Origin of the sequence: Legionella rowbothamii (genome assembly GCF_900639985.1) — a bacterium.
GTDB lineage: Bacteria > Pseudomonadota > Gammaproteobacteria > Legionellales > Legionellaceae > Legionella > Legionella rowbothamii.
In genome coordinates this window covers 1-230686 of the sequence record NZ_CAAAIM010000005.1, presented here as the reverse complement: position 1 = coordinate 230686, position 230686 = coordinate 1, and the positions used below count along the sequence as shown (strand labels likewise).

Below are 230686 nucleotides of genomic sequence, written 5' to 3'. Positions count from 1 at the left end.
CATCTAAACACTCAGCTAATTCTGCTAAAGTTAGCACCTTATTCGCGCCAAATTAGTTAATTGCTTTAACAACTTTATCAGTTACGTCAAGAGTATCAGCACTGAAAGGTGCAGCATCTTTTTGTACGATTAGGTCATATTTGCCGTCTTTAGCAACTTTAGAAATTGCTGCACGAACTTTAGCATATAAGCCTTCCATTGCTTCGTTGTTTGCAGTGCTTAATTCTTGCTGGTATTGTTGACCATCACGCTCGAATTGTTGTTGTGCTGTAATAATTTTCTTTTCCAGATCTTTCTTCTGAGTCGCGCTCATTATTGCGCTATCGCGCTTAAACTTTTCCATATCTGCTTTCAAGCTAGCTTCCATAGCAACTAACTTGTCACGACGTGGCTTGAATTCTTTTTCCAACTTTTGTTGGACATCTTTCATTTGACTGGAAGTCTGCATGATTTTTTGTAAATCAACAACACCAATCTTTGCTGCGTCAGCGAATGCACTAGCACAGAATACGCTCAAAACAAAGGCTAAAACGCCACCAAACCGCTTCATAAGCTCTCTCCTAAATTAAAGACCAAGATGCTAGCACAATTCGAAATGGGTTGCGATATGTACAAAGATGAGATTGAAAATATTTTTAGTGGCGGTATTGCGGTGTAGGTTGGGCCATGGGCCCAACCTACACTTGATAAATATTAGAATCCAGAAGACAACGCAAACTGGAACAACTGTTGCTGGTCGAAACGTTGTGGATTTAATGCTTTCGCCACGCTAAATGCTAATGGACCAAACGGAGAACGCCATTCGACAGATACACCCGCTGAATAACGTATCGGGCCGGCATCATAGCCAGTAAATATAGGTGCTGTATTGTATGCGAATACGTTACCCGCATCGGCAAAGACGGTGGTTCTGACGTTATCACGGCTCAAAGGATAAGGTAAAATAAGACCAGCGCTTGCGCTCGCCAAGAAGTTACCCCCCATAGAGTTATGAATATTATCCAATGGACCTAAAGAGAAGCTGTCATAACCACGAACCTGTCCGGGTTGTGCAGTACCCCCCGCATAATAGTTTTCGAAGAATGGTAAGCCTCTGTTATTAAACATATTTCCATATCCTGCGAATCCTTGCAAGGAGAAAATCCATCCACGAATAATTGGTTGATAAAGGCGTGCTTGATAAGAACCTTTATAATAAGACAAAGAATTTGAACTCGCCGGTAGTGCCACTACAGCTGTAAGCTGTTGGTTCATACCGCGTGTTGGGTATGGGAACTGATCATAGCTGTTTCTAGCCCAACCAGAAGATAAACGAATCTCTTGGAAATGGCGGCCATATGCTGTTACGAAATTCTGGATAGGAATAACATAACCTACGCTTTTAATGTCCACATCCTGATACCCATAACCTAGTTGGAAACTACTTGCTTCACCAAGTGGAAAGTTATAGTTCACATCACCACCAAAGCGATTAGAACTGTAGGTACTGACGTTTAAGTTCCTCGGGTCGACTCGCGCAAAATAAAGATTTACGCCTCGTCCAATCCCTGTATCAGTGAAAAATGGATTGTAGTAACTAACATTGTAATCTTGTCCCCATTTACTGGAAGTGAATGCCGCCCCCATCGAACGTCCCGTACCCATAAAGTTATGCTGATTAATTGACGCATTAACTTGGTAACCGTTCGTACCATAACCAATCGAAGCACTTGCTTCGGCAGATGGAGCTTCTTCTACCTGCACGTCCATGTCGACTTGGTTATTCGCGCCGGGAACTGGCGTGGTTTTCACGTCCACATTTTTCAAATAGCCTAATAAGCGCAATTGCCGTTCAGATTCTTTGATATTATGTAAAGAGAGCAATCCGCCTTCATCTTGGCGAATTACGCTACGTAAGACGTAATCACTGGTCTTCGTATTGCCATGAAACTTAATGCGACGAACATAAACGTGGCGTCCTGGCTCAACTACAAAGGTGATAAATACCGTTTTATCTTTTTCATCGAGTTGCGGTTCTGCATTAATCGCCGGGAAACCATAGCCCACATCTCCCAATGCTAAACCAATTGCTGAAATCGATTCTGTTACTTTCTTACGTGAGAAAACCGTCCCCTTACGAACTTGAATCAAAGAATCGATTTTTTCTTTAGGCACTACAGTCTTTCCAACAACCTTATAGCCAGAGAAACGATATTGGGGCCCTTCATCAACATGAATATTGATGAATACATCTTTTCTATCTGGAGATAATAACACTTGAGAAGAAACAATATTGAATTTCAAATACCCGCGATCTAAATAATAAGAGCGTAATGCCTCTAATGAAGCATCCATATTTGCTTTTGAGTATTGGTCTTTTTTTGTAAAATAAGTAAATAAATTCGATGAAGATAATGACAGCTCAGGTAATAATTCACTATCTTTAAAATCATGATTTCCTATAATTTTGATTTTCTTAATTCGCGATACGCGCCCTTCGGAAACCGTAATATTAATCCCAACACGATTATCGGTCAGCGGCGTTACACGGGTTTCAATACGAGAATTATATTTTCCTCTGGAAGTATAGGCTTTCTTTAATTCTTTTTCTAAACGCTCCAAAGTCGAGGATTGAAACACACGACCCTTCACTAACCCCATTTCCTTAAGGAACTCTTTCATTTTTTCAGGTGGGATTTCTTTATTTCCAGTAATATTAATAGCCCCGATTGTGGCGCGTTCAACCACATTAACAACGAGAGTATTACCTTGACGTTCTAGAGAAACAGATTGAAAAAAACCAGTGTCGTAAAGAGCCCGAATAATTTCCCCGGTGGAACTGGAGTTAACTTCTTCGCCTACTTGTACAGGAATATAGTTTAATACGGTTCCAGTAGAAACCCGTTGTAAACCGGTTACCTTAATACTGCGAACAACAAAACCTTCATCTGCCATTGTTTGTGTAGACCAAGCCAAAAGCGTTGAACAACAAACCCCTACTAAAAACTTACTACTGATCTTTTTCATTATTATTTTACGTCCGGTTTTACCTCGCTCGCCTCTAAATGCTCTTTTAGCAAATACCAAGCAATTTATGCCGATACGAAGTACACATGTGATTCTGGATATAAAAAATATCCAGATACATTAAATTTTGAAGCACTTTTTATAGGAAGTAGAAACCACTGTCAAGCTTCTATTTACCGCTACCCCGTCAATCTTGATAAATCATTCGTTAAGGCGATAAACATCAACGCCGCCAACAATAATAAGCCTACATAGGCCCCAGCTGACTTTAAACTATCGGATACAGGCTTACCTCGGATAACCTCGAGGACATAATACAGCAAATGTCCGCCATCAAGCATTGGAATTGGTAATAAATTTAAAGCACCTAAACTAATACTTACTAAAGCTAGAAAAAATAGATACGCAGCTAAACCACCACGTCCTGAATCTCCAGCCCCTTGAGCGATACCAACGGGGCCGCTGATGCTATTTAATCCTAATTTACCGGTAACTAAACGTCCCATTAAAATAAACGTTGTTCCAGTTAGCTGAACTGTTTGTTTTAATGCAGTATTTAACGCAGGCAGCGGTTGTTCTCGCTCCATACGTAACCAGCGCTCAGGCCATTTAACCTTTTGAGAACGCACACCCAAAAAGCCTTCATGTTTTCCTTTATTATCATGAGTGCCTACATGTACACTAAGATTTTGTATTACACCTTTTCGATTAATTTTTAAGGTTATTTGCTCATCAGGGCGTGCCTGTACGTATTCAACCAAAAATAACCAATCACTAAATGATTTACCATCCACACTCAAAACCCTATCCGCTGTTTTCAATCCAGCTTTATCTGCAGGAGAGTCCGGAATTACTTCACCAACAATCGGAGGAATCGATGGGATAAAAGGTTCTATTCCTAAGCTTTTTAGCGGATCTGGCTTTTTATCATCCAATACCCAATTGGCTAAAGGCAAGGAGATTTGGCTCTGTTGTCCGTTATCTAAAGATTTGACGACGAGATAAACTGTTTCATTAGAACCCACCATAGGCATCAGAGCGTATTGAAAATCGCGCCAACTATTTATTTTACTATTATTTAATGAAATGATTTCCTCTTTTGCCTTAAGCCCCGCCTCTGCGGCAATACTACCAGGACGAACTCCATCAATCATGGGTGCAAGAGATGGCATGCCAATAACCAAAACCAGCCACAAGGCAAAAAAAGCAAATATGAAGTTAAACATCGGCCCGGCAAGCACAATCGCAATACGCTTCCAAACAGATTGATTATTAAAGGCTAAGTGGCGCTCATTTTCTGGTACCTCCCCTTCAGATTCATCAAGCATTTTGACATAACCGCCAAAGGGAAAAAGAGACCAGGCGTACTCGGTCCCTTTTTTGTCTTTCCAGCTTGCTAAGACCTTGCCAAAACCAAAAGAAAAGCGCAGTACCTTTACTCCGCACCAGCGCGCGACTTGAAAATGGCCATATTCATGGATAGTCACCAATAACACTAGGGCCAATAAAAAATACAGCAATGTTAAAAGCATAGCGCTACCCCACAGTTAATCCAAAGTAAAAGAGAGGCAGAGCAGCAATCAAACTATCCAGGCGATCCAAAATACCGCCGTGACCAGGAATCAGCGTTCCTGTATCCTTTAAATGACAGCGCCGCTTTAAAATACTGATAAACAAATCGCCGAAAATTGAAATAATTACCGTACAAAAAGCTAAAAATAACCAGTATCCCATAGCAACGGGATGAAAATACATACTGCCAACCCCTGCTATAATCATAGACAAAATTAAACCACCTAGCACGCCTTCCCAAGATTTTCCTGGACTGACTTGAGGAATCAGCTTATTTTTACCCATTAACTTACCACTCAAGTAAGCACCAATATCAGAAGCCCAAATCAAAAACAGCAAATAAATCAGCAGAGCCTTTCCGTTCGGTAAGTAGTATAAGTGAACCAAACTTTGAATAAATAAGGGTAAAAGCACGAAACAAGCACCGGCAACTACTGAAGGGTATCCCCAATATTCTTGTGACTTAGGAAAAGTAACAATAGCAACTATATTAAAAGCCCAGAGAATCAATCCAAGCCCAAGCCAATAAGAGAATAAATAGCTACAAGCCCATAATGCCAATAACATTAAAGCAATAAAGGCGATTTGCGTGCCTAACTTCTGCAAGGGAATTAACTGAAAAGCTTCTCTGCCCGCAGCTAAAAATATCAAGATAACAATACTTGCCAATAACCAAGGCGGACCATAAAAAATAATAAATAAAACCAAGGGCACTAAAATTAAGGAGGTTATTAATCGCTGTAAAAACATAAGACTGCCCTCTATAAATGATTTGATGCGCCCTTTAAGCTCACCGTGATTAAACTACAGATACGGTCATTCCCGCGCATGCGGAGAGGACGTTCTAAACTTAACACTAGTGGCTTCCAGGCTAACATGCATTAGTTCAATTAGAAATTTGCCCAAAACGTCTTTTTCTTTTACTAAATGAAACCAAGGCTTTTTCTAACTCTTCTTCACCAAAATCTGGCCAATGTACTTCTGTAAAATAAAGCTCTGTATAAGCAAGCTGCCAAAGAAAGAAATTACTGATGCGTAATTCGCCACTAGTACGAATAAATAAATCCGGCTCTGGTAAACTCGCCGTATCCAAATAGCTAGCAAAACGTGCTTCATCAAGCTCATCAAGAGTCAATTGCCCTTGAGCAATTGCTTGTGCCGCTTTTTTTGCAGCCGTAACCAAATCCCATTTGCCGCCATAATTAACGACAATATTCAGAGTTAATTGCGCATTATCCGCAGTAACGGATTCCGCCTCGCGCATTTGTTGTTGTAGTGTTGGAGATAATAAACTGCGATCTCCGGTAAAACACATCCGAACCCCATTCTGATTCAATTCGCTAAGTTCTCGGCGCAAAGATTCTATGAATAATTCCATTAAAAAAGAAACTTCATCCATTGGACGCGCCCAGTTTTCAGAGCTAAATGCAAATAAACTTAAACAAGCAACTTTTTTTTCCATGCATACGCGGATCATTTTTCGTACAGATTCAACTCCCGCTTTATGACCTTCAATGCGTGGCAAACCTTGACTTTCAGCCCAACGCCCATTGCCATCCATCACGATAGCAATGTGTTGAGGAATTTTTTGTTCCAAAACCACTCTTCCAACCTTAAAAAATGTGCATAGTCTAACCTTTTTAGCATCAAATTTTAAGAGTTATTCAATAATGTATTGCGATAAATCCAGCAAATTTAATCAAAGCAAGCCATCTGCTTCAGATTGTGACCTCATAAAAGATAATAGTATACTTGCCATCTATTTAACGGATGGAGCGTTGCATGCACAAGAAAACTCCCCTGCTGCTGATGATATTAGATGGCTGGGGCTATAATAAAAATAATAAACACAATGCTATTGCTCAAGCAAATACTCCACAATGGGACGAATGGTGGCAAACACGCCCTCATATACTTTTAAACGCTTCGGGCTTGCCTGTAGGTCTGCCTGACGAGCAAATGGGCAACTCAGAAGTAGGGCATATGCACATTGGTGCAGGGCGTGTGATTCAGCAAGATTTTACCCGTATTAATCAAAGCATCGCTCAGGGCGAGTTTGCTAAAAATACAGTATTTCTAAATATGCTCCACAAATTAAAGCAAACTGGAAAATCGCTCCATATTATGGGATTATTCTCACCGGGCGGCGTTCACAGCCATGAGCAGCATTTATTTGCGTTATTGGCACTCTGTGCTGCGCAAAATTTTCATTCCGTTTGCTTGCATCTGTTCCTGGATGGACGGGATACCCCCCCTCAAAGTGCACTACAAAGTATTGAACGTTTAAATGCCGAACTGCAAAAATATCCTGTTGCACGCATTTGCTCCATTAGTGGCCGCTATTACGCAATGGATCGCGATAATCGTTGGGAGCGTATTGCTCCTGTCTATGACCTATTAACCCAAGGCCACAGTCCACATCAGTACCCAGACGCTGAAACCGCCATTAAATCCTATTATCAACAAAACCTTTCGGATGAATTTATTCCCCCGACCCAAATTGGTACAGGGGAAATTATTAATGATGGTGATGCGATTTTATTTTTTAACTTCCGTGCTGACCGCGCAAGACAATTAACCACAACATTTGTCGATGCATCATTTACACAATTTAACCGTCATGTATGTCCTCCCTTGTCGCACTTTGTCAGCATGACTCAGTATGATAAAAATTTAGCGACTACTTCAGCATTCCCCCCGATACATTTAAATAATACCTTGGGGGAAGTGATTGCTGCCCATGGCCTCCGACAATTACGTATAGCGGAAACCGAAAAATATGCCCATGTAACCTTTTTCTTTAATGGAGGCCAAGAACAAGTCTTTAATAATGAGGAACGCATCTTAATTCCATCACCTAAAGTGGCTACCTACAACCTGCAACCGGAAATGAGTGCGCCACAATTAACCGATCGTTTGGTTGAGGCAATTAACAACCGAGCCTATGACGTCATTATTTGTAACTATGCGAATGCAGACATGGTAGGACATTCTGGTGATTTCGCTGCAACTATTCGTGCGATTGAATGTTTGGATCACTGTATGCACCGAGTATGGAAAGCCCTGGAACAACAAGGCGGGCAACTTCTCATTACTGCCGATCACGGTAATGCAGAAGAAATGTTTGATGAGTCAACACACCAAGCTCATACTGCTCATACCAGTGAGCCGGTCCCCTTAGTTTATGTGGGTGACCATTGGCACTTTACGCGTACTGAGGGAAATTTAACGGATATAGCCCCCACAATTCTGGCACTATTGGGAATTACCCCTCCTGCAGAGATGTCCGGCCATCAATTATTAGAAAAAGACTCATGATTAAATCCACAAAGAAATTAAGACGTAATGGGGCAAGCATGTCTTTAGGCATGCTACTTTGTTTGGGCTTGTACGCGGCGCCGTCAAGCCTTCAGCAAACTCAAAGCCAACTCAAACAAATCGATGTGCAAATTAATAATTTGCAGCAAACATTAACTACCGCCCATGACAAACGCGGCGCGTTGAACCATGAATTATCAGTCACTGCAAAGCAAATCAGTAAAAGCGTACACGAATTAATAACTATACAAAAAACTTTAGATAATAAAAGAACAAAAATCACCCTCTTACAAAAACAGGTTAATCAACTGAGTGAACAACTTACGGCACAGCAACAATTATTAGCGAACCATGTCCGTGCTCGCTACCAGATGGGAGAATATCAACCTTTAAAATGGCTACTTAACCAGGATGATCCCTACAAGGTGAGCCGCATTTTAACCTATTATCAATACATCATTAAGTCACGACAACAGCTGATTGCTCAAGTAGATGCTACGCGCAATGAGTTAACTCAAAGCAAAAAGGTACTAAATAACGAGTTGGCAGCCGCGCAAAAACTTAAACAGGAACTGACAACAAACCAGCAGCAGCTGGAAAAAAATAAAAATTATCATACCGCCTTAATCAAATCATTGAATAATGAAATTCAAAGCAAGCAAAATAAATTACAAGAGGCTCAAAAGAATAAAAATAATTTGGCACGTCTATTAAAAACACTTGCTGAACAAAGTGTTCCGCAACCCAGCATACCATTCAATCAAATGCGCAAAAAATTGCCGTTTCCAGTGCAGTCGAAGAAGCAAGCCTTACGCAAGATGAACCAAGGAGTGACATTTTTTGCCGATGAAGGGGCGGTGGTTACTGCCGTTTATCCTGGCAAAGTCGTTTTTAGTAATTGGTTAAAGGGCTATGGTTTACTCATTATTATTGATCATGGCCAAGGGTTTATGACCTTATATGCCCATAATGAATCACTGTTTAAGAGAAAGGGAGAGCCGGTCAAACAAAACGAACAAATTGCTACTGTAGGTCATAGCGGCGGAATTAAAGAAAACGGTCTATACTTCGAAATAAGACTAAGGGGAAAAGCAATCCCTCCTCTAGCTTGGTTGTCGTAGGTTATAAGGCAGACTGTTGATTACTTTAACAAATAAGAATAAAGAGGTTTAAAGTAATTGCCTACACCTCTGGCACTTAAATTGCATTTAAAATATTAAGAATAAAAAAAGAAGACGGCTTATTTTGTTGGCCTGCATCCGAGGAGATCGCTATGTTGATAAGAAAACTATATCCTTGCACGCTTGCGGTAGTGTATGCGTTCACATTGATGTTACCTCTGACGGCCTTTACAGCTGATGAACCCCAAGATATTACGAGTGCCAGTTCTGAATCTAAGGGTGTGCCATTGGAAGATGTACAACGCTTTTCCAATGCCATAGGTGAAATTAAAAAATATTATGTGAAACCAACAGAGGACAAGGAATTATTTGATAATGCCATCCGCGGGATGCTCAGTGGTTTAGACCCACATTCAAGTTATTTGGATGAGGAAGAATTTAAAGAACTACAAACATCGACTAGTGGTGAATTTGGTGGATTAGGTCTAGAAGTTACTATGGAAGATGGTGTGGTTAAAGTCGTAACTCCTTTAGTGGATACCCCCGCCTTTAAAGCAGGAATCAAGTCTGGGGACTACATCATTAAATTAGGTAAAGAGTCTGTTCAAGGCATATCGCTAAAAGATGCAGTTAACTTGATGCGTGGAAAAGCAGGCAGCACTATTCAGCTTACAGTGCTACGTAAAGGGGTAAATAAAGCCTTAACCTTTGATTTGGTACGTGAAGTAATTCAAATCAAAAGCGTGCAAAGCAAATTATTAACACCAGGCTATGGCTACATCCGCTTGACCCAATTCCAAGCATTAACTGGAAGAGATATGTTACAAGCCATTGAACGCTTAAAACAACAATCAGGCGGTAACTTAAAAGGCCTTATCTTAGATTTAAGAAACAACCCAGGGGGCTTGCTTGATGCTGCAATTCAAGTTTCTGATGCCTTCCTTGGTAAAGACAAATCTGGTAAACCCGAAACGATTGTGTCTACTAAAGGCCGTTTACCTGGCACAGACTTTACTGCACTGTCTAAGGGAATTGATGTTTTAAATCATGCACCAATGGTTGTGTTAATTAACAACGGCTCGGCTTCTGCAGCAGAAATTGTTGCCGGTGCGCTAAAAGACAACAAACGTGCTGTGGTGCTTGGTACTACCAGCTTTGGTAAAGGGTCAGTACAAACTGTATTACCTCTTGATAGTAAAACAGGAATTAAGTTAACTACTGCTCTTTACTACACGCCTTCAGGAGCCTCAATTCAAGCTAAAGGAATTGTACCTGATATCGTGGTTAATGAGTTGGAAATACCTAAAACTGCCGGAGCCAAAAATAAAGATGCGACTGGATTTAGCGAAGCGGATCTTAATGGCCACCTACTCAATAAAACGAATGCAGAAAAAGCTGTAAAAAATCCTCAAACTCAACTTGATGATCTATTACATAATGACTACCAACTTTATGCTGCATTCACTGTGTTAGAAGGCATGGCCTTAGCTAATAAATAGTCACCAGTAGGCTGGGCTGAAAAGCCCAGCCGCCACTAAGGCACTCCCCGGAGTACCAAACTTTAAGCCCCTCGGCCTACATAGTTCCCAAAACCCCCACTTAGCCCCACAAAAATCATGTTGACTATTAGGTTAGTTACTAAGCTCTTAGCCAAAAGTGGCGGGTTACCTGTATTGATAAAAAAAGAACAAAATGTTACATTAATGAAATAACGGTTAAATTAAAGGCACACATGCGTTATTTAAAATCAGTCATTATATTCTTAGCAAGTATTGCCACCAGCATAGCGACAGCAGCCGCCCCCATTACTTTGCATGATAAAATTGGTCAAATGCTGCTTATTGGATTTGATGGGAAGTACATTGATGCGAAATCAGAAATAGTAAAAATAATTGCCAAAGATAATATTGGTGGAGTAATTTTATTTGATTACAATGCGCAAACACAACTCTTTGATAAAAATATAGAATCTCCTGAGCAAGTAAAAAAATTAACTCGAAACTTACAATATTTTACCCAACAAGCCAATTTAAAATTCCACCGCCCCGCACTACCGCTGTTAATTTCTGTAGATTATGAAGGTGGGAAGGTTACTCGTCTCAGTGAGCAATATGGCTTTCCTGCGACACTAACTCCAGGAGAAGTAGGTAAGCTAGGACCAAATGCTGCAGAGTCTAACGCCGAACTTATGACTAAAACACTAATCAATTCCGGTTTTAATTTAAATTTTTCGCCATTACTTGATGTAAATATCAATCCAGATAATCCCGTAATCGCCAGAAAAGATCGCAGCTTTTCCAGCGATCCCAATACGGTTATTCAAGATGCTGAAATTTATTCACAAAGTTTTTTAAATAAAAAGATCGAATGCGTTTATAAGCATTTCCCTGGACATGGCAGCTCCACAGCAGATTCACATTTAGGTTTTGTTGATGTCACCGATACCTGGAGAATGTCCGAATTAGAACCCTATCGACACTTATTAGGACAAAAGTTTTCCTGCGGAATGATCATGAGTGCCCATATTGTAAACCGTCAACTTGATAGTTCAGGGCTTCCAGCCACCTTATCCCATAAAATGTTAACAGACCTTTTGCGCCACCGCCTTCATTTTAACGGAGTCATTATTACTGATGACATGCAGATGAAAGCGATTAGCAATCATTATGGGTTAGAACAGGCCTTAGTATTAGCAATCAATGCAGGTGCAGATATGCTTATTTTTGGTAATACTTTGGCTGCGAAACAAGATCCAGAACAGTTGATTCAGATTATTGAAGCGAAGGTGCGCTCGGGTGAAATTAAACAGAAACGTATTGATGAGGCATATCAGCGTATTGTTACTTTGAAGAAGTCATTGGTGCACTAGCACTTCCAATTAGCCATGCTCTCCTCTATCAGCACAGACTCATCTATGGGATGAGAGGTTAGCCTGTAATGCAAAGACTTTAGATCGGAGAGTAATTAATTTAATTGTTCGCAAGGATTAGCCATCATCATGATTATTTCCCTAATTTCTCTTTCCTTAGTTAATCAGCTTATCTGAAATAAGAATGGGTAAATTATGGGTTTGTGTGGTACGTCAATACACGCTCAAATGATTAATCCCTGCGTTTATGTAGGAGGAGCATACTCCAGGCTCCTTTAGTCAAAATAACAACCTAAGCAATCAACGTTTTCTTGCTATAAGCAAGCCCATTTTTATTTAAGCTAAAGCTACCCATAACACCAGTTCCAGACTCAAGCGCTAATAGCTGTTTTGCAATGGCCTGGCTAGAAAACTCTGTATCCGTTTTCATTGCGATCACAGCACTGCTATTTAATAAATGGAAAATATCGTAAGCATACCCCGCTTCAGTAACGGGTTGGCTAAAATATTCTTGTTTAAATTGGGCTACAAATTCAGGTTTCATTGTATTTTCTAATGCCGCTCCACGCTGATGGTTCGGACTTTGTGCCTGAAAATTATTCTTGCCATCAGCAACTACTGTATCGCAGCCTAAACAAAAATGAATCAGTTTATTTTTTGCTGCCAAGGGAGCGACTACCGCGCCAGAAGTGACACCTTCAGTCAAAAGTACATTAATATGACGCGCATCAATGAATTTTTGTACGGTATCTGCTGCATGCTCATTGAGTTGCGCGTCTAAAGTATAAAATTCATAATTAATTTCAGTGGATTTTATCTGAGCGCGAGCAATTTCCATAGCAGCCAACATATTTCTACCGATATAAGCTGATTTAGTAGAAAATGGCGCATAAATACCAATATTAATGGTTTGTCTCACCTTTTTTGCCGAGCTCCCCCCCGCACTGACTACACCTAAGGAAAACATAACTCCAATAAAAACACTCAAAATAGCGCTAAATCTTGATAATAATTTGGTCATATTTGTTTGATTTGGTTAGATATTGGTAAAATCATTTTGCAATGAATAAAGTCGAAATACAATGGTTGTGATGAAACCCCTTAATAAATCTGAAAATACCTACCCTTATCAACGTTCACGTTTTAATCCTCACTTTTTTTATGAGATAATCCAGCTTTAATTGTGACCCTAAAGGACATTATGAACATAGTTAAATCACTCCCCTCGTTGCTTGGTTTTTTTATCATTTCCCAAGCGCAGGCCAACGTTCAATCCTATTTTGAGCAGGTGAAAAATGATCCCAATGCCCTATACGCATTTTTCAAAAAGATGCCTAAAGGAGGAGAGTTACATTATCATTTAGCAGGAGGCGCATACCCCGAAGCAATGCTTGAAATAGCGGCCAAAGGCGACTATTGCCTGGATACGAAAACATTTACAGTCACTAATAATGCTGAGCTCTGTCAAGAAAAAATGAGCATGCGTGAGCTTACTAATACACCAGCACTCTATACTAAAACGATTAGAGCTTGGTCATTACAAAACTTTGTTCCTGGCGCCGAATCAGGTCATGATCACTTTTTCAATTCCTTTTTCAAATTTTTACCTATCGTGATGAATCACAGTCCTGAGCTCATCACCGATGTGGTTAGGAGGGCCGCTAATCAACACGAGCAATACTTAGAGCTAATGGTTTTGCCAGATAATGCAAGCTCGCTTAGCTTTGGTGTCCTACTCAAGGGAGCTACTTCTTTTGATGAAATGCGCCAAATTTTATTAGCTAATCAGGATTTTCAAAAAAACATTGATAATACCGTGGCAGAAACAGAAAACGCACTCAAGCAAGCGCGGCAGAAATTAGGCTGTGATAAAAATCCTGAATCCGAAAACTGCACGCTTACACTTAAATTCTTATATTACTCCTTGAGAGAACAACCTCTAGAAGCCGTTTTTGCACAAACACTTAATGCGTTTGAAGCAGTGGCCCGCTCGCAAAGTAAGGGAGGAAATTTAGTTGGTGTAAACCTCGTCCAAGCAGAAGATGGCATTATTTCATTGCGGGATTATCGACAACAAATGCAAATCTTTCAGTATCTGCACCAATTATATCCCCAAGTTAATATTTCCCTGCATGCAGGAGAAATTACGTCGGAAATAGTCACTCCAAATGACTTAAATTACCATATTCACGATGCGCTTTTAACGGGACAGGCACAACGAATTGGACATGGGGTGGATATTGCTCATGAAGATGATGCAGAGGGAATATTAGGCTATATGGCAAAACAGCATAAAGCTGTAGAAATTAATTTGATTAGTAATAAACGAATCTTAAATGTTTCCGGAAAAGAACACCCTTTAAACTATTATTTGAAACACCATGTTCCTGTCGTTTTATCTACGGATGATGAAGGTATTTTGCGTACGGACTTAACCGCTCAATATGTAGAAGCTGTAATTGGACATGGTTTAGATTATCAAACCATTAAACAGATAAATCGGAATGCCTTAACTTACTCCTTTGCCCCTGGAAAAAGTATTTGGGTAGATGCTGAAAAAACGCAATTAATGCCAGAATGTCAGGATTTAAACAGTGTTAGCTGCAAAGAATTTATTAAGAGTAATGAAAAAGGGCAATTGCAGTGGAGTCTTGAACAGAAGCTAAAAACGTTTGAGAGTCAATATTAAAAGGTTCAAATTGATGTTGTGTAGGTTGGGCCATGGGCCCAACCTACACCATATATTCTATATTAGACAAAATCATTATATGGGATACATCTCCACCCTTAAGCAGTAAACGGATCCTGAAGAATAATTGTAGAATCGCGCTCTGGGCCAGTTGATAGCATATGAATAGGAACATTTAACAAAGATTCAATACGCTTCAAATAAGCAATTGCATTCGCTGGCAAATCAGCCATATTAGTCACATCTGCCGTTGACTCCTTCCAGCCAGGCATCTCTTCATAAATAGGCTCTAAACCTTCAAAATCAGCTGCGGCTTGAGGTGGACGGGAAATTAAATTCCCATCGCTGTCCTTATACGCTACAGCTATACGCAATACATCCAGATTGTCCAAAACGTCTAATTTAGTTATGCACAAGCCAGTAATACTGTTCAACTCAATAGAACGCTTTAATAAAACAGCATCAAACCAACCACAACGTCGAGGTCTGCCAGTCACTGCCCCAAATTCTTGACCACGTTCAGCAATTCGCTTGCCCACATCGTCAAAAAGCTCTGTTGGGAAGGGACCACCACCAACACGAGTTGTGTATGCCTTGGTAATACCTAAAACGTAATCAATAAACTTAGGACCAAAACCCGCACCATTGACTACCGAACCCACACAGGTATTTGAAGACGTAACAAAAGGATAGGTTCCATGATCAATATCCAAATAAACCCCTTGAGCACCTTCAAATAGGATATTATCACCCTTTTCGCGGTGTTCATGTAACGCAGCAGGAACATCACAAACCATAGAACGTAGTTCATCTGCCCACATTACCGCAGCATCCAAAATAGGTTGCATCTCAACTGCAGGTTGTTTGAAATATTGAGTCAGGACAAAATTGTAATAATCTAATACGTCATTTAATTTTTGCGTAAAACGCTCAGGGTGGAACAAATCGCCCACTTTTAATGCGCGTCGAGCCACTTTATCTTCATAAGCAGGACCAATTCCACGGCCTGTAGTACCAATAGCGGATTTCCCCATATGAGACTCACGTGCTTTATCCAAAGCAACATGGAATGGGAGAATTAATGGGCAAGCCAAACTAATTCGCAAACGAGAACGAACATCGAGTCCAGTCGCCTCAAGCTCTTTAATTTCACCTAGTAAAGCTTCTGGCGACAAAACAACGCCATTCGCGATGTAACAAGTAACGTGCGGTCTAAGCATACCTGATGGGATTAAACGTAAAACCGTTTTCACCCCTTTAATTTTTAAAGTATGCCCTGCATTATGTCCACCTTGATAGCGAACAACAACCTGCGCATCTTGCGTTAATAAATCGACGATTTTGCCTTTGCCTTCATCGCCCCACTGTGTACCTAAAACAACAACGTTCTTACCCATGATCCACTCTTAATCTGAAAACACTGCCAGGAATTGAACCTGATTTCAGCAAAATCGGACATTATAGTTACTTTTTAGCAGCGATACCATCATTTTTTGGTATTGGCTGCCTAAAATAATTAAAAAATGCGCTGCTTTGATCCAAAACCAGGATATCTCTTTTACTGTTAAAACTACCTTCATATGCTAATAGGCTACGATATAAAGTAAAAAAGTCCTTGTTCTTACTGTATGCTTCCGCATAAATTGATGCTGCCTTTGCCTGTCCTATAGCTCGTACTTTTTGCGCTTGGCTTTCTGTTTGTGCTATTAATACCATCACATTCGCATCAGCTTTAGCTTGAATTTCTTCTGCAGCGGCCTGTCCATCTGCACGGTGTCTGTTTGCAATTTTTTGCATATCGGCACGCATGCGCTGATAAATGGCATTACTCGTATTTGCCGGCAATTCAATACCTTTAATACGCACATCAACCACATTAATACCCAACTCACCGGCTTGCTTTTCCGCAGCAATGCGTAATAAATCCATCACATCATCCCGGCCACCCGAAACTGCTTCAGAAATAGTACGTTTACCAAATTGGGCGCGTAGCAAGGTGTTTAACTGCTGCTCCAATAAGGTTTCCGCTTTAAATTCATTACCACCGGTGGATTTAAAATAGCGGGCCAAATCAGTAATTTGCCATTTCACATAGTAATCCACCATCACATCTTTCTTTTCTTTGGTCACGATACGTGTTGATTTAATATCCATCGTTTGAATACGTGTATCAAAAATACGCACGCTCTCAATGAAAGGCACTTTAAAATGCAAACCCGGGACAAATACTTTAACCTTATTCGTATCGCCCTCATTCACTAAACGACCCAAACGTAAAATAATACCTTGCTGGCCTTCAGTTATAGTAAATACGCAGGCAAAAAACAGTAAAAGCGCAATGAACAATAAAACACCAAGGGTTCTAGTAGAATTCTTCATTATGGCTGTCCCCCTTGATTATAAACTGGTCTGGTAAGCATACGTCCATCAATTAAATTGCCTGACTCAGCCGAAGTTCCACGCTCAGCTTTGCTTCTGTGCTTGCCAACACTCGGAGAATGCTCTGGTTGACTTTTTGCCAATTTATCTAAGGGTAAATACAACAAATTACCGGCTTTACTATCAACAATAATTTTGCTGCTCTTAGTTAAGACCATTTGCATTGTCTCCAGATACATACGTTGCGCCGTAATATCCGGTGCAAGCGTGTATTGGGGAAGTAATGCTAGAAACTCAGCAACCTCGCCTTGTGCCTGCAAAACAACCTGTTTAGAAAAGGCTTCTGCCTCTTGTCTGATACGGCTGGCATTACCTTCTGCAATGGGCACCACCTTAGCGGCATAGGCAAGAGCCTGCTCTTTAAAGCGTTTTTCATCTTCTTGTGCTTTAATGGCATCATCAAAAGCATCTTGTACACTCTCAGGGGCACGCGCAGGTTGAGGCGAAACGTTGACAATTACAATACCGGTTTTATACATCTCCAGGGTTTTAATTAAGGTTTCTTGTACTTGATTACCCCATACCTCTCGCCCTTCGGTGATAATTTGATCTAAAGTAGTTGTGCCAACAACCTGTCTTAATGCACTGGAGGTAGCTTGCTGTAAGCTTTCTTCAGGATTTGCTACATTAAACAAATACTGTTGTAAATCACCAATACGATATTGTACAGCCAAAGATACAGAAACTAAGTTTTCATCACTAGTCAGCATTTGGGCTGAATAGGAATAGTCCAAAAGTCTATCGACATTCATTACTACTTTTGACGAAATAAGCCTAGGTATCCAGTGTGGTCCTGGCCCTACAGTTTCTACGTATTTACCAAAACGAAGAATAACTGCCTGTTCAGCCGGGTCAACAATAAAAATCCCAGCCAATACCCACAAAATAAAGGCTGACACCGCAACCATCATTGCTACTAAGCTAGTATTTGAATTAGATGTTCTAGGTGGCTCAGCTGCTGCTTTACCACTGCCCCCAAACAACATCTTTTTCAACTTGTCGTGAAGACGTTTTAGAGCTTCATCCAAATCTGGAGGTTGATTTTTACCTTTCCAGGGATCTTTGCCTTTATCTGGCTCGTTCCACCCCATGCACTACTCCTGACCGATTCTAAGAAAGCTAGGATTTTAGGAGGTATATGAAGTTTAAGCAAGTCCTGAACATAGTGAGAGTTCTCCTTAATCAGGGCTAGTGCTTGTATTGGAGGGCTCTCACTACGTTCGAGATGATGTTTTGCTTTATTTAAAGCGTAACGACAACTGGGGCACTGACATTGGATGGTATCTCTTCATGCAGGCTTTTTATTTCTGATTTAATCATATCTTTAATAACAAGACGTGTTCTACTGGTAGGATGTTCCTTTGAATATTTAAGTACCGCGGCCCAATCACCTAAACCCTCTGCAATCATCCAATTCATTGTACTCCAAGGATTAGTAATTCGCTGACTGTTATAGGCTAATTTATAACGCTCTACGAATACAGCGTATAATTTAAGTGGATCTTCCGTCCCTGTATAAGTTGAACCCGCTTTAGAAGGCAGCTCAACATTACCCAAATCATTTTCTGCATTATCCCCATATTTTCTTGTAACCCAGCTTTCCACCATGGAACCCGCGGCACTGGGGCGGCCAAAAAGTTGACGCAATGCATAGCCCCAAGAATGATCTACATATATGATTGAATGCAAAGGAGTACCAACCAAGTGGCATCGTCTTACAAAGGGATCAACTAACTCATTGTGTTTTTCAAGATAAGAATCAATCGCTTTGAGCAGCTCCATCCGTTTGCTTGCCAATAATTGACACATTTCTTCACGACGAGGAGGTTCCGCACCATGACAAAGTAACATGGCAATCCCATCAATTAGTGAGACTTTTTGGGGTTCCTGAGCTAAAAGCTGGCACAATGCTTCAACCGAATTATGTCCATGCTCATAAGATTCTGCACGATCACTATTTTCAGCCTCAAGCTCAAGCATCCCCTCCGAGGAGGCCAATAAGGCAGCAAGCGCTTTAATTTTTCCTAACCGTGCCGCGAGCAAAAGTGGTGTATCCATAAAGGGGCCTACGGGATTATTTAATTGTGCCCCAGCCTGCACCAATGCCCTTACCCCCATACCAAAATTAGACAGAATTGCCTGATGTAGGGGCTGATATTCGATAGGTTCTTCTAATAAGTGATTGCCTTCATGAACATTAGGATTCAGTGCCAAAACTGCATGCAATAATTGCTCACTTTTAGTATCTAATGCCAATGATAATAAAGTACGCCCTTCTTTATTTCGCCGATTTACATCAAAAAATCGTTGTTCTAAAAGATAACTCGCTAAGCGAAGTTTGCCTAAAGAAATAGCGTAATGTACTGGTTCTCCGACATTTTTATCCGGTGCTCTTCCTAAAACAAAATAAATGTGAGGAGTCAAATTAGATGCTGCCCTATCCCTCTCGGCATCATTATCAAGCTCTTGATGTTGCTGAATTAAATAATTTACTGCCGTCAATTGTGTGGAATCAGGCATCCAAAAGGACTGTTCCAAGTAATGTTCATCCGCTTCTAGTTTATCAGTAATAAACTCTTGAAATCGCTCAGCCCCTGACTCAATGGCTTTATTTAGCTCGGTGGAAAATCCCATGACATGACATCCTTTTCTGGTTGCTATCGGACTAATATTACACAGTGCCTAACCGAATATCAATGCAATCTGATACTCCATCCTCAAGGCCTCGCTACCATTAAGCTAAATAAGTTTTGCGATAAAATACAGGAGGTTGGGCCCATGAGCTAACATCAACTCCAGGTGCGACTCGATGCATTTGTTGGGCCCTAGGCCCAACCTACACTTTAAAGATTAATCATTAGCCTATAGCAATGAACCAAGGGCAATTCTAAGATTTCAAAAAAATAAGATCCCAAACTCCATGTCCTAAACGCTCGCCACGCAGCTCAAACTTAGTCAACGGCCGTGACTCTGGCTTAGGAGAATAGCCTCCTTCAACTTGTGAGTTATGTAATCCTGGAGACGCAGACAAAACTTCCAGCATGTGTTCTGCATATTCCTGCCAATCGGTAGCGCAATGAATAAATCCACCGACTTTAATTTTGTGAGTGAGTAATTGAATAAACCCCGGTTGAATCAAACGGCGCTTATGATGACGCTTCTTATGCCAAGGATCTGGGAAAAAGATTTGTATTCCCGCCAGAGAATTATCAGCTATCTTAGTCTGAAACACCTCCACCGCATCATGAGCTACAATACGAACATTAGTTACCTGATGATCATGCAAGTCAGCAGCCAGGCTCCCTACTCCCGCTTGATGAACTTCAATACCAACATAATTAGCCGCTGGATTATTTTGTGCCATATGAAGTAAAGATGTCCCCATCCCAAAACCAATTTCCACAATAGTATCTGCTTCTCGTCCAAATTCCTCTGCTAAATTCCAGGGAGAATCCGCCATCGATAAGGCATAATCCTTAATCCAAAGATCTAATCCTTGCTGCTGACGATTGCTTACACGTCCTGCTCGCAATACATAACTTTTTATTCTACGATGCATGCTAATAACTCAATTTATAAAAATTGCGATTATATGTTTCTATAAAAATCTTGCAACTGTTGCGTTTTTTTGATATAAAACCGCTCTTGTATTTCACATCCGGCTATTTGCCCAGAATATTACAAAGACAACCATAAAATTTCTAATTTGGAGTAACACAATGTCTAGAGTATGTCAGGTAACTGGCAAGCGACCCATGACTGGTAACAAAGTGTCGCACGCTAACAACAAAACCAAAAGACGCTTTCTACCCAACATTCAAAATCACAGTTTCTGGGTTGAAGAAGAGAGCCGATTTGTCACCTTACGCGTTAGTACCAAAGGTATGCGTATAATTGATAAGTTAGGCATCAAGAAGGTTCTGGATCAAATCAGAGCTAATGGCGAAAAAGTATAATTAAGGGGATAAACCATGGCAGCTGTCACCATCAAAGTGAAAATGGAATCCACAGCAGGAACTGGATACTATAAAACTACGACTAAAAACCCACGTAACCATCCTGAAAAGATGGAATTGATGATGTACGATCCAAAAGTTCGTAAGCACGTTCTTTTTAAAGAAAAGAAAGTAAAATAATTATTGAGCCCCGAATTGGGGCTTTTTATTTTATAACACCTACATTACAACTACCCTTTCATAGTTGGGCCCCTCTGCGCTCAGCGTCAGTCTACCCGTTCATCGAATAGCTCTAGATTTTACTCAATTTCATAGAGTTAGCTTAATTTAACCATTGCAAAGACTGGATAATCCCCACGAATCGTTTACACTGATAGTTAATGGCAGTAGAAAGAAACAAAGAGGATTTGCATGAAACCGTCACTGCAGCTTAGTATAGGCCAACACTTGGCGCTTACCCCACAGCTACAGCAAGCAATTAGGCTCTTGCAATTGTCTACTATTGATCTACAACAAGAGATTCAACTTATTGTTGAATCCAATCCAATGTTAGAAGCGACGCCCAATGAGGATAAAGAAGATTTGCCTCATGAGGATCAATCCAGAAGCAACGATGAGCCCACGGATTTTCAATGGTCAGAACTTTATCAAATCACCAATAAGCGTCATCAATTTGACGATAATGATTATAATTTTGATAATTTGCATTGCACTACTACCAATTTACAAGACCATTTACGCTGGCAATTAACACTGGCTCCAATGAGTGATGTAGACAGAGCCATAGCGACAGCCCTGATTGATGCGATTAATAACGATGGATTTCTGAGTACCTCTATTAGCGATTTGCATGCTAGTCTAAACAGCGAAGAACATCCGATTGACCAAGAAGAAATAGAAGTTGTACGCCATCGCCTACAATTATTTGATCCGGTAGGCTGTGCTTCTTTGAATTTAGCAGAAACATTACTGGTACAACTGGAACAACTATCTCCAGAAACAAGACACCTAGAACTTACTAAAAAAATTATTCTCCAAGACTTGGATTTGCTTGGCCACCATAATTACAAACAATTAATAAAAAACCATCAAGTTAGTGAAAAGGCTATTGATGACGTGTTACGCATCATTCAAGGCTTAAATCCCAAACCAGGGCATTTAATTCACCATGACATTACTGAATATATTATTCCCGATTTAACAGTTAAAAAGATAAATAATGAGTGGAAAGTCGTTTTAAACCAAAATGTTTTACCGAACTTAAGCATCAATAATCAATATGCATCATTGATTCAACGTGCGGACAATAGTGCCGACAATCTATTCTTAAAAAATAACCTGCAAGAAGCTCGATGGTTTTTAAAAAGTATTCAAAGCCGCCAAGAAACTTTACTTAAGGTAGCGCGATGCATAATGGAGTATCAACAAGGTTTTCTCGACTTTGGTGAGGAAGCGATGAAACCATTGATTCTTAATGATATTGCTTCTGCCCTTGAAATGCATGAGTCAACTATTTCACGCGTTACTACGCAAAAATTTATTCATACTCCTCGAGGAGTTTTTGAGCTAAAATACTTTTTTTCCAGCCATGTGAATACCGATGCTGGTGCTGAATGCTCCTCTACCGCAATTCGCGCGATGATAAAAAAACTAATCGCAGCAGAGAGCGGGGGGAAACCATTAAGCGATAGCAAAATCGTGCTCTTATTAGCACACCAAGGTATTCAGGTAGCAAGAAGAACCGTAGCAAAATATCGTGAAGCGATGGGGATAGCCCCATCGAATGAAAGAAAAAAATTCGTATCTAAAAAGTAACCGAAGGAGGTTCGTTATGCAAATTCACATTACTGGGCATAGCATGGAGGTAACTCCTGCTATCAGAACCTATACTGAAGGAAAATTTACTAAACTTGAGCACCATTATGATCAAATCAATAAAATTAATGTAATTTTTGATATTGAAAAATTAAGTCAAATTGCAGAAGCAACTATTTTTGTTACCGGCGCTGAATTATATGCTAAGTCAGAATCAGAAAACTTGTATGCTGCAATAGATGCTTTGATTGATAAACTCGATCGTCAGTTGCTGAAGCATAAAGAAAAAATGCGTAGTCATTAATCATTAAAGTTCGTCGCCTCCTCACCATTGAAGAGGCGACATTTTCTTAGCTTAAACATAAATACGAGAAAGCCCTATAACAAAAATATCTATGACAAACCTCATTTAACTTTTTTTGTACAAGAATTCCCTGTACCCTAAGCATTCTTCGTGATACATTAACTAAAACGCATTCGCTCTACCCTAGAGTCTGTTCACGTTGCGTTTTTAGGACTTAGATACGCTTATGATAAAAACAACGATTACAATCATCAATAAACTTGGCTTGCATGCTCGCGCATCAGCAAAATTTGTATCAACAGCCGCGCGCTATCAAAGCCAAATCAATGTCACAAAAGATTCCCAAACGGTTAATGGAAAAAGTATCATGGGCGTGATGATGCTTGCGGCAAATAAAGGAAGCACGATTACCTTGGAAATTGAAGGCCCAGATGAAGAGCAGCTGAATGAAGCTCTAGTTCAATTGATTAATAATTTCTTTGGTGAAGGTGAGTAATTGCTTCTAGTTTTTAATCAATTAACATAGAACATTATCCCACCTAAAACCTCTCATCTTTGCGAACAAAAGGAAGCAACCCAGAATTCCCTACTTCGAATTCTTGACTTGCTCCGCCAATTGTTTTTACTTAATCAGGCAACATCTGCATATCTTAAGATTTTTCAATATACTTTCTTTGCTTTCTCACCTTATGTACCGCCAATAAAGTAATAATTAAGCCCGAAAAAGCATAAAGACCAAAACCAATGAAGATAACCCAGGATGGATTTGCAGCAATCGCAACAAATAAAATAATCATTACCAAGACATACAAAAAGGGGACCTTCCCTTTAAAATCGACCTCTTTAAAGCTGTAATAGCGGAAATTAGAAACCATCAATGCCGATGCAACTAAAGACATAATTGCGGTTACAATAGCTACAAACATATTATGCCAGTCATTTTGATAGCATAACCAAGCAAACGATGCCATTACTGCGGCCGAAGGGGGGCAAGGCAATCCCTGAAAATAACGCTTATCTGCAATTTCCAGCTGCGTATTAAAACGCGCCAGTCGTAAGGCAACCGCTGCGGTATAAACAAAGGCAACCAACCACCCTACTTTTCCTAGATGGCTCAGTGACAAATTATACATTAATAAAGACGGAGCAACCCCAAAGGTTACCATATCCGATAAGCTGTCATATTGAGCACCAAATTCAGACTGAGTATTGGTTAAACGGGCAATACGTCCATCCAAACCATCGGCAATCATACCAATAAATATAGCAATAACAGCAGCCTCATACTGCCCTTTCATCGAAGCAACTAATGAATAAAATGCTGCAAATAAACTAGCGGTAGTAAATAAATTCGGTAATAAATAAATACCTGAACGATTATCTTTTTCCATTCTTTGGATCAATCCTCATAAACGTCTCGTTAACAATCACACATGATAGGGATAAAATTCGCTTTTGAAAACACAAATATATTGCAGTAAAGCGAATAAATTTCCATACAGAAATTATCATTTGATGTTATACTTAGCACAGTGTACTTTAATTGAATAGAATTATGGCAGATTCACAAAAGAAAACAATCATTATTGAAGGAATAACCGCTCAAGGGAAGACTTTTCGTCCTAGCGACTGGGCGGAACGCATGAGTGGATCACTCGCAAGCTTTAAAAACAAACGCATCCACTACTCCCCATTATTGCGGCCGAGTGTTAATAGCGATGGATATCAGTGTGTACTTCTTGATCCAAAACTTAAAGAATCCAGCCCGTTACTTTATCAATCCATTATGGACTTCGCCAAAGCAAATAATCTGCGAATTTGTGGTGAGGAAAATTAATTTACACTGAGGCTAATAACTGCCTCCAAATAAAGCTAATACCCCTGGCTTTGCTTAAGAGCAATAGTCCAGCTCGCAATAGAACCCATCATATTATTCATGATCGACACAGTATTATCAAAATTCATTGATAATATTCCCGCGATAATAAATATCAAACCTTTCGGCCCATCTTGAGCCCCTGGTTCACTAGATTGCGCCACAAGAACACAGCCACGAACGAACCATAGCACCCCAGCTGTACGAATTAATAACCCCATGGAACTGTAAATATTTGTAGGATCATAATTGGTATACGTCAAAATATTACCCACACCAAAGGCGGTATTAGCGGCAAGATTAAGTGCCGAAGGTAAGTACAATAAAAGTGCCCCAAAAAGCAAGTACATCATCGGCACAAACATTCTCTCCTGGGATTGAGATTGAGCTCGATGATCCCCTATTTTCATCAGCTTCATAATAGCTGTAATGAAAAACAATACACCCAATAAATACGCCCCCGCTGTAATTAACCGCTGCAGAGGGTATAACGATTTGCTTAGGTTGCCTAAAATGGCTATTAAGTCGATAGTAGTCATGATTTAATTATATGCCTCTAACCCTTGCAATGCATAATTTTTTCCTTATATTAAGCACTTTATATTAAAAGTTGATACATTTATGCAAATAAATACCTTTCCAGTCACCTTAGTACAGTCCGTTATGATTACACCTAAGGTAAAGCATTTTATTTTTAAATGCGAACTCAGCCCTTGCTTTAATTATATACCAGGTCAGTTTATTACCATTCATTTTGAACATGAAGGAAAAATAATAAAGCGTAGTTATAGTATTGCAAATGAACCAAAAAAAGACAACATGATTGAATTTGCTGCCGGTTATTTTGAAAATGGACCAGGAACGCAATTTCTGTACAACTTAAAGCCAGGAGATGTTATCAACATAAATGGGCCATTTGGACGTTTAGTTATGAAAGATGAAGCGCCAGGTCGCTACATTCTGGTGGCAACCAGCACCGGTATTACCCCTTATAGAGCGATGCTTGCAGAGCTTGGTAAGCGTATGGAACAAAATCCTGAATTGCAGGTAGTTATTCTCCAAGGAGTACAACGACGTAAGGAAATCCTCTATGCTGAGGAATTCCGTAATTTTGCCCAAAAATACCCAAAGGCAACATTTATGCCCTACTTAAGCCGTCAGCCTGTTGAAGAACTACAAGAGAATGAACATAACGGCTACGTACAACATGCTTTTCCTACACTGAACTTAAATCCTCAACAGGATGTAGTTTATTTATGTGGAAATCCAGGTATGATCGACGAGTCATTTAATTACTTAAAAGAGCAAGGCTTTGCCATGCAACAAATTATTCGTGAAAAATATATTTCTAGATAACGACCAGGAGCAAATTGATTATGAGCTATGAAGAATTATCAGCCACTATGGAAGACATGTTACAACTAGGCAAAGGTATTTTAGCCGCTGACGAAAGCAATGGAACCATTGGCAAACGTTTTGCCTCTATTAATATTGAAAACAGTGAGCAAAATCGTAGAGATTACCGCTTAATGCTCGCAACGACTCCTGATTTAGGAAAGTACATTAATGGGGTAATCTTATTTGAGGAAACCTTTGAACAAGCTGATGATCATGGCACCCCTATTGCAAAATTATTTGCTGACCAAGGCATTGTTCCCGGAATCAAAGTAGATAAAGGACTTGTTGATTTAGCCAATACCGAAAATGAAAAAGTTACTCAAGGTTTAGATGGCTTAGCTGAACGTTTACTGTACTTCAAAAAATTAGGGGCGCGCTTTGCCAAATGGCGTAACGTTTATTCTATTTCCGATACCACTCCAAGCTTATCGGCAATAAAAACTGGCGCAGAGAACCTGGCACGCTACGCGGCTACCTGCCAATCAGTAGGCATTGTGCCAATTGTAGAACCTGAAATCCTAATGGATGGTGAGCACAGCATTGAGCATTGTGCTGAAGTTTCGGAAATTGTGTTACACGAAGTATTCCATGCGTTATTCATTCACCAAGTTGAATTAGAACACATTATTTTAAAACCCAGCATGGTTACTTGTGGTAAAGCAAACGCTAAATTCAGCGAACCTGATGAAGTTGCAGACTATACCATTGGCGTATTCCGTAATAATGTTCCTGCGGCCGTACCAACCATCAACTTCTTATCCGGTGGACAAACGCCACAACAAGCTACAGCGAACTTAAACGCAATTAATAACATTATTCATCAACCATGGTTACTCAGCTTCTCTTACGGAAGAGCCCTGCAAGAAGATTGCTTAGCAGCATGGGGTGGAAAAAAGGAAAATATCAATAGTGCTCAAGACGCATTATTAAAGCGCGCTCGTTTAAACAGCTTAGCGTGTCTTGGGGATTATCAAAACGATATGGAATAACACTAAAGCGTAAACTGTGTTAGACCATAAAGGTAAACTGGGCTGTGAAGCCCAGCTTACTCGTTACTAACGTTTTTATTGCGACTTCCCTCTTAAATCAATTTCCCATACATCAACCACCTCATTATTCCGAACCATCACAAATTGCTCATAAAGATTAATCGTTGGATCACAATGAGGGACTACCATTTCAATCAAAGTCCCATTGCTTGGCAGCATTCCATTGCCAATGATTTTTCCATGCTCATCGCCAAATCCACCCCAATCATAGGATAAATGAGGATGACTAATAATTCGGGGTTGATACTTAGGATCAAAATAAATAGCTTTCGTACCAGCATCTACCGTAACATGTTCCACTCTATTGCTGCTAATAACCGTACTCAAAAGCGTCATGGCATTTTGAAATTGCCTAAAATGCTTAGGCTCGTCTTTAGAACCTATACACTCATACTGCACATCCATGACCGTATAAGAACCTGGTTGAATTTCCGTCACTTCAGACGCCTTAGGATCAATATCAAAAGTCCCTGTACCCGAACCGGTTAAAATATGCATTTCAGGATAAAACGATTTTAACACACGAAAAATCTCTGAGGCCATTTCCATGGTTTTTAGCGAAAGTTCTTTACGTTCTTGATAGTTCGCAATATGCTGTAAATTTCCAGCATAACATTGAAGCCCGTTCACTCTCAGCCAAGGTTGTTCTTGTAAGAAACGAGCAAAATTCAACGCATTATCAGGATGGACTCCTGTTCGACCAATACCTGGATCAATATCCATTAACACTTGAATAGGTTGATTCAGAGACTGGCCCAGTTGGTTTAAAGCCTCCGCGTTTTGCGGATTATCAAGTACTAAAAGCAACTCTGGTGCTCTTTTTAAACAGAGGGCAAGCTTATTCAGTTTGAATTCAGAGACAATAGGTGAAGTAATTAAAAGATTGGAAATCCCCTGTTCAATTAGGACTTCTGCTTCAGAAAGCTTTGCTGCAGAAATACCAATAGCTCCTTCTGCAATTTGCAGTTTAGCTATTCGCGAACATTTATGTGTCTTACAATGTGGACGCACGGCAACGCCCATCTGTATTGCCAACTTCTGCATCAGACTAATGTTTGCCTCTAGTTTATCCAAATCGATTACTAAGCAAGGAGTATCAATTTTTTCCATGTTCTTAAATCCGCCTTATAATATGGGGCAACCTTGCATCAAAGCTATGATTCATTCTTGTACGGCTTCTATCAACTCAAAACGCGCATAAAGCGGTAAATGATCAGAGAGCATTCGCCAAGGTTTTCCCTGTAAACAAGCGACCTCCTGTACTCGCATACCGCGGAAATAGACTCGATCGACACAAAGCGCCGGGCGAATCGCCGGAAAAGAGCGGGCATGTTGACCTTCTAAGGAAATAAAGGCCTCTTCCACATTTAAATCCTCAGCCAAAGGCTGAGACAACACATTTCGCCAATCATTAAAATCTCCAGCCATAAGCAACGGTTCGTGAGCCGGAACTACTTCTTTAATCCTCTGCATTAAGGCAGTTGATTGTTCCATTCGTTCTCGTTTAAAAAGCCCTAAATGCACGCATAATAAATGAACTACCACTCCATTTACTTCTAGTTGAGCATGCAAAATGCCTCGAGAAGCACGTCGCATGTTTGCTAAATTAATATTCTCTACGTCCTTAAATGCATATTTACTTAAAATTGCATTCCCATGATGCCCTGATTGGTATACTGCATTTTTAGCATAGGCATAATGAGGCCAAATATTTTCGGCGATGTATTCGCATTGCGTAGAATCAGGCCAGGCATCTATTCGTTTTTTACGTTTCCGATGTTCACCCTGAACTTCTTGTAAAAAAACAAAATCAGGATTCAAACTGGTAATTGCTTCACGCATTTTGGGAAGCAAAAAACGAATGGCTCCAACTCCAAAGCCTTTATGGATGTTATATGTTATCAAGGACACGCTGTGCGCTTGTTGCATCAATTCACCATTCCTAACGCGAAACTTTTTCTGTTATTAAATATTAGTTAAAGTTCTTATTAAGCATATCATTAAATTGGATGAAAAAAATACTAACATCATCATTACTTAGACAAAAACTCCTTATTTTTTCACTTTAAAACATCATATTAACCCATCATTCGCTTTTGGTTTATACTTGAATCATGACTTGTCACTTACCTAATAAATATAAAATGCATGAAATTACGCTCACTATTCCAGGATTCTCAATTGCAGCAAAATCATGGGGGAACCCCAAAAATCCCGCAATTCTAGCCTTACATGGCTGGTTGGATAATGCCAACAGTTTTGCCCCGCTTGCTCAATACTTGCAAAATGATTTTTACTTGATTGCCGTGGATTTACCGGGACATGGGCTTTCCTCCCATCTCCCGCCGGGATGTAATTATCATTTTTTTGATGGCATCTTTATTATTATCGAAATAATTAATGCCCTAAAGCTAGAAAAAGTACATTTATTAGGTCATTCAATGGGGGCTTGCATGAGCAGTTTAGTGGCTGGCGTAGCTCCAGAACGATTACATTCCCTTTATCTGATCGAGGCCTTAGGGCCATTTTCATCTCCAGCAAAAACAGCCTGCAGCCAATTAACAAACTACGCCCAGTTTATTAGCCATACTCACCGAGTTCCCAAAGGATATGAGCAATTTGAAAGCGCGGTGTTAACTCGCTCGCAGAAAGGTTATGTCTCTATGGAGATTGCGCGAATTCTTTGTGAGCGTGGTTTAATGAAAAAAGAAGGACGCTTTTATTGGCGTCATGATCGGCGCTTAATCGCCCCTACCCCACTACGCATGACAGAAGAACAAGTACTATCCTGTTTGCAAAATATCAGCACCAAAACTCATTTATTGCTTAGCGATAAAGGGTTTACCTTTGATGAGAAAATTATGGAAAACCGAATTAAGGCCGTGAAAAATCTGAAGGTGCACCAATTAGAAGGCGGACATCATATCCACATGGAGAAACCGGAGCTAATGGGGCAGTTGTTAACTGAATTTTATAAGTGAGTGTTTGGTGCTATCCTGATTTGGTTAGGGTTTAGGGGAAATCTGGTTGCGAACAGCCTAACTAAGCTATTTTAAAGATATTAATTAATAAAAAGGCCTAAGAAGCAAAACACTTCTTAGGCCTTTTTTTGCAAATTAATTAATTGCTCTTATCAGAACAACGAGAGTAATTAATTGCAACTGTTTTTAGTGCGACTTTCACATCATCAATAGAATAACCTAAATCAGATGCAGCATTAATCACCCCACAAGCACCCTCATCAAAAGACGAATAAGGTGTCCAGTAATCCATATTGGCTTTAACCATTACGTCGAAGGCTAAACGAGCATTCCAATTAGGTGTAGTAGACATTAGATAAAATAAACGGTTATATACTCCGCTAGAATAATGAACATCTAAACCACCATAATATTCATCAGCAGAATCAATAGAAGCACCGTCACGACTTGGGAGATCCATATAGCGTAGTGCATCGTAACCACTGTCTTCTTTCATGATCTCACTTCCAATACTCCAAGTATTTTTCCCTACAGAATAATACTCAGCTGCTTGAGCTGCCATGTCAGAGAATGCTTCGTTCATACCACCAGACTGGCCATAGTATTCAAGGTTAGAATGCTGTTCGGTAAAACCATGACTGATTTCATGACCGCCAACCCCAAGAGATACTAATGGATACATCATGGTATCGCCATCACCAAAAGTCATTTGACGACCATCCCAGTAAGCATTTTCATAGCCTTGACCATAATGTACGCGCATTACTAATTGCATTGGGGAACCATCAGACTTAGTCAATGCTTCTACACCATACCAATCGTGGTACATGTGCTTAATTACATAGCCTGCATAAAGAGCATCATTTGTTGGGGATGCAGCGCCATTATCACGATCATAACCATCCGCTTTATAACCAGTCATGTAGGTGCCTGAATCATTGGCTGGACAATCAAACTTCATTGCTTTTGTTTTTGAACTGTACTTATGGAGCATATCAATAACTTTAACATCGGTATTTTCCATGAAGCAGGCCGCAGCACTGTCATCACGAGTTAATTCTAAGTAAGGGAACTCGCCACCATCATACTTGTACTCGCCAACTTTGCGGTTTCCACCAAAACCAAAGCCTTTAGCAGCTGATTTTGCAGTTTTCACATCATTCCATTGTACAAAGGGCTTGTGCGTTTTAGCATCAATAATTGCTGTTGGACGGGCGGGAATTTTATCTTTATAAGTTACAAAAACACTGACTTTATATGCCCAATGTGCTTGATTTTTGTCATCAATATAAACCATTGGAGCGACTTGCTCTTCGCTTAACTCATTCGCTGCGTATTGAGCTTTAAATTGTTCTAAGGCAACAGGAGCATTTTTAACAAAAGAAGCTTCTGGTTGTCCTAATTCAGATTGTAAACCTCGGTAAACAACGCCATTCATTGCTACATTTGCTTGGGCTTGTCCCAGTGATTTTGCTGGATAAACACTATGAAGAATCGCATAGCCACCATGCACAGGAAATCCTGCATAATGTTGCTGCATCCGCACGTGGGTCATTTTGTTGCGATCGGTATGTTCTTTTATAAAACTTAAACTGTCAGTGGCAACAGAAGCGCCTTGAGTAGCCAGCGTAAACTTTTGTTTTAATTGAGCAATTGATACCTGATTTAAAGGCATTGGCTCTGCAGCGCGCACAGGTGAAGCGATTCCTAAAGCCAAAGCAACGGCTAAAGGGGACAAATAGTAATTATGATGCATAAATTAACTCCTTGAATTGCAACTCTACTACATATAAACGTAACTCTCCTTCCAAACCAATAATCGTCCTGAAAATTCAAGCCATGGAATAACTTGTTAGCTTCGAGGGCGAGTCACACCGAAAAAGTTATAAATCCTAAAAAACGTCACCACATTCATGGCGAACAAATATACTTTTTTAGGTATACATACCGCTACAGCTCAACAAACTCATCCAAGCTAGCACAGTTTTATTATTTTTGAAATTACTAAAATGCATTTGTGTTTAATTAAGAAAGACTTACAACCCGCCTCATTTAGGCCTTATGCTGGAAAAATTAAACTAACGTGCGGAGAACATGCCGAGATCCTCTTAGATATAGACAATTACGTAAAGATAGGGCAAAATTTGCCAAAAATTATTCTATAATTACGGAATGATGAAAAAAATCCTGGTCTTACATGGGCCCAATCTAAATCTTCTGGGAACAAGAGAACCCCATATCTATGGCGCTCTCTCGTTAGATCAGATCAATTCTCGTTTAACTCAAGAAGCAACTCGCGCAGGGGTAGCGCTATCTTGCTATCAAAGCAATTCTGAAGGAGAGTTAATCAATGTGATTCAACAAGCCGTTGGTGACAAAATTGATTACATTATATTCAATCCCGCAGGTTATACCCATACCAGTGTCGCCTTGCGAGATGCACTAAGTGCAGTTGCCATACCGTTTATTGAAGTCCACCTTAGTAATATTTATTCCCGCGAAGCTTTTCGTCATCACTCATACTTCTCTGATATTGCCCAAGGCACCATCAGTGGGTTGGGTGCCCAAGGGTATTCGCTTGCATTAACCTCAATTATCGAAGAATTAGAGAGAACCAAATAATGGATATTCGTAAAATAAAAAAACTAATCGAATTATTAGAAGAAACCGGTATTTCTGAAATTGAAATCAAAGAAGGTGAGGAGTCTTTAAGACTAAGTCGTTACAGTAATGCTCCTGTTGAAGCACCTGCTGTTCATTATATTTCTGCTCCAGCCCCTCGTGTTGAAGCAAGCGCTCCTGTTGCAAGCGCTCCCGCAGCAGCTATACCAGAAAACAAACCTGCTGCCTCGATCAGTTCAGGACATAAAGTACGCTCGCCTATGGTAGGGACTCTATACTCTTCTCCATCACCTGAAAGCCCTCCTTTTGTGACTGTTGGCCAGTCAGTAAAAGTTGGAGATGTATTATGTATTGTTGAAGCAATGAAAATGTTCAACGAAATTGAAGCCGACCGCGCAGGTAAGGTTGTTGAAATATTGGTAGCAAATGGCGAACCGGTTGAATATGACCAAGTCTTGTTTGTTATTGAATAAGAGGTGCACTAATGCTCAGTAAAATTGTTATCGCCAACCGTGGCGAAATTGCGCTTCGTATTTTGCGTGCCTGTAAAGAGCTTGGCATTCAAACAGTCGCCGTGCATTCTGATGTAGACAAAGATCTACTGCATGTTCGACTTGCGGATGAAACCGTATGTATCGGCCCTGCTCCAGCACAAAAAAGCTACCTTAATATTCCTGCGATTATTTCTGCTGCTGAAATCACCGATGCCGTAGCCATACATCCTGGCTATGGATTTTTATCGGAAAATGCCGATTTTGCAGATATTGTCGAACAAAGTGGATTTAAATTTATTGGTCCTCGCGGGGATACAATTCGAATGATGGGCGATAAAGTATCCGCCATTCATGCAATGAAAGCGGCTGGTGTACCCTGTGTTCCCGGCTCTGATGGTCCTTTAACCGATGATGAGCAACATAACCTCGAAATTGGCCGTAAAATTGGTTACCCAGTGATTATTAAAGCTGCTGGCGGCGGTGGTGGACGGGGAATGCGTGTTGTCCATAGCGAGTCTAATTTGTTAACCGCCATTGCCTTAACACGAAGTGAGGCTAAAGCAGCGTTCAATAATGCCACCGTTTATATGGAAAAATTTCTGGAAAACCCTCGCCACGTTGAGTTTCAAGTACTTGGTGATGGTAAAGGAAAAGCGATTCACTTAGGTGAGCGCGACTGTTCCATGCAACGGCGTCACCAAAAAGTAGTCGAAGAAGCTCCTGCTCCGGGCATCAGTCCTGAATTGCGCAAAGAAATTGGCACTGCAGTAATTAAAGCCTGTGAAAAATTGCAATATCGTGGCGCTGGAACTTTTGAATTCTTATATCAAGATGGTTGTTTTTATTTCATTGAAATGAATACACGTATCCAAGTAGAACATCCAGTCACCGAAATGATTACTGGTATTGATTTAATTAAAGAACAAATCAAAATTGCTAGCGACATTCCAATGACTCTAACGCAGGATGACATTACGCTTCGCGGACATGCAATCGAATGTCGAATCAATGCCGAAGATGCTAAGACCTTTATGCCATCTCCAGGAATGATCAAATTACTACATCAGCCAGGTGGGCCAGGAATTCGTTTTGATTCGCATATTTACAGTAGCTATACCGTGCCACCTAATTATGATTCCATGATAGGGAAACTCATAAGTTATGGAGCTACACGAGCAGAAGCTATTGCTCGAATGCGCAATGCCTTGGATGAAATTATTATCGATGGCATAAAAACGAATATTGAATTGCATCAACGTATTCTCCACGACCAATCATTTGTTGCTGGTGGTACAAATATTCATTATCTGGAAAAAATGTTGAAAGGTTAATATTGTGTGGTTTCAATTAAAGATAGAACATTGCCCTGTTGAGCAAATAGAGCAATTAAGTGAAGAATTGGAAGAGTTTGGTGCGCTGTCCGTCATGCTCACCGATAAAAACGATAACCCAGTTCTTGAGCCTGAACCAGGAACGACTCCTTTATGGCCTGAGGTAATCATTCAGGCCTTATTTCCTGAGGCTATTCAGGCGCAGTATACCCGTGATCAATTAATGCAAATGCATCCTAAATTAGCCTTAAAGCTAGAAATCCTGGAGGATAGGGATTGGGAGCGAGCCTGGATGGATGACTTTAAACCGCAGCGTTTCGGCCAACGTTTATGGATTTGTCCTACGTGGTCAACTCCACCAGAACCTGAAGCAGTTAATCTGATGCTCGACCCCGGTCTTGCCTTTGGAACTGGTACTCATCCGACAACCTCCTTATGTTTAACTTGGCTAGAACAAGCCGCCTTGCAGCAAAAATCGATTATTGATTATGGTTGCGGCTCAGGCATTTTGTCTTTAGCTTCGTTAAAATTAGGAGCAAGGGAAGTCTATGCAGTAGATATTGATCAACAAGCCTTACAAGCAACGCAAAATAATGCACAGACTAATGGCCTTGATACGAATAAACTCCTCATCAGCTTTCCTGAGGAACTGGGTAATCCGGTGGATTTAATTATTGCAAACATCCTATTAGCCCCCTTAATGATGCTCAAAGATCGTTTCCAACAATTACTGCAACCTGAAGGACTGCTGGTTGTGTCTGGAATACTGCAAGAACAAGCACCTCTGCTTATCGAGGCCTATACGCATCTATTTATGCTGGTACGTCAAGAAAACCTTGATGGCTGGTCATTATTAGTTTTTGCGCGTAAGTGAAAAACAGAAACGAAGCCCCTTCTCCGAGGGTAGGTTGGGCCTATGGCCCAACATAAGTTTCTGAGGTGGCTTAAGGCCCTTGTTGGGCCTTGGGCCCAACCTACAATTTATTTATAAATAGTCTCCCAGCTCAGGCAGCGAAGCCTTATTCAGACTCAGCTCCCCCGATTGAGGGCTCGAGGTTAATGAGCTGGACCATTACCACCACCTTTATCAGTACCAATCCCTTGCGTATTTCCTCCATTTCCCAAACCATCATTGTCGCCAGGAGCACTACTTGGAGTAGGGTTAGGGTTAGGGTTAGGGTTAGGGTTAGGGTTAGGGTTAGGGTTAGGGTTAGGGTTAGGGTTAGAAGGTGGATTAGTGCTCATTCCAGTGCCATTATTGTTTTTATAGGTTCCACTGCCACTGACATCGCCACAAGTTGCATAAGTTGAGTAAAAAAGGCCTGCTCCTAAACAGAGTAACAAGATTTTCTTCATTATTGTCTCCTTACATTGCATTTACAATCCAGTATGTACTTATTGTAGACAAATAATACGGGAAAGTTTATCTCTGTATCATTATTTTACTCTTAACTCGCGCACACCTAGATCTACGCCATTGATGCAAAAAATTATCTAGTAGCTTGATAATCCTAAATAAACACTCCAAAATAAAGAATTAATGTTATTTGTCCCAGGAGTAAAGGAATGACCCACGACAGAGAGTTTAGTGATTTAATGCATGCTGTAGCCAAAAAAAGCTTACAGATTATTAATGACATCCAGCAAAAACCGCTTGATGTGTCATCCTTGATTGATCAATACATTGACCTAACAGAGCACTTTCAAAATGTGATGTCGGTTATGTTAAAAAACCCCGAAAAAATATGGGAGATGCAGTTAACCTATTGGGAAGATGCGATGAATCTGGCACAGACCCAATTTGCTCATTGGCTTGAAGGAAAATCGATGCCAATCACTGATTCTCGTTTCAGTGGGGAAGATTGGCTACATAACCCATTTTTTAACTTGTTAAGCCAGCACTATCTTTTAGCAACTCAGCATATGAATAATTTATTTGAAAAAATGGAGTATTCAGATAAAAATACCGCCAAACGCATTAAATTTTTTACGAAACAATATTTAGATGCGCTCTCTCCAGCAAACTTTGTGCATACGAATCCACAATTAATGGATGAAACGCTAAAAAGCCACGGCAAAAACCTACTGCATGGATTACATAATCTACTTTCTGACGTAGAAGTTGGCTCCTCACGCCTAATGATTAAAATGACAGATGTCGATGCATTCAAGATTGGCAAGAATCTGGCAGTTACTCCTGGAAAAGTAGTATTCAGAAATGAAATGATAGAACTCATCCAGTATACGCCTACAACCGATAAGGTTAAATCCATACCGCTGTTAGTTATCCCTCCCTGGATTAACAAATACTATATCCTAGACTTAAGCCCCCATAACTCATTTATTCGCTGGGCTGTAGAGCAAGGCATCACCGTATTTATTATTTCCTGGATTAATCCTGACTCAAGTTTTGCACATAAAAGTTTATATGATTATTTAAGCGAAGGACCACAGGAAGCAATTAAAGTCATCAAGGAACAAATGCAGGTACCTCAAGTCAATACCTTAGGATTCTGTATTGGTGGAACCCTCTTATCGCTGCTTCTCGCTTATAATAAAGCCCATAAAGACGATTCGATTCATAGCGCGACTTTCTTAGCAGCTATGATTGATTTCAGCGACCCGGGTGATATTTCTGTATTTATTGATGAGCAGCAAATTGCCAAACTGGAAAATGAAATGAAGGCTAAAGGCTATTTGGCCGGAAAATTTATGGCCTCCAGCTTTAACTCCTTAAGAGCCAATGACTTGGTGTGGTCGTTTTTTATTAAGAATTACTTACGTGGGCAAAATCCAGTCCCCTTTGATATTTTATACTGGAACTCCGACTCCACCAACATGCCAGCAACCATGCATTCTCAATATTTAAGGTGGATGTATTTGCATAATAATCTATCGCAGCCGAACAAAATACATCTGAATCATACACCAATCGATGTGCGTACTATTGATGTGCCGACATTTTTCCTCTCAACTGAAAAAGATCATATTGCTCCTTGGAAAACAACCTATATTGGCTATCAATTGATGAGCGGACCCAAACGTTTTGTTTTAGGTGGTTCAGGACACATAGCCGGGATCATTAATCCACCAACAGCCACCAAATATGGCTATAAGGTTAATCATCATGCACCATCGACCCCAGAAGAGTGGCTAGCGCACGCAACCGAGCATGGAGGTTCCTGGTGGCCAGAATGGATGGACTGGTTAAAAGCACATTCAGGAAAACTAATTCCAGCCCCTGTCTTTGAGAAATTGAAACATCTACCCATTATGGACGCTCCAGGAAGTTATGTGTTAAAGAAATAGTTATTGTCGTAGACTACTCTCACAAGCCCTGAATGGCTCAATGTTACCTGGCTAGGATCTGGACTATGTGGGTAGCTAAGAGATCGAATTACCGCCACTTGAGCGGTAATTCGTGAAGTGTCATTAGTGGAATACAACCCAGCCACAATGATTATAACGAGGGAGTTTCTTCTAGCTGTTTTTCTAAAGTAATGTAATCAATTTTTCCTGACGCCAATACAGGTATCTTCGCTGCAGGATAAATTTGGTATGGGATCAGCAGTTCAGAATAACTCAACTCTTGAACCTTCTTAATGAAGCTTGTCTTGTCTGCATCAGTTGCCTCACTAAATAATAAAATCTGCTCCCCTTTTTTAGCGCATTTTCTAGAAACCGCAGCATGTAATAGCTCGGGCCAAATAGATGCGGCAATTCCCTCAACCGCAGTCAAAGAAACCATTTCACCCGCTAGTTTTGCAAAGCGTTTAGCCCGTCCAGAAATCGTAATAAAATCCTCTTCATCCATGGTGACAATATCCCCAGTATCATGCCAACCATCTTGGGGCCCATTAATCATCCCGGGCTTTTCCGAAGACAAATAACCTTGCATGACATTCGGACCACGTAAGAACAAACGCCCTCCTTCGGCAATCCCATCCACAGGCTCAATACGGCGCTCCATAAACGGTAACATCATACCAACACTACCTGGAACATGAGCCAAAGGACAATTCATCGAAATCACTGGGGATGCTTCTGTAGCACCATAACCTTCATAAACTTTCACCCCAAAATTATCACTCCAGTAGCGCATAGTTTCGGGTTTTACCTTTTCAGCACCGGCAAAAATATAACGTATACTACTAAAATCATGTCGTTCGGCAGCCCGAGCATAACCCGTTAAAAAGGTATCTGTACCAAACATAATAGTTGCTCCAGATTGATACACTAGGCCTGGAATAATTTTGTAATGCAAAGGAGAAGGATAAAAGAAGCAACTTACCCCAGTCACTAAAGGAAGGACCGCCCCCGCAGTTAACCCAAAACAATGGAAAATGGGCAATGCATTAAAAAATAAGTCACGCGATGAAAAATCAACACGAGAGGTTAATTGCCAACAATTCGCGAGTATATTGGAATGGCTTAAAACCACTCCCTTAGGAACTCCTTCGGACCCGGAAGTAAACAAAATTACTCCCGTCTGCTCTGGAGTCACGGGCTCACCTATCAACTGATAAGCCCATATGGGAAACATTCCCTTAACTAAACCTGAGAGCTTATGACCCAAATTAATTTTTGATTTAAAATCTTCTAAGAAATGTATTTTTAACCCCGCATTTTGTAACTCATCAACTAAAGCCTCTAATTTAGCAGTAGCCACAAATTGTCTTGAAGTATATATTTTTTTTATCCCAGCAGAATGGCATGCAGAAAATAAATTATAAAAACCCATGCTGAAATTTAACATAGCAGGAAGACGGCGATATGCATGCAATGCAAAAAAGGTCACCATCCCCGCAATGGTAGTAGGCATTAGAACCCCTACATGCTCTCCCGTGGTTGTTTGCTTTTTAATTTGCCGCCCTAAAATAAAACAGCGCGCCAGAAATTGGCGATAACTCAACGGCGTGCGATTCGAATCCTCAATGGTTGCCTTGCGTTTAATTCCTAAATTAGCTCCATCAATTAAGGCACGGAATAAAGACTGTGGATGAAAACTGTTCGCAAAAGTTAATTCACTAATCAAGCGAAATAAACGCAAGCTGACAGTTGCCCTGTCCACCGACTTGTCTTTAAGGCGCAGATAAGCAGGTGCCGGTAATACATGCAGGGTTATTTTAGGACGTGCTTGAATTCGATGCTTGTCCGTACTAATAGAAAATATACTGTGCTGCGCCCCATCAATACGGATAGGAATCACAGTAGCTTTTGCCTTTTTTAAGATCAAGCCTGGGCCATCAAAAACCCGGAGACTTTCTTCTTGCAGTCCAATTCCTTGAGGAAAAATAACACACCGCTTTCCAGCACGAATTGCTTTAACTAAAGCTCTGGCTGCCTGTGCTCGGGTTGAGTCTACGGCGATGACATCCGTAAAAAGAGTCATCATTTTCATCCAGAACCAACCTGTAGCATGTGGATGTAACGCAACGGTGAGGCGTTCCGGTAATAACATAGCGAGTAATAATAAATCAATTTTTGATGTTCGATTAGCAATAATCACTGAATTGGGTTCAGGGTGGTATTCTCCTTGCAAACTTACTCGAAACCAGTGAGTTAATATTGCTTTAATCCACTGCTGGGCACGTTGCTTTAGTCTTTCTTTCCAGGCGACTTGTTCCATATCTATTGTCTCTAAATAAAAAAATTCGCCCCGGTTATACCCAATCAATCTTAATTTTGCAAGATTGTCACCCCATAAGGTATGTAATAGATTGTGTTCTTATAGCGAAATTCAGTAATATGGCAGATTTCCTCGATAAACTGAAAATCTATTGAAAGGAGTCTTAATTAATTGACCGAAATTCGTCCTGCAAAATTTGTTTATATTGCCTTAGCATTAACATTATTTAGTTCTACTGCATTCTTTTTTCATAAATACGCTCCCCAAATTATCTCGTTCGTTGAGCAGTTAGGATGGCTTGCTCCTGTGCTTTTTATCATCATCTATTGTCTTGCCACCATTCTGTTTGTCCCTACCATGGTCATTACATTAGCTGGAGGTGCTCTTTTTGGCCCCATTTTAGGCACCTTACTCAATTTACTCGGCGCAACTTGGGGAGCAGCCTGTTCATTTCTAATTACCCGATACTTTAGTGAAAATTGGCTGTCTAAAAATAAAAACGGCAATGTGATGAAATTCGTTCGGGGTGTAGAACAAAAAGGATGGATATCCGTTGCTGTATTGCGACTATTCCCTATTGTTCCCTTTAACCTTGTCAATTACGGTTTAGGAATGACAGGAATAAGATTTCGCACCTATTTATTCACTACGTTTATTTTTTTGATTCCGCCGGAAATTATTTACACTTATTTTGGCTATGCCGGCATGGATGTTTTATTACAGCAAGGATCTATTTATCGCAACAGCGGCATTATTATTTCGGGCATTGCGGTACTAGTTCTGTGTTTATGTAAACTAGGAGTGCTAAAAATTAATAGCATTTCGTTCAACCAATCAAAAACGCCGTTAACTGCTCAATCAGCGGATGATTCAGTACAAAATCAGTCCCAGCCAGAGAACGAATCACTTGAAGCCCCTGCAAAGAATTTGTAATAAAAACTGCATCAGCCGCGCCGATCCGGGCTTGGGTTAACGATTGTTCATGACAAGGGATATTTTGTTGCCTACAGAAGGCAAGAATTCGGGAACGAGTAATACCGGGTAAAACACCATCCGTCAATGGAGGGGTAAATAACGTGTGCTGTTTAATAATGAATAAATTGGCACAAGTGGTTTCCATTGCATGATGTTCTGAATTAAAAAACAAGGCATCATCTGCACCTGCTGCAAGCGCTTGACGTCGCGCCAAAATCGCTTCTAAATAATTGACTGATTTTACCTTATAGATTGGATTTGCAGGATCCCTCAACCAAGGGGCCGAAACTAAACGTAAAGGATGGGTTTGTGCGGTAAATTGAAAGCTTTGCAACACCAGTTGGCTGTGCTGCCCATGTTGAGTCAAACCACGGGGCGCGCTCCCGCCACTTAAAATGGCTTTAATTCCCCCATTAACTAGCTGATCTTGTTGAATTTTTTGCACTAGACACTGCAACCAATGTTCATAGGGAAGAGTAAAAGAAACGCCTAACTGCTGCGCGGAACTATTCAGCCGTTGCCAGTGTAAATCAGCCCAGCACGGTTTGCCATGTACTACTTTAAGGGTCTCAAACAATCCTTCCCCTAAGAGAATGCGATCATCTGCAGCAAACACCTTACTCTTCTCCTCCTCCATGAACACGTGGGTATGCATAATCTGGGTTCTGTCTAATAGTCTCCAAAATCATCTAATTCATCTCGCAAACGCTTTTCATCCAACATTTGCTCTAAACGTCGGCGCGCATCAAGATCTTTTGGATTCGCATTTTCAATTTCTGGATCAATATCCAAATCCTCTTCGATGTCAAACTCTTCAGCTACTTCGCTCGTAGCATCATCATCATTTTCTTCAAACAAATCACTCATAACGTTCTCTCAATGATTTATTAATATGCCTAATCGGGTAAAACCGAAACGGGTATATACCTTATTTTTTTTTCTTTGCCTAGGGTTTTAGACAGTTTAATTTGTAGGTGCATTGCGATAAAAACAATATTTGTGCTACAAGCATTCAATCTTACTAAAAGAGCAACAGCTTTTATTTCGCATCTGAGTAGCAATAATAAAACGCATTAATTTCATAGCCGTATTCCATTAGCTTAATCACTTGAACTTTGACAATAAAAAAATGATAATTTAATAAGAACATATAGACATCTATATAAATATGGCGGACCAAGTAAAAAAAGCATTAAGAGATACCATGAAACAAATACGCTCTAAAATATCTGTTTCGTATCGCTCCACATCCTCCAATCAAGTGTGTACTCGTATACGTTCTTTGGATCAATACCGACATGCAAAACGTATTGCTTTGTATTTTGCTGTGAATGGTGAAATTGATTTAGGCGGAATTTGGAGTACAGCTCCCTTACAGGGAAAATTTTGCTATTTCCCCGCAATCAATGAAAAAGATTTAACTCTTTCATTTCTACCAGCAACTCCGGTAACGCCTTTTAAAAAGAATCGCTATGGCATTCCTGAACCTGATGTGAGTCATGATTTAGCAATACCAGCAGAAGAGTTGGATTTAATTTTGATGCCTTTAGTTGCCTTCGACGTTCGTTGTACTCGCTTGGGAATGGGTGCAGGATATTACGACAGAACATTCAAAGACAAAACAAATTGCACTTTGTTTGGAGTGGCCTATCAATTTCAGCGGGTGAATTTTATTCAGCCACACCCCTGGGATATTCCTCTTGATGCAGTGATTACTCAACGGGCGATTTATTGGCGTAATCCGGCATAGCCAATAATCCTGTCATCGCGAGGAACCTAGAGACGAGCACCCTAGAAGTACGAAGCACGGAACGCCTAGGCTCGCAATAACGACCGTTTATTAAAGCATTTTTATAACTAACTTAACGCATCTGCCCCAATCTCCCCCGTTCGCACCCGTACAACTTGCTGCAAGTCATAAACAAAAATCTTACCATCACCAATTTTCCCCGTATAAGCAGATTTACAAATTGCCTCGATCGCCGCCTCAACCATATCATCAGGCAAAGCCAGTTCAATTTTGATCTTAGGGAGAAAGTCCACGACGTATTCGGCTCCGCGATATAATTCCGTATGCCCCTTTTGCCGTCCAAACCCACGTGTTTCAGAAATAGTAATGCCAGGTACATTGATATCCATTAATGCTTCATGCACATCATCCAGTTTAAATGGTTTAATAATCGCTGTAATCATTTTCATAATATATTCCGTATACTTTTTTTAGGTTGATACTTTTGTTAGACTCGTTACAAATATAATAAAGGAGTGAACATGTTCGACCCCAAACAATTTGACGATTTAGCGAAAAAACTTTTCGCAGCACTTCCTCCAAGTCTACAAAACATTGAAAAAGACATCCAACAAAAATTTAAAGAAGTATTACATGCCGCGTTTACGCATATGGATCTAGTCACTCGAGAAGAATTTGACGTACAAACTAAAGTATTAACTCGTACACGCGAAAAATTAGATCATCTCCAAGAACAGGTGAATGAATTGATGGGGCATCGAGAGAAAAAGAAAAAAGAAAAATAAAAACCTAGAGCCTAATTCATTTTGACCAAGGTAGTAGAAATGAACTAAGCCCGATAAAAGTCCAACCCGATTAACAAGGAAATTAATCCACATGAATCTTGCATTTGCAAAAACACGCAGTACCGTGGGTATACTGGCGCACCCGGTATCCGTAGAAGTCCATTTATCAAATGGTATGCCTAGCTTCGCCATTGTAGGTCTTGCCGAAACCGCAATCAAAGAAAGTAAAGACCGAGTACGCTCAGCCATTATCAACAGCCAATTCGAATTTCCCTGTCGAAAAATCACCGTCAATTTAGGACCCGCGGATCTCCCCAAAACAGGCAGTGGTTTTGATTTGCCCATCGCCTTAGGTATCCTTGCTGCCTCGAATCAAATCCCCCAACAAAATTTATTGCACCATGAATTTATTGGAGAGTTAGCGTTAAGCGGAGAGCTTCGTGGTATTTCAGCGATTATTCCTGCCGTCTTAGCCGCACATAAAAGTAATAACCATTTAATTATTGCCAATGCTAATGCAATCGAGGCATCATTAACAGGGCATCAAAATATCAGCACTGCGAGCAACTTACGTGAAGTGTGTGGCTATCTATGTCAAGGAACCCCTTTGCATTCCTTACCTCCGCGTCCAGAACAAAATACTCCCCAATCAGAACTAGACTGGTCCGAAATAAAAGGGCAGTTTCATGCCAAAAAGGCTATGGAAATTGCTGCTGCCGGTGGGCATAGTATTTTATTAAGCGGAGCCCCCGGGAGTGGGAAAACCATGTTGGCCAAACGCTTTAATACGTTATTACCTCAGCTTTCAGAAACCGAAGCTTTAGAATGTGCAGCAATTAACTCTATTCGTGGCAAGCTGCCCAATTTTACTGAATGGCAATCGCCCCCCTTTCGCGCTCCTCACCATACAGCCTCCCCTGTCGCTTTAGTAGGTGGCGGCAATCCACCAAAACCCGGAGAAATATCCCTAGCTCATAATGGGGTATTATTTTTAGATGAGTTGCCTGAATTTAACCGCCATGTCTTAGAAACCCTAAGACAACCTTTAGAATCGGGAACAATTTGCATTTCAAGAGCTGCGGCCCAAGTAGAGTTTCCTGCAAATTTTCAATTGCTCGCAGCCATGAATCCTTGCCCTTGTGGGCAATGGGGGAATACCCAAGCGGACTGTTTATGTAGCCCAGATCGCATAAATCGCTACTTAGGCAAACTATCAGCCCCACTTTTAGACCGTATCGACATGCAAATCAACATTCAAGCTTTAACTCAGGAAGAGCTGATTAAACCCAATACCAATCCGGAAAAGCAAAGCGTACGAATTCGGGAGCAAGTGATCCAAATACGCGCAGTACAGATGGAACGACAAAATTGCCTTAATGCCAATTTAAGTGCTAAAGCCTGTGAACAAGTATCCAACATTGGTGTTAAGGAACAAGAATTCCTCAGCCGAGTAATGAGCCAGCTCAAATTATCTGCTCGTGGCTATCATCGTTTACTGAAAGTGGCCCGAACGATTGCGGATGTGGATAGGAGTAGCTCTGTAAATTTAGCGCATTTGCAACAAGCTTTGTCCTTTAAGCATAGCGTGCAAAAGCCTAAATAACAGACGTTTCTTTAATTGACAGTGTTATCTCATTATATTTAAATCAGTGCGATTTATAGGAGTTTTAAAATATGGAAATTCGCCCCCAATTGCTGGAGTGATTAGTCCTTCTAGGTTGGGCTTAACAGCCCAACCTAGAAGGAGCCTTACTTTCCAGCAAGGGCATCAAAAATGGCCATGCGCGCAAACACCCCATTTTGAACCTGACGCAGAATAAAGGAATAAGCGCCATCAGCTACATCGCTATCAATTTCAATACCCCGATTCATGGGTCCTGGATGCATCACCATCACATCGGACTTAGCCAGAACCAAGCTTTGCTGAGTTAATGCAAAGTCGTGACGATACTGAGCCAAGTCCATCTGATCATCGGCTAGTAAGCGCTCACGTTGCACACGCAGGCACATCACCACATCAGCATCTGCCAATCCTTCACGAATATTTGTAGTAACTCGGCCATAATGCAAGGTTTGTGGTTGCCAAAGCTCTGGGGCGATTAAAACCAGCTCTCCGACCCCTAAAGCCTTAGACATACATTGAAAAGAGTTAGCAACACGCGAATGACGGACGTTTCCCAAAATCGCAATTTTTAGTTGCTCTAATTTTGGTTTTTGCTCTAAAATCGTCATCATATCAAGTAGTGCCTGGCTTGGATGAGCATGAGTGCCGTCCCCAGCATTAATTATACGCACATCATTACCTACCTTCTGGGCCAAACTTTGTTGTAAACCATCTTGCTGATGGCGAATCACAAAATGACAAATTCCCATTGCCGCAAGTGTTTTAATCGTATCCTCAATCACCTCACCTTTAGTTTCTGAGGAACTTTGTAGATCCAAATTAATTACTCGCATTGATAAATGATTTGCAGCTAATTCAAAGCTGACGCGAGTCCTCGTGCTATTTTCATAAAATAAATTAGCCACAGTATGTTGCTGATACGAAGGATAATTTTTTTGTTGTTTAAAGAAAAAAGCGCGTTGTAATAAAGATTCGATTTGTTGACGAGATAATTGACTAATTTCTAGAAAATGCTTCATAAAACCTCATTCAGGATGTTGCAGCCACTGCTCGAGTATAACACAGGCAGCAATGCTATCCACCTCGGTTTGCTTGATTTTACGATACCCACCCTGTTCAAATAGTTGTCCTCGAGCTTCTACTGTAGAAAGTCGCTCATCGACTAAGTGCACCGGCAGAGCAAAACGTTTACGTAATTGTTTCGCAAAGCGTCGTGCAGCAGAGGTGGTATAGAGTGAACTACCATCAATACAAGTAGGAATCCCTACAATCAATGCTTGAGGATTCCACTGGGAAATCACTTTTTCCACAGCCCCCCAGTCAGGAACGCCCATCTGTGCACGCAGTGTGGCTAAAGGAGATGCACTGCAGGTCAATCGCTGCCCCACAGCCATACCAATGCGTTTGTAACCAAAATCAAAAGCTAAATATACACCATCAGGCATGACCAGAATTTGCACTCAGTTGATTCATTTTGATGCCCAAAGTTAATCCGGCATACTCCCAACGATCCTCAAAAGGAACCTCGTAGAGAAGTTCTGAACGATATGGACAAACTAACCATAGATTATTCAAAATTTCTTTTTCCAATTGATTATCCACCCAACCACTGTATCCTAAAGTAACCAAAACATCTTTGGGTCCCTTATCGTCAGCAATCGCGCGAATAATATCATTGGACGTCGTTACCGTCACGTCCTCTTGTAAAAACAAACTAGAACGCCATTCGCCCAACTCCTTATGCACCACAAAACCACGCTCGGGCTGTACTGGTCCCCCAAACATTAAAGGCAAGTGGCTTTGCTCAACGCGTATAGGCTCAATATCCAACTGCTCAAAAACTAAAGATAAAGAAAATTGCATCGGACGATTAATAATTAAACCTACAGACCCTTCCTCCCGATGTTCACAAAGGTAAATTACTGTTTTTTCAAAATTTGGATCGTGTAGTGAAGGCATCGCGATCAACAAATGGTTTGCCAAAGAGTTTATTGTTGTCATACTGCCTCCTCAAAAAGAGCAGCTGTCTATTTTAATTATATACTATAAACAACGTGCCTATTTACTAATCACCAGGTATCTACTGCATTTGATTTTTTATTTGGTGCAGCAGGATTTTGACCCATAATAGTAACCTTAATATACAACGTTGATTGCTGTGCAAAAGTATTACCAGCGGAAAAAGACCTCGACGAATTATCGGTTTGTTGTGCACCCTCAGGACTGCCTAAAGAAACCCATTTATTGAGAGGGATCATCAATTTAGTATCGATTTTTTGATTATCAAATTGTTGCCCACCTGCAGGATTCATTTGCTCGCGTAAGCGGCGCACGGATAATTCAACTTGCGAGCCACGCAAAACAGGCTGAACCAAAATTCCATTTTTAATCTGATGCTGCTCATAAGAAACTCCTGTGCCATAAAAGCCCGCACCTACAGAAGTAACAATTGGCACCTCCTGATTCATAGTCACCAAAGCGGACTCACCATTCATTACGCGAACCGATTGGCTTTGTAACATTTGCGATTGGGTCTGAGTACTGTAAGTGACTGAATTATCATTCTGAGAGCTAAGCCATTGAGGGTCGCCTTGATAAACTGAAACATTAAAAGTGACTGGTGGCACGTCAATCTGGTGCAATATCGTTCTGAGTTGTGTTAACGTTTTTGCATCCACCTTTACCACGAGTGTTTGTCCAGTGCCACTAAGCGCCTCCCCTTCAGGCATCAAGGGTTCCATTAATTTAATTACTTTTTCTGCCGGGATGTACTGCAACTGAATAACTTTTGTAATTAATCCTTGAGCAAATACATTATTTACGAAAAAAAATACGCCAATTAGCCATACCCGTTTCATGGTCAAACTCCCTGTAAACATGATTTATTTTTTTGAGCGGCAATGCATATCCAAATATGCATAAAAACACTTAATATTTTCAATTGTAGCATCAATATCTAGAATGAATGGTTTTGTTCCTATAAAAGTTTGGGTATACTTCAACAAAATCTTCTTACCGAGATCACTATGGGTAGCATTTTTAACATGTTTGGTCCTTCTCCAATAAGGCCAATAGAACAACACATGCGTAAAGTACATCAATGTGCAAAACAGCTATACCCATTTTTTGAAGCTGTATTAAAAAAAGATTGGCCTACCGCAACCAGCATTAAAGAAAAAATAGTGTCGCTGGAAAAAGAAGCCGACCTCATTAAACGAGATCTACGTCTACATTTACCAACCGGCTTATTCTTACCGGTCTCACGTACTGATTTACTTGAGTTACTTAGTGCTCAAGACAGCATAGCTAACAAAGCAGAGGATATTGCTAATATTATCATCAGCAGAAGGATGATAATTCCTGAAGCGTTGAAATCACTATTCATGCCCTTTTTACATCGATGTTTGGATGCATCCAAACAAGCATGTAACGCCATTAATGAACTCGATGAGTTGCTGGAAACGGGGTTTAGAGGTTCTGAAGTTAAAATCGTTGAAGAGATGATTATGACCCTCTACGAAATAGAACATGACAGCGATGAACGACTTGCAGAAGTCAGACATCGTATTTTTGAAATCGAAAAAGATTTATCGGCAATCGATACAATCTTCCTCTATAAAGTGGTCCAGTGGATCGATGACTTGGCTGATAACGCTCAAACAGTGGGTAGTCGGCTACAAATTCTAATTGCTCGGTAGTAAATTCCTATGGATTATTCAATTGTTTATCTTTGTATTGCTATTATTCTTTGTTTTTTAATGACTTGGGGTGTAGGGGCCAATGACTTGGCCAATGTTATGAGTACCACGATGGGTTCAAAAGCAATAACCGCAAGGCAGGCTATGCTCATTGCGATTATTTTTGAATTTGCCGGGGCCTTTATCGGGGGAACTGGAGTCACAGAAACCATGCGGGATGGGATCATAAACACCAGCCAATTATCTGAACAACCATTAGTGCTAATTGAGGGAATGCTCGGAGTTTTATTAGCCTGCACTATTTGGATGAACCTAGCCAGTTATATTGGGGTTCCCGTATCCATTACCAATGCGTTAGTTGGTTCGATGGTAGGTTTTGGTGCGGTAGTTCTTGGCACAGATGCCGTTCATTGGGACCAGGTAAGCCGTATCGCAATCAGCTGGATTACGTCACCGCTGATTTCAGGAATCACTGCATATATATTATTTATAAGTATCCAGCAGACAATTTTTGTTAAAAGTAACCCCTTAGCCAAAGCAAAAATATATATACCCATTTATTTATTTTTAATTGGTTCTATTTTGTCATTTATTACAGTATTTAAGGGATTACATCATTTTGGTATTCATTTCAATTTTAAACAAAATTTAGCCGTAACTCTGGCCACCAGTATTGTTATTACCTTGATTGGAATGGTCTTTATTCGGCGCATTCCGGAACATCCAAGAATCAGACGCAGAGAACGCTTTATCCAAGTAGAAAAATACTTTGCGGTGCTCATGGCCCTTACTGCTTGTGCTATGGTTTTTGCTCATGGCTCAAATGACGTTGCATTGGCTGTTGGACCACTAACAATTATTCATAGCTTAGTGATGCATTCTCACCAAACTTTTGATGCCAATAATTACCCAGCTTGGATTATTTTATTGGGCTGTTTTGGGGTAGTAACTGGCTTACTGATGTATGGAAGAAAAGTAATCGAAACGGTAGGTAGCTCGATTACTGCCCTCACCCCCAGCCGTGCCTTTGCTGCAACCTTAGCGGCAGCAACAACCGTTGTGGTGTCAACAAGCATCGGAATTCCAGTTTCAGCGACTCAAACCTTAGTAGGTGCAGTATTGGGCGTGGGCTTAGCGCGAGGTATTGGTGCATTAAACCTGATTGTGATTCGCAATATTTTCATGTCTTGGATACTGACATTACCGGCAGCATCGCTGTTAACCATCGTGTCATATAAAATATTACATTGGTTTTTAGGATAATCTAAAACAATTATCTCTGTGGGCTGCGCTAAGCTCACAGAGATCAACTTCTAACTCAAATAGAATCTTTTGTTTGAATAGGTTGCGTTCCAGAAATCTGAAAAATCCCCTGAGAACCATAGCGCGTGACTAAAGAATTGGCTAAATTTACCCTTTCCTCTTCGTTATCTTTATCAATGATATTTTCATAAATGGCTTGGTTATTAAAAACATAATTGAGAATTCTTTCATGAAATTCTTGGTTTATATACTTTAAAATCAAACCGAAAGAATCGATATCAACTAAAATATTTGCCAATAGAGTGTCACAGGAAGAAATCACTCTCATCGCTTGACCGCGCTGGTCTGCAGAGAAAAAAGATAAAAATAGTTTTAAATCATCTGTATCCTTAATTACATTGATTAAGACTCCTGGTCGCAGCCATATCTGGACTAAGTCATCCGTAGGGGGCTTGCCATTACACGCTAATTCGATACTTGAAAGCGTCCATTCCTGTGCATTAAAAAATTTCATATTTTCCACTATAAACATTTAAAATGTTCCATATTGTAATAAATTGGTCAAAATTTAACAATACCTTATCATTTAAAGTCCTGGCCCACCTTGCTGGTTTTGGTTGCTCCCCTCTATAGTGGGCTGCCCCAGTAAAGCATTTAGAATAGCCGGATACTGCAACATGAAAGTCCCTATGCTAGCTAATCCAATCAGCGTAAGAAGAGTTACATTCGAATAAAGCGTTGTTTTTGGCGGCGATGGTTTGAAAAAGCCTTGACTCACTAAATGAGAAGGCCGATGACTTTCTTGTTGAAGTGGTTCCACGTTAGGCTGTACCGATTGAGATTGGTAAGACTCCTCTGCTGATGCTTCTGAAATGAGCGCTATTAACTGCTGTTGATTTGCTTCCGACAAGCGAGAGATTAACTCTGGTGCAGCATGTTGGTGCCGTTCTATTGCCTCCAAATCAATTTCGGAGCAGTAAGTTAAATAAAAGTCGAGTAAATTATAATCACTCTCATTTAATTCTACATGCTCATGACTAATTAAATAGTCGACCAATTTGATACATTGCTCCTCATTTTCTAACTTAATTAGTCCCTGACGTATATTTTTTAGTAAATCAGGAACATAACGCTCATTATGATGTATTAAATGTTCAAATAAAAATAACCGATCCTCTGAAGTTAACCCATCCTGTGAGACATTAGCCTCCAGAAGTTGCTCATAGATATCAGCTAGAGCAGCACATGTGTCAGGATAATCTAACTCCTCCGTATCAAGATAACTAAACTCTTTAGCTAAATAAACAAATGCATTAAATCCTTGTGGATGAGCTTCATCAAATTGAGTAGAACATTTATCGATATTAACTCGTTTTTGTTGGAGTAATAAACGAACTACTTTGGGATTATGTCGATCAATTGCCAAATGCAAAGGGGTCATTCCACATTCTTTTTCCGCAGTATTTAATAAGACATCTTCATTATTAATTAAGTGTTCGCTGACCTCATCAAGGCCTTTAAGAATAGCAAAATGAAGTGGAGTGAAGCCTTTGAATGCCTGCTCTTTGGATACGGTATTCAATTGAATATCTTCTGTTGATAATAATTTATTTGCAACTTTAATGCACTTATTCAAAAGCGCCAAATGTAAATAGGTCATGCCGTCCAAAACTTTGTTTACTCCCGTCATTGCCTTGTGGTTTAAAATTTCCAAAGCAATATCTTCACGTCCATGGAGAATGGCATACCGCAATGCATCCTTATGTTTTATATCAATCAGTCGAGGATCCGCACCATATTTATGAAGAAGTAATCTTACTTCAGCTAAATTTCCACGAATAGTAGCCTCCATCAACGCCGTTCTGCCATTAGATGCTTGCCTATTTACCACAGCTCGAACAGCATTTTCTGAATCCATAGTTTTAAACCTAGCCTCAGGATCATGTTCTATCGTGATATTTATCAGCGTATTGAGAAGTGTTTCTAAATCCATTTCGCTATTATTGGAGCTAAAACACTCTAAAGAAAGTGGCATCCTATCTACATAGGTATTACTATGACCGGTACTAAGCCCACCACAAAATAAATCATAAAAAGTATCATCGGCTTTTAATCTCATTGAGCCAAATTGCTGATTAGGATTAAAATAAAGAATTTCATTTTCAGAAAGGGGCTGAACCATTGAGACATGCTGGTCAGCAGCTAAATAAAGTAGTTGTGGCTGAGTTTTGTATACTTCTTTAAAAATAAAGCCAAGCGTGTGCTGATTGTGCACCCAGGATAAAGATAGATTACTATGAGGACTGTCGCCATTCAGCATGTCATTAAGGACAGGGAAGGGATTTAATTGCTGTTCCTGTAGTGCGCCAACTTTTTTTATAAAAAAGTCCAAATCACTTCGTAAGGATTCATCAATAGCTGATTCACCATCCCAATATGCAATGCGTGACAGAAACTGTTCAAAAAATTGCAATTGATAAGGAGTGTGTGAGCCTCCTTTATTGGTTTCGCTAGCAATATAAGCTAAAACAATACCGGCACATTGTCCCCTGGAATCTATGAGATCTTCTTCGTCCGTACCAATTGATTGCTGATATTTTCTTATATTACTAATGATTCTTCCTTGAGAAATACCAATAAAATCTATTAACTTAAATAAATCAAGAAAGGCCATTTCTGCTATTGACTCATAATTTTCCTGGCCAAGCTCTTCCATGCACTCCGCTATATTAATATTTTTCTTTATGAGAGGTTCAGAAGAATTTAATTGAGCTGCCTCACTTTGAACTATGAGTTTTTTGATTTCCTCAGCAAAATCAATATGACTAAAAATACCGTGCTCTTTAAAATGATGACTGATTCCAGAATGCACTAAATATTTCTCAACATTACCAATAACTTCTCGAATACGTTTTTCTTGCATAATAGAATCCCAACCGTTCAAAAGTAATTTGGTAGCATCTTGGTTATTATTTTTTCTATACGCTATTTTTTAAATCTACCACAACAAAATTAAGTTAATCTTAACTGCTCTTGCAATTTATAAATAAGTACGTAATTCAAAAAAGGGGTTGGTGCATTTTTTCTGGAAATGACTCAACCTATCCTAATAAGGAGGGTGAGGTTTAGCTATAATTGGGAACTAACGCTGATAATTAACCTCTAAGAAAGGTATCAATTCAGGAGATCTGTTTTGAACTTTGAGGGGCTATTGCAAAATAAAACAATAGCTCAGATAAAGTATATTCTCCTGAGCTATTACGAAATAAGTCAAATAAGGTAGAAAGGATAGAAAAACGCTTAGAAACCCTCCCAAATCTCTCCTTTTTGCTCTTGATGATCTTTGTTATCACGAATATTATCTAAACGTTTGTGCTTAGTAATTTCTTTGATTTGTGATTCTGACTTACTATGAGTTGCATCAAATTCAAATAAAAATTTATCATAAGGGCTTACATAAGCTTTATCTATATCATTGCTATTCATAATCAATCCCAAAATTCGCACATTCTTAAAACAGCTATTTTATAACTTTTTCATCTAAGTTACCATTGGCAACATTTAAAAGAAAATACCAAGGCAATCATGAGTTTAAAGAAAGCAGAATTGCATGTCCACTTAGAAGGCACAATTACTCCGGAGCTGGCCGCCACATTAGCCAGTCGAAATAAATTAACCTTACCCTCTGGACTTGTGGCCCACGATGGAAAAAGCTATTTGTCTAAAGACTTTCTAGATTTTCTTAAAGTTTACGACACACTTGCAGCGGTAATCAAAGATCCACGCGATTATTATGATATTACTTTTGACTACTTAAGGTCTCGAGCACAAGAAAATGCCATTTATGTCGAGATGTCCTATTCTCCTGATCATGCCGAACTTTCTAGTGGTATCCCTTCAGCAGAACACCTAGTTGCAATTCAACAAGCAGTTGATGATGCTAAAGAACAATTTAACATTGTAGGACGTATTATCCTCATTGCAGTTCGTCATTTTGGTGTTGAAGCCGCTGAGCGTTTGGCACGACAAGCACATAAAGACATTTTCCCATGTGTTACCGGCTTTGGCTTAGGTGGTGATGAAGCAAACTTCCCTCCAAAACAATTTACCAAAGCTTATCAAATTGCTGCAGATGCCGGTTTAGGATGCACCGTTCATGCGGGTGAGTTTGCCCCTGCAAGTGGTATGGTTGAAGCGATGGAGAATCTACCTATCACACGTATTGGACATGGGGTTAATTCAATTTACTCTCCAGAAACAATGGCAATGGTTAAAGAGCGGGGCATTACCTTAGAAGTTTGCCCAACCAGCAATATCTTTTTAGGTTTGTTTAACGACATGAGAAGTCACCCCTTCCCTAAATTTTATGAAGCAGGCATGAAGGTCTCTATCAGTTCAGATGATCCTCCATTTATGAGTACAACTCTTGGGCTGGAATATCAACGAGTCCAGGAATCTTACAATTACACTGATGAGACAATGAATGCGATTACACGTATGGCGATTGAAGCAGCATTTGTTGATCAGCAAACTAAAGAAGAATTATTAGCTCGGATTTAGAAAAGCCGGTCATTCTAAGTACGTCATCCTCAGAGGGATGACGTACTGCATTAATCATTGTTATGCATCTGATCCATCAATTGTTCAATATAACGCCTACACGTTAAGGGATTATTTAAATAGTTAATGACACGGCGTGTTCCTCCCGTACCAGTAATAGATACCATACCATAACGTAAAATACTGCCCATGATTGATTGGCGTATGTCGATTGCTTCAATCTTGTTTAAGGGGATATCAATCGTTCGTCTGACTACAATTCCAGTACGTAAAATTACTTGGTTAGTCTTTATAGTCAAAGAGGAAAAATAGTATGTAACCCACGTCATAAACATCCATGCTAAAGAAAAGAATGCCAAGCCATAACCAACTTCACGAAAGTGAGGGACATAAGATGCAAGACCTAAAGCACCGCCCAAAGCGAGACTAGGCCAAAAAAATATAATCCAATGCATTCGGGTAAAATAGACAACGTTACTGTCTGTTGTTTTATCAATCATTATTCACCTATGTTTTAAATATCCCTGTTGCTTCTCACATCTAAAATGTAGGCTGGGCTGTAAAGCCCAGCATTGGGACTAGCAACCAATATCTGCTCAGCTTTACAGCCCTGCTTACGCGCTACGTTTAATGTTCTCTTAAATACTAAAGAATACTAAAGCTGTATTTTTAACGACCATCCATATAAAAATATAATATGGTATTTCGCATTAATTTGCTATTCTATAGTTGACTCAGTTTAAATAAAGATAAAACCATGCGCTCTATTAATCGTTGCCTGAATAAACAACTCGTTGACCTTTGCCAACGTTCATTGCAGCTAGAAGAACTATCCAGTAAGTTACGCCAATTTCTTCCAGATGAATTAGCCAAAGAATGTCAGGTGGGGAGTTTTAACAAAGGTTGTTTATTAATTACCACAGCCAATGCCGCCTGGTCATCGCAATTACGCTATTTAATTCCAGAGCTACGTGATAATTTGCGTAAAGCCGGCCTCTATCAATTGCTCTCAATTAAAGTCTCTGTGGTTGTCCCTGCCGTGCAGCATGAAAAACCCGCTGAACAGCAAAAACAACAATTATCAGCAAAAGCCAAAGAAGTGATTATCAGCGAAAGTCAGCTCTGCAGTTATGAACCCTTACAAAAAGCATTACTGCATTTAGCAGAGGATGTTTAAAACGCATCAGCAAAGCGTCGAGCAACCCATTCTTCACCTAAATAGCCAAAGCAGTCTTGCAAATAATCACGCAACTCCTCTTCTTCCATGAAATGTTCAAAACCAATCGGTTCAACATCATGATGTATATAGGTGCCAAAATAGTGCTGAGAAAAATGCATATAGTCCTTAGTATGCAAAATGAAGGCATGCCATAATTGGTCGAGAATGAGCAAGGGGCCAAAGAGATACGTTTTTTTACCCTGTTTTGCTCGTTGTTGATTTAACCATAACCATCCCAAAAGATCAGCAAACAAAAGCTCTCCCTCTTGCTTACTAAACTCCGGATGGTGATGGCAAAAATAACTGACTACCGCAGGATTACGGTAGCTCAGTACGTGCATAAGTTCCATACTCATTAAGCGCAGCAAGTCTTTTGTGCACTTGGCTTTTGAGTTACGTAACGAAGGATACGACAGATCATTTCTTCTTTAGTCATTAGATTCTCCAAGTCAGCGAATTGACTGAACAGTTTACCTAATGTATAGAAATCTTTCAATTGCTTTTCTACAATTATCCCGCCATACCTTTGTATTGAATGCCTACAGAAAGCACCATATTTTTATTATTGAGTCCCGCACTGGCTGGAATATAAGTTTCTTCAGAAGTTACATTATCCCTTATGTTCGTGTCTGCAATCTTATTAGGTACGTAACTAAAACTGCCTTCGGTAAAGAGTTTAATTTGTGGTCTTATATAATAACCTGCATTAACCGTAACATTATAAAACTCAAAATTATGCCCGCCATCATGGAATGTAAGATCACGCATATAATGCTGATCTACGTCTTTTGCAGTGACCCAGCTACTGTATTTAAACAGAGCATTAAGCTCATAGGCGTTAATACGATAATTACCTAATATTCCAATATATGGGGTACTAAAGGTTTGCTTATAACCAATCCCCTTTTCTCCCTCGGGGAAGCAACCCACATCCATACCGTCGTTATAAATATAACATCCGCCTTTGGCTAAGAAACTGAATAAAGTTCGCTGATACCCCACCATGGCTGCCAATTGCACTGATGATAGTTTAAAAAAGCGTGCTCTGAGGTTGAAATCAAATTCATTAGCTTGGCGTAAATCAGTGTCTTTGCTGTGTGACCAGTCGCTCCAATGTCTTTGGAATGGGTTTAACCAATCATAATCATCCATTACTGCATCGCCATCGGCTAAAGTTATCCATCCTTGGGCATTAAAATCAAGCCAGGGCAGTAATTTATAATTTCCTTCGCCCTTAATCACAGCAGCGCCATTAATTTTCCAATTTAATTGGCTTACTTTTTCAGCTCCGCCATCATTGTACACAAACTCTTGTGATTTTCCGGCTAAATAGCCAATTGACGCATTCAGTGTGAAGCGATCAGTTAGTGAAGTGCTTGCAGCGTAAGTAGTTGACGTTGCTATTGCTAGAGTAGATAAGGTTAACTGTAACCATTTTTTTTTCATTATTATAGGTTCCTTACTTCTTATTTTTCCGGAGCCCCTTTTACCCTATTTGGTAATTCTTTTGAAGAAAAAAATGTTTTATTTCTTCTTAATTACTACATTAGAGACATATTTATGCGAATACAGCCATTAAATTAAGGAATATTTCGCAATAAATTAGGTTGGACTCATGGACCAACCTGCACGCGGCCTAAACTCTCAAGATAATGTTTTTAAGCCATTAAGCCACCATCAACCCCAATGAATTGACCTGTAATATAAGGTGCTTTATCTGAGGCTAAAAAGACAATTGTCTTAGCGACCTCATCAGGTTGCCCTAAACGTTTTAAAGGAACCTGATTAATAAATACGTGTTTTACTTCGTCTGTCGCAGTAAAGCGGTCAAACATTGCAGTATCGATTGGCCCAGGGGAAACGGCATTCACTCGTACGTTAGCGCTAGCTGCTTCAAGGGCAGCCACTTTAGTAAGGCCTTCAACAGCATGTTTACTCGCACAGTAAATAGAGGAACCTGGAAAGCCTTTTTTACCGGCCACAGAAGAAATATTAATTATAGAACCTGCGCGTTGAAGGAGCATCGCTTGCAACTCATATTTGAGACAGAAAAGAACACCAACAACATTCGTATCAAACACCGAGTGATAACTCTCAACGGTGCTTTCAACTATTGACGATTGTTCTCCTTCTGTCCCCGCATTATTCACCGCAACATCCAAACGACCAAAACGTTTAATGGTTTGCTCTACTAAAGCCTTAACGTCCCCCTCATTGCGAACATCAGCACGTACAAACTCAGCTTCAGCACCTAATGCCCTCAATTCTTTTGCCAAAGAGTCACCCTCTTCTTGTCGACGCCCAGAAATAATAAGATTTGCTCCCTCATGAGCAAAAGCAAAGGCCGTTGCCCTGCCGATACCTGCAAGAGCCCCAGTAATAAGAACGACTTGTTTGTCCATTTTCAACTCCTTGATAATCACGCGGCTGCGTGTTCTGCTCCTTTCGTATAGTAAATTGTAGGCTAGACCTTTAGCTCAAACAACTCTGGAACTATAATTAAGTATTAAGAGTTTTTTTATAGGCTGATTTGTTTTGATTCCCAATATTACCATGACATCGTATCTTCAATTGCCTGATAATTTTTATGAAAAAATTGCTCCCACCCCTATTACAAACCCTTCTCTGGTGCAATTCAATCACGAATTAGCGGCCGTTCTTTCTGGGCACCAAGTCGCGCCCTATAATGAAGAAGAAACCTTAGCAATTTGTGCAGGCAATTGGACTCCTCCACAATTGCAAAGCATTGCCCTGGCGTACTCTGGTCACCAATTTGGTCATTTCGTGCCAGTTCTTGGAGATGGACGAGCTCTAATGCTGGGAGAGATTGTTACAAAGGATGGAACACGCTGGGATATGCAATTAAAAGGCTCCGGAAGAACCCGGTTTTCTCGCAATGGTGATGGTCGAGCACCACTCTCAGCGGTATTAAGAGAATATATCATTAGCGAAGCAATGCATGGTTTAAATATTCCCACTACCCGTTGCCTTGCCGCAATTGCCTCTGATGAGAAGATCTATCGACAAACAGGATTAGTCCCGGCAGGAGTGCTTACTCGTATTGCGGCCAGCAGTTTACGCGTGGGGTCTTTTGAATACGCAGCCACCCAAGAAAATAGGCATCTTTTAAAATGTCTGGCAAACTATGCACTAAAACGGACTTTTCCAGAGTTATTGATGCAAGATGTTCCTTATCTGGGGTTATTTAAAGCCATTGTGGAACGTCAAGCAAGCCTCATAGCCGAATGGATGGGCGTTGGTTTTATCCATGGAGTTATGAATACGGATAATATGGCTATTTCTGGAGAAACATTGGATTATGGGCCTTGTGCGTTTATGGATGAATTTGATTTTGGGCGGGTTTATAGCTCTATTGATGCAATGGGCCGCTATGCATTTGGCCAGCAACCAACTATAGCTCACTGGAATTTAACCACTCTTCGTTTAACGATACAGCCTTTGTTTAATGAACAAGAGCAGCACCTCTTAGATGATGTTCTCAACTCATTTCCTGCTCGTTTCCATCATTATTGGAGTGCTAAAGTACAATCTAAGCTGGGTTTACAAGAGCTTAATGAGCAAACAGTGAAGCTCATTGAGCTATTTTTTGCTTTGTTACAAAAACACAAGCCTGATTTTACTAATACCTTCCGCATGCTCAGCCAGGCGATTGATTCTCCAGAACAGCAAAAAAGCTTGAGCCAAGCCTTAGGAGGGCAAGCTCAAAGTGAACAATGGGTTAATGATTGGTCCAATTATGTGAGACAGCAAGCGATAGACATTAAGATTATAAAAAATCAAATGAATCAAGTTAATCCTGCGTACATCCCTAGGAATCATTTAGTGGAAAATGCCATTAATCATTTTATTAAAAACAATGACCGTAGCTTAATGGATACGCTGTTGTTGGTCTTAAAGAATCCTTATCAATTACAAGCCCATATGGAACAATTGCAATCATTACCACAGCCTGGAGAGCAAGTGGTACAAACGTTTTGTGGGACGTAGTGGCGAAACAACCTCGGGTTCAAAGCCCAGAACCCTGGGTTGCTTCGCTGAGTTTGCAATGACGGTGTTGGAATTTAGATTAAAAACCGATATTCATCTCATACGAATTAGCGTCATTGTGAGCAGCATAGGGCTTATTAAAGAGTTTTTACATAAAGCACTTCTTTTAATAAAGCGCCGCCCTCATAAAACTCCTCAAATTTAGTTGACTCTGAGAGCTTAAAACCTAGTGCTTCGTAAAAATTTCGTGCTTGGCCATTTTCTTCTAAAACCCACAATCCAACTTTTTTATAACCCAATTCAACTAATTCCGACATTGCAGCCAAACATAATTGGGTGCCTAAGCCCATACGCCAATAATCGGGATGCAAATAAATAGCACTTATTTCTCCGAACGCACTCTGTGCGCTGTTTCCACGAAAAGCACAAATACTTGCAAAACCAATAACTTGCTGTTCCTGTTCACAAATTAATACCCGGACATTCTGATCGATTAGCTCAGACCATTGTTGAGTACGCTCACTTAAAGACAAGTTTTTTAAAACTTCTTCAGGAATGAACTCTTTATACATCTTTTGCCATGAGCAAATATGTACTTGAGAAATTGCTTCCGCATCCTCGACTTTCGCTATACGGATGGCAGTTATATTTTTATTCATAATTAATGTCTTTAGAAATTCTTATTCTAATTATCTCTAATTTTTATAAGGTAGGAAATGGGTGTTTTTTATTTCCCCGTATTTCTTCGCTCGAATACGGGGAAAACTTGTATTATTCTTCGATCACACTGAGACACTGCTCACCTTTAGTAACCAAGGTAACAGTCGTATCTTTAGTTAAGACTCGGGAACCACAAGTAATATTCGCACCAACAATAGAGTTTTTTCTATACCCAAAAACATAGGTTCGATTTTTGGAACCTTTGCCTGTGTATGATTTACCAATCGCGCCTGAACGCTGCCCATCCACAGAATAACCAATACCTGCAGCAGTATATTCTTTAGTCTTTACGGTTATACGGATACTTTCTTCAGCAAAAACTTGCAAAGAAAACAAAGTAAACATGATTCCACTAAATATTTGTATTGGCTTCCTTATCATAATACCTCCTTCTGTTTTTTGTTCCGAAAAAACACACTTATCCTATTATATAGAACAAGTTATTCGATTTTGCCCAAAAAGATATTTTTTAAATATACTAGCGTTTCTGTCTTCCAGATCCATCATACATGAAACAAATATCGAGGGTAAGGCTTATTTAAATAAATTAGGTGCAGGCAAAATCGATTTAATCACTCCTATAAATTGCATCACGTAAAGAACAATAATTGCAATCATCGCGCAATTAAACAACAAATTGATAATAGGAGCTAAAGGAACATATTCGTTCACCAAGAAAAATAACACTAACATTATAATAGCCATTAATAACTGGTTAAAGTTCATAACTACCAATCCTTAGTAAATTAGTTGTTATTGTTAGTATAGATGCCCTGGCAATGAACGTAACGAATTGTGATTAACATGATTTTTTTCATTTCAGTCCTTTTAATCGGTAAGCTGGGGCAAATATATAGCACTAACTTAAAAATCAGTACTATGTGGCGTGTAGAGCGAATTACCGCGGCCAAACCGCGGTAATTCCTAGTATTTCACAAGAAAAACGTAAGTACCATTAGTTGCTTACAACCAGATTATATAATTACCAAATAACACAGCGGGTTGCATTCACCATAGGACTATTATTAGGAATATTAAACGCTTCTTGGAATTGTGGGATATTCGCTAAACTTCCATTAACCCGGTATTTTGCTGGAGGATGAGGATCAGTTGTCACCTGATTTTGCAGTTGTTGAGGTCGCATATTCATTGCCCACACATGAGCGGTTCCCAAAAAGAATTGTTGATCAGGAGTCATGCCCTCTATTGTTTTTGCCTTTTTGTAGGCATCAGAATGATGAAATGCTCTGTATGCTAAAGTGATCCCACCTAAATCAGCAGCCGCCTCACCCACAACTAATTTTCCTTGTACATGCAAATCGCCATTCACTACATATTGTGAATATTGATCAATAATACATTGGGTGGCCGCTTTGAACTTAGCTAAATCATTAGGAGTCCACCAATTTTTTAGATTCCCCTGGCCATCAAATTGAGCTCCCTGATCATCAAAGCCATGGGTCATTTCATGCCCCATAACAAAGCCAATGGCCCCATAATTCACTGCTGCCGGTGCATTAGAATCAAAAAATGGCGGTTGCAAAATTCCTGCAGGAATATTTAAGTTATTCATTGATGGATCGTAATAGGCATTAATTGTTTGCGGTGTCATTCCCCATTCACTGCGATCAATGGGCTTGCCAATTTTATTAAGATCACGTTTTACTAAAAATTGATTGGCACGAAGCACATTCAGTACATAAGGGCCACGATCCACCTTCAATGATGAATAATCCCACCATTTTAAAGGATAACCTATCCGCTCTTCCATTAAATCTAATTTTTTTAATGCTGCTTGGCGAGTAGCCGGTGTCATCCAAGCAAGATTCTTAATATCCTCGCGCAAAACATAGCGAATATTTTTCAGAATATCTAAGGCTTGTTTTTTCGCCTCTGGAGAGAAATAACGTTCCACATACATCTTACCAATAGCAAATCCTAAGGCGGCATTTTCAGTACCTACTACGCGTTTCCAGCGAGGCAGTATTTTTTCGGTTCCAGTTAAGGCCGTTGCCATCTTAAAGTTTTCATCAACAAAGGGCTTAGATAAATAAGGCGCATAATTATCAATTAAGTGCCAACGTAAATAGGTTTGCCAATCCTGAAGAGATACTCTTTTGAGTTGCTCATTGAGTGATGCAAAAAAGTTTGGCATGGCCATATTGATGCTTTTAAGATTATCTTGCCCCATGGCTGCGAAATAAGCAGGCCAAGAAAAATTAGGTGTCATTTTCTCTAATTGCGCCATATCCATAATATGATAAACCGCATGTGGATCACGTTGCTCAACTTGAGACATAGAGGCTTGAGCAAGTTGTGTTTCTAACTCCATGACACGGTGCGCCTCAGCAGCAGCTTTCTCAGGGTTATCACCTAATAACTCAAACATTTTAGCAATATGCGCCACGTAAGCATCGCGAATCTGTTTAAATTTGGGTGTATCTTTTAAGTAATAATCCCGATCAGGGAGTCCTAGGCCACTTTGCACAACCGCAGCAATCATTTCGCTACTGTTTTTATAATCCTGCATACTGCCAAAACCAAAAAATGCATCGACTCCGATTTGATGCAAATGAGCGATTTCATTTTGTAGATCCGCTAAATTTTTGATATTTTGAATGCGATCAAATTCGGGTTGTAAAGGCGTTATACCTAACTTGTCAATATTCGCCTCATCCATGCCGCTGAAATAAAAATCCCCTACCTTTTGCTCAATACTACCTGGTTTTGCCTTAGTATTCTCCGCGGCTTTAATCAGCATTTGATGCACTACATCCTGTACTTTATCATGTACTACATTAAAACTGCCCCAACTCGGATATTCAGGAGGAATAGGATTACTTTTTTGCCAGTTCTTATTTGCATAGGAATAAAAATCTTCAGCCGGTGAGACACTAGTATCTAACCAATCCATATGTAGCGCATCACCTGTTTGTGTTTTTGCGGTATCGATATTTGCGGAAAAAGCAGATGAGGTACATAACACGGCCAGTGTTAATACTTTAATTTTGAATGTCATTCTACGGCTCCTTTTGCGTCAACTTAAAATTATAGTCCAGTGGAGACGAAGCGCTGAGAAAAAAGCTTATTTTTACCTATTTGACGTACTGCGGCACGTTGAAAAATAAGCGACTTGCTCACGAGGCTAACCCGAATCTAGTACAAATTCGGCTACAACTGCATCCAACTATAATAACTGTAAGTTAATTATTTCATTGAAAATAATTAACTTACTATCTCTATACTTTAGTATCAAGCAAAATTCATAACATTAAATTGGTTAACTTGATCTGAATGTACGTTCTTGCTCAATCGGGTCGTCATTATCCGGTGACTTCAAATAATTAATTAAGCCTTCTTGAGCAGCAATCAGTTTTGTAACAAAGTCTATTTGGTTGGCAGTAATAAGCTTCGTTACTATCTCGCTTTCTAATACACCTACAGAAGCTTGCTGTTGATCAAAAAATTTTGCCAAATTACGTATAGAACCACTTCGCGGAGAACTGGGTGAACGTGTTCTGCCTTTGCTAACATCCGGTGAGGCTGAGCGTGGGCTATTTTGACGTTGTACAGCCTTGGCTTTTTTAGCATCCATAAATTGTTGGTGGTATGTTTCTATTTGCTTTTGCAGGCGGTCGATTTTATCAAGAGATAGTGATCCACGACTTAGTATCAATTTTTTTACCACAATACTCTGCATGTCCATTAACTTTTCTAATACTTTTAATTGTTCTGGGGCATTTTTCGTCACGTTTTTAAATAAATTTATAGGAACCATTTTCGGTGATGAGGCTTGAGAAGAGGATGCTTCTGGTTCAGGCTGAGGACTTAATTTCTCTAATTTCTCTCGAGTGTATTTTATTTGCTGTTCTAATCGAGGCAGGAAACTTTCTGTGTTGAAATGATGATTCTCTCCAGATGCAAATGGAAATATTTGTAAGGTAACAATACCCATATTTCCTAGCAAATTGATTTCTTGTAACAAAGGATTATGATTTTTTCTTTGTAATAGAAACTCTTGCCCTTCATCACTAAGAAAGTTATTAGACAAATCAAGGAATGTTAACATTCTAAATGACAGAGACACCAGCGAAATCAGATCGGAATCCGTGACATTACAATTAACCAGATCAAGTTTTTCTAAATTACTAACACTTCTACTCAAATTTAGCAGCACTACCGCAGCATCGAGATGAGGATTATTATTTAAACACAACGATTTTAATTTTTGTGCTTTTAGACCTGGCTGTTGTAACAGATTATTATTTAAATCAAGATCCGTAATGTATTTTAATTGACCGAGTCGTTCCTCATGGAGATCGGTAAGCTGGCAATTGCTTAGAGTTAGTTTGAATATAGAGGATTGCTCGTTAAGGGCCCTTACTAAATCACCTACATCATCCTCAGATAGTTTTATGTTACTAAAATCCAGCGCTATTACCTTTTTTCCAATTTTTATGCTTAAAAAATCACGGTAATCGTCCCATGTAGTTAAGACAAGCGTTATATTTTCAGGTAATTCGGCTTTTTGTGCTTGCGCTGCTACATAAGCACTCATTGCGATAGTTGGCATTAGATCCCTCCAAGGATTCATGGTCAAAATAAGCATAAATAAGCCATATTTTATACTTTGCCTCATAAATATACAAGCGTAGGATTTTAGGAAGTGATTGAATTTTAACCAGTATGTCGATTGTTTTGCGGCCAGCTTTTCCTAAGAAGCAGATTTCAAACAAGATTGGGAGGAACAAACAAATTAGCAGGGAGTCCTGATTGCAAGCAACCAGGCTACACTAATTAATAGAGGAGGGCTTAAGCTTCTACAGGGCAAAATTCATTATGAATTACAGGTAGATAATCGTCGGCATCAAAAGTGGTATACTCCCACGCATCTTGTCTGACCATTAACTCACGTAATAATCTGTTATTCAGTTCATGCCCTGATTTATGCCCTTCAAAGGCACCAATTAAACTGGAACCTAATAAATAAAGATCACCAATGGCATCCAAAACCTTATGAGTTACAAATTCGGATTCAAAACGGAGTCCATCGTCATTCAGGACTCGGTAATCATCTACTACAATCGCATTATCCAGACTTCCACCTTTAGCTAAATCGCACTCACGTAGCTTCTCATAATCGGAAAGAAAGCCGAAAGTACGCGCACGGCATACTTCTCTAACATAAGAAGTTGTAGAGAAATCAAAGCTTACTTTTTGTGGCTTGTCATTGAATGCCGGATGATCAAAATCAATAGTAAAAGAAATTTTATACCCATTATATGGGTAAAATTGCACATACTTGCCATTATCTTCTACACGAATGGGCTTAGTAATGCGAATGTATTTCTTTGGCGCGTTTTGCTCGCGAATACCCGCCGATTGGATCAAAAATACAAAAGGTGCTGCACTGCCATCCATGATTGGAAGCTCAGGAGCATTAACATCAATGTATGCATTATCAATACCCAAACCAGCTAAAGCAGAAAGCAAGTGCTCTACAGTAGCAATCTTAACCTGCCCATGATGCAGTGTAGTACATAACATTGTATCACCTACATGTTCATAGGATGCAGGGATTTCAACCACAGGCGAAAGATCAACGCGTCGAAAAACAATGCCAGTATTAACAGGAGCAGGTCTCAGGGTTAAAAGCACTTTCTCACCCGAATGCAATCCCACGCCAGTAGCCTGGATTACCTTTTTAGGAGTTCTTTGTTTTATCATTCAGTGCTCACCTTGTTCCTATTCCTCATAATATTATTATTTTACGCGCAAAAAACTTCGAGATTTTACCAATAAATTATAAGTTCGTCTATTTTTTTATAATGTAATAAAATAAAACAAAACCCGGGCAATTTGAGTCACAAACCCCGGGTAAGTATTTCTCTACTACGGTAATGCCTAACTACGCTTCTTCTTGACGACGTAAAAAAGCAGGGATATCTAGATAATCAACATCAGGTACATGATCACCATTTGCTTTCATCGCGGAAGCAGCTGCAGTTGAACCGCCCTGCTTACGCACTACTGCTGGGCGATCTAACTCTTGATAGTCAAATGAACCATCACTTCTCATTGACTCAACCAATCGTGCACGATACGCTTGTTGTGGCTGAGCTTGTTGATGACGTTGTCTTGCATCACCCAAACCAGTAACAATTACAGTAACTCGCATTTCATCTGTCATGTCTGGATCAATTACTGTTCCAACCACTACTGTTGCATCATCGGAAATAAATTCTTTAACAACATCGCCAACCTCTTCAAACTCACCGATTGACATATCAAGGCCTGCAGTAATATTCACCAGGATTCCACGAGCACCTGAGAAATTCACGTCTTCTAATAATGGAGAAGCAATCGCAGCCTCAGCAGCTTGACGAGCACGTTGTTCACCTACTGCGCTACCGGTTCCCATCATCGCCATACCCATTTCAGACATTACTGTACGTACGTCCGCGAAGTCTACGTTAATTAAACCTGGGCGCGTAATAAGATCTGAAATCCCTTTTACAGCACCGAGTAATACATTATTGGCAGCTTTAAATGCATTTAATAAACTAATATTTTTACCCAAAACGCTCAGTAACTTATTGTTAGGTATGGTAATTAATGAATCAACATGTTCTGCAAGACGACGAATTCCTTCTTCTGCAGCCAAAGCACGTTGCTTGCCTTCGAATGAAAAGGGTTTAGTTACAATCGCAACCGTTAAAATTCCTAATTCTTTGGCAATTTCTGCAAATACAGGAGCTGCACCAGTTCCAGTACCACCACCCATTCCAGCAGTAATAAATACCATATCCGCGCCTGCGAGTATTTCACGAATTAATTCGCGATCTTCTTCAGCTGCTTCGCGGCCAATTTGTGGATTCGCACCAGCACCTAAGCCTTTAGTTAATTCATCACCTAACTGGATGTGAACTTTTGCATTAGATGCTCTTAACGCCTGAGCATCTGTATTAGCACAGATAAACTCAACGCCATCAATATTTTCAGCAACCATGTGCTCTACAGCATTACCACCACCGCCGCCGACACCAACTACCTTAATGACTGCATTACTACCTTGCAGTTGGCCTTCCATTAATTCAAACATAACCGTGCTCCCCATACGTTTATTCTGTAATAGTAACCAGTAAAAATTTCCTCTTCCGCTCCCTCAATCGGTAAAGCGTTTCCAGTTACATGTATCTTAAAAATTTCCTTGAAACCATTCTTTCATACGCAACCACAAGCCCTTAGAATTTTCACTCATTGCTGGAACATTGTAGCGTGCATCATATTGTTGCTGGTATCCGTGCAACAGCAAACCTACACCCGTAGCAAAGGCAGGATTTTCAGTAACTTCAGCCAAGCCTGATACATGATGTGCATAACCTTTTCGAACTGGCATTTCGAAACAAAGCTCAGCCAGCTCAATCGCACCATGAACATTCGCCGCACCACCGGTAATAACAATTCCGGCAGCCATGCGATCTTCAAAACCACTGCGGCGCAACTCATTACGTACTAAAGTGAATATTTCTTCATAGCGTGCTGAAACAACATCAGCTAAAGCTTTTGCTGAAATTTTTCTTCCTGGTCGCTCATTAACACTGGCAACTTCCAACATTTGCGTTGGATTTGCTAATTCAGGTAAGGCACAAGCATGAGTTAATTTGATTGCTTCCGCTGCTTTAGTAGGTGTACGTAAAGCCATTGCAATGTCATTAGTTACTTGATCACCAGCAATCGGAATTACTGCCGTATGCTGAATCGCACCTTCAGAAAATACCGCAATATCTGTAGTTCCCGCGCCGATATCAATCAAGCAAACGCCTAAGTCTTTCTCATCATCAGTAAGTACCGCATGACTTGAAGCCAACTGCTCGAGAATAATATCACTCACATCCAAACCACAGCGACGAACACATTTCACAATGTTTTGTGCCGCACTCACAGAACCAGTCACCAAATGGACTCGTGATTCAAGTCGAACGCCCGCCATGCCTACGGGCTCACGAATGCTGCCTTGGTAATCGATAATGAATTCTTGAGGTAGGATATGCAGAATTTTTTGATCTGCAGGAATAGCAACTGCCTTTGCCGCTTCAATCACTCGCTCCACATCGGCTTGCGATACTTCTTTTTCACGAATAGCTACAATACCATGTGAATTTAAACTGCGTATGTGACTGCCAGCAATCCCCGCATAAACTGTTCTGACTTCACAGTTAGCCATCAACTCAGCTTCTTGTACTGCGCGCTGAATCGAATTAACTGTAGCCTCTATGTCAACGACTACACCGCGTTTTAAACCACGAGAAGGATGACGGCCAATCCCAATTACTTCGATTGTTCCATCGGAGGATACTTCACCTATCAAGGCATTGATTTTTGAGGTGCCTATATCCAAGCCAGTGATAATATTTTTTTCTATTTTCTTAGCCATTATCGTTCCGTTTGTTGTTTCCACTGCACTGCCATACCACGCGGATAGCGTAAGTCTACACTTGCGAGCTGCTCGATTTTTTGAGCAAATACAGCTGGATAGGCCTTACAAAATCGCAGCAATCGTGCTTCTAACTCGTTCTTTCCTAAGTATATTTTTATGTTATTTCCTATTAATAATACCCAGGATTGGTTATCTCTTAAATGCAGTCCAGTAGCATTCAATCCGTACATTGATAATATCTTACTCAATTTTTCGTAAACTTGTAAGACGTCTAGTTGCTGAGATGATGGTCCTTTTAACTTTGGTAGACTTAAATCACCAATATCTGAGCCTTCATTAAATAACCGACCATCTCCGGTCATTAACGAATTCCCCCAAATCGCTACTGGTTTCTTTTCGATTAGCCTGATTTTTAACGTATCTGGCCAAACGCGCTCTACGGTCGCCGTATCTACCCAGGTCATTTCATTCAGTTCGCTTTGCAATGCCCTTGCAGGTAAGGCAAAGAAACTATCACCGACATATTTTGCTAAAACATCTTCTAACTCTTTATGAGTCACATGTTCATAACTTGCAGCCACTTTAATCGTGGTTATCGGAAAATACTCTGCATCAGATAGGTACCAATAACCCAGGCGCCCCGCTAATATCACCGCGCAGAGGATTAACCCCCAAAGCAGGCAAATATAGCGTAAACTCCCAGACTCATTGGTCCTATTCGTACTCATTGCACTCACAGATAATTAGTTACTAAATGTTTACGACAATTTTGATGAACCTGAGCAATACGAATTAGTTCATCAAGCAAATCGGGATAAGCTAAACCACTAGCCTGCCATAACTTTGGATACATGCTTATGGAGGTAAAACCAGGCAGAGTATTAATTTCATTAAAATAAATAGTTTCTGTCTTATCATTCACAAAGAAATCTACTCGCGCCATCCCTTTGCATTTTAAACGGGTAAAGACATCTGCAGAAGCTTGCTTTAATCGCTCAGCTAAAGCCGGGCTTAAAGGAGCAGGAATAATTAAATCAGTTTGACTACTCTCAAGATATTTTGCCGAATAAGAATAAAAACCATCGGGATGATGAACACAAATTTCACCAGCCATACTTACTCTTGGAGCAGCTGAAGGATCTAAACTTTCGAGTACAGACAGCTCTATCTCACGGCCTTCGATAAATGACTCTACTAAAATTTCCTCATCATAGCGTAACGCATCATCGACTGCAGCCAACAATTCACTCATATTTTGAGCTTTATGAATGCCCACACTTGACCCCATAGAGCATGGCTTCACAAACAATGGCCAACCAAATTCAGCGGAAACCTCGTGACAGAATCGTTGTCGTTCTGCAGCAGGTGCATGCCATGATAAAAGTTTGTAGCGTGCTGATTGTAAACCCTCAATGCAAGCCACACGGCGCGTCATGTCTTTGTCCATACCAATAGCGGAAGGTAAGACATCACATCCAACATACGCTATACCAGCTAGTTCCAAAATACCTTGTAAACAACCATCTTCATAAAGTGGTCCGTGAACTACAGGAAACACAACTTCTGCATCAACAGCAAAACGTCCATCAATCAGTAAGCTTGCTAAAGGCTTAGAACGCTCTGTAACCACTGGAAGCTTATCTTTATAGGCTAATAGATCTTCATATTGGTGCACATGAAAAAATCCCTCTTTATCCATGGCAATAGGAATAATATGATATTTTTCTGCATCCAAATGAGTTAAAACAGATGCAGCCGAAACTAATGAAACTTCATGCTCTCCGGATTTTCCACCGTAAAGCAATGCCAGGTTGATTGGCTTGGACATTAAGCGTCTCCAATAATATGAACTTCGCGCATCAACTCAATTGTTGTTTGCTCACGAACTTTAGTTTGCACCAAATGAATTAATACTCCAATATCAGCCCCATTTGCCGGTTTATATAGCTTGTAGGCAGGCCCGCCTACGCGCCAGGGGCTGTATTCTGCCAAAGATTCATTATAAAGCAAAGTGCCTTGACATTCCGCAGCTAGCTCATAATCTTTTTCAGTGATACTCATCATCGACCGACTCTCACAGTTCTTCTTTCATCAGGTTCACTGCAATTTGACCAATATTCCCAGCTCCCTGCATTAAAATAACATCACCATCTTGGATAAATTCGTCCAACATGGCTTTAAGTGAGCACTCATTCACTAAAGTAACATCTTTGTCATAACTTTCGATCTTTTGCGCTAAGCTTTCACTGCTAATTCCGGGAATAGCTGCTTCACCAGCAGAATAAATATCAAATAAAAATAATTTGTCCGACAGTTTCAGTACATCTACAAATTCATCATGCAAAGATTGCGTTCTTGAATAACGATGAGGTTGGAACACATGCACTAAACGCTTATTCGGCCACACACGACGAAATGCGTCGATGGTTGATAAAATTTCTTGGGGATGATGACCATAGTCATCAACGACCAATGCTGAACCACGCTCAAAATGTTTTTCGCCTAACATTTGAAAGCGACGACCAACTCCTTGGAACTTGGCAAGGGCGCTCATAATAGCGGCATCGTCAACACCTAATTCGGTAGCAATCGCAATCGCAGCTAGGGCATTTAATACATTATGGCGTCCGGGATATTGGAAACAAATATTGAGCACTGAATGGGGTGCCGGACGAATTACGGTAAATTCGCTAATCAGCTCATTCTGAGTCCAATCAACAGCGCGATAATGAGCATCATCACTAAATCCGTATGTTAACGTAGGGCGCTCAATTTGGGGCACTATACCTCGTACCTCGGGATCATCAACACAGACTACGGCAAGCCCATAGAATGGTAAATGATGCAAAAACTCGAGGAAGGTAGTTCTCAACTTATCAAAATTATCATCATAGGTGCTCATGTGATCAGCATCGATATTGGTGACAATTGCCATCATAGGCTTGAGGAATAAAAACGAGGCATCGCTTTCATCCGCTTCAACGACGAAATAAGGGGACTGGCCAAGCTTGGCATTCACACCGGCGCTATTTAATTTACCACCAATAACAAAACTGGGATCTAACCCCCCTTCCGCCAATAAGCTGCTGACCAAACTAGTTGTGGTTGTTTTACCGTGTGTTCCAGCAACCGCGATGCCATGGCGAAAACGCATTAGCTCAGCAAGCATTGCAGCACGTGGTATGACTGGGATCATCTGCTCCCGCGCGGCGGCAACTTCAGGGTTATTCAAACCTACCGCTGAGGAGCGGACCACAACATCCGCACCTTGAATATGCTCTGCTTTATGGCCCAGATAGACCGGAATACCTAAAGATTTTAACCGTTGTACCGTGCTGCTCTCACCTGCATCAGAGCCTGTGATGCGATATCCCTGATTATGTAATACTTCAGCAATACCACACATACCAACACCACCAATTCCAACAAAATGAATTTGTTCAACACGCCCCATCCTTGGAGATATAAATGGTCCTGAATAACTCACAATTCCCCCTTATGCTGACAGCGGTTTTAATCCTAAAGCCTGCCAACGATTTTCATGATCAATACGCAATAATAATGCGATGACCACACAATTAATTACCATACTTGCACCACCATAACTCATCAGTGGTAAAGTTAACCCTTTTGTAGGCAGTAAACCTGAGTTTACCCCCATATTAATAGTTGCTTGCAGCCCTAACCAAAAGGTCAAACCATAAGCTGTATATGATGCAAAAAACCGTTCCTGAATAAACGCATTATACGCAATCGTCAACCCACGAATTACCAAAATACTATACAAAGCAATAACCATCAAAATGCCGACCAAACCTAACTCTTCTGCTAACACTGCGAATAAAAAATCGGTGTGCGCTTCAGGAAGATACAATAACTTTTGAATACTCTCCCCTAGTCCTGCTCCAAACCAGCCACCACGCCCAAAAGCAATCAATGACTGCGTCAACTGATAGCCACTATTATACTGATCAGCCCAAGGATCTAAAAATGCAGTTAAACGAGCAAGTCGGTAAGGGGAAGAAACGGCTAAGAAAGCTAGAGCCCCCATAACTATGAGCAATAGCCCTATATAATAGCGTAATTTAACCCCAGCTAGAAATAACATGGCCATAACCGTACCAGAAATCACTACGGTTGCACCAAAATCCGGCTCGCGTAACAATAATACGGAAACCACACCCAAAACCACCATGGGCTTGATAAAGCCTAAAATACTCTCGCTTACTGCCTTTTGCTGGCGAACCAGATAACCCGCCAGGTAAAAAATCATAGTAAGTTTGGCAATTTCAGAAACTTGCACCCCGATTGGTCCAACCGACAACCAACGTCGACTGCCATTCACCATTTTTCCAATTCCGGGAATTAATACGATAAGTAGCATGAATAAACATACCATGAGCATAGGCCCACTAATACGTTCCCAAAAGCTACTGTCCGTACGCACCACAACCAGGGCAATCATTAGACCTGCAAATAAATAGCAAGCCTGCCGAATTAAGAAATGAAAGGGTTGATGAAAATATTTAGTAGAAATCATGACTGAACTTGAGGCAACCATCATCAAGCCAATAATTAATAAACCAATGACAACGCTAATCAGCCACTTGTCATAAAGAGAAATGGGTTTACTTACAGGTTTACCTCTTTGATTAACGTGTCTTGGTTTCATGCCCTAAAGCCCACATACAAGAGAGGTAAATAGTTCCCCGCGATGATTAAAATCACGAAACATATCCAAACTAGCGCAAGCTGGAGATAACAAAACTACATCCCCGGGCTTTGCGTGTGTTTTGGCTACTGCCACCGCATTGTCTAATGAGGAAGCTCGTGCAATTGGAACCACATCAGCCAAAGCCTCTTCAATTTTATCAGCATCCTCACCAATCAAAACAATAGAACGAACAAAATCTGCGATGGGTTGTGCCAATTCCTTAAAATCAGCCCCTTTTCCTTGCCCCCCCGCGATAAGTACAATCCTTCCTTGCATAGAGCCTCCTATTCCATTAATTGCAGAGATTGTCGCACCAATATTTGTTCCTTTAGAATCGTTTATCCATTCAACACCTTCGAGGGTACGTACCCACTGACAGCGATGAGATAAACCAGAGAACGTAGTTAGTACCTGTACAATATGCGACTGCGCAATCCCTGCTGCATCAGCTAAAGCACATGCGGCCAAAGCATTGAGCCAATTATGTACTCCTTTGATTAATACAGACTCTGCAGCCAAAATGCAAGTAGTTCCTTTCGCTAAATAAATTTTTCCGTCTTGATTAATTAAGCCCCAATTTCCTGCTCTAGGTACATCTTGACCAAAAGAAATGGAGTGTGTTGATAAAACAGGCATCGTGTGCACGTCTTCACGATTATAAAGCGACACTTCTGCATGGTGATACACACGTTGCTTGGCGGCGATATACGCCTCCATCGTATGATGTCTATCTAGGTGATCTGGCGATACATTAAGGATGGTTGCTGCAACTGGTTTTAAGGAATGAGTTAAATCTAACTGAAAGCTTGATAGTTCTAAAACCCACAAGTCATACTGATGTTCATCATCCAGCATATCCAATACAGGAGTACCAATATTGCCTGCAACAGCGACATTAAATCCGGCCGTCTTTGCCATTTCGCCTACTAAAGTAGTTACTGTGGACTTGCCATTAGTTCCGGTGATCGCAATCACAGGAGCATGAATTTCACGTGCCAAACATTCAATATCTCCATAGATAGGAATGCCTGCAGCCCTTGCTTTATTTAAAAAGGGCGTATCTAAGGCTAACCCGGGGCTCGCGATAATGTCCGTTAATTGCCTCAGTACTTCTTCAGGGAGCTGTTGCGTATAAACAGTGGCCTCAGGAAATTCAGCAGAAAACTCAGCTAAATTAGGAGCTTGCGGCCGTGTATCAAAAGCAACAAACGGCTTGTTATTCCTGCGTAAATAACGTGCTACTGAAAGCCCTGTTTTACCTAAACCTGCGACTAAATATAGAGGATGTTTCATGAATGCACCTTGTCTATCGAAGTTTTAAAGTAGCCAATCCGCATAACACAAATACAACAGTGATAATCCAAAAACGTACGATTATCTTTGGCTCAGACCAACCTTTTAATTCAAAATGATGATGCAGGGGTGCCATACGAAATAAACGCTTGCCATGAGTATATTTAAAGTAACCCACTTGTAAAATAACCGAAAGCGTTTCGATCACAAACAACCCCCCCATCAAGAGCAATACTAGTTCTTGGCGAACCACTATAGCTACAATTCCCAAAGCCGCACCTAGGGCTAAAGAACCGACATCCCCCATGAATAATTGGGCTGGATAGCTATTGTACCAAAGAAAACCAAGACCAGCGCCAACGATAGACGCACAGAAAATAGTTAACTCACCTTCATTAGGGACGAAGGGAATTCCTAAGTAATGAGCATGTACGGCATTACTGGAGGCATAGGCAAAAATACCCAGAGCACCAGCTACCATAACAATGGGCATAATGGCTAAACCATCTAAGCCATCCGTCAAATTCACTGCATTTGAACTACCTACAATGACAAAATAAGCCAAAACAGGGAAAAAGACTCCCAGGCCAATAGTCACTGATTTAAAAAATGGTAAGGTTAATTGGGTATGTACTGGTAACGTAGCATTCATATATAAATAAACTACAGCAATAAGCGCGATCACCGACTGCCAAAAATACTTCCAACGCCCTGGCAAGCCTTTGCTATTTTTTAAAACCAATTTACGATAATCATCGACCCAACCAACAATCCCGTTACCTAAGGTCACGAGCAATACCAACCATAAGCTGGACTGTTGCAAATCGCCCCAAAGCAAACAACTTACAGTAATAGCAAGCAGAATCAAGATCCCACCCATAGTGGGGGTACCTGCTTTTGATAAATGCGACTGAGGACCATCATCACGCACCATCTGACCAATTTGCATGTTTCGTAACCAGCGAATCGTGTAAGGCCCACAAACCAAACCGACGATCAATGCGGTTAATGCAGCCAAAATGGATCTAAATGTCAAATATTGAAACACACGTAACGCATGATATTGTCCTTGAAATAACTGCGTTAGCCAGTAGAGCATATTGTTGTTCCTCTTATTAAAATAGCACTTTAAGATCTATCGTATTGCATCATACGCAAAAAAAAACGTAAGCATTCACCTAATAGCGCCAACCCAAGGAAACGTAGCCGTATTAACAAAGCACAACACGGGAGAACACAGCTTTGACTTAAGCGCGCTCCCGGATTGCAGTGCACCGAATCCGGCCTACAGTTTTCCTTAAATTACCACCCTGATGAACACTCACGACAATCAACGACATTCAAGGCATGGAAAAAAAAGTGGCCAAGCATATCATACTCAGGCCGTATCAATTAAGCAGTTTATTCACAATTTTTTCCATAGCGCTGGATCGTGATCCTTTCACCAAAACAACTGTACCAGAAGACAACTCTTTGATTAAATTTTCAACCAAAAGCTCCTGGTTCTCAAAGTGCTTACCACCAGAGCCAAATGACTCGGCAGCCAATTGGCTAAATGCACCGCAACTCAGTAGTAAATCGATCCCTAAACGACGAGCAGCAAGCCCTACCTCTTGATGATGTTGGGTAGCCCAAGGGCCTAATTCCCCCATATCACCAAAAACGAAAACCTTCTTACCTGGACGCTCAGCTAAAACCTCTAAAGCAGCCAGAACAGAACGTAAATTAGCATTATAGGTGTCATCAATTACAATCGATTGATTTTTACCAGTCAGTACGGTCAAGCGTCCTTTCACACCGCCAAAATTAGTTAATCCCAGTTGAATATCGTTAATCGGAATGCCAATCGCATAGCAACATGCAGCAGCAGCTAAAGCATTACGTATATTGTGCATCCCGGGAACATTCAATTGGATATCCACTCGTCCATTAGGCAAAATTAAAGAAAATTGCCCACATCCTCGAGTATCTAAACGAATATCTTGCGCATAAATATCTGCAGGATGTTCGATTGAAAAACGTAATACTTTTTTATGCGTTAACAGATCATCCCAAAAATGAGCATAGCTATCATCATCATTGATTACAGCCGTACCTGCTGTTGCAAGACCCTGATGAATCTCTCCTTTAGCATGAGCAACTCCATCAATTGAGCCAAAACCTTCCACATGAGCCGGTGCAATATTATTAATTAGTGTTACATCAGGATGTACAATTGCCACAGTATGTGCAATTTCACCTGGGTGGTTCGCTCCCAACTCAAAAACAGCATAACGATGTTGGCTAGTAAGCTGTAATACGCTTAAGGGAGCTCCGATATGATTATTTAAGTTGCCTTTAGTTGCATGTGAAGGTGTTGGTAAAATAGCAGCGATCATTTCCTTGGTCGTGGTTTTACCATTCGAGCCTGTTAAAGCAATAACTGGGCAATGAATATCTTGGCGATGGGCAGCAGCAATTTTAGCTAAAGCCAGGAGTGGATCTTGCACAACAAACTGAGGAATACTCACCCCGGCCATTGGCTGCTTAACAATAGCAGCCAATGCACCTTTTGCTTCAGCTTCTTTAATAAACTCATGTCCGTCAAAATTCTCCCCTTGAATCGCAACAAACACATTTCCCTGTTTTATTTCGCGGCTATCAGTACAAACACCGGTAACTTCAGCATTAATCTGACATGATTGAGTAAGTAAGGCAGCAACTGTATTTAAATTCATAAGTATTAAGGAAAGACCAAAAGTCTAGTGTACTAACACTTTAGCTTGGAGTTCAAGGGGTATTATATCAAGCGATAGTTTTAGTTACGTTCCACCCCGAAAAGAATTCTCAATGAGATTGCGAATGCAGTAATGAGAAACGTCGGGCCATGGGCCCGACCTACGATATACTTAGGCTAAAACAGCATCTAAATGAGCATGATTTAAGTGCAGTGTTTGCTGATAACGTTCAATACGCTCCTCAGTCAAGGGACGACGCTGTTCGTCTAATAAATGCGCGTCTAAACCATCACTTAATTGTCTCGCTGTATCCAACATAGTTGCAAAACGTTGAGCATCAATCTTAGGATTATTCGTTGCCTGCATGTAAAGGCACAAACCACGTACTGTAAAAGCTCCAATGTTCTGTAAGTCAAAAATACCGGTGGCTGTGGCTGCAGCTAAGCTGCATATAATAGGACCATCACCGTTGGTAAATTGGTGGCGGTGAAATAAACCATTATCACCGAAACGTAATCCAGCAGCTAAAACAGTTTGCAATAATTCATAACCAGCAAACTGTCTGCTTTCCTTCGCAAGCAAAAACATCATGAGCGTTGGACCTGTAGCGTCTTCAACAGCTTCTTTCTCGCTTTCGTCAGCATTCCCTAAATCAACTCTAGGTGTTTCCTGCATATGCGAACTTAAAACAGGCTCTTCATCTTCAGGCATTAATCGAGGTTGGGGTTGGGTAGCATTGTTTTTTTTAAGCTCTTCTGCGGCCGCAGATTCAGCATTCAGCTTTCGTACAGCAATGATGTCATCGCCATAACTGGGGCCATCATAAGCAGGATTTTTCTCCGCTCGTCCTCTACTTGGCTGTCGTTCTGTGTTTATGCCCTGTCTACGAGCCTTCATTAAGCGCCCAATGGCAACTATTACCCCAATCAACAACAGGACATTAAGAATTAAACTCCAATTTGCCTGCATCATTTACTCCATAGCCAAAGCTTGTGTTACATCAACAGCAACCAAGCGAGAAACACCAGGTTCACGCATAGTTACCCCCATCAAATGATCTGCCAACTCCATCGTCACTTTATTATGTGTAATAAAAAGGAACTGTACGTATTGTGACATCTCTTTTACCATCGCGCAAAAACGCCCTACGTTTACATCATCTAAAGGTGCATCCACTTCATCCAACATACAAAATGGTGAAGGATTTAACTGAAAAATAGCAAATACTAAAGCCACCGCAGTCATGGCTTTTTCTCCACCGGATAACAAATGAATCGTACTATTTCGTTTTCCGGGTGGCTGTGCCATTACTACAATACCAGCTTCTAACAAATTATCACAAGTTAATTCGAGTTGCGCGCGCCCCCCACCAAAAAGTCGTGGGAAAAGAGCCTTAAATGAAGTATTCACTTCATCAAAAGTATTTTCAAGACGTACTCGAGTTTCCTTATCCATCTTTTCAATGGCAGTTTCAAGTGTTGCCAAGGCTTCGCATAAATCATTATGCTGCTCATCTAAATAAACTTTACGTTGTTGCTCGCTCGCGAACTCTTCGATTGCGGCTAAGTTAATCGCCCCCAAGCGTTTAATTTTATCAGTTAATGCAAGCAATTCATCTTCTCGCATTCCCTGGCTTATACCTTGAGGAATATGTTCTAACACGGCGGGTGCCTGTAAACCAGATTCATCCAAAGATTCTTGCACAGAACTGGCCCGAACAGCTAAAGCCTGTTCTTCCATACGTGCTTGTCCAATTAACTCTTGCACGCGCTTGACTTCAAGATCACAGTTTAAAATATTTTTCTCAAGATCTTCAAGATCCATACGCAATTGGGCCTGCTGTTCGCGACTCATGGTTAATTGTATTTCAACTTCGGCTTGTTGAAGTAACAGATGTTCTAATTGTTCTTTGAGCTCAGAGCCAGGATTTTCTGATTGTAAACAGAGCAAAGCCAAACTTTCCAAACGCTCTCGTAGAATATCCAAACGTTCTTGCTCACGAAAAATACGATCGCCCAATTGCTGTATTTTATTTTTTTCCCGATCGTATTCTATCTCTGCGTGGTGTAAGGCCCTACGCGCCTCCTCCACCTGTCTATTTTGCGAGGCCAAAGTATTGAGCCATTCTTGCTTTTCATGCAGGCATTGTTCTTGCTGCAATTCGGATTCCTGACACTGTCCTTCTAATTCCTGCAAGCGCTCTTTAATTGTCATGAGCTCAGCAACCGTCTCTTCCAACACCATCTGCAATTCGTCACATTCATCCGTCAAGGTTGCAGCAAGCTTTTCCGCATGAAGTAGAGCTTGCTCATTGGTACTTAGCGCCGCAGTGTTTGTTCTTAAGGCCTCATTACAAGAATTCACATTTAGCTGCTGCAACTCAATATCTTGAATGCTCTTTTGCACTTCTTGATGATATTGATCGCGTTGTTCTCTTAGGGCTGTAATTTTTAGCTCCAGCGAAACAACAACCTCAGTTAAATCAGCTATCCTCTGTTGGCGTGCAAGTAAGCCCAACTCATCCTGCTCATTGGCGGGGACAAATTTAACCCAACCTTTACCTAACCAAAAACCATCCGGCGTAATGATCGATTGATACTCGGTCAATTCCGGTAACCAGCTTAAGGCTTCATCAAAATGCTCTGCAGTAAAAATATGTTCTAAAGGATGCACATGTGCCGGTACGGTTCCTTGTATCTTATCGATGAGACGTGGGCGAGTTATTGTTTGCTCTGTTACTGCACGGAGCGTAACAATATTTTCCCCTTGGCGCTCACAAATTTCTCGTTGCGGCCACAGTTCTTCAAAGGTTTCCAAGACATAAGCATGCAAGGCATCATTCAAAACGCGTTCACAAGCAACTTGCCATTTGGGTTCAACCTGTAGCACATCCATTAAGCGCGGTCTATCACTCCAAGCACTCACACCCTTTTTATTTGTTTGTATTCCTTGTCTAGCAGCACGCTGGGCAGCCTGCAAAGCAGCATGCTCACTGTTGGCACGATGAAACTCATCTTGTAGTTGATGCAATTGCTGTTCTGTCTCTTGCGCCTTGGCCCTTAATTGGCTTGAATACTCTTGGCATTGCTTTAATTGTGCCTCATCAAATTGCTGATTTTCTATTAATTTTTCCCGCTGTTTTTCTAAGCCATTGCGGGTTTGCTGTAAGTCAGTAATGGATATCGATTCTTGTTCTAATTGAAGTTTTTCCAAACGCACTAAGGTTTGTTGTTGTTTTTGCTCCAAATGCTGAGCGCTGACTTGCGCCACTTGAAACTCTCTTTTCAAGTTATTCGCTTGTGCCTGAACTTCTTGCCAACGCATATCCCATTGTGCTTGTTGTTTTTGAGTTTCCTGCGACCACCCTTCTTGCTCCTTAAACTGAGCGCGTAATTTAGCTAATTGTAAATCAAGACTTTCCGCTTTTTGTTGGCACTGGAGTAAGTCTTCTTGATCTTGTTTTAATTGTTCTTCAGCAACCTGCCAATCATCTTGCATTTGCTGCTGATCTTGTTCCAAACGCTTTTTTTCACGAGCCTGTTGTTGAATTGTTTCTTCTAAACGCGCAATTTCCGTGCCTAACTGATAAAAAGTGGCCTGTATTTGTTGGGTTTGCTCATCCGCATCATGAAGTTTCTCATTAAAGACCACACGCTCCGTATTTGCCTTAGTCAAAAGACTTTGCTGTTCTGCATGACTAACTGCTAAATCTTGTAATTCACGCTGCTTCACCTGCTGCTGTGCCACAAAATCGCGCCATTTTAAAGCTAAAATTTCCGCACGACATAATTGTTCTTCATCTTTAAGAATAAGATAGCGTTCAGCCGCTTTTGCCTGCCGTTCCAGGCGTTGCAATTGTTTGTCTAATTCATCACGAATATCAGCAACACGAGTAAGATTTTCTCGGGTATGGGCAATACGCTGTAAGGTTTCTTTACGGCGCTCTTTGTATTTAGATACTCCCGCCGCCTCTTCAAGAAAAACACGTAAATCTTCAGGTCTCGCTTCAATAAGTTGTGAAATAGTGCCCTGGCCAATAATAGAATAACCACGCGCCCCGGCTCCAGTGCCTAGAAAAATATCAGTAATGTCTTTACGACGACAACGACTTCCATTTAGGTAATAAGAAGAGTCACCATCCCGGGTCACTACACGTTTTACGGCAATTTCACCGTAACTGGCGAATGGTCCGGTTAAGCGCCCAAGGCTATTATCAAAGATTAATTCTACAGAGGCCTGCCCCACCGGCTTACGATTGGAAGACCCATTGAAAATAACGTCCGTCATGGACTCGCCACGTAAATTACGGGCAGAACTCTCCCCCATAACCCAACGTACGGCATCAATAATATTGGATTTTCCACAACCATTAGGACCAACTACGGCAACCAGCTGGCTTGGAAAATACACAACAGTAGGGTCAACAAAGGATTTAAAACCCGCTAATTTCAATTGCTTTAAATGCATGGCCTTGGCAATTTAAACAAACTAAAGGCGCATTATAACTGAGGAAAGGTAAAAACGCTGCATTTTACAAGGGATTGCACTACCAAATTATTAAGTATCTTGAGTATAATGCCGCCATCGATAAAACATAGGTATTTAAATGAAGTCTCTCCTACATAAGTTATCACTCGCGGCCTTAGCCTTTTGTACCGCGCTTACTGTTGCAGCACCAATTTATGCAGAGCCACCAAACTTAACCTGTATAAAAAATGAACTCAAAAAGTACCATGATTCGGGACGTTATGAGAAAGACTTAGCGCAAGTAATTGAAAAAGCACAGTATTATATTAATCAGCAAGCGCGTATTAATAAAAAAAGAAAAGCCCCAAAAAATCTAGCCATTGTTCTAGATATCGACGAAACCAGTTTATCTAATTATAAATATATGATTAAACGTGATTTTACTGGGACAAAGGCAGAGTTTCATCAAGATGTCATGGCCGCTAACTCCCCCGTAATTAAACCGACACTCCGTTTATATAAGGATGCCATAAACAATGGAGTAAAGGTATTCTTTGTAACAGGAAGACGAGGGCCAGAAGCAAACGCAACTGCAAAAAATTTGCATCGTGCAGGTTATCATAAATGGGCTGGACTTTATTTGCGTCCTACTGATTATGATCAGAAATCCATTATTCCCTTTAAATCACATACCCGTGAATTGATTACCCAAAAAGGCTATACCATTATTGCGACGATTGGGGATCAGTACAGTGATTTAAAAGGTGGCTATGCGGAAAAAGGATTTAAATTACCTAATCCTTATTATTACTTACCCTAACTTGAAAAAATTAGGTCATTCTGAGAAGTACATTCACTTCGCTCAGAATGACCTACTCTTATCCCATCCACTCTCGTGAGATTAATATGACTATTGCCCTAGTCTGGTTTCGACAAGATTTAAGATTGAGCGATAATCCCGCGTTTATCGAAGCTTGTGCTCAACATCGCGTTGTAATTCCATTGTATATTTATGATGAAAAAACCAGTGTTTTAGGAGAAGCTCAAGCCTGGTGGCTTCATCATAGTCTTAGGTCTCTTAGTTGCTCTTTAAAAGAACTGGGATTAAATCTCCTGCTTCGTAAAGGCGAGCCTCTCGAGATTATTTTTGATTTGGTCAAGAAGGTTCCTGTGACCGCTGTATTTTGGAATCGCTGCTATGAACCCAAAGCAATTATGCGAGACAAACAGATTAAAGCTACATTATTGGAGCAGGGTATCAAAGTACACAGTTCCAATGGGAGTTTACTTCACGAGCCATGGACAATTAAAAATAAAAACGGCGGTTATTTTAAAGTATTTACTCCGTACTGGAAGCATTGCAAGCAAATACTTACTATTCAACCTCCCAAACATTTATCGTCTGAACCTGCCAGCCTTGAGCTGCAAAGCGATAAGCTGGAGGAATGGGGCTTGTTACCCAAGCTCAATTGGGCTTCTCGATTTAGTGACTATTGGACTCCAGGAGAGAAAGGTGCGCAAAAAAAACTTCAGGAGTTTATTGAGCATCATTTGAATAATTACAAAAAAAATCGTGATTTCCCTATAAAAAATGCCACATCGCGTTTATCACCTCACCTACATTTTGGAGAAATCAGCCCATCAATCATTGTACGTGCCATTGAATTAGCTAAGCTTGATCCGAATTGTGATATAGGCTCAGCAGAACATTTTCTCAGCGAGTTAGGCTGGAGGGAGTTTTCAGTTTATCTACTCTATCATTTCCCCACCCTTGCCCACGAAAACTTCAAAGCGGAGTTTAATGCATTTCCTTGGCACAACGAGAAGCAACTATTAGCCTGCTGGCAAAAAGGATTGACTGGCTACCCTATAGTTGATGCGGGGATGCGGGAATTATGGGCAACTGGTTATATGCACAATCGCGTACGCATGATTGTGGCATCATTCCTTACGAAGGGCCTACTGATTGATTGGCGTTTGGGGGCTGATTGGTTTTTAGATACTTTGGTCGATGCTGACCTGGCAAATAATAGTGCAAGTTGGCAGTGGGTTGCGGGTTGTGGTGTTGATGCCGCGCCTTATTTTCGTATTTTCAATCCCGTATTACAAAGTCAAAAATTTGATCCGGATGGCAGTTATATACGTCATTGGGTTCCTGAACTATCTCAATTAAACAGTAAATCCATTCATGCTCCTTGGGAATCCAGCGATTCTGAAAAAATTTATGCAAATGGCGACTATCCAAAGCCAATTATTAATCATAAGGAAGCTAGGGAACAGGCATTAAGTTATTATCATCAATTAAAAATGTAACCTCCCTAACTTTACGATACTGATGGCTCCCGCGGTCCAGCTGCAGGAGTCCACTCCGTATGTTGATTTAGGAGTCAGAACCCTCGAATTCCCGTGGCTTGACCACGGGCTCCATAGATCGTGCAATATAGGTAGAGCCCACCGTCAAAATACATGAATTCGGCTGACGCAGTTATTTTCCTGGAAAACCTTGATTATGCTTCGCATCAAGGCTACTTGTGTCTTCATTTATTAGTGTGTTCAGCATCAAATTCATGAGTAACGTTATTTGCTTCTCATACATTGGACGGTGATACCCTCCCTCCAACCCCCAATATATTCCAGCTATTGATTTTTTATTGTCTTGATACAAAGCAAATATTTTCTCGTAGAACCTGGTCATATCCGCATCACTGAAACGTTGTTTTTGGGCCTCGAGTTTACTCATCATGCGGTTCGTAATGTATTTACCGCAATAGGCGGTTTCATCCTCATGAGAGTCCCAACCGGTTGGTAAGAAAATCATTATTTCTTGTTTGTCTTTTTTTGCCTTAACCAGATGCTCTTCCATTTGGTGTATGGCAAAGGCCAGAGCAGGATGAAACTCTTCGTTTTGGCGAGTGATTAAACTTAAATCCACTGCCAAATACTGCGCATTACCATGCCACCAACTGTTAATTCCTTCTTTTATTTCCTCGCCCGCGAATCCCAGTTTTCTTTGGATAAAAGAATGGTCTTGTCTTGGATAGACACGCGAATCAAAAATATCCACATGACAAATGGATAGATGGGCTGCGGTAGTTATTAAATCATCACCTAAGCCATTATCGCGGTTAACATCCGTCCCAATCACCAAAAATTTTAAAGCCGGGTTCGCTAACGCCATGTATTTAATTAAAATTGCGGTTTTATCCAAAATACAAAAACCACTACCCTGGTTTTTAAATGCATGATGACTGGGTAGACCAAAGGAAAAATGTAATTTTGCACCATGAGAGAGTGTGGTAGCTAGATCCTTAATCAAAACCTCGAAAGCTCCTGGAGTTATCACTACGTCATTCTCTAAATCCAGGGTACCACTCGACCTTGCCTCAATGCAGTAATGCACCAGCTTTTGCAAGTATTCAAAAGAATGGGTGGTGAGTAGGGCTTGCAACAACATATCTCGCACCGGGATCTTGCCTAAGTATTCTAGTGCAGTAACCTCATCCCCTTCTCTAATTGCATTAAATACATTGCTCCAAAGCTCAGGGAGCGCAACTTCATCGGTAGTCATAATGGGTAGTGCAGAATTCTGCGCTTGGATTTGTCCTATTTTTTTTACCATATGCGTTAAGCGCTGATATTGATCCTCTTGTGCGCCAGCAGGCATTTCACGCATTTGTTGAATATCAGTTAGAGAGGGAATTTGAATCCCATATTCCTGATGATTGGGTGGATTTTTTGACGTCCTGGTTCTAAAAAAATAATTTTGTTTCTCTTGCATTTTCATTTCCTATGAAAATTTAAGTGACGATATTAGGCCCTATATCTCCTGTTCCATACAATAGATTATAGGGCTTAATTAAATGTAGCAATCAACAAATTATTGATACATCGGCTGAACATAGTGTGTAGATTGCACATCAGCCAAAGGAGCAGAGGGACCTACATCCTTCAGTGCTGCATCATAAGTATCGATCAAATGTTGTGACAAGCCTTGACGAGCGCTAGCGCTTATGGTACGAGAGCCCCAAAATGTAAGTCCGGTTCCAACTGCCGCAGTTATGGAGCAACTTAAGGTTAAAGCCGCTACCTGGGTTTGGATCAGGTTAAGTCCCAAAGCACTCCCCCAAGCACTCAGAGCGGAAGCACTACCTAGAGAGGAAGCAAAGGCTAAAATGCTGGTAGTAACCATCACCGCCCCCAAGACAACCATTAAAGCACCTAACAGTTTTTTACCTAATGAAGAGGCGCCCGTTGCTTGTTCTGCCATATGAAACAAACGCAGTGTTGCGCGTGAGTCACTCCCGTCATGATGTAATTGCATTAAGGTATTGGCCAAGCAGACATAGAAATGATAATCAATAGATTCATTTCTACGGATCTTTTCACAGATCTCAATATCAATCGCTTGAGCGCTTTGTCTAATACTCTGTTGTAAGTAGGTCGCCTGGGATAACGAATCATCCAAAAGTCGATCCATCACTTGCTGGCATCTCGCAACTTCATCGCTGTTTAATTCAGCCTCGGTAATTGCAAAAACACGACGCTGTTCTTTTTTCGTAGCTCGAAACCAAGCCATCGCATTAAATGAAATACCTAGGTCGTCTAAAAGATCTTCTTGTGGATCTATATGCGTAGTATTAATAACTTCTTCTAAAGTACTAAGAAAAATCTCATCTTTATTTTCTTGTTGGACCCGGCAATAGATATCCGCTAAGAAGCCGCATAGTCGTAAATAATTTTCTTGCTGTATCTTTAAATCATATACATCAGCAATTAAGAAATCCAAGCCATTATGAATTGCATGCAAACTACTACGAACAGTCAATGATTGGTTGCTCATATGCTGATCTTCATAAGCATTTACCGCAGTGAGTAATTTGTCACGTAAATCCATTACTAAGGAACGAGGATTCGAACATAATACATGTAAGAACAAATTTGCTGATTCAATCTGTTGCCGTATCAGTTCGCTCTGGGAGGTTAATTTATTCAGTTCTTGAGTTAAACGACGGATGTTATTTTGATATGGTAGCATATCATTAACACGCTCTTTTCTTTGTTGATCTAAAGAGATTAATTGGCGTTGTAACTCAATAATTCGATAATTGGTATTATAGTCGCCATGTCGAGGAGGATGATAATTTGGATTGAGATAAGCCGCTACATCGAGAGATACCCCGGTATTCAAATTTAAGGCTGCAAGAGTTTCATTAATTGTCTGGTCTATTCGTTGTAATTCCTCTTCTAGGGGAGTTAAAACGAGCTGATATTGATGAATACGATTGGTATGATTAAGAATTAGTGCTTGATTATTTTTTAATGCAATATTCCAGGATTGTAACTCAGATGGCGTGTAACGAACAACGTCAATAGCAGGCATAAGTACCCTCACGGTTTAATTATGTAGGCAGCACGAATTATACAGCATGTAAATATTTAAATCAATGAATATGTTTTATATTCATTCAGTATATTCAGTTTAATAACAACCCTTCTCCCCAAAAGCATAAAAATAGCATTTGCATTACCTTGGGTATAAAATACGAAGCCTTAAAATCCCTGCCGAAAACAGAAGGAAATCACTACATGGCTGCAGCAAAAAAAATTCTGGGGACTTATTTTTTTCCTTTTATTTTAATGTCTTCTATTCTGCTGGGAGGATTTACTGGTTATTACTTCGGTTCTATCACCCCCTACTTAAAACCTTTTGGTGAAATTTTTCTGAACCTGATTTTTACCGCCATTGTGCCTTTAATTTTTTTCAGTGTGACTTCAGCCATTGCTCGACTCGGCTCAATGGGAAAGTTGGGTAAAATCATTTTTAATATGTCGGGAGTATTTCTTTTTACCAGTTTAATCGCCGCTATTTATGCGCTACTTGTCGTTAAAATGTTCCCACCGGCGCAAGGCATTACCTTGCCGCTGGCGGCTCAAGTGCAAGCGAATACCGCTAATTTTAGTAGCCAAATTGCTGGCATATTTACGGTAAAAGATTTTAGCCACTTGCTGTCACATCAACATATTTTGGCCTTAATCGTATTTTCTCTTTTAGTAGGTATTTCCACTTCACGCTTAAGTGAAAAAGGACACGTGTTTATTGACTTTCTGCATGCTGGAGAGGAAATTTTCATGCGGGTTTTTGCCCTAATCATGTATTACGCGCCTATAGGTTTCTTTGCCTATTTCGCTGTGTTAATCAATGAGCTAGGTCCGCAGCTAATGGAAAATTATCTGCGCATTGCCGGACTTTATTATTTCTATACGCTCTTATATTTTGTCCTGGGTTTTACTGGATATGCCTACATCGCAGGAAAAATGCAGGGTGTTAAATTATTTTGGGGTGCGATTTTCCTGCCATCGGTAACCTCAGTTGCCACCTGCAGCAGTGCAGCCAGTATTCCTGCTAACTTGATGGCTGCGAAAAAAATGCGTATTTCTCCTGAGATATATGAAACGGTAATCCCCTTAGGCACCATTATCCATAAAGAAGGCTCTGTTATTGGCGGTATTTTTAAAATTGCATTCTTATTCGGAATTTTTCATTGGGATTTTTCTGGTGCAAGCGTATTGCTCACGGCCATAGGTGTTTCTTTATTAGTAGGCACCGTCATGGGAGCAATTCCGAGTGGCGGGATGTTGGGTGAGTTACTCATATTAAGCGTTTATGGTTTTCCCCCTTCGGTGTTAATTGCAATTGCCGCGATTAGCATCATTATCGACCCTTTAGCCACTATGCTTAACGTTACGTGCAATACGGTGGGAAGCATGATGGTAGCCCGATTCGTGGATGGTAAAGAGTGGTATAAATCAAATCTCAATGTGTAGCCCGTATTGGAAAAAGTCCTAATACGGGGTGGGAAACAACTCCCTATTACTCAATTGTTAACACCAGAGCCAGAGCATTAAGCACTGCAGCAATGCGTAAAGTCGCTTGCATCGCCACCGTGCTTAATCCCTCTTCTTCTAGGTGCGCAACATGAGAATGAATGCACATTCCGCAACCATTTAACGCAGATACAGCTAAGGCAAACAGCTCAAAATCAGCTTTAGGCACACCGGGATTTGCCATCGCATTCATGCGTAAATTCGCAGGTAACGATGACAACTCTTTATTTTCCGCCAAATGGATGGCCCGATAATATACATTATTCATAGCCATTAGCGTTGCGGCTATTTTTGCTGCTTGATGTAACTCTGGTGTTATATAAGCCTCTCCCTCCGTTAAAATAGCTTCTAGTATTCGCTTATTTTTAACACTATATGCAATAGCCAAGGTGGTCCCGTAAAATTGATTCTCCGTTAAACCCGTCTGAGCTATATTTCCAAATAGATTACTGACGTTAAGACGTATGTCTTTAGCATAATCAGGAATACTTTGTTTTAATTGTTCAATAGACATAATATCCTCTCATTACTCTCGGTATTGAATTCAATGCCGGTATTTTAATGTAGGCTGGGCTGCCAAGCCCAGCATTTAAAACTCGATATAACCCTGTTTGCTGGTCTAACAACCTAGCTTGCGTCGTTACAAAGTTTCCCCACCCACAGGACGATTACAAGGACAAAGTTCATCAGTTTGTAATGCATCTAAAATACGTAATACCTCTTGTGGATTACGGCCAACGTTTAGAGAGTTCACACTGACATGTTGGATGACATTATTGGGGTCAATAATGAAGGTGGCTCTTAAAGCACAACCGCTTTCCGCATCTCGAACTCCCAACCCATCCGTTAATTTTCCATTCACATCCGCAAAACTATACTGATCTAAAGCATGTAAATCTTTGTGCTCTCTACGCCATGCCAATTTGACAAATTCATTATCAGTACTGCCTCCTAAGACGACAGCATCACGGTCATTAAACTCGCCATTTAATCGAGCAAACTCCACAATTTCTGTTGGGCAAACAAAAGTAAAATCTTTAGGATAGAAATAAAGGACTTTCCATTTACCAGCAAAGCTCTGTTCCGTAATTACTTCAAAAGCACTTTCCCCATTTTCCTCATGGTTATTGAAACCAGGTTTTACCGCCACAACAGAAAACCCAGGTATTTTTTGGCCAACAGTTAACATAATGATCTCCTCTTACTGATTACAGTTTTAGTATAGTGATGGTGTATAATTATTTAAAATGAATAAAATAGATGTAATTAATCGGAAAAAGCGATGAGAAAATTAACCAACCTAAAGCAACTGCATTATTTAATAAACCTCTATGAGCATCAACATTTTGGTCGTGCTGCGGCAGCGTGTTTTATAAGCCAATCCACCTTAAGTGCGGCCATTACCAATCTTGAGGAAACACTTGAAGTACAACTTTTGGAACGCGATCATAAAACCTTTTTATTTACCCCCGTTGGCGAAGAGATTGTAAAACGTAGTCGAGTACTCCTTGAGCAAAGTGATGCCTTAGTGGATTATGCGAAGACTCAGGGCAAAATGATGCAAGGCAACTTTTATCTGGGAATTATTCCTACCATTGCTCCTTTTGTATTAAATGGGCTGCAAAATCAGTGTCAAGAACGTTATCCGGAATTAACTCTATTTATAAGAGAGGATACGACTGAAAATGCATTAAAATTATTGCGCGAGGGAAAACTGGACATGGTGATTCTTGCCTTACCTTATCCTACTTCCGATCTTCATACACGCATCTTGGGCAAAGATTATTTTCAGTTAGTTTTACCTAAAGCATGGCAAGGCCTTACCCCAGAAATTAGCAACTTACCTGAGAACAGCATTTTCCTTCTGGAAAAAGAACACTGTCTGACTGGGCATGCACTGCAAGCCTGTGAATTGAAAGACAGTAAACAAATTAATCATTTCTTTGCTACCAGCTTGCATACATTAATTCAAATGGTCAATCATCAGCCAGGAATAACCTTTTTACCTACATTAGCGATTAACAGCGGAATTCTTCGTGGCACTGAGCTAATTGCGCGACCATTAACAAATAAACAGGCTTATAGAGAAATCGGGGTTGCTTGGAGGGCCACCTCATATAAAATAGCGAGGTATGATAAATTGGCACAGCTCATTCAGCAGGTCGTTACAGATACCCTTCAGCGCGACTTTGTATTATAGTTTTCTTCTATTTTGCAAAAAGAGTGAGAAAATATGCGTCAACTTACTGTATTAATTTTTATATTAATCTCGTATTTAGCTCAGGCGAATAGCACTCAGCGTATTCCCATGCTCGTAAATGACAAGGTTCAAGTTTGGAAAACTTTGATTTATCCGAATAAAGAGCAAATTTTAGCCATGCATCGCCATGAGCATAATCGCGTAGTGGTGGCTTTGGACTCGGGTAAACTTAAAGTTACCAACAATAAAGGGGAAGTGCATTATCTCGAATTAGAAAAGAATCAAGCCTATTATTTGCACAAAGATGTTCCCGGCGAATTGCATACCGATGAAAATATGAGTGATCATCCAATAAAAGTCATCGTGGTTGAGCTCAAGTAGTGCGAACTGAGTGCCCCAGCTCATTTTTTACTCGTGTTATTCGCACAGGCGAAGAGTTCTAATTAGCTTTACTTCTTGAGCGCCGAATTACCGCAGTCAAGCTGCGGCAATTCGAGGATTTGCGAACTCAAAGCTTAAAGCAGCAGAAACACTACTGCTGAGCTACTTTGTGCCGGAATGGCATTTGTGATGATGTCCGGAAGGCATCAATACCCCCACTTTTTGAAAAGCATCAAATCGACTTTTGACAACAACCATAGTGATTTTATTATTCACTTCATTGCTTTTAGCTACCAAAGCCTCAACGTTACTCCATTGGGCATTGGGGGCTGTAATCGCCGTTTTAATTTGTTGCCGTATCACACGTTTTTCTTGAATTAAAGGTTTCATTTCTGCGCGCATACTTTTTCTTAAAACCTGTAATTGAGCGCGTTGCTCTGTAGAAAGTGATTTATACTTGGCACATTGCTCTTGTTTCTGTGCTGCTATATTCACATTAGCTGGCTCTGTTTGAGCAAATACTACTGAGGTCCCTACTAATGCGAAAGCGCAACTGTTAACAAGTAGCAAACGTTTGATGTTCATTTTTTTCTCCTATTATTTAGCTCTTCATTGCTAAGTGTACTGGCTGAATGTAATAGGAATATGACAAATGGATTGTTTATTGTAACATTCTTGTTACAATAAATTAGACACTTCCTACCTTAGCTGTAGGTACTAAATGAATACCAAAAAACACCATATTTTGATTATTGATGATGATCAAGAGATCATAGATTTGATCAACGATTATCTGATTAAAAATGGTTTTCGTACCACCTGTGCATTAAATGGGCTGATGCTCAAACAATTGTTACGGGAACATAATTTTGATCTGGTGATTCTCGACATCATGCTACCAGGCATGGATGGCCTGCAACTCTGCCAAATAATTCGCCAGACATACAGCATACCCATTATTATGCTCAGTGCAGCGAACAGTATTGCAGATAAAGTTGCAGGCCTGGAATTAGGGGCTGACGATTATATCTCCAAACCATTTAGCGCTCGTGAACTCCTAGCACGAATCAAAGCACAATTAAGGCGCACGCAAGGCGAGTTAAGTGAAGATCGCAAAAAGCTCGCACCCTTACAGCAAATCTACTTTGAGAATTGGATTCTCGATCGCAACACGCATGCATTGATTGACCAAGATGATATTGCAATTCCGCTAAGTCAACGCGAATATGATTTATTGCTTATTTTTTTAGAACACCCAGGGCGTATCTTAAGCCGAGATCAACTAATGGATCTTTTATACGATAAGAATTTTGATTCGCAGGATCGCACAATTGATGTCTTAATTGGTCGTTTACGCAAAAAGATTGAACTAGATCCCCGCAATCCCCAATTACTATTAACTATTCGTGGTGGCGGTTATCAATTCAAAACAAAGGTTGATATGTTATGAGTCAATTAACCACCACAGCGAAAAAAACGCTGTTGGGATTAGTCCTAGGAAATCTCATCATTGGCTTTGCACTGCTGCAATTGGGGCAATATTATGCACATGCTCATTCATTTATTTCTGCTAATACCATACGCTCATTAACAAGACTAGTGAATCACTTGCAAAAAAGCCCCCAATCCAACTGGCCCTCCATTCTGCAAAATCGTCATTCTCGCTGGTCAGAAATTAGCTTATCCTCTAGCCCGGTCTATGAACAAAATGCCTTATTAACCTTAAAAGCCCCTGTCCTGTTCAATCTCATGAAGCAAAATAAAAAATTGGAATTTTCCCTATTCATCCAAGAAAATGCATGGCTAAATGTCAGTATGATCCCCCCTGTATCAAATCAACTAAGTTTTATTATCAGTCTTTTACTTATTTTATTAGGAGCTTTAATACTCCTTAATTATTGGGCTGTAAAAACACTAAACCAACCTATTCAAACCTTAATCCAAAGCCTAAGTTATAATGAAAAGCAGGAAAATTGGCTACCCATCCCTCTAACAGGAAACTCTGATCAAAAAACCATCTTTAAAAAAATTAATGACCTCCAAGAGAAAGTAAATAAGCTTTTAGCTAACCGTACTCGGATTGTAACCGCTATTTCTCATGATTTGCGTACCCCATTGACCCGTTTGAAACTGCGAACTGAATATCTGACGGATAGTCCCTACTATGCCAAAATTAGTGCGGATATTAATGATATGGAACTGATGATTCAGGAAACCTTAGATTATTTTCATGATATTAATCATGAAGAGAAACCGCAACGCTTTGATATGGTCGCGTTGCTATCCTCGCTAAGCGATGATGCCTTGGAATTAAATTATCAGGTACATTTTACGAGTAACTGCTCTAAATTGATTTATTTGGGTTCGGTGAATTTATTAAAGCGTGCCTTAAGCAACCTAATTAATAATGCGGTACATTATGGTGTTCAAGCAACAATCCATTTACAACATTTGCCTCAACAGGTGGTAATCACCATTACAGATAAAGGCCCCGGCCTTCCGGTAGCCGAATTGGAACAAGTGTTCCTTCCGTTCTATCGTGGTGAGTACTCGCGCTCACGCAGTACTGGGGGAACCGGTTTGGGATTAACCATTGCTCGTGAAATTATCCAGAAGCATCAGGGTGATATCTCTCTAAGTAATTTATTAGAAGGAGGCTTAAAGGTTCGAATATCGTTACCAATTAAATCATTGTAATAATACAACTAGTCGATATTAAAATTACCTACTATTAATAAGTTCAACTAAACTAATGATGTGGATATTCAATAAGGCCAAGGACTGAAACCGAAATGCTCTATAAGATTTTCAACTACTTAAAACATTCGGATAGCATCGAAAAATATACTCGGCAATATCGCCTGATTCAGTATGTCACTTGGGAACTCCTTTTTGTCTGTGCAATTGTCGCGATTTTCTATTCGATGTCTCAGCTTTGGGCTTTAATCACAATTATTGGTATTACAGCTGGACTCACCTTAGCTAATTTATGGCTACTTAAACGAACTAAAAATGTATACTTATGCAGCCAACTTCTGGCTGCTATTATTTTTTTCGCAATTGTTATCGGTAACTATTTAGTTTGGGGTATTGGTCCACTACATACCCAATGGTTCTATGTAATGCCCTTACTTGCAGCATCACTTACGGGAATGAGTGGTTTATTAATTTATTCCATTGCCTCAATGTTAATCCTCATTGTCTTTAATCAATTTGTCATTCCTCCTTATTATAATTTACCCCCCTATCAATTCCTGGCAATCGAGCTCATTAATCATTTATTCACCTATCTTATTATTGTGACGACACTTGCCAGTTTGCTGCGTGAAAACGAACGCTATGAGCAGGAATTAAATGATAGGAACTACCTATTACAAACAGAAAAAGATAAATACCACTATCTAGCTCGTTTTGATCATCTGACAAATTTACCTAATCGTCGCTATTTCATTCAGCATTTGCACGAGTTAATTAACACGATAAGCCCAAATCATTGCATTACCGTGTTCTTTATTGATCTGGACAATTTTAAGCACGTCAATGATCGTTATGGCCACAGTATAGGAGATCAATTACTTTTAGAAACCTCAAGACGACTCCAACTGTGTTTTCGCGAAAAAGATTTCATTGCACGGCTTGGTGGTGATGAATTTACTGCCATCGTACCCCATGCTCCCAACAAGCAAACCTCCCAGGTGATTGCAGAACGAATTATTGAGGAGTTTCAACCAATCGCGATTCTTGAAAATGGGGAACCTTATTGTTATTCCATTAGCATCGGCTCAGCTACCTATCCGGATGATGCGAAAACAGCGACAGATCTCGTCGTTAAAGCAGATTTGGCAATGTATGATGCCAAGAAAGTTTATGGTTGCTCTTACAGCAGCCTTGATGGAATACAACGTAATCAGGATTTGTTACGGACTAGTTAACCGATGTAGGCTGGGCTTAAAATATATAGCCCAACCTACCTTATGCCTTTATTATGCGTTGGCTTCCAAGCGCGCTTTTAATAAGAACAGAATGGTTTTCTTTTTCTCGTGAGATATAGAATCTGATTGAATCAAATGTAAACAATAATCAGTAAAGGCATTCAATCGCTCTTGAGTTGACTGTACTGAATCATCAGTCATTTGCTTGTTGTATCCATTTTCTAACTCTGCTGCAATTGCAATAGCTGCATTTTCCTCAGGCTCTTGAGTATTATCTAAACCTTCTTGCTTGCTTAAGGCAGCAATTTTATCTAAAAGTGTACTCAACTGTTGTTTGCTTACATCTGTAGCAGGAGCTTGTTGAGTACTCTTGATACCTCTTCTTCTCAGATCATCTTGATCACGTCGCTGTTCTTGCTCCCAATATTCTCTATCGCCTTGAAATGCAATAACCGTCATCAATACTCGTGGATCAATACCCTTATGATCAAATATTTCTCTGTCGATTACGTGGAACGTCCAGTCATTTTTCAGCCTAAAAAATGGGCGAGACATCTGCGCCATTTCTTTGTTGGTCACTGGATCATAGATAGTAAATAATGTTCCCCAAAAGTTCATTGATGCCTTAGCAAGCTTCGTATAGCCATCGCGGTCATAAATATCAAAGGTAGGGAAGAAAGAAAATAGGCGCTCATCTGCTGCACCTAAATAATTTTCAAAATTATCGTAAACATCAAAATGTGCAGTAAATGAAAAGAATTTAGAACGTGCATAAGCAATTTTGTTATCAAATGGGTCATAAAAGTCATAAGTTAACAGCAAGCTAAAAAATCTTCTATATAAGGTACCTAATTTTTGAGTTTTGGTTTCAATATCATAACTTGTTGTCATGCTAAGCCAGTGCTCTTTTACGTAGAACTCATCAGGAACACGACTAGGAACGCTTTCTGCAAAAGCAAAACTAGCGCTAAACAATACCAACGCGACTGCGAGGATTTTTCTCATAATGACCTCATCTATTGCTATAAGATGAGGCGCATTATATTTAAATATTCTTAAGATAATATTAAGTTAGTTTGGCAGGCAAACTCTTCACATTGGGGTTCTTTGAATAGGCATCAAGGATGTCGTTAATTAATTGTTCTACAATACTTTCCTTCATATCCTCTTCAATTAAACCGATTTTTTCCTTCATTCCCGCTAAACGAGTTTCAATCTCTTTAGCGACTGAACCATTGGGGAATAAAGCCGCCAGCAAGCGTCGTGCCTCAGCAGGTCCAAGGTGCCGGTATAAATGGTTTCTCACAGAAGCATCCTCAGCGGTGGTACTAAAAGCCCACAACTCGACCGGACCTAAAGTTAGGGTAAGCAATTGAACGTTCACCCCACTCTTAGTAGCAAATTGAGCGAGGAAGGTGGCTCCACCAAGTCGAGGACCATGCACCCGATTACGTAACGCAGCCTTAGCTGTTTCAGAAAGCCCGAATATAGACGTGGTTTTTTCAATTGCTTGAGAAGGTCCCGCGTCCATAATATAAATTGCAGTCGCAAAATCGATCATTACCGGATCAAAGTCATCCACCGACTGAGAAAGCAAAGCAATTTGTACTTTCCATTTTCGTCCTTCACGCATGTCGATAATTACTTGTTCACGCACAGCGGCTGATTTCGAAGTACGATGGAATTCATCATAAACGATGCGCTTATGGTCTTCGCGTATCTCCCGCACACGTTCCTTATGGTATTCCTTGTATTGTTCAGGAATATTATTCAAACTTTCTTCAGTTAAATAATAATGTCGCGCCAAGACATAGCGCGCCAACATATACATTACCGCCGTTTGGCGGTCCGCTGCGTCACCGCCACTCTTGGCTACCTCGTCAAGGTCTAGAGAAACTACACGCGCATCCCCAATATCGAAACTGGTCACCCGTGATAAAATAGGATATTCACGCACCGCAGCAGAAATCATTCGCGAAAAAGCATTAATTAATGACTCCCCCGTAGGAGCTGTAATCTTTTCATACAAGTCTTCAATCGAAGGAGTACGGCAAATAGAAGCCGCATCCGCAAGTAGAGGCATGGCATAACGCTGAGCCAGCATAGCTTCATGCTCAAATCCTGCAGAGTACAGTGAATCAGTTACTTCCCACCAAGTTGATTTTGAGTCACGAACAAAACCAATCTCTTCCAATATACTATCCAGGAATACTTCCACACCAGGGGCATAAGGAGTTGGGTTAAATTCATCAGCCATACTCTTAAATAACTCATCGACAACCATACCTGCAAGATCGGGCATACCATCATAGGGTTTCTCCGCACCTAACGGGGTTGTCAATAAGGTAATAAAGTTCACCAAGAATGCACGCTCTAAGGCTGTTGGGTAACGGCAGCCTAATTGAGTATCAAAGGGATTAATTGAATAATCTGGTGTCATTCTTAAACGGTGATAAGCCACCAAGTGGCGTTTTGAAGCCGGTAATGCCTCTTGCAAAAGCGAAATCAATCCACTACTTGATGGCCCAATATCAATAATAGCGATACGTGGTAAGCGTAATAAACCACCAGATAAACATAGCGCTAAATTGATCGCGTTAGACAGAACGGATTTACCCGAACCAGGACGGGCGTAAACTAGATCAATCCATGTAGTTTGTTCCGTAGAGCCGGGTTGGAAGGGCCAAGGTTTCCCATCGGGGGATCTAAAAAGCAATGCTCCTTTATTCCAAGGTGACGCAGGACGAGTAATAGGTAGCATCGAAACTACGGCACTTAAAGGAGCCACCGTAGGTACTGCTGTACTATTCAATGTTCCCGCTAACATGCTGGACACGAAACCACCAAAGGGATCACCGCAAATTTCAGACACATCCGTAGAGCCCCAGCCTTGAATTGCTTTAACTAATTCGGAACTACGTTGACGTAATAAAGGCAATCGCCCTTCAGGCGCCCACGTTGTAGCCACTACACGTAAACGAACAATTGATTCATCCGTATTAAGTTGTAAATATTTTAGTAAGTTAACTGAATCACTAATTAGACGGTTTTGTGCCGAACTGAAACTTAAAATTCCCGCCAAAAGACCTTTTAATTTAATTGTAGTCAGTCCTTCACTTTCAATTAAAAATGAAATTTTCCAAGGAATATGAGAAGGCAAGATACGCCCAAACAAATACACAAATGGTCTTACATCTTTTGGGAATAAATCGATATAGGTGGATGAGTAAATCTTATCGCCAACTTGAACGGTGCGTAAATCTAAGACCTCTGCATCACGCGGTAGCACCTGTTTAGCTAATGAGGGCCATAATAGATCAGAGGCGTCCCCCTCAAAGCTATTAAACTCTCTTACAGGGATCATGTCTCCAGGCAAAGTAGCACGCCAATCATCAGCGGTGTAATCCGGATCAGCGGTCATGCGAATCGCATGCACTGCGTCGTGAACCTCTAATAGTTTTCCAGCAACATGTAAGGAATCTAAATCATTCATGATGGCACGAACATAGGCATCATGGGTATCACGTAATTCAGGAACTGCCGCATAAATCGTTTGACTGCTTTTAAATGGAGGTGCTTTAGTATCTTTGAGCATCTTCGTTTTAGCTTTATTAGCGGCTTTTAACTGTTCCGTAGTTAAGTTGAACGGTCTGGTGATTAATACAAAGAATAAACGCTCTTCGGCACAATACTGTGCCATGTAGTCAGTACGTTCTTCAAAAAGGTCACCTAAATCTAAACCAAGTCGTTTTGCTGTTGCAGTTGCCGGATCGTAAATATCACGAATTAACTTTCTGATGTTTTGCTTATCATGGCTAAAGTAAACCTGTAAACCATGGCCTGGTCGCCCCATAGCCGCCTGGAACGCATTTGTTAAACCTGCAACCAGCTGATCAAATTCTGCAGGTCCTGCAAGTGCAGAAATCCCTTCGACTTTAATGATTGATAATAAAGAACCATCATGATTTACCAAAACAGTTGGGCTATCCGCTGTTTCTAAATCAATGTATGACTCTGTTGTTTGCTTAAGTGAAGTACTTAGCCAGGCAAAGAAGGTATCAACCCCTTCAAAAAAAGATTCTGACCAATGCGCCATTTTTATTATCCCCATTTAGTGTAGCTTAGGGTCAATTTCCATTTCTACTCTAGTGGAAAAAATGGAACCAACCACTAGGTCAACGAACCTTATACAGTAATTTCTTCTAAGGCACTCGCAGCCCATTTTTCGATCTGTTTACGAAATTTTGCCCGAGAAGGCAATAAAAGTATGTTTTTAAACAGTTGTGACCGTCTCTCTTCATCATTCACCCCCGCGTCAATCATTAATTGACCAAAAATGGCAGGATCACTTGTACCCTCACCAAATTTTTCCTCTACTAGTTGTGAACGAAATTTAAATCCGCGATAAATATTCTGCGCACTGGATTTATATCCAGTATCATTAGTTATAGCACAGAAAAGCACGTGGCAAAGGCTATTTAATTCCGTCTGAGTTAGCTCAGGAAGATAGATTAATGTTCCCCCCCCATATCCACCAACACCAACAGATTCAATAAAAAAGCACTGTGCACAAAAGCAACAAGCAGTTACCAAGTTTGGTAGTTTATTGTTGGAGTAATTATTATCAAGATTTACTACTTCTTGAAATAGGCGTGCTTGAAAACCACAAAATTGACAAGTATAACGATCTCGTTGCAAAACTTTTTGCTCATATGACTTAAATCGCTCGTCGACTTTTCTGGCTGAATATAAACGCCATGAACCTGGCGTAGCCAGTAACCTCAACTGTTTTTTTTCTTGATTCACTGCCATATTTTCAGCTCACGTTGCCTAATACAACCTTATTATTAACTGATATTTTTACTATTTATAGTCTATTGGCCCAATTAGAAGTCTAACTCGTTTACATAAACAAAGCGGGCAAATTCAATTTACCCGCTTTTGTTGCAACCCAATTATTATGAACCAGTATATACAGTACCAGTAGGACCCGCTGTTTTACCGCCTGAAGAACCGAACATAGTAGCTCCAGTGACCCCTAAAATTGAAGGGAGGAACAGCAACGCTGCAGCAATAAATACTAGTGCAATTGGTGTACCAATTGGGATTTGAGTTGGGTTATCTTTGTGCTGCTTAAACTTCATAATCGCACCGATTGAAAAACCCAAGCCAGCCAAATAAGAACCTGCTGTGATTAATTTAGTCAGGTTCGTAAATGACCCTGTAATTGATGACGCCATAGCACCGATAGTCATACTCCCACCAGCAACTGCATCCTGACAAACTAAGGCTAATAAGCTTAGACAAACAATACTGCTTAACCAAGACTTAAAGCCTGCTTTACTAATGATTTTACTTTTCACTATTGTCTCCTAAATTTAAAAGTAAAAAACACACACCCACATACTATCACGTGCCGTATATTGTATTATTAATCATATTGATAGTCCCTACAATATTGATTGCCAAAATTCCCCCAAAAACATGGACTAAACCCTTTCCTGTTCCTCCTGGAGGCTGCCCTTGTGACGCTGAACGCGCGATCAACACCCACCCTCTCACAAAAGCGACCAGCCCAATAACCTGGATGATAATTGTCAGTGGCCTTCCGACCACACTCCCATTACCAAACAAGAAATCTAATGTCTGATTGCTACTGTTTACTGGGGCGTATTGAAGAACATTTTGATAACCAAAAGTGCTCTGCATTAACGTTGCAAAAGCTGTCGGGAAATAAATGAATATTGCCCCTACCATCAAATAAACTACAGGCTCTTTAACACTTGTGTGACTAGACATCATCGTCCGCGCCTCACCATATACTTTTAAGCTGTAAATTGCTTTAAATAAAAAAGCACAACCTATTAGATATGCACCGCCCGTGATTAAGCGTTGTACAGGCACCAATGAATTTGCAATATTGGTTAGTATGTTTGCCTGACTCGCTACCCAGCACGCAACCGTCCCGCCTGTACATGTTGAATCAGCCATATATTTACCTCAACTATCGTCTTGACTAAATCTAATTATCCGTCCAGAACTCGTTAAGACTCTACCTTCCATAGAGTCAATAAGCTTAACGACTCCATATCCCGCAATCTTTGTCCCTTCTCTTACTGTAAGTGTAGAACCATTTGTGCCAATTAGCCAAGCCCGACCAGGAATTACTGCATTAATATAATAAATATTTGCGTGCCCATAACGCTGGGGGGGCAATATCCTGCGCACTACCTTAGGTTTTGTACGCTCCATTAATACTGCAATTACTTCTGACTGCTTATTTAACTGATTGGTTAAATCAGTAATTGTCTGGTTGAGTTGAGTAATTTGTGCACTTAAGTTATTAATATTATTACTTACATTTCCAACCTGCTCATTCATTGAAGAAACCTGTGATTGAACATTTTGTTGGTTTGTCGCAATAGACTCAACTTGTTGTTTCAGCCCAGTAGTATCCTCATGCGACACCGGAATTGTTTGCTGCGGAATAGGCTGAGGAGCAACTTGCTGCTGAGCCGGCTGGGGTTGAAGTTGTGGCATTGGTTGTATTTGTTGCTGAGGAGCAACAGAAGCCACTGGCGAAGCTGGAAGATTCCCCTCTTTAGTCTGAGGTGTACTTTTCCCTGAAAAAAAGCCCCCAACAACTTTATATCCCACCATAGCCGCAATGATAACACCTACAGCAATTAATGCATTACGGCGCACATCTTTATTAGGCCCCTTAGGAGATTGCCCCGGTGGTTTTGGTGAAGGGCTTGAACCTGACTCAGCATTGCCCATTGACTCGTGGTCATAAGACTCATACTCGTCGAATTTATATTCATCATTTTGATCGTTTTCTGCCATCGTCTTCTACCGTCAAATTAAAGTGATCTTACGTCTTGTGTAAACAACACTCCTAAAGGACTACCTGCATATACCTCAACAGTCGTTGGTGTATTAAATAACTGCTGTGCTTGTTGTCCCCAGGTTTTACCCACTGTTGCCAATCCAATGACCGCATTTTGTAACGTTGAGCGCCCTACACCATTGGCAACTGTTACGTTGTTGCCTCCTCCAGTACCACCAATGGTTATTGTGGTATTAGCTGACTGGAACGCGTTACCAAATCCTTCAAGAAACGAAGAAGCGAACAATGAACCATAACGTAACAAATAATGATGATCTGTTCTACTTGATAGAGCTGTTCTCGCTGTATTGGGATCAATAGCAAAAGCAGAAATGGATATGGTTTTAGGAGCCCCAGGAACAGACATGGTGTTAAAGGTAATAACCATCTTATTCGCTTTTGAAGGTAAATTGAAGCTACCAATTAATTTGGTTCCCTTTAGTTTTCCAGCAACAATCGTTGCAAGAATAGGACCTGGCTCATCGCTATTAACGGAAGTATCCATCACCGCAAACAAGACATCACCTGTTTTAATTATGGCGGCCTGCTGTTCTTGTGAGCCCCCCATGACGCCTTGTGCTCCAGCATTGCCTCCTGCACCATTATTAGCAGCACCAGCAATTCCTTCTTTATCTTCATTTCCGGCGGCATAAGTTTGGGCACTAACATTTTTCCAATCCACTAATAACTGATTTGCAGCAGAGAGCATATCTGCACTTCGTTGTTGGATTTTTTGTTGGTACTTTTGTTCGGCCATTTGTTGGGTCTGGCGGTTTAAAATAGCCTGCAATTGCTGGTTTGACGCAGTAGCCCCTTGGGTTGCTACACCACCTTGCCCTACACTTGGCACCCCGCTAATACTAAATGCACCTTGTTGCACATTAGGGCTACCTAAGCCTACTAACTGCATTTCCGCAGGAGTATATCCTGCTGCATTTAAATCTGCGGCAGCAAATCCTGCATCCTTTAAATTTTTAGCGCTATAACCTGCTGCTTTAAGTTCAGCAGCCCCAAAACCTGCATCTTTAAGTTGGGCTGCGGTAAAGCCTGCCGCTTTTAGCTCAGCAGCACTAAAACCTGCATCTTTAAGATCTTTAGCGCTAAAACCAGCATCCTTAAGTTGCGCTGCAGTAAAGCCTGCATCCCTCAGCTCTTTGGCACTAAAACCCGCATCTTTAAGATCTTTAGCACTAAAACCCGCATCCTTAAGCTCCTTGGCACTAAAGCCTGCCGCCTTAAGTTGTGCAGCTGTAAAACCTGCATCTTTCAAATCTTTGGCACTAAAGCCTGCATCTTTAAGCTCCTTAGCACTAAATCCTGCAGCTTTGAGCTGTGCAGCTGTAAATCCTGCATTTTTTAATTCTGCGGCGGTAAAACCAGCGTCTTTTAATTCTTTCGCAGTATACCCAGCATCTTTTAATGCTTTTGCAGAGCAACCTAAAGTTTTCTTAATCGTTGCCGCACTAATACCGGCAGCACGAGCTCTCTTTAATGAATCAACACTGCAATCCGACACGCGTCCGGCGGCTAAAATTTCTGCAGGAGATAAGCCCGCATTTTCTAAATCACGGGTTGTATAACCCGCAGCCAACAGTTGAGCCGGAGTATAGCCCGCATCAAGTAATGACTTGGCATCATAACCTGCATTTTTTAACGCTTCCGCACTACAACCATTTAAATCTTTAATACGCTTCGCGCTAACACCCGCGTTAAATAATTTTTTCAATGCTGCTGGATCACAACCTGCGGCCTTGACTTGTGCATCGGTTAACGGAGTTGCAGCGCTAATATCTTGGGGCGTAAACCCGGCATTAGCTAACTCTGCATCCGTAAATCCCGCTGCTTTTAATGCTTGTGCGCTACAACCTGCATATTGTTTTATTAATGTGGCGCTAACACCTGCCGCTCTCTCTTTTTTTAATGCATCCGGATCACAGCCAGCCTTTCTGACATCATCGGCACTAATTCCTGGCGGTAATTCTGTTTCCGCCTCTTTTATCTGTGCGGCGGTATATCCTGCCTTAGCTAAATCCTCAGGAGTAAACCCTGCATTTAATAAATCTCTGGCACTATATCCTGCAGCCCTTAATTGCTCGGGCGTAAATCCTGCCTTTCGTAAATCTGCTGCACTAAAGCCCGCCTCTCTTAACTCTTTAGCGGTATATCCTGCGGCTTTTAAAGCCTCCGCGCTACAGCCACTGATGCGTCGAATTGCAGAGGCACTTACCCCTTGTTTACGTAGTTTTATTAAGTTATCGACATTACATCCTGCCTTGAGCACATCAGCAGCTGAGATACCCTGTGGCAAACCACTTGCTCGATTAATTTCATCATCGGTGAAACCCGCACCTTTTAATTCGCCATCAGAAAAACCTGCATCTTTCATTTCTTGTGCGGTAAAACCTGCGCTGCGTAATTCACACGCGCTAAAACCGCAATCTCTTAAGCGGCTTGCAGTATATCCAACATCCCTTAATTGTCTTGCATTAAACCCAGCCGCCTTCAAATCTTTACACGCACAAACCTGATTTAGGTCTTGTAACTTATAACCATTATCTTTTAATTGAGCGCAGCTACATGCGGATTTAATATCAGACAATTGTGCGCCCTGGCTTAATACTTGGGCGAGCACAGACTTTGAGCAACCACTATTTTGTAAGTTTTGAATCCATAAAGAGCGCTGTGCTCCTTCTTCATTTTCACGAGCCAAAGTAGCAAAGCCAACTCCGCTTTGACCATTCTGGGAACCAATAACTCCTACTCCCTGACCTAAAGCTTGTGTTCGAATAATAGTAGGAATGGCACTGCCCCCTGTCTGCTCTGCTTGTTTTGCTTGAGTAACGTTTTGTTCCTCTTGTAAGCGAGCATATTGGGCCGTGGGATCCAGCACCCCAGGAATCGATTGAATACTTCCAGGCGCATTACTTAGAGTGGCTTCTGCACTTGGCCCGGTATTAATGGCTCTCAACTTAATGTAGCCAATTACTACGGCAAGTACTAACAGCACTGCGGTAAAAATGATAATGACCCGTGAACGGGTATTAGAAAAAAGTGATTTAAGATTTTCTTTTCTGCCAGCCATTTATAACCCTTCTACCTTGAGCTGCATGACTTTTCCATGCCAGGAGACTAATAATACCGGGGACTTTTGCATTTCATAAGCATGCGTACCATCTGCGCTAGTCATACTTGCAAGCCAGCCCGGAGACAATATAGTAAGATTTGTACGAATAAACATTCTATCGTTGGATAACCATGCACGCGCATCACCACCGACAATCCCTAACCGCTTACTTCCTGGAGGGGGCACCCCATCGAGGACGTGTAAAAGCAACTCACTAGCAGAGGGAGGCAGCCCCGCTTCCATAGGTCGGTTTTTTGCATTGGGGCCATAACCTTGCACCCGCAAATCGACACGATAATCTACCGCTTTCTGGCCAGGAATGAGTGTTAGCATTACCGGGGTATTTAGCCCCTGCAAACGAACCGCTAGGTTACCGTAATTGTATAATTTCAATGCTTGAATCATTAACGTGTTACTGGTTTTATCCCATTGAATATTAAACGCAGAGGGATCCCCCAAATCATACGCAGAAATTGGCCAAGGAGAACCCGTAGAATCTAAAAAGACCAGTGAAGAAACAAATCCCTGAGCCAAGCGAATAACCGGAGGAGTAGACCCGGGAGATAGATTAACAAATTGCGATGTAGCTGTAGGTTTAGGCGGTGTTCCTGGTGTGGATGCCTTCGCATATTCCATTGTTTGTTGCATTTGTCTTAAATGTACAATTTGTTCAGGAGTTAAAGGATATAAACCACGGCTCATATCTTTAAAGGCTTTATTATCGATAACCTCTTCATCGGATTGACTCACCACTTGCTCATTAGGATTTTGAGTTTGTGGCTGTGCGGGTTCAGGCTTTTGTGGAGGAGCCTGGTATAAAGAGTCAGATAAGGGGATAGGTATATTATTGCCACCACCTTGGTTCTGCCCTTGAGCAACTTGGCCTTGAGCCCCACCTTGTCCAGGATTATTTGATAAACGCTGTTGTAATATACGTAACTGCTGCAATGCTTGCTGCGCGCTGTCCTGTTGTTGAGTAGGAGCAGCAAAGGAGGCGCTAGCCCCCCAATGAGTAATACTACATAAAACACAAAACTTAAAAAACTGATTCACCTTTTTCATTGAGAAACTCCACCACTGGCAGGTCCAACAACAAACTGTGATATACCAATTCCTCTAGGAGAATTCAATGTTGAGACTCGGGTAATTAACATAGTCACCACATTATTTTGTTGCGTAAATTCGCTGGCACTCTGATAAGTTACTAGAATTGGCATTTGTACGCGCCATGAGTAACTCCCATTTAAAACCCCCTTCTGCAAAATAATCGGCGCTCTAGTTGCGACAGCAGAGACAATCAATTTTTTAGCCTTAACCGCATCGAGGTTATTGGATTGTTGCAACGCATTCAAGAATTGATCCCAACCTTCTGCGGTGAAGAACCCCGATGACGCTTGTAACTCATCTCGATAGTTCACGAAGTTATAAGTAAACGCAGCTATAGCGGCCTGATTTGCCCATTGTAATACTGCAGAGTCAGATTGGTTCGGCTCATTTAATGGGAATAAGGGCGTAATTCGACCATTAATGCTGGTAGCAAAATATCTCGGAGCAGGAGGATGTGTCAGCATATAGACCAACATAGAAGCCAACACAAGGTTAACCAATAATGCAACGAGTAAAGCAAGCATTACCTTTCTCTGGCTATCTTTATAAAATTTATTTCTTAATGTAACGACTGTTAAGGCATCTTCAGCCATAATATCCTCTATTTTTATTGTGCTTATTGCGGTATCAGTTTTTCTTCCTCATCAGTAGGCGGATCCGGGGGCAACAACGCCTGTGATGACATATTCGGAGCTAACATAGGGGCCAGCTTTATTGGAGGAGTTACCCCACTGGTAGCATAAAAATCACGTTCGGGTTCAGCTAGATATACATAAAACATTAATAAACCCAAAATACAACTCAATCCTAAAGAAACAATTACGGAAATTAAACCCCGTCGGAAAACATTAACATTAAAGCTTTTGTTCTTTTTAATTAAGGCCCAACCTTCGCGATTCATCTTTACTCCTAACCCGCTGCTCGTCTAAAGGTGATTTCTATTCGCGCATTGGCGGAGTAATCTCCACCAAGTGGATACGCTATAATTGGTTTATCACTACCAACACCTTGGGTAAAGATAAAACGACTATCAATACCTTGAGACCACAAATATTCACTAACCACACGAGTCCGTGCCAAGGTAAGCGCATGTTCTCTGGCTGGAGATCCATATTTACTGCTGTATCCGGTTATGAAAACTGAAATTTTGCGAAACTGTTTTAGAAATATTGCAACATCATTTAGCAGTCTATAAGAGCGCCATTTAATATTGGGGGTCTGTGGATGAAATAAAAAGGTTGCAGGGATGCTAACCATATAATCTTGGCCAATGCTAACTACTTTCACCCCATTTTTATTAAATTTTTTCATGTACTTGATAATTGTGGTATCACAAGCACCAGTATCTTTACATGGGCCTCTGGGCAATTCGGGAGGTAAAGCCCAATAGTCTCTACCACACGAAGCTATTATAATGCATAAGGCAATCGCTCCTACAGCCCTAATTAGCAAGACTATATATTTAGTAAGTACTGATCTCACTTTTGATCCCTCATGTTACAAAATAAAAACCACTTCGGATGGCTGTAATTGACCAAAGTCTATTAACCAAAGATTAAGATAAATTTACAAATCATTACGTTACAATGAATTCAAATAAATTGCTATTTTTTTAAATATTTATTTATGTCTTAACATTTTTTTTATTAATTTCAGTCCATTTATGCATCATATGTGTAAAAATATTTATCAAACCCTCTTTTTAATGTTAGAGTTTTGCTTCCTCTCATTTATGACTTAATGATGAAAAAAATAGTCTCCAATATGCCCAAGGGAATAATAGCGCTCTATTTCGTACAGGCGCTTACAACATTTTCTTATGCTACTCTTTATTCATCTCTTGCCCTATTTCTTACCAAACAACTACAAGTAGAACAGCGACTATCAAGTAGCATAGTGGGGCTCTTTCTGGCACTTAATTATGTTTTGCAGTTAATTGGGGGTCTGCTGGGAGGGCGCTTTTTAAGCAATCGTGTCTTATTTGTGCTTGCATCCCTGATTGAAATTCTTGGCCTATTTACTTTAACCACTCGCTCTACGTCGCTTTTATTTGTCAGTTTGAGTATGTTTTTAGTTGGCTGTGGTATTAGTTTTACCTGTTATAATAATATGCTTACCCAGCGCTTTAGCTCAGAGGATGAACGTAGAGAAACGGCTTTTATTCTTAGTTATGCCATGATGAGCATCGGTTTTTTTGCGGGGTATACATTAAGCGGGGTCTTCGATTACACCAATGAATATCAAGGCCTCTTTTATACGGCAATTTTAATGGATGCCCTTACGATACTCTTTATCCTACGTAACTGGTCAGTTTTAGCTGATACAAACACTCCCTTAGCACAAGTCAATTCATTGCAAGGCTTAAGAAACAATTTAGTAGGAACCTTGCTCACGCTTGGTTGTATTCCACTCCTGGTGCTTAGCTTTAAAGCAACCGAATTAAGTAATAATCTGGTTATCACCATAAGTGTGCTAATGTTTTTAGCCATTCTCTATCTAGGGCTTCGCCAAAAATCAAAAATAGATAAAGATCGTATTATGGCTTATCTACTCCTGGCGATCATTTCCGTACTGTTCTGGATGATTTATTTCACCGGCCCAATGGGGGTAATTCTTTTTATTAAAAATAACACAGATCGACATCTTTTCGGCTATGAGATTGCAACTCAATGGTTATTAAATATTAACCCATTGGTCATTATTGTCTGTGCCCCACTACTGTCCCTGCTTATTAACTCACTTCAAAATAAATTTAATTTCTCCATTTCCGTACAATTCGCCTGTGGTTTTATTTTATTAGGCTTGTCCTTTTTTGCTCTTGCCTGCGGGATCAGCTTCTCAGGGCCTGATGGGCTTGTAAGTTTATCATGGGTTATATTTTATTTTATTTTTCAGGGAATCTCCGAGTTACTCATTGCGCCTGTAGGTTATGCGATGATTGGTCGTATTGCGCCCTTACATTTACAAGGTCTAATGATGGGCTCATGGATGCTAGTTGCAGGTGCTGCGGCCTCTTTGTCGCATTATTTCGCGAATGAAATGGTAACAAACCAAACTCATGCACCCGAACTTACCAACGAGAACTATTTGTCTATTTTTGAACAGTTAGGGATATGGGCCTTGGCTGGGGCGGTATTTTTATTTTTAGTTACTCGAAAAGTTAAGGCTTTTATTAATCAGACGGTTATTGAGGGATGAAGTGGGCCTTCACCTTTAAGTCTTAAATGGGTTGGGCGGAAAAGCCCCTCATTGAGAGTTTTGCTCGAACAGGGTTTGCTGGGCTTTTTCAGCCCAGCCTATGCGTGACTCATGAGCAGTTAGTAGTAGAGGTTTATTCTAATCCTTCAGCATTCTTTTTATTCACTTTATCACGCTCGCTTGCAAATTTGACGGCGAGATCTTTTACAATTTCCGTTAACGTATGGGGGTCGATAAAGTCACGCTCTTCAGGCGGATAACTGGTTGCCAATTGGAAGTCTTTAATTAACTCATTAGCGACCGTACCAGCGTATTTATCTTTAGCTCCCGACAATCGCTCAATCGTCATCATTTGATTACGCGTCTCATTAATCGGTAATAATGATTCAGAGAAAGTTTCTTTATCACGGACTAATAACGGAGGATCTCCAACGTTGACACGTAAGGGACTAAATATGGTTAATGCCCCCTCAACCTCCTCCTCAATCAATTCCTCAACCGGTTCTGGCTCATTAAAATTATGGAATGCAATTAAGGCGGTTACGCCACGTTCAATAGGCTCTGTCACGGTAGATTCGCGTAATAACTTACTTATGAGGGTAATTTCCTCGCTATCCGCCGTCTTATTAATCGTTAAATCACCACTTTCCAGAATAGACTGGAATGAAGCTAACTGTTTTTGTAACTTCATTAAGTAGTCATCTGGTGGCGGTTCAACTTTTAAGAATTGGTTAATTTTTAATTGCTTAACCGGTTTAGGGTTCGCATAAAACATGCGGGCACGAACAATTTTTGATTTGAAGAAAATATGTGCCTCACCCTCGGTTTGCTCTTTAAGGTCCAAAAGATCTACCCGAGCTCTTTTTTCAAAGGAAGAACTCTTGCTGTCCGCATAACTATTTGACATGGTATTGTCTTTAGCCTGGAATGAGTCAACCTTAGTAACATAAGCCTCACCCGCCGTTTTGGTAAAGAAGTCCCAGGTTTCGGTAGGGTCTTCCAGTTTCATACAAATTTTAATGTTCGTGTTTGCACCAATGGATGCCGCCTCTTCTTTGGATGCTTTTTGGAAGGCCGGCAAATCTTGCCCTGCAAAAATCGCAGAGAATCCAAGAGAACGCGCCTGAGCAGGTACCACCGCAAACCCTTGCACTGCATAATATCCATACTCATCAAGAATACACATATAAGGTGTGGGCGCATTAGTAGGTTTTCTTAAGATAACGTCGCGGTAATCCCCTTCAACGTCTTCCCCCAAACCTGCAGCCATCATGGCTTTTAAGGAAGATACAATAATCTTACCCAGGTTTGCCAACTCATCAGGTGATTTTTCTAGTGCAGGTAATAACACAACTAAAATTCTACGATTCAAGATCACATCTTTAAAGTCCACCTCTGCCAGATTGGTACGAATAATGTGTCCATAGGTATCCGCCAAAGAGGAGAAACTTCGTACAAGCTGCATGGTGATGAAACCATGTTGCTCGAGTACTTGAGATACTTGTTTCCCCTTTTTTTCTTTATTATAACCAGGCAAAGTATTTAAATAGTTCCGTAATGGGTCAGTAACCAACTTTGGAACCTGTTCAATGTTTATACTTTCCATGTCATCGCGAGGAAAGACTTTATCAACCACGATTGATTCCAACCGAGTTAAATCGAAATAGTTACGAATACTGTTGGCATCAAGAAGAATCGCGCCATCATCACGCATGTAAACTAATAAACGCATTAAAGCTTCAACGAACGCGATCGCACGGCCTTTCCACATGTCACCGTCACCACCCTGTTGAGAAGACCCCATCAAGCTAACCACCAACTGGGTTAACATACTGGAAGAGCCCTGACAAAAGGGATTCAGTGTATTAGATAATCTTTTTTCCTGGGGACCAACAATATCTCGCGCACCCGTCATGAAGTTAATTAGCAGTAAATCGTCTTCGCGCCCCATGCTACGAACCATGGAAAATACCTTCGCATAAAGCGAGTTATCCCCTTTTCCATCCACATAAATAAATCCACTGCCCTGAACCAACGCGTTATAGGCCAGAGAAACTAAACATTCTGTTTTACCACTACCGGTTGAACCGAAAATCAGTGCGTGAGTACGCATGTCATCGTTGGCAAACCACAGTTCCTCTCCGCTCTTCCGATCATTACCAAAAAAAGCAATACCTCGCGCAATGTTAGGCTTGTTTATGCCCGGCTTCATGTCATTGTAATCTTTTACTCGCGAAACAAGTGGCAATCTAAAAGGAAGTTTTTGTTTACGTGTATAGCTGTAAGCAAACGCGCCACCACCGATTAACATTAGTAAGGTTGCCACTTCTGAAATATAAAAGGATGCGGCCGCCAGGGAAAATAGAATAATCGAAACATTCGTCGGATCAGCAAAAAAATCCGCCATTCTCTGCGTTAGGGTTCGCGTGTCCCTAAGGAGGAGGGTAGGATCTACTTCATGACGAGACTCAATACCACGCATCATGGTTCTAACTCCTGCATTTGACGAGGTGATAATTTAACTTCTTTCACGGCTACCTCTAAAGCTCTAATTGCTTCATCGATCATTGGCACTAAAGAACGTCGCCCCATTTCTTTCTCTGCACGCCAATGTGCAAAAGCACCCGCAACTTCCGAATAGGGTGTTTGTCTGCCTACACAATTCAACATATACCACAATCGTCGATCAACGGGTTTTAGCCATAAAAATTCGGAACTGGGAACTACTCCATCTTGCCGAGCTTTCTCAAGCAATGAAGCCAGTACAGTTAAAGTATAGGCATGTTTTGAAGTTATTTCCTGGATCTCCTCCGTATTTTTGTATTTTTCAACTACGGGCCTAGCCACCGAAAAATCAGGTTTCCCCTCCACAAAAGTACGGTCCAATACAGATAAAATATGATTAGCCGCATCACGGTCACGATTTAAACGCGCCATAAACACACCAGCTAAGGCATAAGCTTGTGGCGAACAATGCTCAAAACCATCCCAATACGGCCCTAACTGTAACGTAAAGACACGCTTAGCATCTCCTCGCCTAAGACCCGCGGTCATTTCCATACCAGGAACAGGATTATCCAACAAAACATCATCCTTTTTTAATAAATGATGTTTACGAGCAAACTCCAAAGGGGTTAATGCCATTGCCCAAGGCCCCACATTAACATCCTGGCTCACTAAATCTTCTTTAACTACGGGCATAATTGCCGGCCAGTTAAACTGCTCCTGTGCACGCAAAGACTTCATATCATGGGCTTTACGGTATTTTAATTTAAGATTAGATTGGTAAAGAACAATAGCCATTACTCCTAATGCCAAAACTACAGGATAGCGCATAAAATCACCCACAGCACGCGTGGTATCCACCAGCTGATCCCAATCTACTGCATTTGGATCAATGGTTTGCATCAGATAGATTAAACTGGTTAATTGCTCATTATGGATGAACAGGTTAACTAATTTGGCTTGCAGGATATTTATTTGAAAAACAATCATCACAATATACTGATGGCCTGTTCTCCAAACCAGAAATACAGTAATAAACAGCAGCACCGTAATCCATACGGGAGCCATACCACTATCTGTGCCTTGTTGTTGCGATTGTTGAGCCATTAATACGCTCTTATCTTAGTTTCATTAATTCAAGTATATACTGCTCTGAGGCATTTTTGCGAGAAATTCAAGGGGAAATTATGCATCAAAACCCAGATTACACTTCGTTCAGAACGAGCCCTCCTCGGTGAGGGAAAAAATGCTGTCATTCCCGCATAGACGAGAAGCCATTTTTCAACAAAGTGATAGACTAACTTAAACGATGGATTCCGGCTATGCGAGAATGACACATTATCAAAATGAGGAAGTCGCTCAACAGCGCGATATGCAGACCCGTTACTTAAACAGATGTTTCTTTGTGTAAACGACCACGATCATAGTGATAAACACCTGACACATGCACAAAACGACTGATATTATCTAAATCTAAGGTTCTATCCTTCAAAGTAAGTAAAAAATTACCTAACTTATCAGATAAGGCTTTATCAGGAGGAAGAGCAATGATGCCGCTTTGATTAATAAAAATACCTAAATAAGCCTCATTGATCTTGTTTTCTTTAGTTTTTATTATTGCTTTAACATGTTCTTCAGAGGCATAGATAGGGCGCGAGATCATTTGTCGTGGTAAATTAGCAACAATCCGCTCCCAAGACTGAATGTTTGAACCATCCGCCGAATAAAGTGATACAAACACTTCTTGCTGTCCACTTCTTAGCGCCATGCGATTTGCTAATTGGGTTTCAGCGTGAATTTGCGCCTTAGTTCGCGTACCAAGCTGGTTCACAAAATTTTCACGGATGTCATTTAAATTTTTACCAATGGCGCGCAGGAAATTAGACTCCTCCCAGGGGCCATTGTTAATCGCCTCGTCTAACGCCTGGAGAATCGCGTCATTTTGTTGATCTGAGAGTATCTCTTTCATAACACCAAAACTCTATCTAATGAGAGGGATACCCTCTCGAATTAAGTCACGAACAATAATTTATTATCCTCTGTAAGAAGGAGTTGACACTACTGCTTCATCTGGCTCAGTTGTGTATTCCTGTTCCGCGGTGATGTTTTCTTCAGCTGCATATTTATTATTCACAACAGCGTTTACTCGGTTATAACAGGTATTTAAAATTTCAGCAGCCTTTTGATTGGGTTCAAAATCTGATCGAACGTGTGCAGCCTTTTCTGTCTGGGTCTTTGCAGTATGTACTGGATAAACTACTATTCGATGCGCATCTTCAGGTGTCATTGGAACCATTGCACTTACAGAAGCCAATCCATTAGCAGGAGTCACACCGCTAGTTTGGAAAAGAGTAATTCTATATTTATCTAACGCTGCCATATTACTGCTCCTCAAAAAACTTATACCTATAACCTGAGTCTAACAAAACAAATTATAAAGTGAACCCAAATTTCAATTTACTTTCGAATTCTTTACAATTCACTTAAAAATGACACGCTTAGTCATACATTAACTCATCCAAGGGGGTATAGTCTTTACTTGGACCACCTTGAATTAATTCATTTACTACATCAGTCATACACAACAAACGCAAAACATTAGGCGTCACTTCGTCAAAGACCACACGCAACCCTAATAAAGCGCCTTCTGATTCATCAAATGTTGCCCCCAAGCCATAACCCAAGCATAAAGAACATAATTGATCAGCTCGTTTGGCAATTGCAGGTAATAAACCTGTCTCAGCGAACACTTCATCATAACTTACAAATCGGTCATTCAAATAAAACTTAGCATTCATACTTGCAGCAATAATGCCCATGCATTGACTAATCGTTCGTTCCATTTATCATCGCCACCATGGTTGTGCAGACTTAAAACTCCCAGCTAGGAAGCCTCTTATCCAGCGTAAAAATACTGGCACAGTAAAGCCATAATGTTCGATGATACCAAAAAAAATTGCGGAAATAAGTACAATAACCCCTGTCCAAACTCGAATATGCATTAGAAATATAAATAAAGGAAACGCAGCACGTGCATCCACCAGAAAGAAACGAGCACTACGCGCAGAATCCCTCCAGTGCGCTGTCTCAGCAAAGCCCCCAGCAGCCATATACTTATACCTCAAAAAAATAATTATCTATGGAAAAAGTATATACCTAAGACGCTTCAAAATGCTAGTTTTTGCGCGACTTGATTTCTATAAATGCGATGAAAACAAACCTCGATTGTCTTTCTTAGCACTTATCCATGGGAGTTAATTTTTTAGATGGGCCACCTAGAGCATTCATTAATACATTTTTCATATCAGTCTCAAGTGTAGCTGAAGGTGTTAATTGGGGCGTATCATAGCGTTGCAGTTCAGACTCAACTTCTGCTTGTTCGGCGTGCCGCGGCTTAATAGCGGTAGATAGGGCTAATCGTCCTAATATTGTAGCATGGCTGCTCATATGAAACTCCTCTTGCGACACATATACTTCAAAGATAACACAAATAGATTAAGAAATTATTAAGAACCCTTTGTTCAAAACTCATTACAGCAGGAATGAGAAAGGCAGAATTACCCACTAAATTTTATTACCCTAAGCTCTTCTTGCTCTGATTCTATTTCAGAGGAAGAGTGCAATCCTGTCAAGTACTCTTGAATGATTTTTGTGTGCCAAGAGCTCTGCTGCAAGCTCGTTGATGATTGCACTTGTGACATGATGCACGGTCGATTAGTTATTACTAAAATATACAAACTGTCTTCAAATAACTTAGTTCAGTGCACATTTTAAAAAATTTCTCCTGTACACCGAAAATTCTATTGAGTAGTAGGTGCATTTTACGTTATGGTAAAAGTACCTAATTACACAATTAGGTTTCATTTAAGGATAAAGGAATACAATTGCTCAATATATTGCAGCAATTAAGAACTAGAGTAAAAGGAGAATTTGATATGGCTAGGGGCGAAGTTAAATGGTTTAATAATGCCAAAGGATGGGGATTTATTATTCCAGAACAAGGTGGCGATGATATTTTTGTTCACTTTTCATCAATTCATGGCACTGGCTATAAAACATTGGTCCCTGGACAGGTAGTTACCTATGAGGTGGGACAAGGCGATAAAGGTCTTCATGCAGCAAATGTGTTTGTAGTCACTGAAGCTGCCGACCTAGAAATGGCCTAATCAGTACAGCGGCGTTGTAATTGCCTAACATCGTTTCGCGTCATAAAAGTCCTTTATGTGACTTGTATGCCAAACTCATGTTAATTAATAATGCCGCTCCGCTCCAACTAAATTTATCCCAATTACTGAATTCAGAGCCATCTTCAGGTATGATGCCCTTAATTTTACTAAGGTCAGTATTGTCTAATGAGACGTGGTTTATTACTTATTAATCTAGGGACTCCTAAATCCCCGACTGTCCCTGCCGTTCGCCGTTATTTACGCGCATTTTTAACAGACAAACGTGTTATTGATTTACCTGCGCTGCTTCGTTATCTCTTGGTGTATGTACTTATACTACCCTTTCGAGCAAAACGCTCCGCCCATGCCTATCAAACAATTTGGACCGAACAAGGCTCCCCACTGCTATGGCACAGCCAAAACTTACTAACTCACGTTCAACAAGAATTAGGCTCTAAGTATGAAGTAATTTTGGGGATGCGTTATGGCGACCCTTCAATTGCAGAACAGTTAAATCAGCTCAAGCATTGCGAATCTATTACTATTTTACCTTTATATCCGCAATATTCTTCAGCTGCTACAGGCTCTTCTATTGAGGAAGCACTGAAGGTTATTAGTTCCTGGGACCTAATTCCGTCAATAACCGTAATCCGTGATTTTTTTCAACACCCAGCTTATATCAAAGCGCAAACTGCGGTGATTAAAGAACAGGTTAATGAATATGAGCATATTCTTTTTAGCTATCATGGAATTCCTGAGCGCCAAATTACTAAAAATGACTGCAAATCAGTCTGTAATGATATCTGCCCAGCGCTTTCAGAACAAAACCAAGGTTGTTATAAAGCTCAATGCCACCAAAGCAGTCGCTTATTAGCCAAAGAGCTGCAATTATCAGAGCAACAATACAGTACAGCATTCCAGTCTCGCTTAGGTAGAACACCCTGGATAAAACCGTATACTGATGAAATACTCAACCGACTAGCGTCCCAAGGAATTAAAAAATTAGTGATCGCCTGCCCTTCCTTTGTCGCTGACTGTCTAGAAACATTAGAAGAAATAAGCATCCGTGCCAAAGAACAATGGCTCGCTTTAGGTGGAACAGAATTAATTGTAGTGCCCTGTTTAAATGAACATCCCCTATGGGTAAAAGCAATTGCGGATATTGTTTCTAAGTAAAAAGTCCTCGCTGTAACCTGGTTGCTTACAACCAGGTTTTCCTTACAAATCACTATGCTTAGCCAATCCTAGCAGCCTGCAACTAACTCCTTCTTGAACAGCCCCATTACCCACTACTCCACATCGAAATTTTCATGTACTATGGCGAAAATTACACTTTTAAATTTATTTTTTATCAGGAGGATTAGAGTGAAACGGATATTTATTTTATGGTTATTTATCGCTACACAAGCAATTGGCGCGGTATTTAGCCCGGAAGAGGTTAGTAAATTAAAAGCAAACTTTTTGGCAAACATTCATCCTAATGGCGCAATTGTCGCCTCACCCTCACAACAAAATCCCAACTATTATTATGACTGGGTCCGCGATTCAGCCATTGCTATGAACTTAATTGAAAGCTGGTATGAGGAAAATCACTCTGCGGCAAATAAAGAGCGTCTATTTCATTATGTTTCATGGACGCGCATGATCCAGCACCAAAACGATCCCCTACCTGGACAAGATATTTTAGGGGAGCCTAAGTTCTACATTAACGGTTATCCCTTTGATGGCGCTTGGGGTAGACCGCAAAATGATGGGCCTGCAATAAGGGCAACTGCATTAATTCGTTTTGCCCAACAATTATTAAATCAAAATGAAAGAGAATACGTGCAAACGTATTTGTATAACACCAGCATGGAACCACGCGGAATGAGCGTGATTAAGTTAGACTTGGAATACATAGCCCATCACTGGACTGATGAAAACTTTGACCTTTGGGAAGAGGTTTATGGCAATCATTTTTTCACCACCATGGTACAGCAAAAAGCCTTGCTTGATGGCGCCGCCCTTGCTCGCCGTATGAATGATGAGCGTGCTGCTATTTATTATGAACAACAGGCTCGATTGATGGACTATCGTTTGTTCCAACATCTGGATCAAAAAAATCAACTTATTCAAGCCACTCTTCCGCCTCATTTAGGCCCGCAAAAAACTTTGGAGCTGGATTCAGCTGTAATCTTGGGTGTATTATTTAACCCACAACGAGGACTCCTAGCTCCTAACAGCATTTATGTTGAAAAAACCATTAATGCCTTGCATAAACAATTTAACCAAATGTTCCCTATCAATGAGAATAATTCAGGGGCTATTTTGTTCGGTCGTTATCCTGGCGATACTTATGATGGCTATCAAACTAATAGCCAAGGCAATCCCTGGTTTATTTTAACTGCCACCATGGCTGAGTATTATTATACCTTGGCGGATATGTTATCTGCGAAACAAAACCAGCACGCGTTGATGAAAAAATACATTGAAACAGGCGATGCCTATTTAGAGCTTGTCAAAAAATATGCGCCTGACATGAATTTAGCAGAACAAGTTAATTTAAATACTGGAGTTCAACAAGGAGCCAAATCATTAACCTGGAGTTATGTATCGATTCTTCATGCTCTAGAGGTAAGAAATAAACTAGCGGCTAAATTGCACTAAATTATTATCGAAACCAAAGCTGGGCTGTTGTGGCCCAGCAAACATTTACCTACATCACCAATATGGAAAACTTTTCGTTTGAGCCGGCGGATCAATTTGGAGTGAACTTAAAGCTATCCCCTTCATCCACAAAGTCGTGCTGATAAAAAACAGTAGGCTGGGCTGAAAGCCCAGCATTAAGAGCGGTGCAAACTATGTTAGCTAGGCGCTAACATTGAAGCCTCTTTTGCGTCGCACTCTGATGTTTCTTCTACTCCCAAAAAACGCAAAGGCTTACCTTCCATCACATAGTTTTCTATCTGTTCCAAGCTTATATTTTTGGTTTCAGGCATATAAAAATAGCTATAAATGAATCCCAAAAAGCAGATAGCGCCATATAAAGCAAAAGTGAACTCAATCCCTAAGGCTTTATCCAATAATGGAAAACTAAAAATAACCACCGTATTAAACGTCCAATTACTCATTGCGGATAAGCCCATACCCGCTCCGCGAACATGTAAGGGGAAAATTTCTGCCATAGCAATATGAGGAATCGGCCCGACGCTGATGGCAAATGAAAAAATATAGACCGTAAGGCAAATCATCGATAAATAAGGAAGCCAGGCCACTTCATTCAATGAAAACAGACTTAACGAAACTAAACTCGCCCCCGTTCCGAAAAAACCCAGAAGCAATAGCTTACGGCGCCCGATTTTATCAACCCAAAGAATTGCTAATATGGTAACGAGTAAATTAACAAGACCAATCCCCATCGTCGCTAATATTTGCCCCAAAGTACTGCTTAATCCCAGATTTTTAAAAATCTCTGGTGCAAAATAAATAATTACGTTGATCCCACTTAATTGTTGCAAACAAAATAATAGTGTACCTAACATGAGGACCGACAAGAGGGGCTTCTTAAACAGCAAGCGCCAACTCCCGTGTTTGGACTCATGGGCCAGCGTCGCTTCAATATCATGCAACTCTTGTGCAATAAACTGATCTTTACGTAATTTTTTTAAGGCGGTGTTTGCAGCACCACGTCGGCCAACACTACACAACCACCGAGGTGATTCAGGCATGAATAAAATTCCTACCCCCAAAACTAAAGCTGGCAATGCGCTTGAAGCAAACATAAGCCGCCAGGCTTGATTTTCCATTAATAGGTAATTAACTGAATAGGAGCAAACAATCCCTATCGTCATTGCCAATTGATAAATAGCAACCACAGCTCCTCGTTTTTTTAACGGTGCGGTTTCTGCTAAATACAGAGGTGCCATTACAGAGGCAACACCAATCGCCAAGCCAAGAATTAATCGCGACAGCTCCAATATCATAATTGAACTGGCTAAGCCGGCACCCAATGCCCCACAAAAAAATAAACCACCCGAAAAAGACAAGAGAGTACGACGCCCAAAACGTTTAACTCCTTTTGAAGCCAGAACCATCCCAATCAGGATGGCACCCACTAATGCCCCAAAAGGCAGAGCAGCCGCCATCACACCAATATCGGTTGCCGTTAATGCAAAATGATTTTTGACTAACTCTAAAGACCCGGCAATAATTCCTTCATCATAACCAAATAAAAATCCAGCAACAGAACCAATAACAGCGACCATCCAAGTCATTATTCCTCCTTGAAGCTTTCTTAATGTAACAGATCACATTGAAACCACGTCATTCCAAATGCAGCGGGAGATCTCTTGAATAAGGCAAAGAGTGATGGCATAGTCAGCATACTATCCCCAACCACGCACCCCTTGCCGTGTGGAAAAGCATAGTTCAGTTATCAATGACCAATCATTTTTCTTGATTGCCTCATCCGGAACAATCCATGAGCCACCAACACAAGTTACATTAGGTAGTGCCAAGTAATCGGAAAAATTTGATTCATTAATTCCTCCAGTTGCACAAAATCGTGCTTGTGGAAAAGGACCATAAAATGAGCGCAACATAGGAATTCCGCCCGCTGCAACTGCAGGGAAAAACTTAAAGTGGGTATAGCCTAGGACCAATCCTTCCATAAGCTCGGAAACACTAGTCACTCCAGGAATAAAAGGGATGTTGCCCTTAAGCCCTGCTCTTAGTAAATCTTTAGTAGAGCCTGGACTAAAAGCAAATTTTGCCCCCATTTCCATAGCTTGTTCTAACTGTTTGGGTGTAACGATGGTACCTACACCAATTAATGCATCGGGAAAGGTCTGCACTAGTAAACGTACCGCCTCAAGAGCTATGGGAGTTCTTAAGGTAATTTCCAGAGCATTAACTCCCCCAGCAAATAATGCCGCAGCTAAAGGGATAGCGTGATCGATCTCTTTAATTTGAATCACCGGAATTACTGGTGAAGAACAAAACACTGTATCCGCCTGCACAGTCCAATTAGAAAATGACATCTAGGTCTCCTTTTCGTACCCGTTCAATCTGATGTTGTAAACGTTGCTTCAAGTGTACTGCAGCGCCTAATATCCCAGGCTGTTTTGCAGTAATTACATAAGTAGGAATTTGCGCATTAAAACTACTGAAACGTCCTTTTTCTTCAAATCGAATTCTAAAATCACTCTGCTCCAATAATGGAAGTAAGCGTGGGACAATCCCCCCAGCGATATAAACACCACCAAAAGCAGCAAAAATTAAAGCCAAATCTCCAGCATAATCACCTAAGGTTGCTAAAAATTGCGACACAGCTGCCTCAGCAACTACGGACTCTCTTGCTAAAGCTAATGCAACTATTTGTGCAGCTGACAGTAAGGATTCATCTTGTTGGTAAAATGCAGCCAGCGCACTATATAAATTTTCTAATCCCTGGCCAGATAATAAGCGCTCATAAGAAACATGACCATATATTTTATTGAGGTAGCGGGCAATAAACCATTCTTGCTCTGTTTTTGCTCCCCAACTTACATGACCACCCTCCCCCCCATACGCAAAATAACTTTGATTTTGGGAAACTAAATAAGCAACCCCCAAGCCGGTCCCAGCGCCAAGGACTACCCTCGTTTTATTTTTATCCGCAACACCCTTGCCAAATTGCACTAATTCGTATTCTGACAAGGCAGGAAGACTCATTGCGATAGCATTAAAATCATTTAATACGGTAAGCTCAGATAAACTTAATTTTTGTTGCAGCTCTTGAGTTGAAAATCGCCAATGAGCATTCGTCATACAAATCTCATCACCCAACACGGGACAGGCAATCGCAATAGCTACTTGAGTAAGGTGTTCTAACCCATGTTTGCGTTGATAAGCTACTAATACCGATTCCAGACTGCTGTATTCAGCACAGGAATAAATTTCAATTGTATCAATGAATAGGGTATCCAAACGTACACGGCTAAAACGGGCAAATGTGCCACCGATATCCGCTACGATCGCATATAAATTAAACCCTTCAAACATCATAAGCTGACTCTCTTCCCTGAAATAGACTACAGGCTCCCTGCTCTGCACCAGTAAACTGTGTACGTAAGCTGCCAAATAATTCTCGTCCAGTGCCATAATGAAGCCCCTCGGAACTCATTACAGCAGCAAGACGCAATCTTAATTCGTCCTCGCTAACCAGCAACTCTAATTGACCTTGTTCTGCATCAATAATAACCATATCCCCCGTTTCAACTCGGGCCAACACACCATTATCTAAAGCTTCAGGCGTCACATGAATTGCAGCGGGGACCTTGCCTGAAGCCCCCGACATCCGCCCATCAGTAACTAAGGCCACTTGATATCCCTTATCCATTAATACGCCTAATTTTGGTGTTAACTGATGCAGTTCAGGCATGCCACATGCTTTAGGCCCTTGAAAGCGTAAAACGACAACGCAGTCTTTATTCAAGGCACCTTGTTTGAACAGTAGCTCAAACTCCTCTTGGCTAGAACAAACCACTGCAGGCGCTTTAATTTTATCCTTCCCCTGAGCAAGGCCAGAAGTTTTAATCACTGCACGACCTAGATTGCCACTTAAGACTTGTAAACCTCCTTGAGCTTTAAATGGTGTTGTACTTGCCGTTAACACAGCTTCATCATTTGATATGCACGGGCCATCAATCCAATGCAATTGTCCATTATCTAAAATGGGCTGACGAGTATAGTGCTCTAATCCATACCCCATTACCGTATGTACATCCGCGTGCAGCAATTGGGCATCCAATAAAGTCCGGATAAAATAAGCTAAGCCGCCCGCACGTTGAAACTGGTTCACATCAGCAGAGCCATTAGGATAAATTTTCGTGATTAATGGGGTTACTGCCGATAATTGGGAAAAATCATCCCAATTAACGGTATAACCTGCCATAGCAGCAATAGCTATCAAGTGCATAGTATGATTCGTCGAGCCCCCTGACGCTAATAGGGCAACAATTCCATTCACTATATTTTTGGCATCCATTAGCTGGCCAATTGGCAAGTACTGCTCTCCTAAATCAGTCAAAGTTAGGACTTGTTGCGCGGCAGCTTGCGTTAAGGCGTCACGTAATGGGGTTCCGGGATTAATGAAGGATGAGCCTGGAAGTTGTACTCCCATCACTTCAATCACTAATTGATTCGAATTGGCTGTTCCATAGAAAGTGCAGGTTCCCGGAGAATGATATGAAGCGGATTCCGCTTCTAACAAAGCCGCTTTGTCTACCTTTCCTTCGGCATATAATTGACGAACCCGCGCTTTTTCCTGATTCGAAATGCCTGATGGCATTGGCCCTGCAGGGACAAAAATAAAAGGTAAATGACCGAAACTTAAGGCCGCCATTAATAATCCCGGGACAATTTTATCGCAAATTCCCAACATTAAAGCGCCATCAAACATGTTATGTGATAAAGCTATTGCCGCAGACATAGCAATCACATCCCGGCTTAACAAACTCAACTCCATTCCGGGCTGGCCTTGAGTAATTCCATCACACATAGCCGGAACACCACCAGCAAATTGGGCAACACCGCCTGCAGCCGCAATTGCTTCTTTAATCAAATCGGGATAACTCACATAGGGTTGATGTGCTGACAGCATCTCGTTATAGGCAGAAACAATGGCGATATTCGCTTTTTTCACACCACTCAAACTGGCTTTGTCTTTTAGCGCACAGGCAGCAAAACCATGGGCCAAATTGCCACAATGTAACATGGTACGTTGAGGACCACGAAAGCGAGCCGTCTCCATCTGCTCTAGGTAGAACGCGCGGCCACGAGCACTGCGTTCACGAATGCGGGCTGTAACTTGGTCAACTACTGGGTGCATTTTAATTCCTCATGGTGCATACATCACCTGAACATCCGCTTGGGGACTATTTAAAAAAGCGCTAATTGGCATAATCATGGGATCAGGTTGCGCCATTGCTTGATGCAATACGGCTAATTTATTTTGCCCCTTTAAATGTAAAAATATAACTCGGCTGTCCAACAATCTTCTTTTTGATAGACTAACACGTTGGTGAGCGGTAGTTTTAGGATTTACAAAAAGTACAGCAGGGGCATTCTCATCAAGCCCCAAGTTTAATTCATCAGCACTTGGAAATAAAGATGCGGTATGCCCATCGTCACCCATCCCCAAAATTACTACATCAAAGGTGGGTAAAGCAGAAATCTCTTGCTCAACATGGTGTAAATCTGGATCAGTTTCAGAATATAAACTTACAAAGCGCGCCGCCTTTGCCTGATGCTGCAGCAGTAATTGTCTAAGCATGCGCTCATTACTATTATCATCACCAAGAGGTACACAACGCTCATCCGCCAAAGTAATCGTCACCTTATCCCAAGGTAATTCAACTTTTGCTAATGCCTGAAACAAATCAGCTGGTGTTTTTCCACCGGAAACCACTAAATAAGCATGCCCTCGCTGTGTTATCGCATCAAGCAAGAGACGCTTTAATTGGCACACTAAATCACTCACTAATAAATCTGCATCGCCGAAACTATGTAACTGCATTTTGCTCCCCCCATACATGTGCTTTGCCATTGTATAAGCGAATCACCTCTAAAGGTCCCCAAGTTCCGGAGGGGTAAGTGTATAATGGAATAGACTGTCTTTCCCAAGCCTGTTTAATATTATCGATCCATTTCCATGCTTGCTCCACCTCTTCTCGGCTGACAAATAGATATTGATTCCCTAACATCACCTCCAATAACAAGCGTTCATAGGCATCCGCGATACGTTGGGTGTTAAAATTTAAGTCTAACTTACTGTCACGTAGCTGCATACTGTCACTAAGTCCTGGAACTTTGTTCATCATTCGCACTTCAACCCCTTCATCAGGCTGTAAACGGATAATCAATCGGTTTGGTGATAATTCTTGTTTTAATTGTTGAAAAATATTGTACGGCTGCTGCTTAAAATAGATTACGACTTCACTTTGTTTTTTAGGTAATCGTTTTCCAGTAAGCAGATAAAATGGTACACCGGCCCAGCGCCAGTTATCAATAAACGCTTTAATGGCAACAAAAGTTTCTGTTTTAGAGTTTTTATACGCCCCCTCTTCATCCAAATAACCTGGTACCTTTTTCCCCCTGAGAGTATTGCTAATGTATTGAGCACGTATGGTTTGATCATGAACATGTGCCTCATTAATAAAACGTAAACTTTTTAATACCTTTAATTTTTCACTGCGGATGCAGTCTGCAGAAAGGCTCATTGGCGGCTCCATCGCCACCAAAGCCACGATTTGCAGTAGATGATTCTGGAGCATATCTCGCATTTGCCCGGATTTGTCATAATAAGACCAACGCCCCTCCACACCAACCTCTTCAGCAACGGAGATTTCAACTTTTTCAATCATGCTTTGATCCCAGTTTGATGAAAAAATTGCATTAGCAAAGCGAAGAACTAAAAGATTTAAAACCGTTTCCTTTCCCAGATAATGATCAATACGATAGATTTGATCTTCGGCAAAGAAATGAGCGACCTGATCATTGATCACAATTGAAGAAGGTAAATCATGGCCAATTGGTTTTTCTAAAACCACTCGAGATGGTTGACTAGTCAAACCAATGGTAGACAATCCCTGGCAAGTTTGTGCATATAACGACGGAGGAATTGCAAAATAAGAAATGGCTATGCGTTCTTCAGGATGGACATGTTCCGTTAATTTGTAATAATCCTCTGGTTTTGCCATATCCAGATGGCAATAAATTAGTCTTTGCGTAAGGCGGGCCCATGCTTCCTCATCCAAATGCTCATGAGTGAAAAGCTCAATTTTTGCCTGCATAAGTTGGATGAAATCCGCTAAGGTAAAATCCTCCCGAGCACAACCAATAATCCGAGTGCCTGGATGTAACAGTTGAGCACATTCCAATTGATATAATGCAGGGAATAATTTACGACAAGATAAATCGCCTAAGGCACCGAATATTATTAAATCGCAAGGATACTTCGCTGCAACGTCATCAATCATAGATCATCCCACATTATGCCAAACTCAAGTGAAATCAATACTAAATTGAAAGAGAACACAGATCAACCAAATTCCATCCCTTAAAAAGGGCTACATTGCAAAACTAGGGTTTTATGCTATATCAAGATAATAGAATGGGGTTACTTTTCTCTCAATTAAAAAATCAGGAGGACTATATGCTTAACAGACGATTTTCTGAACGCCTAAATAAAGAACTCGATAATATTGGCGCTCCTGTGTCAGCGAACGAACGAATTGAGGTATTATCCAAATTAATAAAAATTCCCAAATTCAAAGCCGAAGCCTTACTCAATGGTGCGACAAATCCTGATGCCACAATATTGGCCAGCTTAGCCAAAGAATTCGAAGTCAGTGCGGATTGGCTTGTAGGTAAAGAGGAGGCGCCCCATTAATAGGCCAAACTATTGCTATACTGTTAGTAAGATTTATTGCAGAGTGCGTATAACATGAGCATTTTTAATACTAGAAAAACCGAGCTTATCGAAAAGATAGGAAAGTATGGCGCTTACAATACTGAATCCTGTTTAAGTAAAGAAGGCCAGAAAGAATTATGTAAAGGCATTGGTAAATATAGACAATCTCATGACACTAGAGTAGCTGCTTATCAAAAAGAACATGGTATAGCACCACGTGCAGACGGCCTTCGTGAGCCTAATTTCTTTAGAAAACAACTAATTGAGTATATTGAAAAGCACCAACTTCCGCAGTACACCCCCGGCTCACCAGATACTAGGGGAACCGATCCGGAAAAAGCAACCATTAAAATGGAAGCTTTGCTAGGTGAAAAAGGGGTTAAACTGTATAAATTAGCCTTAGAAGAAGAGATGAACAGCACAGAATTCCGATATGCTGTGGCAGAAGCATCAACAACCCATTATGATGGACCCAAATGGAAAAAAGAACGGCCTGTTGTTATTGTGGCAGGACCTTCTGGTTGTGGAAAATCTCATGCCGCCCAAAATGCGATAAAAACCGCCAACCGTTTTTTACCTACGGATGATCAGGATATGAGCGGCAATAACGTAATTGCAGCAGATGGCGGTATTGTTCGTGAAGTATCACAAATGCGCAAACTATTAGTACAGGTCGCGCTTCATCAAGGGTACACAGGTATTGAAGACTTACATAGTAAAAGTAAAGTTTTAGAGAAGACAAAACACTATGTGCAAGCTGCAGGATTCGCTACTCCAGATGTTGGCGTAGTTATTCCGGAAACATTTTCAAAATGGCTTAACCCCTTAAGTGCGGTAAGAGGTCTAATGAAACGAATTGATGCACTTGAGAATACCAAACAAATTTTTGCTCGCGTGATCGGAGCCGATGAATCATTTCAAGAAACTGTTGGATTTATGGGCTCCCGTAGGGCATGGAAAACTAAGGACTTTGACCAACAACAACCAATAGACCTAAATATTTCCAAAGATGATATATGCGAATCCAAAGCCTATGGGGCTAGTGGGTTTGGTCTAGGGAAAGGAGGCTCCAAAAGTGCCGAAACTTGGTTTAATAAGCACAGTAAAGATAAATTAAGCATGGTGATAACCAATGATCTGATTCTGTTAAAGCCAGATCCCAGTAATCCCAAAGGTCCCTGGCTTTCTGCGGCAAAAAACGATGAGGGGACAAAACTTATTTCTAAATCAGTGTATGAGAAATGGCTTGCTCTCCCCGATGTAGCTGAGAAGCCAACACTGACGGAGTATTATAAAGACCACGCGAAAGCAATTATTACCACCTCAGCTCAAATCGATTTTGCCATTGCGCAAAAGCAAATTGTTAAGCGCTTGGCCGTAACTGAGGCAAAATTGGAAAAGGAATTGAACAAAGATAATCCTAACCCCGGCCGAGTAAGCCAACTCATTCATCGTCAAGCACTTTTGACAGAAATAGCGAATTTTGGTCCCGAGGACTTAGTAACCCACGAAGCAATTGCATACGTAAGGCAAAAAACCCATGAAGCAGTGGATGATTTAAAAGCAGCAAAATCCTCATCTCTATCAATCAGTTGGTCAATTAAAGCGTTTGATAAAGTGTTAACTAATCTTGAAAAGGTGAGTAAAGAGTTAGAAACTCATAATCCAGCATCGGAAACAGTGCAAGCTAATTGCCAGAATAGTCGTGCGCTAAAATGCCGATTACAAAATATGAGGGCAGAACAGGTTGAAACCAAGGAACTCGACAATGAAGACACTGCGCGCATTATTGCAGTGAGATAAGCATAACAGTTTACTTCATATTTATGGACCTAAGGGTTTGGCGAAGGATCTCCGGAATATGGCATTTATACTTACTAATAGCACTTCTGCCTAATTCAGGAGCTCCTTACCGAGGTTTGGGATGACATACCTCTTTTTAATTGACGCTAAACCCTATTTAACGCAAATTAACCATGAAAGCGATGGCTCAAATTCATTGGCTTTGCATGTTTTTCAATATATTCAATAACTTTTCCAGCAATGTTAACCCCTGTTGCCTTTTCAACTCCCTCCAAACCAGGTGAGGAGTTAATTTCTAAAACTAATGGACCATGATTAGAGCGAATTAAATCCACACCTGCAACCTTCAAGCCCATCGTTTTCGCGGCACTCACAGCAATCGCTCGCTCTTGAGGAGTAAGTTTTACTTTAGTCGCATTTCCTCCTTGGTGTACATTGGCACGAAACTCACCTTCTTTGGCTTGGCGTTTAATCGCACCAACTACTTTTTCACCAACCACAAAACAACGAATATCCGTACCTCGAGATTCTTCAATAAACTCTTGTACTAAAATATTGGCATGCATTTCCTTAAAGGCGTTGATAATGCTCACCGCCGATTGATGGCTATCTGCCAAAATCACCCCTTTACCCTGGGTTCCCTCCAATAATTTAATAACTAAGGGAGCTCCGCCAACCATGCGAATTAAGTCTTCTGTATCATCAGGAGATTGTGCAAAACTGGTTAAAGGCATAGGTAAGCCTTTACGCGCCAATAATTGCAATGAACGAAATTTATCCCGTGAACGCGAGATAGCAATAGATTCATTAACCGTATACATGCCCATGGTTTCTAAATGACGTAAAACAGCCGTTCCATAGTATGTCATCGATGCGCCAATTCTAGGAATAACTGCATCAAAATGAGGCAGGGGAGCCCCTCCACGATAATGGACTTTAGGACAAGATGCTGCCACATTCATATAGCAATATAAGGGATTAATAATCTTAATCTCATGGCCAGCAGCTTCCCCTTCTGCTTTTAAGCGCTTATGTGAATACAACTGTGGGTTGGTGGCCAATATTGCAATTTTCATGAATATGCTGTTCCTCAATTATTTTTATTTTTTTATGCTTTATGAGTATATCTAAAGCCTAGCCTATAAATTGGAAAATCTCCTCCCACCTCTAGGGTGAAAAAGATCATCCAAGCAGCTCTTAGTGCCCTCCATAACTTAGCCGCATTACTTCCTTGCCACAATAAAAGCGCTGAATTAATTGGTTGTTTAAGAAACCAATTGTATGTAATCTTTTGCCAATAAATCAGCCCGATGTGGTGTGGTAAAAAATGCATTTAATTCCCCTTGAGGATTAAATAACATCAAAGCACCACTGTGTTGCATGTCATAACTTTTCGGGTCTGAAGTATCTTTTTCCATAATTTTGGCATAAGCAATTCCCATTTCTCGAGTCATTGCCTTAATCGATGCATCATCTCCTCGTGCCCCATAAAAATCAGGATGAAACGAAGAAACATAACTACCTAATTTTTCCTGATCATCACGCTCAGGATCAATTGAAATCATTACCACCCGAGGTAAATCTTTCACTCCTTTATCTTCGAGAATACGATACATTTTACCTAACTCAGCTAAAGTAGTAGGACAAATGTAACCGCAGTTAGTAAAACCAAAAAACAGCACCGTCCATTTACCTTGCAAACTGGCATTATCAAAAGCTTTTTGATCCGTGCCCGTCAAGCTAAACTGATTTACAGTTCTTGGGTTTTCTAAATAAGTTCCATGAAAATTGGCAACATCAATTTTTTTCTTAAAGTGCATATGCTGTCCGACAAAAATACCGGAAAATAATCCTGCCAACGCCAACAAAATAACCACCGTAAAGGTAATGCCCTTAGTCTTTAAATTCATTCTCATCCCCTACAAATAGTGATCCACTAATAAAAATACAAACAATAACATTAAATACACAATCGAAAATCGGAACGTTTGCATTGCCACTACAGGCTTGTCCGAACGATATAATTTATGGGCCCAAAATAAGAAACGGGCTCCAAGCACTAAGGCCCCAGCTAAATAAAACAGGCCACTCATGCCCACTACAAAAGGTAAAACGCTCACGACTAAAAGTAAGATGGTATATAAATAAACATTTAATTTGGTAAATTGAATACCATGGGTTACGGGCAACATGGGAATTTCTGCATGTTGATACTCTTCATGTCGATAAATTGCCAAAGCCCAAAAATGTGGTGGTGTCCAGGTAAAAATAATCAATACCAACAATAAAGCCTGAGGATCTAACTGATTAGTTACCGAAGTCCATCCTAATAAAGGAGGCGCCGCTCCAGCCAAGCCACCAATAACAATATTCTGTGGCGTAGCACGTTTTAAATAACCAGTATAAACCCCCGCATACCCAATCAATGTGATAAAGGTTAATAAAGCAGTTAACTTATTTACAAACACAGCGAGAACTGTCAGCCCTAAGACACCCATAATTAAAGCAAACCAAGCAGCTTGATGAACAGAAACTCGCCCATGCGCAACTGGACGTTTTTTAGTCCTCGCCATAATTGAATCAATTCGTCGATCTACTAAATGATTAATTGCGGCAGCACTACCCGCGCACAAACCAATACCTACCAAAGCGTTTAGCAATAAAGCGCAATTAACCCAGCCAGGTGCCGCCAGATACATACCAACAAGCACCGTGAGCAACATCAACATTACTACACGCGGTTTACATAGTTCGATATAATCGCGCCAAGCGATTGGGGTTTGTATTGTTTGATCTGTCTGCATTATTCCGGCCCTTTACGTGTCAAATGAAGTGAGCTAAATACCGTTGCCAATAAAAGCGCTGCAACACCATTATGGGCAACTGCTACAGTAATTGGCAGCAAATAAATCACATTCAGAATTCCTAAGGTAAACTGTACTAGTACCAATAAAAACATAGCTAAGGCAGCGACTTTTAAATACTTAAAGCGAGCTTTAAGCATAATTAACACTGCGAGTGCTAATACATAAACTGCAGTCACTACCGCACCAATACGGTGAATAAATTGAATCGTGACGCGAACCTCATGATCTAATAATCCACCTTGATAATTTGCACCTACCGAAGAAAATAAATTAAAGCCTTCGGCAAAATGCAATTCAGGTAGCCAAACCCCATTGCATATAGGAAAACCGATACAGGAAATACCCGCATAATTTGAACTTACCCAACCACCCAGTGCAATTTGGAAAAATACAATGATAACTGCCAAACGCAACCAAGGCCGCCACTGAGGCAAATCCACTCCCTTTAAGGAGCTAACCTGAAAACGTAAACGGCTCAAGCAGGCAACAATCAGCATCCCGCCTAAAAGGTGCCCCATAACCACAACAGGCAACAATTTTAAGGTAACAGTCCACATGCCTAATGCCGCTTGAAAAACGACGAGCAGCAATAAAGCAGCAGGCAAATGCCAAGGCAAATTTAAACCTTGTAACCGCTTGCGCAACATTGAAAAACCAATGAAAAAAATCAACAATCCTAAAGTTCCTGCTGCATAACGGTGAACCATTTCCGTCCATGCTTTCTTTGATTCGATAGGAATCTGTGGATAGGCCGTTTGCGCCTCTTGCAAACTCGACTTGGCACTTGGCAGTACCATACGTCCATAACATCCTGGCCAATCTGGACAACCTAAACCCGCATCAGTTAAACGCGTGTATGCCCCAAGCATCACCACGAACAACGATAAAAGTACTGCAGCAGTTACTGCAACGCGTAATAAATTATTGTGCATTCAATTAACCATTCTTTTCTGTTGTATTAAGCAATAACTTCAAATCTTTGTAGACATCATCTGGTTTAACCAATGAAGCATAACTGAGAATTAAATAATTATTAGGATCAGCTAAAAATATCTTTGGCTCCGCGAGCAAACGTTCATGAGCACTCGCCTCTGCAGTGGACAATTGTACCACTTGAAACTGTATTTCTTTTAGTGCTGATTGCTCTTCCGCTGATAACGCAGACGCTTTATCGCCAAGCACAAGGACTTGATCCACCTGATACAGCTTACGGCCCAAAGCTAAGCGAACTTTAGCTAAAGTCTCTAGCTGGTTCTTACAGGGAGAATCACATACATTAGGCGCCCAAAATACAATACGCCATTTTTTTTCGCCCTCCAGGCCTTTTAAAACAACCGGCGGACTTAGCAAAGTCCCCTTATTCACCCGGGTAGAACCTAACCAACTGGGATGTTGATAAAAAACATAAGCCGCAATACCTGGGGCAGCAAACATAACAATTAGTAGTAATACAACATAATATTTATTGGACTGTGTCTTCATTTCTTTTCTTCAGGTTCAATGCTACAAATATAATTAAGATAACCGAAGCCATAGCAAACCACTGCAATGCATAAGCCAAGTGTCGCTGCGGAGGCATGGATACCGTTGCCCATTCTCGTACAAAGCCATGTGTATCTTGCTTGTCGAGGCGAATAATAAACGGATAGACTGATTTTTGCAAAAGTTGACTTAACAATTGTTCGTCCAAACGCTCAAGAATTATGACGCTATTCTCTTTTTTTTCATAATCCTGACCCAAAACCCACTGACCTTTACTCGGAAAATAAACTGTTCCTTGTACTTGAATTAAATTCGTAGGTGCCGTAATTTTAGGAAAAATACGCCGAGTCATATCGCCAGGCATCCACCCTCGGTCAATTATCACAACAGAACCATCTACAAGTTCTAATGGGGATAAAACATGGTAACCAAACTGGTGTTGGTAATGCTGATTATCGAGGAGAAATACTTCAGGCAAATAACGCCCCGTTATTTTAATCGGAGTGTATTGTAATGGCAACTTTTGTTTTGGGGTCCATAGTGCTGGTTTTAGACTTGCTTGTCTTTTTTCAGCCGCAAGCATTTGTTCTTTTTCTTCAGCACGATGAATTTGCCAAAATCCTAAACGCAGAAATAGCCCCACAAATAATAAGGTTAGAAAAACCATTGTCCAACTTGGGGTGAAACGAAATTTAAAAAAGGGTACACTAGGCATAGTTTATTAATTGCTCAAAATTTTTTCAGATTTGATCGGCAGTTCCGGGAGTATAACAAATGATCACCAAAATCATCATCATCTTTACCATGATTATTATTGCAGGCTCTCTAGCCAGCGGCCTTGTTTTTTTACTGCGTGACTCAGGAAATACCAAAAGAACGGTAAAAGCCTTAACAATTAGAATTGCCATCTCATTGAGTTTATTCATTTTTTTGATGATCGCTTTTAAACTAGGGTTAATTAAACCTCATGGTATTTAAAGTTAAATTTAAGGAACTAACTATGCGCTTATTCTTTATTTGTTGTATTTTTTTTGCAAATTATGCCAATGCAGATACGATTAGAAATTACATGGACATTGCTAATAATATCCCGCAAATGGAAATGAAAGCGGATCCTCAAGCCCAAGCTTGGGCAAGATCAGCCCGTCATGTTCTGATGATTACCAGCGAAAGCATTCAAGAAACCCTGATACAAGCAAACGAAACCGCAAAAAGCCAAGGGCACCCTATTTTTTGCCTGCCCCCTAGCGTGCAATTAAATCCACTGGCCTTAAATGATCTTATTCAGCAAACCTACAATGAAATTTCCAGCCAGCAAAGCGATAAAGATTCAATGACAGTCTCTCAAGTTGCCTGGTTAGGAATAACCAAAAAATACCCCTGCCAAACAAATGCCGCTAAAACAGAAATGGATTTAGTTGCCGCCGCCTGGGGTGGTCAACAACAAGCACAACAACCGACACAGCAACAGCAAGCTCCTCAACAACCAGTGCAACAGCAAGTTCAAGCAAATCAGCTGCAACAGGCATTGAATTAATTGTTAGCCACAAACTCACGCGACTTGTGCATGGCCAAGAGCCAGACACTTAACCGCGGGAGCCTTGAATTTGTCGGGACACGGACTGGGCTGTTAAGCCCAGAAAACACAGCTTGAGCTTACTTCCAACTCAGGGATTAACAGACCAGCCTTCATCCCAAAGAGGGACGATTGCTTAACTCTAAGCGCTAAATTCTTCAAATGCCTCTAATGCTTCAGCAGCATACATCAAAGACGGGCCGCCTCCCATATATACTGCCATAGCTAGAGTTTCGAGCAGCTCTTCTCTTGAAGTTTGTAACTTAACTAAGGTTTGAGAATGGAAACCAATGCAACCAGGACAATGATTAGCAACTGCCAAAGCGATAGCAATCAATTCTTTGGTTTTTTTATCTAATACACCCTCTTTAGACGATGCTTGTGCTAAAGCAGAAAAGCCTGCCATAACTTCAGGCATTTCTTTACGCATTTTCGCTAATTGAGTACCGATATCTTTGGTAACTTGAGAAAATTTTCCTGACATGTGTAAAGCTCCTTTTTTATATAGTCTATGAAAAATACCTAATGTACCGTATTCCAGCCCTGAACAAAAGACTAAGAAGTGGCTCTATTTAAGGTTTCTTTAGCTAAGGTTAGCCGGCGTTCAAGTTCGCCTAATTCTGCTTTTAACTGCAAAATTGCAGCGGCGTTCTGGCCACGCATCATTTGCTCTAAAGCCTTAGTCATAGCCTGCTGCTGTTTTTCTAAAGCCTGAATATCGGTTTCCAGAGTTTGCATCCATTGTTGCCTGGTACTTAACATTTTGAGGCCAAATGAAGCTTTTTCTTCTGGCTTCTGATGACGGCCGTGGATTTGACATAAAGCCACCAAAACATTTACTTTTTGCTGAATTCGAGTTGCAAGATAAGAGGCACTATTTCCCTCTTGTTTGGATAAGTTTTGAATGTCCATTTTAATTTCCGCAATACATGCAGCGCCAGTTGGGCTCTCTGTGCGAAATAAACCGCGGGGCAACTTATGACTTGAAAAGGAGTTCCCTAACTCACCAACTTTCCATTCAAGTTCAGGTAGTCTCGTAGTTAGGGTTTTTAATAGTTGTTGGGTTTCGATTGACATTAAGTTAAACCGCAGGCTCCATGTCCGGAGTTTTGGCCTGAAGCCAAGAACTGATAAACGGAGGAGAACACATTAGGAGTAAACCAAAAATCAAGGTAAATTCATAACGCGCCAAGCTACCAACATCAATCCCATCAGGAGGAATAAAGCTTACAGCTAGAGTAGCACACACACCGATAATACCTACTCCAGCAACAAATAACATTCCAAACATTCCCCCTGGAATTTTAAATGCACGTGGATGTTCAGGCTCTGATAAGCGTAATTTAATCGCCGCAGCAAACATAATGAAGTACATCAACATATACAACTGTGCCGCTAATGCAGTTAGTAACCAATAAGAACCATTAACGCTGGGCATAAATAAAAATAGACCTGATAACAAAGTTACAATCGTTGCTTGGGTATATAACATCACCACTGGAGCACCGTTCGCATTGGTTTTTTGGAAGGCGTTCGGTAAATTACCATCTTCCGCCGCGACTAATAATCCTGTAGTCGGTGCAATAATCCAGTTACTCACCCCCCCCAGACCACCTAACACCAGCATGACGGCGACGATGGGCATCATCCAGGTCATATGATAACTGGAGAAAAACGCTTCAAAGGCTTGCATAATTCCAGCCACTAAATTGATATCATTTTGAGGCAGTACAATGGCAATTGCTAAAGAACCCAGAATTAGCGTACTCAAAATAATTCCTACGGAATAAACCAAAACTTTAGGAAAGGCATTTTGTGGATTTTTCACATCATTTGCATGAACCGTGGCAATCTCAATACCGCAAAACGACATGATAATTGCCGTTAAGGATACCCACATTGATCGATCTGATAAATGGGGAACAATACTGGGTACGTCAAATTGAACTTGTAAGGGATTGCCTTGGGCAATCCAAGCTACGCCCAAGCCAATGATCAGCGACATAGGTAATAATAAACCCGCCAGTGAACACAGATTACTAAACAAAGCAGAGGAACTCATACCACGTAAATTAAGTAAGGTCGCTCCCCAAAAACAACTCACGATGACCGCCCAGAGAAAATAGGGATTGCTGGTTAATGCCGGATTGATTAAATAACCAATAGTACCCGCAACAAAGGATAAGATGGTAGGATACCAAATGACATTCTCAATCCACTGCAACCAAATGGCTAAAAACCCCATCTTTTTGCCAAATGCCTGTTTAACCCAAATATAAATTCCACCTTGCTTGGCCCATCCTGAAGCAAGTTCCGCAGAAACAAGAGCCGTAGGAATCAAGAAAAATAACGCACCTAATACAAAATAAAATATAAGTTGGCTACCAAATAAAGCGGTAGCTGGTAAATTACGGATGCTGTCTACAGAGCCAACCGTAATCATGGTCAAGCTAAAAATAGTTAGTGAGTGTTTTTTATTGCTCATCGCATTCCTTCGTTGCAGTGTTGGGCCCACAGAAGCTCCCATTATAGAGGCTAAAGCTTAAGAAACCCTTAATAATAGCGTAATAAATAAACAAAAATCTCTGTTATTAACCTAGAAAAATACCAACAGAGAACAATAAACATTATCGCTGGGCTAAAATACCACGATTTAATTAGAAAATCTCTGCAATTTTTGCCGTTCTTTATGAAAGAAACAATTCCATAAAGAACTATAATAAAGGGCAGTAGCAGGATACATCATCCCGAGCACCGCGAGAGATCTCGATATGACTAAAATTAATAGTGCTACATTTAGAAGAGCCATCGTCATAAACCCTCAAGATGATGTGCCTCATGCCATACTGGCAAAATATAATCTCTATGTGCTATAGTGACTATTTTTTTCGGGTACCACCACCATGTTTGACACCTTAACCGAACGCTTGACCCGCACCTTTAAAAATTTACGTGGACAGGGTCGCTTAACAGAAGAGAACGTCCAAAGCGCCCTACGTGAAGTTAGACTCTCACTTATTGAGGCAGATGTTGCTTTACCTGTTATTAAAGAGTTTATTGAACAGGTAAAACAAAAAGCGCTTGGGCAAGAAGTTTTAAACGACTTAAACCCAGATCAGGCCTTTGTTAAAATTGTCCATGATGAATTAATCCAAGTCATGGGTGGTGAGCGTGCCGAGCTCAATTTCAAAACACAGCCGCCTGCAATATTTTTAATGGCTGGCTTACAAGGTTCTGGAAAAACAACCAGCACGGCAAAACTTGCTCGTTATCTAAAAGAAACTGAAAATAAAAAAGTGATGGTGGTCAGTGTCGACGTATACCGGCCTGCAGCAATCCAACAGCTAAAAGTATTAGCCGAACAAATTGATGTCGCATTTTTCCCAGCAGAAGGACATGAACAACCATTAGCTATTGCACAAAAAGCTGTTGATAGTGCGAAAAAGCAATATATGGATGTGCTACTTATTGATACAGCGGGCCGCCTGCACATTGATGCAGAAATGATGGCCGAAATTAAAGGCCTGCATCAAGCAATTCAACCAATAGAAACTCTATTTGTTGTGGATAGCATGACAGGGCAAGATGCGGCAAATACAGCTAAGGCATTTCATGAAGCCTTAGCATTAACTGGAGTTATTCTTACTAAAACTGATGGTGATGCGCGTGGTGGTGCAGCCTTATCCGTAAAACAAATTACAGGTCAACCCATTAAGTTTATCGGAAGTGGGGAAAAAATCGAAGCGCTAGAACCCTTCCATCCTGAGCGTGTTGCGTCAAGAATATTGGGCATGGGGGACATTCTTACGCTGATTGAAGAAGTAGAGCGTAAAGCAGATAAACAAGCCAGCGAAAAGCTAGCTAAGAAATTAAAGAAAGGCAAAAGCTTTGATTTGGAAGATTTTAAACAACAACTATTACAAATGAACAACATGGGCGGCATTAGCGGTATGATGAGCAAGCTACCCGGTGTAAGTCAAATGATGCCGCAGCAGGCAATGAAGCAAGTTAGCGACAAAGCAATGGCTCAAACCATTGCTATTATTAACTCTATGACGCCTAAAGAGCGCCGTATCCCTAAATTAATTGTGGGTTCACGCAAAAAGCGTATTGCTCTGGGTTCAGGAACCCAAATTCAGGATGTTAATAAGTTATTAAAGCAATTTGAACAAATGCAAAAAATGATGAAGAAGTTTACCAAGCCGGGAGGCATGCAAAAAATGATGCGCGGTTTGGGGGGAATGGCCGGATTAAAGGGTATGTTCCCAGATGAGTTTAAGTAATTATTAAAGAAGAATGTTAGAAAAATGAACGCAGTACGATTTTTTTAAGATAATTCGTAAGAATTACTTCACATGCCGAGTTAATTTTCGTACAATACACGGCATTTTTACGTAACCACTCTAAAGTAGAGGAAAATAATGGTCGTTATACGTTTATCACGAGGTGGCGCGAAAAAGCGTCCGTTTTATCACTTAGTTGTTACAGACAGTCGCAAGCGTCGCGATGGTAGCTACATTGAGTCTATTGGTTATTTCAACCCTGTAGCACGTGGACAAGAAGTGCGTATTCACATCGATACAGACAAATTAAGCCAATGGCAAAAAGTTGGTGCGCAATTATCTGATCGCGTAAGTGCACTGGTAAAAGAATTTAACAAAAAAGATAAAGCTGCTTAATAACGTGAGTAATCAGGAAAACTGGATAGTCGTTGGACGTTTTGGACGCCCTCATGGTATTAAAGGCTTTGTTACGGTTCACTCCTTCACAGAGCCTCGCGATAATATCTTGAGATACGAAGATTGGCATGCATTTATTAACAATAAATGGCAGCCAATTAAGCTGCTCCATGCGGAAGTACAAACTAAGTCCATTATAGCCCAAATTGAAGGTTATCCTGAACGTGAAACTGTAGCTCATCTAACTAATGTAGAAATCGCAGTTCAGCAGGCGCAGCTTGAAGAACTGAACTCTGGCGAATATTACTGGCATCAGCTAATTGGCATGAATGTAGTGAACTCCAAAGGAGAATCTTTTGGTAAAGTAACGGAGATCATCCCGACGGGCTCCAATGATGTGTTAGTAGTGCAAGGCGAAAAAAGGCATTTAATTCCTTATTTACCTAGTCAGTTCATATTAGATGTTAATCTCAGCCAACAAATTATTACTGTTGATTGGGATCTGGATTTTTAAGTGGCACTTCATCTTGGAGTTATCACTTTAATACCCGAAATACTTAATGCCTTAAATTATGGCATCACGGGTAGAGCTATAGAGCAAGGCTTGGCTAAAATAGATCACTGGAATCCACGTGATTGGGCATCTCGGCCTTATCGACAAGTTGACGATAAGCCCTACGGTGGTGGCCCAGGAATGGTCATGATGTATGAGCCCTTGCAAGCAGCAATTATGCAGGCCCGCAGTCAAATGCCAAGTCACTGCAAGACGATTTACCTTAGCCCGCAAGGAAAGGTGATTCGCCAGCATGACTTAAACCAAGTGGCAACTGACTCGCAACCATTGCTATTTATTGCTGGGCGATATGAAGGAATTGATGAGCGCATTCTTCAGCATTATGTCGATGAAGAGTGGTCTCTTGGAGATTTTGTTTTAAGTGGTGGTGAGTTAGCCGCTACGGTATTTATCGATGCGATTATTCGTTTGATACCGGGCAGCCTAGGACACCTTGGTTCAGCAGAGCAAGATTCATTTATGAATGGCTTGTTGGATTGTCCTCATTACACTCGACCTGCAACGATTAATGGGTTAGATGTTCCTCCTGTTTTATTAGGTGGAAATCATAAAGAAATCGAGCTGTGGCGAAGAAAACAATCTCTAGGTAAAACCTGGCTTAAGCGACCAGATTTACTGGAAAAAATAGAATTAAATAAAACAGACCGGCAATTGCTTGCTGAGTTTAAGTGCGAACACGGTATTTCCTAGCCTCTAAACTAGGGAGACCAATTTGAGGAGTAGTCCATGACTAATATTATTGACCAACTAAATGCTGAGCAAATGCAGGGTAAAGAAATTCCTGAGTTTAGCCCAGGTGATACTGTTCTGGTTCAAGTGAAAGTAATCGAAGGAACCCGTGAGCGTTTACAGGCTTTTGAAGGTGTTGTAATTGCTAAGCGTAATCGTGGTTTGAATTCTGCGTTCACTGTACGTAAAATTTCCCATAACGTTGGTGTTGAGCGTGTATTCCAAACTTACAGCCCAATCGTTGACAGTATTACTGTAAAAAGACGTGGTGATGTACGTCGCGCTAAACTATATTACCTACGTAATTTAGCAGGCCGTGCTGCACGTATCAAAGAAAAATTAGCAACTAAAAAAGCTGATTAATTCGCTCTGCATCTCGTTCCTGTCACAGGAAAGAGATGCAAGTATCTCACTTGTCTGCGCATATGCATCATCTGACAACTAATCTTATTGTCTCTTTTTTTTCAACCCCCTGGGGCAGGCTCGCAGTTGAGTTTGATGAGCATTTTGTTTATCGTTCTTTTTTCACTCAAGATATAGGCCCGTCACTGACTCATCCCCTATCTGATTTAATTCAACACGAGTTAGCATCCTATATTGCAAACCCTAATCATCGCTTTCAATTGCAACTAAAACCACAAGGCAGCGCCTATCTGCAAAAAGTATTAAGTGCTTTATTAGTTATTCCTATCGGGCGTACCATTACTTATGGTGAACTGGCATTAAAATTACAAAGTAGCCCCCGAGCGGTCGGCCAAGCCTGCAAGCGCAATCCATTGGCGCTCTTCATCCCCTGCCATCGCGTTGTTGGGAAAAATAGTTTAGGTGGGTATATGGGTAGTCCTGATGCTTTGCATTATAAAGACGCATTATTGGCTCATGAAATGTCGATAAGGCGATAGACAAAGATCTGATATACTGTTTGACCATGGGTCTAATGACGCGTACTTAAGCATATTTAGTTAACGTAGCTGAGAGACTGAATTACCGCGGTCAAGCCGCGATAATTCGAGCGTACTATTTGCAAGAAAGAAAGTTGACTAGTACGCTTTAATGGCTTGCTAGGCAGAAGCCTTAGGCATAGGCTCAACTTTATTATCCCCTGAAGGCCCCGGAATTATTTTAGAAAAAAAGAACGCACAATAAGTTAATAGAGTCTTTGATACCTGCATGAGGAGCGAAGGAGGAGCTATTTTATCTAAAAACTTTTCCTCCCACTTCTTAGGCTGGGCTTTCCGAAGCAGCATCACATAGTTATTTATTTCAGATAAGGCTTTATCGCCCAACTCAGTTTGCTTTTTTAAATAAGACAGAAGGGCCTCCGCAATTCCCAAACGCGTGTAACACAAACTATTGCCCTTTTCCTTATCTTCCTCACGATAAAGTTTATTCTTATATTCGCTTACTTCATGCAGTACAAAGTTAATATCGTATATTTTTTTACAGGAAATCAATACTTGCGCCTCATTAATCAATGAGGTGCGTTTTAAAAAATCATGGCGGACTAAGCTGAGGCTCTCGCTAAAAAGACTAGAACTTCCCCAACCCATCCGCGTTTTTTCATCCATAAATTTAAAAATCTCGCGCTCATTCACTCCCACAGGAAAATCCGTGTCATTTAAATTAAGCGTGTGAAAAGCTATACATGAGAATAGCGCGGAGGTGGTTGTCATCAATTGATACATTAATACCCCAGAATGCAACAACGTCGTTAACTCAGAAATTGCATAGAGAATGGCCATATGCTCGATATCTTCATCACGAAAACCATAACTTAGCCACTCGAAGATCAAACAATCCATAAGGGCATCACCACCTAAAGGTTCATCAGATTTCCCATATTTTTTGGCAACAAAGTTAGGCCACTCCAAAAAGAGAAGGAAATCTCGTTCACGCAGAGCCATAAGATATTCAGAACTAGATGAAAGCATAACAATCCTTGCATGCAAACAACAAATTTTTTAAGATTATTATCCTATACTTAAAAAAAATAAATATATATATTCCTGAAGGTGCATAATGAGAAAAAACTATTCGTTCTTAATCGCGTTATCCCTTTTGCCTCTCCCAAGCGCATTTGCAAACTGTGATTTAACCCACTTTCGCTGGGAATGCGACATCCCCCTTCAAGTGGCACCAAAACCCTACGCTCACTCATTAGTTTATTGCAATGACTCATATGGCTACGTTACCAAAGAGCAATATGATATTTTAACCCGCTATCAACGCGCTAATGTGAATATGGTCTTAAACATTAATGGCGAATATATAGACAGTCCTTGTATCCCTACACAAAGAGAGTAAAATGGGAAAAAAGAGCCTCCTTCTCCCGTTGTATGATTATCGAATTAGATGGTATTTCTATTGAAGTCTTAAGAAAGCCGATAAAGAACATGAATCTGCGCATTTATCCCCCTGATGGTTTAGTCCGGGTCAGCGCCCCTCTAAAATATAGTGAACGCTTAATCCGGAAAACCTTGGAAGAAAAAAAAACATGGATTCATGAACATCGTGAGCGTATGCGTAATCGCGCCCCTTTAGAAAATCTACCTTTGCAAACGGGTGTATCAATACCTTTTATGGGAAAGAATTACTTATTAATCATTGAAGAGCACCATGGTCCAAATCATGTGGAACTTCACGATGAACTCATACACTGCTACATCCGGCCAGGGAGTTCACCGACCCAATTACAAGCCCTAGTTGATACTTGGTACAAACGTCAAATGGAGCTATTGCTTCCAAACCTCCTTCTGCATTGGGAAACCATTGTTGGTGTCAAAACCAAGCAATGGGGCATCAAGAAAATGAAAACGCGCTGGGGCTCCTGTAATCCTCATGCAGCACGGATTTGGTTAAATCTGAACCTCATTAAAAAACCGAAAATTTGTTTGGAGTATGTATTGGTTCACGAATTAGTTCATATGCTGGAACCCAGCCATAACAAACGATTTTATGGGTTTATGAGCCAATTTATGCCTCAATGGCGTGAACATCAACATCTTCTTGAAGGACGCTAAATGCAGGAAAATACCGAGCTACTTATTGATAATCTTTGTAATCAAGGATTCCATCTCCTCGATGGATTCTTATCCCAGGAATATTATTTGTCGCTTCGCACTACGGCGAAAGAATTATATAAACAAGGTTTATTTCGAAGCGCTAAAATTGGTCTTAATATTAGTTCACAGCAAAATAACGCCGTCCGTACAGATGAAATTTTATGGCTAGAATCAGATAACCATGACCCAGCAATACAGTTTTTTATAAATCAAATTCAGCAGTTATGCCAAATTCTCAATCAAAATCTATTTCTAGGCATCCAGGAATTTGAAACCCATTTTGCAAGTTACCAACCCGGTACTTTTTACAAAAAACATATCGACCAATTTGCAGCACAAAAGACCAGAAAAGTATCCTTTGTTTATTATCTAAACGAAAACTGGCAAGATGAATACGGTGGTCAATTAAATCTTTATAATACCAATCACCAGCTGCTTGAAAAGGTTACCCCCAAAGGAAATCGACTCATTTGTTTTAATAGCGAATTACCTCATGAGGTTGTCACAACCAATCAAACGCGATACAGCATCACCGGTTGGATGAAAACAAGACCTCTTGACCGAATGGAATAGTAGCTCTCCATTCCACCTGCAAAAAGGAGACTCGACCAGCATAATCAGGCAATTATTGTGTATAATAATGTTTTATCTTCACAGAATTCTATATGCATGCCTTAGACATTAAACAGCTATCTAAAACTTATGCCAATGGAGTTCATGCTCTAAAAGGCATTGATTTAACGATAAAAACTGGTGATTTTTTTGCCCTTCTTGGTGCGAATGGCGCAGGCAAATCAACTACTATTGGCTTAATAAGCACTTTACTGACTAAAACTTCGGGTGCAATTAGCATTTGCGGCTATGACCTGGAAAAAGATGCAGAAAAAGCAAAGTCATGTCTTGGCTTAGTGCCCCAAGAAATTAATTTAAATATTTTCGAGACCTGCCTGCAAGTATTATTGAGTCAGGCTGGTTATTATGGCATTTCACGAAAAAATGCCTTACCCAAAGCGGAAGAACTCTTACATCAGTTGGGATTATGGGATAAACGCAATTCAATTGTCCGCCATTTGTCTGGAGGCATGAAACGGCGCTTAATGATCGCCAGAGCGCTTGTGCATCAACCTCGGGTCTTAATTCTTGATGAACCAACTGCCGGTGTTGATATTGAAATCCGACATAGTATGTGGGAGTTTTTATCACGTACCAATCAGGAAGGCACCACAATTATCCTGACTACACATTACCTGGAAGAAGCTGAGCAGTTATGTAAAAACATTGCCATTATTGATAAGGGACAAATTATTAAAAACAGCTCCATGAAAGCCTTACTGCAAACTTTACGCCATCAAACGTTTGTCTTCAATACAGAACAGCCTATCCACACCTTGCCCGATCTTAGTCCTTTACTCGCTACCCTTATTGATTGCAATACCTTAGAAATTCGTGTTGATACACATGACAGCTTAAATGCGGTTTTTACTATCTTAACCAAGCAAGGCATCAATATTAACAGTATGCGTAATAAAACAAATCGCTTGGAAGAACTCTTTTTGGATCTTATAAAAAATGGCCATTGAAAAACAACTTGTTTCTTTATACACGCTGGTACGACGTGAAGTTGTACGAATGTTCCGTATTGCCAGCCAAGTATTTTTACCCCCGGTAATCACTACAACTCTTTATTTTTTGATTTTTGGTAGCTTAATCGGCCCTCGTATTGGTGAAATCCAGGGAGTTAGTTATCCCATGTTTATTGCTCCAGGTTTAATTATGATGTCGGTAATTGTTAATTCCTATGGCAATGTATCGTCTTCACTGTACAGTGTCCGTTTCCAAAAAAGTATTGAGGAAATGCTAATTAGCCCCATGCATAATAGCTTTTTGTTGCTGGGATATGTTGTAGGGGGGATGATACGCGGGTTAATTGTTGCGATTTTAGTATATCTTATTGCTAGCTTTTTTCTAACGGTTCAGTTAAGTCATTTACCCATGACCTTATTGGTGGTCTTATTGGTGTCTGCGATATTTTCCTTAGCCGGTTTTACGAATGCTATGGTTGCCCGTAATTTTGATGACATTATGATCGTCCCCACCTTTGTGCTCACTCCACTAACCTATTTAGGCGGTGTTTTTTACAGTACAGAGATGTTGCCGAATTTTTGGCAAAAGGTATCTCTTTTAAATCCAATTTTATACATGGTTAATGCCCTTAGACAGGCAATGATTGGTCAAAGTGAAGTCGATATGAGTTTAGCAATGAGTATTATTGGTATCATGCTTATTTTATTAGCCGCATTGAATCTATTCTTATTAAAGAAAGGGGTTGGTTTACGTGAGTAAGTCTAGGCCGATACTTTATCATTGTATCCCATCATCATTGCAAGCCTAGGTGAAACAATCCAGGGTCATACCTCGCAAAGAACCGGTACTGAATTGCTGCATACGAAATTACGACGTTGGTTTAAATACTCGCAAAACTTGTACCCCGTATTAGACGCAGTCGTAATACAGGTTTATGCAATTATCGGGTTGCACGCAACCCGATCGACTAGGGTAAACCAGTACTACAAGCTAAGGAAATATCTGCAACAGCAGTAACAGCCTGAATGGAATCAATGCTGCCGGTCGTCACCGTACCTGGAATCTGGTTCGAAGTTACATAAGTTGCAATTAAAGCGCCTTCATCTGAAACATTGGTATCCGCAACAGCCCCTCCAGCCATAGTTTCAATTTTTCCTGGTGAGTTTAATGGCGAATTAACAATACCATCCGGTGGAAATGGAGCATCGACAATGCGATCACAGGTAACACGTACACTTTTTCCTGGTCTCAAAAGCTTATCGCGGGCAGAAACTAATCCCTCGAGAACCTGCACGTAAGTATTTTCGGTAGCACGAGCACCTGCGCATTGCTTGTTTTTACGATTAGCATTCGTCTTCGCAGAACGGGTCGCATCAACACGAATATGAGTTCCAAGAATAGCAAGAGATACAATAGGGGTTTTTAGTGTCTCTTTGATTTTCCCACTATTTTGAATTTCTAGTTTTCCATGGGTTAACTCTGCATCAATTTGCACGCCAGATTGCTTTGGCGCATAAGCGTGAATCTTATATGCTGAGTTTGAACCAATATTCACTAAAGCACCATTTGAATACTGAAGATGCACCGCAGCTTCCGCCGCGGTAACAATTTCATCACCCGCCTCTAAAGCGGAACCACGTGAAAGAGTACGCGTACTACCTCCATGAGAGGCTGTAACCTTATTCTGAGTAAATAATACCTTAGCGGCGGACTCAGCGAAAACCTGGGCCGTCATGGATAAAAGTCCGATTAAAATTATTCTCTTCATATTTTTCCCTGTACAATAAACAAAACATTAATTATTTATGTAGATGAACATAAATACCACTCCAATCTTCAGCAGGTGGTTCCTCCTGGAATCCTTTAATGCGCTCAAGATACATTTGATACAAATAAATTTCCGGCGACTTGCTTTTCAGAATATCAAATTTCTTTTCTGCGGACGACCAGTTACCCGCATAATATTCATCTAAAGCTGCCTGGTATTCCTCCAATTCAGCCATAACTGCATCAGCAACCTCTGTACGCAAACCAACTGGTTGATAAATAATCAATCCCGTTTTACGCCCCTTAACTCTTATCTTATCTACTGGCCGCCATACAAATCGATCATCGGCAGCATGAGTCCCATCGCTCACTAAAATATTTACATGATAAAATTTGGTTAAATCTTGCAACCGCGAAGCAAGGTTTACCGTATCGCCAAGAACGGTATAAGCACGACGGAATTCAGATCCCATGTCCCCTACGTTCATTAAGCCTGTTGCCAAACCCACCCCAATATTTACGGCAGGAAGTCCCGTTGCTATCATTTTTTCATTGATTTCAGGCAAGCTCTTTATCATGGCTAACGAGGCCATAACCGCATGATAAGCATGCTCATCATCGACCATGGGCGCCCCCCAAAAAGCGACAATCATATCGCCCACATATTTATCGATGGTGCCACGGAAGCTGAAAATTATTTCAGTAATTGGAGTAAAAAATGTATTTAATAAGCGTTTAACATTCGAAGCCTCCAACGACTCACTGATGGTAGTAAAATTGCGTATATCACTAAACTGCACGGTCATATTCCGCTCTTGCCCCTCCATGCTGTATTGTTCTGGAGAGTCAATTAACTCTTTAACATATTGCTCAGGAACATATTGACCAAACAACTGATTAATTTTTCTCTTTTGCCGCCGCTCCATAATAAATAAATAAGCATAGTTAGCCAGAGTCTGTAGAGTAATCAGGACCAAAATGAAGGCTAAGGGTACATACAAACTTTTAGCGACAAAAAGATAAACAGAAATTGCTAGGGTCGCCAGTATGCTTATAAACGCTAGCGCTAACATGCCTGTAACCCCGACAAAGGCAAAGATGCAGGAGAAAAAGAATCCTAATAATACTAGGTACAAGCGAGCACTTGTAGTATGCCAATTATATTGGGCAACAAGCTGTTGCCCCACAATTCCTTGCACCATGTTGCCTACCATTTCCACCCCAGGGAATGATTGAGCTACTGGAGACTGGTGCAAATCGGCAAGCAAAATCATGGTTGAGCCAATCACCGCAATGGCGCCTTGTAACTCCTCAGGATTAAAGTTGCCTTGCATAATATCGGTTGCAGAATAATAAGGTAAGGTGCCAGGAAGCCCCCAGAAAGGTATAAGGATTTGGCCTCTAGAGTTCGTTGGTATAAACACAGCCCCAATTTGGATTCCGCTTAAATCACCATCAGCATTAGTCAAAGTGACATGATCAACCATCAAATAATTCATTGCTATTGCCAATGATAAAGTGGCATAGAGTTTGTTATCATAGCTAGCTATCATCAGTCCATGACGTACTGAGCCATCGGAGTCAGGAAGATTCGTTACCGAGCCCGCTTGAGTCGCCGCATTAAGAAACAAAGGCAAACAACCGTTATATCCAGAAAACTGATACAAAGGCATATCACCTCGATAAATAAAAGTATTGTTTGGCGTAGTTAACGGGGAAGGTAAAACTCCCTTTTTAACCACTTGATCGTTATGAAATAAAAAACCCAAAACGACATTATGCTCCAATAAAGAGTGAGCAAAAATAAGGTCATTATCAACTTGTGGCGCAATTGCCTCTAATAAATCGGGGAGCTGTTGTTGATTAGCCGGGAGTTTAGGGACCAATGGCCTTAGTTCTTCTTTTAAACCGATGGCATAATTTACCTCAGGTTCAGCCATAACCATATCCGTACCAATAGTTACGACCCCAGCCCCCTTTAATTTGTTAACTAATTCAGCTAGCTTATTACGTGGCCAAGGCCATCTCCCTTCCTTTTGCACCGAGCGATCATCGATATCAATGATAACCACTTTGGGGTTAGGTAAATGTGGGCGACGATTTAATTGAACAATTTGATCATAAATTCGATCATCTAACTGATCGATAAGAAAACTTACTAAAGGAAGATGAATTACATCCGCAAGAAAAATAAATGCTGTACAAAAAAGACCCAGGGAAAATTGAGTCAATTTGGATTTTAGCATTTTAGGTAAAAACTGCGGAGCATTCATTGCAAAAATTCGTCCTTTCATTGAATGTAACCGTTCACTCCGAATGAAGGTAAAGGCTACGTGCAGAGAAATTCTCTCATGTTTTACCCAACTTCAACCAGCCACGGACCAGCCGCGGCAGGAAGGCGATTATCTTATTATTTGAGGCGATTAAGATGCCTAAGAAAACTGGTATTCTATAGCGGCCAAGGTTTGGAAACTATGGAATGTGCTGCTCGCATTGTAATATTTTTCTTCAACCCGCATTGTAACATTCTTATGCGTATAGGAAATTCCCCCACCTAAACGAAAACCGTCTTTATTCATGTTTAATTGGGGTAGAGTGCCATTAATCGTAATAGCAGAATTTACAATAGGACGGCTATTTGAGAACTGAGCTACTTGAAATAAACCACCATTAATGAAAGGCATTAATTTAGGATTGATAAAATAACCAAGCTCTGCATTTTCCATTAACAAGGTTGCTTTATTGGTTAAGGCTTGAATTGGCACCGCCGTTTCTAGCGCAGGAAATTTATAGGTATAAGGTCCCGTGCTAATTTGGCTAAATAAAACGCCGAAATTTGCTCTTAGCAAAAACTTTTGCCAGCTTTTTCTATAAATTCCATTGGCACTAACAAACCAGTTATCACTCCCGTTACGTGCATAGGCATGCGACTCATCAATAGTACCCGGAGCAACAGTCAGATAACTATTGATTTTGTTGTATCCGTAACCGGCAGCTAAATCCAAATAGATTTGCGGTGTAAAAATCTTTAATACGTGACCAAAAATCGTATCATTTTTTATATTTTGTGAAGTCTTAGTCAATGGACTTGGGTCTAAGAAAAACGCAGAATTTAACGACGTATCCACTCGAAAATAGTAAACACCTGCCATTATGCTAGGACCGAAAGAAAGGTGATCCGCTCCGGCTGAATAAAGATTTGAGTGTCCATTGTAACGATTCTGATTCCCCGAAGAAGATGACTTAAAGTGAAAATCAGTATAGCCATAAAGGAATTCTGGAGTTATTTTTTTCAGAAAACCTGATACATTACTAGTGTTTTCATTAGCCATTTCAGTCCGTGTTCTGGACAAAGCATCAGCACAAACTATTTGCCCACTGCCTAATAAAAATAATGACAGAATTACCGCTTGCTTTTTCATCACATCCAAATTCCTTTTCTAGAAGGTATTATCATCATCCCTCATCATAAACAAAAAATAGGGTATTAGACAAGATAATGGTGGGAAAAAAGCTGGTAAATCAATGCATTCAACAAATCAGCATTCATGCTTGCAGTATCGCACAGATGCATTTGTTAGCCGAAAAATCCGCCCATTTTTATAACCCGGCCCTCATAACACGTCTTGTGTGCGACATATCTGATTTAAAAGATGAGCAGATCGTTAAAAATATTACTCAATTAGCGCTGCACGTCATTAACAGCTGCTGGGGACAGAAGTCGCCTCAGAAGAAAAATGTTTTTCCTCTATAAGAGGATTCATAACATCTCTTATCACATTGAGCGCCCAACAGATCATTGGTAGAAGCATCATGCATGCTAAGGTAGGTCCAACGGGGCTCCCCACTAAAGCAGCTGAAGCTGCTACTGAAGCAAAACTATAGGCCAAACCCGAACTATTTTTTATAATTGATTGCAGATGAGGATGCTCTTTTAAAAAGACATTCTTGTCTATATATTGATTTGTTAGTAATTCAGGTAGCCACTTTAAAAGCGCCGCTAACGCCCCTACTCCTGCAAAAGCGCTAAAGCCGCCAGCGCCGCTTACTAGCTCAGGAACAAAGAAGGAACCAGCATATTTACCAATAATGCCGAGAATACCCCCACCTATAGCACCACTCAGTGCTTGTGTACTTGCCTCTAAGAGAACATCCTCAGCATTAATAGTTCTCGTTGCATTATCGATTATATTGTCAGCCATAAATAAGCTCCCATAAATTAAGTAAACAGGCAAATTGTATACAAAAACACCATAAAGTTCAATAAAATCCAGCCTGCGTCAGGCCACCTTGAGTAATTTCGACTCAAGGTGCGCAGATATGCACGCCGAGAGTCCATCATTTAAGCAAGTCAGTACCCAAGTAATGGTGGGTAATAGCATCATGCACGCGACTGTAGGTCCTACGGGGCAACCGATTAGAGCGGCGGAAGCAGCTACCGCGGCAAAACTATAAGCCAACTTCAAGCTGTTTTCGATAAAGGACTTCAGAATGGTATGCTCAGCTAAATAATCGTTGTTGTTCAAGTAATCTTTGGTTAATAGCTGCGGGACCCATTTTAAAAGTGCGGCGAGAGCACCAACACCTGCAAAAGAAAGAAAATTACCGGCATTACTTACCATTTCAGGGCTAAAAAATGAATAGACATACTTACTAACAACGCCACCTACGCCCCCATAGACAGCCCCCACTCCTGCTTCACTACACATTTGAGCAAAAATCTCAGAAAACTCCTGAGACATTAACCCATCAAAACCATCATTATCTGAACGAATAATTTTTCCTGAGTACTCCGAATGATTGCGCATAAAGAAAGAATCCAAATCAATCAAGTTGTCAAATTGTACTATTTGCTGTCAATAAATTCAACACATCGTTGGTTTGAACTCTAATCGGCGTAAATTCAGAGGATTATTTACGATTAAAACCTAATGCACGCAAACGTTGCTCTATTGAGGGATGAGTATCAAAGGCACTACTTAAGGATTTAATGGGCGCAATGTCTGATGGGTCAAAAAGATAAGATGCCTGGCGAACTTCCTCATGAGCTGTATTTCCATATTCTGCTGAATAATAATCAGCATGCTGTTCATGATCAGAACTAATCTTCAATAAAGCTCGAGCCAAGGGCTCATTATCACGCATTAACTCGACACAGCCTGCATCTGCCATATACTCACGGGTGCGGCTTAAAAACAAGGTTAATAAAACCGTAATTAAAGGCAGAACATAGCGCAAAATCATTATCACCATGAACAATTGATTATTATCGCGTCGATCATTGCCGTTGCGTCTAAATAAAACTGAATAGAACAATATATCGACCACGATAAGCAAAATATTGCTCAAAACGGCCACGGTTAAGGTCAATTTAATATCACCATGGCGAATATGACTTAATTCATGTGCCATAACGGCTTGTAATTCCGCACGGCTCAATTTATCAATTAATCCACGGGTAATTGCAACCATTGCAGACTTTTCACTATACCCACTAGCAAAAGCATTCATATAATCTGCTTCGATAATAAAAACCTTGGGAACATACTGCAAGCCAGCAGCTACAGTCATTTCCTCTACTACATTATATAATTGCTGTTCTTGCACATTTTGCGCATTATGGGGGGTGATCTCGCGATACTCGGTACCTAAAAGCATGATGCGATCATAAAGTGAATACGTGATTAGTAGAGAAATCGCGGCAAAGCCAACCATGAGCAATGTCGCGTAAGGAATCACTCGAAAATGCATCAAGACATTCATACTTTGTTGCACGGTAATACCCGGATACATGGCTTGTAATACCACAATATCCGCAATAAAACCGACAACAAAGTAAACACCAACAAATAATCCAATTACCGTACGCGTCTTACGCTGGTTTTTTCTTATTTGCTCGCGCCAGTCACCTGCACTGCCATGATAGTCAGCAAGACTCATAGTCTATCTCAAAATTTTACGGTGTAGTCTTCTCTAACCTGAACTTGTTCTTCAGGAAGACCCCAGTAAACAAACTCTTTATTCAACGCTGAAGGGAAATAATTTACTACCATTGATTCAAAGAAAGACTTTTTCTTCGCATAATAACGCTCAATTGCATCATTATACGCTTGCTTGGAATACGCTAATTTGTTTTCGGTATTCACAATTTCTTCCTGCAATTGCAGCACATTTTGATTTGCTTTCAAATCAGGATACTGTTCAAAAACCACATTAAGCCCCGATGCTATTTGCGAAATTCCATTCTCTGCCGCAATTCGCCCTTGTTCATCACCCGCTGCTTTAGCCGCTTGCGCTTGATTACGTAAGGCAACAACATCTTTCAAAGTGGTTTGCTCGTAATCCATGTATTTTTTAACGGTATCAATTAAGGATTGGAATACCTTAAATCGGCGATCTAATTGAATATCAATTTGCTTTTTGTCGTTATTAATTGTCTCTATTAACTGGATTAAGGTGTTGTAAATACCAATAGCCCATATCACCCCAAGAACAATGATAACTAAAAGCGCAAGAAAGAAAGTTCCCATGTTGTTATCCTATAAAAAATATCCTATTTAAGTTATAGCTTGAAAATAGTAAAAATAACAGGGAAATGTACTGGAGCATCCCGTATTACGACTTCTCCTAATACGGGTGTGCTATTTGGAATTCAGAAGTGGTTTTAAAAATTGTCCGGTATAGGATTTTGGACTTTCGGCGACTTGCTCCGGAGTTCCAGTAGCAACGATAAGCCCTCCTTTACTACCACCTTCAGGACCTAAGTCAATAATCCAGTCCGCGGTTTTTATCACATCCAAATTATGCTCAATAATAACAATAGTATTACCCTGCTCTCGCAAACGGAATAATACCGAAAGCAACTGCCGAGTATCATGAAAATGCAGGCCTGTAGTTGGTTCATCTAGGATGTATAAAGTACTTCCAGTACCACGTTTTGATAATTCGCGAGCCAATTTAATTCTTTGAGCTTCTCCACCTGATAAGGTTGTAGCACTTTGCCCTAACTTGATATAAGACAGGCCCACATCCACCATGGTTTGGCATTTTCTGGCTAAGACAGGAATAGCCGCAAAAAAAGTACACGCATCCTCAACCGTCATTTCTAAAACTTCATGAATATTTTTGCCCTTATACTGAATATCCAAGGTTTCTCGGTTATAACGCTTACCCTGACAGACATCACAGGCAACATAAATGTCAGGTAAAAAGTGCATCTCTACTTTAATGAGTCCATCCCCTTGGCAAGCCTCACAACGCCCGCCTCGAACATTAAAGCTAAAACGCCCTGGCTGATAACCCCGGGCTCTTGCCTCAGGAGTTCCGGAAAATAAATCGCGGATATGGGTAAATAGGCCCGTATAAGTTGCAGGATTTGAGCGCGGAGTGCGGCCAATTGGGCTTTGATCAATATCAATTACTTTATCACAAAGATTCAGCCCTGAAATTTCTTTTACAGCCCCGGGTGTAAATAAGCTGGCTCGATTTAACTGGTTTGCGGCAATGGGATACAACGTATCATTAATTAAGCTGGACTTGCCCGATCCAGAAACTCCCGTGATACACGTCATCACGCCTAAAGGGATACTGACACTAACCTGCTTGAGATTATTGCAGTTAACCCCTTTTAAATGAATCATTTTCTCAGGGTTAATCGGTAAACGTTCCTTAGGCACGGCAATCGCCTGTTTACCTGACAAATATTGCCCTGTAAGGGATGCGGGATTTTGCATAACTTCTTCCGGAGTACCACGGGCAACAATTTCACCACCATGAACTCCAGCACCTGGACCAATATCCAACACAAAGTCCGCGCTACGAATAGCATCCTCATCATGCTCAACCACAATAACAGTATTGCCTTGATTACGTAAATGCATCAACGTTTTTAATAAACGATCATTATCGCGTTGGTGCAAGCCAATTGACGGTTCGTCTAAAATATACATCACCCCAACCAAACCAGAGCCAATTTGACTGGCAAGACGTATACGTTGTGCTTCTCCACCGGATAAGGTTTCCGCACTGCGAGTTAAAGACAAATAATCCAGACCGACATTAACTAAAAACCCTAAGCGTTCTACGATTTCTTTATTAATCTTGGCAGCAATTTCACCTTTATAACCAGTTAAACGTAAATTTTTAAAAAATTCATACGACTTTTCTATGGAGTAGGCAGAAATTTCTGGCAAATTTTTATCATCTATGAACACATTACGTGCTTCTTCACGTAAGCGGGTACCGCTACAGGTCTGACATGGGCGCGAAGATAAATATTTAGCGAGCTCTTCTCGAATCATCCCCGAATCGGATTCCCGATAACGACGTTGCATATTAGGTATGACACCTTCAAAGGCATGTCGCTTCAGCATAAAACCACCATTAGGTCGATGGTAATTAAACTCGATCACTTCACTGCCGCTACCATATAAAATAATATTTTGCATCTCATTAGGGAGATCACAAAAAGCGGTGTCTGTATTAAAACCATAATGCTGCGCCAATGATTCCAGCATCGAAAAATAATAATTAGTCTTTTTATCCCAACCACGTATAGCACCTTCTGCTAAACTGGCCGTAGCATCATGAATGACTCGCTCCGGATCAAAAAACTGATCCACTCCCAAACCATCACACGAAGGACATGCACCAACGGGATTATTGAACGAAAAAAGACGAGGTTCCAGTTCGCTCAAACTATAACCGCATTCCGGACAAGCAAACTTAGAAGAAAATACCAAATCGGTAAATTGATTATCCATGGAGGATACTATTGCAAGCCCCTCAGCCAAGTTAAGCGCGTTTTCAAAAGACTCGCTCAAACGTTGCTCGATTTCGGGCCTTACTTTAAACCGATCAATCACTACCTCAATAGTATGCTTAGTACGTAGGCCAAGTTTGGGTGGCGAATCAAGCTCATACAATTCCCCATCTATACGCGCACGGACATAGCCCTTGGCTTGTAATTGTTGAAATAACTGTACCTGTTCACCTTTTCGCTCACGCACAACAGGGGCCAAAATCATCACTTTGGAATCCGCAGGTAAAGTCATGACCTGATCCACCATTTGGCTGACAGTTTGCGCATGCAAGCGCACATGATGCGTTGGGCAGCGAGGCTCACCGACCCGAGCGTAAAGTAGGCGTAAATAATCATAAACCTCGGTAATTGTCCCCACCGTAGATCGAGGGTTATGCGAGGTTGCTTTTTGTTCTATAGAAATGGCTGGAGATAGACCCTCAATAGAATCCACATCAGGCTTTTCCATCATCGAGAGGAATTGTCTGGCATAAGCAGATAAGGATTCGACATAACGTCGCTGCCCTTCAGCATACAGCGTATCAAATGCTAATGAAGACTTGCCAGAGCCTGATAAACCAGTAATAACAATTAGCTGATCTCGAGGTAAGTCTAAATCAAGATTTTTGAGATTATGGGTTCGTGCACCACGAATACTGATAGTTTGCATAAAATTCGTTCGGTTAGTTTAAGAACTCGGAAAAGAAAAAATGAATTATGAACTTAAATTAGCAGAGCGTATAGACATTTTTAATTCCATATTCAAGATACTTCAAAAGGCATGGTTTTCTACGTTCTGAAGTAGCTTGGGTATCTATAGATAGTTCTGCTACAATTAAATGAATAACTCGTTAATATAAAAGGATTTTAGTGATGAGGGCTCTTGTACTCGGAATCATACTCATTTTAGCTCCCAATCTTTACGCAAAGGAACCCATGCCCGTAACTGCGTGGACAAAAAAAACCTTACTAAACACCTTAAGTATAGATTATAAGTCCATAGATGAGGAACCCAATGAGCGTAAAATCGGATTTAGCGTCAGTTCATGGGATGCTCTTAAAGGATTTCTTGGGGGATACTTACCAACAATCCGCGACCAACAATTGTCCATCCACCCTGTTTTTCTTATTGAACCCCAAGTAGTAGACTCCGGTGTTGCCTCTGGAATTCATTTTGCGCGCGTCAACACTGAGGTCCTCTTACCAGAAATTAATGCGAAGATTGCCTTTTCTGTAATTGTCATTGCAACTAAATCACCATCCACTACCCCTTATATTATCCAAAGTATTAGCATGGTTAAGGAGGAAAAAGAATGAGTCCTACGTTTCATTTTAAATTATTTTTCTGGTATTTCTGCCATTTTAAAGTAGCGATGATCGGCTACTTAAAACCACGACTCATTAAAATAGATGAAGAAGACATTGTCATTCGCCTTCCCCTTAGAAGACGTAGCCGTAATCATTTAAACTCGATGTATTTTGGCGCATTATCTGTCGGCGCAGACTTAGCGGGTGGAATCCATGCTTTTTATCATGCCGAACTTGCTCAATGTAAAGTTTCATTAGTTTTTAAGTCATTTCAAGCGCAATTTTTACGCCGCCCTGAATCAGATGTTTATTTTGTGTGCACGGAGGGAGCACAAGTCAAAGCAATGTTAGAGGAAAGCCAAAAAACAAAAGAGCGAATAAACAAACCAATCAAAATTGGTGCCTATACTGATTACCCAGGATTAACGAATAAAGTGGCTGATTTTACCTTAGAATTATCGGTAAAAGTAATTTCATAAAAAAATAAGTTCAAATAACCTACATTCTTAATAATAATTTAAGTATTATGCATTACACTACCGCGGGGTTAATAATGTAGGGCATCTGATAATTATGATAGAAGACACACTACGAGTTATTGAATCATTCAAGAGAAACCAGCTTTCTAAGCATGTAGAGCGTGGCTATGCGCAAATTTTTGACATACTTAATAGCAAACATGTTAGTCCACAAATACGTCCATATTTCGCCCCAGAAAAGATCAATACAACTGGCGTTCCTTTTACAGGCTTTGAACTTGAACCCGACAACATTACCCAAATAAAAAAACTAATCAACGCACTTTATTATGCTCGTTTATCATTTATTGATTTAGAAAATCTAGATATTAGAGATTTACGCAAAGCCACTCCAAATGCCAAATTACTTATTAGTAATACAATTGAAACAACTTATGAAGCAAGTTACTTAGCCACACATTTGGATGTGGATTTAAAAGAAATGTTCCGAGAAGAACTTGATTTTGTCCTGCCCCATTTAGCTCAGGTACAACAGCTTGCTGAAAAAAATGCCCAAGCAACAAAAGATGCGATTCAACCCTATCCCATCGCCAAAACTGTCGGTGAGGCCACGGGTAGAACAGTAGATCAGCTGCGCCCTCTAGGTGGAGATGTCGATTATAATTTCCTAACCGAATTTAGTGCACTGTTACCCAGTTATATTAATCAGCTAACAGAGAAGATCGAGTCGTATTCGTCCCAAATTCGCCAAAACGAACCAAAGCTCAACCAAAAGAAATTAGATGAAATACAAAACGCAGCACTTCATTTATTAAACGACATAGAAAATTTAAAAGGAAATAAGATCCTTGTCTCACTTAAATTTTTAAATTACATCCACATTCTTCGTAACCTAATTACCCTGGTAGCGAGCACCCTAGAACAGGTTGGAGAATTAAGCGAATTCTCCCAAGATGTGGTATGCGGTAAATTATCTCAAATAAAATATGACGTGCTCCCTAAATTATTTGGTCTAGTAGATAAAATTGAAGTAAATTGCATGCTCAATCCGGGCACCTTATCTACTCCCCTGATGGCTAATACGCAAAAATTATATGAGGCGCTTGTTTATCTTCCCAAAAAAGCCATTGATTTTAAAACACGAGGGGAAGAGTTACTGCAAATCGAAGATTCGCGTTTTATTGAGCTAAGACTGGAACTCGCATATAAACGTATTGATACTGCAAATAAGACACTTTATAAAACCAAGCAAGCTCAAGATGCAATTGATGCGTTTTTCGATGAGTTGGCAAAAGCTGGGAATCAAAAGCTAAGTCTTCATCAATTACCCGAGCAGGTAAGAGAAGAACTTATTAGCCATTACAAAATATTTAAACCTTATGTTGAACGTCTAGATGTCGATCTTAATGACCAAATGATCGCAGGCCTCCTTGGCCCCCAAGCCTGGTCCTCATACACTACCCGCTCAACCTGGTCTTCCTATATCTCAAGACCATTGAGCTTCATAACCAGAGCCCTAGACCCAGATCACGTAAGCTTAATTCTGCCTAAAAGGGCAGCCCTATCTGCATTAATTAATAAAAATGAAGCAACCCAACTATTCCACATCAGACTCAATCGCGATCTGATTGACTCGGTGTATAAAAATGCGCAATTAGCCTTATATCCCTATAATCGACAAACTAATGTATACACCCTTGATGAAACGATTCCGCTAGGAATTAAAAAAGATGAAGCACCGCTGACCATCGAAAAAACACAACTTCTAACACTGAGAAAAAATTTTCTTAGCTTCAGTACGCTAATTAAAAGAGCTATTCGCCAAGATCAAACTCATTTAACCTTACATCAGCTCGGCAATGAGAGCAAAATTCGTCTTAAAAATCTTTATAATAAATTACGTCCTTATCTGCCTTATTTAACAGAGCACAAAGAGGACTTACAAAATTTTGAACAATATCTTTTTGCTGTGCTGGCGAATAGGATAGTGGACATAAAAGATACCCCCACTATTGTCGACACAACCTTATTAATACAAAGTTGCGCAACCTCCCTGTCAAGGATCCAAGCTTCATGGCCTACCACAGAAGATGACTCTTATTATGATTTAAAAGAAGCTAAATTCCTTGATGAAGAAGCTGCTGCTGTGTTTCTCGAACAAGAGTCCAAAAAACTGAAATTCGAAAAAAGCGACAGCACTCAGCATACTTTACTGAAAAATTCTGAACAATTAACCGCCGATCAAACTCTTGAGCTCTGTGAATGGTATCGCAATAAGCACAATAAATTTCAAGTTGCACGACAAGCATATAATGATTTTATGAAACTGTTGCAAATACACAGTTCGCAACAAAATCATCCAAATGTCCAAGCCCCCCTACTTCCTTATGATGATACTCGTGCCAGTATCTATAATATTGACGAAACTAATCCACAAAATACTCAGGCGAACGTTTTAATCCCACATCCTGAGCAATTAACGGCTGATGAGGTAATTGAACTGTATGCGTTATATCGTAATAAATACAATGACTTTCAAGCTGCTCGCCAAGCCTACATAGAATTTAACAAGATTTTGCAAGAACATAGCCTTCCTGAAAACATTTTTGACCTAAGTCAATTGGATGGAACGCTCAAAGAAAAATGTCGTAATTTATATGCCGTATTTCAACCTTATTTTCTAGCCGCATCAACATCAAACCCCGATGAGAGGTCCCATTTAGACCGAGTTTTAGTTGATTTATTATCGAATAACCCTGTAGAAGCAGACGACTTACCTGTGGCCGGCTTGTTCAAAGAAGCCGAAAGATATTTTGTCCAAATTGAAAAGACCTGGCGACAAAAGAAGCAACAATTTATGCGTTTGGCACGGGAAAAAACCACCACTGAAACTGCATTCATGGAGCTCCTAAAAGCTCATAACATCAAAGGTACAGTGCAAAATATTGAAGCATTAAACGATCAAATAAAAACTCAATGTCGCAATTTGTATAACGTTTTTCAAGCTTATTTTGTTTGTGCAGCCCCCGAGCCCCATAAGGAAAGTATTCTAAAGTTTGATAAATTCTTAGCAGAAGCGTTATCGAATAAACAAATCGACGCCAAAGCAATTCCATCCATTGACTTGTTCGAAGTCCTGGACGAGCATTTTGAAACTTATTTTGCTAATGTGAGTATGGATTGGCATCATAAAAATCAACAATACATTAGTATTGCTCAAGAAAAACTTGTCGATGAAAATGAAGCGGCCTCGCTCAGCTTAAACTTAAAACAAGGGGAAAGAGCCTATCGTCTTCTCAAAGACACGAGCATTTCTAAAGGAATCGCTGAATTTAGATCGGCGCTATATGGCATCCAAGCACTCTTTAATGAGTCCATGCGCAAACAATTAGTCCCCAAAGACCAAGGTGTTCCTTATCCTGAAATGGAAGATCCTTATCAGCAGCTTGCCCAAAGTATGCAGGTTCGCGCGATAAAAGATATCTATAATTGTCTGTTTCACATTGAAGGGATTGCTCATGAGTTAGAAAATTTAAACGATTACAACCTTCATGGTCCTTATTCCGCGATTGGCGAAGAAAGTATGGCCAAATTAAGGAAATGGAATTATGTTCGCACGCTGTTACAAGCATACGGTCATATAAACGAAATCATAAAGCTCAGTGAAAGGCTAGCTACAGATCCTCATTATAGTTTTATTACTCGGGAATTGATCAGCAAAGCTCAAAATCTATGTGCCATAATTCAAGGACATTCTTTCGCATATCAAACAGCTCCAGAGCAAATTCCCGTCCCTGGAACAGTACAGCAAAATTCGGTGTGGTTTGCGCTTAATGCTTTTTATATTGGCCCAAATCACATTAGATCGCTAAAAAATAAGAATTATCAGTCTACTAAAGAACTGAATACACTCTATAAAAATGCAAAACATGCAACATTGACCATAGAAGCAATGATTAAAAATTCGCATTCTTATTTTAAACTCTTTCTACAGTCGCCGCAGATGTTATTGCTTTACAGAGAGCTGATGCAAAAGCTCAATGAATTTACCACCACAGCACATGATGCAGCACTAAATAATATAGATAAGATTAGGCCTGGAATATTTACGCCAATGCTGCTTGAAGCGGATCATTGGGAAACAAAACTTGGATTAGCTCCAGGTAGTCTCTCAGAACCATTAAGACGCGTCACAAATGAATTTTATAAAGGCTTCTTAGAAGCCCTGGATTTACCTTCTGAAATGCATGTTGCGTTAATCTGCGAGAAAAAACCATTAGAAGAACGTACTAATACTCTCAATAAAAAAATTACTAAAGCTCAAAAGAATATTGAGCGAGTCAAAGAAGAGTATGCCGGGATTGAAACCTTATACCAGCATGTTCAAGAGTATAAACGCTATGCCCATCCTGATATCATATCAAGCATACAACCCATTAGCGTACATCCATTCACCTTTGAAGAGTGCGTTAAGAGACTGCAAGATCAATATAAGAAAAACTTGCCCATCTTGGCTCAGCTTCGTGATGCAAAGAAAGTCAGCGTCGATGTAAGTACCTATGAAGACCAGCATCGATTAGATAAAATATGTAGTGAGCAACTTAATGCCTACGACCCTGAGTTTACCGAAATTGAAGGCTGGATTACTGGAAGTTATCATTACGTTCTAGGTCTGTTATCAACCTATGAGATGAGACTGCAGACCGCACAAGAACAGCTGGCGCAGCTTAAAGAAATCGATAAAGCCCAAGATCAAGAGAATCAAGACTTTATTCACGACTATACGACAAAAACCTTTGATAGGCACTTGAAGAAACTATGTAACCGTCATATTGGTTTACAATATACAGATCAAGAATATCGCAAAGAGTTACGTAAAGAATTACTTACTTTTAAGTCCCAGATCATTGGCCGGGCAAAAACGGTAAAAGACATTAGTTTCAGCATAGAAAAACAGCTACAAGAAAAAATCGGCGAGTTTGAACTGAAGCATTATGAGGAATATGCACAACTTGATCGCGTTCTGGTTGTTTTAGCGCAAATAAAAGGATATTTGAGTGACGCAACGAAAAAGAAAAACGAACAACAGGTAAGTTCAGTACAGAAATCTCAATCTAAACTTAAAGATCCATTAACTGAAAAGTCAGAGTTAATTAATGACTTATATGAAATAGCAACAAATGCGCAGGATAATGCAGATGAACTCGTGTACGCTGATGCAGACTCTGAGCCCATGGCAACTCTTCAAGAAAACACGGCGCCTGTTCCTATAGTAAATTCTGAAAAGATGAAAAAACCAGCGAAAAAGACCGAAGATGAGCCTAGCCCCCTATCAATTAAAGAACGTTTTGAAAAGATAAGTAAGCTAGTGAAACAACCTCGCTTTGAAAGTGTCCTGCTCGCTCCAAATAGGCATATGGATACATTGAGTTTTGCTTATTTGAAAGCCTGCTTTCTCTCCTTACTAGAAGCATTAAATTTATATACTTCTACAAGGAAGCGATTCTTAGAAAACATGAATGAGGCAGTTGATAAACCACAAAAACTGGATTCAGCATTAATAGTAAGATTTGGATTATTCATTCAACCAGATCAGTCTCAAGTTAGAGGAATACCAGAACAGACAGATACAGCTATTGTCGCATTGCAATAGCAAATGTTCACGCTGGTTGTTAAATGAAGTAAAAAACTATCATCATTGCGAATGAAGTGAAGCAACCCAAAGTTCCGTGCCGTGAACCTCTGGATTGCTTCGTCGCCTCGCATCTCTAGATGACCCAATTTACATAGCCCCTGAACGGATACTTGTACAATAAAATATGTCATCCTGAGAAATTTATACCTTCAGGGTGAAAAGCAAATTACGGATAGCCGCGAAAGCAGCTAGCCCAAAGACTCCTCATTATCCAGATGTTCCGCCCTAGCCTTTTCCACATGCTCTTCAGCTAAAAACAGATACATCGCAGGAACCACAAAAAGGGTAAATAAAGTACCAATCGAAATTCCTGTCGCAATCACCAAACCAATATTATAACGGCTTTGAGCTCCCGCCCCTGTAGCAATAATTAAGGGTATAACCCCCAAAACCATCGCGGCGGTAGTCATTAATATTGGGCGTAAACGAATGGCAGCGGCGGCACGAATTGCATCGAGTTTCTTTTCTCCTTTTTCCTGTAGCTCATTGGCAAATTGCACAATTAAAATACCATGTTTACTGATTAAGCCAATCAAGGTGACCAAGCCTACTTCACTATAAATATTCAAAGTAGCCCCCCCCACACCAAGACTTACGAAAATCATCGCTCCGCAAATAGACATAGGTACACTGATTAATACGATCAGAGGATCACGGAAACTTTCAAATAACGCCGATAAAGCTAAGAAAATAATGATTAACGCGAAGAAAAAGGTAACCAGTAGTGATGAGCCTTCTTTAATATATTGTCGGGATTGGGATGCGTAATCAATGGTGTAACCTTGGGGTAAAGTCTGATTGGCAAAGGTCGCTAGCGTACTTAAAGCTTTCTCAGTTGAAACTCCGGGGAATGCCACTGCTGAAATCGTTGCAGAATTAAGCTGCTGAAAATGGTTTAATGATTCAGGAACAACTTGTCGCTGCAAACTGGCTACAGTAGAAAGAGGTATCAACTGTCCCGTTGATGTTCTAATATAGTAATTTAATATTTGCTCTGGATTTAAACGAGACTCTCGTGTTACTTGGGGAATAACCTGATAAGAACGTCCCAAAAAGTTAAAATAATTAATATATCCCTCACTAAGAGCGGAACCAAATACATTTCCAATATCCTGCATTGTTAATCCAAATTGAGAGATTCGGTCTCGATCTAAATTAATTCGTGTTTGTATTTGGTCGATTTTTAGATCGACGTCAAGGTAAGCAAACAAACCAGAGCGACGAGCTTGTTCTAGTATCGGTTGCATTACTTCATTTAAATTTTCAAAGGGCTCAGTGGTCGTAACCACAAATTGAATAGGTAAGCCGCTTCCTCCGCCGGGCAATGAGGGTAATTGAAACGCTGCTATTTTGGCCCCAGCAATTTGATTTAATTCATGTTGAATTAAAGGTTGCAGCTGATTTGAGGTGCGACTACGCTCATCCCATGGTTTTAAAACCATACCAATAATGGACGTATTTAACGCGGTCTGCCCATCCACCTGAAAAATATGATCGGTTTCCGGATACTTTTGATAGATTGCATTGACCGCATTCGCGTAAAGCTGTGTTTGAGCTAAAGAAGCATTCGCAGCGGCCGTGACTTGCGAAATAATAATCCCCTGATCTTCTTGCGGTGCCAATTCTGATGCCGAAGTCGTAAACAAAAAGTAATTACTGATTAAAATAATCGCGGCAAAAACGAGGACTACAGGCAAATTGCGCAAAGTTCTTACTAAGACATGTGAATAGGCTTTTTCTAACTTATTAAAATAATAGTCAACTTGCGTCATAAAACGCCCTTTAGTTGCACCATCTCCTACTCTTAAGAATTTAGAGCACATCATAGGCGATAAAGTTAAAGCCACCACTGCAGAAATGGTTACAGCCCCCGCTAATGTAAAGGCAAATTCAGTAAATAAAGCCCCAGTTAATCCTCCCATAAAGCCAATAGGAGCATAAACTGCAATCAAAACTACCGTGATTGCGATGATCGGATTGGCTAATTCACTGGCTCCCAGTAATGCCGCTTTAATTCGAGTTCGTCCTTCCTCAATATGACGCTGTACGTTCTCTACAACAATAATCGCATCGTCCACCACAAGGCCAATTCCTAATACTAAAGCCAATAAAGTCAATAAATTAATGGAGTAGCCTAAAGCCAGCATGACCCAAAAAGTGCCAATAATGGATAAAGGAATTGCAATTAAGGGAATAATAACGGAACGAATAGAACCAAGGAAAATAAAAATGACAACCGTCACAATCATGAAGGCTTCCATCAAAGACAAAATTACTTCATGAATTGAGGAATTAACGAATAAACTTGCATCATAAACGATATTGGCATTTAAACCTTGAGGTAATTGCGCCTGAATAGTTGGAAAAATTTTTCTTATTTCATTAATTACAGTTAATAAATTAGCCGATGGAGCAACAATAATTCCAACATAAACGGCAGTTCGCCCATCAAAACTCACCGAGGAATTATAATTTTGGGCACCAAGATCAACATCTGCGACGTCCCCCAAACGAATAATGGCGCCGTTTTGTGCCTTGATAATCATTTTTTTAAATTGCTCGACATCGTTAAGATCGGTAGATGCAGTCAAGTTTTGAATAAACATCTGCCCATCGGTACGGCCCACAGCAGAAATAAAATCATTATTAGCCAAAGCAGCCCCAATATCTGCGGCCGAAAGCCCGAAACCAGCTAATTTAACGGGGTTAAGCCAAGCACGTAGTGCAAAAGTTTGGTTTCCCAGAATTTGCGCATTCTGCACACCATTAACGGCCTGCAACTTAGGTTGAACGACGCGAATGATGTAATCGGTAACTTTATTAATCGGCAATTCATCGCTAAAAAAACCAATATACATTGAATCAATAGTTTGCCCAACAGACACCGTGATTACTGGTTGTTGTGAATTTTTCGGCAGCTGATTAAGTACAGCATTTACTTTGGTGGTAATGTCTGATAATGCTTTTAAGGGATCATAATTCAGTAATAAATTAACGGTAATCGTACTGGTACCCGGTGTACTAGTAGAGGTCATATAATCAATGCCATTGGCCTGGGCGATGGAGTTTTCTAAAGGCGTGGTAATAAAACCCGCTATCACATCAGGGTTGGCTCCGGTATAGGTCGTCGTGACTGTAACAATGGCATTTTCCGTAAAGGGATATTGCATTACAGGCAAAGACCCCAAGGAGCGTAGCCCCATAGCCAAAATCATTAAGCTCACCACAGTAGCCAATACAGGCCGCTTAATAAAAATATCGGTAAATACCATAAATACAATCCTTAGCGTCTATTTGTAACCTGAGGGTTCGCCTCATTACTGGGTTGGATGGTGTTATTCACCGCAATTCGGCTGCCATTCTTAAGCTTTAACTGCCCACTGGTTACAATTGTTTCTCCTTCATTAATTCCTTTCAAAACGGCAACTTGATCCCCCCGTGTACCGCCTAAAGTAACAAAAACCTGCTGCACCGTAAGCATGGGTTGGTTTTTATCATCTTTCTTACCACTGTCTTTAACGACATAAACGATATCCCCGTAAGAATTAAAACTAATTGCCGATTGAGGTAATGTGATGTAGCTACGCTTTGACTGCACGTCTACGGTGGTATGCACAAACATACCAGGTTTTAATAAGAAACGAGGATTTAACAAAGTCGCCTCGACCTGCACATTACGTGTATTAACATCGACTTGAGGTTGAATAGTCGTGATTTTTCCTTTAAAGGTTTGCTCTGGAAAGGTATCGACCGAAACGGAAACCGATTGCCCCAGTTGCAGATCCGCCAATGATTGCTGTGGCAAGAAAAAGTCAGCGTAAATTATATTTAGATCCTGTAAGGCAGTGACTGTATCTCCTACATTAAGATATTGCCCTGGATTGACATTATTAATCCCTAATCGCCCTGAAAATGGCGCGCGCACCGTCTTTTTTTCTACAATGGCAGCTTGCTGCTCTACTTGTGCTTGCAGATTTTTAAGATTCCACCAATCAGTATCTACTACTTGTTTGCTCACTGCATTAACTTTAAGTTGGGCTTTATCCCGTTCATAAGTAATTTTAGCTAACTCCACTTGAGCCTGTAAGGAATGCAACTGCCCCAATTCGGCATCCGCATTTAGCTGCACTAAAACGGTGCCTTTTTCAATTTGAGCTCCGGGAGTAAACGAAATCGTTTTCACCATGCCTGCGAGTTCAGTAGTAACATTCACCCCAACGCGAGCTCGTAAGCTTCCAACTGCCTTCATCGTTGGCTGCCATAAAGACTTTTCTGCTTTCATGGTGGATACCGTGATTATCGGATTATCCATACTCGCAAAATATCGTCTCATCATGAGTCCTGTAAACGCTTTCCAGCCAAAAATTAAGCCAAAAAGTATCGCCAAGGATACCAACATAATTATCATTTGCTTTTTCAAGAAATTCTCTCTTAACTTGTATCTAAATCCTAAACGTCATCCTCACGACCATTAAATTAATGATCTCAGCCTTATTTCAGAATAACGCCTCCTACCCTTACAGACATTCTTTTACACACCAGGGTTTATGCCACCAGCCACCACCTAAAGCTTGGAATAAACCGGCTGTATCGGTATAACGTAAGGTCTGCGCCTGGATACGACTTAACAATGCTTGCTGATACTGTTGTTGCGCATTTAATAAGTTAATATAATTAACGCCCCCAAGGCGAAATTGTTGTACAGTCAATTTTAATGCGTCGCGTGCGGCATCTTCAGCACGAATATCTGCTTGTAATGTTCTTGCATCTGTTTCTATAGCACTTAAAACATCAGCCACATTTTGAAACGCTTGCAACACAGTTTGTTGGTACTGGGCCTTTGCCTGTTCAAAAGCAGCAATAGCTGCTCGACGTTGGGCAAATAAGGCGCCCCCACGAAATAACGGCTGCGCTACGGCCGCCCCAATCAACCAAACATTGTTGGGACCAGTAAAGAGCTTGGACCAAGAAATATTAAGCCACCCCTCATTACCTGTTAACGATACCTGCGGGAAAAGATTGGCAGTAGCCACACCGACTTGTGCGCAAGCGGAATGCAGCAACGCCTCCGCAGCCCGCACATCGGGACGTTGGCGCACCAACATTGAAGGAATGCTTAATGGCAATTCGGTAGGTAGTTTTAATCGATTTAAATCAAGCTTGGGTAAAGCCCCCTCAGGAAATTCACCAACCAGCACGGATAAGGAATGCTTCGCTAAAGATAAGCTTTTTTGTAATGGCGGTAAGGTTGCTTTAGATTGCTCCAGTAGAGTTTGCTGGGTCAATACATTTGCACGTGAAACCGCCCCCACATTAAATTGACTGTTTAAGATATTCAATAAGTCTTGTTCGATTTTAATCAAGCGACGGGTTGCATCAATTTGCGCTTGATAAGATGCAATATTTACGGCAGTAGTGACAATATTGGAGGCCAATGTAAGGTGCGCCGCGATTTCCTCAAATTGTTGATAATCTACCTTTGCACGCAAGGATTCAAGTTCTCGTCGCGACCCGCCGAATACATCAAGTACATAAGAAACGCTAAAGGCTGTACTATAAATGGAGAACGTAGAGCTTTGACCAGGAGTACCAATTTGCGCTGTTGCGTAACGTTGACGCTCTACACCGAAAGAGCCATTAATGGCGGGAAGTAACAAATTACCGACTTGTACCCGCCAATTTTCTCTCGCTTGGCGCAGCGCAGCTGAAGCCGAGGCCAAGGTAGGACTATTGTCTAAACCCGCCTGAACCAATTGATTAATTTCAGGTGATTGATAAAGTTCCCACCATAACAGAGGGATGTCTTTATTCTTAATAAAGGCTTGTGCTTTCCCCCCGACCCCGGCTGTCTTCACAGTCTTGGCAGGCAATGGTGATTCCGTATATTGCTTGACGGGTGGTAATGGCGGCGAGCGGAAATTAGGCCCGACCATACACCCAACCTGCAAAACAGAAAGTGAAAATACCCCAATAAACACCGCTGGGTGAGATCTAAAACCAACCACTAGCAACAGTCCTTTGCAACTTATAAATTTATGACTGTTAATCTATCATGAATTTATAAGAAAATGCATTGAAAAATCAGATAATAAAAACAAAATTGTAAAAAATAACTTTCATGGTCTTTTCCCGCCTTGAATAATAATTGCATTGCAAGCAAAATACCGATATTATAAAAGGCCAATTAATGACCACATTGAGCCAATAGAAGTCCATGGACAATGTTTAAGTTTAATTAATGAGAATTATTACCGTATTAGACAGTTACCCTCCTGACTTGAATGGAGGAGCCTATTTCACACATCGTCTCGCCTCGTTGTTACAAAAAAGAGGCCATGAAGTTTTAGTCATTTGCCCCTCCAAAACCGGGAAGCAAGCTTACCAAGAATATGATGGCGTACGCTTGTATGGCGCACGCTCCTGGCCAGTGTTTCTCTATAAAAACTTTCGCGTTTGTTTTCCTTTTTTTATTAAAAAGGGAATACTTAACGCAATTCAGGAATTTAAACCTGACCTCATTCATCTTCAGGGCAAATTTATTCTGGGAGGGATTTGTTATCGAGCTGGCAAGAAAATGGGCTTACCCATGATGGCGACAAACCATTTTATGCCAGAAAATTTTTTCCACTATACTAAACTCCCCAAGCGTTTCGAGCCTTGGTTTAACCGCACTTGCTGGCGCATTATTGTGGATATGTTGTCCCAAGTCGATGCCGTAACCACTCCGACTCAAACTGCCGCTCAATTACTCAAAAAAGCGCACTTAAGAAAAGAGGTTCATGCCATTTCTTGTGGTGTGGACTTACAAAAATTTAAACCAGGCCAGGATGCCCAACAAATTCGCCAACGCTTTGCCATACCGAAAAAGCCCATTCTGCTTTATACCGGACGCCTGGATCAGGAGAAAAATCTATCCATGGTAATGTATGCATTTCAGGCAGCCAGACAACAGGCTGATGCTCATTTTGTATTAACTGGTCACGGAGCTGAACGCCCCCGCCTGGAGCATCTAGTGCAGACATTAGGGCTCAGAGAGCATGTAACTTTTACCGGTTATTTAACTGATGATGACTATCCCAAAGTACACGGTTTAGCCCAATGTTTCGTAAACGCCTGCCCGGTTGAATTACAAAGCATTGTTGCTTTAGAAGCAATTGCCTCAGGGTTACCCTTGTTAGCAGTTAATGCTATGGCTCTGCCGGAATTGGTAACTCCAGGAGTAAATGGTTATCTATTTGCAGAAAATGATGTAAACGCCCTCACCAAATATTTGATTGAATTACTCACAGATGCGGAAAAAAGCCATCAAATGGGGAAATCAAGTAGAGAATTAGCAGAACAACACGACATTCAACGCACTATAGAGCGATATGAGGCGCTTTATCAGGAGATAGTAAATAAATGAAAATCATATGGTCAAATTATAAGGAACTCTGCCAAGATTCCCATTATCTCTGGACAACCCTGCTCGGCATTTCTTTACTGCTTTTTAGTTTTATTGTCGCCAATCAAGCTGGAATATATGCATCGCAGGTAGCTGGGCAGCAGGTGGACGATCTGATATTGCACTATTTACCCCTGCATAACGTTACTTTTATCCATGTTTATGCCGCCCTATTGTTCTGGATGGGCTTTACAACTTACATAATTGTTCACCCAGAAAAAATACCTTTTGTAACAAAGTCTGCCGCCCTGTTCATTCTCGTGCGCAGTGCATTTATATGCCTCACTCATTTAGGTGCTCCAACAAATGAATTAGCCATTCCCGAAAATCTAGCTTCTTTTTTCCTCTTTGATGGAGATCTCTTTTTTTCAGGCCATGTTGGCGGCCCTTTTTTGCTAATGTTACTTTTTTGGGATAACAAAAAAATTCGCTATTTTTGTTTTCTTTCCAGTGTTTTTTTTGCGTGTATTGTTCTTATTGGTCATATCCATTACAGCATCGATGTGTTTGCAGCACCATTTATTACTTATGGTGTTTATGCACTGTCTTGTTCCTTTTTTGCTAAAGATTATCATCTTTTTACACAACAAGTGCCTCCAGCCAAGGCTAACTTTTTAAGGAGTGACACCAATGTCTAGCGTAAAAATTATTGGAATGGGACGTTATTTGCCTAGAAATAAAGTTTTATCTACAGAATTGGATGCCAAACTTCAGCTAGCCGAAGGAAGTGTACAAAAAAAATCCGGCCTAATTTCACGATATTTTGCATCTAGGGATGAAACAACTTCTTATATGGGTGCTCAAGCTGCTCGTATTGCCGTAGAAAAAGCTCAGATTAACTTAAAGGATCTGGATGCAATTATCAGCGCCTGTGGCGTAGGGGAACAAGCCATCCCCTGCACTGCGGCCTTAATTCAACAACAGCTAGGCCTCGAATCATCAGGAATTGCCTGTTTTGATGTAAATAGTACTTGCCTAAGTTTTATCACCGCCTTAGATATTGCCTCCCATTTGCTTGCCGGCGGACGTTTTAAACGAATCTTAATCGTTTCTAGCGAAATCGCCTCTCTAGGGCTTAATTGGCAGGATATGGAATCCTGCACTATTTTTGGCGATGGGGCTGCAGCCTGTGTTTTGGAACAAAGTGACGGGAGAGAACGTATTCTTTCAGCACATCATGAAACTCATAGTATCGGTGCCAATATATGCAAAATCGATGCGGGTGGTACACGCGTGCCAAACCCAACTGCGGAGCAATCCTTATTCTATATGGAAGGAAAAAAAGTCTTTAAATTAGCCTCTAAATTATTAGATAGTTTGATGGAGAATCTCTTAAACAAAGCTCAGGTTTCACTGAACGATATTCATTGGATTATTCCTCATCAAGCCAGCTTACTGGCTATGCAACACATCCAAAAAAGACTAAATATTCCGCAAGAAAAGTATGTCTCCATTTACCCCCACCACGGGAATCAAATTGCTGCATCAATCCCCACAGCGCTATGCCACCTAATTGACACTCAGCAATTACAACGCGGACAATTGGTGCTACTTTTAGGTACTGGCGCAGGAATTGCGGCAGGCGGGCTTATTCTGGAGTACTAAAAATGGTTTCTGTAGTTACAGGGGCGACAGGATGTTTAGGGCTGAATTTAACTCAGCGTTTGCTGGGGCAAGGCATGGAGGTCATCGCTTTAGGACGTAATGAAGCTTTGGGTAAAATCCTTTCGCACGCAGGGGCGCGTTTTATTAACGTAGATTTACACGATAAAGTAAAACTAAAAAAAGCAATTCCTCATGAAACACAAACCATATTCCATTGTGCCGCCCTCTCTAGCCCGTGGGGACGTTATCAAGATTTTTATACGGCTAATGTTTTGGGAACACAGCATGTTATTGACAGCACTGCAGAAGCAACACGTTTAGTTCATGTTTCATCACCAAGCATCTACTTTGATTTTAGCGAACGACATAACATTAAAGAACTGGAGCCATTACCGGAAAAACCCGCAAATCATTATGTCAAAACCAAGTTAATGGCGGAAGAATTAATTGATAAGGCCTATCGAGAAAAAAATCTTAATGTGATCACTCTCCGACCTCGCGCCATCTTTGGGCCCTATGATCGCGCAATTTTCCCCCGCCTACTACAAAGCGAACGCAAAGGTGTTTTACCTATTATTGGTAGTGGACAGAACCTTATTGATATTACCTATGTTGATAATGTAGTAGAAAGCTTACTCTTAGCAGCTAAAGCAAACACTCAATTTTGTGGCAATAAATATAATATTACTAATGATGAGCCCCAAACCTTAATCTACATACTGAAGCAATTATTTGATGCGCTGCAAAAACCCTTTACCCCTAAGTTTATCCCTTATGCCCTAGCCAAAAATTATGCTGCATGTTTGGAAAAAATTTATCGTTTACCATTTATACATTTGGAGCCCCGCTTAACGAAATACAGCGCTGGCGTTTTATCTTTAGGACAAACTTTAAATATAGAAGCAGCCCAAAACGATTTAGGCTATAAGCCGTTGTTTAGTATTTCTCAAGGAATAGAGCGCTTCGCAAAGTGGTACCAACATCATGATTGAATATCAATTATTTGAAGCAGGGTATTGCAAGCATTGCGAGCGAATGACCCTAAAATCTGGACGTATGCAACAATGTGACTACCCTGCACTTTGCGCTTTAATTAAGCACCCACAGCAGGGGTATATTTTATTTGATACCGGATATAGTGATCGCTTCTTCCAGCTTACTCAAAAATTTCCCTTTTCACTCTACCGACGGCTTACTCCGGTGGTTTTAAAGAAATCCCTAAAACAACAACTGGAAGAGCAGCACATTCAAGCAAGCGAAATTCGCACTATTGTTATCTCACATTTTCATGCCGATCACATTGGTGGTTTAAAAGATTTTCCACATGCCCAGTTTGTCTGTCATCCTCAAGCCATCAGTGGTATAGATAATAAAAAAGGAATCCGTGCGCTAATTAAAGGTTTTTTACCTGATTTGCTTCCCAAAGATTTCTATGAGCGCTTAGTGCTTCTAAAGCAAGAAATCGTTCTACCTACGGAATTATCGCCGTTTACTTCTGGCTATGATTTATTTAACGATGGCCAATTAATTGCCATATCTTTGCCTGGTCATGCTAGAGGACAAATCGGTTTGTATTTTAAAGCCAATGAGAATAAAGAAACCTTTTTAATTGCCGATAGCTGCTGGCATCAGGAAACCTTTAAAGAATTAATTTATCCCAGTAATCTGACTTATTTAATCCATGAGGATAAGCAAGCGTATCAAAACACGATTCTTCAGTTGCATCAATTACATCGACAAAACCAAGCCCTGGATATTATTCCTGCGCATTGCCAACTCATACGTGCTCGCATTAAAAAGGTAAGTTCATGATTCTTAGGTTACTCTATTATTATTTCAAAACCCAATACTTAAGCCAGTGTTTTCGTAACCGCGAGCAATTATCTGCCTATCAGGAAAAAAGGTTTAAAAAACTGGTGAAAAATACGTTAGGGAAATCGCCCTTTTATCAGCCCTATTTAGACAAACCATTCATTCAATGGCCCATCATAAATAAAAAAATAATGATGCAGCATTTTGACGAAATTAATACGATAAATATAAAAAAAGATCATGCTCTGGAAGTTGCTTTACGCGCGGAAAATTCACGTGATTTTTCACCTTTAATTGGGGATGTTGCTGTAGGCCTTTCTTCTGGAACCTCAGGCAATCGGGGATTGTTTCTTGCAAGCCCTAAAGAACGGGATGCATGGGCTGGAATCTTATTGGCTAAAGCCCTACCGCACGGCTTAAAAAAACAAGAGCGCGTTGCCTTTTTCTTACGTGCCAACAATCAGCTTTATACCACTTTAAGTAAAAGTAAAAAAATTCAATTCCATTTTTTTGATTTACTCGAATGTTTTGCTGCCCATAAAGAACGACTTACCCAATTACAACCCACTATCCTCTCGGCACCTGCAAGTGTTTTATTAGCTTTAGCAAAACAACGCGTAGCAATAAAACCGCAAAAAATCTTTGCTGTAGCTGAAGTTTTGGAGCCACGTGATGCAGCCATCATCGCAGAAGCTTTTGCTTGCTCAGTATCACAGGTCTATCAATGTACCGAAGGGTTTTTAGCAATTAGTGATAAAAACAACAATCGTTTATTGATGAATGAAGAGTTTTTAATTATCGAAAAAGAATGGATTGATGAGCGAAGGTTTATTCCCATCATTACCGATCTGTTACGTACTACCCAACCGATTATTCGCTATCGTCTCGATGATGTATTAATCGAAGAACCATCCTCTAGTGTATTTACCCAATTAACGGGAATTGAAGGACGCGTGGGTGATATTTGCTATGCTACCAAAGCGGATAAGATACAGCCTGTTTTTGCCGATCTCATTCGCCAAAAAATGGCCTCATTTCCCTTTGAGTTTGACGACTATACTATTCAACAACATGATTTAAACCAATTTAGCATCCAAATCACCCCCGAGTTAATTGCAAAAGATGCCTTAATTGCTCATTTAAATGAGCTTTTTCAAGATTATGATCGCCCTAATTGGGAATGGCAGCCCTTTATTAAAAAAGACTTTAGTACGAAGAATCGTAGAATTCAAACCATGCCTGAATTGGTGAATAAGATTCAAAATAGCTAGAGAAATTTTACAATGACTTGTAGGCCTAACATAGAGCGCTAGTGGCTCGATACTTTGCTGGGTCATGGGCCCAACCTACAATTTATAAATATCTTTAACCAGTATCATTAACAATTTACAACCAACCTACATTGACTCCTTATCGGCTTTATTTTAGCATCAACCCACTCAGAGAAGGGGAAAGCAACGATGCTCATCCATGAAAAAATAGATGCACAAGGGAACTACCTGGAGTTTCCTGGAGTTACCGTCATTGCAGATGTAGATAATAAGGATAAAGACTTCTGGTTACACATCTATGGGTTACTTAATGGGGCCAAAAAATTGCGCAGCTATTATGCTCCCCTGCCTTGCTCCAGTTATCATATGACCACCAATAACTTATACACTGAAAGTGACGCCCCTAATAACTGGCCAACATTGCTTAATGACGAGCGATTCCAACATCTTCATGCAAAGTTAACGGCTAACTCCTTTACTCCTACAGCAAAGATCGTGGCGATTAAAGCATCTTATGCCTTGCAATTAAATCTAATACTTCCTCAATCCCAATATACGTTGGTTAAAGCCATAGCTGATGAGTTCGGTATAGAAAACAAAATCCCGCAAACATTCCATGTTACTTTAGCTTATGCATACAAGGAACTCAGTGATGTGCAAATAATCGCTCCTGAAATTGAACGACTTGCTTCTTTATGTCTTAAAAAGGAGTTTACAATGCGGCCGCCTAGGCTGTGTTTTTTCCACGACATGCAACAATTTTTTTCCTGGGATGGGAAAAATAATCCGTTTAAAATGAATGCACAATTGTAGCCTTGATACCCGCGCAGCATATTCAAGGAGATTACGCTAGAAACCTTAATTATGTCGCACGGCACCAAGACTGCATAAAATTATTTAACGTTTAAAGATGCGATGCTCGTTGAATACCATGCCCCACATTGGTCACGTCTTTACCAAAGCCTTTAACTGTACCACATGCGGTTAGCATCCATGCAGTAGTTAAAAAAACACAAATCATTATTATTTTTTTCGTTCTGTTCATGATTTTCCTCTCTTCTTGAGTTTGAAAATTAGGGCCTTTCTTTCCTTATTTTAGTCCACATTCTGATAGACCGCCAAAAAACAATCACTATGAACACTATTAAATCTTCAACAGTTGCCGTTCTTGTCGATGCAAAAAAGGAGGCATCATAAAGGTATATTTTCCATAAAAATATTGATAAATTAAGGCGCTTATAAGAAAGAACAGGGATTTAAATTTGCGCTCGCTCTTATTAACAGGCCTTTGCTGTGCATCTGTATTAACCGGTTGCAAACTTCATAGCGTGACCTCAAGTCATACGCCTCAAATTAATGCCTCTAATTTGGCAGTAGCCCATGTTTATAAGATCCCAAGCACCAATCAACCCAAGAGCGGCCTTACTCGCTTTAATGATCCCCAACTCCATCAGCTAATTGGCGTAGCGCTAACAGATGGACCTGATATACGTAGTGCCTGGGCACGTATTGACCGTGCCCGACAAATTGCTAAAGGTGCCTTTTCCGCACTTTGGCCGTCAGCAGATCTCCAAGGCTCTATTGCCAAAGACCACTTTTCCTTTCACGGAGTAGTTCCCCCACCATTCACTGAAATAATAGCGAACCAAGCTCGTATCGAAAACCTGGCATTAAATTTTAACTACGAACTGGATTTGTGGGGCAAAAATCGGGAAACTTTTGCGAGCAGCGTCAATGAAAGTTTTGCGACACATATGGATATGGAGGAAACACGGTTAATTTTAAGTTCGACCATTGCCTCAGTTTATTTTGATCTACAAAATAATCTGCTTCAGCAACAATTAGCAAAAGAAAATGTACGCATTTTAGAAGAACTTGAACAGATTGTTACCGATCGTGCCAAACAGGGTGTGGAGTCAGACATTCCCGTAAAAACAGCCATCTCAAGCACCCAAGCAGCTCGCCTATCGGTTGATGACTATCATCGAGCAGAAATGCAGGCACGCCACCAATTAGCGACCTTAATGGGAAAAAATCCGTTCAATACAGAGATTGAAGTCACTAAATTTCTCTATAATAAACACGAACTAGCATTACCTAAAATAATTCCTGCAAATTTACTAGGCCGCCGACCCGATATTGTAGCCACGCGCGCCCGTGCTCAAGCAGCAGCACATTTAATAAAAGTAGCCAAAGCAGCCTTTTTCCCCAATATTAATTTAAGCGGTGTGCTTAGCTTACAATCATTTTACTTTAGCAAGCTGTTCCATATTGCCCTCCAAACTGAAGGGGTTAAAGCCGCACTCGAATTACCTATTTTTGATGCAGGAGCCCGCAAAGCAAATCTAGGCGTAAAGCGTGCAGAGTACGAGCTTGCGGTGAATCTATACAATCAAACGATTTTAAATGCCTTACGTGAAGTTAGCGATCAAATGACCGCGGTACAAACACTCAATAAACAAGTTAATTCTCAAGAAAAAGCAGCACATGCGACCGAAATCAATTACCGGTTATTTCGGTCACGTTATGCTAGCGGAGTCATTGATTACGTGCAGCTTCTTGAAATAAAACAATTAGTAGTGCAACAAAAATCACTGCTCATTAGTTTACAAACCCGTCAAAAACAAGCTTTTGTAGCCTTATTAGCAGCCCTTGGTGGCGAGGTATCATTATGACCCAAAAAGAAGAACGCGTTGGTGCAACCCCAGAGACCCTACACAAGCGTAAAATAGCGATGTTAGCCCTTGGAGGCCTATTTTTATTTATTGCAATTATCTGGCTTATCTATTGGCTTATTTGGGGACAATTTGAAGAATATACCGATGATGCTTATGTCAGCGGTAATTTGGTCCAGCTCATGGCGCAAATACCGGGAACCGTGATTGAAGTTCATACCGAAGACACGCAAATGGTTAAAGAAGGACAGGTCCTTATTAAAATGGATCAGGCTGACTATGCCATAGCCTTGCAAAAAGCCAAAGCCGATTTAGGCCAAACAGTGCGCCAAGTCCGCCAATATTTTGAAAATGCTGCTCAGGCACGACAAAATGTAATCTTAGATAAGGCAAATCTAATCAAAGCGCAACTGGACCTAAAACGTCGCAAAGGATTGGTAGGTAACCGAGCCGTATCACGTGAAGAAATGCAACACTACCAAACAGCATTGGATGCAGCCCAAGCGAGCTACCAAGCATCCCTACGTCAATTAGATGCCGCAAATGCATTAATTGAAAACACTAACCTGTATAACCACCCCCTCGTGGAAGCAGCCAAAGCGAATCTTAAAAACGCTTATTTAAATATCCAAAGAACAACTATTGTCGCCCCAGTCACAGGATTCATTGCCAAACGAAATATCCATCCAGGGCAACAAATCGCACGAGACACTGCAATGCTTGCGATTGTCCCCTTGCATGATACCTGGGTTGATGCCAACTATAAGGAATCTTCGCTGAAGCATATTCGCGTAGGCCAACCGGTTCTTCTCTATGCAGATGCCTACCCGGGCATAACCTATCATGGCAACGTACTTGGACTGAATGCCGGAACTGGCTCTGCATTTTCCTTACTGCCGCCGCAGAATGCTACGGGGAACTGGATTAAAATCGTTCAACGATTGCCCGTACGGATTCAACTTGATGAAAAAGAAGTGGAAAAAAACCCATTACAAATTGGCCTCTCAATGCGGGTTACAGTGGATACGAGCAACCGCGATGGCAGTAGAATGCCGACGACCAATAACGCGCTATTTAAATATAAAACTACGGTCTTTGCTGACCAGTTAGCCAAAGTAGACACGCTCATTGATTCCATATTAAAAGCAAACTCCCCTGATATGTCTTTACCTAAGGCAGAACAGCATGACTGAGTTTCCTCCACTAACTGGCAGTCGACTGGGATTAATGACCTTTTCCTTGTCATTAGCCATTTTTATGAATGTTCTTGATGTATCTATTGCGAATGTGGCGATTCCAACCATTGCTGGAGATCTCGGTGTAAGTCCAGATAATGGGACGTGGGTCATTACTTCTTTTGCGGTAAGCCAAGCCATTATGTTGCCACTTACCGGCTGGCTTGCGCGCCGTTTTGGTGAAGTCCGCCTATTTCTATTTTCTACCGCCTTATTTACCATTACCTCCGTTCTCTGTGGTTTATCGTTTAATCTGCCCATGCTTATTTTTTTCCGGGTAGTACAAGGAGCGGTTTCTGGCCCCATGATTCCTTTATCGCAAAGTATATTGCTAGCAAACTACCCTCCGGAGAAAAGAGGCTTAGCTACAGGAATATGGGCGATGACAGCGGTAGTTGGGCCCATACTTGGACCGATTCTGGGCGGTTATATTACCGATAATTACACCTGGCCCTGGATTTTCTATATTAATGTCCCTGTCGGTATTTTTTCGGTGATTTTTACCATGATCACCCTATCAGGAAGAGAAACTCCCATCGTCAAGCGTCCAATCGATTATGTCGGTTTAATCTTATTAATTATTGGTATTGGCTGTTTACAAGTTTTATTAGATAAAGGCCAGGACTTAGATTGGTTTCATTCCAATATCATTATTTCCTTAAGCATTATGTCCTTGATCGCACTAAGCTTTTTAGTGGTTTGGTTACTAACACAGTGCGATCCAATTATTGACCTGTACTTATTTAAAAACAGAAATTTTACCATTGGGGTTATTTGTCTGACCCTCGGCTTTTTAGTCTATTTTTCTAACGTGGTTATTTTCCCATTATGGTTACAAACACAAATGGGTTATACCCCGACTTGGGCAGGTCTTGCCGTAGCGCCTGTAGGGATTATCCCGTTTATTCTTACTCCTATTGTAGGAAATTACATGGGCAGATTTGATTTACGCATGGTAACAAGCATTGGCTTTGTGGTGTTTGCTTTTACCTCCTACTGGCAATCCTTATTCTATACGGATATCGGATTTATCCAACTTATTGAACCGCGCTTTGTACAAGGATTCGGTCTTGCCTTTTTCTTTACCCCGCTCGTGGCCATGATTTTAGCTGACCTACCCCCTGAAAAAATGGCAAGTGCTCTTGGTCTGGGGAATTTCTTCCGAATTCTAGGTGGAAGTTTTGGAACATCAATTAGTGTCACGCTCTGGAATGATAGAGAAGCTTTACATCAAAGCCATCTCGTAGAATACGTCAATGCTTTTAGCCCCTTCACTCAACAAGCACTTGACCAATTACACTCATTAGGAATCCATGGGATAAAACGTTTCGGGGTACTCTATGAAACCATAATTAATCAAGCATTCATGCTGGCTACAAATGATATATTCAGGGCTTCCGCTTGGGTCTTCACTTTTTTACTGGCACTGGTTTGGCTTGCCAAACCAACTTATGTGAAATCAGGTGGGCCTATTGCTGCAGAATGATTGTTTATAAAGCAATTTTTATCTATAATCCGTTTCGATTTTAAACAATAAGGTGCTTTAAAATGAATAAATGGATGGTATTAGCAGCATCAAGCTTTATGGTAATGAATGCTCATGCAAAAGAGTTTTACTGTGGCTATAAAGATTATTTTCGTTTAAGCGATGATACACACCCCGAGATTCATATTGTCAATGGATTTAGCGATCAAGATATTATTCTGCAAATGATAGGACCTCGCAGCTTCCTTATCAGAGATTCTTATCAATGCAAAAGCGGATATGCCCACGTTACTGTGGCCTATGATGCAGAGAACTGGTGTGTACTCGATATTAAAGATGGTCCTTACATGAATCATCCTAAAGTTAATGCCTCTTGCAATGGCATTCGTTATCTTGAAACCGAATATGATGGCTGGGGTAGCTATTCATATACCATTAAACTCGATTAAAAATCGTCTCGTACTTAACACCTTGTGTTTGTAGGCAACTTTCCATCATTGTGAACTCAGTGAAGCACCCCAAAACGATGCTTCGTTAGTACTGCTTCACTGAGTTCACAATGACGCTTGCACTACCTAGTTCTCTCTTCTCCTCGCATTCTTCCTGGTTATGCTTGACAAACACTGATCAATTAAATAACATATCAATCCAAATTTAATCATGAGAAACAACAAATGACTAACTTTTTTCGTAGTCGCCAAACAAAACAATTAATAGGTGATGTGGGGATTGGCGCACTTCATACCGCAAAAAATGGTGTTTTTGGCGGTCTTTTAATTGGTGCTACTGTTCCAACTATTGGCTCTCTTGTTATGACCGCAAGTGCTGCTGCTCTTGGTGGGGCGCTTTTAGTTATACCAGCAATGATGGCCTATAAGGCATTCATTAATACTGAATATTTTGATAAATCTTTTCTTACCTACATGGAAAATACAGGATTCAAAGCGGCCTTTGCTTTTACTGCAGGTTGCCTGGGAGCGGCTATTTTAGGAACCGCAATCCTCCAAGTCGGGGTAGCTTGCCTCGCCGCATCAATAACGTTCAGCCTCCTTGCAAAAATGACGCAAATGATTATTGCGGCAACAACTGATAGTTATTCTGTAGATACGCAGTTAGTGGCAAGAGTAACAGCATAATCCACACATTGCTCGGGGTAATATAGCCTGGTTGCTTGCAACCAGGTTTTTCTTTTATGAGTTTTTAATTCCTTTGGGCTTAGTCGCATCAAAAGACCATCCCCCACCTAAAGCTTTAATCAACTGCACACTAGCTATTTGTCGACGAGTGCGTATATTTACCGAAGCAAGTTCTGCCTGCAATGCCGTATTTTCCGCAACCACAACTTGTAAGAAGGTCACTAAACCACCTTTATATCGATATTGCTCTTGGACCCAAGCGCGCATTGCCGCCCGAGTTGCTGCATCCTGCGATATGCGTTCCTTATCCAATTGTTTCATCGCAATAAGATTATCTTCAACATCCTGGAATCCCGTTAGAACTGACTTTCTATAAGCAGCTACCGCTGCAAAATAATCGGCTTTAGCCTGATTCAATAGACTGCGTAACCGCCCTCCATCAAAAACGGTAACTTCGGCAATTGGCTGAATTAGCGTTAGCAAACTCAACGGCCCAATAGACCAAAACACACTGGGTTTGGAAATTAGATTAGCTAAAGAACGACTTTGAAAACCACCACTTCCAGTTAAATTAAATTGTGGGAAAAATGCAGCACGGGCAACGCCAATGCTGGCATTCGCCGATTGTACTCGATGTTCCGCAGCAACAATATCCGGTCGACGCTCTAATAAGGTTGATGGCATATTCGGCGCAATAGCTAAGTACTTTTTCGATAATTTTGCAGGAGCCAAAGAGAAATTAGAAGGAATTTCCCCGACTAAGACCGCAATAGCATGCTCCAGCTGCTCCCTATTTAAGCGCATATCTTCCGCCATAGTTTTGGCATTTTCAACTTGTGTTTCCGCCTCATCAACATCAGCAATAGGGGCAGCCCCACCTTTATGACGTTGTTGGGTTAAATAAAGCGCCTTTTTGTAGGCTGCAACGGTTTGCTCTAAAATGCGTAGTTGTTCATCACTGCCTCTTAAGGCAAAATAATCGCTGGCAAGCTCCGCGTGTAAACTTAGATGAATTGCGGCTACATCTGCAGCACTAGCTTTCGCAGTCTGAGCAGTGGCAACTATTTGATTGCGTACAGCCCCCCAAGCATCAAGTTCATAACTTAGATAACCACCCGCTAAAAATTGATTATAAACAAAGACCGTAGGCGGGTTCGCAACCGTCCTTGAATTTTGCTGCCTGTCTCCATTAAATAAAGCCTGCAATGTAGGGAAAAGTGCTGCTCGCGCAACTTGCGCTAAAGCATAGGCATCCTGATAATGGGCAAATGCTATTTTTAAATCCTGGTTAGCACTCGTCAAGCGTTCTTGCAAATCATTAAGAATCGGATCATTAAAGGCTTCCCACCAAGCATCCGGCTTAACTAGCCGGGGTTTCGTGGTTACTTTTCTCCAAGTTCCAGTCTCTTTAAAATGCTCTGGAATCGGCATGAACGGACGCTCATATTTTGGGGCCAAAGAACAGCCAGCCAAAACAAAAACAAATAAACCAGGAATACTTAGTTTTTTCATGAAGCTACCCGCACCACTTCACCATTGGAAATTGAATCGGGAGGATTCAAAACGATACGCTCGCCCGGGGTCACGCCAGTAGCAATTTCCACTTCAGCACCAAAATCACGACTGATGGTTACTGATTTTAATTGAATCTTATTGTTTTTATCAGCGACCGCAACCTGCAATCCTGCCGCTTGGAAAATTAAGGTATTTACGGGTAAACGTACGGTGTTGGGTGGTAACGGAAATGTAAACCAAACCTCCGTATAACTACCAGATAACATCAGTTCCTCTTTATTTTCCGCCGTAAATTGTGCAAGCAAAGTGCGTGTGTTCGGATCAATCGCTCGGGCTGTATCAAACAATTTCGCAGCAAACACCTTATTGGGATGCTCTGCAAAATGTAAACTTACCTGCATGTCCGAAGTCAGACGCGTTGATAAATTTTGCGGTACCTTGACATACACGCGCAAGGGATTTGTCTGAGCAATACGAAATAAGGGTTTGGCTGTAGTACTACTACCTTCATTAATCAAATCGCCTATATCAGTAGCACGCGCAGTAATTACGCCATCAAAAGGAGCTATTACTCGTTGAAACCCAACTAACTGATTTAATCGCGCAAGATTTTCTTTGGCAGAGATCATTGCCGCTTGCAGGGCCTTTGCGCTACTGACTTTCTCATCGGTTTCTTGCTTGGAAACAGAATCTGTTTTTAATAAATTCACCCAACGCTTCGCCGTAGATTGAGCGAGATTATTATTAGCAATTGCGGTATTCAAATCAGCTACGGCCTGACGCTGTTGTGCATCTAATTCAGGCGTTTCAATGTCAGCGAGGAGATCACCAGCCTTAACATGACTACCTATATCAACATACCACTTTCGCACATACCCATTCGTACGGGCAAAAATGGGAGCCTCATGCCAAGCCAAAACATTTCCTGGTAAAATAATTTTATCCGTTCCCTTAGCCGCTGTCGCCTCAAGAACCCGTACCACGGTTACCGCCTCCGCAACAGTACGTTTACGTAAAACCATGGCGGCATGAATGCGAAAGATAATCATCAACAGCACAATCAGTAAGAAAATAGAAAGACCAATCACATAATGACGATGCCGTTTGTCTTTAAGGTGTAATCGCATTTTATCAAACATTGTTATTCCTTTGCTTCATCTTCGCGTTCAATTTACGCTCGTGAATTACATAAAAAACTGCCGGCACGAAAAAGAGCGTGGCAATGGTCGCAAACGATAAACCGCCGATGACCGCTCTTCCTAATGGTGCATTTTGCTCGCCACCATCTCCTAAGCCTAAAGCCATAGGTAGCATACCAATCACCATAGCAGAAGCAGTCATCAATACAGGACGTAGGCGCGCTCTTCCCGCTTCAAGAGCGGCTATAAAAGGATTGGGGGTTGTCGCAAGATGATCCCTGGCAAAACTGATGATCAAAATACTGTTGGCAGTTGCCACCCCCATACACATAATTGCTCCCGTTAATGCAGGCACACTTAAAGGGGTATGGGTTAAAAACAACATCCAGGCGATCCCTGCTAATGCGGCGGGTAATGCAGTAATAATAATAAAAGGATCCAACCATGATTGAAAATTAATAACAATCAACAAATACACGAGTAAAATGGAAAATGCTAAGCCCCAATAAAGGCCTGAAAAGGCATGAGCTTGGGTATCAATCTGACCGCGAATTGCGACCGAAGAACCTTTAGGCAAATCCTTTTGGGTCTCATTCAATATCCTTTGAATATCTTTAGCTACAGCCCCAAGATCACGGTCTTGTATTGATGCAAAAATATCAATTACTGGCTGAACATTATAGTGGGATTCAACGGCGGAGGTCCAAGCACGCGTCACTTGACTCACCGCCCCCAAAATTTGTACTTGGCTTGGCAGTGTTAACGTTCCAATAGGAAGATTTTTCAATGCCTGTAGTGAATTCATCACATATTGCGGTGCTTGGGTAACAATTGGATAAGAAACACCATTATGAGGATCTAACCAAAAAGTCGGAGAAGTTTGGAAGCTTCCGGATAAACTAATTAATAAATCCGATGCAATATCCAATTGAGAAAAACCAATTTCTTTAGAAAGGCTTCGGTCCACATCAACAAATAAAACCGGATAGTTATCTGCTTGTCGAGTACGCACATCCGCAAGACCAGGAATCAATTTAAGTTTTCGTATCAACTGATTTGCATATTGGGCATTCTCTTTTCTTTTTAAACCAATAACTTGAATATTAATTGGCGAGGGCAAACCAAAGTTAATAATTTGATTCACAATATCTGCCGGTAAAAATGCAATGGATACTGAAGGAAATTCATTATTTAAAACCGTTCTTAATTTACGAACATAGTCAGGACTAGGACGATGGCCTTCTTTTAAAGAAATTAAAATATCCGCATCTTCAGGTCCGATAGTTGCCGAATTACTGTAAGACAAGTTAATACCACTTACTGGCAAGCCAATATTATCAACAATACTATCCAGTTCACCAGCTGGAATGATACGACGAATTACCGTATCCACATTGTCAACGAGACGTGCCGTATCCTCAACCCGAGTCCCGGTTGGAGCTCGAATATGCAACTTAATTTGACCAGCATCCACATTGGGGAAAAAATCTGAACCTAACCACGGCCATAGCAAAAACAAGGAGACCAACACCATAGCTAAAAAGCAGGGAATAAAAAATGTCGCATTTTTTAAGACCGAAGAAAGCAAGTCACAATAGCGCAGACGAAATTCGGCGAATTTATGCTCGAAGGCTTCATGCATACGCACAAAACGATTCGTACTTTCAGGCTTATCTACCGACAAATCATGTTTCTTTAATAAATATTTAGCCAAGGTAGCAACTAAGGTCCGTGACAAAATATATGACATTAACATCGCAAAGACTACCGCCTCAGCTAATGGAACAAATAAGTACTGCGCAACTCCCCCCAAGAAAAACATGGGCACGAATACAATACAAATACATAAAGTAGATACTAAGGCAGGGATAGCAATTTGCTTAGCCCCATCCAAAATCGATTGTTCTACCTCTTTGCCTTGCTCCAAGTTCCAATTAATATTTTCAATCGCTACGGTCGCATCATCAACTAAGATTCCTACAGCAAGCGCCAATCCGCCCAAGGTCATAATATTAATGGTTTCACCCAAGGCGGAAAGAATGGTAATAGAGGCAATGATTGATAAAGGAATTGAGATGGTGATAATAAAGGTACTACGAAGGCTCCCAAGGAAGAGTAAAATCATCAGCCCGGTTAGCGCTGCAGCAATGATCCCTTCCGTAATAACCCCTTGAATCGCAGCCGTAACAAAGATAGATTGATCCGCGAATTGAGACAAGTTTAACCCCTCAGGCAAAATCTCTTTCACCTTAGGCAACAAGTCTTTAATTTGCTTAATAATATCTAAAGTAGAGGCATTACCTGATTTTTGAATGGACATCATTACCGCCCGCTGCCCATCCACCCGCACAATATTCGTCTGCGGCGCAAATCCATCTCGTACATGGGCAACGTCCCGAATAAAAAGTACTCTTCCTGGAGTCGACGCTACAGGAAAATCGTTCATTTGATCAACAACAAGTGGGCTCCCATTAAGTTTAACAATGTACTCATAAGTACCAATTTTTTGGGTTCCTGCAGGAACGATTAAGTTTTGCGCCCCAATTGCCGCATTAATTTGTTGTGCCGAGATGCCATAGGTTTGCATGGCCTTCGGATTAAGATCGACTTGAATTTGCCGTGTTTTCCCGCCATAGGGAAATGGGATTGCCGCCCCCTGCACAGTAGCAAGCTGCGATCGTAAAAAGTTATTCGCCAAATCATTGAGATTTTGCTCAGGGATGGTTGCGCTGGATAACACTAATTGTAATACCGGCACCGTGGATGCTTTATAATTTAGAATTAATGGGGGTAATGAGCCAGGAGGCAGGTTTCTCAAGATGGTTTGGGAAATCGCCGTTACCTGGCTTAGAGCTACATCAATGTTAACTCCCGGATGGAAAAACAATTTGGTGACACTGACGCCGAGCAGTGATTCCGATTCAATATGTTCAATATCATTGACCGTTGTCGTTACAGCACGTTCAAAAACACTGGTAATGCGATTCCCCATTTCATCCGGAGGCAATCCCGTGTAATTCCACACCACACTCACTACAGGAATATTAATATCTGGAAAAATATCGGTAGGAGTACGCATTATTGTTAATGGGCCAATGATAAGTAACATCAGCGCTAAAACAATAAAAGTGTACGGTCGCGACAGTGCAATCCATACAATCCACATAACTAACTGTCCCTGTCACCTCGAATAAATAGCTTAGCAGTATAACAATAAAATACGGGGAAAATAAGGTTTGTCTAGTCTATTAACTGGCAGATGCAACGCATTATTAACTTAAATCAATAATTTGTCCACAACGAACAAAGCCTCGAAATCCATGGGTGCTTGTATCAGGTAAGGTCCCATCATTATAATGATAAAGCCACATTTTGGACCTAATTTCGGGAGCTAACGTGGTTAGCTGATCAAAATGTGCATGCACACCACTGGGGGCCGGTAAAGTTTCACAATCATGAAACACAATGGTGGCATCTTCGTAGTATTGTTTAAAATCATCGGGTGTAAATTGCGTGTCCGCGGTGATAAAAAATTTTTTTCCTTGATAAGCGATGTCCAAACCATAACAGGGCATTAAACAACCATTGGAATGCACGTGGACGGTTTTAATTAAGTTTATTCGTAGCCCCTCCCATTCAAAGTATTGTCCATGGGCAACCGTTTGCACCAAAAAGAAATCACTCAACGTTGCGTCAACCTCATTCAGTGTTTTTAAACCTCCACTGAGCGAATGATCCCAAAGCATCCCCGCCAATTCTTCATGAACAATCAGCGTAGGTTTACCTTTGTGCGAAACAAACATCCGTTGCAGTGCAAACCACTCCATACCGCCAACATGATCCGCATGCAAATGACTAATATAAACCGCATCAATATCTTCGGCCGTATAATTAGCTTTAGTTAATGAAAAACGAATATCTGTACCACAATCAATTAATAGCTTTTTGCCATTATCAGTAAGAAGCAGCATGTTGGATTGATAATTCAATGGATCGCTACCCAATCCGCTTGCGGTGCCTAAAAATAATAATTTCATTAAATAATCCTAATTGATACTGCCTGTCCTAAATGAAAAAATACAAATACTTACTCTTAAAGAATAGCATTTAAAATTAGTTATTAAAAATACCCCTATTAGCCCAAAATAGTCTATCTTTTTAAGTAAGAACTAGGTGTTTACACATGGCTACTGTGCATGAAATTAAACTTGAAAAATACCCGGCTTATCAACTGCTTTTTCTTCTTTTTGGCAATTACGCTAATTTGCCTAATCTATTGTTTATTTGAATTAAAATACTACTCCGCACAAGAAATGTTTACCGAGCTGGATCGCCACAAAGCTTATGCGATCGCCGATGAATTACGCCAAAGCTCTGATGATTTAACTACAATGGCTCGCCTTTATGTGACTACCAGCAATAAAAAATATCGAAATTATTATGATCAAGTCTTAGCTATACGTAATGGCGCGGCCCCCCGTCCGGTAAAATATGACGAACCCTACTGGGATTTAATTATCACAAACAAAAGCCCCAAAGATTATCAAACACCTAAATCCCTAGCGGAAATGATGTTAGAGCATCATTTCACCTTAAAAGAGTTTGCTCTTCTGGCTAAGGCTGAAAATAAAAGTAACGCATTGACTCAAATAGAAATAAAAGCAATGAATGCCGTAGATGGAAAGTTTCAAGACAGCTCAGGGCATTACAGCATCCAAGGAAAACCAGATCCTGAACTAGCGCAAAAATTATTATTTAATGATGAGTACATGAATACCAAAACAGAGGTAATGCAACCTATTCGAGAATTTTTTGAGCACGTAAACTCACGAGTGCAACGCACCATTCTCGGCATTGAGGCACAAGTGCAACATACCATTTCCATAGCCTTAGGATTTGCATTCCTCTCAACGATCATCATGATATTTTCTATAGTGCAGACCTTAAGATCTTTGTCCAAGGCCAATGAAGAAAATGACTTATTACTCCTCAATATCTTACCCGAGTCAATCGCTTCTCGCCTTAAGTTAGGTGAGCAAAACATTGCAGATGAATATCCTCAAGCCAGTGTAATGTTTGCGGACATTATAAATTTCAGTGAGCTAACAGACCAATTAGGTCCGAAAAAAACGGTCACCATCTTGAATAAGTTGTTTGCAGAGCTCGATAGTATTACTGAGAAATACCATGTAGAAAAAGTAAAAACCATTGGTGACAACTATATGGCAGTTGCAGGAGTTCCGGTGCAGACAACACAGCATGCAATAAATATGGCAAATTATTCTCTCGCTATTTTAGAACGCATGCAAGCCTTTAATAAATCTCAGCAAATGAATCTGCAATTTCGCATTGGTATGACTTATGGGACGGTAATTGCTGGAGTTATTGGCCATAAGAAATTTTTATATGATGTCTGGGGCAACGTCGTTAATTTAGCCAGTCGCTTAGAAAAAAGTGCTCTGCCTAATAAAATTCATATCTCAGAAAAGATGGCTTTTATGTTAGAAGAAGAGTTCATTATTGAACCTTATGATACGATCACAGTGAAAGGTTTTGGAGCGATAAAGACCTATTTTTTGCTGGGTAAAAGGGAAGACGTTCTGGGCGAGAAATAAGTATGTGACCGTGCTCTATTCTCAATAGCTTGCAGGTTGGCCCATGGCACGATATGAAGTTCAAGTGTAGCTCCATACCTTGTTGCACGCATGGGGCTCATCTACAATTTAAAATGGAGTCACTAAGTTAATGGCAACGCCGACAGATCCCATAAATATTTAATTCGTGATCAGTCATCTTAAAATGAGCACGTTCAGCAATCTCTTTTTGTCGTTGTTCGATCACCTCATCAACAAATTCTTCGACAAAACCACACTTCACACATACTAAGTGATCATGGTGAGCACCTTGGCTTAATTCAAAGACTGAATGCCCGCCTTCAAAATTATGACGCGTGACTAGGCCAGCATTTTCAAATTGGGTTAATACACGATATACCGTCGCCAGGCCGACGTCTTCACCGGTTTCTAATAATGCCTTATAAACCCCTTCAGCGCTTAAATGATGGTTACTAGACTGTTCTAAAATCTGCAATACTTTTAAACGTGGTAAGGTTATTTTTAATCCGGCATTTTTTAATTGCTTACTTTCATGCATCGATGCTCCTGGTTCGACTATTTTCTCTAAGATACGAAGTTCTACATACCTTGCAGGTGTCTTTCAGTAAATGACGTGCTATTATGGCGAAATTTTTCACGGTAGGCAAAAAAATGAGAATAATAGCTTTACTCCTTGGTATTTTATGTACCCTAACTCTAACTCAATGCACCTCCTTTGACTTTGCACGTCGAGTAGCTCAGCAAGGAAACTTATTACCCGAATCCAAGCTAAAACGCTTAAAAATTGGCATGAGTAAGAATGATGTTGCCATCTTAATGGGAACGAGTTTATTAAGTCCTACCTTTAATAATGACCGTTGGGATTATGCCTATACCTGGCGCCGTGGTCATGGAAATATTACGATCATTACTGTAAGTTTGTATTTCTCTAATGGAACCTTAAAACGAATTGAGCGAATCTAAGTTCTTAAATCACATAAAGAATGTCGGGCCATCATAGGCCCGACCTGCGTTTGATTCGTAATTTTTTACTTCTTTCCTTGAGCTCGTTGGCGTCGGTTCTCTTTAGGATCCAGAGATAAAGGACGATAAATTTCAACCCGATCGCCGTCTTTAAGTTCGGTATCCAATGTCACCTGTTTCGCATAAATGCCTACAGACATCTTTTCGGTTTCAGGATGAGAATCATATATTCCAGATACAAGCAATGCATCCGCAACGGTTGCGCCCTGCTTCAACTCCAGCCGCTGATGCACTATTTGTTGTTCCTTAGTAATATAAACAAGCTCAACCTTCACCATAAATTACCCTTGCCCGCTCACAAAAAGAATCAACCATTTTATCGGTTACTTGTTCAAAAACCGGCCCGAGTAACATAGAAAACATGCGACCAGCAAATTCAAACTCTAAGTCAAAAGAAACCTTGCAGCCCTCATCAACTTCATCAAAACGCCAAAATCCTTCCAAATGGCTAAATGGGCCATCAACCAACCGAATTTCAATCATCTTATTAATCTGCAAACGATTGCGAGTGGTAAAGGATTTACTCATGCCTGCCGCGCCAATCACTAAGGTTGCTTGTACTTCGTCTTCATCACGATGATGCACTACACTTTCCGCACAATAGGGTAGAAACTGAGCATAATGTTCTACCTCATTCACTAAACGAAACATTTGTTCGCAGGAATACCCTACAGTTCTTGATTTTTTTACTATTGTCATAAAATACTCCCAGGAGCGTGCTGGCATAACCAAAGGCTGATATCTCTAATTTCATCCATGCACACAGAATGCTCCATAGGATACTTGTGATCCGTAAGATATGTGTAACCATTGTTTAACAGCCAATCTTTACTCATTTCAACCCACTTCGGTACTACTAAAGGATCAAATTGCCCTGACCCAATAAAAATCGGCGTATGCTTATCAAGCTTTGGTCTGTTATGATCCGCTAAAGGCAAGTATGCTGACAAAGCTATAACCCCGCCCAACCGGCCAGGGGTGTGTAGGGCTGTATGCAAAGCCATCGCCCCGCCTTGTGAGAATCCTGCTAAAAACAGCTGCTCAAAAGCAAAACCATCTCGCAATTGGGCATCCATCACTTCGCGAATTAAGCATTCTGACTGCTCAATACCTTCCTTGTCTTGCCGGTCAACTAATTCCATTCCTAGAATGTCATACCAAGCAGGCATTACCATGCCATTATTGAGCGTCACTGGGCGCATAGGCGCATTGATAAATACATGGCGTAACGCCACATCCCCTGCCACCAATTGATCAGCCAAACCGACCATATCAGAAGCATCGGCACCCAACCCATGCATCCAAATGACACATGCTTGTGCTGGAGCTTGGGGCTCTTTCACATAAACACTCAAAATGTTCCCCTTAATGCAAAAGACAAATTATCGCCAATGCCTCAGCACAGTGCAAGTTATCCCAAGCCAATATTTACAGGAAAAGTCTTTTTCGATAAAAATTGATCAGTGAGGAAAGCGCATTAAATAAGAACAAAACCAGCCCGCCACTGTTTATTTTATCTACAAACCTGTGTTATAATGGTCAGCTGTGTTTTAAGAGGTACCAAAATGCATCCAGACGACAAAACCAAACCATTTCTCCTTACTATGTTGGGTACAGATACCACGCTATACCCCATTACTAAAAAAACAAAAAAAGACCATGTATTAAAAAAAGGAGAGGTCGTTAGTGATTATCCAAAAGGAGAATCATTAAGTTTGGTGAGCATGCAAGTTAAGGTGGAAGAAGAGGCAAAAATAAATCTAAGCCCAATCCCCTATAAAACGGATGAAGTTACGGTTGTAAATGGCCCTACAACTAGCGGCGCAAACGTGGGTGAAAAAATTGGTTTTGGGGTTGCTGAAATATTACTCGCGGTTGCTCGCGGCCAACAACCAATTAATATCATTGCCCATAGTAGAGGGGCAGTTGAATCCACGCTGATTACTCATGAGATACAAGCCGTACAAAATATGATTGCAGCGTGTAACTCGATTGATGAAGTCATTGCAGAGTTACTCCGCCAACAAACTGAACGACATAACGCAAAAAAACCGATTAATAACACTCCAGATATTATTGAACATTTAAAAGCGCAATTACAGTTTATTCCACAAGAAGAACGAGCAACGTGGTTTGAATCTCTAAAAAAGAATATTCCAAATACCTCAATTAACTTTTTGGGCGTTGATCCTGTACCAGGGGATTGCTTTCCCATAACTTGGTATGACGATCGCTATTTTACCATTCCACCAATTGCCCAAAACGTTCAGATTCTGTATTACGAAAATGAACATTCTTCCTTAGGATTTACCCCTGCATGGATTCAACCAGAATCACCAGAACAAAAGTTTGTGTGCTATACCATTCCAGGTCATCACGGTACAGGCTCTGCTGGAAATAATGCCTCACAGCAAAAAGTGGTCATGACCGACTCATCAGTAAAGGCAACCCATGTCCAGAAGTTATTAATTTATAAATTGCTGGATTTTTTAAACCAACATGGGATCATCTTTAACGATCTGGGCCAAGAGCTTTTTAAAAAACATACGGCTTTAGGCCGAAAATATGCCATCGTGTTAAATGATGAAGAGAACCTTTCCGATATTTTTGCCGATCTAGCGGATGCCCAACTTGATGAATCCGAGGACGAACATAGCGAAATTACACTCGTTGGTGAACAATCAGAACCCATTGAACTAGCCGAAAAACCTAAAAATAAAAAAATTGATGTAGCGAAACTTAATTTTTCAGCTATCTATCGCGAGCTATATGACAAAATCGCGCAAAACAGAAAAGCATATGAGGCATTTAATAGCACCAGTTATACCCTGATGGGGGTTACTCCACAGCGACGAATACTGCGCAAAGGGGATCCAGAGAAAACAAGTCATACCTATGGACTCCTGACCGATGTTATGTCCATTAATTCAGGTTTTGTTAATGATGAACAAGCCCGACTAATACAAGAATACTTTTTCAGCTTGTTCCAATTAGAGCACCCTCCAGAGAATCTAGCAGAGATCGTTAATAAAGTTAGTACTGTTTTAGAGAAAAATATTAGACCTCTTGCGGAGCAAGAGAGGATTGAGGATTTAAACAGCAGCTACATCCTGGTAGATAACAAAAGTGCCAACCTACGTGACAAAGCGACACGTGATGTAGTTAGCAAAAACTTCGGCAGCGTTATTCAATTAGTCAGCACACACTATTTAACAGTTGATTGGAGCTCCGCAGATAAAAAAGCGGAAAAACAGCAACTTTTTGATGCTATTATTAGCTTACTGCAAAAATTTAAAGAATTATCGACGCTGCAAGATGACATTGCCCAAACCTTTGTTTCTGAATTAACAAAACTAGCCGTATCGGGAATTGGCGAGACATTAGAAGATCAATATCAAATATTGACAAAGAGCTATGAGCGCATTAATCAATCTACAGATAAGCGGTTACAACGATTTTTCCACGATCTTAGTGCTCAATTTGTTGCCAAAGGCACTAACTTGCAAATAAATAGCTTAGTCGCAGCAATCATGGATACTCCTGCATATCAGGAATTAGCAGACCATCCCCCCGCACTTAAAATCGCCTACATCTTTGCACAGTTAAGCACAAATGGCTGCGAGGAATTAATTGAACAAATCGAAGCCAACTTTAAGCTACACCATTCACAATTAGGCTCCGATGAGGTGAATAGTCAAGAAACCAATATCATTGAAAAGCTCGCCGAAAATTTTGTGGAGCAATACGCAGATAGCCTTGAAGCGATAACAAAGCTCCATGAACAAATGCAAGTATTTATGAATGACTTGAGTGCTTTAAGTAATCTTGTTCCTGAAAAAACAGCCGACTTTGGGATCTATGTACTCAAACTTCGTCAAAACTCGCATACGTTAATTGAACGAGCAGCGCAAAAATTCTATTACGGGCATAGCATCGATGAGCTTCCCCCGATTGCCACTGCGGGAACTTTTGCTGAATTAGTGGAGCGTTATGCTATTGAAAATTACGGTATCGCTGATCGAGCTAAAGAAAATCAAGTAACATTAGCAGCTGATAACAAACAATTACATGCTGCGAATGAACAGCTCCAAAATGAGAAGCGCGGTGTAGAGAATCAATTAGATATACAGAATGAAGCAAATGCCTCCTTAGGAAGACAATTACGCGAAAGTACCGAAAGAAATCAGGATTTTCAGGCAGCCTTAAATAGCGAGGAAGAAGCAAGAAACCTTTTACTCATCAGCCAAAAGTTAAGGCCATTAACTGAAAATTACTTACGAAAATTAGAAAACTCGACCAGCGATGAAAATGGAACCAGACGCCCTAAAATAGAGCATCTTAACTCATTGTTAGAGAGCCTAAATAATTCCATTGCGCAGCCCAAACCCTCTGAACGAGTAAAGGCATTTTATGACAAATTAAAAATCGCCACCGAAGAGCTAGACAAACACCGTGATAAAGACTGGGTACGCTATGTAAGAAATACGGTCATCGCGGGTGCTATTTTGGCATCAGCAGTGCTTCCAGGACTGCTCTTCCTCATAGCGTATGTAAAATTTACGGGTAACTCACCATACTTCTGGAGCAGTCAAGGCAGCACTTTTGTTAACGAATTAAATAAGGTTCGTCCATCATCTTTAGAAAAAATCGAGAAAGTTGAATTGACTGAAGCAGAAAAGATAGATAATGAGGTAGAGATCGAGGGTAGGTTCTTGCACGCATGATAATTGGTTAAATACCTCTATATGGCTCTCATTATAAAGGCTTTTCTGATTTACATGCCAACATATCAGAAAAGCCGCCCCCTTTAAAGGCATGGTATATATTTTCCGATCAAGTCAAGCCCGTTAATCCTAAATATAAATAAAAAAAATTACTGCAGAATCAAAAATGTAGTGCTAGACTTTAGGTCGAGTGGGCTGCAGTGTGTTCCACGGATAGCTATTATAGATTGATTATTTGTATTAATAATAAAAAAAGTTTAAAGAAGGATGGTATTAAATTATGGAAGCAACTAAACGTACATTTTTACGCACTACTCTTGCTGTTGCATTAACTTCTGGCGTTGTATTTGCTGCAGCTGCTGCGCCAGCTACTGGACAGTTAGTGATTGTTAACAGCTTAGGTAACGTAAGCACTACAAACACTGGAGCATCTGCTTCTAGCTTTTCTGTGGTAGTATCCGATAGTTCTGGTCCTTGCTCAACCACTGCGAGCGTTGCTTATAACGGTACTGTAACTGTTAAATGGAATGCAGCTGCTACTCACAGTACGACTTCTTGTACTGGCATCACTAGTGTTGCAGTTACTCCACTTAAAGCTACTGTGGGTACTGTTTCAACCATTATATATGACAGTGTAACAACTACAACCGTTCCAGCAGCTACAGCAACTGGAGCAGTTACCTTCACAGCACCAACAACCGCTTATCCAAATATGGTGCTAGTTGTTAATGGTAATGGAAGTCCCGCATCTGCTGTAACTGCATCTGCTACTGCATGGGGTGTGGGCGCTGCAGCAGCTCCAGTATTTGACGCTGGTAACGGTTCGTTAACCACTGTAGGGGTTCCTGGTGCTCTGGGTGCATATGGATTGAAAGCAGAAAACATCATGAGACGTTATGCTGTTCTTCCTCTGCTAGCAGCAGAATAATAATATAAATTAGCTGCGGCACCTTAGCTCAGAATGAGGCTCCATTTCATTCTGAGCTAAGTTCAACCAAATAAGTTATACAGGCGATTGAATGAAGCATATGAATTTACTCTTAATTGCCTTATTGGCGATATTGACTCTTTCTGGCTGTGGCCAAAAAGGTCGACTCTATTTACCACTGCCTGAAACACAAAACACTGAAACCACTAACTCTAAATAAACGAGATGAGTATAAAATTTACTAAAATGCATGGATTAGGCAATGACTTCATGGTCATTGATGGCATTAATCAAAAATTTGATCTTAGTCCCCAGCACATAAGCACGCTCGCGCAGCGTAATACCGGTATTGGTTTTGATCAGCTATTGCTTATTGAACCAAGCAATCATGCGGATATTGATTTTAAATACCGAATTTTTAACGCGGACGGTCATGAGGTTGGTCAATGTGGTAACGGAGCGCGTTGCCTAGCAGCATTTGTGAAACATTATGGTTTAACGCAAAAAAATAGTTTAACGGTTGCTACCTCCACTACGCAAATGCATTTACATATCAATGCAGATAGTACCATTGGGGTTGAGATGGGAATCCCACGCCTAGCTCCCAAGGATATTCCCCTAATTGCCGAGCATCAAGCAGAGGCGTACACCATAAACTTGGAGGAAGGTGAAACGGCGATTATTCATGCGCTAAGCGTCGGCAATCCACATGCCGTTTTACTAGTTCATGATACCGAAATGGCACCAGTTCATACCCTCGGGCAGCAAATTAGTCATCATCAACGCTTTCCTGAGCAAGTGAATGTTGGCTTTATGCACATTATAAACCCAAGGCAGATCAAATTAAGGGTCTACGAGCGAGGCTGTGGCGAAACGCTTGCTTGTGGCAGTGGCGCAGTGGCCGCTGCCGCTATCGGCCGCTTATACCATCAACTAGAGCAACAAATAACTGTTTCCTTACCGGGCGGTGATTTGATTATTAACTGGCCCGCCTTCGATAAGCCCATCACCCTAACAGGGCCTGCGACTTTCGTCTATGAAGGAACAACTCTATCCATCTGACAATCCATCGTTGACCTGTCAGTTGTGACGTTTCGCATGCAAAATACAGCTAAAAAGATGAGCGCTTACCTCGTGGACGCACAATATCTGTAAAATATTTACGCAATCGCCATTACATGCGGCGTCATCCATTCAAAACAGCGGCCCATCGCATTGTTTAAATATTTCCTTTTCCCGATAAACTTAAACAAAAAGAGATAGCCAAATAGTCCAACGTCGATTGCAACTTATAGTGGAAAACCCTCAAAGATATATCAATGACACCATCTCATTGATCGCTGATTCGCGTGATGTAGCTCTGCAAATAGATTTTTCAACCTTTGATCTCGCATTAAAAGAATTGGCTGAAAAAGAAAACGATTTACGCCAAAGAAATTGGCCGGAATCCATAGCTCATTACATTAAGTGGCCTGTTTTTCCAGTGCTAATATTAAGTAAACCTCCTGCAGCTTAATCAGATGGCCCCAAAATAGTAATCTACTCGAGGGGCGGGCCTGCAGCTCCAGCTGGACACCATTATAACGAGCTAAAGAGAGGCAGTCGTTGGAGGCTGGGATGATACTCCGTTTTTTTCCTCTTTTCTCCCATCTTCTTTTGCAAAAAAACTATCGTTAAAGTTTTTTACCATCCATCCCCAGGTGGATTGGGCGGTTTTCACCACTTGTTCAGAATAGACAGAAAGGGTCTCTTTAGTCACAGTAATCACCTGATTCACATCCGCTACGGCGTCTGTTACAACCAGCAACTCTTCATTGAGTTCGGGCAAAGGACAGTTAAACTCTGCTGCAGTCCGTATTAATTTTCCAGGACCATCATTTATTTGCTTTATGAGTATTTCAGTCTCGCTTAAAGGACGTTGTCGACATGATAAGGCTAACAAGCGAAAATGATTCTCCATGAATGGGCCCTGGTTGCATTTTAACCAAGCGTACAGTCTGAGTTGGTTCTCATTGTGATGAACTACATAATTGAATAAGGCTTGCACCTTCATTCGAGTTTCAAATTCATCACTAGGTGAATCAGTAAAGGCATAATGGGTTAAGGCTCTTGCTAAGGCCTCAAATTGTCCCTGAGTCAATATGGTGGGGGGGGCCATTTCCTTTAAGAGCGCGTGTATGTCTTTTTCTATCGGCAATGCAGGCTCATCCTCTGAGAGGGGTTCCACTGTGGCTACTGCTGACTTCATTGACTCTGGAAGTACATAAATAGGATTCCTTGGTGTAAAAAACCCAGTCCAGCCATAAAACCAGCATCGTTTGATGTATTTGATTAAGCTAGAAAAAAGGCCGTCATTATTGGAAAGCCCAAGTTCAAATTCTGCTTCAGCCTGCGCCCGTTGCGCGATTTGAATCATGTCCTGGTCGATTGTGATTAATTCATTTAATGCCCATGAACATAGATTTGCAATTACTTGATAGTTGCCCTGCTCCCCCATGAAGCCCAAATGCCTTATGGTTGCTCTTGCATCATATAGAAACAACTTTTGGATAATTCGTTCATCAGAAGACCTGGTTTGTTGTAGTATTGCAGAAAAAATTGAATCTCTAAGATTAGAATCTAATTGAGCGTTAGGCAGTAAAAAAATGAGCCTCTGCATTGCCTGGCGGCTCTTAGCCCAATCCCCAGCGTCAGCGAAATGACTGAGGTAATCATTAATTAGGCGTTCAATAGATTTTATATCACCACGATAATGAATTAGGAAATACTCGAAAAAGTTAATGGATTGGTATTTGGCAAGAAACTCATTTACAGTAGTTGCCATCTCATCATTCAATAATTGAGATGGATTCGGAATATCATCGAGAACCACATGTTGTACTATTTTTTGTATATTTAGACGCCTGTTATGATATAAAGGGTATGTGCTACCGGCTAATGCATTCGTTTTTAAATAGCCACAAAAATAATTACTGGTGAGTTCGCGAGTTCTAACTTGAATCTCATTAAGCTCAGAAACATTTTCTAAAGCCAATAATAACTCGATTGCCTCTGCAGAAAAGGCATGATTCGCCTGAAGCAAGCTGTTCGTCAATTGCTTAATAAATGAAGTATATGCCTCGTAATAATGTCCATTCAGATATAATTTCATTGCTAAAATTAAATGTGACTCTTGGTTTACCAACAAAAGTAATTTCTTAGGCAGAGGATGAAACAAATGCAAGTGCTCAATAATCGTTGACGTGAGTAATACTTGTTTACTGGGTTCCTGATCTTTTATAGCATCGATAATTTCTGAATAGATTAGCTTCATTAAATGAGCTAATACATAATGGGCATTAGGCAGAAAGGCATAATGCCGTACCCAATAAAAAATTAATTCACGGTGCAAATGCTTATACAATAAGGCTTGTACTTGAGTAGTGCTTAATTGATGAAAATGAGGGACGGAGCAAAGTAAGCTTACAGCCGCTTCAGGATCCAATTTATTAATGAGCTCGGTCGTAAGTATAGTTACGTCAAGTTGATGAATCCAAGCATTCAGACGAGATGGCTCAGTACGGGACTCTTTAAATGCTACTCTCTTGAGCACCGATTCACCTTTTAAATTCACCAAATACTCACTTTGACCTAAGAGACGCACGATTAATAAGGTACGAACTCTTGGCTCATGCATTATATTAATTAATTCAATTAGTTCTTGCGGCGTAAATTGATTTTCTTCAAGCGTGGTTATGAATTTGAGTTGCGAGGTCGCGTTACTGTTAATTTCAGCTAAATAAGCCTCATTCCCTAAAGCTGCTTTAAACAAGTCTATTTTTCCAGGCATGCAACTCTCCCGTTGGCCTCTATCGCGATGTGAGCTCTTATCTCAATCCAATACTCACATAAATACTTCTTTTTCAGGATAGCTGTTTGAGAAAAAAACGCAATAGATAAGCTTGCTTAGCCTAAAATGGTCTTCATGCAGGGCGCTGATTGTATAATTTTTAATGTTTATGAAGTGGGCTGATTATTCGCTGCGACTAATTGATGCTTCTTAAGCTTCCAACGTTTATGCATCCAATTCCATTGCTCAGGATGAGCTAAAATAATACGCTCTAAAGCTTGATTATATGCAAGGGTATTTTGATAAAGGGATTCAGCTGTAGAACCATAATCCTTCCAAGGAATCGGTTCAAAAAACTCTAAAACATGCTTACCATTAGGCAAGCGATATCCCGCAGCAGGAATAACGGGAACTCCGGTATAACGTGACAACGTAGCTAAACTACGATAGGTTCCTGCCTTTTCACCAAAGAACTCTACTGCAATCCCATCTCGATTAACTAAAGAGGCATGCTGATCTAAAACAAAAATTACCGCATGATTTTGTTCTAGAGCTGCACATACTTTATCAAGTGAGTTTTTCTTAGGGATTACATTTAAGCCAGCCTGGTAATATTGCTTAAATAAACTACGTTCAATAAGTTTAATCGATAAGGTACGGCGAATAAAATGAAACTGGCCTTGAAACTCTTTAAAGTTAAGCACCCCACCTATTGGTGCGACTTCCCAATTGCCAAAATGCCCGGTGAGCGTCAACACTCCTTTTTGCTGAGCGACCACGGACAACATATGCTCATGGCCACGCACCTCAACAAGCTGACGTAGCTTCTCTTCGCTCATAAAGCGTAATTGCAAGGCTTCTTTAAATGATTTAAGCAAATGTGAATAATACGATTTAACTAAATGATTTTTTAGAGCCAAACTTAAGCGCTCACCATAAACGCGATCAATATTCGCCATGATGACCTGACGCTTATAAGGAGCAAACTTAAAAATAGCCCGCCCCCAAAAACTAGTCGGTAATGCGCTAATTTGTTGTTCTAAATCATTCACAGGCTTTAATCACCAAACACGTGTTCATACTGGCAAATCCGCGATTAACTACTAAGGCATAATCCGCGTTACCTAAAGAGCGATGTTCCGCACTAACAGATAATTCCTCACAACTATTTGCTGTTTGCTGTAAATTAGCAATACCAGGAATGCATTGATTTTCCAAAGCATAAATTGCCATGACCGCATCAATTAATCCTGAAGCACAAATCGTATGCCCCATAGACCACTTAAATGAAGTTACTGGTGTTTTTTGTTCGGCAAAAATTTCTTTTATTGCCCGAGCTTCACTGTCATCCGATTTCACATTCCCATTACCATGCGCCACAATCATGCCAATATCTTGTGGATGAATTGCAGTCGACTCTAAGGTTCGTTGCATCAATGCTGCCAATTGTTGGCCATCATTCTCAATAGAAAATAATCCAGTTGCCTCAGTGGCCGATAAACCACCCATCACTTCACCATAACAGCGTGCAGAACGCGCACGGACACTCGCCTCACTTTCCAAAACTAATGCAGCCGCCCCTTCAGCCATAATAGTGCCATCATGCTCCGCATCAAATGGTTTTAAGTGACGATGACTTAATACTCCTAATTGATCGTAATAGTATAAAGATTGTGGTTCAGTTGCTACATCATAAGCAACAACCACTGCGCGATCCACTTGCCCGCTCACGATTGCATGATAGGCCTCGATTAACGCTTGAGTTCCCCCTACCGCATGGTTCGTGACATTATGATTAGGACCTTTAAATCCGTAAGTAATCCCGGTATACGCTAAAACGTTATTAGGAAGAATCCGTAATAACCACATTGGATGGACTTCATCAAATAATTGTTGTGCAAAGGGCTGCATCTCCCCTTGTGATTTGGCAAGCAAGGGTAAAAAATCATACTGCTGGAAGTACTTGTTTCCAGGCGAACCGACAAAAATTGCTGTTTGTTCATTGAAGTCATCGGCATTTTCCAGACCATCACGATAAACAATCATTTGACTGTGCTCAACTGCCTGAACCGCGGCATTAATACCAATAACATCCTGACGGGAAATGACTTTAATTAGTTTTCTATCCGGCAACATTTTTGCAGGGTGAAAATCTTTAAGTTCACCACCAAGACGCGCAGACCACTGCGATAAATCCCAGTCACGAATTTCTTCGATTCCACTTTTACCTGTGGAAATAGACTCCCAGGTTGCATCAGCAGTGTTCCCTGAAGCAGTTAAAGCACTGCGGCCGGTAATAAATACTCTATTGCGTTGACTCATCGCCCTGCTCCTTCAAACTCAGGATGCTTAAATAATAAGCAGCTATTCGAGCCACCAAAACCAAACGAATCCGACAAAACCACACCTAAAGATTTTTCACGTGGTCCATCAACAACATAATCCAGATCGCATTCAGGATCGGGGGTAGTTAAATTTGCCGTTTTAGGAATTTGTCCGTGCTCGATGGCCTTAACCGATAATACGGCTTCAAGGGCGCCAGCAGCAGCAATCAAATGTCCAGTTTGTCCTTTGGTTGAACTCACCGGTAAATGTGCAGCACGCTCACCAAATACGGCTTTAATAGCATTGGTTTCACTTAAATCATTCATCTTAGTTGAAGTACCATGGGCATTGATGTAATCGACGTCGGATGCCTGTACTCCCGCATCACTTAATGCACGTTGAATTGCTTGAATCGCCCCATCACCATTGGGATGAGAGTCGGTAATCCGATACGAGCTGAGTGAATTTCCTTCACCAGCTAACTCGGCATAAATACGTGCCCCACGCGCCTTCGCTTTATCCCAATCTTCAAGGATCAAAAAGGCAGCACCTTCACCCAAAACAAAACCATTTCGAGTACCATCAAAAGGACGACTGGCCGTTTCCGGAGTCTCATTATAAGTAGATAATGCGCCTAATAAACAAAAACTGGAAAGACCAATGGGGTTTATCATTGAATCAAAACCACCCGCAAGCATAAAGTCAGCTTCGCCACGACGAATCACCTGCATGGCCAGCCCTAAAGCCTGACCACCTGATGCACAAGCAGTATGCACGGAAGAAGCATAACCACGAATACCAAATTGTTGAATTAACAGAGATAAACCAGAGTTGGTTGTGGTTTTACCAAAATCCGCCAGTTGATAAAATTCGCGTGAATTTTCTTGCAACTGGGTCCAATTAACTTCGCCATCTTGAGCACAGGTTTTCTGAAAGCGATGCAAGTAATCAAACTCAGAGGTCATCATTCCGCTACCAGTAACCACGCCCCATTGTGATGCAGTTTGCTCTGTAGGTAAAATACCTGCATCCTCAAATGCTTGTCTTGCAGCATCTAAGGCATATTGGGTAAATGACATCGCAAAACGAGAATGCTTATTAGCTAATGCCGGATTAGGTTTAAAGTTTTTTACCTCTGCCGCAATGTGCGTAGGAAATGCGCTCGCATCAAATTGTTTAATTTCAGCGATTCCTGATTTCCCAGCCAATAAATTCGCCCAGGTGGATTCAACATCAAGACCTATAGGAGAAACAGCCCCTAAACCTGTAATTGCAACTCGTTTTTTTTTCACGTTAATTACCTCGAGGAATAAGTACCACATCCACAACACAAACTCGCTTTCCAGCTACTTCGCTACGAAAAGCCAAGATGAGCTCATTTTCCGTGTGTCGTTTAACGGTCACATAACACTCAATCACATCTCCAGGATGGACAAATTCATTCATTTTTATCTTGCGCAACTCGCTGACGCAATACGCTTCTGAAAATGCCGCGCGTGCAACAAATTCTCGAGCCAAATTTAACTTGCACTCCAATAAAACCGTCATCGGCAAAACCGGGTTCTTCGGGAAGTGATCCGGCAAGTAGGGGGCAGCACGGGTGATTCGTTTTACTGCAGTCAAACTAACCCCTGGTTCGCTTGAGCTTATACGGTCGAAAGTCATTGAGACTGTGCGGATGGTGTTGTTATGAGTAAGTTGTTGCCCATCTAATAATGGAACACTTTCTGAGCTAAGAGCAGCCCAATCGCCAGGATTATCAATTTCAGCGTATTGTTGCTTCACTTCCTCCAGACTAATAAAATCAGTCATGGGCAATAAGGGACCTAAGGCACCTTCAACGCTAAAAATTAGCTCAGCGCCTACTCGGGCGATACTATGGTATTGCACTGCGCGATCATCAACTTGGTCAATAAACGACTCGAGTAATAAAGTCTCACCAACATAGGCGGGCCTATGTAACTGAGCACTAGCAACAATACCTGCAACGGGACGTTGGGAAAAACCATTATGGTGCATCACATTCCAAGCAGCCAATTGTCCTAGAGTCTCACCAATTAATGAAGGGATAAAACAAAGACGCCCTTGCTCATCAGTAGTCAGGAAGGTATCATCACTTGTTACGTGTTTAATCCCCCGGATTAATTCTCCGGGAGATGAGTGCACAATGCGATCAACAAACAAAAATCTCATTTACGATCACGCAGTAACTTGTTGTTCATTCATTGCAGAAACAACTAATTTACAAAAAGTTTCAACAGTAAATAAAGTTGGGATTTCGTTAACTTTCATGCTTGATTTGAATTGATCCGCAGGGACTTCGCTCAAATAATTTTGCAATGCAATCAGGCCTTGTGGAGTTAACACGCCCCCTTTTTCAAACTCATCTTCAGCTAAATCGCCACGTGCATTTTTTTCTAATTGACCGCGTGGAATTTTAATTTTGAATTCTTTTTCCAATTGGAAAACTAAATCAAGAAAATCAATGGATTCAGCACCTAAGTCAGCAATTAAGCGACTGTTTTGAGACACTTCGTCTTCATCAATTACAAGTACATCGGCAACGATTTCTCTAACCTTAGGATAAACGTCAGCTACATTCATATTTTTTCCTCAGAGATTCAGGCTGGTTCACAAAGCCGCAAAGTATATCATAGATTTTTTTAAAGACATAAAATTAACATAGTTTGGTTAAAAACAGACAATAATAATGCAATATTGGCATGAGGAATTTAAATTATGAGGCCATTGCAACGAAAGGATCGGGACACCACTATTAAGAGCTATATATGTAGGTGGGCCCATGGCCCAATCTACATCATCGAAAAACTTCCCTACCCAACTTGACTATAACCTGCGTCTACAAACAAAGTATGTCCATTAATCATGTCTGCTTCAGGTAAGCACAATAAATAAACCGCATTAGCAACATCTTGAGGAGTTAATGGTCTATCACTCAGAGCATGAGCTTGATACTCATCCAATAATTGTTCCCTGTTTGGGAAGTGCTTTAATGCATCGGTATCAACTACCCCCGCAGAAACCGTATTAACAGTGACCCCATCAGCGGCTAACTCCAAACTGAGTGAACGCACTAACGCTTCCAGAGCCGCTTTAGAGGCGCCAATAAATGCATAGTTAGGAATAGCACGATGTGCGCCCAAACTGGATAAAGCAATAACACGACCGCCTCGTGGCATCAAGGTACGGCCTTCGGAAGCAAGGTGATTTAATGCCAAAGCGTTAGTTTCCAAACACCAGCGCCAGTGTTTGGTTGACATTTTCAATGCCGGTTTTAAAACCCCACTTGCCGCATTACTCACTAAGAAATTAAGATGATCAAAATGCTCACGAAATTGCACAAACATTTCTTTAACTGATTGATGGTCTGCCACATTCGCCTGTAATGCAACCGCTTTCCGCCCTATTGCCTGAATCTCTTGGACTAGAGCCTGAGCTTCATCTGAACTATTGTAATAAACAATGGCAATATCGCATCCAGCTTGAGCCAACTTTAATGCAGTAGCCTTACCGATACCTCGTGCGCCACCAGTAATTAACCCAACTTTTCCTGCAAAATTTAAACTCATGAAACAACCCTCTGACTAAAATAGTGCATTGTCATTTTTATTCAACTGGAATGCAATCTTTCCTGTATTAAATTTTTAAAGATCTTGTTTCTGGATGTCTAACTTTGTACTATCCCCACACCACATGCCAACCCTAGTAAATTAGTAATGAAATACCCCTGGTCTAAAACTGTATTTCCAATTGCCGCCATTTTTTCATTCCGTATGCTCGGTTTATTTTTGCTGATCCCCGTATTTAGCATTTATGCTGAAAACCTACGGGGTGCAACTCCGGCTCTAATTGGCCTTGCCTTGGGAATCTACGGTCTGGGCCAAGGTATCCTGCAAATGCCTTTTGGCTTCTTTTCAGATAAAATTGGCCGCAAACCAATTATTACCCTAGGCCTAATTTTATTTGCTTGCGGTAGTATTTTAGGTGCCTTAACCGACTCCATATATGGCATGATTATCGCCAGAGCCATACAAGGTACCGGAGCAATAGGCAGTGTCTTGATTGCCTTACTTGCCGATTTAACGCCTGATGGACAACGCACCAAAGCCATGGCTGTGATTGGCATGACCATTGGTACTTCCTTTAGTTTGGCCATGGTAATCAGCCCTGCTTTATCGCATCGTTATGGCTTAGCTGGTATTTTTTATCTGACTGCTGCATTAGCCATATTAGGTTTGCTTTTGCTGCATGGGGTCATCCCTCAACCAAAAGCAGAACGCTTTCATGGTGACAGTGAAGCAAATCCAGCCCTATTCAAACAAGTAATCCACAATAAACACTTACTGCGCCTTGATGTAGGTATTTTCTGTCAACACTTCATTCTTACCTCTACATTTTTCGCCATCCCGTTTATCTTAAGAAAACAAGTAGAACAAGGCCACTTAGCACAACAATGGCATTTTTATTTACCACTAATGCTAGGTGCCTTCTTACTAATGATCCCCTTTGTCATTATTGCGGAAAAGAAAAAGCTCATGAAACGTATTTTCCTAAGCTCCGTTGTGGTCATCACGTTTGCGCAACTGCTCTTGGCTTATACCTATCAAAATTGGTTAAGCCTTTGCCTACTCATGCTCGCCTTTTTTATTGCCTTCAATATCCTTGAAGCAGCCCTTCCCTCATTAGTCTCCAAACAAGCCCAGCCCAATAGCAAAGGGACAGCGATGGGGATTTATTCGACTAGTCAATTCTTAGGTATTTTCATTGGCGGTGCTCTTGCAGGCCTCTTATATCAATGGAATGGCAGCCAGGGCATTTTCATGGTGAATGCACTATTAGCAGCTCTTTGGTTCGTCATCTCCTATTCAATGCAGCCTAACATTTATGTAGCTACCTTAATTCTAGCTTGTGACTGGTTCGATAAAAAAGAAGAGGTTATAAATCAACTACTAAGTGCTCCAGGCATTCTTGAAGTTGTATTTGCAAAGGAAGAACAAGTCCTTTATTTACGCGTAGATAAAGAACATTATGTTGAGGGCAGTGCTGAACAAACACTTAGAACTGCCTCTCGTTAGGAGAGCCATTTATTATGTTTGCCAAGGATGTAATCGCAACACCATCATTACCCATATTTATTATGCTCTCAGGAGTTCCCTGTGTCGGAAAATCAACCTGGCGGGAGCAAATGGTGCAAGAACTTAATCGCCTGAATATTCCGATTACGGTTCTTTCAGCAGATGATATGGCATTTCAAATGGGTGATGAACTCCAATTGTCTTATAGTGATATTTTTGCCCATCATCGCAACGCCTTAGAAGAGCGATTTAAACGCGAATTATTAAAGAGTAGGAGTCAATCAGGGGGATTTGTCATTCTGGATAGAACCTATTTAAACGCTCCCTGGCGCAAAGAAACACTGAAGTTAATCAACTCAAAAAGCGTACACATCGTCACCTTTAACGTTATGGATGAACAAGCCTGGCGAGAAAACTTAAAACGAAGAAATGAACAAAACCCTAAAAAAATTGTCACCGACAAAATAGTTAGCGAGCTTATTGTAGGCGCAAGCCCACCAAGCAAAGAGGAAGGCTTTGCTTCCATCAAGAGATGCCTCGCAATTAGTGAAAAAGGCGCGCAAGAAACATTTACTCATGCCATACGTACGTTAATTAGCTATTGTAAAACCACTGAAACGCATACTGCCGACTTGCATTGCCATTTAAATGGTAGTTTTAGCTTAGCATTTATGGAGCGGATCGCTAGAAAAAATAATTGCTTTAATGTTTATGAAGAATTAGTCAAAGTAAGAGAACATTATTTAAACCAAACACAAAACCAACCTGCAGAAGGATATCCAGGAGAGCTAATTGCCCTTATATGGAAACAATTCGGCTTAATTCACAAAATCGTCCAGACTCTAGATGATATAACCGAAGGCACCATTGATGTCGTTCAAAGTTCAGCCGCTAAATATTTAGAAATACGCACAACGCCTAAGAGCATGGATAATCATTCGGTTACAGAATATATTGATGCCTTTGAAGCAGGATTAGTACAAGTTCAAGCCAGCAACATCGGGAAAAAAGCGGTGGGTTTATTAAGTCTGGATAGAACCATTCATACAGTAAGTGACGCGGAATTTTTAATACAGCGTATTCTTTCCAGCTCCAAACATGTGCTTGCGGGCATCGATGTATCCGGCAACCCACTCGGAAAACGCAGTTTAACTGGGCAGGATTTAAAAAATGTGATTTCATTGGCTCTGAATAAAGGAGTAAACATTGCTATTCATATGGGCGAGTCAGATACAGATATTGAACGCCAGGATACCGATATGGTTTTGGACGCGCTCGAAGAATGGGTAAAACAACAACCATCCCCACATGATGCGCTGCACGGAAGAGTTCGTCTCGGACATTGTATTTATCTTACCGAGCAACAAAAGCTGCGCATTAAAGAACTAAATGTCCCTATAGAGGTTTGTCCCACCTGCCATATGAAACTTAATTGGCATCATGAGTCAACACCTCATCCAGTAAGCTCCATTTATTCTGGTGTCGAAGCCCCCTTAGTACCAGGGACTGATGATACACTTCCGTTTGGCGGCACCGCAAAAAGTAATTTTAGTGATTTTTTACGTTTCTTTGGCAATGCAGGTAATTTAAGTCGTAAAGAAATAAAAGCCCATCAATCGACGTTTCGTTTTACTGCACACTAAGGTCTCGAGTTGATTCCCTCCAAAACACAGCCTCCCCCAAATGGTCAAGCAGCGAAAATTAGGGGGAGGAATCCAGTTCACAGACTAGCATTGCCTTAAATGAACACCATTATGTTAGTGCAGAGCTTTATACAGCAGGTACCCATGTAAGCGTTTCAGAATGCTCCGGCTGTTTCGCTCCCTTGCCGAATAGGCCCATTGAATGCCAAGACATCTTTTGCTGGCCCGGCGCCACGTTCCGTTGCAATGGAGAATTAAACAATGAATGAGACCAATAATTCTTTTGACAGGCCTCATCAACAACCCTTGCCACAATCTCGGGAGCCTCTTGTTCTGGCCAGGGGAGACTGACATAGAGCTCACTGCAGTTTTCTTTGATATTTGATAACTGCTGATAGCCCAGAACATTGAGTCCAAGCCCACTTAATTCGGATAAAAGACGGATGCTCGCGCTGGTTATTGTTTCAACAACAGGATGCGTATCAATCAATATGACCTGAATCAGCGCCAAGCTCACCACAACAGCACCTAGAATAAGAGCGATCTCCGGAGCTGCTTCATATAATTTTTTGAGAAGAAGTGCACTGGCAATTACACTTAAGACATTAACCATAGAGGTAATAGCTACCAATATTTCGATCATCGAACTAGATAACAGTAGAATTGCCCCAAAAGCGACTACTCCCAGACTTGCAGTTATGAGCCCAACCCAGATGGGCGCTATGTTAAAATACTCTGAAAACGGCCTAATTATTTGATTGATGGGGTTTGCCAAATAAAAAAGACCTCTAACAACTAATGGCAGCGCAAACATATTTAGCACTAACTGGGGAAACAATAAAAGCGGCAAAGCAAATGCCGAGATCACTCCAACCATCTTTGTCAAAAAAGGCACGATTCGATATCTATCAGAAGATAGAGCGTCTAAATCCATACACATATCTTTAATGATTTCTTGCAGCCCATGCTCTAGTGCCCTGGTGATCGCATCATAGGTGCTGTATACAATAAAACAAAGCCATTTAATCGGGGAAACAAGCTTACGCGTGGCAAGAATGGAGTCTAACTTTCCCAGAGCAATTGCTTCACGATAAACAATGTCATTAAGGTTTTCTTCGGCAAAAAATTGGATAATTAACTTATGCCAATTTTGCTTGAGGGAAGTAAATAAAGATGGGACATGAACTGTTCGATAAAAGGCTTCTCCTCGCACGGCCCTAATTTTCGCGCTATTTTGCTCCAGCCACAAAACAAATTGCAAAAACGTTTTATGCTCATCGATAAAATGCTGTTGTTCTTGCTTCGACGACAATGAATTAAAGTAATTTGACATTGTTTCAAAATAGTCGTCTATCTGCTCTTGTATCCGATGATCAATGCAATCTACAGGAAGGTGATAAGCGAAGGGTTTAACCGTTTCCAAAAGGCCAATATTTAATTCCTTTGGATTAAGGAGCTCGTCAGCAGCCGCCATAATAGCAAGGAATTTTGCTGTTACCTGGTCATTTCCATCATTTTTATCAGGATGATATTTAACCACCAGCCTCCTTTTCTGCTGCTTTATTTCGGTAGATAACTCATCGTCACTGAGTTGTACCAATTGATTGACTATGTGCTCCTCGGAAAACTCTAATTGGCGTAAAAGCTCCATTTGCCTAGACGTGAAGGGCATTAATTTGCATCCCAAAAGCAACCATTATACACAGGCCATGAACAAAAAAACAACACAAAGCTCGTACTTACGACCAACATGGTCCACAAAAGGCCAATGCGAGCCATTGAATCACAGAGTTTAATCCCCTTTTTTTAGTTTTCAATCCCTTACTTATTATACTAAGACAAATTTGCCACAGCGAGAAACCTATCATGCCCCGCGATTTGTTTGGCAATTATCGCTTTTCGTGTTCTGGCTTCTGTCTTTTCAGGCATTGATGCATTACCCAAAAGCAATCCTGATACACCCGAACGAGAGATTTTTATCGTTGATGCTAATGGAGCTAAAGACTTTGCAAGAACGACCCGCTCTTGTTGTGCCGCAATTAGCTTATTCCCTTTGCATTTTTTACGCGAATAATCGTCAAAGTCGTTTATGGTATGCACATCTCTTCTTACTGATTTTCTCACCTCCGTTTTCTTACTCTTCAAAAAAACATCGAGTTCGGAGCATAACATGGCCCGTTCTTCTTGCATTTGTTTCGTAACCATAGCTAAGTCATCCCTTGCTTCAACAACAGTGTGCTCTGCAGCACTATGTAACGCAACTAATGCTTTACTCACCTCAGTAGAAAAACCAAACCACTGATCATTGTCATTAAAGTCCTGAAGGCGCTGATGAGCTCGCGCGATAGTTGCATGCTGGAATAATGCAAATACTGGTCCTGGTACTTGTGCTTTAAACCATTCAAGCAATGACGAATGGGAGCAGGTACCATTGGTTTGTAAGGTCAGGTGTTGCTTGTCATCATGTAACTTACCTTCTCTATATAGTGTAAGGAACTCTTCATTCATTGCCCCGGAAGAATCCGCAGACGAAACAATAGTTGGTTTGACTATTTTCTCAATAAGTTTTCGCTCCATAACTTCTTGTATTGGCATCGGATCGGTCACTTTAATTGGGCGTGCCATACTACCACTAATCGATGTAACAAAAAGAGTTTTCCAACTTTCAATGTCAGTCTCTCCTGCTCCTGTATTAATTACTCTAAAAACAAACCTGTCCTCGGCAACACAGCAACATTCAACAACGGTGGCATGCCCACCTTTTGTACTTTTAAAACCACATGGAATAATGAACGAAGAACCAGGCTGTAACCTCATCATTGTTTTGTGTATTTGATAAGTCACATCAAAAATCAATCCATCGACTACATCAGATACACCAATATTGAGATGACTAATTATGGATGCTTTATCTATTTCATTCGCTAATTCAGAACTTTGTCTTACTTTATCTTTTATGCTTTCTAATTGAGTTCTTGTTTGCTCATCAAGATGACTGCCTTCTCGCTTAATAAATTCATCTAAATCATTAGCGAAATCATGGTAAGCACATGATGATACTTTCCCTTGTAATACAGCGTGGTGATTTAAATCCGTTTTACCCATTAAATGATGAGAAAGATAAGTTAGTTTAAATTGTGATGGGTAAGAATCATATTTATCTGCTAAAAATTGCCTTACACTCTGTAAACCAAAGAATCGAGCAAGACGAAATAGCCAATTTGGATAATGGACGTCATTATAATCAATTAAAGCATGTGCATGGGCATCTTTAAGGAGTCTCATTGCTCCTTGTGCATATTTTTCTTCTGGCGGAAGGAAACCAAAGAAGCCCATGATTTTTTGCCACCAAGTTTTCCCATTGGAAATATGAGTGTTGTAACTTCTTAAAGAGGTTAAAAGTTCATCTAAATACTCAAGGCGTGCCTGCGCGCTATCCTCACGTACTTCTGGCTGATAATAAGCATGGAATAAAGTTAAAGCTTGGTTCGCCACCGTTTGAATATCATCAGCGCTTTGAGTTGAGTTGCCGTTTAGCCTATGACTATCGATAATCGAATTAACTTTGCTAACAAATACAGATAACCTTTTTCTTGCTACAACATTGTAAATCATGTTTTTATACATCTCGCGGAGCTCATATTAGATGCATAATGTATCATTTAAACCTTAATATAAAATTAACTAACGCCGTAGCGAAAATCCCAGACTCATTGTAACTTAAGAGACCATACTACACTTGTTTAAAGCGCTCATTATCGATTACTTTGGAGTAAAGCAGTATGTATTAGTTCCACTTAAAAGCATAAAGCCCTTTTTCGCTGCCCCTTTCTCAACTCAGCTATTGACGAATCAAACGTACATTTTTATCCGTAAACGATACTTTTTCTGTAGAACGATATGGATTAATATCCAGCCCACCGCGACGAGTATATCGCCCATAAACAGTGAGTGACTCCGGTTTACAATGATTCATAATATCTACAAAAATACGCTCAATGCATTGCTCATGGAATTCATTATGATTTCGAAATGAGACTAAATACTTTAATAAGCCCTCACGGTTAATTTTTTTTCCCTTATAGGCAATTTGTACGCTTCCCCAATCCGGTTGATTTGTGACTAAGCAATTCGATTTCAGAAGATCAGAGTACAGTGTTTCTTCAACCAATTCATCGCCTACCACCAGAAAAGCAGGTTCAACTAGATAAACAGAACATTCAACATCCAACTCATCAATAGACTCGCCAGTAAATACTTGTTGCATGTGGATCTGGTTAGACTGATCTAATGGATGGATGGCAACAAAAACTTCAGCCTCAATACGCTGCTGCAAATCTTTTTTAATGATTTTCTCTAAAGTATCAATACTGTCAAATTTACTGTTGTTAAAAGAATTAAAATAGAGTTTTAAGGATTTAGATTCGATAAGTTTTAGTGAATTGCAATCATAAATGATTTCTGCAAGCGCAACCACAGGCTTACCTTTTGCATTCAACCAAGACACCTCATAATGATTCCAACAATCAAAACCATAAAAGGGAAGCTGCTGCGGATCAACACCGAGCTCTTGGCGCTTTCCAGCACGAGGAATTGGAAATAAGCGGTCAGGATTATAGGTTGGATCATAGTCCGATTTTTTACCTAATTCAGATGCATCGGCCACAGATTGATACTTTTTCAATACTTGATCATTCATCGTATTTCGCTCCAAAATTTCTATAATTTTTGCCGTACTTTTCCAATTAACCAGTTGGCTTATTTCCATTTGACTGGAAATATACCTTAATAAAGAGGCGGCCTCATTCATACGTATTGCTTTAGTTTCCAATTCACGTGCCTGAATTTGCATAGAGACTATCACATCAAAATTTGCACTTTCTATAATTTTTTTAATCTTTGATAAGGAAAAGCCCAAAAATTTCAGCGTCGTAATCTGCTGCAATCGTACTAAATCGTGTTCAGAGTACAACCTATATCCTGAGGTTGAACGTTTTTCTGGTTTTAATAAACCAATCTCGTCATAGTACTGCAATGACCTAATCGTCAATGAGGTCATTTGACTGATTTCTTTAATTTGGTAATACTTCATACACCCTCTCCTTAGTGATGATTTTATTGCATCACGTAACGTGAGAGTCAATACTTATGTACTTCGTGATTTACTTAATATAAAGAGAATTTAACCTATGTCCAACAATCCAACTAATTGGCTCAAATTGATCAGTGAAGTCCAAGCCATTGCCCAAAATGGTCTTGCCTATTGCCATAATGAATTTGATAAGGAACGCTACATGAGACTGCGAGAAATTGCTGCTGAGCTCGCCGTAGAATTCACCGAGTATGAACATGAGGACATTAAATTAAGATTCTCTTTAGAACATGGATATGCCACCCCAAAACTTGAGATTCGCGCCTTTGTCCTTAAAGAGAACAAGATCTTACTTGTTAAAGAGCGTTCTGATGGTTTATGGACTTTACCCGGAGGCTGGACAGATATTAATGAGTCACCCTCCGAAGCAGTAATCAGAGAAACAAGAGAAGAAACGGGTTTTAATGTCGCTACTGTGCGCTTATTAGCCCTTTGGGATGAACAAAAGCATGATCATCCTCATCATTGGCCACATACTTATAAATGTTTTTTCCATTGTGATTTGATCTCTGGCGAAGCAACAGAAAATATAGAAATTTCAGCAATTGATTTTTTTGATTTGAATCATTTACCGCCTCTCTCAACTCCGCGAGTAACAAAAAGCCAACTGCAGCGCTTATATGAACAAGTTACTCAGTCAGATCAGACGCTATATGATTAACAATTCACTATGCACTAGTGATATAAATTAAGGTATACTCACTCCCTAACTTTCGCATACAGGAGATAACAAATGGCTCGCGGAATAAATAAGGTCATCTTGATTGGCAACGTTGGTGTTGACCCGGATGTTCGTTACCTACCAAATGGTAATGCAGTAACTACTCTTTCAATTGCAACCAGTGAAACATGGAAAGATAAAAATACGGGTGATAAGCAAGATCGTACTGAATGGCACCGTGTCGTTTGCTTTAATCGTCTAGGCGAAATCGCTGGCGAATATGTACGTAAAGGCTCAAAGCTTTATATTGAAGGAAGTTTAAGAACAAGAAAGTGGCAAGATCAACAAGGCCAAGATCGTTATACTACAGAAATCATTGCCAATGACATTCAAATGTTAGATAGCAAAGGAGGTAGTGCGGGTGGTTATGATGATATGCCCCAAACACAACAATATGCGCCAGCACCACAGTCAAGTTCTAACCGACAAGCCGCACCACAATCGAATCAAGTACCGCATGATGCTTTTGATCAGTTTGATGATGATGTCCCATTCTAATAATTTGTAGCCTGGTTGCTTGCAACCAGGTTTTCCTTCGAGCCCTTCATCAAGGAAGTTTGCTTGCACGCATTCAGCCATAGTCAATGAGCTCTAACTCATCAGGATAAAATATAATCGACGACGATTGCTTAGATAAAACAAAGCCCTACAAGGCACTGAAGCGCTTAAATTCAAGTGCTTTAAGCAAGAGATCTATCGGTGTCAGGCAATGGCTCCCGCAGTCAGGAATTAGGAGGAGGATTAATGGAAGAAAATAGCTAATTCAAACCAAATAAAAAACCCGCTAAGAAGCGGGCATTTTATAAACATCAATAAATGATATTTCAATAATTACTCAGCATCAGCAACTGGTCTGTCTAACAGCTCAACAATTGCCATCGGCGCATTATCACCATCTCTAAATCCACATTTGATAATGCGAACATATCCACCAGGACGCTTTTCAAAACGAGGACCTAAGTCAGTAAATAACTTACCTACTGCAGCTTTTGATCTCAAAATATCAAAAGCATGACGACGTGTAGCCACTGAATCAACTTTGCTTACAGTAATCAAAGGCTCAATATAACGTCTTAAGTCTTTAGCTTTAGGCAGAGTTGTTTTAATAATCTCATGCTCAATTAAAGAATTACACATATTTGAGAACATCGCCTTACGATGACTACTTGTACGGCCAAAATTACGGCCAGAATTACGATGACGCATAACAAAAACTCCTAAACATTACTCGCCAAGACTTGCTGGCGGCCAATTCTCAAGTTTCATACCCAGCGATAATGAACGTGAAGCTAAAACGTCCTTAATTTCAGTTAAAGATTTCTTACCTAGATTAGGAGTCTTTAATAATTCATTTTCAGTACGTTGTACTAAATCGCCAATATAATGAATATTTTCTGCTTTTAAACAGTTAGCAGAACGAACAGTTAACTCTAAATCATCTACAGAACGTAATAGAATTGGGTCAAAATCATTGCGTTCTTTATTATCAGAGCGAGACTCTTCAAACTTCATATCAACGAATGCATGAAGTTGTCTCTGAAGGATGCTAGCAGAAATACGAATAGATTCTTCTGCATCAATTGTACCATTAGTTTCTAATTCAATAGTTAATTTATCTAAGTCAGTACGGTTTTCAACACGCGCACTATCAACATAGTAAGCAACTTTTTTTACAGGTGAGAAACTATTGTCAATTTTAAGTTTACCAACAGATTTTCTTTCCACTTCATCATCAAAATGTCTAATGAAGGAATCAGTACTATGGAATCCAATTCCTCTTTCAACTTTTAATGTCATGTTTAATTTGCCCTTTTCGTTCAAATTAGCAATGACAAGCTCAGGGTTAACAACCTCAACACCATGAGTCAGTTGAATATCACCTGCAGTAACTTGGCAGGGGCCTTGCTTATTAAGAGTTACTATAGCTTCTTCACCTGTTGTTAACTTAATTGCAACCAGTTTTAGATTAAGCAGCAAATCAACAACATCTTCCTGAACGCCTTCAATAGTGCTGTATTCATGAAGAACACCGTCTATTGAAGCCTCAGTGATTGCGCTTCCAGGCATAGATGATAGTAATATACGTCTCAAAGCATTGCCGAGGGTATGACCAAAGCCACGCTCCAAAGGCTCTAAAACTATTTTAGCTTTATAAGGCGATTCAGCCTGAACCTTAAGAACATTAGGTGTCAGCATTTCATTGATTTCAGTATACATTCAGCTATTTCTCCGAGCTTACTTAGAGTAAAGTTCTACAACAAGGTTTACGTTGTAGTCTGAAGATAAGTCAGTTAACGTTGGTGCTGTAGAGAAAGTTCCTTTAAACGCAGAAGAATCTACAGTAATCCAATCGCATGGAGCTCTTTGTTCAGACAAAGCTAAAGCCGCTTGAATACGTGCTTGAGCTTTTGCTTTTTGGCGAACAGTAATCACTTCCCCAGGCTTAACTAAAAACGACGGTACGTTAACAACTTGGTCATTAACTAATATAGCTTTATGCGCAACTAATTGTCTTGCTTCAGCACGAGTACTTGCAAAACCCATGCGATAAACAACGTTATCCAAACGTCTTTCAAGCAGACTCATCAGATTTTCACCTGTTGACCCTTTCATGCGCGCAGCCATTTTATAGTAACCACGGAATTGCTTTTCAAGAACACCATATAGTCTTCTAATTTTTTGCTTTTCTCTAAGCTGAATTCCATAACCACTCAAACGTGGCTTCTTATCGCCATGTTGTCCAGGTAACTTTTCAGATTTACATTTGGACTTATGATCACGAACGCCACTTTTCAGTAATAAATCACTTCCTTCACGACGTGATAATTTACATTTTGGACCAAGATATCTAGCCATTAAATTACTCCTAAAGTCTTACACACGACGTTTTTTAGGTGGCTTACACCCGTTATGAGGGATACCAGTAACATCGGTTATTTCAACGATTTTAATGTCCTGATCTATAATTTCACGAATTGTGGATTCTCTACCAGGACCAGGGCCACGTACAAACACAGCCACAGATTTTATACCATATTCTTTTGCAGCAGCAGCAGCACGCTCAGTTGCAACTTTTGCAGCATAAGGTGTACTTTTTCTTGAGCCTCTAAAGCCAGATCCACCAGCTGTAGCCCAACTTAATGCATTACCTTGTCGATCAGTAAAGGTAACAATTGTATTGTTAAAAGACGCGTGAATGTGAACGATACCGTCAGATACGACACGCTTTGCCTTTTTACGTACTTTCTGTTGCTTTGACTTAGTTATTGCCATCTTACTTTCCTACATGAAAAATCAATTAGTAGTGCCTTTTCTGCGACCTTTACGAGTACGAGCATTAGTTTTCGTACGTTGTCCTCGCAAGGGCAAGCCTCTTCTGTGTCTTAACCCGCGATAACATCCAAGATCCATAAGGCGCTTAATGTTCATTGTCACAACACGGCGTAAATCACCTTCTACAGTAATTTTCGCAATTTCAGTTCTCAAAGACTCTAACTGAGCATCTGATAACTGTGAAACTTTAGTTGAAGGTTCGATACCTACTGTGGAACATAATTTTAAGGATGTAGTTTTACCGATACCATATATAGCTGTTAAAGCAATCACAACATGCTTGTGATCAGGTATGTTTACTCCTGCAATACGAGCCATTAACTTCTCCGAACGTTATTTTGTTCTGTCGAAAGGGACAGAAGAATACTATTTTTATAAAAATAAATCAAGCAGAACTTAACCCTGCTTTTGCTTATGTCGGGCATCTTTACAAATTACTCGTATAATGCCACTTCTTTTAATAATTTTGCAATTGCGACAAATTCGCTTTACAGATGCTCTTACTTTCATTCCTAACTCCGATAACAATCATAGTAGACCAGGTAACTTAGTACCTTTAAAATTAGCCTTTTTCATTAAAGAATCATATTGCTGCGTCATTAAATGGGCTTGTATTTGCGCTACAAAATCCATAATAACAACTACGATAATTAGCAACGATGTTCCTCCAAAATAAAAAGGGACATGCCACGTATACATTAAAATCTGAGGCAACAAACACACTAGAACTAAATATATAGCACCAATTAAGGTCAAACGAGTCATCACTGAATCGATATATTTAGTTGTTTGCTCACCGGGTCTAATTCCTGGGATATAAGCACCAGATTTCTTTAAGTTTTCTGCAGTATCTTTGGGGTTAAAAACAAGAGCTGCATAAAAGAACGCAAAAAACAAAATAGCAATTGCATATACAATTAAGTACAAAGGCTGACCAGGTGATAAAGCCATTCCAACATCAGATAACCATCCCAAACCTTTAGTATGGGAAAAGAACTGTGCTAGTGTTGCCGGTAGTAATATAATACTGGATGCAAAAATTGGAGGAATTACACCAGACATATTAATTTTTAAAGGCAAATGGCTAGTTTGAGCTGCATATACCTTCCTACCTTGCGTCCTTTGTGCATAGTTAACTCTAATTCGTCTTTGAGCTCGTTCCATAAACACTACAAAGCCAGTAACCACAACTACAATTACAGCAACAACAATTAGAGTCAGGGCTTGCATCTGTCCTTCTTTAACTTGTTGAAGAACTGAAGCGATTGCTGTTGGCATACTTGAAACAATCCCTGAAAAAATAATCAGAGAAATACCGTTACCAACACCCTTCTCCGTAATTTGCTCACCTAACCACATTAAGAACATGGTACCTGTGACCAAAGTAACTACTGCTGTAAAGTAAAATGATGCGTCAGGCTGCAATGCAATTTGCTGTCCTGCTAACCATCGCGCCATACCTAAGGACTGAAATATTGACAGTACTAAAGTTAAATATCGAGTGTACTGATTTATCTTCCGACGGCCAGACTCCCCTTCTTTCTTTAATTGCTCCAGCTTTGGCGAAACAACTGTAAAAAGTTGGATAATAATGGAGGCAGAGATATACGGCATAATACCGATAGCAAATACGGTAACACGCGATAAGGCGCCACCAGAAAACATATTAAACAAGCCAAAGATTGTATTTTGTTGCTCATTGAAGAAATTAGCCAAACGTGCAGGATCCAAACCAGGAACTGGAATGTGGGCTCCTAAGCGATAAACTAATATTCCAAGAATAACAAACATTAATCTTGATTTAAGTTCAGCCAATCCACCACGAGATTGGCTACCATTATGTTTTTGGTTTTTCATAGTCACTCTTCTATGCTGCCACCTAGACCTTCAATGGCTGAACGAGCGCCTTTAGTGACCCTTAAACCTTTCAGTTTGATGGCTTTGGTTAATTCACCGGATAAAATAACCTTTACATCTTTAATTGAACCGTTTATCAGTCCCTCTTTACGTAAGACTTCTAAGTCAATTACGTCAGCGGTTAACTTTTCAAGTTCACTTAAACATACCTGATCAACCGTTCTACCAACACGAGATTTAAAGCCCATTTTTGGCAAACGTCTTTGAATTGGCATTTGACCGCCTTCAAAGTTAATTTTGTGGAATCCGCCTGCTCTAGCTTTTTGACCTTTGTGACCTTTACCACTAGTTTTACCTAGTCCTGATCCAATACCACGGCCTAGACGTTTTTTAGGACGTCGAGAACCTGGATCTGGTGATAGTGAATTTAAATTCATTACACACTCTCCTCAACTAGCAATAAGTAATCGACCATATTAATAAGGCCACGAATTGCTGGAGTATCATTATGAAACACACATGAGTTTGTTTTACCCAAACCCAATTGCTTTACAATCGAAATATGCTTTGGTTTTCTACCGATAGTACTTTTAACCAAAGTAATCTTAAGTTTCTTTTCCATAATTAGCCCGCCATAACTTCTTCAACAGTTTTACCACGCTTGGCCGCAACATAATCTGGAGTACCGATGTTCATTAAAGCACCGATTGTTGCACGTACAATATTGCTAGGATTAGTAGAACCAATGCTCTTTGCTAATATGTTTTGTACGCCGAGAACTTCCAGCACTGCACGCATTGCACCACCCGCAATAATTCCAGTACCTTCGCTTGCTGGCTTCATGAATACTTTAGAAGCACCATAGCTCCAGGTAATTTCGTGGAAAATAGTTGAACCAGAAAGAGGAATATAGACCATGTTTTTCTTTGCTTGTTCCATTGCTTTTTGAATTGCAATTGGAACTTCACGAGCCTTACCACGGCCAAAGCCTACTCTACCTTTTCCGTCGCCAACAACAACGAGAACTGCGAAGCCAAATACACGTCCACCTTTAACAACTTTCGCTGTACGGTTTACCGCGACTAGCTTCTCTGTATAACCATCTGATTTTGGTGATTCTTCGAATGCCATAATCGTTCCTTAAAAATCTAACCCAGCTTCGCGAGCACCTTCTGCAAGGGCCTTCACTCTGCCATGATATTTGTAACCAGCACGATCAAATGCAACCTGAGTAACACCTTTTTCATTAGCGCGCTTACCAAGTAATTTACCTACCAAGGTCGCTTGCTCTACTTTGCATTTGCCGGTTAAACTGGCTCTTAATTCTTTATCGACAGTTGAACAAGATGCTAACACTCTATCTCCTTGCTTATCTGCTTGGATAATTTGAGAATAGATATGCACACCGCTTCTATGTACAACTAAACGTGCTCTGCCTGACTTACGAATCAGGGCTTTTGTTTTTAAACCACGTCTTGTGCGTGAGTTGTGCTTATTCATAACTTAGACCCTATTTCTTCTTCGCTTCTTTACGAGCAATTTGCTCACCAGCATATTTAACACCTTTACCTTTATAAGGCTCTGGCGGTCTAAATGCTCTAATTTCAGAAGCAGCCTGTCCGAGAATTTGCTTATCAACACCTTTAAGTACAATAACTGTATTACTAGGAGTTTCAGCTGAAACACCTTTAGGCAATTCATACTCTACTGGGTGAGAAAAACCTAGAGATAAAGTAATAGACTTATCTTTAGCTTGTGCTCTGTAACCTACACCAACCAATTCCAGAGTTACCACAAAACCTTGCGTAACTCCATGAACCATATTATTTACTAAGGCTCTAGCAGTACCTGCTTGTGCCCAAGCTTTAGGATCATTTGCTGCTGGTGCAAATTCGATATGGTTATCTGCATTTTTAGTAATTTTCACCAACTTATTGATTTTTTGTGTTAGTGAACCTTTAGGCCCTTTTACCGTAACTTCACCAGCGGTAATTGTTACTTCAACACCAGCTGGTTGTGCTACAGGGGCTTTTGCTACTCTAGACATATCATTCCCCTCAAGTATTAAGCCACTTCACAAATGACTTCGCCACCAACGCCTTTCAGCTTCGCAGATACATGAGTCATTATGCCTTTAGATGTGGATAATATTGCCACGCCAAATCCGGGAATCGAAGTTAGATCTTTATAAGATTTATATACTCGTAATCCGGGTCTACTGATTCTTTTAATAAGTTCGATAACTGGCTTACCGTGGTAATACTTCAGTTTAATCGTCATTACCTTAAGATTGTTCTCTAGTGCTTCTACAAAGAAATCTTGTATATAACCTTCTTCTTTCAAAACACGAGCAATTTCTTCTTTCAATCGAGAAGAAGTTAATGTTACTTGCTGATGTCTAGCCTGTTGACCATTTCTAATTCTGGTCAGCATATCAGCAACAGGATCATGCATACTCACAATCGTTCTCCAAAAAATTTACCAACTGGACTTTCTGCCGCCTGGTACGTTGCCAACCATTAATTGCTGTCTTAAACAAATTCTGCAAAGACCGAATTTACGATATACCCCATGTGGACGACCACATGATTGACATCTTTTTTTATGGCGAACAGGGTTAGAATTAACAGGTAATTTTGCTAATTTTGCCTGACTATCCATAATCACCTGAAAATCATCAGATGATTTGATCAGGATTTTCAATTCGTTTCTGCGCTGGCTGTATTTGTTTACAAGCTTGGCACGCTTTAACTCTCGCATAAGCATTGATTTCTTAGCCACAATATCACCCTTCTATTTTTTATCTCTATCTTTCAATGGAAGATTAAACGCTTCTAATAAAGCTTTAGCTTCTTCGTTTGTTTTAGCAGTTGTGGTGATACAAATATCTAACCCACGAATGCCATCTGTTTTATCGTAATCAATTTCAGGGAATACGATCTGCTCATGTAAACCCATACTGTAGTTACCAGTACCATCAAAAGACTTAGGATTAAGGCCACGAAAATCTCTTACACGAGGTAGAGTTATAGAGACTAATCTATCTAAGAACTCAAACATGCGTTGACGACGAAGCGTAACTTTGCATCCAATCGGCCAACCTTCTCTGATTTTGAAACCAGCTATAGATTTTCTAGCTTTAGTAACAACAGGCTTTTGTCCAGCAATTAAAGTCATGTCTTCGATTGCGTGGTTCATTACTTTCTTATCTCCAACAGCTTCGCCAACACCCATATTTAAGGTGATCTTAACTAGCTTTGGAACTTCCATAACACTGGAATAATTAAACCGCTTCATCATCATAGGGATGATTTCTTTTTTATAAAAATCATTAAGTCTTGTCATTTCAATCCCCTAATTAAACACGGTCAATTATTTCATTGTCAGATTTAAAGTATCTAACTTTAGTACTGATGCCGTTGCTTTCAATAAACTTAAAGCCAACTTTATCAGCTTTCTTAGTGTTTGGATTATAATGAGCAACATTTGATACATGAAGTGCAGCTTCAGTAGCCACAATACCACCCTTATTTTCAGGTTTTTGTGGATTAGCTTTAACATGTTTCATTACCATGTTTCCACCTTCTACAACAACACGTTCTTCTGCCACTCGTAGGACTTTACCTACATGACCTTTACTTTTACCGGCGATTATAATAACTATGTCGCCTGTCTTAATACGTTTCATATCTAATCCTTCTCACAAAACTTCTGCAGCCAGAGATATTATTTTCATAAATCTCTCTCGTAGCTCGCGAGTAACGGGGCCAAATATACGAGTACCAATTGGCTCGTTTTGGTTGTTTAAAAGTACTGCAGCGTTGCCATCAAAACGGATCAACGAACCATCATCTCTGCGAACACCTTGAGCTGTTCTAACAACAACAGCCTTCATTACAGCACCTTTTTTTACTTTACTTCTTGGTATTGCGTCTTTAACACTCACTTTGATTACATCACCAACACGCGCGTAGCGTCTGTGCGATCCACCAAGTACTTTAATACACATTACCTTACGTGCTCCGCTGTTATCAGCCACTTCGAGCACAGTCTGCATTTGGATCATTTTATTACTCCAGCTCTGATTTAGACCAGAAAAAGGTTGCTGATTATATCAGGCCTTTTAGGGTTTTAAAAGTATATCAACGAAGTTGATTAAGAAATTACTTCAACTAATACCCAGCTTTTTGTTTTAGAGAGTGGTCTTGACTCACGGATTTTCACAATATTGCCAATTTTACATACTTGATTTTCATCGTGAGCATGTACTTTAGATCTACGCTTCATAATTTTGCCATACTTAGGATGCTTTACTGAACGCTCAATCATCACAACTATAGTTTTATCCATTTTGTCGCTAACTACTTTTCCAACCATTGTTCTGGCGTTTGATTCATTAGTAGACATATCACTTACCTGCCTTTTCAGTCAAAATTGTTTTAACTTTGGCCACTGATTTACGCACCACAGTAATCAGGTGGGTTTTATCTAGTGAACCACTTGCTTTTTTCATTCGTAAAGTTAATTGTTCTTTACGTAATGAGAGCAATTCGTCATTCAATTCTTCAACTGACAAATTACGTAACTCTTGAACAGTTTTCATTACATCACCTTCCTTTCTTCAAATATAACTTTGAAAGGAAGCTTCGCTTTAGCTAGATCAAAAGCTTCCATCGCAAGCTCTCTAGACACACCTTCCATTTCAAATAAAACCTTACCAGGCTGTATTTGAGCAACCCAATATTCAACGCTACCTTTACCTTTACCTTGACGAACTTCTAAAGGCTTTTGAGTAATCGGTTTGTCTGGGAATACTCTAATCCAAATTTTACCACCACGCTTAATATGACGAGTCATTGCACGACGTGCAGCTTCGATTTGACGAGCAGTAAGACGGCCTCTTTCCAGGGCCTTCATACCGAACTCACCAAAACTTATATTGCTACCACGTAAGGCCAAACCTCTGTTACGGCCTTTCATTTGCTTGCGGTGTTTTGTACGCTTTGGTTGTAACATGATTCTTAATCCTCAATCACTAGGCGTTGTCAGCAGATCTTTTCTTTTGTGGGAGAACTTCGCCCTTAAAGATCCAGACTTTTACACCAATAATACCGTAGGTAGTTTTAGACTCAGCTGTACCGTAATCAATATCAGCTCTAAATGTGTGTAATGGAACGCGACCTTCACGATACCATTCACTACGAGCGATCTCAGCACCGCCCAGTCTTCCACTCACGCAAATCTTAATACCTTTCGCACCAGCTTTAAGTGCAGAAGTAACCGCACGCTTCATTGCACGACGGAACATAACACGTTGTTCTAACTGTTGTGCGATGCTTTCTGCTACCAGGGTAGAATCCAGCTCAGGCTTTTTAATTTCCTCGATGTTTAGATGTACAGGGACACCTAATTTTCCAGAAATTTCATTACGCAATGTTTCAATACCGCCGCCTTTCTTACCGATGATAACACCAGGGCGCGCAGTTTGAATTGTAACTACAGCATTATTAGCTGGACGCTCGATTAGAATTTTACTCACAGCAGCAGCCATAAGTTTTTTCTTTAGTTCAGCACGTAAGTTAATATCCTGAATTAAAAACTCAGCATATCTTTTACCAGCAAACCATTTAGAATTCCAATCTTTAATAATTCCAAGGCGTATGCCTATAGGGTTAACTTTTTGTCCCATTGCTATTCCTCGTCAGACACTTTAATCGTGATATGGCAGGTGCGTTTACAAATTCTGTTTGCACGACCTTTAGCTCTGGGACTAATGCGTTTTAAAGTAGCCGCTTCATCAACGCAGACCATACCTACTTTTAGATCATCAATATCTGCTCCGTTATTGTTTTCAGCGTTAGCAAGAGCTGATTCCAATAATTTAAGCATTAATTGAGCACCTTTTTTGGGCGTGAACTTGAGGACATCAAGTGCACTTGATACTTTCATATTACGTATCATATCGGCTACCAATCTGCCCTTCTGAGCGGATAAGGGAGCACCTTTCAACTTAGCTGTAACTTCCATCATATCCTCTTACTTGCCTTTAGCCTTTCTGTCACCAGAGTGGCCTTTGAATGTACGAGTCATGGCAAACTCACCTAATTTATGACCAACCATATTGTCTGTGATAAATACAGGAATATGTTCTTTCCCGTTATGAACAGCAATTGTTAAATCAATCATTTCAGGAACGATTGTTGAACGGCGAGACCAAGTCTTAATTGGTTTCTTAGAGTTGCTTTTTACTGCAGCCATTACTTTGCTGATCAGATGTTGGTCAATAAATGGACCTTTTCTTATAGAACGAGCCACTTGATATCCTCTCTAATTATTTCTTCTTACGTCTTCTGACAATGAAGCCATCTGTACGCTTATTACTTCTGGTCTTATAACCTTTAGTAGGTACACCCCAAGGAGATACTGGGTGACGTCCACCAGAAGTACGGCCTTCACCACCACCATGTGGATGGTCAACTGGGTTCATCGCAACCCCACGTACAGTTGGACGAATACCTCTCCAACGCTTAGCTCCTGCCTTACCTAATGAACGTAAGCTGTGTTCACTATTGCTTACTTCACCAACTACTGCACGGCATAATACGTGAATTTTACGCATTTCACCTGAACGTAATCTTAAAGTCGCGTAAATACCTTCTTTAGCAACTAACTGACCACTAGCACCAGCACTTCTTAAAATTTGAGCGCCTTTACCTGCTTTCATTTCAACACAGTGAATAGTACTACCAACTGGCATGTTTTTCAGCGGTAAGCAGTTACCTACACTAATAGGAGCATCTGCACCACTTACAACAACATCACCAACATTTAAGTTAGCTGGAGCAATAATATAACGTCTTTCACCGTCTTTATAAACGATTAAGGCGATTAAAGCTGTTCTGTTTGGATCATATTCGATACGCTCAACACGACCGTCGATACCATCTTTATTGCGTTTGAAGTCAATAATACGGTATTGATTGCGCTGTCCACCACCAATATGTCTTACAGTGATGCGACCATTGTTGTTTCGTCCGCCAGTTTTCTTTAGCTTCTCAATTAAAGCAGCATGTGGACGTCCTTTATGGATGTTTTTATGAACCACACGCAATTCGCCACGTTTACCGGGCGATGTAGGTTTAGATTTTAATAGTGCCATCTTAATCTGCCTTATTCGGTAGCTGTAAAGTCAATATCTTGATCAGCATGAAGAGTTACAAATGCTTTTTTCCAGTCGCTACGCTTACCAGCAGTTTGCTTAAAGCGTTTTGATTTTCCCTTCACGTTGATAACAGATACATTTTTAACTTTAACGTTAAATACATGCTCTACCGCCATTTTAATTTCATTCTTAGTTGCGGTTTTCAATACCCTGAAAGTGAACTGTTTTAGCTTATCAGCTAAAACAGTTGCTTTTTCAGAAGTATGTGGTTCACGGAGAACCATCAACAATCTTTCAGCATTCATTGTAACTGTTCCTCAATTTTTTTAATTGCGGCTTCTGTAACAACAACTTTCTCAAACTTGAGCAAAGAAACAGGATCTAAAGTCGCAACGTCACAGATATCGAAGTCAATTAAATTTCTTGACCCGAAGTATTCATTCTCACCAACTTCACTCATTACGATTAGAGCGTTGTTAATGTCCAACTGGTTCATTTTTGCAACGAAGTCTTTAGTTTTTTTACTTTCACAATGGAAATCACTAACGACAACTAAGTTCCCAGTACGGCAAAGTTCGGAGATTATACTACGTAATGCGCGTTTGTACATTTTTTTATTAATTTTTTGTGAATAATCTCGCTTTTTGGATGCGAAGGTCACTCCACCGCTTCTCCAAATTGGACTTCGAATCGTACCAGCACGTGCACGACCTGTACCTTTTTGGTTCCAAGGTTTTTTACCACCACCTCTAACTTCTGAACGAGTTTTTTGTGCGCTATTACCACTACGAGCATTATTCATGTAGGTTACAACAGCTTGGTGTATTAAACCTTCATTGTATGCATACGCAAAAACATCTTGGTTCAGATTTAATTTTGTTTTCTTATCTATCGTAGTAATTTCCATCACTCACCTCGTGCTTGCTTTTTAGCTGCAGGCTTAATCTCTACTCGTGAACCAGGAGCACCAGGAATAGCGCCTTTGATTAACAGAAGATTTCTTTCAGCATCTACGCGCACAAGTTCAAGGCTTTGAACTGTACAACGAACATTACCCATATGGCCTGCCATTTTTTTACCTTTGAACACGCGGCCTGGAGTTTGGTTTTGACCAATAGAACCAGGAACACGATGCGATCTGGAGTTACCATGAGTAGCATCTTGTGTTCTGAAGTTGTAACGCTTAACAGTACCGGCAAAACCTTTACCTTTAGATGTACCTGAAACGTCTACAAATTGTCCTGCTGTGAAAAGATCCGCAACAGAGACTACTTGACCTGAAGTAAATTGATCTTCAGCGTCAATTCTAAACTCAACTTGCATATCGCCAGCTTCAACTTGAGCTTTAGCAAAATGCCCTGTTTGAGCTTTATTTACTTTACTCGCCTTTTTAGAACCACCAGTTAATTGAACAGCTGTATAGCCATCAACATCATTGGTTTTAATTTGAGTAACTCTATTAGGGTGAACTTCAACAACAGAAACAGGTACTGAAACCCCTTCTGGTGTGAAGACCCGAGTCATACCGATTTTACGGCCTAATAAACCGATCATCATTGTAACACCTCTTTAATATCCTTCACCCTAACAATTAGTCATCAAGGCTTATCTGAACATCAACCCCAGCAGCCAGATCCAATTTCATCAAAGCATCTACTGTCTTTTCAGTCGGATGAACGATAACGACCAGGCGTTTATGAGTACGTAATTCATATTGATCTCGCGCATCTTTGTTAACATGCGGAGAAATCAATACGGTGAATTTTTCCTTACGAATTGGTAAGGGTATTGGTCCTCGAATTTGAGCACCAGTACGCTTAGCTGTCTCCACGATTTCTCGAGTTGATAAGTCAATCAACCGATGATCAAAGGATTTTAATCTAATTTTTATATTTTGATTGTTACTCATTCTAATTACTCGATAATTTTAGCGACAACACCGGCGCCTACTGTACGGCCACCTTCCCGAATTGCGAAACGCAAACCTTCATCCATCGCAATAGGAGCATGTAGGTTAATTACTAATTGTACGTT

At 40.6% G+C, this 230686-nt stretch carries 230 protein-coding genes and 1 pseudogene (1 of these 231 cut by a window edge); 81 read left to right on the top strand and 150 right to left on the bottom strand.

The genetic code is table 11. The annotated features are described in order from the left end of the window. The 6 genes from lpxD to uppS all read right to left on the bottom strand — a co-directional run. Positions 1–37: the 5' end (the start) of a UDP-3-O-(3-hydroxymyristoyl)glucosamine N-acyltransferase gene (gene lpxD, locus E1P08_RS10575; protein WP_133136982.1), read on the bottom strand. The gene continues 977 nt to the left of window position 1, outside the view; only the first 37 of its 1014 coding nucleotides appear in the window; the start codon lies at positions 35–37; the stop codon falls past the left edge of the window. Positions 38–52: 15 nt separating this feature from the next. After that, a complete protein-coding gene (locus E1P08_RS10570; RefSeq protein WP_133136981.1) occupies positions 53–550 on the bottom strand; it encodes an OmpH/Skp family outer membrane protein in 498 nt (165 codons plus the stop codon). 143 nt (positions 551–693) lie between these two features. After that, positions 694–3006, bottom strand: coding sequence for an outer membrane protein assembly factor BamA (gene bamA, locus E1P08_RS10565; protein WP_133136980.1), 2313 nt, complete (start codon positions 3004–3006; stop codon positions 694–696). Positions 3007–3185: 179 nt separating this feature from the next. After that, on the bottom strand, positions 3186–4538 hold the full coding sequence (rseP, locus tag E1P08_RS10560) for an RIP metalloprotease RseP (RefSeq protein ID WP_133136979.1): 1353 nt from the start codon (positions 4536–4538) through the stop codon (positions 3186–3188). A 4-nt stretch (positions 4539–4542) separates the two neighbouring features. Then, positions 4543–5328 carry a phosphatidate cytidylyltransferase gene (locus E1P08_RS10555; protein WP_133136978.1) on the bottom strand — a complete coding sequence of 262 codons (786 nt, stop codon included), beginning with the start codon at positions 5326–5328 and terminating at the stop codon, positions 4543–4545. Between the two features lie 136 nt (positions 5329–5464). Continuing rightward, a complete protein-coding gene (gene uppS, locus E1P08_RS10550; protein ID WP_133136977.1) occupies positions 5465–6175 on the bottom strand; it encodes a polyprenyl diphosphate synthase in 711 nt (236 codons plus the stop codon). A gap of 185 nt (positions 6176–6360) precedes the next feature. Between uppS and gpmI the strand changes: the two genes are divergently transcribed. The 4 genes from gpmI (at position 6361) to E1P08_RS10530 (ending at position 11886) form a co-directional block, all read left to right on the top strand. Further along, positions 6361–7896, top strand: a complete 1536-nt coding sequence (gene gpmI, locus E1P08_RS10545) for a 2,3-bisphosphoglycerate-independent phosphoglycerate mutase (RefSeq protein WP_133136976.1) — start codon at positions 6361–6363, stop codon at positions 7894–7896. Continuing rightward, complete coding sequence (locus E1P08_RS10540) at positions 7893–9017, top strand: murein hydrolase activator EnvC family protein (RefSeq protein WP_242602431.1); 1125 nt, start codon at positions 7893–7895, stop codon at positions 9015–9017. The genes gpmI and E1P08_RS10540 overlap by 4 nt, the downstream gene beginning before the upstream one ends. 152 nt (positions 9018–9169) lie before the next feature. After that, positions 9170–10516: a S41 family peptidase gene (locus E1P08_RS10535; RefSeq protein ID WP_133136975.1), complete on the top strand. Its 1347-nt coding sequence runs from the start codon at positions 9170–9172 to the stop codon at positions 10514–10516. A gap of 233 nt (positions 10517–10749) precedes the next feature. Next, complete coding sequence (locus E1P08_RS10530) at positions 10750–11886, top strand: glycoside hydrolase family 3 protein (protein ID WP_133136974.1); 1137 nt, start codon at positions 10750–10752, stop codon at positions 11884–11886. Between the two features lie 292 nt (positions 11887–12178). Here the strand turns inward: E1P08_RS10530 and E1P08_RS10525 are convergent, their stop codons facing one another. Continuing rightward, the gene (locus E1P08_RS10525; protein WP_341272483.1) at positions 12179–12907 is read right to left on the bottom strand and encodes an ABC transporter substrate-binding protein; all 729 of its coding nucleotides are present in this window, start codon (positions 12905–12907) and stop codon (positions 12179–12181) included. 180 nt (positions 12908–13087) lie between these two features. Here E1P08_RS10525 and E1P08_RS10520 point away from each other — a divergent pair, with 180 nt between their 5' ends. Continuing rightward, positions 13088–14575: an adenosine deaminase family protein gene (locus tag E1P08_RS10520; protein WP_133136973.1), complete on the top strand. Its 1488-nt coding sequence runs from the start codon at positions 13088–13090 to the stop codon at positions 14573–14575. 98 nt (positions 14576–14673) lie between these two features. Here the strand turns inward: E1P08_RS10520 and E1P08_RS10515 are convergent, their stop codons facing one another. The 5 genes from E1P08_RS10515 to trmB form a co-directional block, all read right to left on the bottom strand. Further along, positions 14674–15972: an adenylosuccinate synthase gene (locus tag E1P08_RS10515; protein ID WP_133136972.1), complete on the bottom strand. Its 1299-nt coding sequence runs from the start codon at positions 15970–15972 to the stop codon at positions 14674–14676. A gap of 67 nt (positions 15973–16039) precedes the next feature. After that, positions 16040–16954 (bottom strand): protease modulator HflC, encoded by a 915-nt coding sequence (gene hflC / locus E1P08_RS10510; protein WP_133136971.1) that lies wholly within the window; start codon positions 16952–16954, stop codon positions 16040–16042. Then, positions 16954–18105: an FtsH protease activity modulator HflK gene (gene hflK, locus E1P08_RS10505; RefSeq protein WP_133136970.1), complete on the bottom strand. Its 1152-nt coding sequence runs from the start codon at positions 18103–18105 to the stop codon at positions 16954–16956. Before hflK ends, hflC begins: the two co-directional genes overlap by 1 nt. Before the next feature lie 151 nt (positions 18106–18256). Next, positions 18257–19648, bottom strand: a complete 1392-nt coding sequence (ankC, locus tag E1P08_RS10500; protein WP_133136969.1) for a Dot/Icm T4SS effector AnkC/LegA12 — start codon at positions 19646–19648, stop codon at positions 18257–18259. Between the two features lie 253 nt (positions 19649–19901). After that, positions 19902–20573, bottom strand: a complete 672-nt coding sequence (gene trmB / locus E1P08_RS10495; protein ID WP_133136968.1) for a tRNA (guanosine(46)-N7)-methyltransferase TrmB — start codon at positions 20571–20573, stop codon at positions 19902–19904. Positions 20574–20733: 160 nt separating this feature from the next. Between trmB and rpmB the strand changes: the two genes are divergently transcribed. The 5 genes from rpmB (at position 20734) to E1P08_RS10470 (ending at position 23585) form a co-directional block, all read left to right on the top strand. Further along, on the top strand, positions 20734–20970 hold the full coding sequence (gene rpmB, locus E1P08_RS10490; protein ID WP_133136967.1) for a 50S ribosomal protein L28: 237 nt from the start codon (positions 20734–20736) through the stop codon (positions 20968–20970). A gap of 15 nt (positions 20971–20985) precedes the next feature. Next, positions 20986–21150, top strand: coding sequence for a 50S ribosomal protein L33 (gene rpmG, locus E1P08_RS10485; RefSeq protein WP_003635328.1), 165 nt, complete (start codon positions 20986–20988; stop codon positions 21148–21150). Positions 21151–21381: 231 nt separating this feature from the next. Continuing rightward, positions 21382–22785 carry an RNA polymerase factor sigma-54 gene (locus E1P08_RS10480; RefSeq protein ID WP_133136966.1) on the top strand — a complete coding sequence of 468 codons (1404 nt, stop codon included), beginning with the start codon at positions 21382–21384 and terminating at the stop codon, positions 22783–22785. A 16-nt stretch (positions 22786–22801) separates the two neighbouring features. Next, a complete protein-coding gene (gene hpf, locus E1P08_RS10475; protein WP_133136965.1) occupies positions 22802–23089 on the top strand; it encodes a ribosome hibernation-promoting factor, HPF/YfiA family in 288 nt (95 codons plus the stop codon). 226 nt (positions 23090–23315) lie between these two features. Continuing rightward, complete coding sequence (locus E1P08_RS10470) at positions 23316–23585, top strand: HPr family phosphocarrier protein (protein WP_133136964.1); 270 nt, start codon at positions 23316–23318, stop codon at positions 23583–23585. A 154-nt stretch (positions 23586–23739) separates the two neighbouring features. Here E1P08_RS10470 and pssA read toward each other — a convergent pair whose 3' ends face one another. Next, positions 23740–24480, bottom strand: coding sequence for a CDP-diacylglycerol--serine O-phosphatidyltransferase (gene pssA, locus E1P08_RS10465; protein ID WP_133136963.1), 741 nt, complete (start codon positions 24478–24480; stop codon positions 23740–23742). Between the two features lie 164 nt (positions 24481–24644). On the opposite strand from pssA, the gene E1P08_RS10460 reads away from it, so the two are divergent. Then, positions 24645–24926, top strand: coding sequence for a DUF3579 domain-containing protein (locus E1P08_RS10460; RefSeq protein WP_133136962.1), 282 nt, complete (start codon positions 24645–24647; stop codon positions 24924–24926). A gap of 35 nt (positions 24927–24961) precedes the next feature. Here E1P08_RS10460 and E1P08_RS10455 read toward each other — a convergent pair whose 3' ends face one another. Further along, positions 24962–25504, bottom strand: coding sequence for a type IV secretion protein IcmC (locus E1P08_RS10455; protein WP_133136961.1), 543 nt, complete (start codon positions 25502–25504; stop codon positions 24962–24964). A gap of 82 nt (positions 25505–25586) precedes the next feature. Here E1P08_RS10455 and E1P08_RS10450 point away from each other — a divergent pair, with 82 nt between their 5' ends. Both E1P08_RS10450 and E1P08_RS10445 read left to right on the top strand, forming a co-directional pair. Beyond that, positions 25587–26321, top strand: coding sequence for a ferredoxin--NADP reductase (locus E1P08_RS10450; RefSeq protein ID WP_133136960.1), 735 nt, complete (start codon positions 25587–25589; stop codon positions 26319–26321). Between the two features lie 20 nt (positions 26322–26341). Further along, entirely contained in the window at positions 26342–27352 is a 1011-nt protein-coding gene (locus E1P08_RS10445) for a class I fructose-bisphosphate aldolase (protein ID WP_133136959.1), read from the top strand. Between the two features lie 75 nt (positions 27353–27427). Here the strand turns inward: E1P08_RS10445 and E1P08_RS10440 are convergent, their stop codons facing one another. Together E1P08_RS10440 and E1P08_RS10435 are read right to left on the bottom strand one after the other, a co-directional pair. Then, positions 27428–28522: a DSD1 family PLP-dependent enzyme gene (locus tag E1P08_RS10440; protein WP_133136958.1), complete on the bottom strand. Its 1095-nt coding sequence runs from the start codon at positions 28520–28522 to the stop codon at positions 27428–27430. Between the two features lie 51 nt (positions 28523–28573). Further along, positions 28574–29341 carry an endonuclease/exonuclease/phosphatase family protein gene (locus tag E1P08_RS10435; RefSeq protein ID WP_133137032.1) on the bottom strand — a complete coding sequence of 256 codons (768 nt, stop codon included), beginning with the start codon at positions 29339–29341 and terminating at the stop codon, positions 28574–28576. Positions 29342–29556: 215 nt separating this feature from the next. Here E1P08_RS10435 and E1P08_RS10430 point away from each other — a divergent pair, with 215 nt between their 5' ends. Beyond that, on the top strand, positions 29557–30393 hold the full coding sequence (locus E1P08_RS10430) for an alpha/beta fold hydrolase (protein WP_133136957.1): 837 nt from the start codon (positions 29557–29559) through the stop codon (positions 30391–30393). A 139-nt stretch (positions 30394–30532) separates the two neighbouring features. Here E1P08_RS10430 and proA read toward each other — a convergent pair whose 3' ends face one another. After that, a complete protein-coding gene (gene proA, locus E1P08_RS10425) occupies positions 30533–32149 on the bottom strand; it encodes a zinc metalloprotease ProA (protein WP_133136956.1) in 1617 nt (538 codons plus the stop codon). Positions 32150–32568: 419 nt separating this feature from the next. Between proA and aroQ the strand changes: the two genes are divergently transcribed. From aroQ to prmA, 4 genes are read left to right on the top strand one after another with little or no spacing between them, the layout of a single operon-like run. Next, positions 32569–33015, top strand: a complete 447-nt coding sequence (gene aroQ, locus E1P08_RS10420) for a type II 3-dehydroquinate dehydratase (RefSeq protein ID WP_133137031.1) — start codon at positions 32569–32571, stop codon at positions 33013–33015. Further along, on the top strand, positions 33015–33488 hold the full coding sequence (gene accB / locus E1P08_RS10415; RefSeq protein WP_133136955.1) for an acetyl-CoA carboxylase biotin carboxyl carrier protein: 474 nt from the start codon (positions 33015–33017) through the stop codon (positions 33486–33488). Before aroQ ends, accB begins: the two co-directional genes overlap by 1 nt. Positions 33489–33499: 11 nt before the next feature. Further along, a complete protein-coding gene (accC, locus tag E1P08_RS10410) occupies positions 33500–34840 on the top strand; it encodes an acetyl-CoA carboxylase biotin carboxylase subunit (RefSeq protein ID WP_133136954.1) in 1341 nt (446 codons plus the stop codon). A 4-nt stretch (positions 34841–34844) separates the two neighbouring features. Continuing rightward, complete coding sequence (prmA, locus tag E1P08_RS10405) at positions 34845–35714, top strand: 50S ribosomal protein L11 methyltransferase (RefSeq protein ID WP_133136953.1); 870 nt, start codon at positions 34845–34847, stop codon at positions 35712–35714. Positions 35715–35896: 182 nt separating this feature from the next. Here prmA and E1P08_RS17180 read toward each other — a convergent pair whose 3' ends face one another. Then, positions 35897–36196 carry a hypothetical protein gene (locus E1P08_RS17180; RefSeq protein ID WP_165485150.1) on the bottom strand — a complete coding sequence of 100 codons (300 nt, stop codon included), beginning with the start codon at positions 36194–36196 and terminating at the stop codon, positions 35897–35899. A 210-nt stretch (positions 36197–36406) separates the two neighbouring features. Here E1P08_RS17180 and E1P08_RS10400 point away from each other — a divergent pair, with 210 nt between their 5' ends. Further along, the gene (locus E1P08_RS10400) at positions 36407–38149 is read left to right on the top strand and encodes a PHA/PHB synthase family protein (RefSeq protein ID WP_133136952.1); all 1743 of its coding nucleotides are present in this window, start codon (positions 36407–36409) and stop codon (positions 38147–38149) included. A 151-nt stretch (positions 38150–38300) separates the two neighbouring features. Here the strand turns inward: E1P08_RS10400 and E1P08_RS10395 are convergent, their stop codons facing one another. Then, positions 38301–40469: an AMP-binding protein gene (locus E1P08_RS10395; protein WP_133136951.1), complete on the bottom strand. Its 2169-nt coding sequence runs from the start codon at positions 40467–40469 to the stop codon at positions 38301–38303. Between the two features lie 171 nt (positions 40470–40640). On the opposite strand from E1P08_RS10395, the gene E1P08_RS10390 reads away from it, so the two are divergent. After that, positions 40641–41402, top strand: coding sequence for a TVP38/TMEM64 family protein (locus E1P08_RS10390; RefSeq protein WP_133136950.1), 762 nt, complete (start codon positions 40641–40643; stop codon positions 41400–41402). Here the strand turns inward: E1P08_RS10390 and E1P08_RS10385 are convergent. Continuing rightward, a complete protein-coding gene (locus tag E1P08_RS10385; RefSeq protein WP_165485149.1) occupies positions 41296–42099 on the bottom strand; it encodes an aminotransferase class IV in 804 nt (267 codons plus the stop codon). The genes E1P08_RS10390 and E1P08_RS10385 overlap by 107 nt on opposite strands. Before the next feature lie 14 nt (positions 42100–42113). Further along, entirely contained in the window at positions 42114–42311 is a 198-nt protein-coding gene (locus E1P08_RS10380; protein ID WP_133136949.1) for a PA3496 family putative envelope integrity protein, read from the bottom strand. Positions 42312–42612: 301 nt separating this feature from the next. Between E1P08_RS10380 and E1P08_RS10375 the strand changes: the two genes are divergently transcribed. Next, on the top strand, positions 42613–43194 hold the full coding sequence (locus tag E1P08_RS10375; RefSeq protein WP_133136948.1) for a 5-formyltetrahydrofolate cyclo-ligase: 582 nt from the start codon (positions 42613–42615) through the stop codon (positions 43192–43194). A gap of 107 nt (positions 43195–43301) precedes the next feature. On the opposite strand, the gene E1P08_RS10370 is transcribed toward E1P08_RS10375, so the two are convergent. Further along, on the bottom strand, positions 43302–43643 hold the full coding sequence (locus tag E1P08_RS10370) for a P-II family nitrogen regulator (protein ID WP_058533172.1): 342 nt from the start codon (positions 43641–43643) through the stop codon (positions 43302–43304). Between the two features lie 72 nt (positions 43644–43715). Between E1P08_RS10370 and ubiK the strand changes: the two genes are divergently transcribed. Both ubiK and E1P08_RS10360 read left to right on the top strand, forming a co-directional pair. Further along, positions 43716–43979 carry a ubiquinone biosynthesis accessory factor UbiK gene (ubiK, locus tag E1P08_RS10365; RefSeq protein WP_133136947.1) on the top strand — a complete coding sequence of 88 codons (264 nt, stop codon included), beginning with the start codon at positions 43716–43718 and terminating at the stop codon, positions 43977–43979. Positions 43980–44070: 91 nt separating this feature from the next. Further along, positions 44071–45582: a YifB family Mg chelatase-like AAA ATPase gene (locus E1P08_RS10360; RefSeq protein WP_133136946.1), complete on the top strand. Its 1512-nt coding sequence runs from the start codon at positions 44071–44073 to the stop codon at positions 45580–45582. Positions 45583–45728: 146 nt separating this feature from the next. On the opposite strand, the gene E1P08_RS10355 is transcribed toward E1P08_RS10360, so the two are convergent. From E1P08_RS10355 to E1P08_RS10340, 4 genes are all read right to left on the bottom strand, one after another. Then, the gene (locus E1P08_RS10355) at positions 45729–46622 is read right to left on the bottom strand and encodes an aspartate carbamoyltransferase catalytic subunit (RefSeq protein WP_133136945.1); all 894 of its coding nucleotides are present in this window, start codon (positions 46620–46622) and stop codon (positions 45729–45731) included. 6 nt (positions 46623–46628) lie between these two features. After that, complete coding sequence (ruvX, locus tag E1P08_RS10350; protein WP_165485148.1) at positions 46629–47048, bottom strand: Holliday junction resolvase RuvX; 420 nt, start codon at positions 47046–47048, stop codon at positions 46629–46631. Next, positions 47041–47604 (bottom strand): YqgE/AlgH family protein, encoded by a 564-nt coding sequence (locus E1P08_RS10345; RefSeq protein ID WP_133136944.1) that lies wholly within the window; start codon positions 47602–47604, stop codon positions 47041–47043. The genes ruvX and E1P08_RS10345 overlap by 8 nt, the downstream gene beginning before the upstream one ends. Positions 47605–47672: 68 nt before the next feature. Continuing rightward, positions 47673–48461: a type II/III secretion system protein gene (locus E1P08_RS10340; RefSeq protein WP_133136943.1), complete on the bottom strand. Its 789-nt coding sequence runs from the start codon at positions 48459–48461 to the stop codon at positions 47673–47675. Positions 48462–48629: 168 nt separating this feature from the next. Here E1P08_RS10340 and E1P08_RS10335 point away from each other — a divergent pair, with 168 nt between their 5' ends. Both E1P08_RS10335 and E1P08_RS10330 read left to right on the top strand, forming a co-directional pair. Next, entirely contained in the window at positions 48630–49301 is a 672-nt protein-coding gene (locus tag E1P08_RS10335) for a TIGR00153 family protein (protein WP_133136942.1), read from the top strand. Between the two features lie 9 nt (positions 49302–49310). Next, the gene (locus tag E1P08_RS10330; protein ID WP_133136941.1) at positions 49311–50564 is read left to right on the top strand and encodes an inorganic phosphate transporter; all 1254 of its coding nucleotides are present in this window, start codon (positions 49311–49313) and stop codon (positions 50562–50564) included. A 55-nt stretch (positions 50565–50619) separates the two neighbouring features. On the opposite strand, the gene E1P08_RS10325 is transcribed toward E1P08_RS10330, so the two are convergent. The 3 genes from E1P08_RS10325 to E1P08_RS10315 all read right to left on the bottom strand — a co-directional run bounded on the left by E1P08_RS10325 (position 50620) and on the right by E1P08_RS10315 (position 54050). Then, positions 50620–51096, bottom strand: coding sequence for a hypothetical protein (locus E1P08_RS10325; protein ID WP_133136940.1), 477 nt, complete (start codon positions 51094–51096; stop codon positions 50620–50622). 54 nt (positions 51097–51150) lie between these two features. Beyond that, positions 51151–53487 carry an ankyrin repeat domain-containing protein gene (locus E1P08_RS10320; RefSeq protein WP_133136939.1) on the bottom strand — a complete coding sequence of 779 codons (2337 nt, stop codon included), beginning with the start codon at positions 53485–53487 and terminating at the stop codon, positions 51151–51153. A 377-nt stretch (positions 53488–53864) separates the two neighbouring features. Then, entirely contained in the window at positions 53865–54050 is a 186-nt protein-coding gene (locus E1P08_RS10315; RefSeq protein WP_133136938.1) for a CBU_0585 family protein, read from the bottom strand. 99 nt (positions 54051–54149) lie between these two features. On the opposite strand from E1P08_RS10315, the gene E1P08_RS10310 reads away from it, so the two are divergent. Continuing rightward, positions 54150–55124 carry an adenosine deaminase gene (locus E1P08_RS10310; RefSeq protein WP_133136937.1) on the top strand — a complete coding sequence of 325 codons (975 nt, stop codon included), beginning with the start codon at positions 54150–54152 and terminating at the stop codon, positions 55122–55124. Positions 55125–55174: 50 nt separating this feature from the next. Here the strand turns inward: E1P08_RS10310 and E1P08_RS10305 are convergent, their stop codons facing one another. Further along, positions 55175–55624: a PH domain-containing protein gene (locus E1P08_RS10305; RefSeq protein WP_133136936.1), complete on the bottom strand. Its 450-nt coding sequence runs from the start codon at positions 55622–55624 to the stop codon at positions 55175–55177. A gap of 257 nt (positions 55625–55881) precedes the next feature. Between E1P08_RS10305 and E1P08_RS10300 the strand changes: the two genes are divergently transcribed. Then, positions 55882–56301: a DciA family protein gene (locus E1P08_RS10300; protein WP_133136935.1), complete on the top strand. Its 420-nt coding sequence runs from the start codon at positions 55882–55884 to the stop codon at positions 56299–56301. Here E1P08_RS10300 and E1P08_RS10295 read toward each other — a convergent pair. From E1P08_RS10295 to E1P08_RS10285, 3 genes are all read right to left on the bottom strand, one after another. Continuing rightward, positions 56298–56684 (bottom strand): glycine-rich domain-containing protein, encoded by a 387-nt coding sequence (locus E1P08_RS10295; protein WP_423202220.1) that lies wholly within the window; start codon positions 56682–56684, stop codon positions 56298–56300. The genes E1P08_RS10300 and E1P08_RS10295 overlap by 4 nt on opposite strands. Positions 56685–56853: 169 nt before the next feature. Further along, positions 56854–57789: an omptin family outer membrane protease gene (locus E1P08_RS10290; RefSeq protein ID WP_133136933.1), complete on the bottom strand. Its 936-nt coding sequence runs from the start codon at positions 57787–57789 to the stop codon at positions 56854–56856. Positions 57790–58001: 212 nt separating this feature from the next. Further along, a complete protein-coding gene (locus E1P08_RS10285; RefSeq protein WP_133136932.1) occupies positions 58002–58745 on the bottom strand; it encodes an SDR family NAD(P)-dependent oxidoreductase in 744 nt (247 codons plus the stop codon). Between the two features lie 151 nt (positions 58746–58896). On the opposite strand from E1P08_RS10285, the gene E1P08_RS10280 reads away from it, so the two are divergent. Continuing rightward, on the top strand, positions 58897–60351 hold the full coding sequence (locus E1P08_RS10280; RefSeq protein ID WP_133136931.1) for a protein adenylyltransferase SelO: 1455 nt from the start codon (positions 58897–58899) through the stop codon (positions 60349–60351). Positions 60352–60488: 137 nt separating this feature from the next. On the opposite strand, the gene E1P08_RS10275 is transcribed toward E1P08_RS10280, so the two are convergent. The 18 genes from E1P08_RS10275 to smc form a co-directional block, all read right to left on the bottom strand. Continuing rightward, positions 60489–61010 (bottom strand): GNAT family N-acetyltransferase, encoded by a 522-nt coding sequence (locus E1P08_RS10275; protein ID WP_133136930.1) that lies wholly within the window; start codon positions 61008–61010, stop codon positions 60489–60491. Positions 61011–61122: 112 nt separating this feature from the next. Beyond that, positions 61123–61452: a hypothetical protein gene (locus tag E1P08_RS10270; protein WP_133136929.1), complete on the bottom strand. Its 330-nt coding sequence runs from the start codon at positions 61450–61452 to the stop codon at positions 61123–61125. A gap of 153 nt (positions 61453–61605) precedes the next feature. Continuing rightward, positions 61606–61797, bottom strand: a complete 192-nt coding sequence (locus tag E1P08_RS10265) for a hypothetical protein (RefSeq protein ID WP_133136928.1) — start codon at positions 61795–61797, stop codon at positions 61606–61608. 256 nt (positions 61798–62053) lie between these two features. Further along, entirely contained in the window at positions 62054–64090 is a 2037-nt protein-coding gene (locus E1P08_RS10260) for a M13 family metallopeptidase (protein ID WP_133136927.1), read from the bottom strand. Positions 64091–64351: 261 nt separating this feature from the next. Next, positions 64352–65644 (bottom strand): leucine-rich repeat domain-containing protein, encoded by a 1293-nt coding sequence (locus E1P08_RS10255; RefSeq protein ID WP_133136926.1) that lies wholly within the window; start codon positions 65642–65644, stop codon positions 64352–64354. Positions 65645–65883: 239 nt separating this feature from the next. Beyond that, positions 65884–66798 carry a UDP-3-O-acyl-N-acetylglucosamine deacetylase gene (lpxC, locus tag E1P08_RS10250; protein ID WP_133136925.1) on the bottom strand — a complete coding sequence of 305 codons (915 nt, stop codon included), beginning with the start codon at positions 66796–66798 and terminating at the stop codon, positions 65884–65886. Between the two features lie 181 nt (positions 66799–66979). Continuing rightward, positions 66980–68173 (bottom strand): cell division protein FtsZ, encoded by a 1194-nt coding sequence (gene ftsZ / locus E1P08_RS10245; protein WP_133136924.1) that lies wholly within the window; start codon positions 68171–68173, stop codon positions 66980–66982. Between the two features lie 96 nt (positions 68174–68269). After that, positions 68270–69508 carry a cell division protein FtsA gene (ftsA, locus tag E1P08_RS10240; RefSeq protein WP_133136923.1) on the bottom strand — a complete coding sequence of 413 codons (1239 nt, stop codon included), beginning with the start codon at positions 69506–69508 and terminating at the stop codon, positions 68270–68272. Next, positions 69508–70239: a cell division protein FtsQ/DivIB gene (locus E1P08_RS10235; RefSeq protein ID WP_133136922.1), complete on the bottom strand. Its 732-nt coding sequence runs from the start codon at positions 70237–70239 to the stop codon at positions 69508–69510. The genes ftsA and E1P08_RS10235 overlap by 1 nt, the downstream gene beginning before the upstream one ends. A gap of 5 nt (positions 70240–70244) precedes the next feature. Beyond that, positions 70245–71339, bottom strand: coding sequence for a D-alanine--D-alanine ligase family protein (locus E1P08_RS10230; protein ID WP_133136921.1), 1095 nt, complete (start codon positions 71337–71339; stop codon positions 70245–70247). Next, positions 71339–71575: a hypothetical protein gene (locus tag E1P08_RS17340; protein ID WP_207387357.1), complete on the bottom strand. Its 237-nt coding sequence runs from the start codon at positions 71573–71575 to the stop codon at positions 71339–71341. Before E1P08_RS17340 ends, E1P08_RS10230 begins: the two co-directional genes overlap by 1 nt. Positions 71576–71585: 10 nt before the next feature. Continuing rightward, a complete protein-coding gene (gene murC, locus E1P08_RS10220) occupies positions 71586–72965 on the bottom strand; it encodes a UDP-N-acetylmuramate--L-alanine ligase (RefSeq protein ID WP_423202221.1) in 1380 nt (459 codons plus the stop codon). A gap of 42 nt (positions 72966–73007) precedes the next feature. Beyond that, positions 73008–74183 (bottom strand): putative lipid II flippase FtsW, encoded by a 1176-nt coding sequence (ftsW, locus tag E1P08_RS10215; RefSeq protein WP_133136919.1) that lies wholly within the window; start codon positions 74181–74183, stop codon positions 73008–73010. A 3-nt stretch (positions 74184–74186) separates the two neighbouring features. Beyond that, positions 74187–75518, bottom strand: a complete 1332-nt coding sequence (gene murD, locus E1P08_RS10210; protein WP_133136918.1) for a UDP-N-acetylmuramoyl-L-alanine--D-glutamate ligase — start codon at positions 75516–75518, stop codon at positions 74187–74189. Positions 75519–75531: 13 nt separating this feature from the next. After that, positions 75532–76617: a phospho-N-acetylmuramoyl-pentapeptide-transferase gene (gene mraY / locus E1P08_RS10205; RefSeq protein ID WP_133136917.1), complete on the bottom strand. Its 1086-nt coding sequence runs from the start codon at positions 76615–76617 to the stop codon at positions 75532–75534. A gap of 289 nt (positions 76618–76906) precedes the next feature. Further along, positions 76907–78235 carry a UDP-N-acetylmuramoyl-tripeptide--D-alanyl-D-alanine ligase gene (locus E1P08_RS10200; protein ID WP_133136916.1) on the bottom strand — a complete coding sequence of 443 codons (1329 nt, stop codon included), beginning with the start codon at positions 78233–78235 and terminating at the stop codon, positions 76907–76909. A gap of 171 nt (positions 78236–78406) precedes the next feature. Beyond that, the gene (locus tag E1P08_RS10195; protein ID WP_133137028.1) at positions 78407–79204 is read right to left on the bottom strand and encodes a cell division protein ZipA C-terminal FtsZ-binding domain-containing protein; all 798 of its coding nucleotides are present in this window, start codon (positions 79202–79204) and stop codon (positions 78407–78409) included. Between the two features lie 3 nt (positions 79205–79207). Then, complete coding sequence (gene smc / locus E1P08_RS10190) at positions 79208–82702, bottom strand: chromosome segregation protein SMC (protein ID WP_133136915.1); 3495 nt, start codon at positions 82700–82702, stop codon at positions 79208–79210. A 139-nt stretch (positions 82703–82841) separates the two neighbouring features. On the opposite strand from smc, the gene E1P08_RS10185 reads away from it, so the two are divergent. Beyond that, entirely contained in the window at positions 82842–83522 is a 681-nt protein-coding gene (locus E1P08_RS10185; RefSeq protein ID WP_133136914.1) for an HAD family acid phosphatase, read from the top strand. Between the two features lie 86 nt (positions 83523–83608). Continuing rightward, positions 83609–85015, top strand: a complete 1407-nt coding sequence (locus E1P08_RS10180; protein ID WP_133136913.1) for a cryptochrome/photolyase family protein — start codon at positions 83609–83611, stop codon at positions 85013–85015. Between the two features lie 172 nt (positions 85016–85187). On the opposite strand, the gene E1P08_RS10175 is transcribed toward E1P08_RS10180, so the two are convergent. Both E1P08_RS10175 and E1P08_RS10170 read right to left on the bottom strand, forming a co-directional pair. After that, positions 85188–86480 carry an arginase family protein gene (locus E1P08_RS10175; RefSeq protein WP_165485147.1) on the bottom strand — a complete coding sequence of 431 codons (1293 nt, stop codon included), beginning with the start codon at positions 86478–86480 and terminating at the stop codon, positions 85188–85190. Positions 86481–86579: 99 nt separating this feature from the next. Further along, a complete protein-coding gene (locus E1P08_RS10170; protein ID WP_133136911.1) occupies positions 86580–88082 on the bottom strand; it encodes a hypothetical protein in 1503 nt (500 codons plus the stop codon). A 206-nt stretch (positions 88083–88288) separates the two neighbouring features. Here E1P08_RS10170 and E1P08_RS10165 point away from each other — a divergent pair, with 206 nt between their 5' ends. Next, on the top strand, positions 88289–89527 hold the full coding sequence (locus E1P08_RS10165) for a dicarboxylate/amino acid:cation symporter (protein WP_133136910.1): 1239 nt from the start codon (positions 88289–88291) through the stop codon (positions 89525–89527). A gap of 46 nt (positions 89528–89573) precedes the next feature. On the opposite strand, the gene E1P08_RS10160 is transcribed toward E1P08_RS10165, so the two are convergent. Both E1P08_RS10160 and E1P08_RS10155 read right to left on the bottom strand, forming a co-directional pair. Then, positions 89574–90101, bottom strand: coding sequence for a carboxymuconolactone decarboxylase family protein (locus E1P08_RS10160; RefSeq protein WP_133136909.1), 528 nt, complete (start codon positions 90099–90101; stop codon positions 89574–89576). Between the two features lie 126 nt (positions 90102–90227). Next, positions 90228–90776, bottom strand: a complete 549-nt coding sequence (locus tag E1P08_RS10155) for a peroxiredoxin (RefSeq protein WP_133136908.1) — start codon at positions 90774–90776, stop codon at positions 90228–90230. A gap of 93 nt (positions 90777–90869) precedes the next feature. Here E1P08_RS10155 and E1P08_RS10150 point away from each other — a divergent pair, with 93 nt between their 5' ends. Continuing rightward, on the top strand, positions 90870–91787 hold the full coding sequence (locus tag E1P08_RS10150; RefSeq protein ID WP_133136907.1) for a hydrogen peroxide-inducible genes activator: 918 nt from the start codon (positions 90870–90872) through the stop codon (positions 91785–91787). A 33-nt stretch (positions 91788–91820) separates the two neighbouring features. Continuing rightward, a complete protein-coding gene (locus E1P08_RS10145) occupies positions 91821–92168 on the top strand; it encodes a cupin domain-containing protein (protein WP_133136906.1) in 348 nt (115 codons plus the stop codon). 162 nt (positions 92169–92330) lie between these two features. On the opposite strand, the gene E1P08_RS10140 is transcribed toward E1P08_RS10145, so the two are convergent. Beyond that, a complete protein-coding gene (locus tag E1P08_RS10140) occupies positions 92331–92753 on the bottom strand; it encodes a Spy/CpxP family protein refolding chaperone (protein ID WP_133136905.1) in 423 nt (140 codons plus the stop codon). 136 nt (positions 92754–92889) lie between these two features. Between E1P08_RS10140 and E1P08_RS10135 the strand changes: the two genes are divergently transcribed. From E1P08_RS10135 to E1P08_RS10125, 3 genes are all read left to right on the top strand, one after another. Beyond that, entirely contained in the window at positions 92890–93618 is a 729-nt protein-coding gene (locus E1P08_RS10135; RefSeq protein WP_133136904.1) for a response regulator transcription factor, read from the top strand. Next, positions 93615–94865 carry a sensor histidine kinase gene (locus tag E1P08_RS10130; protein ID WP_133136903.1) on the top strand — a complete coding sequence of 417 codons (1251 nt, stop codon included), beginning with the start codon at positions 93615–93617 and terminating at the stop codon, positions 94863–94865. Before E1P08_RS10135 ends, E1P08_RS10130 begins: the two co-directional genes overlap by 4 nt. A 95-nt stretch (positions 94866–94960) precedes the next feature. Next, positions 94961–96100 (top strand): diguanylate cyclase domain-containing protein, encoded by a 1140-nt coding sequence (locus E1P08_RS10125; protein WP_133136902.1) that lies wholly within the window; start codon positions 94961–94963, stop codon positions 96098–96100. A gap of 51 nt (positions 96101–96151) precedes the next feature. Here E1P08_RS10125 and E1P08_RS10120 read toward each other — a convergent pair whose 3' ends face one another. The 11 genes from E1P08_RS10120 to icmN all read right to left on the bottom strand — a co-directional run bounded on the left by E1P08_RS10120 (position 96152) and on the right by icmN (position 108702). Then, on the bottom strand, positions 96152–97105 hold the full coding sequence (locus E1P08_RS10120; protein ID WP_133136901.1) for an LURP-one-related family protein: 954 nt from the start codon (positions 97103–97105) through the stop codon (positions 96152–96154). A gap of 61 nt (positions 97106–97166) precedes the next feature. Then, entirely contained in the window at positions 97167–100196 is a 3030-nt protein-coding gene (locus E1P08_RS10115; RefSeq protein ID WP_133136900.1) for a type IV secretion protein IcmB, read from the bottom strand. Positions 100197–100285: 89 nt separating this feature from the next. Next, positions 100286–100912, bottom strand: a complete 627-nt coding sequence (gene icmJ / locus E1P08_RS10110; protein WP_133136899.1) for a type IVB secretion system protein IcmJDotN — start codon at positions 100910–100912, stop codon at positions 100286–100288. 146 nt (positions 100913–101058) lie between these two features. After that, positions 101059–101463: a type IV secretion protein IcmD gene (locus E1P08_RS10105; RefSeq protein WP_133136898.1), complete on the bottom strand. Its 405-nt coding sequence runs from the start codon at positions 101461–101463 to the stop codon at positions 101059–101061. Positions 101464–101509: 46 nt separating this feature from the next. After that, on the bottom strand, positions 101510–102091 hold the full coding sequence (locus E1P08_RS10100; RefSeq protein WP_058533123.1) for a hypothetical protein: 582 nt from the start codon (positions 102089–102091) through the stop codon (positions 101510–101512). A gap of 9 nt (positions 102092–102100) precedes the next feature. After that, positions 102101–102946 carry a type IVB secretion system protein IcmG/DotF gene (gene icmG / locus E1P08_RS10095; RefSeq protein WP_133136897.1) on the bottom strand — a complete coding sequence of 282 codons (846 nt, stop codon included), beginning with the start codon at positions 102944–102946 and terminating at the stop codon, positions 102101–102103. A gap of 17 nt (positions 102947–102963) precedes the next feature. After that, entirely contained in the window at positions 102964–106071 is a 3108-nt protein-coding gene (dotG, locus tag E1P08_RS10090) for a type IVB secretion system protein DotG/IcmE (protein ID WP_133136896.1), read from the bottom strand. Further along, entirely contained in the window at positions 106072–107175 is a 1104-nt protein-coding gene (locus E1P08_RS10085; protein ID WP_133136895.1) for a DotH/IcmK family type IV secretion protein, read from the bottom strand. It lies immediately after the preceding gene. Next, positions 107172–107813, bottom strand: a complete 642-nt coding sequence (locus E1P08_RS10080) for a type IVB secretion system apparatus protein IcmL/DotI (RefSeq protein ID WP_133136894.1) — start codon at positions 107811–107813, stop codon at positions 107172–107174. Before E1P08_RS10080 ends, E1P08_RS10085 begins: the two co-directional genes overlap by 4 nt. A gap of 23 nt (positions 107814–107836) precedes the next feature. After that, positions 107837–108121, bottom strand: coding sequence for a type IVB secretion system protein IcmM/DotJ (gene icmM / locus E1P08_RS10075; RefSeq protein ID WP_133136893.1), 285 nt, complete (start codon positions 108119–108121; stop codon positions 107837–107839). 8 nt (positions 108122–108129) lie between these two features. Then, positions 108130–108702, bottom strand: a complete 573-nt coding sequence (gene icmN, locus E1P08_RS10070; RefSeq protein WP_133136892.1) for a type IVB secretion system protein IcmN/DotK — start codon at positions 108700–108702, stop codon at positions 108130–108132. A 258-nt stretch (positions 108703–108960) separates the two neighbouring features. On the opposite strand from icmN, the gene E1P08_RS10065 reads away from it, so the two are divergent. Further along, positions 108961–110418, top strand: coding sequence for a peptide MFS transporter (locus tag E1P08_RS10065; protein WP_242602429.1), 1458 nt, complete (start codon positions 108961–108963; stop codon positions 110416–110418). A 133-nt stretch (positions 110419–110551) separates the two neighbouring features. Here E1P08_RS10065 and E1P08_RS10060 read toward each other — a convergent pair whose 3' ends face one another. The 7 genes from E1P08_RS10060 to E1P08_RS10030 form a co-directional block, all read right to left on the bottom strand. After that, positions 110552–112903: a TraM recognition domain-containing protein gene (locus E1P08_RS10060; RefSeq protein WP_133136891.1), complete on the bottom strand. Its 2352-nt coding sequence runs from the start codon at positions 112901–112903 to the stop codon at positions 110552–110554. Continuing rightward, complete coding sequence (gene icmP / locus E1P08_RS10055) at positions 112900–114030, bottom strand: type IVB secretion system coupling complex protein DotM/IcmP (RefSeq protein WP_133136890.1); 1131 nt, start codon at positions 114028–114030, stop codon at positions 112900–112902. The genes E1P08_RS10060 and icmP overlap by 4 nt, the downstream gene beginning before the upstream one ends. A 280-nt stretch (positions 114031–114310) precedes the next feature. Continuing rightward, on the bottom strand, positions 114311–114892 hold the full coding sequence (icmQ, locus tag E1P08_RS10050) for a Dot/Icm secretion system protein IcmQ (RefSeq protein WP_133136889.1): 582 nt from the start codon (positions 114890–114892) through the stop codon (positions 114311–114313). A 63-nt stretch (positions 114893–114955) separates the two neighbouring features. Then, positions 114956–115303 (bottom strand): hypothetical protein, encoded by a 348-nt coding sequence (locus E1P08_RS10045; protein ID WP_133136888.1) that lies wholly within the window; start codon positions 115301–115303, stop codon positions 114956–114958. A 118-nt stretch (positions 115304–115421) separates the two neighbouring features. Further along, positions 115422–115766, bottom strand: coding sequence for a type IV secretion IcmS family protein (locus E1P08_RS10040; RefSeq protein ID WP_058533111.1), 345 nt, complete (start codon positions 115764–115766; stop codon positions 115422–115424). 3 nt (positions 115767–115769) lie between these two features. Beyond that, entirely contained in the window at positions 115770–116033 is a 264-nt protein-coding gene (gene icmT, locus E1P08_RS10035; protein WP_133136887.1) for an IcmT/TraK family protein, read from the bottom strand. A gap of 124 nt (positions 116034–116157) precedes the next feature. Further along, positions 116158–116370: a hypothetical protein gene (locus tag E1P08_RS10030; RefSeq protein WP_133136886.1), complete on the bottom strand. Its 213-nt coding sequence runs from the start codon at positions 116368–116370 to the stop codon at positions 116158–116160. Positions 116371–116858: 488 nt separating this feature from the next. On the opposite strand from E1P08_RS10030, the gene E1P08_RS10025 reads away from it, so the two are divergent. The 3 genes from E1P08_RS10025 (at position 116859) to E1P08_RS10015 (ending at position 119735) form a co-directional block, all read left to right on the top strand. Then, complete coding sequence (locus tag E1P08_RS10025) at positions 116859–117089, top strand: cold-shock protein (RefSeq protein ID WP_133136885.1); 231 nt, start codon at positions 116859–116861, stop codon at positions 117087–117089. A 186-nt stretch (positions 117090–117275) separates the two neighbouring features. Then, positions 117276–118265, top strand: coding sequence for a ferrochelatase (gene hemH / locus E1P08_RS10020; RefSeq protein ID WP_133136884.1), 990 nt, complete (start codon positions 117276–117278; stop codon positions 118263–118265). Between the two features lie 141 nt (positions 118266–118406). After that, the gene (locus tag E1P08_RS10015) at positions 118407–119735 is read left to right on the top strand and encodes a glycoside hydrolase family 15 protein (protein WP_133136883.1); all 1329 of its coding nucleotides are present in this window, start codon (positions 118407–118409) and stop codon (positions 119733–119735) included. Positions 119736–119932: 197 nt separating this feature from the next. On the opposite strand, the gene E1P08_RS10010 is transcribed toward E1P08_RS10015, so the two are convergent. From E1P08_RS10010 to zwf, 6 genes are all read right to left on the bottom strand, one after another. Continuing rightward, positions 119933–121342, bottom strand: coding sequence for a sugar porter family MFS transporter (locus E1P08_RS10010; RefSeq protein WP_133136882.1), 1410 nt, complete (start codon positions 121340–121342; stop codon positions 119933–119935). A 111-nt stretch (positions 121343–121453) separates the two neighbouring features. Then, the gene (locus E1P08_RS10005) at positions 121454–122107 is read right to left on the bottom strand and encodes a bifunctional 4-hydroxy-2-oxoglutarate aldolase/2-dehydro-3-deoxy-phosphogluconate aldolase (protein WP_133136881.1); all 654 of its coding nucleotides are present in this window, start codon (positions 122105–122107) and stop codon (positions 121454–121456) included. Next, positions 122094–123113, bottom strand: coding sequence for a glucokinase (glk, locus tag E1P08_RS10000; RefSeq protein ID WP_133136880.1), 1020 nt, complete (start codon positions 123111–123113; stop codon positions 122094–122096). The genes E1P08_RS10005 and glk overlap by 14 nt, the downstream gene beginning before the upstream one ends. After that, entirely contained in the window at positions 123103–124938 is a 1836-nt protein-coding gene (gene edd / locus E1P08_RS09995; RefSeq protein WP_133136879.1) for a phosphogluconate dehydratase, read from the bottom strand. The genes glk and edd overlap by 11 nt, the downstream gene beginning before the upstream one ends. A gap of 9 nt (positions 124939–124947) precedes the next feature. Further along, on the bottom strand, positions 124948–125625 hold the full coding sequence (pgl, locus tag E1P08_RS09990; protein ID WP_133136878.1) for a 6-phosphogluconolactonase: 678 nt from the start codon (positions 125623–125625) through the stop codon (positions 124948–124950). Further along, positions 125612–127087 carry a glucose-6-phosphate dehydrogenase gene (gene zwf, locus E1P08_RS09985; protein ID WP_133136877.1) on the bottom strand — a complete coding sequence of 492 codons (1476 nt, stop codon included), beginning with the start codon at positions 127085–127087 and terminating at the stop codon, positions 125612–125614. The genes pgl and zwf overlap by 14 nt, the downstream gene beginning before the upstream one ends. 176 nt (positions 127088–127263) lie before the next feature. On the opposite strand from zwf, the gene E1P08_RS09980 reads away from it, so the two are divergent. Then, the gene (locus tag E1P08_RS09980; RefSeq protein ID WP_133136876.1) at positions 127264–127500 is read left to right on the top strand and encodes a hypothetical protein; all 237 of its coding nucleotides are present in this window, start codon (positions 127264–127266) and stop codon (positions 127498–127500) included. 54 nt (positions 127501–127554) lie between these two features. Continuing rightward, positions 127555–129324 (top strand): hypothetical protein, encoded by a 1770-nt coding sequence (locus E1P08_RS09975; RefSeq protein WP_133136875.1) that lies wholly within the window; start codon positions 127555–127557, stop codon positions 129322–129324. A gap of 167 nt (positions 129325–129491) precedes the next feature. Here E1P08_RS09975 and rimK read toward each other — a convergent pair whose 3' ends face one another. The 6 genes from rimK to E1P08_RS09945 all read right to left on the bottom strand — a co-directional run bounded on the left by rimK (position 129492) and on the right by E1P08_RS09945 (position 134388). Then, positions 129492–130400, bottom strand: coding sequence for a 30S ribosomal protein S6--L-glutamate ligase (rimK, locus tag E1P08_RS09970; RefSeq protein ID WP_133136874.1), 909 nt, complete (start codon positions 130398–130400; stop codon positions 129492–129494). A gap of 189 nt (positions 130401–130589) precedes the next feature. Next, on the bottom strand, positions 130590–131234 hold the full coding sequence (locus tag E1P08_RS09965) for an SCO family protein (RefSeq protein ID WP_133136873.1): 645 nt from the start codon (positions 131232–131234) through the stop codon (positions 130590–130592). 9 nt (positions 131235–131243) lie between these two features. Then, the gene (gene cyoE / locus E1P08_RS09960) at positions 131244–132128 is read right to left on the bottom strand and encodes a heme o synthase (RefSeq protein WP_133136872.1); all 885 of its coding nucleotides are present in this window, start codon (positions 132126–132128) and stop codon (positions 131244–131246) included. After that, a complete protein-coding gene (locus E1P08_RS09955) occupies positions 132128–133123 on the bottom strand; it encodes a COX15/CtaA family protein (protein ID WP_133136871.1) in 996 nt (331 codons plus the stop codon). The genes cyoE and E1P08_RS09955 overlap by 1 nt, the downstream gene beginning before the upstream one ends. A gap of 4 nt (positions 133124–133127) precedes the next feature. Further along, the gene (locus tag E1P08_RS09950) at positions 133128–133673 is read right to left on the bottom strand and encodes a hypothetical protein (RefSeq protein ID WP_133136870.1); all 546 of its coding nucleotides are present in this window, start codon (positions 133671–133673) and stop codon (positions 133128–133130) included. Beyond that, positions 133654–134388 carry an SURF1 family protein gene (locus E1P08_RS09945; protein ID WP_133136869.1) on the bottom strand — a complete coding sequence of 245 codons (735 nt, stop codon included), beginning with the start codon at positions 134386–134388 and terminating at the stop codon, positions 133654–133656. The genes E1P08_RS09950 and E1P08_RS09945 overlap by 20 nt, the downstream gene beginning before the upstream one ends. A gap of 59 nt (positions 134389–134447) precedes the next feature. Here E1P08_RS09945 and E1P08_RS09940 point away from each other — a divergent pair, with 59 nt between their 5' ends. Beyond that, positions 134448–134651 (top strand): twin transmembrane helix small protein, encoded by a 204-nt coding sequence (locus E1P08_RS09940; RefSeq protein WP_133136868.1) that lies wholly within the window; start codon positions 134448–134450, stop codon positions 134649–134651. 22 nt (positions 134652–134673) lie between these two features. Beyond that, positions 134674–135210, top strand: a complete 537-nt coding sequence (locus tag E1P08_RS09935) for a phosphatase (protein ID WP_242602428.1) — start codon at positions 134674–134676, stop codon at positions 135208–135210. 181 nt (positions 135211–135391) lie between these two features. Here the strand turns inward: E1P08_RS09935 and E1P08_RS09930 are convergent, their stop codons facing one another. The 3 genes from E1P08_RS09930 to E1P08_RS09920 form a co-directional block, all read right to left on the bottom strand. Further along, positions 135392–135733, bottom strand: a complete 342-nt coding sequence (locus tag E1P08_RS09930) for a carboxymuconolactone decarboxylase family protein (RefSeq protein ID WP_133136867.1) — start codon at positions 135731–135733, stop codon at positions 135392–135394. Between the two features lie 71 nt (positions 135734–135804). After that, positions 135805–136326 (bottom strand): primosomal replication protein PriC, encoded by a 522-nt coding sequence (gene priC, locus E1P08_RS09925; protein WP_133136866.1) that lies wholly within the window; start codon positions 136324–136326, stop codon positions 135805–135807. Positions 136327–136330: 4 nt separating this feature from the next. Next, positions 136331–137734 carry an APC family permease gene (locus E1P08_RS09920; RefSeq protein ID WP_133136865.1) on the bottom strand — a complete coding sequence of 468 codons (1404 nt, stop codon included), beginning with the start codon at positions 137732–137734 and terminating at the stop codon, positions 136331–136333. Between the two features lie 418 nt (positions 137735–138152). On the opposite strand from E1P08_RS09920, the gene ffh reads away from it, so the two are divergent. The 6 genes from ffh (at position 138153) to E1P08_RS09890 (ending at position 142133) form a co-directional block, all read left to right on the top strand. Then, on the top strand, positions 138153–139532 hold the full coding sequence (gene ffh, locus E1P08_RS09915; protein WP_133136864.1) for a signal recognition particle protein: 1380 nt from the start codon (positions 138153–138155) through the stop codon (positions 139530–139532). 138 nt (positions 139533–139670) lie between these two features. Further along, the gene (gene rpsP, locus E1P08_RS09910; RefSeq protein ID WP_058533087.1) at positions 139671–139928 is read left to right on the top strand and encodes a 30S ribosomal protein S16; all 258 of its coding nucleotides are present in this window, start codon (positions 139671–139673) and stop codon (positions 139926–139928) included. Between the two features lie 4 nt (positions 139929–139932). After that, complete coding sequence (rimM, locus tag E1P08_RS09905; protein ID WP_133136863.1) at positions 139933–140442, top strand: ribosome maturation factor RimM; 510 nt, start codon at positions 139933–139935, stop codon at positions 140440–140442. Beyond that, complete coding sequence (gene trmD, locus E1P08_RS09900) at positions 140443–141192, top strand: tRNA (guanosine(37)-N1)-methyltransferase TrmD (RefSeq protein ID WP_133136862.1); 750 nt, start codon at positions 140443–140445, stop codon at positions 141190–141192. Between the two features lie 36 nt (positions 141193–141228). Next, positions 141229–141594 carry a 50S ribosomal protein L19 gene (rplS, locus tag E1P08_RS09895; protein WP_133136861.1) on the top strand — a complete coding sequence of 122 codons (366 nt, stop codon included), beginning with the start codon at positions 141229–141231 and terminating at the stop codon, positions 141592–141594. A gap of 35 nt (positions 141595–141629) precedes the next feature. Continuing rightward, a complete protein-coding gene (locus E1P08_RS09890; protein WP_242602427.1) occupies positions 141630–142133 on the top strand; it encodes a methylated-DNA--[protein]-cysteine S-methyltransferase in 504 nt (167 codons plus the stop codon). Between the two features lie 159 nt (positions 142134–142292). On the opposite strand, the gene E1P08_RS09885 is transcribed toward E1P08_RS09890, so the two are convergent. After that, entirely contained in the window at positions 142293–143162 is an 870-nt protein-coding gene (locus E1P08_RS09885) for a helical bundle domain-containing protein (protein WP_133136860.1), read from the bottom strand. An 88-nt stretch (positions 143163–143250) separates the two neighbouring features. Between E1P08_RS09885 and E1P08_RS09880 the strand changes: the two genes are divergently transcribed. The 5 genes from E1P08_RS09880 (at position 143251) to E1P08_RS09860 (ending at position 146636) form a co-directional block, all read left to right on the top strand. Beyond that, positions 143251–143535 (top strand): hypothetical protein, encoded by a 285-nt coding sequence (locus E1P08_RS09880; protein ID WP_133136859.1) that lies wholly within the window; start codon positions 143251–143253, stop codon positions 143533–143535. A 32-nt stretch (positions 143536–143567) separates the two neighbouring features. Then, complete coding sequence (locus tag E1P08_RS09875; protein WP_133136858.1) at positions 143568–144251, top strand: M48 family metallopeptidase; 684 nt, start codon at positions 143568–143570, stop codon at positions 144249–144251. Next, a complete protein-coding gene (locus E1P08_RS09870) occupies positions 144252–144866 on the top strand; it encodes a 2OG-Fe(II) oxygenase (protein ID WP_133136857.1) in 615 nt (204 codons plus the stop codon). Between the two features lie 92 nt (positions 144867–144958). Further along, complete coding sequence (locus E1P08_RS09865) at positions 144959–145873, top strand: ABC transporter ATP-binding protein (RefSeq protein ID WP_133136856.1); 915 nt, start codon at positions 144959–144961, stop codon at positions 145871–145873. Continuing rightward, positions 145863–146636, top strand: coding sequence for an ABC transporter permease (locus E1P08_RS09860; RefSeq protein WP_133136855.1), 774 nt, complete (start codon positions 145863–145865; stop codon positions 146634–146636). Before E1P08_RS09865 ends, E1P08_RS09860 begins: the two co-directional genes overlap by 11 nt. A gap of 208 nt (positions 146637–146844) precedes the next feature. On the opposite strand, the gene E1P08_RS09855 is transcribed toward E1P08_RS09860, so the two are convergent. The 8 genes from E1P08_RS09855 to uvrA all read right to left on the bottom strand — a co-directional run bounded on the left by E1P08_RS09855 (position 146845) and on the right by uvrA (position 157114). Continuing rightward, on the bottom strand, positions 146845–147645 hold the full coding sequence (locus E1P08_RS09855) for a FecR family protein (RefSeq protein WP_133136854.1): 801 nt from the start codon (positions 147643–147645) through the stop codon (positions 146845–146847). 31 nt (positions 147646–147676) lie between these two features. After that, entirely contained in the window at positions 147677–149938 is a 2262-nt protein-coding gene (locus tag E1P08_RS09850) for a CHASE2 domain-containing protein (protein WP_242602426.1), read from the bottom strand. Between the two features lie 138 nt (positions 149939–150076). Beyond that, complete coding sequence (locus E1P08_RS09845) at positions 150077–151066, bottom strand: autotransporter outer membrane beta-barrel domain-containing protein (protein ID WP_133137024.1); 990 nt, start codon at positions 151064–151066, stop codon at positions 150077–150079. A 276-nt stretch (positions 151067–151342) separates the two neighbouring features. Continuing rightward, a complete protein-coding gene (locus tag E1P08_RS09840) occupies positions 151343–151846 on the bottom strand; it encodes a hypothetical protein (RefSeq protein WP_133136853.1) in 504 nt (167 codons plus the stop codon). A gap of 78 nt (positions 151847–151924) precedes the next feature. Next, positions 151925–152452 (bottom strand): hypothetical protein, encoded by a 528-nt coding sequence (locus E1P08_RS09835; RefSeq protein ID WP_133136852.1) that lies wholly within the window; start codon positions 152450–152452, stop codon positions 151925–151927. Positions 152453–152555: 103 nt separating this feature from the next. Then, positions 152556–153584, bottom strand: a complete 1029-nt coding sequence (gene htpX / locus E1P08_RS09830; RefSeq protein ID WP_133136851.1) for a zinc metalloprotease HtpX — start codon at positions 153582–153584, stop codon at positions 152556–152558. Between the two features lie 8 nt (positions 153585–153592). Then, the gene (locus tag E1P08_RS09825) at positions 153593–154174 is read right to left on the bottom strand and encodes a LemA family protein (protein ID WP_133136850.1); all 582 of its coding nucleotides are present in this window, start codon (positions 154172–154174) and stop codon (positions 153593–153595) included. A 111-nt stretch (positions 154175–154285) separates the two neighbouring features. Further along, positions 154286–157114 carry an excinuclease ABC subunit UvrA gene (gene uvrA / locus E1P08_RS09820; RefSeq protein ID WP_133136849.1) on the bottom strand — a complete coding sequence of 943 codons (2829 nt, stop codon included), beginning with the start codon at positions 157112–157114 and terminating at the stop codon, positions 154286–154288. A 203-nt stretch (positions 157115–157317) separates the two neighbouring features. Between uvrA and E1P08_RS09815 the strand changes: the two genes are divergently transcribed. From E1P08_RS09815 to E1P08_RS09805, 3 genes are all read left to right on the top strand, one after another. After that, positions 157318–157761, top strand: a complete 444-nt coding sequence (locus E1P08_RS09815) for a hypothetical protein (RefSeq protein ID WP_133136848.1) — start codon at positions 157318–157320, stop codon at positions 157759–157761. Beyond that, entirely contained in the window at positions 157758–158231 is a 474-nt protein-coding gene (locus E1P08_RS09810) for a PaaI family thioesterase (RefSeq protein ID WP_133136847.1), read from the top strand. The genes E1P08_RS09815 and E1P08_RS09810 overlap by 4 nt, the downstream gene beginning before the upstream one ends. A gap of 94 nt (positions 158232–158325) precedes the next feature. Next, positions 158326–163884 (top strand): hypothetical protein, encoded by a 5559-nt coding sequence (locus E1P08_RS09805; RefSeq protein WP_133136846.1) that lies wholly within the window; start codon positions 158326–158328, stop codon positions 163882–163884. A 230-nt stretch (positions 163885–164114) separates the two neighbouring features. Here E1P08_RS09805 and E1P08_RS09800 read toward each other — a convergent pair whose 3' ends face one another. The 3 genes from E1P08_RS09800 to E1P08_RS09790 all read right to left on the bottom strand — a co-directional run bounded on the left by E1P08_RS09800 (position 164115) and on the right by E1P08_RS09790 (position 169931). Next, positions 164115–167198 (bottom strand): efflux RND transporter permease subunit, encoded by a 3084-nt coding sequence (locus E1P08_RS09800; RefSeq protein ID WP_133136845.1) that lies wholly within the window; start codon positions 167196–167198, stop codon positions 164115–164117. 11 nt (positions 167199–167209) lie between these two features. Continuing rightward, positions 167210–168346 (bottom strand): efflux RND transporter periplasmic adaptor subunit, encoded by a 1137-nt coding sequence (locus tag E1P08_RS09795; RefSeq protein WP_242602425.1) that lies wholly within the window; start codon positions 168344–168346, stop codon positions 167210–167212. Positions 168347–168443: 97 nt separating this feature from the next. Then, positions 168444–169931, bottom strand: coding sequence for an efflux transporter outer membrane subunit (locus E1P08_RS09790; RefSeq protein WP_133136844.1), 1488 nt, complete (start codon positions 169929–169931; stop codon positions 168444–168446). Positions 169932–170164: 233 nt separating this feature from the next. Between E1P08_RS09790 and E1P08_RS09785 the strand changes: the two genes are divergently transcribed. The 7 genes from E1P08_RS09785 to E1P08_RS09755 all read left to right on the top strand — a co-directional run bounded on the left by E1P08_RS09785 (position 170165) and on the right by E1P08_RS09755 (position 176871). Then, entirely contained in the window at positions 170165–171331 is a 1167-nt protein-coding gene (locus E1P08_RS09785; RefSeq protein WP_133136843.1) for a glycosyltransferase family 4 protein, read from the top strand. Further along, the gene (locus E1P08_RS09780) at positions 171328–172008 is read left to right on the top strand and encodes a phosphatase PAP2-related protein (protein ID WP_133136842.1); all 681 of its coding nucleotides are present in this window, start codon (positions 171328–171330) and stop codon (positions 172006–172008) included. The genes E1P08_RS09785 and E1P08_RS09780 overlap by 4 nt, the downstream gene beginning before the upstream one ends. Continuing rightward, positions 172001–172975, top strand: a complete 975-nt coding sequence (locus E1P08_RS09775; RefSeq protein WP_133136841.1) for a beta-ketoacyl-ACP synthase III — start codon at positions 172001–172003, stop codon at positions 172973–172975. Before E1P08_RS09780 ends, E1P08_RS09775 begins: the two co-directional genes overlap by 8 nt. A gap of 2 nt (positions 172976–172977) precedes the next feature. Then, on the top strand, positions 172978–173967 hold the full coding sequence (locus tag E1P08_RS09770; protein WP_133136840.1) for an NAD-dependent epimerase/dehydratase family protein: 990 nt from the start codon (positions 172978–172980) through the stop codon (positions 173965–173967). Next, positions 173960–174787 carry an MBL fold metallo-hydrolase gene (locus tag E1P08_RS09765; protein ID WP_133136839.1) on the top strand — a complete coding sequence of 276 codons (828 nt, stop codon included), beginning with the start codon at positions 173960–173962 and terminating at the stop codon, positions 174785–174787. The genes E1P08_RS09770 and E1P08_RS09765 overlap by 8 nt, the downstream gene beginning before the upstream one ends. Beyond that, a complete protein-coding gene (locus E1P08_RS09760) occupies positions 174784–176058 on the top strand; it encodes a F390 synthetase-related protein (protein ID WP_133136838.1) in 1275 nt (424 codons plus the stop codon). The genes E1P08_RS09765 and E1P08_RS09760 overlap by 4 nt, the downstream gene beginning before the upstream one ends. Positions 176059–176247: 189 nt before the next feature. Further along, the gene (locus E1P08_RS09755) at positions 176248–176871 is read left to right on the top strand and encodes a DUF1868 domain-containing protein (protein ID WP_133136837.1); all 624 of its coding nucleotides are present in this window, start codon (positions 176248–176250) and stop codon (positions 176869–176871) included. A gap of 91 nt (positions 176872–176962) precedes the next feature. Here the strand turns inward: E1P08_RS09755 and E1P08_RS09750 are convergent, their stop codons facing one another. Beyond that, on the bottom strand, positions 176963–177103 hold the full coding sequence (locus E1P08_RS09750) for an entericidin A/B family lipoprotein (RefSeq protein ID WP_133136836.1): 141 nt from the start codon (positions 177101–177103) through the stop codon (positions 176963–176965). A gap of 217 nt (positions 177104–177320) precedes the next feature. Here E1P08_RS09750 and E1P08_RS09745 point away from each other — a divergent pair, with 217 nt between their 5' ends. From E1P08_RS09745 to E1P08_RS09725, 5 genes are all read left to right on the top strand, one after another. Then, positions 177321–178733, top strand: a complete 1413-nt coding sequence (locus E1P08_RS09745; RefSeq protein WP_133136835.1) for an efflux transporter outer membrane subunit — start codon at positions 177321–177323, stop codon at positions 178731–178733. Then, entirely contained in the window at positions 178730–179926 is a 1197-nt protein-coding gene (locus E1P08_RS09740) for an HlyD/EmrA/EmrK family protein (protein WP_133136834.1), read from the top strand. The genes E1P08_RS09745 and E1P08_RS09740 overlap by 4 nt, the downstream gene beginning before the upstream one ends. Beyond that, entirely contained in the window at positions 179919–181454 is a 1536-nt protein-coding gene (locus tag E1P08_RS09735) for a DHA2 family efflux MFS transporter permease subunit (protein ID WP_133136833.1), read from the top strand. Before E1P08_RS09740 ends, E1P08_RS09735 begins: the two co-directional genes overlap by 8 nt. Positions 181455–181516: 62 nt before the next feature. Further along, entirely contained in the window at positions 181517–181903 is a 387-nt protein-coding gene (locus E1P08_RS09730; protein ID WP_133136832.1) for a hypothetical protein, read from the top strand. Between the two features lie 225 nt (positions 181904–182128). Then, a complete protein-coding gene (locus E1P08_RS09725; RefSeq protein ID WP_133136831.1) occupies positions 182129–182590 on the top strand; it encodes a hypothetical protein in 462 nt (153 codons plus the stop codon). A 54-nt stretch (positions 182591–182644) separates the two neighbouring features. On the opposite strand, the gene E1P08_RS09720 is transcribed toward E1P08_RS09725, so the two are convergent. From E1P08_RS09720 to E1P08_RS09705, 4 genes are all read right to left on the bottom strand, one after another. Further along, positions 182645–184102: an efflux transporter outer membrane subunit gene (locus E1P08_RS09720; protein WP_133136830.1), complete on the bottom strand. Its 1458-nt coding sequence runs from the start codon at positions 184100–184102 to the stop codon at positions 182645–182647. After that, positions 184099–185244: an efflux RND transporter periplasmic adaptor subunit gene (locus tag E1P08_RS09715; protein ID WP_133136829.1), complete on the bottom strand. Its 1146-nt coding sequence runs from the start codon at positions 185242–185244 to the stop codon at positions 184099–184101. The genes E1P08_RS09720 and E1P08_RS09715 overlap by 4 nt, the downstream gene beginning before the upstream one ends. Then, positions 185237–188410 carry an efflux RND transporter permease subunit gene (locus E1P08_RS09710; protein ID WP_133136828.1) on the bottom strand — a complete coding sequence of 1058 codons (3174 nt, stop codon included), beginning with the start codon at positions 188408–188410 and terminating at the stop codon, positions 185237–185239. The genes E1P08_RS09715 and E1P08_RS09710 overlap by 8 nt, the downstream gene beginning before the upstream one ends. A gap of 106 nt (positions 188411–188516) precedes the next feature. Beyond that, complete coding sequence (locus tag E1P08_RS09705) at positions 188517–189281, bottom strand: MBL fold metallo-hydrolase (protein ID WP_133136827.1); 765 nt, start codon at positions 189279–189281, stop codon at positions 188517–188519. A 159-nt stretch (positions 189282–189440) separates the two neighbouring features. Between E1P08_RS09705 and E1P08_RS09700 the strand changes: the two genes are divergently transcribed. After that, positions 189441–190859 carry an adenylate/guanylate cyclase domain-containing protein gene (locus tag E1P08_RS09700; RefSeq protein WP_207387356.1) on the top strand — a complete coding sequence of 473 codons (1419 nt, stop codon included), beginning with the start codon at positions 189441–189443 and terminating at the stop codon, positions 190857–190859. Between the two features lie 127 nt (positions 190860–190986). On the opposite strand, the gene fur is transcribed toward E1P08_RS09700, so the two are convergent. Then, positions 190987–191397 carry a ferric iron uptake transcriptional regulator gene (gene fur / locus E1P08_RS09695; protein ID WP_133136825.1) on the bottom strand — a complete coding sequence of 137 codons (411 nt, stop codon included), beginning with the start codon at positions 191395–191397 and terminating at the stop codon, positions 190987–190989. Between the two features lie 83 nt (positions 191398–191480). On the opposite strand from fur, the gene E1P08_RS09690 reads away from it, so the two are divergent. Beyond that, positions 191481–191822, top strand: coding sequence for an outer membrane protein assembly factor BamE (locus tag E1P08_RS09690; protein ID WP_133136824.1), 342 nt, complete (start codon positions 191481–191483; stop codon positions 191820–191822). A 65-nt stretch (positions 191823–191887) separates the two neighbouring features. Here the strand turns inward: E1P08_RS09690 and E1P08_RS09685 are convergent, their stop codons facing one another. From E1P08_RS09685 to E1P08_RS09675, 3 genes are read right to left on the bottom strand one after another with little or no spacing between them, the layout of a single operon-like run. Then, positions 191888–192160: an RnfH family protein gene (locus E1P08_RS09685; protein ID WP_133136823.1), complete on the bottom strand. Its 273-nt coding sequence runs from the start codon at positions 192158–192160 to the stop codon at positions 191888–191890. Further along, a complete protein-coding gene (locus E1P08_RS09680) occupies positions 192147–192581 on the bottom strand; it encodes a type II toxin-antitoxin system RatA family toxin (RefSeq protein ID WP_133136822.1) in 435 nt (144 codons plus the stop codon). The genes E1P08_RS09685 and E1P08_RS09680 overlap by 14 nt, the downstream gene beginning before the upstream one ends. Then, the gene (locus E1P08_RS09675; RefSeq protein ID WP_133137022.1) at positions 192578–193225 is read right to left on the bottom strand and encodes an alpha/beta hydrolase; all 648 of its coding nucleotides are present in this window, start codon (positions 193223–193225) and stop codon (positions 192578–192580) included. The genes E1P08_RS09680 and E1P08_RS09675 overlap by 4 nt, the downstream gene beginning before the upstream one ends. Before the next feature lie 222 nt (positions 193226–193447). On the opposite strand from E1P08_RS09675, the gene E1P08_RS09670 reads away from it, so the two are divergent. From E1P08_RS09670 to E1P08_RS09650, 5 genes are all read left to right on the top strand, one after another. After that, complete coding sequence (locus tag E1P08_RS09670; RefSeq protein WP_133136821.1) at positions 193448–196606, top strand: coiled-coil domain-containing protein; 3159 nt, start codon at positions 193448–193450, stop codon at positions 196604–196606. Positions 196607–196886: 280 nt separating this feature from the next. Continuing rightward, entirely contained in the window at positions 196887–197534 is a 648-nt protein-coding gene (locus tag E1P08_RS09665) for a hypothetical protein (RefSeq protein ID WP_133136820.1), read from the top strand. A gap of 91 nt (positions 197535–197625) precedes the next feature. Next, positions 197626–197754: an LPS translocon maturation chaperone LptM gene (lptM, locus tag E1P08_RS09660; protein ID WP_133136819.1), complete on the top strand. Its 129-nt coding sequence runs from the start codon at positions 197626–197628 to the stop codon at positions 197752–197754. Between the two features lie 5 nt (positions 197755–197759). Next, complete coding sequence (dapF, locus tag E1P08_RS09655; protein WP_133136818.1) at positions 197760–198596, top strand: diaminopimelate epimerase; 837 nt, start codon at positions 197760–197762, stop codon at positions 198594–198596. A 232-nt stretch (positions 198597–198828) separates the two neighbouring features. Then, complete coding sequence (locus tag E1P08_RS09650) at positions 198829–199050, top strand: hypothetical protein (protein WP_133136817.1); 222 nt, start codon at positions 198829–198831, stop codon at positions 199048–199050. A gap of 72 nt (positions 199051–199122) precedes the next feature. Here E1P08_RS09650 and E1P08_RS09645 read toward each other — a convergent pair whose 3' ends face one another. The 7 genes from E1P08_RS09645 to fabL form a co-directional block, all read right to left on the bottom strand. Then, positions 199123–201363, bottom strand: coding sequence for a hypothetical protein (locus E1P08_RS09645; RefSeq protein ID WP_133136816.1), 2241 nt, complete (start codon positions 201361–201363; stop codon positions 199123–199125). A gap of 167 nt (positions 201364–201530) precedes the next feature. Beyond that, entirely contained in the window at positions 201531–202415 is an 885-nt protein-coding gene (locus tag E1P08_RS09640; RefSeq protein WP_133136815.1) for a lysophospholipid acyltransferase family protein, read from the bottom strand. Then, entirely contained in the window at positions 202408–203685 is a 1278-nt protein-coding gene (locus E1P08_RS09635) for a beta-ketoacyl-[acyl-carrier-protein] synthase family protein (protein ID WP_133136814.1), read from the bottom strand. The genes E1P08_RS09640 and E1P08_RS09635 overlap by 8 nt, the downstream gene beginning before the upstream one ends. Then, positions 203682–205010, bottom strand: a complete 1329-nt coding sequence (locus E1P08_RS09630) for a beta-ketoacyl-[acyl-carrier-protein] synthase family protein (RefSeq protein WP_133136813.1) — start codon at positions 205008–205010, stop codon at positions 203682–203684. The genes E1P08_RS09635 and E1P08_RS09630 overlap by 4 nt, the downstream gene beginning before the upstream one ends. Further along, positions 204982–205881 (bottom strand): ApeI family dehydratase, encoded by a 900-nt coding sequence (locus E1P08_RS09625; protein WP_133136812.1) that lies wholly within the window; start codon positions 205879–205881, stop codon positions 204982–204984. The genes E1P08_RS09630 and E1P08_RS09625 overlap by 29 nt, the downstream gene beginning before the upstream one ends. A gap of 6 nt (positions 205882–205887) precedes the next feature. Continuing rightward, entirely contained in the window at positions 205888–206292 is a 405-nt protein-coding gene (locus E1P08_RS09620) for an acyl carrier protein (protein WP_133136811.1), read from the bottom strand. A gap of 230 nt (positions 206293–206522) precedes the next feature. After that, positions 206523–207278 (bottom strand): enoyl-[acyl-carrier-protein] reductase FabL, encoded by a 756-nt coding sequence (fabL, locus tag E1P08_RS09615; RefSeq protein ID WP_133136810.1) that lies wholly within the window; start codon positions 207276–207278, stop codon positions 206523–206525. A 147-nt stretch (positions 207279–207425) separates the two neighbouring features. Between fabL and E1P08_RS09610 the strand changes: the two genes are divergently transcribed. Continuing rightward, the gene (locus tag E1P08_RS09610) at positions 207426–208784 is read left to right on the top strand and encodes an MFS transporter (protein ID WP_133136809.1); all 1359 of its coding nucleotides are present in this window, start codon (positions 207426–207428) and stop codon (positions 208782–208784) included. Between the two features lie 14 nt (positions 208785–208798). After that, positions 208799–210427 (top strand): AAA family ATPase, encoded by a 1629-nt coding sequence (locus E1P08_RS09605; RefSeq protein ID WP_133136808.1) that lies wholly within the window; start codon positions 208799–208801, stop codon positions 210425–210427. 127 nt (positions 210428–210554) lie between these two features. Here the strand turns inward: E1P08_RS09605 and E1P08_RS09600 are convergent, their stop codons facing one another. The 4 genes and pseudogenes from E1P08_RS09600 to E1P08_RS17685 form a co-directional block, all read right to left on the bottom strand. Continuing rightward, entirely contained in the window at positions 210555–212099 is a 1545-nt protein-coding gene (locus E1P08_RS09600) for a J domain-containing protein (protein WP_133136807.1), read from the bottom strand. A gap of 161 nt (positions 212100–212260) precedes the next feature. Further along, positions 212261–214042, bottom strand: coding sequence for a hypothetical protein (locus E1P08_RS09595; RefSeq protein ID WP_133136806.1), 1782 nt, complete (start codon positions 214040–214042; stop codon positions 212261–212263). 226 nt (positions 214043–214268) lie between these two features. After that, positions 214269–215126: an NADPH-dependent 7-cyano-7-deazaguanine reductase QueF gene (gene queF, locus E1P08_RS09590; protein ID WP_341272484.1), complete on the bottom strand. Its 858-nt coding sequence runs from the start codon at positions 215124–215126 to the stop codon at positions 214269–214271. Positions 215127–215363: 237 nt separating this feature from the next. Next, positions 215364–215486 (bottom strand): annotated as a pseudogene (locus E1P08_RS17685) (MerR family DNA-binding transcriptional regulator); the annotation flags it as partial. Between the two features lie 130 nt (positions 215487–215616). On the opposite strand from E1P08_RS17685, the gene E1P08_RS09585 reads away from it, so the two are divergent. After that, the gene (locus tag E1P08_RS09585; protein ID WP_133136804.1) at positions 215617–216240 is read left to right on the top strand and encodes an NUDIX hydrolase; all 624 of its coding nucleotides are present in this window, start codon (positions 215617–215619) and stop codon (positions 216238–216240) included. 72 nt (positions 216241–216312) lie between these two features. Further along, the gene (gene ssb / locus E1P08_RS09580) at positions 216313–216798 is read left to right on the top strand and encodes a single-stranded DNA-binding protein (RefSeq protein ID WP_133136803.1); all 486 of its coding nucleotides are present in this window, start codon (positions 216313–216315) and stop codon (positions 216796–216798) included. 333 nt (positions 216799–217131) lie between these two features. Here the strand turns inward: ssb and rplQ are convergent, their stop codons facing one another. The 29 genes from rplQ to E1P08_RS09435 form a co-directional block, all read right to left on the bottom strand. Next, a complete protein-coding gene (gene rplQ / locus E1P08_RS09575; protein ID WP_133136802.1) occupies positions 217132–217506 on the bottom strand; it encodes a 50S ribosomal protein L17 in 375 nt (124 codons plus the stop codon). An 18-nt stretch (positions 217507–217524) separates the two neighbouring features. Next, a complete protein-coding gene (locus tag E1P08_RS09570) occupies positions 217525–218517 on the bottom strand; it encodes a DNA-directed RNA polymerase subunit alpha (RefSeq protein ID WP_133136801.1) in 993 nt (330 codons plus the stop codon). Positions 218518–218535: 18 nt separating this feature from the next. Beyond that, entirely contained in the window at positions 218536–219156 is a 621-nt protein-coding gene (rpsD, locus tag E1P08_RS09565; protein ID WP_133136800.1) for a 30S ribosomal protein S4, read from the bottom strand. A gap of 18 nt (positions 219157–219174) precedes the next feature. After that, positions 219175–219573 (bottom strand): 30S ribosomal protein S11, encoded by a 399-nt coding sequence (gene rpsK / locus E1P08_RS09560; RefSeq protein ID WP_058533024.1) that lies wholly within the window; start codon positions 219571–219573, stop codon positions 219175–219177. 21 nt (positions 219574–219594) lie between these two features. Next, complete coding sequence (gene rpsM / locus E1P08_RS09555) at positions 219595–219951, bottom strand: 30S ribosomal protein S13 (RefSeq protein WP_058533023.1); 357 nt, start codon at positions 219949–219951, stop codon at positions 219595–219597. A gap of 78 nt (positions 219952–220029) precedes the next feature. Then, positions 220030–220143: a 50S ribosomal protein L36 gene (rpmJ, locus tag E1P08_RS09550; protein ID WP_078061441.1), complete on the bottom strand. Its 114-nt coding sequence runs from the start codon at positions 220141–220143 to the stop codon at positions 220030–220032. An 18-nt stretch (positions 220144–220161) separates the two neighbouring features. Further along, on the bottom strand, positions 220162–221490 hold the full coding sequence (gene secY / locus E1P08_RS09545; protein WP_133136799.1) for a preprotein translocase subunit SecY: 1329 nt from the start codon (positions 221488–221490) through the stop codon (positions 220162–220164). Positions 221491–221492: 2 nt separating this feature from the next. Then, complete coding sequence (gene rplO, locus E1P08_RS09540) at positions 221493–221927, bottom strand: 50S ribosomal protein L15 (protein WP_133136798.1); 435 nt, start codon at positions 221925–221927, stop codon at positions 221493–221495. Continuing rightward, complete coding sequence (gene rpmD, locus E1P08_RS09535) at positions 221927–222112, bottom strand: 50S ribosomal protein L30 (protein WP_058533020.1); 186 nt, start codon at positions 222110–222112, stop codon at positions 221927–221929. Before rpmD ends, rplO begins: the two co-directional genes overlap by 1 nt. A gap of 2 nt (positions 222113–222114) precedes the next feature. Next, on the bottom strand, positions 222115–222621 hold the full coding sequence (gene rpsE, locus E1P08_RS09530; RefSeq protein WP_058533019.1) for a 30S ribosomal protein S5: 507 nt from the start codon (positions 222619–222621) through the stop codon (positions 222115–222117). A gap of 9 nt (positions 222622–222630) precedes the next feature. Then, positions 222631–222990, bottom strand: a complete 360-nt coding sequence (rplR, locus tag E1P08_RS09525) for a 50S ribosomal protein L18 (RefSeq protein WP_133136797.1) — start codon at positions 222988–222990, stop codon at positions 222631–222633. A 10-nt stretch (positions 222991–223000) separates the two neighbouring features. Next, positions 223001–223537, bottom strand: coding sequence for a 50S ribosomal protein L6 (gene rplF, locus E1P08_RS09520; protein ID WP_133136796.1), 537 nt, complete (start codon positions 223535–223537; stop codon positions 223001–223003). Positions 223538–223554: 17 nt separating this feature from the next. Continuing rightward, positions 223555–223944 (bottom strand): 30S ribosomal protein S8, encoded by a 390-nt coding sequence (gene rpsH / locus E1P08_RS09515; RefSeq protein WP_207387358.1) that lies wholly within the window; start codon positions 223942–223944, stop codon positions 223555–223557. Positions 223945–223968: 24 nt separating this feature from the next. Further along, positions 223969–224271 (bottom strand): 30S ribosomal protein S14, encoded by a 303-nt coding sequence (gene rpsN, locus E1P08_RS09510; RefSeq protein WP_058533015.1) that lies wholly within the window; start codon positions 224269–224271, stop codon positions 223969–223971. A gap of 12 nt (positions 224272–224283) precedes the next feature. After that, positions 224284–224835 carry a 50S ribosomal protein L5 gene (gene rplE / locus E1P08_RS09505; RefSeq protein WP_133136794.1) on the bottom strand — a complete coding sequence of 184 codons (552 nt, stop codon included), beginning with the start codon at positions 224833–224835 and terminating at the stop codon, positions 224284–224286. Between the two features lie 13 nt (positions 224836–224848). Next, positions 224849–225178: a 50S ribosomal protein L24 gene (rplX, locus tag E1P08_RS09500; protein ID WP_133136793.1), complete on the bottom strand. Its 330-nt coding sequence runs from the start codon at positions 225176–225178 to the stop codon at positions 224849–224851. 12 nt (positions 225179–225190) lie between these two features. After that, positions 225191–225556 carry a 50S ribosomal protein L14 gene (rplN, locus tag E1P08_RS09495; RefSeq protein WP_058533012.1) on the bottom strand — a complete coding sequence of 122 codons (366 nt, stop codon included), beginning with the start codon at positions 225554–225556 and terminating at the stop codon, positions 225191–225193. 89 nt (positions 225557–225645) lie between these two features. Continuing rightward, entirely contained in the window at positions 225646–225897 is a 252-nt protein-coding gene (rpsQ, locus tag E1P08_RS09490) for a 30S ribosomal protein S17 (RefSeq protein WP_133136792.1), read from the bottom strand. A 1-nt stretch (position 225898) separates the two neighbouring features. Continuing rightward, positions 225899–226093: a 50S ribosomal protein L29 gene (rpmC, locus tag E1P08_RS09485; protein WP_133136791.1), complete on the bottom strand. Its 195-nt coding sequence runs from the start codon at positions 226091–226093 to the stop codon at positions 225899–225901. Further along, a complete protein-coding gene (gene rplP, locus E1P08_RS09480; RefSeq protein ID WP_133136790.1) occupies positions 226093–226506 on the bottom strand; it encodes a 50S ribosomal protein L16 in 414 nt (137 codons plus the stop codon). Before rplP ends, rpmC begins: the two co-directional genes overlap by 1 nt. Before the next feature lie 19 nt (positions 226507–226525). Further along, positions 226526–227179, bottom strand: a complete 654-nt coding sequence (gene rpsC / locus E1P08_RS09475) for a 30S ribosomal protein S3 (protein WP_133136789.1) — start codon at positions 227177–227179, stop codon at positions 226526–226528. A gap of 2 nt (positions 227180–227181) precedes the next feature. Next, positions 227182–227517, bottom strand: coding sequence for a 50S ribosomal protein L22 (rplV, locus tag E1P08_RS09470; RefSeq protein ID WP_058533007.1), 336 nt, complete (start codon positions 227515–227517; stop codon positions 227182–227184). Between the two features lie 9 nt (positions 227518–227526). After that, a complete protein-coding gene (rpsS, locus tag E1P08_RS09465; RefSeq protein WP_058533006.1) occupies positions 227527–227805 on the bottom strand; it encodes a 30S ribosomal protein S19 in 279 nt (92 codons plus the stop codon). A gap of 16 nt (positions 227806–227821) precedes the next feature. Beyond that, the gene (gene rplB / locus E1P08_RS09460; protein ID WP_133136788.1) at positions 227822–228649 is read right to left on the bottom strand and encodes a 50S ribosomal protein L2; all 828 of its coding nucleotides are present in this window, start codon (positions 228647–228649) and stop codon (positions 227822–227824) included. 11 nt (positions 228650–228660) lie between these two features. Continuing rightward, a complete protein-coding gene (gene rplW, locus E1P08_RS09455; RefSeq protein ID WP_133136787.1) occupies positions 228661–228957 on the bottom strand; it encodes a 50S ribosomal protein L23 in 297 nt (98 codons plus the stop codon). Next, a complete protein-coding gene (rplD, locus tag E1P08_RS09450; RefSeq protein WP_133136786.1) occupies positions 228954–229559 on the bottom strand; it encodes a 50S ribosomal protein L4 in 606 nt (201 codons plus the stop codon). Before rplD ends, rplW begins: the two co-directional genes overlap by 4 nt. Further along, positions 229559–230209 carry a 50S ribosomal protein L3 gene (gene rplC / locus E1P08_RS09445; RefSeq protein WP_165485144.1) on the bottom strand — a complete coding sequence of 217 codons (651 nt, stop codon included), beginning with the start codon at positions 230207–230209 and terminating at the stop codon, positions 229559–229561. Before rplC ends, rplD begins: the two co-directional genes overlap by 1 nt. Before the next feature lie 34 nt (positions 230210–230243). Continuing rightward, positions 230244–230561, bottom strand: coding sequence for a 30S ribosomal protein S10 (rpsJ, locus tag E1P08_RS09440; protein WP_058533001.1), 318 nt, complete (start codon positions 230559–230561; stop codon positions 230244–230246). Between the two features lie 5 nt (positions 230562–230566). Then, positions 230567–230686, bottom strand: a 120-nt coding sequence (locus E1P08_RS09435; RefSeq protein ID WP_479724436.1) for an EF-Tu C-terminal domain-related protein, incomplete at its 5' end; no start/stop codon positions are given.

Coding starts and splice junctions, on each gene's coding strand:
- E1P08_RS10570 (WP_133136981.1), bottom strand. CDS start 550: ATGAAGCGGTTTGGTGGCGTTTTAGCCTTTGTTTTGAGCGTATTCTGT.
- bamA (WP_133136980.1), bottom strand. CDS start 3,006: ATGAAAAAGATCAGTAGTAAGTTTTTAGTAGGGGTTTGTTGTTCAACG.
- rseP (WP_133136979.1), bottom strand. CDS start 4,538: ATGCTTTTAACATTGCTGTATTTTTTATTGGCCCTAGTGTTATTGGTG.
- E1P08_RS10555 (WP_133136978.1), bottom strand. CDS start 5,328: ATGTTTTTACAGCGATTAATAACCTCCTTAATTTTAGTGCCCTTGGTT.
- gpmI (WP_133136976.1), top strand. CDS start 6,361: ATGCACAAGAAAACTCCCCTGCTGCTGATGATATTAGATGGCTGGGGC.
- E1P08_RS10540 (WP_242602431.1), top strand. CDS start 7,893: ATGATTAAATCCACAAAGAAATTAAGACGTAATGGGGCAAGCATGTCT.
- E1P08_RS10535 (WP_133136975.1), top strand. CDS start 9,170: ATGTTGATAAGAAAACTATATCCTTGCACGCTTGCGGTAGTGTATGCG.
- E1P08_RS10530 (WP_133136974.1), top strand. CDS start 10,750: ATGCGTTATTTAAAATCAGTCATTATATTCTTAGCAAGTATTGCCACC.
- E1P08_RS10525 (WP_341272483.1), bottom strand. CDS start 12,907: ATGACCAAATTATTATCAAGATTTAGCGCTATTTTGAGTGTTTTTATT.
- E1P08_RS10520 (WP_133136973.1), top strand. CDS start 13,088: ATGAACATAGTTAAATCACTCCCCTCGTTGCTTGGTTTTTTTATCATT.
- E1P08_RS10515 (WP_133136972.1), bottom strand. CDS start 15,972: ATGGGTAAGAACGTTGTTGTTTTAGGTACACAGTGGGGCGATGAAGGC.
- hflC (WP_133136971.1), bottom strand. CDS start 16,954: ATGAAGAATTCTACTAGAACCCTTGGTGTTTTATTGTTCATTGCGCTT.
- hflK (WP_133136970.1), bottom strand. CDS start 18,105: ATGGGGTGGAACGAGCCAGATAAAGGCAAAGATCCCTGGAAAGGTAAA.
- ankC (WP_133136969.1), bottom strand. CDS start 19,648: ATGGGATTTTCCACCGAGCTAAATAAAGCCATTGAGTCAGGGGCTGAG.
- trmB (WP_133136968.1), bottom strand. CDS start 20,573: ATGCATCGTAGAATAAAAAGTTATGTATTGCGAGCAGGACGTGTAAGC.
- rpmB (WP_133136967.1), top strand. CDS start 20,734: ATGTCTAGAGTATGTCAGGTAACTGGCAAGCGACCCATGACTGGTAAC.
- rpmG (WP_003635328.1), top strand. CDS start 20,986: ATGGCAGCTGTCACCATCAAAGTGAAAATGGAATCCACAGCAGGAACT.
- E1P08_RS10480 (WP_133136966.1), top strand. CDS start 21,382: ATGAAACCGTCACTGCAGCTTAGTATAGGCCAACACTTGGCGCTTACC.
- hpf (WP_133136965.1), top strand. CDS start 22,802: ATGCAAATTCACATTACTGGGCATAGCATGGAGGTAACTCCTGCTATC.
- E1P08_RS10470 (WP_133136964.1), top strand. CDS start 23,316: ATGATAAAAACAACGATTACAATCATCAATAAACTTGGCTTGCATGCT.
- pssA (WP_133136963.1), bottom strand. CDS start 24,480: ATGGAAAAAGATAATCGTTCAGGTATTTATTTATTACCGAATTTATTT.
- E1P08_RS10460 (WP_133136962.1), top strand. CDS start 24,645: ATGGCAGATTCACAAAAGAAAACAATCATTATTGAAGGAATAACCGCT.
- E1P08_RS10455 (WP_133136961.1), bottom strand. CDS start 25,504: ATGACTACTATCGACTTAATAGCCATTTTAGGCAACCTAAGCAAATCG.
- E1P08_RS10450 (WP_133136960.1), top strand. CDS start 25,587: ATGCAAATAAATACCTTTCCAGTCACCTTAGTACAGTCCGTTATGATT.
- E1P08_RS10445 (WP_133136959.1), top strand. CDS start 26,342: ATGAGCTATGAAGAATTATCAGCCACTATGGAAGACATGTTACAACTA.
- E1P08_RS10440 (WP_133136958.1), bottom strand. CDS start 28,522: ATGGAAAAAATTGATACTCCTTGCTTAGTAATCGATTTGGATAAACTA.
- E1P08_RS10435 (WP_133137032.1), bottom strand. CDS start 29,341: ATGCAACAAGCGCACAGCGTGTCCTTGATAACATATAACATCCATAAA.
- E1P08_RS10430 (WP_133136957.1), top strand. CDS start 29,557: ATGCATGAAATTACGCTCACTATTCCAGGATTCTCAATTGCAGCAAAA.
- proA (WP_133136956.1), bottom strand. CDS start 32,149: ATGCATCATAATTACTATTTGTCCCCTTTAGCCGTTGCTTTGGCTTTA.
- aroQ (WP_133137031.1), top strand. CDS start 32,569: ATGAAAAAAATCCTGGTCTTACATGGGCCCAATCTAAATCTTCTGGGA.
- accB (WP_133136955.1), top strand. CDS start 33,015: ATGGATATTCGTAAAATAAAAAAACTAATCGAATTATTAGAAGAAACC.
- accC (WP_133136954.1), top strand. CDS start 33,500: ATGCTCAGTAAAATTGTTATCGCCAACCGTGGCGAAATTGCGCTTCGT.
- E1P08_RS17180 (WP_165485150.1), bottom strand. CDS start 36,196: ATGAAGAAAATCTTGTTACTCTGTTTAGGAGCAGGCCTTTTTTACTCA.
- E1P08_RS10400 (WP_133136952.1), top strand. CDS start 36,407: ATGACCCACGACAGAGAGTTTAGTGATTTAATGCATGCTGTAGCCAAA.
- E1P08_RS10395 (WP_133136951.1), bottom strand. CDS start 40,469: ATGGAACAAGTCGCCTGGAAAGAAAGACTAAAGCAACGTGCCCAGCAG.
- E1P08_RS10385 (WP_165485149.1), bottom strand. CDS start 42,099: ATGCATACCCACGTGTTCATGGAGGAGGAGAAGAGTAAGGTGTTTGCT.
- E1P08_RS10380 (WP_133136949.1), bottom strand. CDS start 42,311: ATGAGTGATTTGTTTGAAGAAAATGATGATGATGCTACGAGCGAAGTA.
- E1P08_RS10375 (WP_133136948.1), top strand. CDS start 42,613: ATGGCGGACCAAGTAAAAAAAGCATTAAGAGATACCATGAAACAAATA.
- E1P08_RS10370 (WP_058533172.1), bottom strand. CDS start 43,643: ATGAAAATGATTACAGCGATTATTAAACCATTTAAACTGGATGATGTG.
- ubiK (WP_133136947.1), top strand. CDS start 43,716: ATGTTCGACCCCAAACAATTTGACGATTTAGCGAAAAAACTTTTCGCA.
- E1P08_RS10360 (WP_133136946.1), top strand. CDS start 44,071: ATGAATCTTGCATTTGCAAAAACACGCAGTACCGTGGGTATACTGGCG.
- E1P08_RS10355 (WP_133136945.1), bottom strand. CDS start 46,622: ATGAAGCATTTTCTAGAAATTAGTCAATTATCTCGTCAACAAATCGAA.
- ruvX (WP_165485148.1), bottom strand. CDS start 47,048: ATGCCTGATGGTGTATATTTAGCTTTTGATTTTGGTTACAAACGCATT.
- E1P08_RS10345 (WP_133136944.1), bottom strand. CDS start 47,604: ATGACAACAATAAACTCTTTGGCAAACCATTTGTTGATCGCGATGCCT.
- E1P08_RS10340 (WP_133136943.1), bottom strand. CDS start 48,461: ATGAAACGGGTATGGCTAATTGGCGTATTTTTTTTCGTAAATAATGTA.
- E1P08_RS10335 (WP_133136942.1), top strand. CDS start 48,630: ATGGGTAGCATTTTTAACATGTTTGGTCCTTCTCCAATAAGGCCAATA.
- E1P08_RS10330 (WP_133136941.1), top strand. CDS start 49,311: ATGGATTATTCAATTGTTTATCTTTGTATTGCTATTATTCTTTGTTTT.
- E1P08_RS10325 (WP_133136940.1), bottom strand. CDS start 51,096: ATGTTTATAGTGGAAAATATGAAATTTTTTAATGCACAGGAATGGACG.
- E1P08_RS10320 (WP_133136939.1), bottom strand. CDS start 53,487: ATGCAAGAAAAACGTATTCGAGAAGTTATTGGTAATGTTGAGAAATAT.
- E1P08_RS10315 (WP_133136938.1), bottom strand. CDS start 54,050: ATGAATAGCAATGATATAGATAAAGCTTATGTAAGCCCTTATGATAAA.
- E1P08_RS10310 (WP_133136937.1), top strand. CDS start 54,150: ATGAGTTTAAAGAAAGCAGAATTGCATGTCCACTTAGAAGGCACAATT.
- E1P08_RS10305 (WP_133136936.1), bottom strand. CDS start 55,624: ATGATTGATAAAACAACAGACAGTAACGTTGTCTATTTTACCCGAATG.
- E1P08_RS10300 (WP_133136935.1), top strand. CDS start 55,882: ATGCGCTCTATTAATCGTTGCCTGAATAAACAACTCGTTGACCTTTGC.
- E1P08_RS10295 (WP_423202220.1), bottom strand. CDS start 56,684: ATGCACGTACTGAGCTACCGTAATCCTGCGGTAGTCAGTTATTTTTGC.
- E1P08_RS10290 (WP_133136933.1), bottom strand. CDS start 57,789: ATGAAAAAAAAATGGTTACAGTTAACCTTATCTACTCTAGCAATAGCA.
- E1P08_RS10285 (WP_133136932.1), bottom strand. CDS start 58,745: ATGGACAAACAAGTCGTTCTTATTACTGGGGCTCTTGCAGGTATCGGC.
- E1P08_RS10280 (WP_133136931.1), top strand. CDS start 58,897: ATGACATCGTATCTTCAATTGCCTGATAATTTTTATGAAAAAATTGCT.
- E1P08_RS10275 (WP_133136930.1), bottom strand. CDS start 61,010: ATGAATAAAAATATAACTGCCATCCGTATAGCGAAAGTCGAGGATGCG.
- E1P08_RS10270 (WP_133136929.1), bottom strand. CDS start 61,452: ATGATAAGGAAGCCAATACAAATATTTAGTGGAATCATGTTTACTTTG.
- E1P08_RS10265 (WP_133136928.1), bottom strand. CDS start 61,797: ATGAACTTTAACCAGTTATTAATGGCTATTATAATGTTAGTGTTATTT.
- E1P08_RS10260 (WP_133136927.1), bottom strand. CDS start 64,090: ATGACATTCAAAATTAAAGTATTAACACTGGCCGTGTTATGTACCTCA.
- E1P08_RS10255 (WP_133136926.1), bottom strand. CDS start 65,644: ATGCCAACTATCGCAATGAGTGCTTATGTAGCAGCGCAAGCACAAAAA.
- lpxC (WP_133136925.1), bottom strand. CDS start 66,798: ATGATAAAACAAAGAACTCCTAAAAAGGTAATCCAGGCTACTGGCGTG.
- ftsZ (WP_133136924.1), bottom strand. CDS start 68,173: ATGTTTGAATTAATGGAAGGCCAACTGCAAGGTAGTAATGCAGTCATT.
- ftsA (WP_133136923.1), bottom strand. CDS start 69,508: ATGGCTAAGAAAATAGAAAAAAATATTATCACTGGCTTGGATATAGGC.
- E1P08_RS10235 (WP_133136922.1), bottom strand. CDS start 70,239: ATGAGTACGAATAGGACCAATGAGTCTGGGAGTTTACGCTATATTTGC.
- E1P08_RS10230 (WP_133136921.1), bottom strand. CDS start 71,339: ATGTCCAAGCCAATCAACCTGGCATTGCTTTACGGTGGAAAATCCGGA.
- E1P08_RS17340 (WP_207387357.1), bottom strand. CDS start 71,575: ATGATGAGTATCACTGAAAAAGATTATGAGCTAGCTGCGGAATGTCAA.
- murC (WP_423202221.1), bottom strand. CDS start 72,965: ATGGGGCGTGTTGAACAAATTCATTTTGTTGGAATTGGTGGTGTTGGT.
- ftsW (WP_133136919.1), bottom strand. CDS start 74,183: ATGAAACCAAGACACGTTAATCAAAGAGGTAAACCTGTAAGTAAACCC.
- murD (WP_133136918.1), bottom strand. CDS start 75,518: ATGAAACATCCTCTATATTTAGTCGCAGGTTTAGGTAAAACAGGGCTT.
- mraY (WP_133136917.1), bottom strand. CDS start 76,617: ATGCTCTACTGGCTAACGCAGTTATTTCAAGGACAATATCATGCGTTA.
- E1P08_RS10200 (WP_133136916.1), bottom strand. CDS start 78,235: ATGAATTTAAATACAGTTGCTGCCTTACTTACTCAATCATGTCAGATT.
- E1P08_RS10195 (WP_133137028.1), bottom strand. CDS start 79,204: ATGCAGGCAAATTGGAGTTTAATTCTTAATGTCCTGTTGTTGATTGGG.
- smc (WP_133136915.1), bottom strand. CDS start 82,702: ATGCATTTAAAGCAATTGAAATTAGCGGGTTTTAAATCCTTTGTTGAC.
- E1P08_RS10185 (WP_133136914.1), top strand. CDS start 82,842: ATGAAGTCTCTCCTACATAAGTTATCACTCGCGGCCTTAGCCTTTTGT.
- E1P08_RS10180 (WP_133136913.1), top strand. CDS start 83,609: ATGACTATTGCCCTAGTCTGGTTTCGACAAGATTTAAGATTGAGCGAT.
- E1P08_RS10175 (WP_165485147.1), bottom strand. CDS start 86,480: ATGCAAGAGAAACAAAATTATTTTTTTAGAACCAGGACGTCAAAAAAT.
- E1P08_RS10170 (WP_133136911.1), bottom strand. CDS start 88,082: ATGCCTGCTATTGACGTTGTTCGTTACACGCCATCTGAGTTACAATCC.
- E1P08_RS10165 (WP_133136910.1), top strand. CDS start 88,289: ATGGCTGCAGCAAAAAAAATTCTGGGGACTTATTTTTTTCCTTTTATT.
- E1P08_RS10160 (WP_133136909.1), bottom strand. CDS start 90,101: ATGTCTATTGAACAATTAAAACAAAGTATTCCTGATTATGCTAAAGAC.
- E1P08_RS10155 (WP_133136908.1), bottom strand. CDS start 90,776: ATGTTAACTGTTGGCCAAAAAATACCTGGGTTTTCTGTTGTGGCGGTA.
- E1P08_RS10150 (WP_133136907.1), top strand. CDS start 90,870: ATGAGAAAATTAACCAACCTAAAGCAACTGCATTATTTAATAAACCTC.
- E1P08_RS10145 (WP_133136906.1), top strand. CDS start 91,821: ATGCGTCAACTTACTGTATTAATTTTTATATTAATCTCGTATTTAGCT.
- E1P08_RS10140 (WP_133136905.1), bottom strand. CDS start 92,753: ATGAACATCAAACGTTTGCTACTTGTTAACAGTTGCGCTTTCGCATTA.
- E1P08_RS10135 (WP_133136904.1), top strand. CDS start 92,890: ATGAATACCAAAAAACACCATATTTTGATTATTGATGATGATCAAGAG.
- E1P08_RS10130 (WP_133136903.1), top strand. CDS start 93,615: ATGAGTCAATTAACCACCACAGCGAAAAAAACGCTGTTGGGATTAGTC.
- E1P08_RS10125 (WP_133136902.1), top strand. CDS start 94,961: ATGCTCTATAAGATTTTCAACTACTTAAAACATTCGGATAGCATCGAA.
- E1P08_RS10120 (WP_133136901.1), bottom strand. CDS start 97,105: ATGAGAAAAATCCTCGCAGTCGCGTTGGTATTGTTTAGCGCTAGTTTT.
- E1P08_RS10115 (WP_133136900.1), bottom strand. CDS start 100,196: ATGGCGCATTGGTCAGAATCTTTTTTTGAAGGGGTTGATACCTTCTTT.
- icmJ (WP_133136899.1), bottom strand. CDS start 100,912: ATGGCAGTGAATCAAGAAAAAAAACAGTTGAGGTTACTGGCTACGCCA.
- E1P08_RS10100 (WP_058533123.1), bottom strand. CDS start 102,091: ATGGCTGATTCAACATGTACAGGCGGGACGGTTGCGTGCTGGGTAGCG.
- icmG (WP_133136897.1), bottom strand. CDS start 102,946: ATGGCAGAAAACGATCAAAATGATGAATATAAATTCGACGAGTATGAG.
- dotG (WP_133136896.1), bottom strand. CDS start 106,071: ATGGCTGGCAGAAAAGAAAATCTTAAATCACTTTTTTCTAATACCCGT.
- E1P08_RS10085 (WP_133136895.1), bottom strand. CDS start 107,175: ATGAAAAAGGTGAATCAGTTTTTTAAGTTTTGTGTTTTATGTAGTATT.
- E1P08_RS10080 (WP_133136894.1), bottom strand. CDS start 107,813: ATGGCTGAAGATGCCTTAACAGTCGTTACATTAAGAAATAAATTTTAT.
- icmM (WP_133136893.1), bottom strand. CDS start 108,121: ATGAATCGCGAAGGTTGGGCCTTAATTAAAAAGAACAAAAGCTTTAAT.
- E1P08_RS10065 (WP_242602429.1), top strand. CDS start 108,961: ATGATGAAAAAAATAGTCTCCAATATGCCCAAGGGAATAATAGCGCTC.
- E1P08_RS10060 (WP_133136891.1), bottom strand. CDS start 112,903: ATGATGCGTGGTATTGAGTCTCGTCATGAAGTAGATCCTACCCTCCTC.
- icmP (WP_133136890.1), bottom strand. CDS start 114,030: ATGGCTCAACAATCGCAACAACAAGGCACAGATAGTGGTATGGCTCCC.
- icmQ (WP_133136889.1), bottom strand. CDS start 114,892: ATGAAAGAGATACTCTCAGATCAACAAAATGACGCGATTCTCCAGGCG.
- E1P08_RS10045 (WP_133136888.1), bottom strand. CDS start 115,303: ATGGCAGCGTTAGATAAATATAGAATTACTCTTTTCCAAACTAGCGGT.
- E1P08_RS10040 (WP_058533111.1), bottom strand. CDS start 115,766: ATGGAACGAACGATTAGTCAATGCATGGGCATTATTGCTGCAAGTATG.
- icmT (WP_133136887.1), bottom strand. CDS start 116,033: ATGGCTGCTGGGGGCTTTGCTGAGACAGCGCACTGGAGGGATTCTGCG.
- E1P08_RS10030 (WP_133136886.1), bottom strand. CDS start 116,370: ATGAGCAGCCATGCTACAATATTAGGACGATTAGCCCTATCTACCGCT.
- E1P08_RS10025 (WP_133136885.1), top strand. CDS start 116,859: ATGGCTAGGGGCGAAGTTAAATGGTTTAATAATGCCAAAGGATGGGGA.
- hemH (WP_133136884.1), top strand. CDS start 117,276: ATGAGACGTGGTTTATTACTTATTAATCTAGGGACTCCTAAATCCCCG.
- E1P08_RS10015 (WP_133136883.1), top strand. CDS start 118,407: ATGGCGAAAATTACACTTTTAAATTTATTTTTTATCAGGAGGATTAGA.
- E1P08_RS10010 (WP_133136882.1), bottom strand. CDS start 121,342: ATGACTTGGATGGTCGCTGTTATTGGTTCTGTTGCTGGATTTTTATTT.
- E1P08_RS10005 (WP_133136881.1), bottom strand. CDS start 122,107: ATGTCATTTTCTAATTGGACTGTGCAGGCGGATACAGTGTTTTGTTCT.
- glk (WP_133136880.1), bottom strand. CDS start 123,113: ATGATGTTTGAAGGGTTTAATTTATATGCGATCGTAGCGGATATCGGT.
- edd (WP_133136879.1), bottom strand. CDS start 124,938: ATGCACCCAGTAGTTGACCAAGTTACAGCCCGCATTCGTGAACGCAGT.
- pgl (WP_133136878.1), bottom strand. CDS start 125,625: ATGCAGTTACATAGTTTCGGCGATGCAGATTTATTAGTGAGTGATTTA.
- zwf (WP_133136877.1), bottom strand. CDS start 127,087: ATGATTGATGACGTTGCAGCGAAGTATCCTTGCGATTTAATAATATTC.
- E1P08_RS09980 (WP_133136876.1), top strand. CDS start 127,264: ATGCTTAACAGACGATTTTCTGAACGCCTAAATAAAGAACTCGATAAT.
- E1P08_RS09975 (WP_133136875.1), top strand. CDS start 127,555: ATGAGCATTTTTAATACTAGAAAAACCGAGCTTATCGAAAAGATAGGA.
- rimK (WP_133136874.1), bottom strand. CDS start 130,400: ATGAAAATTGCAATATTGGCCACCAACCCACAGTTGTATTCACATAAG.
- E1P08_RS09965 (WP_133136873.1), bottom strand. CDS start 131,234: ATGAATTTAAAGACTAAGGGCATTACCTTTACGGTGGTTATTTTGTTG.
- cyoE (WP_133136872.1), bottom strand. CDS start 132,128: ATGCAGACAGATCAAACAATACAAACCCCAATCGCTTGGCGCGATTAT.
- E1P08_RS09955 (WP_133136871.1), bottom strand. CDS start 133,123: ATGCACAATAATTTATTACGCGTTGCAGTAACTGCTGCAGTACTTTTA.
- E1P08_RS09950 (WP_133136870.1), bottom strand. CDS start 133,673: ATGAAGACACAGTCCAATAAATATTATGTTGTATTACTACTAATTGTT.
- E1P08_RS09945 (WP_133136869.1), bottom strand. CDS start 134,388: ATGCCTAGTGTACCCTTTTTTAAATTTCGTTTCACCCCAAGTTGGACA.
- E1P08_RS09940 (WP_133136868.1), top strand. CDS start 134,448: ATGATCACCAAAATCATCATCATCTTTACCATGATTATTATTGCAGGC.
- E1P08_RS09935 (WP_242602428.1), top strand. CDS start 134,674: ATGCGCTTATTCTTTATTTGTTGTATTTTTTTTGCAAATTATGCCAAT.
- E1P08_RS09930 (WP_133136867.1), bottom strand. CDS start 135,733: ATGTCAGGAAAATTTTCTCAAGTTACCAAAGATATCGGTACTCAATTA.
- priC (WP_133136866.1), bottom strand. CDS start 136,326: ATGTCAATCGAAACCCAACAACTATTAAAAACCCTAACTACGAGACTA.
- E1P08_RS09920 (WP_133136865.1), bottom strand. CDS start 137,734: ATGAGCAATAAAAAACACTCACTAACTATTTTTAGCTTGACCATGATT.
- ffh (WP_133136864.1), top strand. CDS start 138,153: ATGTTTGACACCTTAACCGAACGCTTGACCCGCACCTTTAAAAATTTA.
- rpsP (WP_058533087.1), top strand. CDS start 139,671: ATGGTCGTTATACGTTTATCACGAGGTGGCGCGAAAAAGCGTCCGTTT.
- rplS (WP_133136861.1), top strand. CDS start 141,229: ATGACTAATATTATTGACCAACTAAATGCTGAGCAAATGCAGGGTAAA.
- E1P08_RS09890 (WP_242602427.1), top strand. CDS start 141,630: ATGCAAGTATCTCACTTGTCTGCGCATATGCATCATCTGACAACTAAT.
- E1P08_RS09885 (WP_133136860.1), bottom strand. CDS start 143,162: ATGCTTTCATCTAGTTCTGAATATCTTATGGCTCTGCGTGAACGAGAT.
- E1P08_RS09880 (WP_133136859.1), top strand. CDS start 143,251: ATGAGAAAAAACTATTCGTTCTTAATCGCGTTATCCCTTTTGCCTCTC.
- E1P08_RS09875 (WP_133136858.1), top strand. CDS start 143,568: ATGATTATCGAATTAGATGGTATTTCTATTGAAGTCTTAAGAAAGCCG.
- E1P08_RS09870 (WP_133136857.1), top strand. CDS start 144,252: ATGCAGGAAAATACCGAGCTACTTATTGATAATCTTTGTAATCAAGGA.
- E1P08_RS09865 (WP_133136856.1), top strand. CDS start 144,959: ATGCATGCCTTAGACATTAAACAGCTATCTAAAACTTATGCCAATGGA.
- E1P08_RS09860 (WP_133136855.1), top strand. CDS start 145,863: ATGGCCATTGAAAAACAACTTGTTTCTTTATACACGCTGGTACGACGT.
- E1P08_RS09855 (WP_133136854.1), bottom strand. CDS start 147,645: ATGAAGAGAATAATTTTAATCGGACTTTTATCCATGACGGCCCAGGTT.
- E1P08_RS09850 (WP_242602426.1), bottom strand. CDS start 149,938: ATGAAAGGACGAATTTTTGCAATGAATGCTCCGCAGTTTTTACCTAAA.
- E1P08_RS09845 (WP_133137024.1), bottom strand. CDS start 151,066: ATGAAAAAGCAAGCGGTAATTCTGTCATTATTTTTATTAGGCAGTGGG.
- E1P08_RS09840 (WP_133136853.1), bottom strand. CDS start 151,846: ATGGCTGACAATATAATCGATAATGCAACGAGAACTATTAATGCTGAG.
- E1P08_RS09835 (WP_133136852.1), bottom strand. CDS start 152,452: ATGCGCAATCATTCGGAGTACTCAGGAAAAATTATTCGTTCAGATAAT.
- htpX (WP_133136851.1), bottom strand. CDS start 153,584: ATGAGTCTTGCTGACTATCATGGCAGTGCAGGTGACTGGCGCGAGCAA.
- E1P08_RS09825 (WP_133136850.1), bottom strand. CDS start 154,174: ATGGGAACTTTCTTTCTTGCGCTTTTAGTTATCATTGTTCTTGGGGTG.
- uvrA (WP_133136849.1), bottom strand. CDS start 157,114: ATGCAAACTATCAGTATTCGTGGTGCACGAACCCATAATCTCAAAAAT.
- E1P08_RS09815 (WP_133136848.1), top strand. CDS start 157,318: ATGAGGGCTCTTGTACTCGGAATCATACTCATTTTAGCTCCCAATCTT.
- E1P08_RS09810 (WP_133136847.1), top strand. CDS start 157,758: ATGAGTCCTACGTTTCATTTTAAATTATTTTTCTGGTATTTCTGCCAT.
- E1P08_RS09805 (WP_133136846.1), top strand. CDS start 158,326: ATGATAGAAGACACACTACGAGTTATTGAATCATTCAAGAGAAACCAG.
- E1P08_RS09800 (WP_133136845.1), bottom strand. CDS start 167,198: ATGGTATTTACCGATATTTTTATTAAGCGGCCTGTATTGGCTACTGTG.
- E1P08_RS09785 (WP_133136843.1), top strand. CDS start 170,165: ATGAGAATTATTACCGTATTAGACAGTTACCCTCCTGACTTGAATGGA.
- E1P08_RS09780 (WP_133136842.1), top strand. CDS start 171,328: ATGAAAATCATATGGTCAAATTATAAGGAACTCTGCCAAGATTCCCAT.
- E1P08_RS09775 (WP_133136841.1), top strand. CDS start 172,001: ATGTCTAGCGTAAAAATTATTGGAATGGGACGTTATTTGCCTAGAAAT.
- E1P08_RS09770 (WP_133136840.1), top strand. CDS start 172,978: ATGGTTTCTGTAGTTACAGGGGCGACAGGATGTTTAGGGCTGAATTTA.
- E1P08_RS09765 (WP_133136839.1), top strand. CDS start 173,960: ATGATTGAATATCAATTATTTGAAGCAGGGTATTGCAAGCATTGCGAG.
- E1P08_RS09760 (WP_133136838.1), top strand. CDS start 174,784: ATGATTCTTAGGTTACTCTATTATTATTTCAAAACCCAATACTTAAGC.
- E1P08_RS09755 (WP_133136837.1), top strand. CDS start 176,248: ATGCTCATCCATGAAAAAATAGATGCACAAGGGAACTACCTGGAGTTT.
- E1P08_RS09750 (WP_133136836.1), bottom strand. CDS start 177,103: ATGAACAGAACGAAAAAAATAATAATGATTTGTGTTTTTTTAACTACT.
- E1P08_RS09740 (WP_133136834.1), top strand. CDS start 178,730: ATGACCCAAAAAGAAGAACGCGTTGGTGCAACCCCAGAGACCCTACAC.
- E1P08_RS09735 (WP_133136833.1), top strand. CDS start 179,919: ATGACTGAGTTTCCTCCACTAACTGGCAGTCGACTGGGATTAATGACC.
- E1P08_RS09730 (WP_133136832.1), top strand. CDS start 181,517: ATGAATAAATGGATGGTATTAGCAGCATCAAGCTTTATGGTAATGAAT.
- E1P08_RS09725 (WP_133136831.1), top strand. CDS start 182,129: ATGACTAACTTTTTTCGTAGTCGCCAAACAAAACAATTAATAGGTGAT.
- E1P08_RS09720 (WP_133136830.1), bottom strand. CDS start 184,102: ATGAAAAAACTAAGTATTCCTGGTTTATTTGTTTTTGTTTTGGCTGGC.
- E1P08_RS09715 (WP_133136829.1), bottom strand. CDS start 185,244: ATGTTTGATAAAATGCGATTACACCTTAAAGACAAACGGCATCGTCAT.
- E1P08_RS09710 (WP_133136828.1), bottom strand. CDS start 188,410: ATGTGGATTGTATGGATTGCACTGTCGCGACCGTACACTTTTATTGTT.
- E1P08_RS09705 (WP_133136827.1), bottom strand. CDS start 189,281: ATGAAATTATTATTTTTAGGCACCGCAAGCGGATTGGGTAGCGATCCA.
- E1P08_RS09700 (WP_207387356.1), top strand. CDS start 189,441: ATGAAATTAAACTTGAAAAATACCCGGCTTATCAACTGCTTTTTCTTC.
- fur (WP_133136825.1), bottom strand. CDS start 191,397: ATGCATGAAAGTAAGCAATTAAAAAATGCCGGATTAAAAATAACCTTA.
- E1P08_RS09690 (WP_133136824.1), top strand. CDS start 191,481: ATGGCGAAATTTTTCACGGTAGGCAAAAAAATGAGAATAATAGCTTTA.
- E1P08_RS09685 (WP_133136823.1), bottom strand. CDS start 192,160: ATGGTGAAGGTTGAGCTTGTTTATATTACTAAGGAACAACAAATAGTG.
- E1P08_RS09680 (WP_133136822.1), bottom strand. CDS start 192,581: ATGACAATAGTAAAAAAATCAAGAACTGTAGGGTATTCCTGCGAACAA.
- E1P08_RS09670 (WP_133136821.1), top strand. CDS start 193,448: ATGCATCCAGACGACAAAACCAAACCATTTCTCCTTACTATGTTGGGT.
- E1P08_RS09665 (WP_133136820.1), top strand. CDS start 196,887: ATGGAAGCAACTAAACGTACATTTTTACGCACTACTCTTGCTGTTGCA.
- lptM (WP_133136819.1), top strand. CDS start 197,626: ATGAAGCATATGAATTTACTCTTAATTGCCTTATTGGCGATATTGACT.
- dapF (WP_133136818.1), top strand. CDS start 197,760: ATGAGTATAAAATTTACTAAAATGCATGGATTAGGCAATGACTTCATG.
- E1P08_RS09645 (WP_133136816.1), bottom strand. CDS start 201,363: ATGCCTGGAAAAATAGACTTGTTTAAAGCAGCTTTAGGGAATGAGGCT.
- E1P08_RS09635 (WP_133136814.1), bottom strand. CDS start 203,685: ATGAGTCAACGCAATAGAGTATTTATTACCGGCCGCAGTGCTTTAACT.
- E1P08_RS09630 (WP_133136813.1), bottom strand. CDS start 205,010: ATGTGGTACTTATTCCTCGAGGTAATTAACGTGAAAAAAAAACGAGTT.
- E1P08_RS09625 (WP_133136812.1), bottom strand. CDS start 205,881: ATGAGATTTTTGTTTGTTGATCGCATTGTGCACTCATCTCCCGGAGAA.
- E1P08_RS09620 (WP_133136811.1), bottom strand. CDS start 206,292: ATGAATGTAGCTGACGTTTATCCTAAGGTTAGAGAAATCGTTGCCGAT.
- fabL (WP_133136810.1), bottom strand. CDS start 207,278: ATGAGTTTAAATTTTGCAGGAAAAGTTGGGTTAATTACTGGTGGCGCA.
- E1P08_RS09610 (WP_133136809.1), top strand. CDS start 207,426: ATGAAATACCCCTGGTCTAAAACTGTATTTCCAATTGCCGCCATTTTT.
- E1P08_RS09605 (WP_133136808.1), top strand. CDS start 208,799: ATGTTTGCCAAGGATGTAATCGCAACACCATCATTACCCATATTTATT.
- E1P08_RS09600 (WP_133136807.1), bottom strand. CDS start 212,099: ATGCCCTTCACGTCTAGGCAAATGGAGCTTTTACGCCAATTAGAGTTT.
- E1P08_RS09595 (WP_133136806.1), bottom strand. CDS start 214,042: ATGATTTACAATGTTGTAGCAAGAAAAAGGTTATCTGTATTTGTTAGC.
- queF (WP_341272484.1), bottom strand. CDS start 215,126: ATGAATGATCAAGTATTGAAAAAGTATCAATCTGTGGCCGATGCATCT.
- E1P08_RS09585 (WP_133136804.1), top strand. CDS start 215,617: ATGTCCAACAATCCAACTAATTGGCTCAAATTGATCAGTGAAGTCCAA.
- ssb (WP_133136803.1), top strand. CDS start 216,313: ATGGCTCGCGGAATAAATAAGGTCATCTTGATTGGCAACGTTGGTGTT.
- rplQ (WP_133136802.1), bottom strand. CDS start 217,506: ATGCGTCATCGTAATTCTGGCCGTAATTTTGGCCGTACAAGTAGTCAT.
- E1P08_RS09570 (WP_133136801.1), bottom strand. CDS start 218,517: ATGTATACTGAAATCAATGAAATGCTGACACCTAATGTTCTTAAGGTT.
- rpsD (WP_133136800.1), bottom strand. CDS start 219,156: ATGGCTAGATATCTTGGTCCAAAATGTAAATTATCACGTCGTGAAGGA.
- rpsK (WP_058533024.1), bottom strand. CDS start 219,573: ATGGCAATAACTAAGTCAAAGCAACAGAAAGTACGTAAAAAGGCAAAG.
- rpsM (WP_058533023.1), bottom strand. CDS start 219,951: ATGGCTCGTATTGCAGGAGTAAACATACCTGATCACAAGCATGTTGTG.
- rpmJ (WP_078061441.1), bottom strand. CDS start 220,143: ATGAAAGTAAGAGCATCTGTAAAGCGAATTTGTCGCAATTGCAAAATT.
- secY (WP_133136799.1), bottom strand. CDS start 221,490: ATGAAAAACCAAAAACATAATGGTAGCCAATCTCGTGGTGGATTGGCT.
- rplO (WP_133136798.1), bottom strand. CDS start 221,927: ATGAATTTAAATTCACTATCACCAGATCCAGGTTCTCGACGTCCTAAA.
- rpmD (WP_058533020.1), bottom strand. CDS start 222,112: ATGGAAAAGAAACTTAAGATTACTTTGGTTAAAAGTACTATCGGTAGA.
- rpsE (WP_058533019.1), bottom strand. CDS start 222,621: ATGGCATTCGAAGAATCACCAAAATCAGATGGTTATACAGAGAAGCTA.
- rplR (WP_133136797.1), bottom strand. CDS start 222,990: ATGAATAAGCACAACTCACGCACAAGACGTGGTTTAAAAACAAAAGCC.
- rplF (WP_133136796.1), bottom strand. CDS start 223,537: ATGTCTAGAGTAGCAAAAGCCCCTGTAGCACAACCAGCTGGTGTTGAA.
- rpsH (WP_207387358.1), bottom strand. CDS start 223,944: ATGCATGATCCTGTTGCTGATATGCTGACCAGAATTAGAAATGGTCAA.
- rplE (WP_133136794.1), bottom strand. CDS start 224,835: ATGACAAGACTTAATGATTTTTATAAAAAAGAAATCATCCCTATGATG.
- rplX (WP_133136793.1), bottom strand. CDS start 225,178: ATGAAACGTATTAAGACAGGCGACATAGTTATTATAATCGCCGGTAAA.
- rplN (WP_058533012.1), bottom strand. CDS start 225,556: ATGATCCAAATGCAGACTGTGCTCGAAGTGGCTGATAACAGCGGAGCA.
- rpsQ (WP_133136792.1), bottom strand. CDS start 225,897: ATGTCTACTAATGAATCAAACGCCAGAACAATGGTTGGAAAAGTAGTT.
- rpmC (WP_133136791.1), bottom strand. CDS start 226,093: ATGAAAACTGTTCAAGAGTTACGTAATTTGTCAGTTGAAGAATTGAAT.
- rplP (WP_133136790.1), bottom strand. CDS start 226,506: ATGTTACAACCAAAGCGTACAAAACACCGCAAGCAAATGAAAGGCCGT.
- rpsC (WP_133136789.1), bottom strand. CDS start 227,179: ATGGGACAAAAAGTTAACCCTATAGGCATACGCCTTGGAATTATTAAA.
- rplV (WP_058533007.1), bottom strand. CDS start 227,517: ATGGAAGTTACAGCTAAGTTGAAAGGTGCTCCCTTATCCGCTCAGAAG.
- rplB (WP_133136788.1), bottom strand. CDS start 228,649: ATGGCACTATTAAAATCTAAACCTACATCGCCCGGTAAACGTGGCGAA.
- rplW (WP_133136787.1), bottom strand. CDS start 228,957: ATGAATGCTGAAAGATTGTTGATGGTTCTCCGTGAACCACATACTTCT.
- rplD (WP_133136786.1), bottom strand. CDS start 229,559: ATGGAAATTACTACGATAGATAAGAAAACAAAATTAAATCTGAACCAA.
- rplC (WP_165485144.1), bottom strand. CDS start 230,209: ATGATGATCGGTTTATTAGGCCGTAAAATCGGTATGACTCGGGTCTTC.
- rpsJ (WP_058533001.1), bottom strand. CDS start 230,561: ATGAGTAACAATCAAAATATAAAAATTAGATTAAAATCCTTTGATCAT.